The organism is Bartonella kosoyi (assembly GCF_003606325.2).
Lineage (GTDB): Bacteria > Pseudomonadota > Alphaproteobacteria > Rhizobiales > Rhizobiaceae > Bartonella > Bartonella kosoyi.
Genome location: NZ_CP031843.2, coordinates 1,552,441 through 1,783,126, shown reverse-complemented (window position 1 = coordinate 1,783,126; position 230,686 = coordinate 1,552,441). Strand labels below are relative to the sequence as shown.

Annotated in this window: 198 protein-coding genes, 5 tRNA genes, 1 other RNA gene and 6 pseudogenes (1 of these 210 cut by a window edge); 113 read left to right on the top strand and 97 right to left on the bottom strand. The window is 38.0% G+C overall.

All coding sequences use genetic code 11. The features are described 5' to 3' along the window. Positions 1-604: the 3' portion of an NAD-dependent DNA ligase LigA gene (gene ligA, locus D1093_RS07815; protein WP_120101785.1), read on the top strand. It extends 1,556 nt beyond the left edge of the window; only the last 604 of its 2,160 coding nucleotides appear in the window; the start codon falls outside the window, past its left edge; it ends in the stop codon at positions 602-604. Between the two features lie 228 nt (positions 605-832). Here the strand turns inward: ligA and D1093_RS07810 are convergent, their stop codons facing one another. Genes D1093_RS07810 through D1093_RS07800 form a run of 3 tightly spaced genes read right to left on the bottom strand, consistent with a single transcriptional unit; the run spans position 833 to position 4,158 of the window. Next, the gene (locus D1093_RS07810) at positions 833-2,659 is read right to left on the bottom strand and encodes an aminopeptidase P family protein (RefSeq protein ID WP_120102387.1); all 1,827 of its coding nucleotides are present in this window, start codon (positions 2,657-2,659) and stop codon (positions 833-835) included. A gap of 17 nt (positions 2,660-2,676) precedes the next feature. Continuing rightward, positions 2,677-3,546, bottom strand: coding sequence for a 50S ribosomal protein L11 methyltransferase (locus D1093_RS07805; RefSeq protein ID WP_120101783.1), 870 nt, complete (start codon positions 3,544-3,546; stop codon positions 2,677-2,679). 30 nt (positions 3,547-3,576) lie between these two features. Next, positions 3,577-4,158: an SCO family protein gene (locus D1093_RS07800; RefSeq protein WP_120101780.1), complete on the bottom strand. Its 582-nt coding sequence runs from the start codon at positions 4,156-4,158 to the stop codon at positions 3,577-3,579. A 138-nt stretch (positions 4,159-4,296) separates the two neighbouring features. Between D1093_RS07800 and D1093_RS07795 the strand changes: the two genes are divergently transcribed. Next, on the top strand, positions 4,297-4,926 hold the full coding sequence (locus D1093_RS07795; RefSeq protein ID WP_120101778.1) for a DapH/DapD/GlmU-related protein: 630 nt from the start codon (positions 4,297-4,299) through the stop codon (positions 4,924-4,926). Between the two features lie 55 nt (positions 4,927-4,981). Here the strand turns inward: D1093_RS07795 and D1093_RS07790 are convergent, their stop codons facing one another. The 5 genes from D1093_RS07790 to ssrA form a co-directional block, all read right to left on the bottom strand. Continuing rightward, positions 4,982-7,318 (bottom strand): ATP-dependent helicase, encoded by a 2,337-nt coding sequence (locus D1093_RS07790; protein WP_120101777.1) that lies wholly within the window; start codon positions 7,316-7,318, stop codon positions 4,982-4,984. Positions 7,319-7,426: 108 nt separating this feature from the next. Then, the gene (locus D1093_RS07785; RefSeq protein WP_120101775.1) at positions 7,427-7,678 is read right to left on the bottom strand and encodes a ribbon-helix-helix domain-containing protein; all 252 of its coding nucleotides are present in this window, start codon (positions 7,676-7,678) and stop codon (positions 7,427-7,429) included. Positions 7,679-7,689: 11 nt separating this feature from the next. Further along, entirely contained in the window at positions 7,690-7,872 is a 183-nt protein-coding gene (locus D1093_RS07780; RefSeq protein ID WP_120101773.1) for a DUF4169 family protein, read from the bottom strand. 8 nt (positions 7,873-7,880) lie between these two features. Beyond that, on the bottom strand, positions 7,881-8,426 hold the full coding sequence (locus D1093_RS07775; protein ID WP_120101771.1) for an SspB family protein: 546 nt from the start codon (positions 8,424-8,426) through the stop codon (positions 7,881-7,883). Between the two features lie 169 nt (positions 8,427-8,595). Next, positions 8,596-8,952: a transfer-messenger RNA gene (gene ssrA, locus D1093_RS07770) on the bottom strand. Positions 8,953-9,048: 96 nt separating this feature from the next. Here ssrA and D1093_RS07765 point away from each other — a divergent pair. Beyond that, entirely contained in the window at positions 9,049-9,354 is a 306-nt protein-coding gene (locus D1093_RS07765; protein ID WP_120101769.1) for a DUF2853 family protein, read from the top strand. Positions 9,355-9,422: 68 nt separating this feature from the next. Here D1093_RS07765 and D1093_RS07760 read toward each other — a convergent pair whose 3' ends face one another. The 3 genes from D1093_RS07760 to D1093_RS07750 all read right to left on the bottom strand — a co-directional run bounded on the left by D1093_RS07760 (position 9,423) and on the right by D1093_RS07750 (position 14,634). Then, entirely contained in the window at positions 9,423-10,730 is a 1,308-nt protein-coding gene (locus D1093_RS07760; protein ID WP_120101767.1) for an MFS transporter, read from the bottom strand. A gap of 524 nt (positions 10,731-11,254) precedes the next feature. Next, complete coding sequence (locus tag D1093_RS07755) at positions 11,255-12,562, bottom strand: MFS family transporter (protein ID WP_120101765.1); 1,308 nt, start codon at positions 12,560-12,562, stop codon at positions 11,255-11,257. Between the two features lie 764 nt (positions 12,563-13,326). After that, on the bottom strand, positions 13,327-14,634 hold the full coding sequence (locus D1093_RS07750) for an MFS family transporter (protein ID WP_026500893.1): 1,308 nt from the start codon (positions 14,632-14,634) through the stop codon (positions 13,327-13,329). A 219-nt stretch (positions 14,635-14,853) separates the two neighbouring features. Between D1093_RS07750 and D1093_RS07745 the strand changes: the two genes are divergently transcribed. From D1093_RS07745 to D1093_RS07715, 7 genes are all read left to right on the top strand, one after another. Continuing rightward, the gene (locus tag D1093_RS07745) at positions 14,854-15,648 is read left to right on the top strand and encodes a thymidylate synthase (RefSeq protein WP_120101763.1); all 795 of its coding nucleotides are present in this window, start codon (positions 14,854-14,856) and stop codon (positions 15,646-15,648) included. Then, a complete protein-coding gene (locus tag D1093_RS07740; RefSeq protein WP_120101761.1) occupies positions 15,645-16,154 on the top strand; it encodes a dihydrofolate reductase in 510 nt (169 codons plus the stop codon). Before D1093_RS07745 ends, D1093_RS07740 begins: the two co-directional genes overlap by 4 nt. 120 nt (positions 16,155-16,274) lie before the next feature. Next, positions 16,275-17,420: an FtsH protease activity modulator HflK gene (gene hflK / locus D1093_RS07735; protein WP_120101758.1), complete on the top strand. Its 1,146-nt coding sequence runs from the start codon at positions 16,275-16,277 to the stop codon at positions 17,418-17,420. Between the two features lie 2 nt (positions 17,421-17,422). Continuing rightward, positions 17,423-18,358, top strand: coding sequence for a protease modulator HflC (gene hflC / locus D1093_RS07730; protein WP_120101756.1), 936 nt, complete (start codon positions 17,423-17,425; stop codon positions 18,356-18,358). Positions 18,359-18,507: 149 nt separating this feature from the next. Continuing rightward, a complete protein-coding gene (locus tag D1093_RS07725) occupies positions 18,508-20,034 on the top strand; it encodes a Do family serine endopeptidase (protein WP_120101754.1) in 1,527 nt (508 codons plus the stop codon). A 957-nt stretch (positions 20,035-20,991) separates the two neighbouring features. Then, complete coding sequence (gene miaA, locus D1093_RS07720) at positions 20,992-21,864, top strand: tRNA (adenosine(37)-N6)-dimethylallyltransferase MiaA (RefSeq protein WP_120101752.1); 873 nt, start codon at positions 20,992-20,994, stop codon at positions 21,862-21,864. A 248-nt stretch (positions 21,865-22,112) separates the two neighbouring features. After that, positions 22,113-23,915, top strand: a complete 1,803-nt coding sequence (locus D1093_RS07715) for an acetolactate synthase 3 large subunit (RefSeq protein WP_120102385.1) — start codon at positions 22,113-22,115, stop codon at positions 23,913-23,915. Positions 23,916-25,478: 1,563 nt separating this feature from the next. On the opposite strand, the gene D1093_RS10480 is transcribed toward D1093_RS07715, so the two are convergent. The 5 genes from D1093_RS10480 to D1093_RS10300 all read right to left on the bottom strand — a co-directional run bounded on the left by D1093_RS10480 (position 25,479) and on the right by D1093_RS10300 (position 27,933). Further along, a complete protein-coding gene (locus tag D1093_RS10480; protein ID WP_280178757.1) occupies positions 25,479-25,601 on the bottom strand; it encodes a hypothetical protein in 123 nt (40 codons plus the stop codon). Between the two features lie 27 nt (positions 25,602-25,628). After that, positions 25,629-26,942, bottom strand: coding sequence for an MFS transporter (locus D1093_RS07705; protein WP_244613983.1), 1,314 nt, complete (start codon positions 26,940-26,942; stop codon positions 25,629-25,631). Positions 26,943-27,073: 131 nt separating this feature from the next. Then, positions 27,074-27,292, bottom strand: a complete 219-nt coding sequence (locus D1093_RS10475) for a Rossmann-fold NAD(P)-binding domain-containing protein (protein ID WP_280178756.1) — start codon at positions 27,290-27,292, stop codon at positions 27,074-27,076. Positions 27,293-27,450: 158 nt separating this feature from the next. Next, on the bottom strand, positions 27,451-27,582 hold the full coding sequence (locus tag D1093_RS10470; protein ID WP_280178755.1) for an NAD(P)-dependent oxidoreductase: 132 nt from the start codon (positions 27,580-27,582) through the stop codon (positions 27,451-27,453). Positions 27,583-27,681: 99 nt separating this feature from the next. Beyond that, on the bottom strand, positions 27,682-27,933 hold the full coding sequence (locus D1093_RS10300; RefSeq protein WP_244613982.1) for a Rossmann-fold NAD(P)-binding domain-containing protein: 252 nt from the start codon (positions 27,931-27,933) through the stop codon (positions 27,682-27,684). 752 nt (positions 27,934-28,685) lie between these two features. Here D1093_RS10300 and D1093_RS07695 point away from each other — a divergent pair. From D1093_RS07695 to ilvC, 3 genes are all read left to right on the top strand, one after another. Continuing rightward, entirely contained in the window at positions 28,686-29,807 is a 1,122-nt protein-coding gene (locus tag D1093_RS07695; protein WP_120101748.1) for an ATP-dependent DNA helicase, read from the top strand. 83 nt (positions 29,808-29,890) lie between these two features. Continuing rightward, positions 29,891-30,625, top strand: coding sequence for a pyridoxine 5'-phosphate synthase (locus D1093_RS07690; protein WP_120101746.1), 735 nt, complete (start codon positions 29,891-29,893; stop codon positions 30,623-30,625). A 913-nt stretch (positions 30,626-31,538) separates the two neighbouring features. Beyond that, a complete protein-coding gene (ilvC, locus tag D1093_RS07685) occupies positions 31,539-32,558 on the top strand; it encodes a ketol-acid reductoisomerase (RefSeq protein WP_150222296.1) in 1,020 nt (339 codons plus the stop codon). 128 nt (positions 32,559-32,686) lie between these two features. Here the strand turns inward: ilvC and D1093_RS07680 are convergent, their stop codons facing one another. The 4 genes from D1093_RS07680 to D1093_RS07660 form a co-directional block, all read right to left on the bottom strand. Beyond that, positions 32,687-34,078 carry an amino acid permease gene (locus D1093_RS07680; RefSeq protein ID WP_120101744.1) on the bottom strand — a complete coding sequence of 464 codons (1,392 nt, stop codon included), beginning with the start codon at positions 34,076-34,078 and terminating at the stop codon, positions 32,687-32,689. Positions 34,079-34,855: 777 nt separating this feature from the next. Further along, positions 34,856-36,256, bottom strand: coding sequence for an amino acid permease (locus tag D1093_RS07675; protein WP_120101742.1), 1,401 nt, complete (start codon positions 36,254-36,256; stop codon positions 34,856-34,858). Between the two features lie 1,401 nt (positions 36,257-37,657). Continuing rightward, on the bottom strand, positions 37,658-38,266 hold the full coding sequence (locus D1093_RS07665) for a fumarylacetoacetate hydrolase family protein (RefSeq protein ID WP_120101740.1): 609 nt from the start codon (positions 38,264-38,266) through the stop codon (positions 37,658-37,660). Positions 38,267-38,707: 441 nt separating this feature from the next. Continuing rightward, positions 38,708-40,276 (bottom strand): TerC family protein, encoded by a 1,569-nt coding sequence (locus D1093_RS07660; protein WP_120101738.1) that lies wholly within the window; start codon positions 40,274-40,276, stop codon positions 38,708-38,710. 436 nt (positions 40,277-40,712) lie between these two features. Between D1093_RS07660 and D1093_RS07655 the strand changes: the two genes are divergently transcribed. Next, positions 40,713-40,788, top strand: a tRNA-Lys gene (locus D1093_RS07655). A 585-nt stretch (positions 40,789-41,373) separates the two neighbouring features. Here D1093_RS07655 and D1093_RS07650 read toward each other — a convergent pair. From D1093_RS07650 to secD, 3 genes are all read right to left on the bottom strand, one after another. Next, a complete protein-coding gene (locus D1093_RS07650; RefSeq protein WP_120101736.1) occupies positions 41,374-42,327 on the bottom strand; it encodes a lysylphosphatidylglycerol synthase transmembrane domain-containing protein in 954 nt (317 codons plus the stop codon). A gap of 24 nt (positions 42,328-42,351) precedes the next feature. Further along, a complete protein-coding gene (locus D1093_RS07645; RefSeq protein WP_120101734.1) occupies positions 42,352-44,094 on the bottom strand; it encodes a cation:proton antiporter domain-containing protein in 1,743 nt (580 codons plus the stop codon). 100 nt (positions 44,095-44,194) lie between these two features. After that, the gene (gene secD, locus D1093_RS07640; protein ID WP_120101732.1) at positions 44,195-46,708 is read right to left on the bottom strand and encodes a protein translocase subunit SecD; all 2,514 of its coding nucleotides are present in this window, start codon (positions 46,706-46,708) and stop codon (positions 44,195-44,197) included. Between the two features lie 656 nt (positions 46,709-47,364). Here secD and D1093_RS07630 point away from each other — a divergent pair. From D1093_RS07630 to D1093_RS07615, 4 genes are all read left to right on the top strand, one after another. Continuing rightward, the gene (locus tag D1093_RS07630; protein WP_120101729.1) at positions 47,365-49,740 is read left to right on the top strand and encodes a mechanosensitive ion channel domain-containing protein; all 2,376 of its coding nucleotides are present in this window, start codon (positions 47,365-47,367) and stop codon (positions 49,738-49,740) included. After that, entirely contained in the window at positions 49,734-50,006 is a 273-nt protein-coding gene (locus D1093_RS07625; RefSeq protein WP_120101727.1) for a hypothetical protein, read from the top strand. Before D1093_RS07630 ends, D1093_RS07625 begins: the two co-directional genes overlap by 7 nt. Before the next feature lie 581 nt (positions 50,007-50,587). Next, the gene (locus D1093_RS07620) at positions 50,588-51,514 is read left to right on the top strand and encodes an outer membrane protein (protein WP_120101725.1); all 927 of its coding nucleotides are present in this window, start codon (positions 50,588-50,590) and stop codon (positions 51,512-51,514) included. A 548-nt stretch (positions 51,515-52,062) separates the two neighbouring features. Next, on the top strand, positions 52,063-53,238 hold the full coding sequence (locus tag D1093_RS07615) for a tyrosine-type recombinase/integrase (protein WP_120101723.1): 1,176 nt from the start codon (positions 52,063-52,065) through the stop codon (positions 53,236-53,238). Positions 53,239-53,368: 130 nt separating this feature from the next. On the opposite strand, the gene D1093_RS07610 is transcribed toward D1093_RS07615, so the two are convergent. From D1093_RS07610 to D1093_RS07595, 3 genes are all read right to left on the bottom strand, one after another. Continuing rightward, on the bottom strand, positions 53,369-53,581 hold the full coding sequence (locus D1093_RS07610; protein WP_012230750.1) for a hypothetical protein: 213 nt from the start codon (positions 53,579-53,581) through the stop codon (positions 53,369-53,371). 128 nt (positions 53,582-53,709) lie between these two features. Continuing rightward, positions 53,710-53,937, bottom strand: coding sequence for a hypothetical protein (locus D1093_RS07600; RefSeq protein ID WP_120100541.1), 228 nt, complete (start codon positions 53,935-53,937; stop codon positions 53,710-53,712). Further along, complete coding sequence (locus D1093_RS07595; protein ID WP_120102384.1) at positions 53,934-54,596, bottom strand: lysozyme; 663 nt, start codon at positions 54,594-54,596, stop codon at positions 53,934-53,936. Before D1093_RS07595 ends, D1093_RS07600 begins: the two co-directional genes overlap by 4 nt. 105 nt (positions 54,597-54,701) lie before the next feature. On the opposite strand from D1093_RS07595, the gene D1093_RS07590 reads away from it, so the two are divergent. Next, positions 54,702-55,025, top strand: coding sequence for a type II toxin-antitoxin system RelE/ParE family toxin (locus D1093_RS07590; RefSeq protein ID WP_120101721.1), 324 nt, complete (start codon positions 54,702-54,704; stop codon positions 55,023-55,025). An 11-nt stretch (positions 55,026-55,036) separates the two neighbouring features. Beyond that, entirely contained in the window at positions 55,037-55,348 is a 312-nt protein-coding gene (locus tag D1093_RS07585) for a helix-turn-helix domain-containing transcriptional regulator (RefSeq protein WP_120101720.1), read from the top strand. A 54-nt stretch (positions 55,349-55,402) separates the two neighbouring features. On the opposite strand, the gene D1093_RS07580 is transcribed toward D1093_RS07585, so the two are convergent. The 15 genes and pseudogenes from D1093_RS07580 to D1093_RS07505 all read right to left on the bottom strand — a co-directional run bounded on the left by D1093_RS07580 (position 55,403) and on the right by D1093_RS07505 (position 73,676). Further along, complete coding sequence (locus tag D1093_RS07580) at positions 55,403-55,681, bottom strand: hypothetical protein (RefSeq protein ID WP_120101718.1); 279 nt, start codon at positions 55,679-55,681, stop codon at positions 55,403-55,405. Then, positions 55,678-56,418, bottom strand: coding sequence for a phage regulatory protein/antirepressor Ant (locus D1093_RS07575; protein WP_120101716.1), 741 nt, complete (start codon positions 56,416-56,418; stop codon positions 55,678-55,680). Before D1093_RS07575 ends, D1093_RS07580 begins: the two co-directional genes overlap by 4 nt. Positions 56,419-56,731: 313 nt before the next feature. Then, the gene (locus D1093_RS07565) at positions 56,732-58,039 is read right to left on the bottom strand and encodes a contractile injection system protein, VgrG/Pvc8 family (RefSeq protein ID WP_120100547.1); all 1,308 of its coding nucleotides are present in this window, start codon (positions 58,037-58,039) and stop codon (positions 56,732-56,734) included. After that, entirely contained in the window at positions 58,036-58,260 is a 225-nt protein-coding gene (locus tag D1093_RS07560) for a tail protein X (protein ID WP_120100548.1), read from the bottom strand. The genes D1093_RS07565 and D1093_RS07560 overlap by 4 nt, the downstream gene beginning before the upstream one ends. Continuing rightward, a complete protein-coding gene (locus D1093_RS07555) occupies positions 58,257-58,637 on the bottom strand; it encodes a phage tail protein (RefSeq protein ID WP_120100550.1) in 381 nt (126 codons plus the stop codon). Before D1093_RS07555 ends, D1093_RS07560 begins: the two co-directional genes overlap by 4 nt. A 5-nt stretch (positions 58,638-58,642) precedes the next feature. Next, entirely contained in the window at positions 58,643-60,778 is a 2,136-nt protein-coding gene (locus tag D1093_RS07550) for a phage tail tape measure protein (RefSeq protein WP_120100552.1), read from the bottom strand. Beyond that, a complete protein-coding gene (locus D1093_RS10285; protein WP_234924827.1) occupies positions 60,775-60,837 on the bottom strand; it encodes a hypothetical protein in 63 nt (20 codons plus the stop codon). The genes D1093_RS07550 and D1093_RS10285 overlap by 4 nt, the downstream gene beginning before the upstream one ends. A gap of 47 nt (positions 60,838-60,884) precedes the next feature. After that, positions 60,885-61,172, bottom strand: a complete 288-nt coding sequence (locus D1093_RS07540) for a phage tail assembly protein (RefSeq protein ID WP_120100555.1) — start codon at positions 61,170-61,172, stop codon at positions 60,885-60,887. 1 nt (position 61,173) lies between these two features. Further along, positions 61,174-61,680: a phage major tail tube protein gene (locus D1093_RS07535; RefSeq protein WP_120100557.1), complete on the bottom strand. Its 507-nt coding sequence runs from the start codon at positions 61,678-61,680 to the stop codon at positions 61,174-61,176. Beyond that, a pseudogene (locus D1093_RS07530) lies at positions 61,680-62,354 on the bottom strand (phage tail sheath family protein); the annotation flags it as partial. The gene D1093_RS07535 and the pseudogene D1093_RS07530, both read right to left, overlap by 1 nt. 1,732 nt (positions 62,355-64,086) lie before the next feature. After that, positions 64,087-64,866, bottom strand: a complete 780-nt coding sequence (locus D1093_RS07525; protein ID WP_120101713.1) for a hypothetical protein — start codon at positions 64,864-64,866, stop codon at positions 64,087-64,089. Between the two features lie 106 nt (positions 64,867-64,972). After that, complete coding sequence (locus D1093_RS07520) at positions 64,973-65,503, bottom strand: hypothetical protein (RefSeq protein ID WP_120101711.1); 531 nt, start codon at positions 65,501-65,503, stop codon at positions 64,973-64,975. A gap of 79 nt (positions 65,504-65,582) precedes the next feature. Then, on the bottom strand, positions 65,583-66,266 hold the full coding sequence (locus D1093_RS07515; protein WP_120101709.1) for a hypothetical protein: 684 nt from the start codon (positions 66,264-66,266) through the stop codon (positions 65,583-65,585). Positions 66,267-66,348: 82 nt separating this feature from the next. Continuing rightward, positions 66,349-67,146 carry a hypothetical protein gene (locus tag D1093_RS07510; RefSeq protein WP_120102382.1) on the bottom strand — a complete coding sequence of 266 codons (798 nt, stop codon included), beginning with the start codon at positions 67,144-67,146 and terminating at the stop codon, positions 66,349-66,351. Between the two features lie 1,622 nt (positions 67,147-68,768). Next, on the bottom strand, positions 68,769-73,676 hold the full coding sequence (locus D1093_RS07505) for a DEAD/DEAH box helicase (protein ID WP_120101707.1): 4,908 nt from the start codon (positions 73,674-73,676) through the stop codon (positions 68,769-68,771). 57 nt (positions 73,677-73,733) lie between these two features. Between D1093_RS07505 and D1093_RS09925 the strand changes: the two genes are divergently transcribed. Then, positions 73,734-73,901, top strand: a complete 168-nt coding sequence (locus tag D1093_RS09925) for a hypothetical protein (protein ID WP_167309088.1) — start codon at positions 73,734-73,736, stop codon at positions 73,899-73,901. A gap of 382 nt (positions 73,902-74,283) precedes the next feature. Here D1093_RS09925 and D1093_RS07500 read toward each other — a convergent pair whose 3' ends face one another. The 5 genes and pseudogenes from D1093_RS07500 to D1093_RS07480 form a co-directional block, all read right to left on the bottom strand. Beyond that, positions 74,284-75,858: a YfjI family protein gene (locus tag D1093_RS07500; RefSeq protein ID WP_120101705.1), complete on the bottom strand. Its 1,575-nt coding sequence runs from the start codon at positions 75,856-75,858 to the stop codon at positions 74,284-74,286. 5 nt (positions 75,859-75,863) lie between these two features. Continuing rightward, complete coding sequence (locus D1093_RS10280; RefSeq protein ID WP_244613981.1) at positions 75,864-76,067, bottom strand: hypothetical protein; 204 nt, start codon at positions 76,065-76,067, stop codon at positions 75,864-75,866. Between the two features lie 98 nt (positions 76,068-76,165). After that, the gene (locus tag D1093_RS07490; protein ID WP_007347209.1) at positions 76,166-76,366 is read right to left on the bottom strand and encodes a helix-turn-helix transcriptional regulator; all 201 of its coding nucleotides are present in this window, start codon (positions 76,364-76,366) and stop codon (positions 76,166-76,168) included. 208 nt (positions 76,367-76,574) lie between these two features. Continuing rightward, positions 76,575-77,741 carry a tyrosine-type recombinase/integrase gene (locus D1093_RS07485; protein ID WP_120101703.1) on the bottom strand — a complete coding sequence of 389 codons (1,167 nt, stop codon included), beginning with the start codon at positions 77,739-77,741 and terminating at the stop codon, positions 76,575-76,577. Positions 77,742-77,907: 166 nt separating this feature from the next. After that, positions 77,908-78,456 (bottom strand): annotated as a pseudogene (locus tag D1093_RS07480) (phage tail sheath protein); the annotation flags it as partial. 388 nt (positions 78,457-78,844) lie between these two features. On the opposite strand from D1093_RS07480, the gene D1093_RS07475 reads away from it, so the two are divergent. From D1093_RS07475 to D1093_RS07460, 4 genes are all read left to right on the top strand, one after another. Further along, positions 78,845-79,576 carry an antA/AntB antirepressor family protein gene (locus tag D1093_RS07475; RefSeq protein WP_120101702.1) on the top strand — a complete coding sequence of 244 codons (732 nt, stop codon included), beginning with the start codon at positions 78,845-78,847 and terminating at the stop codon, positions 79,574-79,576. Then, the gene (locus D1093_RS07470) at positions 79,573-79,851 is read left to right on the top strand and encodes a hypothetical protein (protein WP_120101700.1); all 279 of its coding nucleotides are present in this window, start codon (positions 79,573-79,575) and stop codon (positions 79,849-79,851) included. The genes D1093_RS07475 and D1093_RS07470 overlap by 4 nt, the downstream gene beginning before the upstream one ends. Before the next feature lie 174 nt (positions 79,852-80,025). Then, positions 80,026-80,277: a type II toxin-antitoxin system prevent-host-death family antitoxin gene (locus D1093_RS07465; RefSeq protein WP_120101699.1), complete on the top strand. Its 252-nt coding sequence runs from the start codon at positions 80,026-80,028 to the stop codon at positions 80,275-80,277. Continuing rightward, the gene (locus tag D1093_RS07460; RefSeq protein WP_012231062.1) at positions 80,270-80,656 is read left to right on the top strand and encodes a hypothetical protein; all 387 of its coding nucleotides are present in this window, start codon (positions 80,270-80,272) and stop codon (positions 80,654-80,656) included. Before D1093_RS07465 ends, D1093_RS07460 begins: the two co-directional genes overlap by 8 nt. A 9-nt stretch (positions 80,657-80,665) precedes the next feature. Here D1093_RS07460 and D1093_RS07455 read toward each other — a convergent pair whose 3' ends face one another. Beyond that, the gene (locus D1093_RS07455) at positions 80,666-80,962 is read right to left on the bottom strand and encodes a HigA family addiction module antitoxin (RefSeq protein ID WP_120101697.1); all 297 of its coding nucleotides are present in this window, start codon (positions 80,960-80,962) and stop codon (positions 80,666-80,668) included. Positions 80,963-81,049: 87 nt separating this feature from the next. Between D1093_RS07455 and D1093_RS07450 the strand changes: the two genes are divergently transcribed. The 3 genes from D1093_RS07450 (at position 81,050) to D1093_RS07440 (ending at position 81,960) form a co-directional block, all read left to right on the top strand. Further along, the gene (locus D1093_RS07450) at positions 81,050-81,310 is read left to right on the top strand and encodes a helix-turn-helix domain-containing protein (RefSeq protein WP_210246184.1); all 261 of its coding nucleotides are present in this window, start codon (positions 81,050-81,052) and stop codon (positions 81,308-81,310) included. A 66-nt stretch (positions 81,311-81,376) separates the two neighbouring features. Next, positions 81,377-81,655: a type II toxin-antitoxin system RelE/ParE family toxin gene (locus tag D1093_RS07445; protein WP_120101695.1), complete on the top strand. Its 279-nt coding sequence runs from the start codon at positions 81,377-81,379 to the stop codon at positions 81,653-81,655. Positions 81,656-81,672: 17 nt separating this feature from the next. Beyond that, positions 81,673-81,960 (top strand): HigA family addiction module antitoxin, encoded by a 288-nt coding sequence (locus D1093_RS07440; RefSeq protein ID WP_120101694.1) that lies wholly within the window; start codon positions 81,673-81,675, stop codon positions 81,958-81,960. A 53-nt stretch (positions 81,961-82,013) separates the two neighbouring features. Here the strand turns inward: D1093_RS07440 and D1093_RS07435 are convergent, their stop codons facing one another. From D1093_RS07435 to D1093_RS07420, 4 genes are all read right to left on the bottom strand, one after another. After that, complete coding sequence (locus D1093_RS07435; RefSeq protein ID WP_244613980.1) at positions 82,014-82,298, bottom strand: hypothetical protein; 285 nt, start codon at positions 82,296-82,298, stop codon at positions 82,014-82,016. Positions 82,299-83,932: 1,634 nt separating this feature from the next. Next, positions 83,933-84,712, bottom strand: coding sequence for a hypothetical protein (locus D1093_RS07430; protein ID WP_120102381.1), 780 nt, complete (start codon positions 84,710-84,712; stop codon positions 83,933-83,935). A gap of 97 nt (positions 84,713-84,809) precedes the next feature. Continuing rightward, a complete protein-coding gene (locus tag D1093_RS10540; RefSeq protein WP_120101692.1) occupies positions 84,810-85,973 on the bottom strand; it encodes a hypothetical protein in 1,164 nt (387 codons plus the stop codon). Positions 85,974-86,057: 84 nt separating this feature from the next. After that, complete coding sequence (locus D1093_RS07420; protein WP_120101690.1) at positions 86,058-86,699, bottom strand: LbetaH domain-containing protein; 642 nt, start codon at positions 86,697-86,699, stop codon at positions 86,058-86,060. 237 nt (positions 86,700-86,936) lie between these two features. On the opposite strand from D1093_RS07420, the gene D1093_RS07415 reads away from it, so the two are divergent. From D1093_RS07415 to D1093_RS07380, 9 genes and pseudogenes are all read left to right on the top strand, one after another. Beyond that, positions 86,937-88,103 carry a tyrosine-type recombinase/integrase gene (locus D1093_RS07415; protein WP_120101688.1) on the top strand — a complete coding sequence of 389 codons (1,167 nt, stop codon included), beginning with the start codon at positions 86,937-86,939 and terminating at the stop codon, positions 88,101-88,103. A 208-nt stretch (positions 88,104-88,311) separates the two neighbouring features. After that, positions 88,312-88,512 (top strand): helix-turn-helix transcriptional regulator, encoded by a 201-nt coding sequence (locus D1093_RS07410; protein WP_007347209.1) that lies wholly within the window; start codon positions 88,312-88,314, stop codon positions 88,510-88,512. Positions 88,513-88,609: 97 nt separating this feature from the next. Then, the gene (locus D1093_RS10270) at positions 88,610-88,822 is read left to right on the top strand and encodes a hypothetical protein (RefSeq protein WP_244613979.1); all 213 of its coding nucleotides are present in this window, start codon (positions 88,610-88,612) and stop codon (positions 88,820-88,822) included. Next, positions 88,819-90,417 (top strand): YfjI family protein, encoded by a 1,599-nt coding sequence (locus D1093_RS07400; RefSeq protein WP_120101686.1) that lies wholly within the window; start codon positions 88,819-88,821, stop codon positions 90,415-90,417. Before D1093_RS10270 ends, D1093_RS07400 begins: the two co-directional genes overlap by 4 nt. Positions 90,418-91,082: 665 nt before the next feature. Continuing rightward, positions 91,083-96,035, top strand: coding sequence for a DEAD/DEAH box helicase (locus D1093_RS07395; RefSeq protein ID WP_120101684.1), 4,953 nt, complete (start codon positions 91,083-91,085; stop codon positions 96,033-96,035). Positions 96,036-97,507: 1,472 nt separating this feature from the next. Then, positions 97,508-97,807: pseudogene (locus D1093_RS07390) on the top strand (LbetaH domain-containing protein); the annotation flags it as partial. A gap of 13 nt (positions 97,808-97,820) precedes the next feature. Further along, positions 97,821-97,967, top strand: a complete 147-nt coding sequence (locus D1093_RS10625) for a hypothetical protein (RefSeq protein WP_483189331.1) — start codon at positions 97,821-97,823, stop codon at positions 97,965-97,967. Between the two features lie 86 nt (positions 97,968-98,053). Continuing rightward, the gene (locus D1093_RS07385) at positions 98,054-98,689 is read left to right on the top strand and encodes an LbetaH domain-containing protein (protein WP_174767401.1); all 636 of its coding nucleotides are present in this window, start codon (positions 98,054-98,056) and stop codon (positions 98,687-98,689) included. Positions 98,690-98,790: 101 nt separating this feature from the next. Next, a complete protein-coding gene (locus D1093_RS07380; protein ID WP_120101683.1) occupies positions 98,791-99,534 on the top strand; it encodes an LbetaH domain-containing protein in 744 nt (247 codons plus the stop codon). Between the two features lie 1,354 nt (positions 99,535-100,888). On the opposite strand, the pseudogene D1093_RS07370 reads toward D1093_RS07380, so the two are convergent. Beyond that, positions 100,889-103,468: pseudogene (locus tag D1093_RS07370) on the bottom strand (restriction endonuclease); the annotation flags it as partial. 721 nt (positions 103,469-104,189) lie between these two features. Between D1093_RS07370 and D1093_RS07365 the strand changes: the two are divergent. The 10 genes and pseudogenes from D1093_RS07365 (at position 104,190) to D1093_RS07325 (ending at position 120,415) form a co-directional block, all read left to right on the top strand. Beyond that, positions 104,190-105,887, top strand: coding sequence for a ShlB/FhaC/HecB family hemolysin secretion/activation protein (locus D1093_RS07365; protein WP_244613978.1), 1,698 nt, complete (start codon positions 104,190-104,192; stop codon positions 105,885-105,887). A 24-nt stretch (positions 105,888-105,911) separates the two neighbouring features. Beyond that, positions 105,912-114,089: a hemagglutinin repeat-containing protein gene (locus tag D1093_RS07360; protein WP_150222294.1), complete on the top strand. Its 8,178-nt coding sequence runs from the start codon at positions 105,912-105,914 to the stop codon at positions 114,087-114,089. After that, positions 114,086-114,499, top strand: coding sequence for a hypothetical protein (locus tag D1093_RS07355; protein ID WP_120101681.1), 414 nt, complete (start codon positions 114,086-114,088; stop codon positions 114,497-114,499). Before D1093_RS07360 ends, D1093_RS07355 begins: the two co-directional genes overlap by 4 nt. Then, complete coding sequence (locus D1093_RS10620) at positions 114,487-114,771, top strand: hemagglutinin repeat-containing protein (RefSeq protein ID WP_483189330.1); 285 nt, start codon at positions 114,487-114,489, stop codon at positions 114,769-114,771. Before D1093_RS07355 ends, D1093_RS10620 begins: the two co-directional genes overlap by 13 nt. Positions 114,772-114,828: 57 nt before the next feature. Next, a complete protein-coding gene (locus tag D1093_RS07350) occupies positions 114,829-116,250 on the top strand; it encodes a filamentous hemagglutinin (RefSeq protein WP_483189329.1) in 1,422 nt (473 codons plus the stop codon). Further along, positions 116,247-116,651 (top strand): hypothetical protein, encoded by a 405-nt coding sequence (locus D1093_RS07345; protein ID WP_120100878.1) that lies wholly within the window; start codon positions 116,247-116,249, stop codon positions 116,649-116,651. Before D1093_RS07350 ends, D1093_RS07345 begins: the two co-directional genes overlap by 4 nt. A 76-nt stretch (positions 116,652-116,727) precedes the next feature. Further along, the gene (locus D1093_RS07340) at positions 116,728-118,116 is read left to right on the top strand and encodes a filamentous hemagglutinin (protein ID WP_150222292.1); all 1,389 of its coding nucleotides are present in this window, start codon (positions 116,728-116,730) and stop codon (positions 118,114-118,116) included. Then, complete coding sequence (locus tag D1093_RS07335; RefSeq protein WP_120100876.1) at positions 118,113-118,526, top strand: hypothetical protein; 414 nt, start codon at positions 118,113-118,115, stop codon at positions 118,524-118,526. The genes D1093_RS07340 and D1093_RS07335 overlap by 4 nt, the downstream gene beginning before the upstream one ends. Next, positions 118,510-120,015 (top strand): filamentous hemagglutinin, encoded by a 1,506-nt coding sequence (locus D1093_RS07330; RefSeq protein ID WP_244613977.1) that lies wholly within the window; start codon positions 118,510-118,512, stop codon positions 120,013-120,015. The genes D1093_RS07335 and D1093_RS07330 overlap by 17 nt, the downstream gene beginning before the upstream one ends. Then, a pseudogene (locus D1093_RS07325) lies at positions 120,012-120,415 on the top strand (hypothetical protein). The gene D1093_RS07330 and the pseudogene D1093_RS07325 overlap by 4 nt, the downstream one beginning before the upstream one ends. A 220-nt stretch (positions 120,416-120,635) precedes the next feature. On the opposite strand, the gene D1093_RS07320 reads toward D1093_RS07325, so the two are convergent. Together D1093_RS07320 and D1093_RS07315 are read right to left on the bottom strand one after the other, a co-directional pair. Next, positions 120,636-120,836, bottom strand: a complete 201-nt coding sequence (locus D1093_RS07320; protein WP_120100668.1) for a helix-turn-helix transcriptional regulator — start codon at positions 120,834-120,836, stop codon at positions 120,636-120,638. Positions 120,837-121,045: 209 nt separating this feature from the next. After that, on the bottom strand, positions 121,046-122,212 hold the full coding sequence (locus tag D1093_RS07315; RefSeq protein WP_120101673.1) for a tyrosine-type recombinase/integrase: 1,167 nt from the start codon (positions 122,210-122,212) through the stop codon (positions 121,046-121,048). Positions 122,213-122,423: 211 nt separating this feature from the next. On the opposite strand from D1093_RS07315, the gene D1093_RS07310 reads away from it, so the two are divergent. The 10 genes from D1093_RS07310 (at position 122,424) to D1093_RS07265 (ending at position 130,213) form a co-directional block, all read left to right on the top strand. Beyond that, complete coding sequence (locus D1093_RS07310) at positions 122,424-122,858, top strand: hypothetical protein (protein ID WP_120101671.1); 435 nt, start codon at positions 122,424-122,426, stop codon at positions 122,856-122,858. 94 nt (positions 122,859-122,952) lie between these two features. After that, positions 122,953-123,180, top strand: coding sequence for a type II toxin-antitoxin system RelB family antitoxin (gene relB / locus D1093_RS07305; protein WP_120100671.1), 228 nt, complete (start codon positions 122,953-122,955; stop codon positions 123,178-123,180). After that, a complete protein-coding gene (locus D1093_RS07300; RefSeq protein ID WP_120100673.1) occupies positions 123,164-123,433 on the top strand; it encodes a type II toxin-antitoxin system RelE family toxin in 270 nt (89 codons plus the stop codon). The genes relB and D1093_RS07300 overlap by 17 nt, the downstream gene beginning before the upstream one ends. A gap of 200 nt (positions 123,434-123,633) precedes the next feature. Then, a complete protein-coding gene (locus D1093_RS07295; protein WP_120100674.1) occupies positions 123,634-123,969 on the top strand; it encodes a hypothetical protein in 336 nt (111 codons plus the stop codon). Then, on the top strand, positions 123,950-125,278 hold the full coding sequence (locus tag D1093_RS07290; RefSeq protein ID WP_120100676.1) for a PBSX family phage terminase large subunit: 1,329 nt from the start codon (positions 123,950-123,952) through the stop codon (positions 125,276-125,278). Before D1093_RS07295 ends, D1093_RS07290 begins: the two co-directional genes overlap by 20 nt. Then, entirely contained in the window at positions 125,263-127,281 is a 2,019-nt protein-coding gene (locus D1093_RS07285; RefSeq protein ID WP_120100677.1) for a portal protein, read from the top strand. Before D1093_RS07290 ends, D1093_RS07285 begins: the two co-directional genes overlap by 16 nt. 25 nt (positions 127,282-127,306) lie before the next feature. Continuing rightward, positions 127,307-128,197 (top strand): hypothetical protein, encoded by an 891-nt coding sequence (locus D1093_RS07280; RefSeq protein ID WP_120102306.1) that lies wholly within the window; start codon positions 127,307-127,309, stop codon positions 128,195-128,197. 93 nt (positions 128,198-128,290) lie between these two features. Then, the gene (locus D1093_RS07275) at positions 128,291-129,418 is read left to right on the top strand and encodes a N4-gp56 family major capsid protein (protein WP_120100679.1); all 1,128 of its coding nucleotides are present in this window, start codon (positions 128,291-128,293) and stop codon (positions 129,416-129,418) included. A gap of 22 nt (positions 129,419-129,440) precedes the next feature. Beyond that, complete coding sequence (locus D1093_RS07270; protein WP_120100681.1) at positions 129,441-129,821, top strand: hypothetical protein; 381 nt, start codon at positions 129,441-129,443, stop codon at positions 129,819-129,821. Positions 129,822-129,832: 11 nt separating this feature from the next. Then, positions 129,833-130,213, top strand: coding sequence for a hypothetical protein (locus D1093_RS07265; RefSeq protein ID WP_120100682.1), 381 nt, complete (start codon positions 129,833-129,835; stop codon positions 130,211-130,213). 35 nt (positions 130,214-130,248) lie between these two features. On the opposite strand, the gene D1093_RS07260 is transcribed toward D1093_RS07265, so the two are convergent. Beyond that, complete coding sequence (locus D1093_RS07260; protein ID WP_012232365.1) at positions 130,249-130,533, bottom strand: addiction module antidote protein; 285 nt, start codon at positions 130,531-130,533, stop codon at positions 130,249-130,251. Then, a complete protein-coding gene (locus tag D1093_RS07255) occupies positions 130,514-130,822 on the bottom strand; it encodes a type II toxin-antitoxin system RelE/ParE family toxin (protein WP_012232364.1) in 309 nt (102 codons plus the stop codon). The genes D1093_RS07260 and D1093_RS07255 overlap by 20 nt, the downstream gene beginning before the upstream one ends. A gap of 65 nt (positions 130,823-130,887) precedes the next feature. Here D1093_RS07255 and D1093_RS07250 point away from each other — a divergent pair, with 65 nt between their 5' ends. The 19 genes from D1093_RS07250 to D1093_RS07155 all read left to right on the top strand — a co-directional run bounded on the left by D1093_RS07250 (position 130,888) and on the right by D1093_RS07155 (position 147,772). After that, positions 130,888-131,595: a phage adaptor protein gene (locus D1093_RS07250; protein WP_012232363.1), complete on the top strand. Its 708-nt coding sequence runs from the start codon at positions 130,888-130,890 to the stop codon at positions 131,593-131,595. A gap of 1 nt (position 131,596) precedes the next feature. After that, positions 131,597-133,054, top strand: coding sequence for a hypothetical protein (locus tag D1093_RS07245; protein WP_120100684.1), 1,458 nt, complete (start codon positions 131,597-131,599; stop codon positions 133,052-133,054). After that, the gene (locus D1093_RS07240; RefSeq protein ID WP_120100686.1) at positions 133,054-133,479 is read left to right on the top strand and encodes a hypothetical protein; all 426 of its coding nucleotides are present in this window, start codon (positions 133,054-133,056) and stop codon (positions 133,477-133,479) included. Before D1093_RS07245 ends, D1093_RS07240 begins: the two co-directional genes overlap by 1 nt. Position 133,480: 1 nt before the next feature. Continuing rightward, positions 133,481-134,365, top strand: a complete 885-nt coding sequence (locus D1093_RS07235; protein ID WP_120101670.1) for a hypothetical protein — start codon at positions 133,481-133,483, stop codon at positions 134,363-134,365. A gap of 11 nt (positions 134,366-134,376) precedes the next feature. Beyond that, the gene (locus D1093_RS07230) at positions 134,377-135,102 is read left to right on the top strand and encodes a hypothetical protein (RefSeq protein WP_120101668.1); all 726 of its coding nucleotides are present in this window, start codon (positions 134,377-134,379) and stop codon (positions 135,100-135,102) included. After that, positions 135,081-135,998 carry a hypothetical protein gene (locus tag D1093_RS07225; protein ID WP_120101666.1) on the top strand — a complete coding sequence of 306 codons (918 nt, stop codon included), beginning with the start codon at positions 135,081-135,083 and terminating at the stop codon, positions 135,996-135,998. The genes D1093_RS07230 and D1093_RS07225 overlap by 22 nt, the downstream gene beginning before the upstream one ends. Positions 135,999-136,003: 5 nt before the next feature. Beyond that, complete coding sequence (locus D1093_RS07220) at positions 136,004-138,160, top strand: glycine zipper family protein (RefSeq protein ID WP_120101664.1); 2,157 nt, start codon at positions 136,004-136,006, stop codon at positions 138,158-138,160. Further along, entirely contained in the window at positions 138,160-138,807 is a 648-nt protein-coding gene (locus tag D1093_RS07215; RefSeq protein ID WP_120101663.1) for a transglycosylase SLT domain-containing protein, read from the top strand. The genes D1093_RS07220 and D1093_RS07215 overlap by 1 nt, the downstream gene beginning before the upstream one ends. 12 nt (positions 138,808-138,819) lie before the next feature. Beyond that, entirely contained in the window at positions 138,820-139,821 is a 1,002-nt protein-coding gene (locus D1093_RS07210; RefSeq protein ID WP_120101661.1) for a phage tail protein, read from the top strand. 7 nt (positions 139,822-139,828) lie between these two features. Then, positions 139,829-140,959 carry a phage tail protein gene (locus tag D1093_RS07205; RefSeq protein WP_120101659.1) on the top strand — a complete coding sequence of 377 codons (1,131 nt, stop codon included), beginning with the start codon at positions 139,829-139,831 and terminating at the stop codon, positions 140,957-140,959. A gap of 9 nt (positions 140,960-140,968) precedes the next feature. After that, positions 140,969-141,202: a hypothetical protein gene (locus tag D1093_RS07200; protein ID WP_120101658.1), complete on the top strand. Its 234-nt coding sequence runs from the start codon at positions 140,969-140,971 to the stop codon at positions 141,200-141,202. A 21-nt stretch (positions 141,203-141,223) separates the two neighbouring features. Beyond that, the gene (locus D1093_RS07195; RefSeq protein WP_120101656.1) at positions 141,224-145,027 is read left to right on the top strand and encodes an alanine-zipper protein; all 3,804 of its coding nucleotides are present in this window, start codon (positions 141,224-141,226) and stop codon (positions 145,025-145,027) included. A 10-nt stretch (positions 145,028-145,037) separates the two neighbouring features. After that, on the top strand, positions 145,038-145,367 hold the full coding sequence (locus D1093_RS07190) for a hypothetical protein (protein WP_120100701.1): 330 nt from the start codon (positions 145,038-145,040) through the stop codon (positions 145,365-145,367). A 64-nt stretch (positions 145,368-145,431) separates the two neighbouring features. Next, positions 145,432-146,094 (top strand): lysozyme, encoded by a 663-nt coding sequence (locus D1093_RS07185; protein WP_120102310.1) that lies wholly within the window; start codon positions 145,432-145,434, stop codon positions 146,092-146,094. Continuing rightward, positions 146,091-146,318, top strand: coding sequence for a hypothetical protein (locus D1093_RS07180; RefSeq protein WP_120100703.1), 228 nt, complete (start codon positions 146,091-146,093; stop codon positions 146,316-146,318). Before D1093_RS07185 ends, D1093_RS07180 begins: the two co-directional genes overlap by 4 nt. 116 nt (positions 146,319-146,434) lie before the next feature. Then, entirely contained in the window at positions 146,435-146,665 is a 231-nt protein-coding gene (locus D1093_RS07170; protein WP_120101655.1) for a hypothetical protein, read from the top strand. Between the two features lie 102 nt (positions 146,666-146,767). Then, positions 146,768-147,013, top strand: a complete 246-nt coding sequence (locus D1093_RS07165; protein WP_120101653.1) for a ribbon-helix-helix domain-containing protein — start codon at positions 146,768-146,770, stop codon at positions 147,011-147,013. Between the two features lie 2 nt (positions 147,014-147,015). Further along, a complete protein-coding gene (locus D1093_RS07160; protein ID WP_005773399.1) occupies positions 147,016-147,285 on the top strand; it encodes a type II toxin-antitoxin system RelE/ParE family toxin in 270 nt (89 codons plus the stop codon). A 118-nt stretch (positions 147,286-147,403) separates the two neighbouring features. Next, entirely contained in the window at positions 147,404-147,772 is a 369-nt protein-coding gene (locus D1093_RS07155) for a helix-turn-helix domain-containing protein (protein ID WP_120101652.1), read from the top strand. A 100-nt stretch (positions 147,773-147,872) separates the two neighbouring features. On the opposite strand, the gene D1093_RS07150 is transcribed toward D1093_RS07155, so the two are convergent. From D1093_RS07150 to D1093_RS07140, 3 genes are all read right to left on the bottom strand, one after another. Next, positions 147,873-147,947, bottom strand: a tRNA-Val gene (locus D1093_RS07150). 98 nt (positions 147,948-148,045) lie between these two features. Further along, on the bottom strand, positions 148,046-148,408 hold the full coding sequence (gene cpdR / locus D1093_RS07145; RefSeq protein ID WP_005773448.1) for a cell cycle two-component system response regulator CpdR: 363 nt from the start codon (positions 148,406-148,408) through the stop codon (positions 148,046-148,048). A 787-nt stretch (positions 148,409-149,195) separates the two neighbouring features. Next, positions 149,196-150,113, bottom strand: coding sequence for a serine aminopeptidase domain-containing protein (locus D1093_RS07140; protein WP_120101650.1), 918 nt, complete (start codon positions 150,111-150,113; stop codon positions 149,196-149,198). 283 nt (positions 150,114-150,396) lie between these two features. On the opposite strand from D1093_RS07140, the gene D1093_RS07135 reads away from it, so the two are divergent. After that, positions 150,397-150,864: an Hsp20 family protein gene (locus tag D1093_RS07135; protein ID WP_120101649.1), complete on the top strand. Its 468-nt coding sequence runs from the start codon at positions 150,397-150,399 to the stop codon at positions 150,862-150,864. 243 nt (positions 150,865-151,107) lie between these two features. Here the strand turns inward: D1093_RS07135 and D1093_RS07130 are convergent. Beyond that, positions 151,108-151,184 (bottom strand) — tRNA-Pro (locus D1093_RS07130). A 563-nt stretch (positions 151,185-151,747) separates the two neighbouring features. Between D1093_RS07130 and D1093_RS07125 the strand changes: the two genes are divergently transcribed. After that, positions 151,748-152,122 (top strand): iron-sulfur cluster assembly accessory protein, encoded by a 375-nt coding sequence (locus tag D1093_RS07125; RefSeq protein ID WP_120101647.1) that lies wholly within the window; start codon positions 151,748-151,750, stop codon positions 152,120-152,122. Between the two features lie 80 nt (positions 152,123-152,202). On the opposite strand, the gene mazG is transcribed toward D1093_RS07125, so the two are convergent. The 8 genes from mazG to D1093_RS07085 form a co-directional block, all read right to left on the bottom strand. Further along, the gene (gene mazG / locus D1093_RS07120; RefSeq protein WP_120101645.1) at positions 152,203-153,009 is read right to left on the bottom strand and encodes a nucleoside triphosphate pyrophosphohydrolase; all 807 of its coding nucleotides are present in this window, start codon (positions 153,007-153,009) and stop codon (positions 152,203-152,205) included. A gap of 32 nt (positions 153,010-153,041) precedes the next feature. Further along, positions 153,042-153,971: a lipid A biosynthesis lauroyl acyltransferase gene (locus D1093_RS07115; RefSeq protein ID WP_120101643.1), complete on the bottom strand. Its 930-nt coding sequence runs from the start codon at positions 153,969-153,971 to the stop codon at positions 153,042-153,044. Positions 153,972-153,977: 6 nt separating this feature from the next. Next, positions 153,978-155,006, bottom strand: a complete 1,029-nt coding sequence (locus D1093_RS07110) for a zinc-binding dehydrogenase (protein WP_120101642.1) — start codon at positions 155,004-155,006, stop codon at positions 153,978-153,980. Positions 155,007-155,073: 67 nt separating this feature from the next. After that, positions 155,074-156,348, bottom strand: a complete 1,275-nt coding sequence (locus D1093_RS07105) for a beta-ketoacyl-ACP synthase (RefSeq protein WP_120101640.1) — start codon at positions 156,346-156,348, stop codon at positions 155,074-155,076. A 15-nt stretch (positions 156,349-156,363) separates the two neighbouring features. Next, on the bottom strand, positions 156,364-157,539 hold the full coding sequence (locus D1093_RS07100; protein ID WP_120101638.1) for a beta-ketoacyl-ACP synthase: 1,176 nt from the start codon (positions 157,537-157,539) through the stop codon (positions 156,364-156,366). 10 nt (positions 157,540-157,549) lie between these two features. Further along, on the bottom strand, positions 157,550-157,834 hold the full coding sequence (locus D1093_RS07095; protein ID WP_120101637.1) for an acyl carrier protein: 285 nt from the start codon (positions 157,832-157,834) through the stop codon (positions 157,550-157,552). A gap of 190 nt (positions 157,835-158,024) precedes the next feature. Next, on the bottom strand, positions 158,025-160,343 hold the full coding sequence (locus D1093_RS07090) for an NADP-dependent malic enzyme (protein ID WP_120102378.1): 2,319 nt from the start codon (positions 160,341-160,343) through the stop codon (positions 158,025-158,027). Between the two features lie 1,124 nt (positions 160,344-161,467). After that, entirely contained in the window at positions 161,468-166,027 is a 4,560-nt protein-coding gene (locus tag D1093_RS07085) for a coiled-coil domain-containing protein (RefSeq protein ID WP_120101633.1), read from the bottom strand. A 683-nt stretch (positions 166,028-166,710) separates the two neighbouring features. Here D1093_RS07085 and hfq point away from each other — a divergent pair. The 4 genes from hfq (at position 166,711) to D1093_RS07065 (ending at position 171,541) form a co-directional block, all read left to right on the top strand. Next, the gene (hfq, locus tag D1093_RS07080; protein ID WP_005773461.1) at positions 166,711-166,950 is read left to right on the top strand and encodes an RNA chaperone Hfq; all 240 of its coding nucleotides are present in this window, start codon (positions 166,711-166,713) and stop codon (positions 166,948-166,950) included. A 54-nt stretch (positions 166,951-167,004) separates the two neighbouring features. Further along, a complete protein-coding gene (gene hflX / locus D1093_RS07075; RefSeq protein ID WP_120101632.1) occupies positions 167,005-168,348 on the top strand; it encodes a GTPase HflX in 1,344 nt (447 codons plus the stop codon). A gap of 145 nt (positions 168,349-168,493) precedes the next feature. Further along, the gene (locus D1093_RS07070; protein WP_120101630.1) at positions 168,494-170,320 is read left to right on the top strand and encodes a hypothetical protein; all 1,827 of its coding nucleotides are present in this window, start codon (positions 168,494-168,496) and stop codon (positions 170,318-170,320) included. Between the two features lie 144 nt (positions 170,321-170,464). Next, positions 170,465-171,541: a COX15/CtaA family protein gene (locus D1093_RS07065; RefSeq protein WP_244613975.1), complete on the top strand. Its 1,077-nt coding sequence runs from the start codon at positions 170,465-170,467 to the stop codon at positions 171,539-171,541. Between the two features lie 21 nt (positions 171,542-171,562). Here D1093_RS07065 and argC read toward each other — a convergent pair whose 3' ends face one another. After that, positions 171,563-172,495 (bottom strand): N-acetyl-gamma-glutamyl-phosphate reductase, encoded by a 933-nt coding sequence (gene argC / locus D1093_RS07060; RefSeq protein WP_120101627.1) that lies wholly within the window; start codon positions 172,493-172,495, stop codon positions 171,563-171,565. Between the two features lie 337 nt (positions 172,496-172,832). Between argC and glyA the strand changes: the two genes are divergently transcribed. From glyA to nusB, 6 genes are all read left to right on the top strand, one after another. Further along, positions 172,833-174,146: a serine hydroxymethyltransferase gene (glyA, locus tag D1093_RS07055; RefSeq protein ID WP_120101625.1), complete on the top strand. Its 1,314-nt coding sequence runs from the start codon at positions 172,833-172,835 to the stop codon at positions 174,144-174,146. Positions 174,147-174,159: 13 nt separating this feature from the next. Continuing rightward, positions 174,160-174,642, top strand: a complete 483-nt coding sequence (gene nrdR / locus D1093_RS07050; RefSeq protein WP_120101623.1) for a transcriptional regulator NrdR — start codon at positions 174,160-174,162, stop codon at positions 174,640-174,642. Next, the gene (ribD, locus tag D1093_RS07045) at positions 174,635-175,762 is read left to right on the top strand and encodes a bifunctional diaminohydroxyphosphoribosylaminopyrimidine deaminase/5-amino-6-(5-phosphoribosylamino)uracil reductase RibD (protein WP_120101622.1); all 1,128 of its coding nucleotides are present in this window, start codon (positions 174,635-174,637) and stop codon (positions 175,760-175,762) included. Before nrdR ends, ribD begins: the two co-directional genes overlap by 8 nt. Then, complete coding sequence (locus D1093_RS07040) at positions 175,744-176,361, top strand: riboflavin synthase (protein WP_120101620.1); 618 nt, start codon at positions 175,744-175,746, stop codon at positions 176,359-176,361. The genes ribD and D1093_RS07040 overlap by 19 nt, the downstream gene beginning before the upstream one ends. Before the next feature lie 80 nt (positions 176,362-176,441). Beyond that, entirely contained in the window at positions 176,442-176,897 is a 456-nt protein-coding gene (locus D1093_RS07035) for a 6,7-dimethyl-8-ribityllumazine synthase (RefSeq protein WP_120101618.1), read from the top strand. Positions 176,898-176,899: 2 nt separating this feature from the next. Next, positions 176,900-177,370 (top strand): transcription antitermination factor NusB, encoded by a 471-nt coding sequence (gene nusB / locus D1093_RS07030; protein WP_005773472.1) that lies wholly within the window; start codon positions 176,900-176,902, stop codon positions 177,368-177,370. Positions 177,371-177,447: 77 nt separating this feature from the next. Here nusB and D1093_RS07025 read toward each other — a convergent pair whose 3' ends face one another. Beyond that, positions 177,448-177,927, bottom strand: coding sequence for an outer membrane protein assembly factor BamE (locus D1093_RS07025; RefSeq protein ID WP_120101617.1), 480 nt, complete (start codon positions 177,925-177,927; stop codon positions 177,448-177,450). A 222-nt stretch (positions 177,928-178,149) separates the two neighbouring features. On the opposite strand from D1093_RS07025, the gene D1093_RS07020 reads away from it, so the two are divergent. The 5 genes from D1093_RS07020 (at position 178,150) to D1093_RS07000 (ending at position 182,044) form a co-directional block, all read left to right on the top strand. Continuing rightward, complete coding sequence (locus D1093_RS07020) at positions 178,150-178,707, top strand: YceD family protein (RefSeq protein ID WP_120101615.1); 558 nt, start codon at positions 178,150-178,152, stop codon at positions 178,705-178,707. Positions 178,708-178,862: 155 nt separating this feature from the next. Then, positions 178,863-179,933 (top strand): phosphate acyltransferase PlsX, encoded by a 1,071-nt coding sequence (gene plsX, locus D1093_RS07015; RefSeq protein WP_120102376.1) that lies wholly within the window; start codon positions 178,863-178,865, stop codon positions 179,931-179,933. A gap of 49 nt (positions 179,934-179,982) precedes the next feature. Next, positions 179,983-180,957 (top strand): beta-ketoacyl-ACP synthase III, encoded by a 975-nt coding sequence (locus D1093_RS07010; RefSeq protein WP_120101613.1) that lies wholly within the window; start codon positions 179,983-179,985, stop codon positions 180,955-180,957. A gap of 77 nt (positions 180,958-181,034) precedes the next feature. Further along, complete coding sequence (locus tag D1093_RS07005; protein ID WP_005773477.1) at positions 181,035-181,358, top strand: integration host factor subunit alpha; 324 nt, start codon at positions 181,035-181,037, stop codon at positions 181,356-181,358. 182 nt (positions 181,359-181,540) lie between these two features. Continuing rightward, a complete protein-coding gene (locus D1093_RS07000) occupies positions 181,541-182,044 on the top strand; it encodes a MerR family transcriptional regulator (protein ID WP_005773478.1) in 504 nt (167 codons plus the stop codon). 1,064 nt (positions 182,045-183,108) lie between these two features. On the opposite strand, the gene thrS is transcribed toward D1093_RS07000, so the two are convergent. The 3 genes from thrS to D1093_RS06985 all read right to left on the bottom strand — a co-directional run bounded on the left by thrS (position 183,109) and on the right by D1093_RS06985 (position 185,976). Next, positions 183,109-185,085 carry a threonine--tRNA ligase gene (gene thrS / locus D1093_RS06995; protein ID WP_005775130.1) on the bottom strand — a complete coding sequence of 659 codons (1,977 nt, stop codon included), beginning with the start codon at positions 185,083-185,085 and terminating at the stop codon, positions 183,109-183,111. Positions 185,086-185,197: 112 nt separating this feature from the next. Beyond that, positions 185,198-185,548 (bottom strand): membrane protein insertion efficiency factor YidD, encoded by a 351-nt coding sequence (gene yidD / locus D1093_RS06990; RefSeq protein WP_039961902.1) that lies wholly within the window; start codon positions 185,546-185,548, stop codon positions 185,198-185,200. Further along, a complete protein-coding gene (locus tag D1093_RS06985) occupies positions 185,515-185,976 on the bottom strand; it encodes an iron-sulfur cluster assembly scaffold protein (RefSeq protein WP_120101611.1) in 462 nt (153 codons plus the stop codon). The genes yidD and D1093_RS06985 overlap by 34 nt, the downstream gene beginning before the upstream one ends. Positions 185,977-186,101: 125 nt before the next feature. Between D1093_RS06985 and folE the strand changes: the two genes are divergently transcribed. The 9 genes and pseudogenes from folE to D1093_RS06940 all read left to right on the top strand — a co-directional run bounded on the left by folE (position 186,102) and on the right by D1093_RS06940 (position 194,240). Further along, complete coding sequence (gene folE, locus D1093_RS06980) at positions 186,102-186,725, top strand: GTP cyclohydrolase I FolE (RefSeq protein WP_120101609.1); 624 nt, start codon at positions 186,102-186,104, stop codon at positions 186,723-186,725. A 136-nt stretch (positions 186,726-186,861) separates the two neighbouring features. After that, positions 186,862-186,946: transfer RNA gene (locus D1093_RS06975), tRNA-Leu, on the top strand. Between the two features lie 204 nt (positions 186,947-187,150). Beyond that, complete coding sequence (locus tag D1093_RS06970; protein WP_120101607.1) at positions 187,151-188,338, top strand: alpha/beta hydrolase; 1,188 nt, start codon at positions 187,151-187,153, stop codon at positions 188,336-188,338. Positions 188,339-188,469: 131 nt separating this feature from the next. Continuing rightward, positions 188,470-188,964: a hypothetical protein gene (locus D1093_RS06965; protein ID WP_120101605.1), complete on the top strand. Its 495-nt coding sequence runs from the start codon at positions 188,470-188,472 to the stop codon at positions 188,962-188,964. A gap of 1,564 nt (positions 188,965-190,528) precedes the next feature. Beyond that, positions 190,529-190,855, top strand: coding sequence for an HNH/ENDO VII family nuclease (locus D1093_RS06960; RefSeq protein WP_120101603.1), 327 nt, complete (start codon positions 190,529-190,531; stop codon positions 190,853-190,855). A 41-nt stretch (positions 190,856-190,896) separates the two neighbouring features. Then, a complete protein-coding gene (locus D1093_RS06955) occupies positions 190,897-191,088 on the top strand; it encodes a hypothetical protein (protein ID WP_120101601.1) in 192 nt (63 codons plus the stop codon). 46 nt (positions 191,089-191,134) lie between these two features. Further along, positions 191,135-191,598 (top strand): annotated as a pseudogene (locus D1093_RS06950) (SMI1/KNR4 family protein). Positions 191,599-193,489: 1,891 nt separating this feature from the next. Next, positions 193,490-193,717, top strand: a complete 228-nt coding sequence (locus D1093_RS10260) for a hypothetical protein (RefSeq protein ID WP_244613974.1) — start codon at positions 193,490-193,492, stop codon at positions 193,715-193,717. Positions 193,718-194,036: 319 nt separating this feature from the next. After that, positions 194,037-194,240, top strand: coding sequence for a helix-turn-helix transcriptional regulator (locus tag D1093_RS06940; RefSeq protein ID WP_120101600.1), 204 nt, complete (start codon positions 194,037-194,039; stop codon positions 194,238-194,240). 86 nt (positions 194,241-194,326) lie between these two features. Here D1093_RS06940 and D1093_RS06935 read toward each other — a convergent pair. From D1093_RS06935 to D1093_RS06920, 4 genes are all read right to left on the bottom strand, one after another. Beyond that, positions 194,327-194,402: transfer RNA gene (locus D1093_RS06935), tRNA-Thr, on the bottom strand. 193 nt (positions 194,403-194,595) lie between these two features. Next, complete coding sequence (gene accC, locus D1093_RS06930) at positions 194,596-195,954, bottom strand: acetyl-CoA carboxylase biotin carboxylase subunit (RefSeq protein WP_120101598.1); 1,359 nt, start codon at positions 195,952-195,954, stop codon at positions 194,596-194,598. A gap of 14 nt (positions 195,955-195,968) precedes the next feature. Then, positions 195,969-196,469, bottom strand: a complete 501-nt coding sequence (gene accB, locus D1093_RS06925) for an acetyl-CoA carboxylase biotin carboxyl carrier protein (RefSeq protein ID WP_120101596.1) — start codon at positions 196,467-196,469, stop codon at positions 195,969-195,971. A 248-nt stretch (positions 196,470-196,717) separates the two neighbouring features. Continuing rightward, on the bottom strand, positions 196,718-197,590 hold the full coding sequence (locus D1093_RS06920; RefSeq protein WP_120101594.1) for a DsbA family protein: 873 nt from the start codon (positions 197,588-197,590) through the stop codon (positions 196,718-196,720). Positions 197,591-197,928: 338 nt separating this feature from the next. Here D1093_RS06920 and glpD point away from each other — a divergent pair, with 338 nt between their 5' ends. From glpD to cobT, 3 genes are all read left to right on the top strand, one after another. Further along, a complete protein-coding gene (gene glpD / locus D1093_RS06915) occupies positions 197,929-199,458 on the top strand; it encodes a glycerol-3-phosphate dehydrogenase (protein WP_244613973.1) in 1,530 nt (509 codons plus the stop codon). A gap of 673 nt (positions 199,459-200,131) precedes the next feature. Continuing rightward, positions 200,132-201,115, top strand: a complete 984-nt coding sequence (gene dusA / locus D1093_RS06905) for a tRNA dihydrouridine(20/20a) synthase DusA (RefSeq protein ID WP_120101591.1) — start codon at positions 200,132-200,134, stop codon at positions 201,113-201,115. Between the two features lie 388 nt (positions 201,116-201,503). Further along, the gene (cobT, locus tag D1093_RS06900) at positions 201,504-202,511 is read left to right on the top strand and encodes a nicotinate-nucleotide--dimethylbenzimidazole phosphoribosyltransferase (RefSeq protein ID WP_120101589.1); all 1,008 of its coding nucleotides are present in this window, start codon (positions 201,504-201,506) and stop codon (positions 202,509-202,511) included. A 33-nt stretch (positions 202,512-202,544) separates the two neighbouring features. On the opposite strand, the gene D1093_RS06895 is transcribed toward cobT, so the two are convergent. The 7 genes from D1093_RS06895 to topA all read right to left on the bottom strand — a co-directional run bounded on the left by D1093_RS06895 (position 202,545) and on the right by topA (position 211,275). Next, positions 202,545-203,033, bottom strand: coding sequence for an Lrp/AsnC family transcriptional regulator (locus D1093_RS06895; protein WP_120101587.1), 489 nt, complete (start codon positions 203,031-203,033; stop codon positions 202,545-202,547). 21 nt (positions 203,034-203,054) lie between these two features. Further along, on the bottom strand, positions 203,055-203,684 hold the full coding sequence (locus D1093_RS06890) for a uracil-DNA glycosylase family protein (protein ID WP_120101585.1): 630 nt from the start codon (positions 203,682-203,684) through the stop codon (positions 203,055-203,057). A 28-nt stretch (positions 203,685-203,712) separates the two neighbouring features. Further along, on the bottom strand, positions 203,713-204,273 hold the full coding sequence (locus D1093_RS06885; protein ID WP_120101584.1) for a thermonuclease family protein: 561 nt from the start codon (positions 204,271-204,273) through the stop codon (positions 203,713-203,715). Between the two features lie 344 nt (positions 204,274-204,617). Beyond that, complete coding sequence (gene rpmG, locus D1093_RS06880; protein ID WP_004864083.1) at positions 204,618-204,785, bottom strand: 50S ribosomal protein L33; 168 nt, start codon at positions 204,783-204,785, stop codon at positions 204,618-204,620. 101 nt (positions 204,786-204,886) lie between these two features. Next, a complete protein-coding gene (locus tag D1093_RS06875; RefSeq protein ID WP_120101582.1) occupies positions 204,887-206,056 on the bottom strand; it encodes an MFS transporter in 1,170 nt (389 codons plus the stop codon). A 371-nt stretch (positions 206,057-206,427) separates the two neighbouring features. Beyond that, positions 206,428-208,698 carry a ribonuclease R gene (rnr, locus tag D1093_RS06870; RefSeq protein WP_120101580.1) on the bottom strand — a complete coding sequence of 757 codons (2,271 nt, stop codon included), beginning with the start codon at positions 208,696-208,698 and terminating at the stop codon, positions 206,428-206,430. Between the two features lie 3 nt (positions 208,699-208,701). Further along, positions 208,702-211,275: a type I DNA topoisomerase gene (gene topA / locus D1093_RS06865; RefSeq protein WP_120101578.1), complete on the bottom strand. Its 2,574-nt coding sequence runs from the start codon at positions 211,273-211,275 to the stop codon at positions 208,702-208,704. A gap of 266 nt (positions 211,276-211,541) precedes the next feature. Here topA and D1093_RS06860 point away from each other — a divergent pair, with 266 nt between their 5' ends. Continuing rightward, the gene (locus D1093_RS06860) at positions 211,542-211,748 is read left to right on the top strand and encodes a hypothetical protein (RefSeq protein WP_005773510.1); all 207 of its coding nucleotides are present in this window, start codon (positions 211,542-211,544) and stop codon (positions 211,746-211,748) included. Here D1093_RS06860 and dprA read toward each other — a convergent pair. From dprA to D1093_RS06840, 4 genes are read right to left on the bottom strand one after another with little or no spacing between them, the layout of a single operon-like run. Beyond that, the gene (gene dprA / locus D1093_RS06855; RefSeq protein ID WP_120101576.1) at positions 211,678-212,910 is read right to left on the bottom strand and encodes a DNA-processing protein DprA; all 1,233 of its coding nucleotides are present in this window, start codon (positions 212,908-212,910) and stop codon (positions 211,678-211,680) included. The genes D1093_RS06860 and dprA overlap by 71 nt on opposite strands. Further along, positions 212,867-213,499 (bottom strand): glycerol-3-phosphate 1-O-acyltransferase PlsY, encoded by a 633-nt coding sequence (plsY, locus tag D1093_RS06850; RefSeq protein WP_120101575.1) that lies wholly within the window; start codon positions 213,497-213,499, stop codon positions 212,867-212,869. Before plsY ends, dprA begins: the two co-directional genes overlap by 44 nt. A gap of 11 nt (positions 213,500-213,510) precedes the next feature. After that, entirely contained in the window at positions 213,511-214,812 is a 1,302-nt protein-coding gene (locus tag D1093_RS06845) for a dihydroorotase (RefSeq protein ID WP_120101573.1), read from the bottom strand. Then, a complete protein-coding gene (locus D1093_RS06840) occupies positions 214,809-215,774 on the bottom strand; it encodes an aspartate carbamoyltransferase catalytic subunit (RefSeq protein WP_120101571.1) in 966 nt (321 codons plus the stop codon). Before D1093_RS06840 ends, D1093_RS06845 begins: the two co-directional genes overlap by 4 nt. A 124-nt stretch (positions 215,775-215,898) precedes the next feature. On the opposite strand from D1093_RS06840, the gene D1093_RS06835 reads away from it, so the two are divergent. Further along, entirely contained in the window at positions 215,899-217,518 is a 1,620-nt protein-coding gene (locus D1093_RS06835) for an acyl-CoA dehydrogenase family protein (RefSeq protein ID WP_120101569.1), read from the top strand. Here D1093_RS06835 and ruvX read toward each other — a convergent pair. Next, a complete protein-coding gene (gene ruvX, locus D1093_RS06830; RefSeq protein ID WP_120101567.1) occupies positions 217,503-217,982 on the bottom strand; it encodes a Holliday junction resolvase RuvX in 480 nt (159 codons plus the stop codon). The two genes, D1093_RS06835 and ruvX, sit on opposite strands and share 16 nt — an antisense overlap. 146 nt (positions 217,983-218,128) lie before the next feature. Between ruvX and gatC the strand changes: the two genes are divergently transcribed. Together gatC and gatA are read left to right on the top strand one after the other, a co-directional pair. Next, positions 218,129-218,416, top strand: a complete 288-nt coding sequence (gene gatC / locus D1093_RS06825; protein WP_120101565.1) for an Asp-tRNA(Asn)/Glu-tRNA(Gln) amidotransferase subunit GatC — start codon at positions 218,129-218,131, stop codon at positions 218,414-218,416. Between the two features lie 31 nt (positions 218,417-218,447). Continuing rightward, positions 218,448-219,932: an Asp-tRNA(Asn)/Glu-tRNA(Gln) amidotransferase subunit GatA gene (gene gatA, locus D1093_RS06820; RefSeq protein WP_120101563.1), complete on the top strand. Its 1,485-nt coding sequence runs from the start codon at positions 218,448-218,450 to the stop codon at positions 219,930-219,932. 96 nt (positions 219,933-220,028) lie between these two features. Here gatA and D1093_RS06815 read toward each other — a convergent pair whose 3' ends face one another. From D1093_RS06815 to D1093_RS06795, 5 genes are all read right to left on the bottom strand, one after another. Continuing rightward, entirely contained in the window at positions 220,029-220,739 is a 711-nt protein-coding gene (locus D1093_RS06815; protein WP_120101561.1) for an ABC transporter ATP-binding protein, read from the bottom strand. Continuing rightward, entirely contained in the window at positions 220,726-221,508 is a 783-nt protein-coding gene (locus D1093_RS06810) for an ABC transporter ATP-binding protein (RefSeq protein ID WP_120101559.1), read from the bottom strand. Before D1093_RS06810 ends, D1093_RS06815 begins: the two co-directional genes overlap by 14 nt. Next, a complete protein-coding gene (locus tag D1093_RS06805; protein ID WP_120101557.1) occupies positions 221,505-222,563 on the bottom strand; it encodes a branched-chain amino acid ABC transporter permease in 1,059 nt (352 codons plus the stop codon). The genes D1093_RS06810 and D1093_RS06805 overlap by 4 nt, the downstream gene beginning before the upstream one ends. Continuing rightward, positions 222,563-223,639 (bottom strand): branched-chain amino acid ABC transporter permease, encoded by a 1,077-nt coding sequence (locus tag D1093_RS06800; RefSeq protein WP_120101555.1) that lies wholly within the window; start codon positions 223,637-223,639, stop codon positions 222,563-222,565. Before D1093_RS06800 ends, D1093_RS06805 begins: the two co-directional genes overlap by 1 nt. Positions 223,640-223,760: 121 nt before the next feature. Then, entirely contained in the window at positions 223,761-224,894 is a 1,134-nt protein-coding gene (locus D1093_RS06795; protein WP_120101553.1) for an ABC transporter substrate-binding protein, read from the bottom strand. A gap of 326 nt (positions 224,895-225,220) precedes the next feature. On the opposite strand from D1093_RS06795, the gene D1093_RS06790 reads away from it, so the two are divergent. From D1093_RS06790 to D1093_RS06775, 4 genes are all read left to right on the top strand, one after another. Next, positions 225,221-225,796 (top strand): cold-shock protein, encoded by a 576-nt coding sequence (locus D1093_RS06790; RefSeq protein ID WP_120101551.1) that lies wholly within the window; start codon positions 225,221-225,223, stop codon positions 225,794-225,796. A 254-nt stretch (positions 225,797-226,050) separates the two neighbouring features. Then, the gene (locus D1093_RS06785) at positions 226,051-226,563 is read left to right on the top strand and encodes a DUF192 domain-containing protein (RefSeq protein WP_120101549.1); all 513 of its coding nucleotides are present in this window, start codon (positions 226,051-226,053) and stop codon (positions 226,561-226,563) included. Continuing rightward, complete coding sequence (locus D1093_RS06780) at positions 226,560-227,333, top strand: alpha/beta fold hydrolase (protein WP_120101547.1); 774 nt, start codon at positions 226,560-226,562, stop codon at positions 227,331-227,333. The genes D1093_RS06785 and D1093_RS06780 overlap by 4 nt, the downstream gene beginning before the upstream one ends. Before the next feature lie 611 nt (positions 227,334-227,944). Beyond that, positions 227,945-228,157, top strand: coding sequence for a DUF3126 family protein (locus D1093_RS06775; RefSeq protein WP_005773530.1), 213 nt, complete (start codon positions 227,945-227,947; stop codon positions 228,155-228,157). A gap of 44 nt (positions 228,158-228,201) precedes the next feature. Here D1093_RS06775 and radC read toward each other — a convergent pair whose 3' ends face one another. The 3 genes from radC to sfsA are packed head-to-tail and all read right to left on the bottom strand — an operon-like array spanning position 228,202 to position 230,553. Next, positions 228,202-228,996: a RadC family protein gene (gene radC / locus D1093_RS06770; protein WP_120101545.1), complete on the bottom strand. Its 795-nt coding sequence runs from the start codon at positions 228,994-228,996 to the stop codon at positions 228,202-228,204. A gap of 17 nt (positions 228,997-229,013) precedes the next feature. Then, positions 229,014-229,844 carry a type I methionyl aminopeptidase gene (gene map / locus D1093_RS06765; RefSeq protein ID WP_120101543.1) on the bottom strand — a complete coding sequence of 277 codons (831 nt, stop codon included), beginning with the start codon at positions 229,842-229,844 and terminating at the stop codon, positions 229,014-229,016. Beyond that, positions 229,837-230,553, bottom strand: a complete 717-nt coding sequence (gene sfsA / locus D1093_RS06760) for a DNA/RNA nuclease SfsA (RefSeq protein WP_120101542.1) — start codon at positions 230,551-230,553, stop codon at positions 229,837-229,839. The genes map and sfsA overlap by 8 nt, the downstream gene beginning before the upstream one ends. Positions 230,554-230,686: the final 133 nt, after the last annotated feature.

The following is a 230,686-nucleotide window of genomic DNA, read 5'->3' as shown; positions in this document are numbered from 1 at the left end:
TGGTGCTGTTTCAGTGCGTAAACTTTATGATGCCATTAATGCGCGCCGCAAAATTCCTTTAAGTCGTTTTTTGTTTGCATTGGGGATTCGTCATGTTGGAGAGGTCAATGCACGCCGCCTTGCGCGGGCTTATCAAACTTATACAGCTTTTGAAACCGCGGCAATCGAAGCACTTATGCCATGTGAGCAGGAAAATAAAGAAGGCAATGAGGCTTGGCTAGAGCTTACCAATATCGAAGGAATTGGGCCACAGGTAGGCAGTGCGATTGTTGATTTTTATAAGGAAGCCCATAATCGTGAGGTTTTGGCTGTTTTGCTTGAAGAAGTGACTCCTCTCGATGAGGAGCCTGTTTTGACAGCATCTTCACCGTTAGCGGGAAAGATCATAGTTTTTACAGGAACTTTGACGCGTATGTCTCGCGATGAAGCAAAAGCATTGGCAGAGCGATTAGGGGCAAAGACTTCCGGTTCACTTTCTAAAAAAACAGATCTTCTTGTTGCAGGGCTTGGAGCGGGATCAAAATTGACTAAAGCTGGGGAGTTAGGTGTTGAGGTTATCGATGAAGAGGCTTGGCTACAGCTGATTGAGAAACATAATGTTTAGGAGGGAAAATGACGCTAAAGCGTGATGGATATTCTTATTTTTTTCTCATTAGATACGATTTACTGATATTGAAAGCCAATTTATAATTATTAATGCTGTAAAAGTCTTATCAAGACGATAAAATAATGAGGCATTTTAATTATTTCCTTATGTTTAGTCCACATTTTTGCTTGAAAAAAGAGCGAGAGTATTCTTGTTGAAAGCGTAAAAGAAATTGTATTTCTTCACTTAAAGAGGCATAGTTGCCTCTTTTACCCATTCTTTCTCTTCTTCATTTAAATAAGGTGCATTCATCTGATAAACACGAGCATGGTAATTATTGAGCCATTGTCGCTCTTCTTGTGTTAAAAGCTCTGGAAGGATGAGCTTTCGATCAATGGGGCAATGGGTGAGTGTTTCAAACGAAAGCATTTCTTTCTCTCCACCAGAAATTTTTTGTGCTGGCTTTACAATAAGCAAATTTTCAAGACGGATACCAAAAGCGCCTTCGCGATAATATCCAGGTTCATTAGAAACAATCATTCCAGGGATCAATTCTTGGCTCCCTCTGCATGAAATATTTTGTGGTCCTTCATGAACAGAAAGATAAGAACCAACGCCATGACCCGTACCATGGGCATAATCAAAACCGGCTTTCCACAAGGCAATGCGTGCTAGAACATCAATGTCTTGTCCGCGTGTTCCTTTTGGAAAGCAAGCGGTTGAAAGAGTAATCATGCCTTTTAGGACCAGAGTAAAACAGCGTTTTTCTTCTTCTCCAATATTCCCAATTGCTACCGTGCGTGTGACATCTGTGGTACCATCACGGTATTGTCCACCTGAATCCACAAGGTAAAGTTCACCAGACTTGAGTTGTTTATTGGTTTCATTCGTTACACGGTAATGGATGATCGCTCCATTTGCACCTGCTGCTGAGATTGTATCAAAAGAGAGATCTTCAAGTTTTTTTCCCATGTCTTTTGCTGTATTTATGCGAAATTCTTCTAATTTTTGAGCAGCAGAAATTTCATTTATTGTGCCTGGTGTTTGTTTGTCTAACCAAGCAAGAAAACGGGTAAGAGCGACACCATCGCACAGATGTGCTTTCCGCGCCCCTTCTAGTTCTGTGTTATTTTTAATGGCACGGGGTAGAGCAGCAGGGTCGGTCAGTGTAATGAAAGATTGTCCATCCTCTTCAATTACAGTGCGTAACTTTTCGCATGTTAACTGTGGATCTAAGGCAAAAATCATGCCTTTTTGATTATAATCTTTGATCTTTACAATAAACTGTTCTGGTTCATATAATTTTGCATAACGTTCCAGATATTGTTTTTGTTCTATACCAAGCTTTTTGCTATCAATGAATAAGGCTGGTATTTCTTCTATGGGTATCAGGGCAAAACAAAGAGAAAAAGGTGTATTGGAAACATCATTGCCACGTATATTGAATATCCATGCAATAGAGGAGGGATCTGTAAAAATAAAAGCATCTGCACGGATTTGTTGTATGGTTTTGCGAATTAAAGAGAGCTTTTCATCACTATCCCATCCTGCATATTGGAGAGGATGAATCGATAAGGCAGATTGTGGTAATGGTGGTTGATCATGCCAAATAAGGTCAGTAGGATTTTGTTGAACTGCTATAAGCTTTCCACCTGTTTTTATCTCTAAGGATTTTTTCAGTGTATCTGTAGCGGCAATGGTGTGGAGCCATGGATCAAAGCCAATAGAAAGTTGTTTTCCATTTTTTTCAAGCCATTGTGAGGGGGGGAACGTTACGAGATCTTCATATTCAAAAATATGAGGATCAGTTTGTTGGCGAACTTGGAGTTTGTAGCGTCCATCAGTAAAGATAATAGCTTTATTTTTTAAAATGAGAGCAATCCCTGCTGAACCCGTAAAGCCAGTGAGCCAGCTTAAGCGTTGAGCATGGGGGGGAACATATTCTCCTTGATGTTCATCGCTACGGGGAACAAGAAAACCATCGAGCCCAAGACGATCGAGTTCTTTACGAAGAGAGGAAATACGCCCGAGAGCATGGCTGGGATTTGTTGTTGCTTCAAAAGATTGATACATAACAACGTCCTTTTCATTTATTTCAGATGTATCGTAACCCATCCTTGACGGTGGTATGTTTCAAGATGTTTTAATCCCTGTTTTACATAAGATTCCAATACAAGATCATGTTGTTCTTCAAGGATTCCAGAAAGTACAAGTGATCCACCTTTTTGAAGGACTTGAACCATTCCTGGTGCAAGTTCAATAAGCGGATTGGCAAGGATATTGGCAATGATAAGATCAAAGGGCGCACGTGATACAATTTCATCATGGGCAAAACCTATTGCTGTAATTGCCCTAATATATTTTTCTACGCCATTGAGTGCGATATTGTGTTGTGCAACTTTAATAGCAATGGGATCAATATCAGATGCAAGTATAGCAATAGCTTTGAGCTTTGCTATGCCAATGGCTAAGACACCACTGCCAGTTCCAAGATCAAGGGCATTTTGTGGATTCTCGTGTTTCATGACTTTGGCAATCATTTCTAAACAACCGGCTGTTGTTCCATGATGTCCAGTGCCAAAAGCTTGATTTGCGTCAATTTCAATGGGAAAAACACCTTGTGGGATATCGTTACGGTTATGGCTTCCATGAAGGAGAAAAGGGCCAGCATGTACAGGTTGTAGTCCTTCTAGGCTTTTTTGCACCCAATCAATATTAGGTAAAACTTCCCTATTAATTTTATCAGAATCTATAGAAAGGGTCTGTGCAAAACGTTTCGAGACATGTTCTTGATTATCTTGGTCTACATAGAGTGAAAGCTCATAGATGGCATTTTTTTCATCTATCTCTGTAAGAGCCAAAGGATACCCTTCTTCATCAAAAGCTGTTTCTATAAGCGTATAAAATCGTTCTGCTTCACTTTTAAAAGCAGTATAATACAGACGAATTTGCTGTGACATCCTGTTCTTTCTTTATAATTGGCTTTTTATTTAGTTTGAGACAAGTTTTTTGAGTCGTTCAATGGCAATTTCGTCTTTTAACTCATTATCGTCTTCTGTGGGTTCATAAGGTATAATACCAGCGAGTTTGCCACCTTTTTTAAGCAAAAAAATTGCTGCTGTATGATCATAAGTATAATTTCCATCTGTTCCCGGTACTTTTTCAGCAAAAATATTAAATGAATTAACCATTTTATGAACTTTCTCAGGCTCTCCGCTAATGCCAATAATTTTATTGGTAAAATTACTAAGATATTCATGAAGAGCTTCCGGTGTATCTCGTTCAGGATCAACGGTCACAAACCATATTCCTAATTTATCAGCCTTTGGTCCAAGAGCTGTTAACCATCGATCAAGATTCATCAATGTTGTAGGACAGATTTCAGGGCACATCGTAAAACCGAAGAAAATAACTGAAGGTTTACTGCGAACATCAGCTTGCGTAACAGTTTGTCCATTTGAATCGGTGAGCGTAAAGTCATCACCTAAAGGCTTATTGATCAATGTATCATAAATAAAAATTCCCGTAAGAAATATAACTGTTAGTCCCAAGATGCGGATTACATTCTTCATAGCTTGTCTCTCTTAAAGGTGCCCAAAAACTCTAGCATTGGCTGGTTTGTTTTGCAATCTTTGTTTCATGGTTGATTTTGCTCATCTGATGGTTATGTCTCTTGTGTTAATTATCGGACAAAAATTGGTGAAAGCTAAATGAATATTGAGAATGATCTTCGATTCCATGAAAGTAAACCACGTATTCACACAACGGCACGGTTGCATGGTTGTAAATTAGGACGCTATGTGGAAATTAATGAGCGAGTCATTTTGAGGGATGTAACCATTGGGGATTTTTCTTATTTAGAACGGAATAGTGAGGCTATTTATAGCGATATTGGTCGTTTTTGTTCTATTGCATCTCATGTACGGATGAATGCGTTGGAGCATCCCATGGAGCGCGTTTCAACGCATAAAATAACCTATCGGCCAAATGAATATTTTCGTTATAGGTCCCTCGATTGTTCTTTTCGCGAAAAGCGTTGTGCAAAACGTGTTATCATTGGGCACGATGTATGGATTGGGCATGGAGCGGTTATTATGCCTGGGGTAACAGTTGGACATGGGGCAATTATTGGAGCTAATGCTGTTATAACGAAAGATGTGATGCCTTATACGATTGTTGCTGGGGTTCCAGCTCAACAATTGCGGATGCGTTTTCCCGATCATGTCATAGAAAATCTTTTAGATATGGCTTGGTGGGATTGGCCCCTTGATAAAATTTACAACGCATTGCCTGATATGCAAAACCTTTCCATTGAAGCTTTTGTTCGCAAATGGAAATGACATTCAAAATAAAATAAAGAGGTCTTTTGAAAAAAGGGATTGTGGTTTTCTTTCGTTAAGCTTTGTCTACAAAATTATCTAGAACACGCTTTTCTCCAGCTTTTTCAAACATGATTGTCAATTTGTGATCGTCTATCGCGGTAATATGACCATAACCAAATTTTATGTGAAAAATTCGATCATTAATAGAAAAATCTGATGGTGCGTGAGAGATTGATTGAGCGATAACGTTCCCTTCAATATTTTTGTTTTTTTGTACACGCTTTTGTCTTGGTGTTGCATAGTCATTATAGAAGCAATTGTGATGTTGAAAGGAGGATTTTCCATAACCACCATAAGATGTTTCCGTGGCTATGGCTTCTATATGTTCTGTTGGTAGTTCATCTAGAAAACGGGAGGGAAGAGCAGATTGCCAAAGTCCGTGGACTCTACGGTTGGATACGAACCATATATGTAGATGTTTTTTTGCTCTTGTAAGCCCCACATAAGCAAGGCGCCGTTCTTCTTCTAGTCCTGAGCGTCCACATTCATCTAATGAGCGTTGGTGGGGAAAAAGCCCTTCCTCCCAGCCTGGAAGAAAAACTGTTTCAAATTCAAGCCCTTTAGCGGAATGAAGTGTCATGATGTTGACGGCATCCATGTTCTCATTATTTTCCGTTTCCATCACCAGTGCAACATGTTCTAAAAAGCTTTGAAGATTTTCAAATTGTTCCATGGAACGGATCATTTCTTTAAGGTTCTCTAGTCGTGTGGGCGCTTCTGGTGAGCGGTCTTCTAACCACATGGCGGTGTAACCAGAATCATCAAGAATGATCTCGGCAAGCTCTCTGTGGGGGGTGTTTTGCAGCATATTTTGCCAGCGGCGGAAGTTTTCAATAAGGTTTCGTAAAGCACTACGTGTCTTAGGCTTTAGCTCGTCTGTTTCAATGATGTCAGTGGCCGCAGAAAAGAGAGAAACAGCACGTGCGCGTGCACTCTCATAAAGAATGCGCAAGGTTGCATCGCCTATGCTGCGTTTAGGGGTATTGATAATACGCTCAAAGGCTAAATCATCAGCGGGTTGGACAACAACGCGCAAATAAGCCATGGCATCACGTATTTCCATTCGTTCATAAAAACGAGGACCACCAATGACGCGATAGTTAAGACCAAGCGTTACAAAGCGATCTTCAAATTCACGCATTTGAAATGAGGCGCGTACCAAAATAGCCATATGATTTAAGGCATGACCGCTTAGTTTAGCGCGTTCGATTTCTTCTCCAATGGCTCGCGCTTCTTCTGCCGAATCCCATGCTGAATGAATTTTTACTTTTTCTTCCTCACTCTTTATTTGAGCAGAAAAAAGAACTTTGCCCAGTCTTTCTTCATTATGAGCAATCAGATGAGAGGCGGCTTTAAGAATATGAGATGTTGAGCGATAATTGCGTTCTAGACGAATAATTTGGGCAGAAGGAAAATCTTTTTCAAATCGTAATATGTTTTCGACTTTTGCACCACGCCATCCATAAATGGATTGGTCATCATCGCCAACACAACAAAGATTAACATTTTGATCTTGAGGATGTTGTGCCAAAAGGCGAAGCCAAAGATATTGTGCTGTATTTGTATCTTGATATTCATCGACAAGAATATAGCGAAATTGAGAATGATATTCGCGAAGAATATCTGGATTATGTTGGAAGATAGAGATAGAATGAAGCAAAAGATCGCCAAAATCACAAGCATTAAGATCTTTTAATCGATTTTGATAACTGTAATAAAGGTCGCGTCCCATGCCATTGCCAAAGGAATGCGAATCACTTTTTGAGATATGTTCTGGTGAAAGCCCTTGATTTTTCCAAGAATCAATCATCATGGCAAGGTTTCGTGCGGGCCAGCGCTTGTCGTCTAATCCTTCAGCTTGAATAAGCTGTTTTAAAAGTCGGAGAACATCATCGCTATCGAGAATTGTAAAATTTCTTTTTAAATCAACAAGCTCTGCGTGGCGGCGTAAAATTTTAGCTCCAGTGGAATGAAAAGTTCCAAGCCAAGGCATTCCTTCTACCACTTCTCCAATGAGTTCACCAATACGTATTTTCATTTCACGGGCTGCTTTGTTGGTAAAAGTGACAGCAAGTATTTGTTGAGGAGAGGCAAGTCTAGAGCGTAGAATATGAGAAATACGGGTTGTTAAAACACGTGTTTTTCCAGTACCAGCACCTGCAAGGACTAAAAGAGGCCCCTCCGTATTTATAACAGCTTGTTGCTGTTCTGGGTTGAGCTGTTCTAAATAGTCTATGTTATATGATTGTTTGTTTTTTAGAACATGGGAAGAAATCCCAGAGTTTTTCTCATCATGGGTTGGAGCGCCATCTTTTTCAAAGAAAGGTATATGATCGGAAAAATTATTCATTATACCTTTTTTGTAATCTTTTTTTCATTAAAGTGCTAGGTTTAAAAAACTTTTTTAAAGCCACAACAGCCTTAATTGAATGAGAGATGTTAAAACAAAAGCAAGTATTTAAAGACGTTTTGTCAGAATACTTTGAAGAGCGTAAACGCGTAACGAGGACGAAAGATTGACTTGTTGTGGTCTTTGGCTATCAATATCAGTGATAATAAAGGCTAAAGATTGTCCTTTTTTGCGGGCTATATCTTTGAGAATTTCTAAAAATGGCGGTTCTAAAGAGACGCTTGTTGCGTGTCCATCAACGCGAACAGATATCTTTTGCGGAATGACTTTTGACCAATCAATACAAACACTTTCTTTCATTTTTTCCCTCTTTATTCGTCGTTTCGTAAACGATTTTGATCAAGAAATTTTTGCGTTTTGAAAGATTTTTGTTGTTCGAAAAGTTTTTCAGTTTTTGTCCGTCCAAAACGATAACGATTTTCCGCAGCATGAAGAGCTTTTTCTGCACGCTTTTTTTGTTTTCGAAATTGGCGAAGATTTATCGGTTCAGTCATAAAAAAATTTATTTTTTCCGAAAAGAATCTAAAGAGACAACATCAGCACTTGGTTTTGTATCGTTATCTGAAGGTTCTTTATTGGCACTGAGATTTTGTTCTTTTATGAGCGTATTTTCTTTTTTTTGTTTGTTTGATGGAACGATAGGCGTAGAAGAGGTATTTTCTGCATCTTCACTTTCTACAGCGGGAAGTTTTGAGGGGAGGTCAAATGCTGCTTCAAAGGCTGCTACAGGATCGTAAAAGACTTGAATAGAAGTAAAAGGAATCAAGAGTTTTTCAGTAATTTCTCTGAAAGAGAGGGTCACTTCGAAGGCTGTTTCTGAAACACTAAGATCTCTAAACTGATGTTGCAAGACGATCGTCATTTGTTCAGGATAGCGATTTTTTAGTCGAGGAGAAATTTTAACGCCTGGAGCATTTGTAAAAAAAGTTATAAAAAAATGATGATTTCCTGGAAGTCCTGCTTTAGAAACTTCTGATAAAACTTTACGGATAACTCCACGAAGCGCATCCTGAACGAGAATATCGTAACGGATTTGATCTTTAACCATCGAAGTTTATTCCTTTTATTTTACGTAGCAGAATGGGCCGTATTGATCTTGTGTAAGAGAATGTATCTAAAAAACAGCAGTATTTTGTCTACGAGGTACCTCATTGAATCAAAAAAACACAAAAATAATGTCTGATAATGTCTGAAAGATCAATCAATAACATTTAAAAAGTGAAGGCTTCTGTTGCCAGGTGCCTTCCAACCCCGCTTAAACCTGCGACGGTTTAAGAGTCATTTTGAAACATTCACACCACCTTAAGCGGCGAGACGTGCTTCCGCATAGTTGTCATTTGCAACTACTCATTTAGCCCGATAACGGTGGTACAATGCCGAGTAAAAGAGCGATCTTTACACCCTTGTCGATCCTATTTCGCCCCCACCAAAATATAATTTTGGTGGTTTATATTTTGGTGGAGGCGCCGGGTACCGCCCCCGGGTCCAATAGGTTTATTTCACCGTCCATTTATTACCATAGCTGGAAAGCCAGCTCTCTAAATATAGATGAAGAACAGTCTTAGGAAAAGGGGGGTTGTTAATATTTTTAATCCTCTAATTATTTATGGAGCTATATGATGCGGCTATAAAAGTATAGTTGCTCATTTTTGAAGAGGAGATGATGCAAAATGACAAATAATCTAGCAGATATTAAAGTATATGATCCAAATCCCGATATAGCAGCAGTCGAACGACTTAGCCATCGTTTAGCTTTGGTGATGAAAAAGCAGGATGCAGCGCTTGTTGCAACATCCGATCCAAAAGAGTTAGAACGTGTTGAAAAATGGATCCAAGATGTTTTAGAAGCTGATGAGAAGAATGCTAAAATGGCTGTTTCAAAAGTTGCTCAGATGATGGCTGGAGAGCGTAGAAAAAGTCGTATAACTTTTTATTATTTAGTCGCTAAGCAACTCAATGCACTTGATAAAATTTAAACAATATTAAATTTGTGATAATGATAAAAAAAGCCCAATTTCTTGGGCTTTTTCGTTTATAGAGGGCGTTAATGTTTTTCATCGTCTTGGAGGTAGCCTCCTTTACGCATACTCGGGACAAAGAGAAGCGCAATGAAAGCCATGATCATCACGATGGTTATGTAAAAATAAAACAGTGATTCATATCCAGCTTTTTTTAATCCAAACGCGACGTATTCAGCAGAACCACCAAATAAAGCATTGCCAATAGCATGCGAGATGCTAACGCCTAATGCACGTATGGAAGAGGGAAACATGGCTGATTTTACGACACCAGAGATAGATGTATACATGCTCATAATGAAGAGCAAGCCAATAATAACAGATAAGGCAACCCATATACTATGGGTGTTACCGATGATCCAGAGCCCAGGAAATGTAAAGAGCACAGAGAGTATACTCCAAATGATGAGTAAAGTTTTGGTTCCAATTTTATCGGCGATGATTCCCGCTATGGGTTGGAACAGGATGAAAATAAACAGTACAGCTGTCATTATTGTTGTTGCGGTATGTTTATCAAAGCCGGTGGTGGTGATCAGATATTTCTGCATATAAGTCGTAAAGGTATAAAATGTGAGTGATCCTCCTGATGCAAAGCAGGCAATTACGACAACGGCTTTTGTATGTTTGGTGAGAAGTTCCTTAAGACTCCCAGAGTGTTTTTGAGAGCGGCTTTCTTTTGTGGTTGTTTCGTGGAGCGAACGGCGCAGATAAATCGCAACGATTGCTCCACATCCACCAATCACAAAAGGAATACGCCATCCCCATGCTTTTAACTGATCTTCAGTGAGATAAATTGCTAAAATAAATATAGTAAAACTAGCGAGAAGTTGACCTGTAATAAGGGTGCCAGATTGGAAAGAAGCAAAAAGCCCACGATGTTTTTTGAGGGAAACTTCGCTCATATAAGTAGCTGCTGTACCATATTCGCCACCTGCTGAAAGTCCTTGCATCATCCGAGCTAAAAGGAGAAGGATTGCTGATGTTATTCCCAAGGTTTTATAGGTGGGAAGTATGGCAATGAAAAAAGAACCTCCACACATCATAAAAATGGAGACAAGCATCGAGAATTTACGTCCATAACGATCGGCGATAAATCCTAAAAACCAAGCTCCAATAGGGCGCATAAGAAAGCCAATAAAAAAGACACCTGCAGTTTTCAACAGGGGCGTAATTGCATCATCATCTGAAGGAAAAAATTGTGAGGCAAAATAAATTGATGCAAATGAATAAACGTAAAAATCATACCATTCTACGAGATTTCCTGATGCGCTTGCTATAATAGCAAAAATACGTTTTCTTGCATCCTGTGATGCTGAAGTTGTTCCATTTTTCATGAAATGTTCCCCTTTTAGATTTATAATTTATTTTTTTATTATTAAGTGTGTTTTATAATTTGTATCACTAAAATTTAATTATATCATAGTAATTTCTTATGAAAGCTATTTAAGAGAGTCTGTTTTTATATAGGCGTGAGCCTTTTGAGGGTGTTATTGCGTTGTAGGATAAAGTGCATCACAGCGTATGTAAGGGGAAGGGGGCATTGAAAAGGAGATTTAAGCGGGATGAAATATTGGTAAAAAGAGTGCTTAAATAACTGGTTTAAGAATTTCCTATAGGATATTTAAACAGTGCAAAAAAGTTGTGTAATTTTTTATGATTTTGTCGCTTTGTGATTAAAGATCTTTGAAAAATCTCAATAATATAGATTTATAGATTCCCCACCTTGTGCAAGAAGCATAAGAGTTTTTCCTGTATGGTAAACGGTCGAAAATGAATTGTTTTATGTTTGTTGTTTTTTAAGACTTTATAACATTCATAAAAAGCCCAACGATTTGGGCTTTTTATTGTGCGTAAAAATTTAATGGATCTCATCATCTTTCAGATATCCCCCCTTGTCTATATCTGGCATTAAAAGAATTGAGATAAGTGCAATAATCATCATACCAATTATGTAAAAAAAGAAAACAGATTCGTATCCCATATTTTTTAATCCAAGCGCTACATATTCCGCAGAGCCACCAAACAGTGCATTTCCAATGGCAAAAGCAAGTCCGACACCGATTGCTCGGATTGAAGCAGGGAATAATTCTGCTTTTATGATACCAGCAATGGAGGTGTAGAGACTCATAATACACAGCATTCCGATAATGATTAATAGCGCAGCCCATGCATTGTGAGCATTGCCAACCATTTTAAGAACAGGAATTGTGCAGATAATGGATAAGGCACTCCAGCTAATGAGCAAAATCCTTGTACCAATTTTATCGGCTAGAGAACCAACGAGGGGTTGGAGTAACACAAAAATGAAGAGTGCGGCAGTCATTATTGTCGTCGCAGTGTGTTTATCAAATCCGGTGGTGGTGATCAGATATTTTTGCATGTAAGTGGTGTATGTATAAAATGTGAGTGATCCTCCCGCTGTAAAGCCAATAACTAAAAAGAAAGCTTTTGTATGATTGCGTAAAAGTTCTCTAATACTTCCAGCATGTTGTTTAGAGCGACTTTCTTTGGTCGTTGTTTCATGGAGCGAACTGCGCAGATACATTGCAACCATTGCTCCAAAGCTACCAATGACAAAAGGAATACGCCAGCCCCATGCTTTTAACTGATCTTCAGTGAAATAAAGTGCTAGAATAAAGATAATGAAACTCGCAAGAAGCTGTCCCGTAATGAGTGTGGCATATTGGAAAGATGCAAAGAATCCGCGATGCTTTTTAAGAGCAACCTCACTCATATAAGTTGCTGTTGTACCATATTCACCACCGACGGAGAGCCCTTGAAACATGCGGATTAAAAGCAGCAGGAATGCTGCTGTTATTCCCAAGGTTTCGTAAGTGGGAAGTATAGCAATGAGAAAAGATCCCCCACACATCATAAAAACAGAAATCAGCATTGAACATTTGCGTCCATAGCGGTCAGCAATGAAGCCAAAGAGCCATGCTCCAATAGGACGCATAAGAAAGCCAATAAAAAATATTCCTGCAGTTTTTAATAGTTGTGTAACGTTATCATTATCTTTAGGAAAAAATTGTGATGCAAAATAAACCGATGCAAAGGAGTAAGCATAAAAGTCGTACCATTCTACCAGATTTCCTGAGGCACTGGATATGATAGCAAAAATACGTTTTCTTGTATCATGTGGATCTAAAGTTATTTGGTGATTCATGATGTTTTCCCCTTTTACATTGATAATTTTTATACTCGTCAAAGTTGTTGATGATCTGTATCATAAAAACTTAATTGTATCATGATAATTTCTTAGGAAAACACTTTAAGATCATTTGTTGTATTTTTATTTTTTTAAGAGCTTTTCTTTGCAGCTTAAAAATAATGAACAATATTTATATTAATGTAAATAAGGCAAATAAAATTAAATTATATTATGAGTTATAATTTAATTTATACTGTTTGTAATTATTACTTTTATTTCATAAGTATATTCTTTTATAGAGGCTAATGGAGAGGTTAAAAATTTACAATGGTAAAAGAATGATATTGCAACTTAAATTTTAGTGGTCTCACTGTAAGATTTTTTCTAGAATGATGAATGCTGTTTTGGGCTTATAGGTTTGATGTTGTGTCATGAAATGGACTTGAGTATATTTGAGAAACGTGTCTTTAAAAAGTGCGAAAGTTCATAACATAATGGGTATTTTCTATTTTTCATGGGGGCTTTTTTGATGAAGAATAGAAGTATTAAAATAAAACAAATGTTTTTTGTCTTCAGTAAACGAAATTCAGCCCCAAAAGCATCTCTTCATAACAGTGTGGAGCTATTTTTGTTTTTATAAGGGTCCCATGCGGGAGGAGAGAAAATTTTTTCTTTAGCGTGTTTAGAAGGATAAAAATAAAAAAGTGTAAGTTTTAAATTCCCGTAGAGCAGATATAAAAAAAGCCCAGTATTCTGGGCTTTTTTGTTAGGATTAAAAGTTAATCGATATCATCTCCTTGTAAATACCCTTTTTTACGAGCATCTGGCATTAAGAGAATTGCAATGAAGGCAATGATCATCATGCCGGCTATGTAAAAGTGGAATATAGATTCATAGCCGATTTTTTTAAATTCAAGCGCCACAGCTTCAGCAGAACCACCAAATAGCGCGTTAGCAATAGCATAAGAGAGACCAACCCCCATTGCTCGGATTGAAGCAGGAAACATTTCTGCTTTTACGATACCAGAGACGGACGTATAAAAGCTCATAATACAAAGCATGCCAATAATAATAGAGAGAGCAACCCACATATCATTAGTGTTTCCAATAATTTTAAGTGCAGGAATTGTAAAGATGATAGATAAGGAACTCCAAATAAGCAGTGAAGCTTTTGTGCCAATTTTATCTGCGAGAGAGCCAAAGAGCGGTTGGAGTAGCATAAAAACAAATAGTGCAGCAGTCATTATTGTTGTCGCAGTATGCTTATCAAATCCGGTTGTTGTTATCAGATATTTTTGCATATAAGTCGTACAGGTATAAAATGTCAGCGATCCTCCTGCTGTAAAACCGATAACTAAAAGGAACGCTTTTGTGTGATTGCGTAGAAGTTCTTTAAGACTGCCAGCTTGTTTTTTAGAGCGACTTTCTTTAGTGGTTGTTTCGTGAAGTGAACGACGCAGATAAATCGCAACAATTGCACCACATCCACCAATCGCAAAAGGAATACGCCAGCCCCATGCCTTTAACTGATCTTCTGTGAGATAGAGGGCGAGAATAAACATAACCAAACTTGCAAGGAGTTGACCCCCAATGAGCGTGGCATATTGAAACGAGCTAAAGAAACCACGACGTTTTTTAAGAGCAACTTCACTCATATAAGTCGCTGTTGTTCCGTATTCACCGCCGACGGAGAGCCCTTGAAGCATGCGGAGTAAAATAAGAAGAATTGGTGCTACTGCTCCAATTGTTTCATATGTAGGAAGAAGAGCGATGAGAAACGAACCACCACACATCATAAAAACAGAAATCAGCAAAGAGCGTTTACGTCCATAACGATCCGCAATAAATCCAAAGAGCCAACCGCCAATTGGACGCATGAGGAAGCCTATAAAAAAGACGAAGGAAGATTTTAAAAGTTCGGTAACAACATCTCCATTGGAAGGAAAAAACTGTGAGGCAAAATAAATAGATGTAAAAGAATAAACATAAAAATCATACCATTCTACCAGATTCCCTGATGCACTCGATATGATCGAAAGAACACGTTTTCTTGTATCATGTGGTGCTAAAGATTCTTGTTTTTCCATAGTCAATCCCTTCATTTTACGTTCATCCATCTTTGTTCATTATCCCTCTATGTTATTTTCTTAGAAGCTGTCTATAGTATTTTATCTTTTGCATCAAAATTTTAGTCAGATCATGATAATTTCTTGTGTAAGATGTTTTTGGAAAAAGATTTGAATTATGTTTATCCGGATTTATAGTTTTTATTTTCTATAATGAAAAGAATCGGACATAATAACTCTATGAAATCATATCTTGCTCTTTTATCGCATGTTTTAAATCAGGGTATTGATCGCACAGATCGGACGGGAGTGGGGACGCGATCTATTTTTGGCTATCAGATGCGCTTTGATTTACAAGCAGGATTTCCATTGTTGACAACAAAGAAATTACACTTACGTTCAATTATTTATGAGCTTTTATGGTTTCTTAAAGGCGATACAAATATTGCATGGTTAAAGGAGCATGGTGTATCTATTTGGGACGAATGGGCTGATAAACAAGGAAATCTTGGTCCTGTTTATGGGTATCAGTGGCGCTCTTGGCCTGCTCCTGATGGACGCCATATTGATCAAATCAGTGATCTGTTGACGATGATTAAGGAGACGCCTCATTCTCGTCGCCTGATTGTATCAGCTTGGAATCCCGCATTGATAGAAGAGATGGCTCTGCCACCTTGTCATTGTTTTTTTCAATTTTATATTGCTGAGGGTAAATTATCCTGTCAGCTTTACCAGCGTTCGGCGGATATTTTCTTAGGGGTTCCATTTAATATTGCGTCCTATGCATTGTTAACGATGATGATTGCACAAGTTAGTGGCCTTAAAGTTGGTGATTTTATTCATACGCTGGGGGACGCGCATCTTTATTCTAATCATTTTGAACAGGCAAAATATCAATTGTCTCGTATACCAAATGCTTTGCCTTGTATGCGTATAAATCCAATGGTAACAGATCTTTTTTCTTTTAAATTTGAGGATTTTGAATTGCTTAATTATGATGCACACCCCCATATTAAAGCGCCGGTAGCAATATGAAGATTTCCATTTGTTTAATTGCTGCTGTTGCAGAAAATGGTGTTATCGGTCATGAAGGTGCAATGCCGTGGCATTTATCGACAGATTTGCAACGCTTTAAGGCGTTGACGTTGGCTAAGCCTATTATAATGGGGCGAAAAACTTGGGATTCTATCGGGAGACCTTTACCAGGGCGCACAAATATCGTCATTACACGCGATTGTACCTTTAGCGCGGAAGGGGCTGTTGTTGCGCATTCTTTATCACAGGCATGTTCTCTTGCAACAAATGCTGCTTCTCAAAATAATGTAGAGGAAATTTTTATTATTGGTGGGGGTGAAATTTTTCAACAAGGATTTGGTCTTGCTGATAAAATATTCCTTACAGAAGTTTTAGCTTCTATAGAAGGTGATCGTTTTTTTCCTATTTTTGATAAAGAAAAGTGGACTATTGTGCAAACACAAGATATTCCAAAAGGAGATAAAGATAGCCATCCGACACGTTTTGTTGTTTATGAGCGGAAATAATTTTTTGTCATATGAAGTGGAAAGGGTTTATCTGTTGCGTAATTGAGATAAGAGGAACCCTATAGGCTGTAAGTGAAGGGTTGGTGTTTGAATGAATGGTAGTCAGTTAAAGAGGTGATAATGCCCTGGACAAATCAAAATGGTGGTGGCCCGTGGAGTGGCGATAAAAATAAAAACAGTGGTGATAAAAAAACATCGGCTAAGAATCTGTTTGGTTCTGGTGGCAGTAATGGTGGTGGAAATGGCCCCAATCTTGATGATATTTTGCGTAAAGGACAGGATCAGTTTAAACAATTTAGTCGAGGGGGCGTTTTTGTCTTGTTCCTTCTGCTTGCTGTGTGTGTTTTTCTCTATCAGTCACTTTATATTGTTCAACAAAATGAGCAAGCAGTAGAATTGCGTTTCGGTGTGCCTAAAGAAGAAATTATCGGCGATGGGTTGCATTTTCATTTTTGGCCCATTGAGACTTATATGAAAGTTCCTTTAACGGAAAAAACAATTGCAATTGGTGGACAACCTGGACAGAGACAACAAAGTGAAGGTCTGATGCTGTCGAGTGATCAAAATATTGTGAATGTCAATTTTTCTGTTTACTATCGTATTTCACATCCAGGACAATTTTTATTTAATGTGAATGATCAAGAAGGCACAGTTCGTCAGGTCGCTGAAAGTGCAATGCGAGAGGTCATTGGCTCAAGACCTGTTGATGATGTTTTACGCGATAAAAAAGAAGAAGTTGCTAACGATGTGAGAAAGATTACCCAGTTGACTGTCGATAAGTATCAACTCGGGGTTGAAATAAGCCGTGTATCGATCAGTGAAGCTGCTCCTCCTACCAAAGTTGCTGCGGCGTTTAATTCTGTGCAGCAGGCAGAGCAAGAACGGGGAAGAATGATTGAAGAAGGAAATCGTGTGCGTTTTACGAAGATTGGTTTAGCAAATGGTGAAGCTTCACGGACACGGGAAATCGCGAAAGGTGAAAAAGCACAAATGGTTGAAGAGGCAACAGGTCGTGCTGAACGTTTTCAGTCCATAGCCCGTGAGGCAGCAATTTCACCAGAGGCTGCGCGTTATCGTCTTTATATGGAGACGATGGGGCGTATCTTTTCTTCCCCCAATAAATTGCTGCTCGATCAAATTAATTCTCCTGCGGTGCCTTATCTTCCTTTGAATGAATTGCTGCATCATAATTTATCAGAAAAAGCGAAAATAAAATCAGCACGTTCTACATCGCTCTTGGATGCTCAGATTTCTGGAGGACGTTAATCATGCAGCAGTCTCGTTTTTTGTTTGTTTTTAGTACCATAATAATTTTTTTGATCATGTTGTGGATGTCATTTTTTGTTGTCTATCCTCGTCAACAAGTCGCTATTAAGCGTTTTGGACAGATCGTCAAGGTAGAATCTAATCCTGGGATTTATGTGAAAATACCTTTTGTGGATAAGATGATTGTGGTGGATAATCGGCTGTTGCGTTACGATGTTCCTACACAATCTGTGCAAGTTCGTGGGGGGGCTTATTATGAAGTGGATGCGTTCTTTATTTATCGTATTACAGATCCTAAATTGTTTTTACAGCGTATTGCTTCAGGGCGCCCACAAATTGCAGCACGTGAAAATCTTGCACCACGCTTTATTGACGCTTTGCGGGCTGTTTATGGTAAGCGAGAATTTAAAGCAGCCTTATCGGATGAACGAGGCGCGATGATGGCTGAGGTTCAAAGGCAATTTTCTATAGATGCAGGTTCGCTGGGTATTAAGATTGTTGATGTACGTATTCGAAAAACCGATTTAACCGATGCTGTTTCCGAAGATGTTTATCGGCAAATGGCTGCGGAGCGGGAAGCGGTTGCGGAAAATATTCGCGCTCGTGGTCAACAAGAGCGAGATCGTATCGTTGCAGAGGCAAATCGTGAATATGAAGAAATTGTGGCGGCTGCAAAGCGTGATGCTGAAATTACCCGTGGTGAAGGACAGGCTGAAAGTATTCGCATTTTACTCAAAGCGCGAGAAGCTAATCCATCTTTTTACGATTTTTGGTTAGCCATGGAGCAGTATAAGAATTTAGAGAGAATACCGATGGTGATTTCACCAAATGAGGATTTCTTTTTTTATTTTCGAAATTCTCCGCAAGCAAAGAAAAAACTTTCATCAACAATGAGTCCTAATTTGAATAAAACTGATTCAAAGCCCAATGGGGAATAGATGAAACAATATATGGAGGGTACGTGTCTGAGTAGTATCCTCTATAGCTCTTTGTTTTTATGATGAATATAAAAGAATGTTAAGCCATACTGATTTTGCATAATAGATATTGAGTAAGGCTCTTTACAGCTTTGGTTTAAAGGCATGTCATGGGTAGAAGTATTGTGAGTAGAAATATATTTTTGAAGTCTTTTATCACAAGAGTTGTTTTTTGTGTGCTTTTGTTTTTATCAGGATCCATGCGTTTGTCTTGGAGCGCAGAGACAAATAAAACATTGCCTTCCGTTCCTGATTTAGCTTCTGAGCTTTTGGAGACGGTTGTGAATATTTCTACGGCACAGACTGTTGAAGGAACAGAACAGGATGAAAATACTTCGATACCCGTTATTCCCAAAGATTCATTATTGGAGGAATATTTTCATGATTTTTTTACACCCAAAGAGGGGGGAAAAAATAGTCAATTTCAAAAGGTGCGTTCTTTGGGGTCTGGTTTTGTAATTGATGCGCAGAAAGGGATTATTGTTACAAATTATCATGTTATCGTTGATGCTGATGATATTGAAGTGAATTTTACGGATGGGACAAAACTAAAGGCAAAGCTCCTTGGAAAAGATAGCAAAACGGATTTAGCGTTGCTGCAAGTGGATGCGGGAAGTAAAAAATTAAAAGCTGTGCGTTTTGGTGACTCAGAAAAAGCACGTATTGGTGACTGGGTTATGGCTATTGGTAACCCTTATGGTTTTGGTGGGAGTGTGACGGTTGGTATCATTTCTGCACGTAACCGTGATCTTAATGCAGGTCCTTATGATAATTTTATTCAAACAGATGCTGCGATTAATCGAGGCAATTCTGGTGGTCCGTTGTTTGATAGGAATGGTGAAGTTATTGGCATTAATACAGCTATTGTTTCTCCTTCTGGAGGATCGATTGGTATTGGGTTTGCTATACCATCGGATATGGCTCTTTCTGTGATTAATCAGTTGCGTGAGTTTGGAGAAATAAGGCGTGGTTGGTTGGCTATTCGTATTCAGCCGGTGACAGAGGATATTGCAAAAAGTTTAAAACTAGAGAATGCTGTAGGAGCGTTGGTGGCTGGTAAAGTAGAACAGACGGAAAAAAATAATGTCGATAATAGCCAGTTGCAAACAGGAGATGTTATTCTTTCCTTTGGGAATTCCAAAATTAAGCATGCGCATGATTTACCCCGTTTAGTCGCGGAGAGTTCAGAAGGAAGAGTTGTGGATGTCACTATTTTTCGGAATGGGCAAGAAAAAACCGTAAAAGTTAAGCTTGGACGTTTGATTGAGACCGATGACAATGAAGATACAGAAGAAGAAGTCGATGATAAAAAAGGTGATGATCTGCCCCAAAGTGTGACAATGCAATTGATGGGCATGACGTTATCTGAATTGACAGAGGATTTGCGTCATCGTTATTCAATTTCAGATAAACTTCGAGGACTCGTGGTGACATCTGTTACACAAAATAGTGCTGCGGAGAAAAAGCGTATTCGCGTTGGTGAAGTGATTGTTGATATCAACCAGAGTGCTATTACAACAATTGATGAGGCTAAAAAACGTCTGCATAAATTACGTGAAGCTGGACGTAAAAATGCTCTATTTATCGTAGCGCGCCCAGATGGAGAGTTACGGTTCGTAACAATCCCAATGGATTGATGCATTATAGGATTGATGTTTAAAGAATTCATTTTTTGTTTTTTATTATTCGCTTTAATATATGCGTATTTAGAGAGCTCAGTCATGTAACGTCTCGTATTTTAAAAACTCATTTTACGATGAAGAGTATGGATTATATAACATAAAATTCAGTGGACGGCTTCATTTTTGTGCTGAATAAAAATACAATTTGGCCAATAGTTTTGCTGGTTTTAATATTGAACAGCCTTTGCTTTGAAATGTTAATGTTATATGAGAGATATCTGTCGTCTTTCTTAAGGCGGTTTTGGTATCTTTGGGTTGCACAGGTGAATGCTCTTGATATGACGCCTTATGCGAGAGGAGATGAAATAGGTAAATCTTATAGTGGGGGATCACAGGTAAATTGCTCAACTATTATAAATAATATTTTATGTGAGTGAGATTTTCAGCGCTTTGTGATTATATTTTGTGTGCTGTAGAGGGCATTTTTTCTCTTCAGTTTGAAAAAAAACTCTTAGAGTAAAATTACATTATAAACAAATGATTATCGGTATATTGAGATCGTTCTTTGTGATAGATAAAAAGAGAGTGTGAAGAAAAAATTCTTAGCTTCTTATTATCGATCAGAGTTACATGCTGTTTTTATAGAAAAAAATTAAGCTATTTTATAGTTTAAGCTCAGTATTATTTTCATAAATGAGACAAAGAGTATATTTTTATTGCGTTAACAGACAGAATTATTACGGCTGTAATTTGTTATTGAATTATGATAGCGAAAAATGCTTTGAAACTCCTTTGATATTATTATGAAGTTTCTTTTTTATAATTTTCATAAGGGTTTTCTTTATCTGGAAGGAAAAGTCGTGTTCGTATTTTTATAAAGTTTTTACTTTATGATAATGGAGAAAAATACAGGGGCTTTGCAGGTGATTATGCATGTTGCAATAAGTTTCTGATTGGTAGGAATTGCTCTTCATGACACAGAGAACAATTACATTGATAGCAGGGCCCACGGCAAGTGGGAAATCAGAACTTGCTTTGCAAATGGCTCAAGAAAGAAATGCTCTTATTATTAACACTGATTCAATGCAGGTTTATGACATTTTAAATGTTTTAACGGCACGGCCGAGGGCGGTTGATACCGCGATTGTTCCCCATTATCTTTATGGTCATGTGAGTCCTCGTTTGAATTATTCTGTAGGACAATGGTTGTGTGATGTTGAGAAGCTGTTGGTTACTTTTACATCGAGATCCATTATTTTTGTTGGAGGAACAGGACTTTATTTTCGTGCTCTTTTGGAGGGGATTTCGCAAATCCCTCATGTTCCAGATGTTGTGCGGCAGAAATGGCGCTTGCTGCTTGATAAAGAGGGGGCGGAAAGTCTTTATCGCCAGTTGTTACAGATTGATGCTGTTGTTGCTGAAAAGATTTCTTCGCAAGATGGACAGCGTATTGTTCGTGCTTTGGAAGTTTATGAGGCAACCAGTGAGAAGCTCAGTTGGTGGCAGAAGCAAAAAACAACACCTCTCATTGCGCCCAGTTGTGCTGAAAAAATTCTTCTTATGCCACCTCGTCCTTTGCTTTATGAACGTATTCATAAACGCTTGGACTCCATGATTGAAAGAGGGGCTTTAGAAGAGGTGGTGGCCATAAAGAAACTTATGCTTTCTCCTTCGTTACCAGCGATGAAAGCAATTGGTATACCTGAATTTATGGCCTATTTGGATGGAGATAGAAGCTTTGAAAATGCTCTGGAAGCGGTGAAAACACAAACGAGGAGATATGCAAAAAGACAAATGACTTGGTTTCGTCATCAATTTGATGAAGAATGGATGCTTACTTCTTGATGAAAAAGCTAGAGCTTTATAGAAGAATTTGCAAAAGATAATTTGTGAAGAATAAATTTTTTATTGACGAATGGGTTCAATGGAATTAAAAATCTTTCTATAAGGAATTTTTTTATATATTTTATGCGTTGGAATAATGGGGGGTGATCATACAATATGTGTTGTGTAATAGACTCCTTAGGGGTCTTTTTTTATGGGCTCCTTTAGGGGCTTTTTTATTGTCCTATCAAAGTAGGTGAGTGGGAAAAATGCGAAATGATCCAAAACAGCAAGAGAGTTTAAATGGAAAAATAATGTCGGGAGCTGAAATAGTGGTACAGGCTCTTATAGATCAAGGCGTTGAACATATTTTTGGTTATCCTGGTGGGGCTGTTTTGCCTATTTTTGATGTTCTTTATCATCAAAATACACTCCGGCATATTTTGGTGCGCCATGAACAAGCCGCAGGGCATGCGGCTGAAGGCTATGCACGCAGTACTGGAAAGGTAGGGGTTATGCTTGTGACGTCTGGTCCAGGGGCAACGAATGCTGTGACACCTTTGCAGGATGCTCTTATGGATTCTATCCCTCTTGTTTGTTTTTCTGGTCAGGTGTCAACAACGGTGATTGGAACAAATGCTTTTCAAGAGGCTGATACAGTTGGAATTACAAAGCCTTGTACGAAGGGTAATTGGCTGGTTAAAGATGTCAATGATCTTGCAGAAATTATTCATGAAGCTTTTTCTCTTGCTCAATCAGGGCGTCCAGGACCGGTTTTGATTGATATTCCTAAGGATGTTCAATTTGCTTCAGGATTTTATAGAGCACCTCAAGTTCAGGAGCTTTTACATTCTTTTCCATCGTTGAAAGGAAATAATCGTGAGGCTATTGAAGCTGGCGTTTCTCTTTTAGTTGAGGCAAAACGCCCTGTTATTTATTCTGGTGGAGGTGTCATTTCATCAGGAGGGGAGGCTGTTCAGCTCTTGCGTAATTTAGTTCAATTGGGAGATTTTCCGATTACTTCAACCTTAATGGGACTTGGTGCTTATCCTGCTTCTGGAAAAAATTGGCTCGGAATGCTGGGAATGCATGGAACCTATGAGGCGAATATGGCCATGCATGATTGTGATGTCATGTTGGCTGTTGGAGCACGATTTGATGATCGTATCACGGGGCGCCTTGATGCATTTGCACCTCATGCGCGTATTATTCATATTGATATTGATCCTTCTGCAATTAATAAAATCGTCAAAGCAGAAGTTTCACTTATTGGCGATGTGGGGCATGTTTTGGCAGATATAATGCAACATTTGCATAAGCATCAGTCAAAGCTTGATCAAGAAAGTCGTAAAACATGGTGGACGCAAATTAATCGCTGGAGAGCTCGTAATTCATTGGCATATATGGAAAAAAAAGATGTTATCATGCCCCAATATGCTCTTGAACGGCTTTATGCACTGACCAAGGATACTCGTGCTTATATTACAACGGATGTCGGACAGCATCAGATGTGGGCAGCACAATATTATCACTTTGATGAACCAAAACATTGGATGACTTCTGGTGGTCTTGGAACGATGGGGTATGGTCTGCCTGCCGCGATTGGTGTTCAAATAGCCCATCCTGATGCACTTGTTGTATGTATTTCTGGTGATGCTTCCATTCAGATGAATATTCAAGAGCTTGCAACAGCTATTCAACATGACACACCTGTGAAAATTTTTATTTTAAATAATCAATATATGGGAATGGTTCGCCAGTGGCAACAATTGCTGCATGGTAATCGTCTTTCTCATTCTTATACGGAGTCTATGCCTGACTTTGTAAAATTGGCACAAGCTTATGGAGCGGTGGGAATTTATTGTTCAAAACCTGATGAACTGGATGATAAAATTCAGCAGATGATTGACTGTGATAAGCCTGTTCTTTTTGATTGCCATGTTTATCATTTAGAAAACTGTTTTCCCATGATCCCCTCGGGATGTGCCCATAATGAGATGTTATTACCTGATGAAGCAAGCGAGGAAACTGTTGCAAATGCTGTTTCTTCTGCGGGGAAAATTCTTGTATAAAATGAATATGTTAGTAAAATGTTGAAGGATGGTGATGATGAAGTCTTTGGAGGCTTCATCTCTGTCTCTTCTTTGTGGAGAGTTCCTATTATTCTTAGAGCTCATTTTATGATTTTCATTCTTTGTTTAAAGACATGGGGCTTTATTTAAAGACACGGGGTGTATTATTATTTATTTATCTAAAAAATGTTATAAGTCGTGTGCCCAATTATGTTTAAATTTATTTGTACGCGATGTTTGTTTTAATTCATATGTTCAGCTTAATAGCTATTTCGTTGCATTTTTTAGATAATACATTGAATTATCTATTATAAATTAATTATGTTGTCTCATATATGAAAGATTCCATCGTGCAAGAAAAAAGCTACCGCGCTTGACGGGTGCAACCATGCAAACTATTATGCCTATGAAAACAATAGAAAAGTTTGTCACTATGTTTTGGTTTTGCATTATGAAATTACTCCAAATCGCTCTTTCAAGAGCTTGATCGGAGAATCCCCCTAGCGGCTTGAAAGGAAGGGCAAAAATAACAAAGATCAAAATGCAGCCATAGAAAATCAAGAGGCCACCATAGCTTATAATCAGGTCGTAACCTCACCGGATTAGGCGGGAGAAATCTATACATATGAGATGTCAATATATATATAAACCAGAATAATACTCAACATCATATCATTATCAGGACATTAACATTGAAAATCAAATACCCTTTCTTTTATTTGTTCTACATATCGCTGATTCCATAAATCTGTAGACACAAACACTCTTTGATCCACCACATTGAATTTTCATAACGATCAAATGATCCAAACAATTTATCTTTAGAGTTTAGAGCTATTCTGTTATCAATGCATAATAATCTTCCTAGTTGTACATCAATTCCAAAAGATACGCCTTAATAGCTTCATAAAAATGATCTAAAGCCTCCTTGGCTTTTTTTGACTGGGGCTCTAACATGTCCGGATAAAAAACAGCGCTGATATCTGGGAATTCACCGTCCCCTTGAACGAGGGGCACTTTACTTGTAGAGGTTATCTCATTTTTTCTCCATTTATAGGGAACATTAATTATATATAAATTATCCCTTAAGCTCCTCAACCCCTCCTCACTTAAAAGTTTTAAAGCAAGACGTGCATCAGATATTCTCGTTAATGGACCATCAACATCATTGCGAACACCAGATAAAAGTATTCCTTTAAGAGATAAATTTAAACCCGTTATAAATTTTAGTGCAGCATTTTCTATATGAAAATCTAACTCAACTTCAGATCCTAATCCTGTATAATCTTTTTTATTTTCCTCTAAAGGATAACAGGTTATTGACTATATATTCGCCTTCAAACTTAATTGAGTAAGGCTCTCCGATCAATAAAGAAAACATCATAATTAAATTTTCGCTAATATAGCCACTTTTACAAGACGCATCTAGATTATAAGGATTAGGTGATGTATTAATTTGTCTGTCAACGGGAAGGTTTTCAAAGATTAAATATGGTCTAGGGGTAATAGCCCCCTTTTGATTCATAAGAATTGTCAATATTCTATGGGGTAGCAGCGAAAATACTATTTTTCTAGCTCAACCGAATATTCAACACCACCGTATGGATCATAAATAGCATGGTCTAAAGCTTTCCAAAGTTTGTTTCTTTCGCCATTGCTCAACTCAAAAGTATTTTCATTTATCATTATAATTTCCTCCCCAATTATATTTGCCTACTTTTTTATTAAGAAAAGTGAAAAAACAATCATTAAAATTAAAATCAGCCATGTTAGTAAATAAGTGTCTGTAAAATCTTGGATTAATCCAAATAATGGTGGAGCAGTAATAATTGCGATTTGGTTGACAGACATTGCTAAACCCAGAGAAAAGCCAATGCTTTCTTTTGGCGAAGAGTCTACAATATAAGCAACCCAAGGGCCATACCATCCCATTCCAAAAAAACCTAACCAAGCAGATAAAAGAGTTAAATAAATTATGGATCCACTAATGCCCAAAATTAATATTAACAATCCAACAACGACTGCAATCATGCAAAACAAGACAGGAAAAAATCGTCCTTTTCTACAATGATCACTCCACGCTGCTAAGATAATTCTTCCTAAGGCACCAGAAGCTTGTGAAACAAAAAACAAATAAGCACTTTTATCTAAGGATAGGTGATAGATTCTATGAAAATAAATCGTTATAAAAATGGTTAAAACATATTGAACTATCGTAAGTGAAACGCCTGAAAAAATAATATTCTTCATATGCGGCGCAGCCAACATTGCAAGACGAGACCTTACATTTGCATAGAACGAAATTCTTCCCCTTTTTTCAGGAACGATAACGATATCTTTTGCTGGTGAGTGATAAAAAATAATAAATATACATCCACCTAAAAAAGAAACGAGGGCACCGACCAAAAACGCACCTTGTATACCATAGACAAGTGCACTCGCAGGAAGAACTATCCCAGCCAAAGCTCCACCTAATGGTAGCCCCGCCTGTCTTATTCCCATTGCAAATCCGCGCTGGGATTGTGGAAACCATGAAGAAACAGATTTAGCACCACCGGGTTGAACAGAACTATAAAATCCCCCGACAATGAGCAAACAAACCAAAAGGGAAATATAGTTATCTGCGATTGCTCCCAACAAAAGAGTGACAGAAACGCCGACCGCGCCAACGCCAACAATATAGCGCTCGTTAAACTTGTCTAGTAATTCGCCAGCTACAAGTAATCCAATAATAGGCAGGAACTGCGCTGCTGAAGACAGCAAACCTATCTGAGAGTCACTGAGCGAAAAATCCTTCTTAAAAAATTCAGCTAAAGGACCAATCCCTTGAACAAAGAAGCAGGATGATGTTTGAACGATCGTGGCAACAAGTAATATAATCCATCTATAATAATTTTTTTCTATAAATTTATTATTGCGCACGATGCCCCCTCCAATTAAAGAGTAATCCAATAAAGTAGTCTTTTTTTTATGATGATTGCAACAATAAATAAGGCATTTTATGCTGATTACATAAAAATCTGTCAATAGGATTGGTATTCATATGAAAGCTAAGAAATACGCTTAATTCAAGGAAATAAGCTATGATGTGTCGTGCAAATTTGATACGCTAGCGATACGATATAAGATAAATTTTACAAACATTGGCTCAACCGGCATTAAGCGCTCTTCATAAAAGAGGTTATATTTTGGCAAGCTTTTACAATATAATTCTCAAAGCTTTTTCCAGTCACATAGCTCAGATGCGGTGTGCAAAGAACTCTATCTGATTGCAATAATTTTTTCTCATATACTGGCTTACTGACATAAACCTCCAGTGCAAAGTAAGTTGAATTTTCCAAACTTAGTATTTTTTCTATCGCCTTGTTTTCAACCAAATCTGAACGCGCTGTGTTGACAAGAATAGCATGGATTTCATGCTCAATAAATCATCTCATTGAATGATTTCTCTGGTTTTATCGCTTAAACGTAAATGTAGGGATATAATGCCAGGACGTGTAAAAAATTCATCTGTTGATTGCGTAAAATGATAACCTCAATTTTTTACTTTTTGCGTTGAATGCTCGCTTCCATAAACCAAAATGGACATGCCAAAAGCTTGAGCATATTGAGCAACCATTTTACCCATACGCTCAAACCCGAATATTCCAAGGGTATCCCCTTTCATTTGGTTGTCAAATGTTGTTTGCCATCGTCTTTTTTCATATCAGATACAGATTTATAGAGTTTTTTTTACGCGCAGACATCATTAAGAACTAGGCCAAATTCAGCAACAGAAGTTGGATCGCTCATCGTCTAAGATTTCAATTCCTAACTCTCTACAAGATTCTATATCAATATGTGAACCTATAGGGTTTGTTTGGCAGATTAATTTTAAATTTGGCAGTTTCAGAAGAAAATTTCTATCAACGATAATCCGTTCTCTGATGAAGATAAGAATACCTATTTCTTTGAGCTTATCTTCTAAATCATATTCTTTAGCTAAATTATTTATAACCAGCACTTCATGCGATTTCATTAGTTTTGTAATATGTAAGTTAGGGTGGCTTTTTGATAGTTATCTGGAATTAATATTTTCAATTAAAATCTCCTCCACATATTTGTGTGAGATAAAGCCTGCTTCATATAAGCGTGATGTCTCTCTTTATTCGTTGAGATATAACTTATTTGTAGCATGCAGAGTAAAATTTATTAAAATCATGATAAGAGAGAGAGGACCTTTATAGGTATATTATCATAGGATTAAGTCGTTTTGTTGAGAGCTATTTCTATTTCTGCCAAAAGGTTTTTGATATATTTAATTATTATTTCGCCATAGTGGATGTACTTTATTTTTATGTGCAAGAAAGCTGATTGATTATGTAAAATAGTATTCGTATAATTACATACTTCTTATCCTGTTAAGGATATTTTTTCTAGCGAGGGTTTTGCAATGGCAATGTTCTTTTTCTTATTCTCAATTTGGATTAGAAAAAGCGTGTATAGGTGCTATTTTAAATTTAAGATAATGCATATTCCATTGTTGGTGTTACTGTTGTAAAAAATGATATTTTATTTGATACGTATAAGGTGTTACATCGAGGATCGATGTATAGATAAAATTTAGATTGTTACAATATTTTGAAAAAGCAATGGATAAATAATTGATAATTGTGCTACGAAAGTTGTTAGATGGGCGTGTGTAAGCAATTCTTAATAAAAAAGTTTTTCTTAGTCGTCGGTTTTTTTCAAAATACTGCTCTTTTTATGCAGATCTTATGTTGGTAAGCTATGCAGTTTTCACGGGAACAGGATAATGCATTGAAGGCTGTTGCCGCGTGGTTGAGAGAAGGGCGTTCTCCTCTTTTTCGCCTTTTTGGCTATGCGGGAACGGGTAAGACGACGCTTGCGCGCTATTTTGCAGAGACAGTTGATGGTTCTGTCCAGTTTGCTGCTTTTACGGGCAAGGCAGCGCAGGTTTTGCGTTCTAAAGGTGCAAGCAATGCTTGTACGATTCATTCGCTGATTTATTGTCCGCGTGGAGAAGAGGAAGTTTCCGATGAAATTACGGGAAAAAAGTCTATTGCTCCAACATTTACATTAAATCGAAGAAGTGCTGCTGCACAAGCTAAACTCATTATTGTTGATGAATGCTCGATGGTCGATGAACAATTGGCGCGTGATTTAATGAGTTTTCGGACGCCAATTCTTGTTCTTGGTGATCCAGGTCAATTGCCTCCTATTTCAGGTGGAGGCTTTTTTTCCAATGGGGAACCAGATTTTCTTCTCTCAGAAATTCATCGGCAAGCGAGAGATAATCCGATTATCCGGCTTGCTATGGATGTGCGTGAAGGACGCGATATTGCTTATGGTGACTATGGAGAAGCGCGCGTTGTGACACGTAAAGAGGTTAATCAACAATTGGTTTTGGATGCGGATCAGGTCTTGGTCGGAATTAATCGTACACGTCACCTTTATAATCAGCGTTTGCGTATGTTAAAGGGATTTACAGCAGATTATCCGCAAGCGGGAGATAAGCTTGTGTGTTTGCGAAATGATCCTGCTAAAGGTTTGTTAAATGGCTCTTTATGGAAGGTGATGACTTCACAGAAAGAGACGGTTAAACCAAGTATTAATCTTCTGGTAAAACCAGAAGAAAGTGAGCGTGGGGTAACAAAGATTAAACTTTTAAAAGCAGCCTTTGAAAATCCAGATCAGGAAATTTCGTGGGCATTAAAAAAGCGATATGATGATTTTGATTATGGGTATGCCTTGACGGTTCATAAAGCACAAGGTTCTCAATGGAACAACGTTGTTTTGTTTGATGAAAGTTTTGCATTTCGTGATATGTATGCACGCTGGCTTTATACGGGAATTACCCGCGCAGCAGAGCGTTTAACGATTGTTCGATAGAAAAAATATGTGTATCATCCAAGTTTCAGATGGAAAATGCCTTTTTTCTATCTTGTTATACACTGTAGAAAATGGAAATGGGCATGGCGGTAAAACTTTCGGTTAATCTTAATGCTGTTGCTGTTTTGCGCAACCGACGTAATCTTCCGTGGCCAAATATTAAGAATATGGGGCATATAGCGCTTGCCGCTGGAGCGGCAGGTTTGACAGTTCATCCACGTCCCGATGAAAGGCATATTCGTTTTGCAGATTTGCCAGATATATACGGTTTAATAAAGAACACTTTTCCTCCTGCTGAGTTTAATATTGAAGGTTATCCAAGTGATCAATTTTTGGATATCGCTGAAAACTATGCCGATCAGATGACGCTTGTTCCTGATGATCCAAATCAGTCAACGTCTGATCATGGTTGGAATTTTGCTCATGATGCAGAATTTTTAGCCCCTATTATTCAGCGTTTAAAAAAAAGAAAGATTCGTGTATCACTTTTTGCTAATCCTACTATTGATGGTCTTGATATTGCTAAAACAATAGGGGCTGATCGTGTGGAATTTTACACTGGACCTTATGGTGCTGCATTTCAGGATAAAACAACACAAGATCAAGAGCTCAATAAACTTGTTTTAGCGGCAAAAAGAGCCAAAGAGTTGCAGTTGGGTATGAATGCAGGACATGATCTGACGATTATGAATCTTCCTGCTCTGGTCAAAAATATTCCTTGGCTTGATGAGGTTTCTATTGGTCATGGGCTTATTGCTGATGCGTTAGAGTATGGAATGCATGAGACTGTTCAGCGTTTTCTCCGGTTATTATCGTAATTTTTCTCTCTATAAAAATTGGAAAAGAGATTTTTATAAAGCTCAGTTTATCTTAAAAAAATAATTTTATATCTGTTTAAATAAATAGCACTGTTAGAACGTATTATAAATATCCTATTATTTCTTTGTTTATTGATCGCTTTTTGTTTTTTTGAGTGCGTGAAATGTTTTTTATAAATGAGATCAATGTAATAAGAGTTGCTGCTGCAACATTTGGAGAAAAAAGAGAGCGGTGATATCAATTTATCTCTTTATAAAGGAAAGAGGGAACACAATAAGTCTTAAACTCTTACAAATTTTAGGCTGCGGATTCTTGAAAAGAGCTCGAGCACAGTGAGAGATTAAAAAAAGTGCGTGGGTGAATAACACAAGAGTGTTCTATTTTGGACATTTTGTTTTGTGTGACAGGCGTGGCTATTAGAGAATTTAAAAGGTAAAAGTTGTAAGGGAATGCATATTCTCTGTTATTTCAGAGATATTGTTAGATATATGTTGTTGAAGGTTGTATTAAAACAATCCTTGTTATTTTGTAATTTTTCTTGCTATCCATATTAATTTGGTTCATGCTAAAAATTATATGTTGTATCTTAATTTTAGGCTATAACGTTTTGTTGCGCGATAGAAGAATAGAATCTTAGCAGATATATTTTCTTTAGAAATCTTGTTTTGTGTAGGTATCGCCTTTGTAGGACAACAGTTGAAGTTTATTTGGGGATTCATATATGTTTTGGGAATGTTTGGGGGTTACAGTTTTTCTATGCAATATGTCAACTTTAAAAGGTTATTCAATTGCTGTGTTTTTGTAAGCAGTGTTTTTTATCTTTATGAGTGTGTAATGCACTGAAGATAATGTTTCTTATTTAATAAAATAATCTGAAATCCAGTTTAAATAGAGAAAGAAGGAAGTGTTTTTATGCGTGTTTATTATGATCGTGATGCGGATGTTAATCTCATTAAAGGAAAAAAAGTGGCCATTATTGGTTATGGTTCTCAAGGGCGTGCACACGCTTTGAATTTGAAAGATTCCGGTGTCCAAAATGTGCAAATAGCTTTGCGTTTAGGGTCGGAAACAGTTAAAAAGGCTAAGGCTGATGGTTTTGAAGTGCTGAGTGTTGCTGAAGCAGCAAAATGGGCAGATCTCATCATGATGGCAACACCAGATGAGTTGCAAGCTGATATTTATAAAGAGCATATTCATGACCATTTACGTGATGGGGCAGTTATTGCTTTTGCCCATGGTTTAAGCATTCATTTTGGCTTGATTGAACCTAAAAAAAACGTTGATATTGTGATGATTGCTCCTAAAGGTCCAGGGCATACAGTTCGTCATGAATACCAACAGGGCTGTGGTGTTCCTTGCTTAATAGCGGTGGCACAAGATGCTTCAGGGCATGCTCATAGTGTGGCATTATCTTATGCATGTGGACTTGGTGGTGGACGTGCAGGGGTGATTGAAACAACATTTAAAGAAGAGTGTGAAACGGATCTTTTTGGTGAACAAGCGGTTCTATGTGGTGGTCTTGTTGAATTGATACGAGCAGGGTATGAAACACTAACACAAGCAGGTTATGCACCAGAAATGGCCTATTTTGAGTGTTTACATGAGGTTAAACTGATTGTTGATCTCATGTATGAAGGGGGTATTGCAAACATGAATTATTCGATTTCTAATACAGCTGAATGGGGTGAATATATGTCTGGTCCACGTGTGATTACGGATGAAACCAGAGCAGAAATGAAGCGTATATTGAAAGATATTCAAACAGGTAAATTTACATCGAATTGGATTCAAGAATATAAGGCAGGTGCGGCTCATTTTAAAAGTATGCGGCGTTTAAATGATAATCATCCTATTGAAGAAGTTGGTAAAAAACTTCGTTCTATGATGCCTTGGATAAAATCTAACGCTTTGGTTGATAAAGAACGTAATTGAAGTCTTTTCAGAGATATTTTGTCACGTGCATAATTTTATCAATAAATATTAAAAAAGGGTAACTTAAGTTACCCTTTTTTATATGTTTTCTTGCAACACAATCTTTATTTTTTAAAGGGCTTTATTTTTTAATTTTTTGCATAATTCTTTCTTCCAAAAAGAAAATATACAATGCCTAAAAATATAAACCATGCTGGAGTATATTTTAAAGCTATGGCAGTATCTGCTTCTAATGATAATAAATAAATAATGAATGCAAAGAAAACGAGAAGGATCCAACACATAACAACACCTCCTGGCATTTTATAGGGAGAGACAGTATGCTGGAGAGGACGATTGCGACGATAGACGATATAGCTGATCAAAATGATAGACCACACAAATATAAACAACGTTGCGGCAATGGTTGTAACAATTGTAAAAGCAGCTATGAGGGTTTGAGATAACGTTACAACCGCATAACCTAGTAGGATGCATAAGCATGAAAAGAATAATGCGTTGGCTGGAACGTGATTACGAGAAAGCTTTCCTAAAAATTTAGGAGCCCCTTTTTGTGTTGCTAGCCCATATACCATACGGCTGGTAGAAAAAATTCCACTATTTGCTGAAGAAGCGGCAGCTGTGAGGACAACAAAGTTCATCAAACCGGCGGCAGTTGGAATACCAATAAGGGCATACATGGTTACAAATGGGCTTTTTTCTGGACTTATTTGATCCCAAGGCGTCACAGACATAATCACAAGAAGAGAGAAAATATAAAAGAATACAATGCGGATTGGTATTGAATTAATAGCCTGTGGTAAAGCTTTTTGAGGTTCTTTTACTTCTGCTGCTGCTGTTCCAGCGAGTTCAATGCCAACAAAAGCAAAAATAACAATTTGAAATCCAGCAAAAAAGCCTGTAATCCCTCGTGGAAAAAGATTTCCACCATTCCATATATTGCTAAGGGAAGCAACTGACCCGTTTGGAGAGACAAAGCCGGTGAAGATCATATAAAATCCCACAACAATTAAAACTAAAATTGCTACGATTTTGATAAAACCAAACCAGAACTCAAGTTCGCCAAAGAGTTTTACGGCGACGAGGTTGAGGATTAAAAAGGACATAAGACCAATGATAACAGGAATCCATGGATTGAGTTCAGTCCACCAAAAGTGTGCATAAGTGACAATAGCAATAATTTCAGCAGTTCCAGTGACAATCCAACATAACCAATATGTCCAGCCGATAAAGAAACCGGCACATGGTCCTAGAAGATCAGTCGAGAAGTCAATAAAAGATCGATATTGTGTATTAGAAAGCAATAATTCTCCCATAGCACGCATGACAAAGTATAGAGCACAACCAATAATCGCATAAACGAGGAGGATTGAGGGACCTGCTACACTGATTGTTTTTCCTGATCCCATAAAGAGACCTGTTCCAATCGCTCCACCAAGGGCTATAAGTTGTATGTGGCGGTTATGTAGTCCACGTTGCAATTTCTTCTTAGTTTTTTTTTCTAAATTTTGTTTGTTCATTTTTGGGAAGTTCCCTTTAGTTATTTTAAGATGAAAATTACCCTAAAAAAGGTAATCCTTTCTATCGGAACATGATATGGTTAAGGAGTAAAGGAATTTTTTTCTATGATTTTATATAAATAAAGAAAAAATTTTATTAATTAATGTTATAATTATTTTATAAAAAATTAATATCATATAAATTTTAGTATAAAATTTTAATTTTTTATTATTTATACATATTTATATTTAAAATATATTATATAAGTAATTAAATTTTACTTATTATTATTTATAATTGTTGTATTTTAATTTAACATTAATAATAACTATAATTATTATATAATAATATATTTAAAATATTTTTGAATAAATAATAATTTATAGTTTATTTAAAAAGTATTTTTATAGAAAAAAATTTTGCGGTTATTTTAGATGAAATCTAAATATTTCTTAGTAAACAATGGAGGTGAATTTTATAGAAAATTCTTTACAGAATAGCTCGTGTTTTATCTTATTATGCCTACAACATCGTTGTTTAGAGTAGTGATAAGATATAAAAAATTTTGCATATTAGATATTTTTAGAATGTGTGGTTAGTATTTAGGGCGGAGGTTGCCTATAAAGAGCCTTATGTAGGGTAAAACCATATAAGTGGTCAGCAGTATTTGCCTTAACGGGCCGGATTGTTTACAAACCGGTGCTGAGAGAAATCCTCTTCTTTTGAGGTGTTGGGAGACAGATTAAGTAGAAAAAGGGTAACTTTAGTTACCCTTTTTTGAAATGTTTTGTATGATCTTATTTATTTTTTGGAGCAATTTTTTTTCTTATAAACATAAAGTACATGATGCCTAAGAAAATAAACCAAAAGATACTGTATTTTAAAGCTGTTAGGGTATCATGTTCTAATGTCAACAAATAGAGCATAAAAGCAAAAAAAACTAACACAACCCCGCACATAATGGGACCTCCCGGCATTTTGTAGATGGATTCAGCATGTAAATGAGGGTGATTGCGACGATACACAATATAGCTAATTAAAATAACGGACCATACGAATAAAAATGCAATCGCTGAAATGCAGGTTACAATTGTAAAAGCACTTATGATGCTTGGAGATGATGATGCAATTGTGTATCCTACTAAAATACATAGGCAGGAAAAGAACAAAGCATTGGCTGGAACACGGTATTTGGAAAGCTTCCCTAAAATTGGAGGAGCCCCTTTTTGTGTTGCAAGTCCATATATCATACGGCTAGTCGAAAAAATACCACTGTTTGCTGAAGAAGCTGCTGAGGTGAGAACAACAAAATTGACCAAACCCGCAGCTATTGGAATGCCAGCGAGCCAAAACATGGAGACAAAGGGGCTTTTTTCTGGAACAATTTGATTCCAAGGTGTAACGGACATAATCACAGCAAGAGAAAGGATGTAAAAAAGGACAATACGCACCGGTATTGCATTAATTGCTTTAGGGAGAACTTTTTTAGGTTCTTTGACTTCAGCTGCCGTTGTTCCAGCAATTTCTATACCAACAAAAGAAAAAATAGCAATTTGAAATCCCGCAAAAAAACCGGTAATCCCTCGGGGGAATATGTCTCCACCATTCCATACGTGACTGAGAGAAGCAACCGTACCATTTGGAGAAGTAAAGCCTGTCGCGATCATATAAAATCCAACAATAACTAATGCTAAAATTGCTACAACTTTGATAAGACCAAACCAGAATTCAAGTTCACCAAAAAACTTTACGGCAAGGAGGTTAAGGATTAAAAAGAAACCAATACAAGCAAAAACAACAATCCATGGATTAAGTGTTGGCCACCAGAAATGCATATAATTAATAATAGCAATAATATCTGCTGCTCCAGTCACAACCCAGCTTAACCAATAGTTCCAGCCAACAAAAAAAGCGATTCCCGGCCCTAGCATATCGGTTGAAAAATCAATAAGAGATCGATATTGTGAATTAGAAAGCAATAATTCTCCCATTGCACGCATGACAAAGTATAGGGCACATCCAATAATAGCATAAACGAGTATGATAGAAGGGCCTGCTACACTAATTGTTTTTCCTGATCCCATGAAGAGTCCTGTTCCAATAGCTCCACCCAGGGCTATAAGTTGTACGTGACGGTTATCTAGACCACGTTGTAGTTTCTTCTGAGGATCATCTTTTAAATTTTGTTTACAGTTCATTTTTTGGGGGTTCCCTTTGAGTTATTTTGAGATTAAATGACACTAAAAAGGTATATTTCGTATCGAAGCATGATATAAATGAGGAGTAAAGGAAAAAAACATTTTTTATGATTTTATGTGGATAAAGAAAAGAATATAGTTCTGAAAAAAAGAATGTTTTTCTCTTAAATTAACATAACAGATATTTGAAGAGGGGGCTTTTTATTGTTTTAAGAACAAATAAATGGCTCATAAAAAGGATTCGATAGAGTCCCCCTTTAAAATTATTTCTGGGAATTGTTAGACTTTTTTATGACTTTATAATAAATTATCATTTATCATCAGTATGTTGTTATTCATAAGAGAGCGTTTTAACTTTTTCTCAAGGAGCATTAGAGAGTTGGCATCTTAAGTATAGGGAAAAGTCTTTAGTGATAGAAAATACATGATTTCTAAAATCACTTTTTTTATTTTTATAATGCTATCATAAGTGAGAAGGAGTTATCCTTTTCACAAAGAAAAAGAGGAATGCCATACTTTTCTCTTTTAAAGTTGTGAATAATAATTTCCCTTACCTATTGATAATATTTTATAAAATTTTGCGTAAGACTTTTACTTGTTTATACAAAAATTCTTTAGACGATGATAAAGAAATGCGGTGTCATTCAGGTATACAGAGAACATGAGAAGCAACTAGTGGTTGATAAGCTCTGTTAGAGGTTGGAATATTCGTAGCGATAGATAGAAGCACGAAAAGATTGTTTTGTTAGTCTTTTATTATTGGAAGATAAAATTATCCAAAGAAAATGAAAAAAGAAAATAAAGACAAAACTGTTCCTGTCGCACGACTAATGCGTCCTTTTATTTTTTTCTTTTTTAAAGTGGTGCGAGCAAATGATATAAAAATGGTCATTAAAGTAAACCATGCAAAGATATTGAAGGAATGTATCGTTAACAAGTTCAAAACCTTTTTGATGATCGCCGCCAGACGCCAAAAATTTAGGAAAGTCCGCTATATAGAACATAGATACTTTAGGATTGAGTATTTGTGTCATAAAACCATTCACGTAGCTGGTTAAAAACTTCACTTTACTTTCAGTATTTTTTTTCATTTTTTTGTATTATTTCTTTTGAGTTTAAGGTGTTAATTCCAGATTTAATCGATTTAATGCCCCTATATAATAATAGCAGCTTCCTATGAGTTTTACTAAAAGAAAGAGCGTTTTGTTGTTGAGAATGCGTGCTGATATACCTAATATGGAAAATGCCCCATGCGCATATGTTGCTGTACACAGTCCTAAAACGTTCGTAAATGCGTTCTTTTTCCCCAATCTTGTTGCATTATCGATGATAAGGGCCATGTTCGGTTCCGGTGAGATGACTAAAAAAATGAAACAATGAAAAAGGTCAGTATTTGATGACTTATTTTACTTTTAGCTCTGAGATTAATTGATCTTCAAGATAGAGTTCTATTTTGTCAAATTTAGAGAGTTTTCCTACGCCTTGTGGAGTGCCTGTGTATATGATATCATCACGCCTTAGCTGAATGTAGTGACTTAAAAATGATATTATTTTTCCAAAGCTGAAAATCATATCTCTCGTATTGCCAAGTTGTCTTGTTGCACCATTCAACTTCATTTCGAAAGTTATTGGGTCCTTGATTTTTTCCTTGTTTATGAAGTCAGAGACATATGCGGCTCCTTTAAAACCTTTAGACAAAAGCCAAGGAAGTTTTTTTTCTTTTAATTTCGTTTGCAAATCTCTCGCTGTTAGATCAAGACCTATTGCTACGGCATCATAACATTCTTTAGCTTCCCTTTCATTGACCATAAAGGTATCCTTTGAGATTTTAAGCACAATTTTAGTTTCAAAATGTATTTCTTTGGAAAAATTAGGAAGATCAATTTGATTTCCTAAGATGAGTGAACTATTCGGTTTGCTAAATATAACAGGTTCATCTTCAACAACATTGCCTAGTTCACGAACATGTTCAACATAATTGAGTCCCACACAGTAAATATTATTAATCATAGGAAACCTCCAAGTTTTTCTTTTCCTTTTATATAGAAAAGGTATCACTAGGGAAACAATGTTTTTTCTCATATCGATATGTGAGCTTTGTAAAAAAAATATGCATTATGTGGATTAATGATCAATTATTGATGATAAACAGTCAGTATTGTCTCTCCAAGCTTTTAATGAGAGGGTAGGCTATAGGGTGGTTTTACAGAAAGAACATTAAGGAATGCGTGGGGAAACTCAGGATTTCTGCTTAGATACTTCTCTAAGCAATCACAGTCGATGAGAATTTTTTGTACAAAAAATTCGTTGATAACTTAATTTTTGTATATTCATTCTTTCACGCTTAAAAAAATAAAATAAGGACGATATAATTAAGTTATCAGTTTCCTATTCTTTTCACTTTTTCATCATGAAGAAAAATCTTTTTACTTATCTTATGGATCAAAAGAATTAGCTTTTTTCTGGTAACGCAAGTGGAGAAATAAGGATTTTAGATATGTTTCGGCGTTCCATTTCAATCACTTTAAAGCGTAAACCGTCCGTTTCAAAACTTTCTCCTTCATTCGGCAAATGACCAAATTGCCAAAGCATAAAGCCTGCCAGAGTCGTATAACGGTCTGCTTCATCAACAAGATTTCGTCCAAGATAACTACTTAAACGGCGGATATCAGCGTATCCCTCTACAAGAAGGCTGCCATTTTCAAGTTGTTCTGCGATCATGAGCTCTTCATCGTCATCAGGAAAATCTCCTGCAATAGCTTCAAGAATATCAGTTGGTGTTGCAATTCCTTCAAAAGAGCCATGCTCATCAACAATAATTGCAAGCTGAATCGAAGAATGACGTAATTGTTCCATCAATCGTAAAACACTTGTGTTTTCATGAACAACAAGCGGTTCTCGCATCGCTTTTTTCCAATTAATCTTTTTACCCTCAGCCAAATTCAAAAGAAGATCTTTTGTCAACGCAACGCCAACAAATTCATCCACTTTTTCACGCGCAAGAATTAAGCGGCTATGCTTAACCTTTTGTAATTCTTCACGCATTTCATTTTCATTAGCATTTAAATCTAACCACTCAATCTCATTGCGCGGCGACATGATAGAGCGAACAGGACGATCTGCTAAATCGAGAACACCACGAATCATCTCTTTTTCTTCTGGTCTAAATAACTCAGAAGCTGCGGCTTGTTCCGCAATGACATCTACAGTTTCAGCAAGATGACTATCTTTACTTCCCCCTCCTAAGAGCCTTAAAACAGCATCAGCTGTTCTACTGCGTAGATCATTCGTTGTAATCATCTTTTCACGGTTACGACGTCCAATTTGATTAAAAGCTTCGATGAGAACAGAAAAACCAATAGCAGCATATAAATACCCTTTGGGAATATGAAAACCAAATCCTTCAACGACGAGCGTGAAACCAATCATCATCAAAAATCCAAGACAAAGAATGACAATAGTGGGATGACGATTAATAAAACGCATAAGAGGGCCAGAGCCGTACATCATGACTCCCATAGCGGCAATGACTGCGATATACATAACTGTTGCTTGCTCTTTTGCGATCATACCTGTTGCGGTAATAATACTATCGAGTGAAAAAACAGCATCTAGCACCACGACTTGAATAATTACTTGCCAAAAAACAGCATAAGCAACGCCTGTTTTCCTTTCATGTGATACTCCTTCTAACCTTTCATGTAATTCTAATGTTCCTTTTGCCAGCAAAAAGGCTCCACCCCCAATTAAAATAAAGCTATGCCAACTAAAGACAAAGGATGAAAGTGAAAGAATGATCGTATCGAGTCTCATAACCCATCCAATAACTGTAAGAAGGAAAAGCCGCATGATTAATGCTAAAGTAAGACCTATCAAGCGTGCTCGGTCACGCAAATGCAATGGCAATTTTTCAGCTAAAATTGCAATAAAGATAAGGTTATCTATTCCTAAAACAATTTCGAGAAAAACCAACGTGACCAAACCAAACCACGCATGGGGATCAGTGATCCATTCCATCATTTCTTACCTTTTAAAAGCTTAAAAGCGCGCAATAGACAAAAAAAATTCATGAGCTTTTATTCGTATATTGGATCATAAACATTGAATGTAAAAAATTTACATTCAAAGAAAAAAACAGCAAAGCATTGCTTAAATGCATATGATTATTGATAAAACAAAACGACGTCCCATCCCGCTTACAATCACAAGAAGGTTCCTCTAAATTTTGCTCGGGCATTATGCTCGATAATCCTCCAACTATGGGTCCTGTATAACAAACAGAAAATTTATTTATAGAGCTTCTTATAATGGGTTTATTTTTATATAAGATCAAGTGGTGAATATCATATTTTTAACCTTACAGACAGTGACTCTCTATAAAAAACAACAAAATATCTAGACATCTACCCTTAGGAGCGTTATAGAAACGTCCATTCTCATTTTTGGCGAAGCTTATGGGTGATTAGCTCAGTCGGTAGAGCAGCTGACTCTTAATCAGCGGGTCGTGGGTTCGATCCCCTCATCACCCACCATTTATTTTATATTATAAATAATTTATTGATTGCGTGAAATTTTTTAAGATATAAGAGGTTTAATGAAATTGGGGGAGGAAAAAGCCGACACTACACACTTTGTTCGTCCCAATATTATACCAGCAACTCTTGTCCTTGAAACGATTTAAAAGAGGTATTTTAATCCTTTCTTGTACAGTTTAACTTCACGCGCTTCTTCCTGCTTATAACGTGCAAAAAACATGGTTTTGATTGATTCAACGTGGGAGAGATTGGAAATGAGAGAATCTTACGGTATTCAAGGTTTTTATTCAAGGTGAATAACGATAAATTATCTTCATAAATCAATATGTTGTATGTTATCGAAACGAGTGTTTTCTACACGGGTAGATATTTTCAAGTTTATGGAATTTATTTGAAGGAAAATAGATAAATATTTCTCTGTTTTTATTCAGAATAAGTTTCTTATAAAGGGAGCCTTTCAAGTTCGAAGGTAAAAAGATAAATAAAAATAATGATTGTATTAATTTACAGATGCAACTTGAACTTCAATATGATCCTATCATTTATAAGCACACACAAAAGAAGCCATTGATAGCCTTTTACTTATTTAGGAGGTGTTTTGGGGGCTCTTTTCCAATATTGTTGTGCTTCAAAAATGGCAACCACAAATAACGAAATGATGAGTGGTATGATCAAATAGAGTATTCTAAAGACAATAAGTGCCGCGATAACATCGGTTGGATTTATACTCGGCATACCTGTTATGAAGAGCGCTTCAAGAACGCCTACACCTCCTGCTGGTGCATTGGAGAGAAGCGTTATCGTAAAAGATGCAAGGAAAACACCAAGAACAGAAATAAAATGAATATCTGCATTGTAGGGGAGAACAGCATATATAATTCCTGCTGCTCCTAAAAGCTCTAGAGGGCTAATGAGGAGCTGTTGAATAACAATTTTTAGTCGTGGATAGGAAAGCTGAATTTTCTTGCCCAAGCGTAAGGGCTTCAATTGCAGCCAACTCCCAAACGTATAAAGTGCTATGCAACTGAGTAAAATTGCTCCAACTGTCGTTCCTAGCCATTCGGGAAGCTCTTCATGAATGAGGGTAATAATTTCGGGTTGCAAAACCAAAACGATCCCTAACAGTAAGATTGTACCAATGACAAAAGTAAAAGAACAAAAACCTACTAATATGGCGATTTCTGTTCCATTTAATCCTTTCATTTTATAAGCGCGATAACGCACGACGGCACCAGAAAAAACTGAAGCACCGATATTATGTGAAAGAGCGTAAGTTGTGAATGAACAGATCGCAATAAAAATCCAAGAAATTTTATGGCCTAGATGTTGTAAGGCGATGCGATCATAACCAGCAAGAGCAGCATAAGCAAGCAGAGAACATAAACAGGCTAATAACCAGTGCTGTGTATTTAAATTGCTCAAACGTTCCAATACATCTCCGAACGAAATGGCAGAGAGCTTTATATAAAGAATCCGAATAGATATCAGCATTGCTAAGATACCAATTAAGGGCCATATAAATTGCTTTATTTTCACGCTTCTTTATCCATGTTATGTTTTCTATAAATTTTCATGATTATGCATATTCTTTACAGACCTTTGTCCTGTTATATGCTCTATAATGCCATTGGCAATTTCTTCATCATCCGTTACTACAACATCAGCCCCTAAATCAATGAGATAAGCTGTTTCTGTGTCAGATAATGCATGTGTGATTATCTGGATATCCTTCTGCATATCACGTATATTCACGATACATTCTCCAACTTCAATGGTACTTCGCATTGTAATAACAACTTTATGTGCATGATTTATATTGGCAGCGTTCATGATTTCTTGTTGAATAATATTGCCACAAATAACCTCAAAGCCATCGGCAATTGCTTTATCAGCGAGGCGTTTTGATTCTTCCACAATTACTATGGGGTGATCTCTATTTATTAAAGATAATGCAATACATTGACCAATTCGACTATAGCCAATAATGACGATATGGTTGTTTTTTAAGGTCATTGGCAAAAAGTCTTGGTCAGGATCTTGTGTATCAATATCAATAATTGTTTGGGTATTTTGTGAAGAGGCAGAAATTTTTTCTAGACGCTTTTTAATTTTATTACAGGCAATGAAAACAAGAGGATTGAGCAAAATAGAAAAAATTGCTCCTCCAAGAATTAAATCATGGGCGTCATTGTTTAAAAGTCCTAAGCTTAGACTTAAACCCGCAAGGATAAAGGAAAATTCTCCGATTTGGGCAAGACTTGCAGCAATCGTCAAAGCCGTTGCATTCGAATAGCGAAAAGCTTTAACGATGAAAAAAGCAACAGCAGATTTTCCAATGACGATAATGAATAAGGTTGCTAAGAGAGGAAAAAAATGAGTCAAGAGTTTTTCTGGGTCAAATAACATGCCTACAGAAACAAAAAAGAGAACAGAAAAAGCATCACGCAGGGGTAAGGATTCTTCAGCGGCACGATGACTTAATTCAGATTCGCTCATGACCATACCGGCAAAAAAAGCACCAAGAGAAAGAGAAACACCAAATAAATGAGCGGCTCCGAAAGCTACGCCTAAGGCGATAGCAAAGACACTAAGACGGAATAATTCACGTGATCCCGAGTGTGCGCTCATTTTTAAGAGCCATGGGATAACGCGTCGCCCAATGACCAGCATTAGTGCGATAAATATAATTACTTTCAAGATGGTGAGACCAAAAACACCCCAAATACTTAAATCCAACCATTGCACGAGAGGGTCCAATGTTTCTTTGTTTGTACTGTTAAGGGTGCTTGCCAAGGATGGGATGAGGACAAGTATAAGGACCATTGCTAAATCTTCAATAATCAGCCATCCAACAGCAATGCGGCCTTTTTCCGTTTCAATAAGATGACGTTCTTGCAAAGCACGTAACAGGATAACAGTACTTGCTATGGATAAAGCAAGTCCGAAGATCAAACTTCCGCTAAGGCTCCATCCCATAATAAGACCAAGGCATAAGCCTAGAAGAGTAGAAAATGCCATTTGCGCAATAGCAGCCGGGACAGCAATCGCTTTGACAGATAAAAGGTCTTTTAAGGAAAAATGGAGCCCAACACCAAACATGAGCAAAATAATACCAATTTCAGCAAGTTGATTGATAATAACGGAATCTATTTTAAATCCGCCTGTATTGGGGCCCACAATAACACCAGCTAACAAATAGCCCACAAGGGGTGAAATCCGCAAACGGCTAGCAATCATTCCCAAAAGAAATGCTAAACATAAACCGGCAACAATGGTTGTGATAAGTGGTGTGTCGTGGAGCATGGATTATTTACTATTCTTGATCAAAAAGTGAATGAATGAAAATGCCTCTTATTTCTTCGAGAAGAGAGGAATGATGTATCATATGTATCAAAGAACATTTTCATTTCGCTTTCGTATTTACACGATTATTTCGTTCACGCCACCAATTTCCTAGCAGCAGTAAAATAGGAGCAGCAATAAAGATAGAAGATGATGTTGCAACAATAATTCCAAAGACCATGGGCAATGCAAAATTATGAACAGCACTTCCACCCCAGATCGCCATAGGAAGCATAGCAAGAATTGTTGTGGCGGATGTAAAAAAACAACGGACAAGAACTTGATTAATCGACAGATCAATCAGTTCGCGCAATGGCATTTTTTTATAAAGACGCATATTCTCGCGCATCCTATCATAGACAACAACTTTATCATTTATAGAGTATCCAACAATTGTTAAGAGTGCAGCGATGGCTGTTAAATTAAAATCAAATTGAAATAAAGCAAAAAAGCCGATCATTTTTGTGGTATCTAGAATGAGTGTGACAATGGCTCCAATAGCAAAGAACCATTCGAAGCGTAACCATATATAGAGAGTCATGGCAATAGCTGCAAGAATGACAGCTGTAAATGCAGCTGTGGCAAGTTCACCTGAAATTTTGGGGCCAACAACTTCTATTTGATCAAATGTGGTATCAGGATAGATATTTTGTACAGCTGTTTTGACTTTATCAATGGCGATGGTTTGTTGCGCTTCGCTCCCACTTTGTTTCTGCATGCGAATGAGTACGGTGTTTTCATTATCGATATTTTGCAGGCTAATTTCCCCAATATTAAGGGTAGAAAGCTTGGAACGCAGGGTTGCTAGGTCTGCTGGTGCTTTCGTGGTAATACTCATTTGGCTGCCGCCAATAAAATCAATTCCAAAATTCAAACCAGGTTTAAAAAAGAGAAAAACTGAAGCTATTGATAAAATAATTGAGACACCAATTCCAATGAATCGCGCTTTCATAAAGTGGAAAGTTGTATTTTGGGGGAGAATGTTGAAGGCAGAGTGAATATGCAATTTTTTAATTTTCCATTTACGAACAATCCAAATCATGATGATGCGTACAATGGTAATATTTGTGAACATGGAGATGATAATTCCAAGCAACATAGTTACAGCAAAACCACGAACGGGACCGGTACCAAACCAAAAGAGTAAAACAGTTGCTATAATTGCCGTAACATTTGCATCAACAATGGTTGCAAAAGCCTGTTTAAAACCACGATCTAGGGCTGCAAAAGCACTCACACCTTTTCGACTTTCTTCACGGATACGTTCATTGATGAGAATATTCGCATCAACGGCAATACCGATGCCTAAGATAATACCGGCAATACCAGGTAGGGTCAGCGTCGCACCGAGGAGGCTAAGGGCTGCAAATGTTAAAATCGTATGGAGCGCTAGGGCTATATTGGCAATAAGCCCCCAAATTCGGTAGAGAAGAAAAATAAAAATTGCAACAAGTATAAAACCGATTATGCCGGTGTAAAGTCCCATTTGGATAGCATCAGCACCAAGATTTGGACCTACCGTTCTCTCTTCAATGACTGTGAGTGGAGCGGGGAGGGAACCAGCGCGGAGCAGAGCAGCCAAAGTTGAGGCTTCTTTGGGATCAAAGTTTCCTGTAATTTGACCTTGCCCATTGGGAATAACACTATTGATGGTAGGAGCGGTTAAAACCTTATGATCCAAAACAATAGCAAAAGGACGGTTAATATTTTGTCGTGTTATATCGGCAAATATTTTTGCACCAGCAGAATCTAGCGTAAATGAAATAATAGAACGTCCTGGTATTTGCGGGTCGAAACCAGCGCGGGCGTCTTTAAGGACATTTCCATCTAAGGCAATTTGATCATAAATTGCATAATGTTGTGTTTCATCAGTATATCCAGGAAGAATGGAAACACCTATAGGGGGATTATTGAGGTCCACATTAGAGGGAACAAGATGAAAACTCATCTTAGCGGTTGTGCCTAAAAGATCTCGCAGTTGTTTTGGATCTTGTAAGCCAGGCAATTGGACCATAATACGATCATTTCCAACCTTTTGGATCGCTGGTTCTGAAACACCAACTTGATCGATACGGCGACGGATGATTTCTAAGCTTTGTTCAATGGCGTTGCTTACACGATCTTTTATCCCCGCTTCCGTTAACGTGACACGGAGTATTTCATTTTGAGCACTAATTGTGATGTTATGTTCTGTCGTCCCAAAACTGCTGTGTATGGGTGTTATTAATGTTTTTAAGGCTGCGAGAGCTTTTTCAGTTTGTGATGCATCAGAAATAAGGGCAACAACACTATCTTCGACGATACGAACACTTGAGGTACGGATTTGTTTTTCACGCAACGTATTGCGCACATTGCTTAAAACGGTGTGTAATTGATCGCGTTTTAATGTTTTGCTATCAACCTCGAGTAGGAGAGAAGAGCCTCCTTGAAGATCAAGACCAAGGGCTACACGGGTGTCGGGTAAGAATTTTGAATTTTTAACTTGTTCGTGTGAAAATAAATTGGGTAAGGCAATATAAATGCTGCTTAAAAGGATAAAGCAATAAAGGGTAGTTAACCAACGAGGTGTACGCATGATATATTCCGCTAATAGGCAATCTAACAGTGATTCAAAGTTAAAAGCACGAGTAAAGTAAGATGATCGTTTTAAATTCAAGGAAAAGGATTAGGTGTGTTCATGGGGAGGAGCTCGTTTATTTGAAAAATATTGCGTTTTGACGTTATGAAGTCGTTTATAAATAGCTGAAATTTTTATTAACAAGAAAGCGAACGTTAGAACTTTTTGAAAGGGCCTCATAAAAATAGATTCTGCATGGAATGTTACAATTTTTAGGGTTTTAGTTGTTAGTACCTTCAATTGAACACACTTGTTGGGTAAATCAAATCTATTCGTTTTAATAATATTCCTAATGATATTACTGGTGTCTGATTGTTTGATTAAAGAAGCACGCGTTCCTAGATTGCTTGTCAAAAATACACCCAAACTGGATAGAAAAATCCAAGTCATCAATGGGAGCAAATTTTCTTTTTTGCAATAGAGGTACAAAAAAATCATGCGAGAGTGTCTTCTCTAATCTTATTAAGTTCAGCTTACAATTATTCTCTCTTATTATCAGTATTATAGGATAAGGGAAAGCTTTTATAAGATTATTCTACAAAAGTTGAAAATATCTGTCTTATACTATATTTAAAAAGAGCTGATAAAATCCTTTTTGTATACCTAAGGTAGATATGTATTCATTTTGTAGAAAAAATACCCATATACTTTTCCTTCTTTTGGGGATTATCGTTGTTTTTAATTCTGGTGCATGGGGAAATGAGGGCGCGCGCGATACAATTGTCGAACAGACAATAGCTTCTTATTCAGTTGATGAAATTATTCAAAAACAACAGTTGATTATTGAGAATCTTGAAGAAAATACTGAAACTTTAAAAAGAGATTTTGACAGAAAATTAGAAGATGAGCATGCTCTGGAAGAATTGCGCTTACGTGCACAAGATATCAGTGAACGTGCGCTCGAGGCAGCATTTGTTTTGCGTTCTCCTCTTAATGAGATTAATGCACTTCTTGATCAATTAACCGAGCTTAATCATGATGTAAAAAAACTTAAAAGTTCAGTGAAGGAATACGCTTACTTGATAGAGCAAAAAGCTAAAATTAATCGTATTATGCTTCGCTTTGAAGCAATTTTTTTGGCGACAAATAGAATAGCTGAACTTTCTATTTCTCAATCTCGTGAGCTTTTTAAACGCACACTGACCGATAGGCTTGAATTTTCGATACCGATGATTAAACATCTTATCCAGAAAACAAAAGAAGCTTCATCAGATTTTCTTTTGCTGTTGAGTTCTTGGTGTGGTTTTATCTTTTATTTCAAGCCGTTACAGCTTTTTCTTTGCTTTTTGATTCCACTTTTCATCACTTTGGGACTTTCATATTTTTCGCGTAAGATTCTTGTCCATGTATATTGCCATTTTACCAAGTCTAATGAGGAAATATCCTATTTACAACGCTTATTGATCGCCTTTATTTCAGTTCTCCTCCCTTCGCTTATCTGTGTTCTTTGCGTTTATCTTGTTTTGTTTTTGTTTCGTAATTTTAATTTAGATCCAGGTAAGCTTACAACTGTTTTTAATACGATCGGTTGTCAAATCATTTTAGTCTTTTTAATCAATCGCTTAGCAGTTGTTCTTTTATCATCAAATATGCCCCATATACGTCTTTTCAATGTTGCACCATCATCGGCTTATCAATTGGTAATTTTACTCACTTCTTTAGGGGGTGTTTTGGCATTTGATGCTGTTTTTGATAGTATTTATCAAATTATTTCAGCGCCTCTATCTCTGACGATTGCTAAAAGTTTTATTGCTGTTTTTCTTGTTGCGATATTGCTGTTTATAATAGCATTTATCCCTTTGCGCTTTAGACGTCAGTCTTTTCTAGGAGAGAAAAGAGAAGCGTATTTTTGGCCATTTTATATACGCATTCCTTTTATTGGCTTGGGATTATTGCTCTTTGTGTTGAATTTTTTAGGCTATGTTGGTCTCGCGCGTTTTATTATGCAGCAAATTATGATTGGTGGAGCATTTTTAGTTCTCATGTATTTAGGAATAAAAAGCGCTCAAGCAATTGGAACTAAAGGACAATTTATGAAGACAACTGTTGGTCATTTTTTGATGCAGAGGTTTCATTTAGAAGAAAAAACAATGAATCAATTGGGAATTGTTTTAAGCGTTTTTCTCAATTTTTTTGTTGTTGTATTTTGTGCAATGCCAATCGCTGCACAGTTTGGATTTTCCTATTCCGATTTTAAAGCAGTTTTGTGGCAATCGGTGAGCGGTTTTCAGATCGGAAATATGACTCTTTCTTTGATTTCTCTTGTCACAGGAATTATTTCTTTTGGTGTTTGTTGGTTCCTTATTCGCCGATTTATTGATTGGTTAGATCATGTAGTGTTGGACCATGGAGAATTCGATTCTGGTGTCCGTAATTCTATTAAAACAGTGATAAGTTATGGAGGCGTTGTTCTGTCTGCTTTGACAGGATTATCAATGGCAGGTTTGGATCTTAGAAATTTTGCTCTTATTGCTGGAGGCCTTTCACTTGGTATAGGTTTTGGTTTACAGAATATTGTTCAAAACTTTGTCTCTGGACTTATTATTTTAGTTGGAAGACCATTTAAAATAGGAGATTATATAGAGTCCGGATCAGTAGGGGGGGTTGTTAAGCGTATTAGTGTACGCGCAACAGAACTTGAGACTCTTCAGCGTAAAACAATTATTATTCCCAATTCAAGCCTTATTAATAATAACGTTAGTAATTGGACACGACGCAATAAAATAGGAAGAATTGATATTCCGGTGACTGTGTCATCTAAGGTTGCTCCAGAGCATATTGTTGAAATTTTATTAGAGATTGCTTCTTCGACAGAAGGTGTTTTAAAAAATCCTCTCCCACAGGTGAGTTTTACGGCATTTGATAATAAGAGCTTTTCTTTTAATTTAGCTATTTATGTACCTAATATTACCGCACCTTCTCATGTAATTAATACTCTTCGATTTATCTTATATAAGCGTTTTGCTGAGGAAGGAATCTTAGAATGCTGAAATATATTTATACTTTAATGACAGGTATTTTGTTGAATATTTTTACCATAACGGCTTTTGCAGCAACAGTGAAGAATATTGATTTAAAGATACAGTCTCTCATCGTTGTCGAAGGAAGTATACCTTCAAAATTTTCTTTAAATACGCATCAAACAATAACAATTTGTATGAAGGGATGCTTTATCACTTTTCCTAATAAAGACCGTTTTGTAATAAAGGCAGATGATACTATAGAAATTAGTAGGGGAAGGGCAATTTTTAAATAAAATGATTGAAAACTTTTGTTTGGAAACAATTTTTAGAAGGAAATAAACTTGCACCTTTTTCATATTACCTTTTGAAAAATGATAGGAAAAAAGGGATGAGTTTCGTGTAAGATAGTTTTTACCCTATATAGAGACAATCTACATTATATATTGTTGATATAAAACATTGAGTTATATTTATAATACTTTTAATAAATATTTATTTTATAAAAATAGTTTCATCATTTTTTAGCAATTTTAATAGTTTATCTCATTAAAAGAGACATAAAATATTCTTTTTTTGTATTTTTTAGTGAGATAATTTTAATCCAAAATGTTTTATATTTTTCATTTTAAAATATATAATAGATACTTTTATTAAATATTTATAATTTTAAGTATTTAAATTCTAATATTTTTAAATTTATTAAAATTTATTTGCTAAACTTCAATTTTGATGTAATGATGTATTTATATAGTGATTATTTTAAATGTAACTATAAAGGAGTAAATGCGATTTTTTGGTATAATATTTTATAAAACTTTGTTTTTCTAAATGTGATTTTTGATTATATTTAAATTTAGCAATGGGGTATAATTTTATGAATACGAAATTTCTAACAGCATCTATTTTTTCTTTTATTTCACCTTCTATCGTACAGGCTGCTGATGTGGTGGCGCCAGAAGAGCCAGTACATCCAGTACATGTTGTTTCAGAAGTTGTTGCTTCTTCACCCTTTTCTTGGGCGGGTTTTTATTTTGGAGGTCAAATTGGTGGCTTTTCAAGTAAAATTTCTGGAACAACGCGTGATGTTGATACTCCTCTCTATCCTGATGAGGAGAGTAAAAATAAGCCATGGGTGCCCCTTGAGAAACAATATAAGCCTGAGCTTTCTGGGTTTGTAGGTGGTTTGTATGCGGGTGTTAATTTTGATCTTGGTAATAATTTGATTGTTGGGCTTGATACGGATATCCTTTTAACGGAAAAAAAGGATACAAAAACTTTCATCCATACTGAAGAATCTACTAGTGGGTCTGGCACTGAAGGAACTGAGGCTGGTGGATCGAGCACTGAAGGAACTGAAGGTACAGAAGAGAAAAGTTTGAAAAGGGCAAAACTACAGGGGCGAGGCTTTTCTCGATCTGATCCAGAGAATAAAGAAGAAAAAAATAGTTTAACTTTTAATCATACATTCAAACAAAAATGGACGGGTGCGACACGGGTGCGTTTAGGGTTATCTGCTCATCGTGTGATGCCTTATATTGCAGGTGGTATCGCCTATGGACAATTTCAAGATGTTTTGTCGACAGTCATTACAGGAGATGAATCCTTTAATAAGACATCGGATGTGACAAAAACGATGGTTGGTTATACTCTTGGTGGTGGTGTTGATTTTGCGATGACAGATAATCTTGTTGTACGTGCGGAATATCGTTATTCAGATTTTGGTAAAAAGAAATTTAAAGACGAAATTGAAATTAAATATAAGACGAATGATTTCCGTGCAGGAATAGCTTATAAATTCTAGTTTTTTGGAAATAAAGAAGCTCAAGTCTAAGAGGTCCTGTCTTTGATAGGGCCTTTATTTTTTGAAATTTTATGCATGGTAAATCTCTTTCATGGAAAAGAAAGAGATCTTTGATTTTGAGTGACGATGAGGAGGTAAGGAAGCATTACTCAGATTCTTAATTATTAAGAATGAAGTTGCTTTGATTCATAAGGTATAGCTAAAATATTTGTGTGCAAAGAAGGGACGCTTCGCTCTTCGCATTATGACAGTTTCATTTGATAATCGTTATAGCGTTGCTTAAAAAGCGTTTTCTACCCAAATGATGAGAAAACAAAAAAGGCATAAAATGGTGCGGACGGCGTGCACCTATTTTTTCTTTATTTAGAATTCTCTACGCTATCACCTGATTGCGCGTTTTACTTTTTTCTATATTTATAACTAACTGTTTTTATTTTATTTTATTTATAAAATTGCCTTTTGTATATAATCTTGCTATCAAATGAAATCGCTCCAAGTGCGATTCAAAAGGTGGTTCAGAAGGTGGTTTTTAAAAGGTGGTTTAGAAGGTGGTTAGCAGAACGAGAACACGTGATAGACTGTCTGTCTTATCTGTAAAAAATCTATCTAAAGGAAAATATGCTGATGGAGCTGGGCTATGGCTTATCAAAACAGCCCAAAATCAAGGGCGTTGGATTTTTCGATTTGATTTCAATAAAAAACGTCGTGAAATGGGATTAGGCTCTTGTAGCGTTGTATCTTTGAAAGAAGCGAGGCTTAAAGCTACAGCTTGCCGTGACCTTTTGCACCAAGGTATTGACCCGATTCGTAAAAGGAAAAATGAAAAATTACGGCAGGCAGTTGATAGTATTTCTTTACAAAAAATAGTTTTAAGTGCTTTTGAAGCTAAAAAAAGCGAATTGAAAAATGAAGGTAAAGCAGCAAGGTGGTTAGCACCTCTTACATTGCATGTTTTTCCTAAACTTGGGGATATAGCAATTACTGAATTAACGCAATTTGATATAAAAGAGTGTTTGTTGCCTATTTGGAAAACAAAAAATGAAACAGCGAGCAAGGCTTTATCACGTTTGAATATTGCTATAAAACATGCCGCAGCACGTGGTATAGATGTGGACATGCAATTGGTACCAAAAGCAAAAGCTTTATTGGGAAAATTTATTCAAAATGTTCAAAATATTCCTGCTATGCCATGGCAGGAAGTTCCGGCTTTTTATCAAAGCTTGGATGATAAGATTCTTTCAAATTTAGCACTGAAGTTGCTTATTTTGACTGGAGTACGGTCGTATCCATTGCGCTATTTGCGTCTCGAACAAATTGATAAAAATACATGGACGATACCCAAAGAAAATATGAAGGGCATTGTAGGAAAGGTTTCAGATTTTCGCGTGCCATTGAGTGATGAAGCTTTAAAAGTGATTGAAAAATCTCTCCCCTTTGAAAAAAATGGTTTTTTGTTTGCTGGGAGTTCTGGAAAGCCTATATCTGATGTAACACTTTCTAAATTCATGAAAGACAAAGGTTTTGATTATAGACCCCATGGTTTCAGATCTAGTCTTCGTGACTGGATAGCAGAAACAACGTCAACACCATTTGAGATTGCAGAAACTGTTCTTGCGCATTCCGTTGGGAGTTCAGTGACAAAAGCTTATATGCGGACAGATTTTTTAGAACAACGACATACCCTTATGGAACAGTGGGCTGCATTTATAACAGGAGCGACCTAAGGGGATCAAATTGTTAATGTTTTGAAAACCACTGTTTGAGATGTGTAAAACGACATTATCTCTCGCATCTTTGAGACGTGCTAAATTGATAATTTATTTGCTAAACAGTTTTGCATGTTTCAGAGTGTATTTAGAGTCGGATATTTGGTTTTTGTGTAAAAATATTTTCTACAGCATCTATAAGACGTGAAAAATCAAGTGCTAATAAGAGTATAATGAGTACAATCCATTTCGTATAACGTGACATCACTTTTATACTTTTGTAGGTCATGATGATTTCTTGAAGGATTTCTTTTTCTCCTTCTGTAAGCTCTATATCGTCTTGTGTTCTTTTCCTAGCCATGTTTCCACCCACATACACGTTCGCCCTGCTTGTTATGCTTTAAGATCTCTCTTGCTAAGCTCGAACTGATGACGTTGACATCTTTTCTCTCTAAATAAATTGGTAACCAACCAACACAAGAGACATACTTATTTGTTACGCAACCAGCGAGAGAGAGCAGCACGCACATCAGCATCACTTTTCTGATTAACTTCATTTTCCACCTCCAGCCGTGTTGTTGCTGCCTTTAAGGTTTTTTCTGTTTGCTTTTGCTGTTCTGCCTTTTTCCCAAGGGTGAAAGCTTTTGCCAAAGCTATAAAAAAAGCGGCTAGAGCCGCGCCTGTTAATAGTAGATTTCTTTTCATCCATAAGATCATAAACGGTGTTCCTGAAAACGTTTAGCAACAAAGAAAAGACCAACACCTGCGGCTAAAACCATGATAGTGGCGAGCGCCCATTGCACTGGACCATTGCCTGCTAATAAGCCTCCAAGCCCAGAAAAAGAACCAATGATTGGAGCAAGAGCTTCGGCTTTGAAAATCCCGGTTTGCGCTTGCGTTTCTACGGTTTGGTAATTCGAGGAAACAAAAGCACCTTTCGCCCATAAGCCTGCTTCAGCTGCACGTCGGTGTACAAGACCTTGCAAGCGTTTACCACCGCCTTTAGTCCATTTCTGTAATTCGGTTGGAATTGCTTCATATTCACCGTTATTGAGTTTTTTTAATAGGGTCGAATTGCAAAAAGCTGTTGTTCCTACATTATAGCAAAAGGAAACCAAAGCTGCGAATTGTTCATCTGTTAATGAAACCGTAACAGCGCGTTCAACAGCATTCTCAAATTGTCTTAAATCTTGGCAAAGAAGTTCTTCAGCTTGTTTTTCAGTGATTGCCATGCCTTTATGAACAAAAGGTTTTCCAGCATTGTTTGTATGTCCATAACCAATGGTCCATACCCCAATGGCATCTTTATAGGCATTCAAACGCAAGCCTTCCCATTGTTTAATCAGTGCTAGCCCTTCTGGTGATATTTTTCGCATATGCTTCTCCATAAAAAAGCCCCACACAAGGCGGGGCAGATTGAAAATCTAAAAATAAATTTCTTTCGCTCTTGACAAATATTCGTTTATAAACGAATATGCATTATGTTTGAAATACGTCACTACCTTACCTCTGATGGCAAAGACTTGATAGCTGATTGGCTGCGAAAGCTCCGTGATGTGCAGGCTAAAACTGCAATTATTCGCCGTCTTAATCGTTTAGAGCAAGGAAATTTTGGCGATTTCAAGCCGCTTCGTGATGGTGTCTATGAACTGCGTATGAATATTGGTCCTGGTTACCGAATTTATTATGCTCAGTCTGGAAAGACTGTATTATTGTTATTATGCGGTGGTACCAAAAAAACACAAAACACCGATATCACTCGTGCATGTGCTTGTTGGTACGATTGGCAAAACCGTGAAGATTAAGGAGTGCAAAGATGAAAGATCGTAGCCATGATGATGCAATGGCAGAAATATTCCATAATGACCCTGAAGTAGCAGCAGCGACCCTTGATGCAATCCTAGCAGATGGTGACCAGGGGGAACTGCTTGTAACACTTCGTCAAATGGCAAAAGCCTATGGTGGTGTTCAAGCTGTAGCCAAAGCAGCCAAATTGAATCCTACGCAACTTTATCGTACACTTTCAGAAAAAGGCAATCCAGAGTTCCGTAGCCTAAATGCGTTACTGCATACCATGGGGTTGCGTTTGGCTGTACAACCTCTTGAACGACCGGTTCCACACGTTTAATCTGTATTAACCACCTCCCCATTTTTGAGAACGAGGAGGGAGTATATATTTTACTTAAGCAACCTTTTTAATAGGGTTCTCTAAATTTGGTTCATAAGCGCGCAATAAAGAATCCATGCTATGCGGTAACTCTGAAGCTCCAAAATCTGTGAGAACTGTTAAGATTCTAAGTATACTTGGCATCTCATCTTGGAGTTTTGAAATCAAAGCTTTTTCTATGACACTCATAGTATCAACCAGAGCTGTACAATCTTTGTCATTCATATTCTCATGTCTAGAAAATTGAGATAACGCCATCCACAAATCACATAAGAAGTTGGTATCTATCTTCATTGTACACCTCCATGGATTTGTTCTCTTAAACATGCCAATCCTCTCGATGTGATTTTCGTTGAAGGGAGTACCTTTTCTGTACCATCCGGTCTTTGAATGGTGATAGCAGGGCAATCCATGAATCCTTTCTTGATTTTATCCTGATAAGGTAATAGAGGCGCCCCTGGAGCACGTCGATAGACCCAATCATGTTTACGCAAATAATCCGTTAAATCCTTTGGTCGCACCTCTAACATTTTTGCTGCTTCGATTAAACCAAACAACCCATCAGAACGTTTTAAACCTTCTAAAGCTTCTGCTTTTGGAGTTAGTTCTGCAATAACATGGTCTTTTTGCTCGATTTGGCTTTGTAGATGATTCAAAACACCAAGCAATGCTTCGGGTTTGGAGTAGTCAACTTGTGGTGTTGCTACCTGCCTTTCCAACTCTTGCCATCGGTCAATTATCTTTGCTCGTAAGGCGGTGCTGTAACCAGAAACAAGAATTAAACATTCACGCTTAGGAAGGTTATAACAAGGGAGAGTGCGACCTGTTGAATCTTTGTATAACCCTGTAAATTCACTCAATCCAAATTTGGATTCAGTACTTTCAGAGTATAATTCTCCTAACATTTTTCGAATATCACGCATAATATGCGTGTGTTGTTTACCGCACAATTCAGCAATCTCACGACTAGACATAGTCTGAGTGCTAACACTATTAGCAGTGCTTTCTCTAATTTCTATAAGTGTGTTCATGATGAACCCCTGTGTAGTTAGAAGTTTCTTATTGACACTCTAAAGAGAGTGCCGGGTGCTAAGAAACACGGTACACAGTCCGTCGCTATGCTTTTCCCAAAAGGGTATTTTATGGCACAGCCACACCCGACAAAACCATTATATGCGTGTAACATATAACGAGTCAAAGTTTTTAATCGGCGGAGAAAAGATTGTATCGGCAATCTATCCGCTGTGTATTTAAAGTGTTTCTTAGGCACCTGATTCGATTATTCATATTTTCGCCATATTGTCAAGCGGCTTTCGAGATTTTTTACATTTTTGCTAATTTGGCTTATCTATCTTCCTCGTCCATATGGATAACGCCTTCGCCTTCATCACATGCGTTAGGTGGGGCGTTTGGATCAAGGGTATCATCTTTATCTGGTGTGGTATTGGCTACGTTTTTTGCAGCGTCTTCTTGGGTTTCATCAAAAAGTTCACAATCTATTTTTGTGGTGTAACCACCTGTTTTATCAAGCTTGTGTTTGACGCTTTTGATGCGCCATTCTGCTGGAATATAGGGGCGGAAAGGGGGCTCATGAACAAGCTTTGCTTCTGCTTGCACAAAGGGATCACCACCAATATCACATGAGAAAGAAGATTTCCCACGTGATGATTTGTTGCGATAAGCAGCAATAGCCGCAACAGCTTCTGATTGATTGTGGTAGGTGTATTTGAGTTCATGAAACGGTGCTTGACCAACCTTGACTTCCTTTTTTTCACCAGTGCGGATATCATGATAGGTGGCAAGTACACCGCCCTTTTTCTCTTCTTCTTGCTCTTGATTTTCAGGTGTTTTGGCTTCCGTCTCTGCTTTAGGCAAATTGGGGGCGTCACTTTTATCCATATGGATCACATCTTCGCTGTCATCAACTTCTTCTGGTTCTCGTGCATCAGCGGCGGCTTTTTGGTCATCTCCTGCATCTGTTGCTAAGCCATTGGCGGCACCTGCTTCATCGCGTGCACTGTATTTAAAATCCCAAGAGGTACATTGTTTTTCATGGATGACAACGACGGGCAGTGTTTCACCAGTGATGGCTTTGCCTTCACCCCGTTTAGCCAAAACAAGCTTGCCATCAACGGGTTTTGCTACCGCATCATAGTCTTCTGCAAGGCGTGTGGCAAAAGCCATATCGCTCTCAGAAGTTTGATCAATGTGACGCACAACAATTTTTGCAAGAGCAGGATCAACTTTGGGGGTATAGCCATTGCGCTGTGCTATCTCTTGAATGATATTGCCAAGGGTTTGCTGGTGATAGGATTGGCTTTTGGGTGTTCTATAAGACGTGTTCATGGAGGCGGCGCGTCCTGTCACGCTTAAGCTTTGTGGGGGGCTGCTTACAGAGATTTCATCAATCAGATAGGCTCCCATATCCCGATTTTTACCGCCTTCATAGCCAAGTGTGACAGAAATGATTGTTCCGATGAGAGGAATATCAAGAAAGCCATTGTCGCTCTCACGCGCGCGGTCATCAAGTTCTATGGTGATGCGGTCGCTTTTATCTTCTGCTTCATCCGTAATTTCAATCGACAAAACATAGTCCATAAGTATGCGTGTAATATCTTCTCCATTTGCCATTACTGTGCAAAAAGGTTTCATGATTGGCTGCCCCAAATTCTAATCACCGGTGTGGCTTTGGGATAGGGGAGGATTGGCAAAACGATTGTGATGCCTGCTTTTAAAATCGGTCCATAGTCTGCAAGACCAAAATTTGCTGCATAAACGTGTTCAACAGCAAGAGCTTGTTGACCCTTGGCATAATATCTCCAGCAAATGGCATCAACCATATCGCCTTCTTTTGTCACGTAAAGATCACTCATAGCTCTTCACCATATTCTCTCAATTTTATTGTAAATTCTTGTTTTTTTGGGGTCCCATTTTGGTGAAAAATGCTTTGCTTTTCTTCTACAGAAAGAATGACAAACTTTCCTAAAATTTTTCCCTGACCCGTCACAAGAATATGAGGACCATTATGTGCCATTTGTCGCAAATATTCCAGTTGTCTATAACCGCCTTTAAAATCTGGATAGATCACACCGGTTAAAGAAAATTCCGCATTTGCAACGGCAGGCAATTGAAGTGCTGCTTTGCGCCCCAAACGCCCTTGCTCGACCCATGGAACACCATAAGACATGTCAAGGGTTTGATAAGCGGCCGTTTCAATGGAAAAGATAAAACTACCCAAAGCTAACATCATGATGTTTAATCCGAAAGGCTAGAGGCTATAGCCAAGCGTTGCTGTTTGGCATAGCGTTCAAGGGCTTGGTTAACGGCGGCGCGGATTTCATCTTTAAGACCATTGGGGACGGAAATATTTAAATTTGAAATCATCACGCGGGCATCGATTTCTATCGGCTTATGAACGGTAATGGGCTTGGGAGCTTTGAGGGAACCCACTTTTGCATTTGGAGCTTCCATATGCCTTGTTTCAACGCCCCCTGTATTAAAACCACTCTTGCGTTTTTCAGGGGGGGTATTTGTAACCACGGCTGTATCAAGCATTCTTTTGACAGGGGCTTTGGTTTGATTGGTAAAGGTTTTAATGGTCTTCGTTGAAGTTTTGTCGATTGTAGCCTTAAATTCTGATTTTTTTCCTCCAAAGCCAGGTATCCAACTGGTTAATTTTTGGGTCTGGTTGCTAAACCAGTCAGACAGAGCATTCCATTTGCTTTTTATGCCATCCCATAATCCCCCAATCAGATTGGAGCCTGCTTCCATTAAATCGACACCGAACAGCCATTCAATGAGTTCATTGATTTTTTTCGAAATCCAAGAGAGTGGTGAAAAGTTTTTAAAGAGCGCCAAGAGGTTATTAAAAACATTACTACATAAGCTCGCAAAAGAATCCCATAACTTGCTTATAAAGCTTATGACTGTGTCCCAATTTTTATAAAGCAGATATCCAATTCCAATAAGGGCTGCAATGCCAGCCATTATCCAGCCAATAGGTGTGGTCATGATAGCAACACCAAGCGATATAAAAGCAGAACCAACGGCGGTTATTGCTGGAATAAGTGAAGTTACAAGAGATACCGCAAGACCCGCAACTGCGGAAGCAGCCGGGACCATTGCTGCAATGAATGATCCGATAAGAATTGTTCCAACTACAGCTAAAGATGCTGCTATCCAGCCATTGAGTTTATCCCAATATTTATAGAGTACAGCAAGTGTTGCAATACCGCCAATGAGCCAACCGATAGGGGTGGTCATCATAGCATAGCCAAGGCTAACAAATGCGGCTCCCACGGCTGCTAATGCGGTAATGAGTGGACCAAAAATGAAGGAACCAAGAGCGACAAGTCCCACCTTGAAAAGAGTTATTTCACCAATCAGAGGTTCTAGCCATTGGAACCAGCCTTTAATCCTCTCTGTAAGATCACTGATGCCCTTTCTTAAATCTGAGGTAGGATTAAGCAAATCTTGGAAGACTTTTCTTAAGGTTTTAGCCCAGCTCGCAACGGTTGTTTGAATGAGGTCACGGTTTTCATCAATCAACTTTGAAAAACCGTCAACCATATCATTGATCACGGGCATAAAGCGTGCGCCAATAAAGCTCGCGATACCACCTATTTTTTTCTTAAAGGCACCAAGCTTATCACTTAAATCTGCGGCATAGCGTGCAACATCGGCACCTATCAGCCATTTTCCTTTTCTCGCCTTTGCAAACAGCTCTTTAATGGGTGCCATGCCTTGTGAGAGCATGGATGCCATCTCTTTACCATCTCCACCAAACAGTAAGGCAGCAATGTGCTGTCTTTGTGCTTGATTTTTCATCTTACTCATCTTGTCGGTAATTTCTTCTAGTAAGAGAGAATTTGATTTGAGTTTGCCAGAAGCATTTTTGACAGAAATACCAAGCGCTTCAAAGCCCATCATGCCTCTTTTTTGTCCGGCATATGCTTGTGCCGAACGCCTATTTAAAACCGCTAAGGATTGTTGAAAAAGCTCGGCAGAAGTGCCTGAATTATCGGCTGCATCCCCCCATAATTGAAGTGATGCAACACTCATACCTAAATGGTGTGAGGCATGGTAAAGACTATCCCCCAGATGCATGGTTTTCATGGTGAGGGCGGTTACACTTGCCACAAGCCCCCCACCAGCAAGCCCTAAGACACCGGTAAAGACCGAAGCACGGCTTGCCGCTGTACCAAGAGCACTTTGAACACCATGAAGACTTTTTGTCATGTTTTTTACAGCAGCAGAAAAGCGCGGAATACCCAAACTATGGGATAATTTTTTTGACAACGTATCGAATTGCTTTTGTACACGTTTAAGAGGCGCGGTGAGTTCGTCTTCAAGAGACAATCTCACCTTTGCGTCGGCAACTTTTTCACTCATTTTGTCTTATACCTTTCTGCTGCTTGTTTTCGCCAGAATATGAGTTCTTGTGGTTCCATTTCCATCATCTCTGAAAGGGACCAATGGAACACAATGGCGATATCGGCTATGAGTTTTGCGGCGGTTTCCCAGTCAAGGTATCCCGCCGTTTGATAAAAGACTCCAAGATCTCTCCAATGCTTGACAAATCATTGATATCAAGTTCACTGATAGCTTCATGCGGCCATCCAGAAAGGCGTGCGATCATAGCGATTGTTTGCTCTACACCTTCTTTTTTATCAATGGCTTGCAAATCTTTTGTTTTGGGGCGCTGTAAGGTAATTGTGGTGTGCTCTTTTCCTTCAAAGGTAATAGGGATAAGCAATTGATGGGTAACACTTTGTTGTATAGTCATTTTATAATCCTATGTTTTCTCTGTGGCCTGCGAGTTGATTGACGCCATTGAATTTTCTGATGAGGTTGAGAACGTCTATCTCAACGATTTCAACGTCTTTCTGGACATATTTGAAATATTGCAATGTGAATGTTGCTGTAGAAGTTGCTTTGCCTCCCGGTTGCCATTCTGCCATTTCAAAGCCTTTGCAAAGTCCTCTCATGGTCATGACAACACCTTCTGCGGGTGTGCCTTGTGCTTGCATTGAACTGCGCAATGAGATGTCGACATCTGTGCGTCCCAACAGTGCCATTAATTCTGGAGAGCAATCAGAAATGGTCATGCTAAGCGTGAGGGTTTCAAGACCAAGATCAACCTCAATGGAGCTATCCATGCCACCGCCGCGATAACTCTCAACGACCAAACTCAAATTCGGTAGGGTGACACTTTCACATTTTGCTTGATAGGGAATGCCGTCGACAAAAATGTTAAAATATTTCAAAACTCTTGGTAATACGGGGACTGTCATTAAAAGATCTCCTCTAGGTAATCATTGATGATTTGTGAACGGAACGTGATGTGTTCTGCGGGTGTTGTCGGGGTAAATTCCACATTGAAATAGACTCTGCCGCTTTCAATGGCGCTTGCTGTATTAAGCTCTAGATCAGGCGTACAGCGCCCACCAAGAATAGCGCCTTGTGCTTTCAAATCACGCAAATAAGCATTGACGCTTTCACTCACATCATGCATGTACGTTTTTTTGATATTGCGGTCGACAGCCCATAGGTGTCCGCGCAAAATAGCATCATTGATCATATCTGCGGTGCGCACCACGGATAAAAAAGCAAATTTTGTATCGCTTGAGAGTGTGCGATTGCCCCAGAGACGATAGCCATTTTCGCGAATAATGGTTGTGATGTTTTGTTCATTGAGAAGGTTGGCACGGCTTGATCTGTCACCAATGGAAAAATCAATGGGGCGCGCAGTTCCCACAATTCCATTGATCACTTTATTAGAAGGGGAATGCCAAAAGCCATGAGTAAAATCATTTTTGGCAATGACACCAGCAACCACTGCACTCGCGGGCTGTTCTATGATTTTGCCATCACGATTTATCTTTACAAACGGGTCAATGAGAATAGCGCGTTTTGAATCAAAATCCTTTGCTGTGCTAAGGGCTGCTTCATCTGTTGTGTTTGGAGCACCCGGCGCCACATATTATATAAAATATAGAAAAATCAATATATTATGTAAAATTATTTTATATGAATCCACTTAGGAATCCACACTTTTATACGTGATTCATTTGACCATTTTTTATAGAAGATTGCCATGTATGAATAGATCATAAAAAGCAAATCATGGTGCAAATATTATAACGCATGTAAACGTTCAAATGAAATGAAAAGCAGATATCATTCATAACAGTTCATAAATTTTATGATACGTTTTTATCACAGCACAAATCGCATTGTTTAAAAATTTAGTCGTTTGGAATTATCGATAACATACGTTTAAAGATCACAGCTTGTTTTAAAGATTGGATTGTTAATCGCATATTAACGTTCGCCAAAATTGGCGAGCGCAAAATCTAAAGAGTGTTATAGCAATATTAGATCATTCTATAAGAGGGTAATCGTTTGAAACTGTTATAAGGTAAATTGTATCAAAAGATACGCATTTATAGAAAATACAGATCATATAATTTTTCCCCAATTGGGAAAAACCTTTAAAATGGCATTAAAGAAATTAACTGTTTGAAACTGTCATAAGCTTATAGGTTTAATTTATAAAGATTGCATAAAAGGATTAAGGATAAGATCGCTTTTAAACGCTTTCTAAAAGTTTAGAAAACGATAAAGAGGTCTTTTATATCTTATGAAATGAAAAGCCTTTTAATGAATAGATTGCAGGCTAGTTTTGAAGAACAGAACTATATTCGCTTCCCTAAAAAAATGGAGGCGCATAATGCCATAGAAGTAGAATACTATATACCTTAGACAGGTATAAAAAACGTTTTAAAAGTTATCGTTTTAAAATATGAAACCAAAAGAGGTCTCCTCAAATTTGAGGGCATCTATTTTAGACAAAGATAAGCAAGTAAAATTCAAAACCGTTGTAACATCATAAGGCATGAGATTTTTCTAAATTTTTAGATAAGAGCTATAATATTAAAGAATACTCTATTCTAAAGATAACGAGTTCGAATTTGAGCTGGTTGATTTTGCCAACTCAAAATTGAGCCAGCTTATTTGTAAAAAGTTACATTTAATGAAAAGTGAAAATACGCTTATGAGAGCCTTTCTAAATGAACGTTTAAACGTTTGAAACTAATGTTTATAATAGTTTTTAAAACCTTCCATTTGATAAAAGCGGTTGTTTATTTATCTTATGAGAGCTTGTTTTAAAAACCAGCGTTTGCAAATGTAAAAAGAACGTTTTTATAAGACATTCATTTAAGATGCATTTTCTTTTGATTGTATTGAGATGAATCTAAAAAGCGTTTTGATTTTTAGAATGTAAGTTGTTTCAATTTTACTCAATTCACTCAACTCAATTTTAAGGTCAGTCTATTGAAACGTTTTAAAAGAAGCATTGTGATCATGGGCTTTGTTTTAAAAACCCCCCTCACAAAGGAGGGTGTTATGATTAATACGTTTGAGAGTAACAAAAAGCGCTTATAGGCTCTCTCATTCAAGTGAGTGATTAAAGATCATATACATCATTTACGTTCCTTTTGATAAGTTTTCATATCTCTAATAGAGCGCTTGTAATAGATATGTTTTGTATATATGTGTCATTACCTTGATTAGGGTTGATTCATAAGGATAGACATTAGAAAGCCGCGTCATATCAGTTGGCACGGCTTTCTTTTATGAATTCTCTCTTTTATGATGGGTTTATAGCCATAAAGAAGGCACCCCCATACCTATTTTTATTCTGTTTTATCAATAATCTTAACGACATTATCGCTTTGATAAACCTCATAATTTTTAGGAACTAACTTTGCTTTGCTTTTTGTGTTGATTGTTGCATTGCCATAAGCACGCCCCCAGATCGTTGCACAATGTGAGATTTTTGCATTACCATAAACAGAGCCATAAATCTCACAAGAGCCCCCCACGCGCGCATTGCCATAGACCTTGCCATAAATCTTTGCACGACCATTAATCACAGCATAATTATAAATTTTCGCATGGCTATAAATGCAAGCAGAGCCACAAACCCTAGCATGACCATAGACGCGGGCATAACTAAAAACCGTAGCATCATAAGAAACATGCGCATGGTCATAAATATGAGCATCAGCAAGAACGCGGGCAGCACCACTCACATGAGCATTGCCATAAACATTGCCATACACATGAGCACTCCCATAAACACAAGCCTGATCATAAATCTTTGCATATTGAGAGATAAAAGCCTTACTATAGACTTCAGCATTGCCATAAACCAGACCACAGACTTGCGAATAATGGCGTATTTTTGCATCATCATAAACACGGGCATGACCATAGACACAAGCATCATCATAGACCCAGCAATTGCCATCATGGGATAGGTTGACTTCCTTTTCAATAAAACCACCTAAAGCACCCGCCTTGACATCATCAAAATCCCTTAAAGCCCGAATGCGATAAAGGTTTATAATTTGCTTAGTAAGTCTCTCTTTAATTTGTTTAATTTGATTGGTTAATTCGTATTTTTTACACATAGGGGTACCCTCACAATCTAATGTGTTAAACGTTTTCTAAAATTTGGAATGGAAAAATTTGGTTTGAAAGCAAGCGCCCCCACAACGCCCGCCGCTGCTTTATTGATTAAACCCAGACAATTTCTAACTCGCCATAAGGAGAGAGACGTTCAGTATAGGTTTTTATTTTAGTAGACCCGCCGACATTTTCACGAATAACAGCAATGCCATGGATATGAGCATTTTCAAAAATATGCACGTCATTTGCTATACGAGCGTATTCATAAACCCTAGCATTGTCATAAATATAGGCATTATCATAAATAATAGCATTGCCATAGACATGAGCATTACCATAGACATGGGAATTATTAGAAACAGCAGCCTTGCCATACACATGGGCATTCCCATAGATATAACCAGCCACGATAGCATTGTTATAAACCCTTGCATTTTCATAAACATGACCATTTTTAAATACAATGGCATCATCATAGACCCAGCAATTTCCATCATGAGAGAGGTTGCTTTCACTTTCAATAAAGCCCCCCAAGGCACCAGCTTTAACATCAGAAAAGTCTTTTAATGCTTGGATACGATAAAGGGTATGATTACCCAATACACGCGTTTCATTTGTGAGTGCGAACTTTTTTTGCATAACACAATTCCTTTATAAGAAGATTAAATTTTAAAATGAGATTTTTAAAGGGGGCGCCCCCGCCGCGCTCGCACGTTATTTAAGCAGCGTTACTTTCACTAATCTTTACAACGGTATCATTTTCATAAATTTCACAATCTTCAGGAATCCCATATGCATAGTAAAAGTTTTGTTTGACATATGAATAACCATCTCTTTTTAACCTTGCATTGCCATGCACCAAACCTCTAATGGTGTGATAACCAGTCACTTTCGCATTGCCATAAACAGAACCGTAGACTTGAGTATACCCACCCACGCTAGCCTTGCCATAAACCTTGCCATAAATTTTAGCAGCACCACTGATAACAGCATGATCATAAACCACGGCATTGCCATAAATACGCGCATTTCCTGATAATTTTGCATTGCCATAAACCCGCCCACAGACCCAAGCATTATTAGAAAGATGCGCATTGTCATAAACATGAGCATTTGCATAAACGCGGGCGCGATCACAGATATGAGCATTGCCATAAACAGTACCCATTATAATAGCGTTATTAAAAACCTTGGCATTTTCATAAATATGGGCTGGATTTAAAACAAGAGCATTATCATATACCCAGCAGTTGCCATCATGAGAGAGATTGTTTTCACTTTCAATAAAGCCGCCCAATTGACCAGCTTTAACATCAGAAAAGTCTTTTAATGCTTTAATGCGATAAAGAGTTTTATGATTAAATACACGTGTCTCATTTGTGAGTGCAAACTTCTTTTGCATAGCACAATTCCTTTATAAAAAGATTTAAATTTTAAAATGAGATGGTTAAAGAGGGGCGCCCCCGCCGCGCCCGCGCCATTATTTACGCAGCGTTATTTATAGCCTGATCAGCACTACAGACATCTTCAGAAAATTTCTTATTTTCATTAAGCACCGCATTGCCATAAATCGTTGTAAATTGGCAAATTTGTGCCTTGCCATAAACATGCGCATTATCATGAATGTTTGCAAAGGGACCAACACGCGCCGAGCCAGAAACCTTGGCATTATCATAAATATTGCTACCGCCATAAACTATAGCCTTATCAAAAACATGAGCATTCCCATAAGCTTTTGACCACGTAGCAAGGCGTGATTTACCGTAGACATGGGCATCATTAAACACAAGCCCACTCACATGAGCATTTTCATAAACACGGGCGTTATCGTAAATAAGAGCCCCCTCTGTAATAACGGCATTATCACTCACAACGGCATTGCCAAAAACATAGCCCCCAATTTTTGCATTGCCATTAATGATTGCATTGTCATAAACACGTGCTTTATCACTCAAAACCCATGCCTTATCACTAATCACGGCATTACCATAAACCCTAGCATAATTCAAAACACAGGCATTATTGCGTATTTTGGCATTTTCGGAAACGCTTGCTTGGATAACCATAGCATCATCATAAACCCAGCAATTGCCATCATGAGACAGATCACTCTCATCTTTAATAAAGCCGCCTAGATCCCCCGCTTTAACATCAGCAAAGTCTTTTAATGCTTTAATGCGATAAAGAGTATGATTACCAAATACACGCGTTTCATCTGTAAATTCGTATTTTTTAGATGTTTTTTTCTTATTAACGGGGGTAATTTTTGAAATATTTGTCATATTTAAATCCTGTTTGAATAATGTTTTTAATTGACAGCCCATAAAGGCATCGGGTGCTAAAAACACGGCAAACAGTCCGTTGCTTATACTTTTCCCTCGAAAGGGTATTGTATGGTATAAGCACACCCGACAAAATCGTTATATGCCAATGATAGCATAAAAGAAAGTCAGTATTTTAAAGAATGGGAGAGGCTGTTTCGTAACCTATCCGCTGTTTGCTTCGTGGTTTTTAATCACTTGAGTATTTATATAACAAAATACGTATTTATTGTCAATTAATATTATATCTTTTTTGATATTTTTTTGTATTTTTTTAGATACGTTGTGTATTGATAATATCCTATGCTTATGAAGTGCTTCTTTTATATTTATATGCATTTAAAGCTATATTATAGGCTTTATCAAACGATTGCGTTGTTTTTTGAATCTATACATTTATAATATTTAGAAACGCTCTCATAATGCGTATTTTTATCTTTATAACCTATAAATTTTTTTACTAAATGAATTTTAATTTTTTTGTGAATTTTGTTTATAACGCATTTATCATTTGCACTATCTTAATAGGCACCGCGCTCTTATAACCAACCCTTTCATTTGCATTATGATTATAAAACCTTGCTGTTTTTACGCATTCTTTATAACTGTTATGTTCTTTATAGCCACCGCATCATTTTTCATTTTCATAAGAGAAACGATAAATAGGATAATTACGATTTATAGACTGTTATGAAAACATTTAAAGAGAAACTGATAATTATAGAGATCAGAAAAATACTTTTTAATAGACCGTGTCAGTGTTGTCAGTTGTGTCAGTTCTTTTTAGACCCTCTATTATTTTTTTTAAATGAGTAAAAATTAAAAACATTATATTTCAATATGTTAATGTCTTTAAAACACAACCCATATCAAAAATACAATCTTTAAAGATAACCCATGATGTGAATTGATTAAAACTTGTCAGTTATCTGTCAGTAAATTGAACCGACAAATTGGATTATTTTAGTAAGTCATTAAAACGTGTCTTATGAAAAGCGTATGACCTTTTAAAACCTTCAAAAGATAGCTTGTAACTCATAAGAAATGCTATCAAGATCATTAGGTTATGAGTTTTGGGGGTGCTTTTGTACGTATTATTTTATTTTTTAATTAGAAATAAAAATCATTATATTTCAATATGTTAATGTTTTAAAGAAACAACCTATATTAAATACAATCTGTGAATACAATCTATGATATATATAAAAAGGGGTTTTGTAGGGGTTTTGGGGGGGGGGTAAGAACCTACAAAACCTATAAGTAATATAAGAAAATGAATATATATAACTCTCTTTAAACAAAGCTTTTGAAAACAATAAAGCACTCATTTTAGATTACGGTATAACCTCTTAAAGGCAATGTAAAAAAATCTAATTCACTTTAAGAGTGGATTTCTTAAAAGTCTTAAAGCAATCCAAAGTAGAGTATCTAAAAGTGCAAATGATTTCTTTTTAGAATAACGCATGATAAATTATCCTTTTAAAGATTGTATGTAAGCAATGTATAAAGGGGGTATAGACTGTTATAAGACCCTATACCCCTTATGCGTTTATAATACCCATTATGTGAGCATGCTTTATAAGTTATTCAGTTTCTCTTATTTCTAATTTTGGTAAGTTTTTTACGATTTTCATTGTTTCTAAACTTACGGTAATAACCCTTTGAAATAACTCTAGAGGGTAGGCGGGGTTGCCAACGGTTTCAACAGCATAGCGATTGGCATCATTCACAATGCCACTCTTTTGATCCGTCTTTACACATTGACGTCCCATAACCCATTCAAGAGCGGGTTTACCATTGACGATATACTTATAAGCTTCAAGAGGGATATCTGTTATTGTGATATTGCTATTATAAATAACAGTGGTTTTATCTTTCTCTTTACCTGCTTTTGCGAATTTCATTTCGGTCACATAATAGAATTTTTCGGGATTAGAGATCTCTGTCTGTTTTGGATTACCCTTTTTAAAGGTTACTGGATAAGGTTCTACATCTTCATAATTCACATGCAAATGACCCAATTCACGTCCTGCTGTTACAAATTTCCAAAAATCACTAGCACTTTTAACACAAGGAATACGAGGCAATTCTTTGCATAAATTATGTGCATAACGGGCGCGATAATCTTCTGAATGAAGTAGACCGTAAACATAATAAAAGATATCTTCTTTTGTTATAGTTTCATTAGGATAAGCAACTTTAAAACGTGCTAATCCCGCATCTGTAATGCCATCACGAATTTTCTTTTTTTCATTTGTCATAAATAAGCTATGGTCATGATGTTTTTTTTCTTCACAATAGAGCATAAACGGATAGCATCTTGATTTTTCTAATGTGTCAAAACTAATAGGCTTATTTGTCATGAGACAAGAAAAAGCTTTTTGACTTCCTTCTCCCGAAATGCAAATTCCAAGGTTATGGGGGATATCCTGATTAAAAAATTGATGAGTTTTCCCTAGCGCTTCATTTAGTAATGGTGATGCATAATGCCATGTTATCATAAACGGGCGATAAAGAACTGGAACCTTTAAATGAACGTCAAAAGTTGCGTTGCTTCCTTGCTTTAATTTAGAGATAAGAGCATTTGCCCAACTAATTTTGGTAGCATCATAATCAATAATCTTCCTTATAGGTACAGATGGATTCTCAGCAATAAGACGTTTTTGTATATTAAAAAATTCAATTGTTTTTTGAATAGATAAATTTAATGCATTACTTGAAAAGTTATAAACCCAAGCATCTCGAGCAGAATTCACACCACGTGACACTTCCCTAAATAGCGCAGCATCTATCGAGTTATTTTTAATACCCATGGGTATAAACCGATTAAAATCGGCTTCTCTTTGTTTTATCCAATCTCCATGTTTATCTGGTGTAATTATTTGCCAACCTTTTTTACTTCGTGTAATGCCATCAATACTCCTAAATTTTTCAATTATCGTAAGCTTTTCTTTTCTATTGAGATAATCTCCAATATCCCGAAAATATATCTTACCACGTGGTTGTGCATTTGGATTTTTAACCAAAATAGAAATCGCTATAGGGGCACGAGAGCCAGAACCAAAAATCTTGCCGCCTTCTTTTCGCGAAAGTTCTCCAGACGTTCGTTGATTGCCCCGTAAATGGAAAATATAAAGGCTGCTAAATTCCTCAACGAGGCACTTGCGTAAACCATCCATAGAACTTCCATCAATAAAACCCGCGTTTGTAACAAAGCCAATTACGCCAGCATTATTAATACGGTCACTAGCCCAACGAATGGCACGAATATAACTATCATAAAGTGCTTGTAATAAACTTGTTGTTGAATAAGTAGCATAAGTTTCACGGATACGGTCATCTAATATGGGATAGGGAGTGTTTTTTGCATTGTCATTAGCGCTTTTTTGACCTACCGAATAAGGAGGGTTACCAAAGATAACTTGGATATCCAGTTTCTTTTGATGCTCTAAATATTCACTGTTTTCTTTGAATAATTCCTGTAGCAGGTTCTTTTCTTCAAGCATCCGGAATGTATCAGCCAAACCAATATGCTTAAAGGGAATATAATCTCCTTTCATCAGACTATGATACGTCGATTCAATGTTAATCGCTGCTATGTAATAGGCAAGTAAGACAATCTCATTGGCATGGATATCATGACGGAATTTATATTCCATATCCTCTGGTTTGATGAGATCTGATTGTAAAAGCCTTGTGATAAAGGTACCCGTTCCCGTGAAAGGGTCGAGAATGGAGACACCCCGTGACCCCAAGCTTTTGCCAAACTCTTTACGCAACACATCATCAACAGAATGAATGATAAAATCAACAACCTCAACGGGGGTATAAACAATCCCAAGCCTATCGGTGGTTTTCTTAAATGCCTTGGTAAAAAAATCTTCATAAAGCTTGATAATAAGGTTTTGTCTTGCTTGGGGGGAGGTAATCCCAGAGGCACGGAATTTCACACTGTCATAAAACTCTTGTAACTCTTTTGATACTTGCTTGATATTGGTTTTATCCAACTCAGCTAAAATCTTTTCCATGGCTTGCGAAATGGCATTGTTTTGCACAAATTCATTGCCCTCAAACAAGGCTTCAAACACGGGACGCGTGACAAGATGTTGTCCTAACATCTCAAGCGCTTCCTCTTGTTTTATTTCACTGTTTAAGTTGTTTTTTAGTTCTTTATGAAATGCATCAAAGGCGTGAAAGGCTTCACTGTTTTCATCAGCAAGCAGGTTTTGAAGATGGGTGATATGGTTTTGTGCAATTTCAGCAACATTGCCAGCCCATATGCCCCAGTAATCGGCAAGGGTAAATTTCTTAGCCAAAAGGGTTTTAAGGGCATTGGGAAACTCTTTATAAAAGGGTAATCTTCCTGTAACACTATGAATGTATTTTTGTGGTTCATAGGCTGCTTTTCCAATCTCAAGCCCCGCGCTTTCTGGTTTCTCATAAACATAGATTTTATCCTCAACCGCTGTCATGCTCTTTAAGGCGCTAATCTCCAAAACATCACTAACGTCTTGCCCTAAAATCATCTGGTTAAGGGTGATTTCGAAATTCTCATCATGAGCAAGCAAAGCATTGATCACTTGCCAGACAACACTGTATCTCTTGTTGTATTTTAAAGCTTCTTCAGCAGAAATCCCAGCCGGCACCCCAACGGGTAAAATGATATAGCCTCTTTTCTTGCCTTTGGCACGGCGCATGATACGCCCCACCGCCTGTATCACATCCACTTGGCTTTTGCGCGGGTGTAAAAACATGATCGCATCAAGAGCAGGAACATCAACACCCTCAGAAAGACATCTTACATTGGTCAGCACACGACAAGTATTTTCCCCCGCATCTTCCTTTAACCAATCAAGGGCTTCATTGCGCTTCTTGGCACTTTGCGTTCCATCAATATGAGCAAAGGTACACTGAAGAGGCGGCGTCTCTTTATAGAGCTTATGAAGATTATATAATTCTTTCTGTATTTCTTGAGAATTGAATGTGTCACGGATACGTTCAGAAGTCTTGATATCTTTACAAAAAGCCAAAGCCCGACGCATAGGGTTAGGGTCATCACTCAAATCAACCTTCAGATCTATTTTAGCAAGGGCTTGATAACAGCCTATGATCTTGGTTTTATCATCAAGGATAAGTTCATAATTCTCATCGGTCATCAGATGTTGAATGGATTCACAGACTTCCTCTTCATTAACGCCTAAGATAATAATTTTATAAGGAACTAAGAGTTCATTCTTAACGGCTTTTGAGAATGTGTAAGTGTAAAGCTCTTTTCCATAAAGCGCTTCATCATCCATAGACGCCAGAATACCATTCATCTCATGGGCTTGTTTTTTGGCACTATCAGCAAAGATCTTAGGCGTTGCAGTCATATACAGACGTTTTTTACCCCGTATGATGCTGTTATCATGAACCTTGATAAATTCAGATTCATGCTTGTCTGTTCCCAATACAACCCCAGTCGTACGGTGTGCTTCATCACAAATGATCAGATCAAATTCGGGTAAATCATATTCCTTTTGTGCATCCGAAATCACTTGAATGGAATGATAAGTTGAAAAGACCACAGTCATCACATCAAGAGAGGTCTTATTGGCTTTACGCGCAAGCTCTTGTGAATCCGTGGTCGCCGGCAAGACAAGATCTGATGCATCAAGACCCGATTCATCATCCTGTTTACTTTTACGACGTTTGCCTACTTGTGTATCCGAACACACCGCAAAGGAACGCAAGGGGATTTCTGTATCAAGGGTCCATTCACGGATTGTTTGTGACATCAAAGCAAGGGAGGGCACTAAAAACAACACACGCTTGCCTTTTCCTGCTATGGTTTCTGCTATCTTAAGACTGGTGAATGTTTTACCCGTACCACATGCCATAATAAGCTTGCCACGGTCTGCTTCTTTTAAACCTTCACAAACTCTTTCAAGCGCTTCTATCTGATGATCTAAAAGCTTTTTTTTCGGTTGCTCTTTAAGGACGGCTTGTCCTCGTTCTTTATAAGCGCCCCAATCGATTTGACTGTTTTCTAAATCAAACAGATTAATCTGTTGAATACGAACTTCTTGACCATCACAAGTGTTGTTAGCATTATCACTCCAATTGCTTTCGGTGCTATCAACGAGAATACGACGCGTAAAAATCTTTTTGCCTGAGGCAGCGATAAAGCTATCAATATCTTCTTTTTTAATGATGTGAGAAGCATCATAGCATTTACATTGAATAGCCGCATATCCTCCTTGATCACGGATTGTAGCGACCAAATCAATACCAATATCACGCCCATCTTCATCATGTTCCTTAGCCCATTCCAAATAAGTTTGAACCTTTTCGTATTCTTGCTTTTGCAACGGGTCTTCAGCTAAATAAACCTTTACAAGGTTTTCAAACAGCGTTCCCAATTCACGGGGTGATTTTGCTTGTTGACGATAATATTCCAACAGAGAGCGTAGCGTGACATGTTCATGATCAGACTTAAGAGATTGCAGCATATTATAACAGAGCTCCGTTTTGGTATGAGAGGGTTAATTCTTTTCAAAAGAATCAAAATGAAGCTTATTAAATCTATTTTGAACGAATTGAGAAAAAATGCAGAAAAATGCGAAAAAACGGATAATTTTTTTCAAAAGGGATTTTTAAAGGCTATTTATCCACAGCCTATGACACAGCGTAAGATCAGCAAAGTAGTAAAATTTGCTATTCGTTTCACGGATTAATCAAGACAAATGCACTATGTGCTTTAAGATATCGGAATGAGTATTTTGATAGGTTTTATAAGGCATAAAATAATCACTTTTGTCAGTTCAATTTACTGACAGATAACTGACAAATATATATTATTGATTGTATTTAAGGTTGTATCATTGATATAAGTTGTATCTTAAAAATACTAACATATTGAAAAATAATGTTTTTAATTTTCACTCATTTGAAAAAATAATTATAGGGTCTAAAAAGGACTGACAGAACTGACAAAAATGACAAAACTCTTCCTATAAAGTTACTTAGATCATTATCTTTGGAGAAAAATTCCTTGATAAGAATGCCATTAAAAAGAGTTTTGTCTCTTTGAGTAGAAAGTTTTTAAAGAAGATTTCTTTATTGTTTGATGCTGTTGTTTTTGACGAAAGGGTGCCATTCATAACGTCTATCTGGACGCCGACCTAATTCATTGCCCTCTATAGGAAATTCACGAATATAGTTACAACGGCATAAAAGCTCTATAGCTTGTTTAACGACTTCTTTGTCTTTTAAAGAATGCCAACAGCGTCTATAGATATCTCTTGCTGTAAAAACATCGGGTAAATGATCACAACGCTCGACAATCAATTTTGCCCCCTCTGTTGCTAAATTATCCCCCGCCGCATAAAGACGTTTGGCATGACTTAATAGATAACTTGTCCAACGCAAGGCTGTTGTGATGGCATAGGGTCCAATTTCAAAACGACCACCATCAAGAAGTTCAAAAATCAACGCAAGGCTTGCTATGGTCTTAGGCATTTTTAAAAGATGCGATTGTAAACTTTCTGAGTGACTACCTCCTTTTGCCTCTTTATGAAGATGTTCCAACCATTCATAAAATTGCACTTGTGCTTTAGGAGAAAAACGCATGATCAGCGGCTTTTCTGGAGACCCTAAGCGTTTATCACGAAAAGAACGAAATACCCCTTCATACTTTTGCCAGCCCTCTTGATTGGGCGGTCTATCAATCACTTGCCATTCTTTATTGTCATCGGGCCAGACAATCATTTGAAAGCGTTGCATAAGACCATCATCGTTTATTCCACGCTGTATGGCTTGAATGAGGGGAATAAGGCGTGAAGGTTGAATGCCTCCAATTATGGATAAAGTGACATAAGGGATAAAAATGGTTCCACGCTCTATACGGTCATAGGTAAATTGATCATCTCCATTAAAAGCTGTTAAATAAAAGGAACGGTCTGTTTGATATTCCTTTCTTTCTAGATTAGCTAAAAAACCAGCCAGTTCATCACGCACCATCAAGAGACCACGGGGGTTTTCTTTTAAGAGTTCCCCAAGCTTTTCAACGGTCACATCATTGACAATAAAACGAGAGACATCATCATCATGCACATTGTCTTTAGAGAGGGTTTCAGACAAAAGAGCACGGGCTGTTTCAAGATCTCCTTTTTTTATTGCTTTATTGGCTTGTCTTTCCTTTTCTCGTTTGTCTAAAGTTTCAAACCTCTCTTCAATTTGTTGTTTTTCTTTCTGTTTTAACCAGTCTTTATACCATTTCTTTTGAAGGCAAGTGATAGGAGTTAAAGCGGCTTTCATGGCTGGTGTTTTGAATGTTGATGATTGACCAATAAGAGCCCCCCAGAGATTAGGCACCACAATCCAATCATCATATTGTTTTGGGGCAACCCGCACGCCATTGCCAATGACAGCAGCCAAGGCACAGAGAGCAGAGACAGCAATAAAATCCATAGGGGCTTGTTGACGCTCTGAAACGTCATAAACATAATCCATAAATGGCATTGGGAGTTGTAATGGGTCAAAAGGCTCGACGGGTAAGAGAGCCGCCGTGATAGGCTTTATTTCCCCCCAACCGTTTTGTTGCAATGCTTGTTTATAAGGAATGGCTTCTAAACAAGTATTATCATTTAAAGGCGTATTATTCTCTAAAATATTTTTGTTATCTTGTCTCATGTTATTTACCTTAGAAAATAGAGGAGATCGTTAAAATATGCGTTATGCGGGGCTTGCCTCATAAGGACCTCAAAGGCTTGGCTATAAGCACGCGTAGCAAAGGTAAAATTAGCTAAAGTCTTTTTGATTGGTTGGCTTCCATAACGCCCATGCCAAACCCTCGGCACAGCGCGTGTAATACCCCGCGCATTCTTAAAAGAACACATCATTTTAAATCCTATAACGTTGCGTCACAGGACGGATTGTGCTATCTCTGAGGTGATGAGTTTGAGAAAGCCTTGTCCGTCCTTACGTGACAAGGTTTTTTTTATGCCGCGTCACTTTGACGTTGCTGTTTCGCTTGCTCGATTACATTCAAGAGATCCGATTGTAACCAACGGGATAAAAAACCAAATTTTAAAGGTTTTGGGAGAGAGCCATTGGTGACATGACGGCGGAATGTTGAGACACTCATATGAAGCAATTTTGCACTTTCACGGTCTGTTAAAAGAATATCATTTTCGGTCATTTTAAAATCCTTTCATAATAAAAAATAGAACCAAATCATGCCTATTTATTAAGCACATTTTGGTTTATTTTTGAAGGTATTTTATTTATAGAAAACAATATTTTATCATATAATTTCTCATGTGATAATTTATGAGTCTTATTGAGAGCGAATGAGAGAGGAGAGAGCTAAAGTTATCCACAGATCATGGGGTTATGCACCCCATATCTTAAGATTGACCAGTGACATAAGCCGCCCATTTATCCATATAGACACGACGCTGTTCTAAATAGTCAGTCCGACGATAGGCACGCTCTACTTGTCCGCCTACCGTATGAGCTAAAATGGTTTCAGCGACCTCATAGGGGGCATCGGTTGTTTCAGCAAGCCAATCGCGTAAACTAGAGCGAAAACCATGGGGGCAGGCTTCAATTTTATTTTTTCTCATATACGCTGCCATCATCGTATGTGAAAGAGGACCACGACCGGTAAGTGAAAAGATGAAATCACTTTTAGAGATACAGCGGGCTTGTTCAATTATTTTTATTGCTTCAGATGATAGGGGCACGCGAAACTCTGTTGTAGCATCACGCTTTCCTTTCATATTTTCAGCAGGAATAGTCCATATATCGCCATCAACTTGATCTTTATGAATATGACGTAAAGGATTAGTACGGACACCTGTCAGAATAAGCAGACGCAAAGCTAAATGTTTTATAGTTGTTGTTTTACAGAGAAATTGGTAAAAAGCCGGCACATCTCTCCAATCCATGGCTGGTAAGCTTTGTTTTTTATGACGTTGTTTGCCTAAAAGAGCGCGTGCTTTTGTTGTTGCTTGTAAATCAACATCTAACCCTAATGCAGCCGCATGTTTGAGACAAAGATTAAGACGCATCAGTGCTGTTCGAGCAGTTCCAGCTTTTGTATGCCAAATAGGGGCAAGGGTATCGCGTATCTCTGTTTGTGTAATCTCTGAAACGGGTAGACAGCCTAATTTAGGGAGAATATGGAGGCGTAAATGTAAAAACCAATTACAAGCCTCACCATCATTCTTTAATTCAGCTTTACGGCTTTCAAAAGCATCTAGAGCAATATCTTTTAAGTAATGGAGATTGCGCATTGCCTCACGCTTTTGTTTGTTGCGTTCTTTAATAGGGTCACGCCCCTCACGTAAAACAGCCCGCCATTGGTTTGCCAATTCACGTGCTTTTTTTAAAGAGACATCTCGCAACGCTCCCAATCCCATTTCACGACGGCGTCCGTGAAGGGTATACCGTAAAATCCATTGAACACCTCCATCTTTACGCTTATGAAGTAACAAGCCGGCGCCATCATTATATTTGCCAGCCCCCAATGTTGCGACAGATCTTGCATTAAGACGGTTCATAAGAGCCATTTTAGTCCTTTCTTGTATAAATTTTACCCACACACCAGCCCCGCTTTTGACGTGCAAGCAAGTGATATGAATTGATTCAATCTGAGAGGGTTTAGAATAAGAAAATCTTACTATATTCGGGGCTTTAATTCAATATGCAAAACAGTAAATTATATATAAAAATCAATGTGTTGCTAGCATCAAGCACCACAATAGCGCGCAGGCGCTCTGCAATGCCAATCAGTTCTGCTGCTACAGGGTTGGCAGTTGCACTAGTTTCATTCCCTTCAATACCAACGCTGGAAGGGCGCTGATGTGTAAAGCCTGGAGCAATCAGAATACGTGGTGTTTGTCCTACAATGGATTGTGCTCCAATGAAAGCATGAACGCCTTCATAAGCGCCATTTGCGTTTACACCACCTAGAATATTGGTGAGTGTTGCATTTTCGTTGTCACCTTCTTGCACACGGATGACAACGACAATTGCGCCTACTTGCTTGAAAATGAGATCAAGGGCATTGGGTAATGTACCTTGACGCTTACCCGTTTTATCGAGTTTTGCGGCTTGTGAAAGAGAGCCCGCTACCAAAACCGGTGTGTTAAGAGGAAAGGCTTGTTCATCAGCATCAGGTGCTGTGCCGATAATTCCGATAACGCCAGACTGAACTGCACGAAGGGGGCGGGTGCCGTCGTCAACCTCGACGACTTCAACACCGTGTAAAAAACCTGTTACCATTTTATACTCCTTTAAAATATTGGTTAATGAAATGAATGGGAAAACGAAGGGGATGATTGCTGTGTTTTAAGCGTCCAGCATTTATAGATGAAATTAACAAAAATATAGAAAGGTGCTTGACATTATTTATGCAATGTGTATTTTCGAATCAGGTGCCTGAAAAACACCTTAAATACCAAACGGACAAACTACCGACATAGTTTATCTTCCGCACATTAAATACTTTGACTCGTTATATGCTACGTGCGTATAATAATTCTGTCGGGTGTGGTTATGCTATACAATACCCTTTCGGGGAAAGCGTAACGACGGACTTGGTACCGTGTTTTTCAGCGCCCGACACTCTTTAGAGTGTCAATGAAAAACCTCTATTACCAAGGAGTTCGTTATGAACACACTTATAGAAATATCAGAACAGGTTATTGATCAAGAGACTGTTCAAACCGTCAATGCCCGTGAATTACACACATTTTTAGAGATAAAAGCCCGCTTTAATGATTGGATTAAAAACCGCATTAAAGAATGTAAATTTCAGGAAAATATAAACTTTATAACGCTTACTAAAAATTTAGTAAGCGGTGGAAAGGTAAAAGAATACCACATTACCTTAGACATGGCTAAACACCTTTCGATGATAGAGCGTAATGATAAAGGACATGAAGCGCGTCAATATTTTATCAAATGTGAACGGCTTTTGAAACAAGTAACCACACCACAAGTTGATTATTCCAAACCCGAGGCATTACTTGGTGTTTTGAATCACTTACAAAATCAAATTGAGCAGAAAGATCATGTTATTGCTGAATTGACTCCAAAAGCAGAGGCTTTGGAAGGTTTAAAACGTTCTGATGGTTTGTTTGGTCTTATCGAAGCAGCGAAGATGTTGGAGGTGCGACCAAAGGACTTAACCGATTACTTGCGTAAACATGATTGGGTCTATCGTCGTGCTCCGGGGGCGCCTCTATTACCTTATCAGGATAAAATCAAGAAAGGCTTTATGGATTGCCCTGCTATCACCATTCAAAGACCGGATGGTACAGAAAAGGTACTCCCTTCAACAAAAATCACATCCAGAGGATTGGCATGTTTGAGAGAGCAAATCCATGGAGGTGTACAATGAAGATAGATACCAATTTCTTGTGCGATTTATGGATAGCATTGTTTCAGTTTTCTAATGATGAAAATATCAACGATAAAGATTGTACAGCTTTGGTTGATATCATGAGTCTTGTAGAAAAGGTTTTGATTTTAAAGCTCCAAGATGATGTGCCAAATATTGTTAAGATTTTAGCAGTTCTCACAGATTTTGGTTCTTCAGAGCTACCGCATAGCATGGATTCTTTATTGCGCGCTTATGAACCAAATCTCGAGAGCCCCATTAAAAAGGTTGCTTAAGGTAAAACATAACCTCTCTTCCCTGCTTCTAAGTGGGGAAGAGTTTAGTAGATTCCCTTAAAGAAGCTTATTCCAATCACATAAAGGGTGCTTTTTCTCCAGTGTGTTGTAAAATATCTTTACATAATACATATTATACGTACAATACGTATTATCTATTAAAAGGCTGTACTGATGAAAAAATATAGTTTTACAGATGTAAATCGCGGGGCAGGTGATATTTTAGACGAAGCGATGTCAACGCCTGTTGCTTTAACGAAGCGAGGGCGTGAAAAAATCATTATGCTTCCTGTTGATTTATATCATGAATTAATAAAAGCGCGTTCTAGCGTACAATCTTTTTCCTATGCAGATGCACCGCAAAATATATTAGACGATTTAAATCGTGGTTTAGATGACATTTTAAACAGTGATGAACATGTTTAAAGCAGGGGATGTTGTTCGGTATTATTATTTATGGCACGAACAAGCGCAAAAAGGTGAACATTCAGGGCGTAAAGCGCGTCCTTCTTGTGTCATGGTTAAAACTGAAAAGCATCTTTTTTTGTTTCCTATCACTTCTCAAGAGCCAGTTAATTTGCAATTTAGCTTAAAAGTACCTGAGATAGAATGCAAACGTGTGGGGTTGCAAAAGCAATCTTGGGTACGTGTTGATGAATTTAATGTTGTTTCTTGCGAATCTTTGTTTGACTTTGAAGATTTAAAACCACAAGGGCGTTTTAGTCTTGCTTTTATGCGTAAAATTGCACTTAAAATTAAAGAAGTTAAAGCAATAAAGCCACTTGGAAAAGTTTCTAGAGACTGAGTTATACAATTAAACAGTATGGAGTGTCGGAACTTTGCTAACATCTGTTTCACGTTCAGCATGCCAAGCATCATAATTGGCTTGAAGCTGTAGCCAAAGGGCTGGTCCATTTCCTAACAATTTACCAATGCGAGCCGCTGTTACGGCTGTGACTGGACGTTCTCCTTTAAGAATGCCGTGCAAGTGCTGGCGTGATATTTGAAGAATCCTAGCAATTTCCGTTTTGCTTGCATTTAAATGTTCTAAGGATTCAGCTAAAACTTCTCCTGGATGAGTAGGGCAGCGATTAGGATTGCGTGTAGTCATGGATAGTCTTCTTTGCAATTAATTTTAAAACCGTTACAATTTAAACAGTATGCCATCGATATTATATCATTTAAAGAAATTTAAAAAATGAACATCAAGCCTATTCGCACTGAACAAGATTATCAAGAATCCTTAGAAATTGTGTCTGCAATGTTCGATAATCAACCTCAAGAGGGGACTCCTGAATTTGATCAAATGGAGGTTCTTGTATTGTTGATTGAAGCGTATGAAGCAGAGCACTATCCTGTTTCTCCACCTCATCCAATTGAGGCTATTAAATTTAGAATGAAACAAATGAACTTGACCGCTAAAGATCTTGTTCCTGCGATTGGTCATGTAAATCAATGACAAGGCATTTTTTAGGATTTATAGATTTTTTCTTGTATTTAGTAACGATACACGATATAGTGTATTATGATTTTGGGATTTAAACATAAAGGGCTTGAAGCCTTTTACAATACTGGTGTGACAAAAGGAATTCAATCAGCCCATACTCAAAAGTTAAGGCGTATTTTAGGTACTCTTGATGTAGCTATATCACCAAATGATTTGAATTATCCGTCCTTTCGATTACAACCTCTAAAAGGTGATCTTAAGGGCTACTGGTCAATTACTGTAAATGGAAATTGGCGCGTAATATTCCGTTTTGTTGGTATAGATGTCGAATTGGTTGATTATCTAGATTATCATTAAATAAGGAGAACTAAAAAATGATGAAAAATCCTCCACATCCCGGTGAATTATTGCGTGAAGATGTAATCGCAGAGCTTGGTTTATCTGTTAGCGAAACAGCCGAACGGCTTGGTATGTCTCGTGTTGCTTTTTCTAGGGTTTTAAATGGGAAAGCCGCACTTAGTCCAAATCTCGCTATTCGGCTTGAAATGGCTGGTGTGAGTACTGCACGCGCTTGGCTCGCTATGCAGGCAAATTATGATTTAGCGCAAGCTCTAAAACATAAGCAACCTAAAATACATCCTCTTTTCACGAGTTCTTGTTAGTACCATTCTATCGTATTGGGATGCTTTTTTAAAGGTGCTATTATAACTTAAACTTACTCGTCTTTATTTTGCAATTGTTCATAATCATTTAATCTTTCCATAACCTTATAAGAACAGCGCCCAGCTCCAGCACCGCTTGGAGAATCATCCCCATGAGAACCAGCACCCCCACCTCCAAAGCCACGCCCTGCTTTTCCTGAACTATAGGAACCTTGTCCAGTTCCTCCAGAGCCACCCCTTGATGTATCACCCCCAGCATCCCCGCCATTACCACTTATCTTGCCAGTAATTCCATCCGTTCCAGCATAACCATTTCGCCTTTGGAAAGATATTATCATAAAAAACACAATAAAGTCAATATGTTGATTGCAATTATTTTATATGAATCCACTTAAGAATCCACACTTTTATACGTGATTCATTTGATCATTTTTTATATAAGATTGGCATGTATGAATAGACCATAAAAAGCAAATCATGATGCTAATATTATAACGCATGGGTGCATTCAATGAAATGAAAAGCAGATATCATTCATAACAGTTTATAAATTTTATGATACGTTTTTATCACAGCACAAATCACATTGTTTAAAAATTTAGTCGTTTGTAATTATCGATAACATACGTTTAAAGATTATATCTTGTTTTAAAGATTGGTTTGTTAATCACATGATAAAAACATAAAATTATAGTTTTCAAAATTGAGAAGCGCAAAAACTAAAGAGTGTTATAGCAATATTAGATCATTCTATAAGAGGGTAATCGTTTGAAACTGTTATAAGGTAAATTGTATCAAAAGATACGCATTTATAGAAAATAGAGATCATATAATTTTTCCCCAAATTGGGAAAAACCATTTAAAATGGCATTAAAGAAATTAACTGTTTGAAACTGTCATAAGCTTATAGGTTTAATTTATAAAGATTGCATAAAAGGATTAAGGACAAGATCGCTTTTAAACGCTTTCTAAAAGTTTAGAAAACGATAAAGAGGTATTTTATATCTTATGAAATGAAAAGCCTTTTAATGAATAGATTGCAGACTAGTTTTTAGAACAGAACTATATTCGCTTCCACAAAAAAATGGAGGCAAATCATGCCATGGCAGTAGAATTACTATCTACTTTAGACTTGGTACTAAAAAACGTTTTAAAAGTTATAGTTTAAAAATACGAAACCCAAAGAGGTCTCCTCAAATTTGAGGGCACCTATTTAGACAAAGATAAGCAAGTAAAATTCAAAACTATTGTAACATCATAAGGCATGAGATTTTACTTAGTTTTGCTAGCCAAATATAGAGCGATTAATTTGCAAAGAAGCTTTGTTAAAAATACGCTTATGAGAACCTCTCTAAGTGAACGTTTGAAACGGATGTTTATAACAGTTTTTAAAGCCTTACCTTTGATAAAAGCGGTTGTTTATTTGTCTTATGAGAGATTGTTTTGAAAACCAACGTTTACAGATGTAAAAAGAATGTTTTAAAAAAGACATTTGTTTAAGAGGCATTTGCTTTTGATTGTATTGAGATGAATCTAAAAAGCGTTTTGATTTTTAGAATGTAAGTTATTTCAATTTACTCAACTCAATTTTAAAGTCAGTATATTGAAACGTTTTAAAAGAAGCATTTTGATCATGGGCTTTATTTCAAAAGACCACCTCACAAATGAGGGCGTTATGATTGATACGTTTGAGATTAACAAAAAGCGTTTATAGGCTCTCTCATTCAAATGAGTGATTAAAGATCATACGCATCATACATTCCTTTTGATAAGTTTTCATATTTTTAATAGAGCACTTGAAATATGATACATTTTGTATATATGCATTCATTACTCCATTGTAGGTGGTTATTTTTATCATAAGAATCATTCTTTGAAAGCCGCGTCATATCACTTGGCACGGCTTTTTTTTATGAATTCTCTCTTTTATGATACGTTTATAGCTATCAAGAAGGCGCTCCCATGCTTGTTTTTATTCTGTTTTATCAATAATCTTAACGACATTATCGCTTTGATAAACCTCACAATTTTTGGGAACTAACTTTGCTTTGCTTTTTGTATTGATTGTTGCATTGCCATAAGCACGCCCCCAGATCGTTGCACAATGTAAGATTTTTGCATTGCCATAGACAGAGCCATAAACCTCACAAGAGCCCCCCACGCGCGCATTGCCATAGACCTTGCCATAAATCTTTGCACGACCATTAATCACAGCATAATTATAAATTTTCGCATGGCTATAAATACAAGCAGAGCCACAAACCCTAGCATGACCATAGACGCGTGCATAACTAAAAACCGTAGCATCATAAGAAACATGGGCATGGTCATAAATATGAGCATCAGCAAGAACGCGAGCAGCACCACTCACATGAGCATTGCCATAAACATTGCCATACACATGAGCATTGCCATAGACAAAAGCCTGATCGTAAATCTTTGCATATTGAGAGATAAAAGCCTTACTATAGACTTCAGCATTGCCATAAACCAGACCACAGACTTGCGAATAATGGCGTATTTTTGCATCATCATAAACACGGGCATGACCATAGACACAAGCATCATCATAGACCCAGCAATTGCCATCATGGGATAGGTTGACTTCCTTTTCAATAAAACCACCTAAAGCACCCGCCTTGACATCATCAAAATCCCTTAAAGCCCGAATGCGATAAAGGTTTATAATATTTCGAGTAAGAGCATGTTTGATTTTTTTGATTTCGCTGGTTAATTCGTATTTTTTGTACATAAGAGTACCCTCACAATCTAATGTGATAAACGTTTGATAAAATTTGAAATGGAAAATTGGATTGAAAGCAGGCGCCCCCACAACGCCCATGCTTTATTTAAGCAGCTTCATTTATGGTTTTGTTATTATTCCCAATATCATCATAAATTTTTTGATTGCCATCAACTATAGCATTGCCAAAGATTTTTACTAAGTAACAAACATATACATTGTCAGAAACGACGGCATTATCGTAAACATGAGCAGCCCAATCAATACGAGCAGAGCCTAATATTTTTGCATTGCCATAAACAAAGCCCTTTACATAAGCATTATCAGCAATTTTCGCATTATCAGAGATTTTTGCATCAAAAACGATATTAGCTTTATTACAAACAAAGGCATTGTCATAAACTTGACCACGAACGATAGCATTGTCATTAATTTTTGCATTGCCATAAACATGAGCATTTGCACTGAAAACCCATGCATCATCATTAACAACGGCATTGCCATAAACTTTAGCATTTCTATTAATACAAGCATTATCATGTATTTTTGCATTGTCAGAAACGACAGCTTCCCAAAAAACGGTAGCGTTATCATAGACCCAGCAATTGCCATCATGAGAGAGATTGCTTTCCTTTTCGATAAAACCACCTAAATCACCAGTCTTTACATCAGCAAAATCTCTAATGGCTTTAATGCGGTGTAAAGTATGACCAGCCACACAACGCGTTTGATTCGTAAATTCGTATTTTTTTGTTATAGGTAAAGAGACACAAGCGTCATCAGAAATTTGAGATGCAAGATTAATCGTTTCATTGTCTTCAATACGTGTATACCAATTAATAAAAGCATTCCCATAGACTTTTGCATTGTCTCTTATAACAGCCTTATCACATACAGCGGCGTTATTAAAAACACGAGCATGTTTGTAAACAAAAGCATATCCAAAAACCAAGGCATTATCATGTATTTTTGCATTGTCATAAACACTAGCAAAATCAAATACCTTTGCATTATCACAAACCGTTGCGTTATCGAAAACACGAGCATAATTAAAAACAGTAGCATTATCAGAAACAAGAGCATTATTATAAACACAAGCCTCATTAGCTACCCAGCAATTACCATTATGTGATAAGTTACTTTCCTTTTCGATAAAGCCCCCTAGATCCCCTGCTTTAACATCAGAAAAGTCTTTTAAAGCTTTAATGCGATAAAGAGTATGATTACTAATTACACGTGTCTCATTTGTGAGTGCAAATTTTTTTTGCATAACACTATTCCTTTATATATAGAGATTTAAATTTTAGAATGAAATGTTTTAAAGAGGGGCGCCCCCGCCGCGCTCGTGTCTTATTTACGCAGCGTCTTTTATAGACTGGTCATTATAGACAATTTCTTTATTACAGACTTCAATATTATTACGAACCCAAGTGTCACCTTTAATGACCGCATTGCGAAAAATCTTTACATTTGGAAAAATACAAGCATATCCGGAAATTTTCGCATTATCATAAATCTTTGTATCATTAAAAACACAAGCGTAATAATGAACATGAGCATTACCAAAAATATGAGCATCCGGATAAATACGTGCAAAGCCATAAACATGAGCATTGCCATAAATATTGCCAGCCACAACCGCCTTGCCATAAACCCTTGCATTTTCATAAATACAAGCAATATTATTCACATGGGCATAACCACTTACAACGGCATTATCGTAAACCCTTGCATTGCTATAAACCTTAGCTTTACCGCCAACCCAACAATTGCCATCATGGGATAAATTACTTTCACCTTGTATAAACCCGCCTAACTCACCTTTTTTGACGTCTCCAAAATCTCTTAAAGCGCGAATTCTATGAAGTGTTTTAAAGCCAACCTCTATTGTTTCACCTGTAAATTCGTATTTTTTTGCAGGCTCTTGTTGATTAACAAGCGTGGTTTCATTTGAAATGTTAGAGAGAACGGGGGTGTTTTTTGAGATAGAATTCATTTTATTAATCCTAGTTATTTAAAGTTTTGAAATTGATGCCCTTATAAGGGCGTCGGGCGCTAGCAACACATTGATTTTTATATATAATTTACTGTTTTGCATATTGAATTAAAGCCCCGAATATAGTAAGATTTTCTTATTCTAAACCCTCTCAGATTGAATCAATTCATATCACTTGCTTGCACGTCAAAAGCGGGGCTGGTGTGTGGGTAAAAACTGTATAAGAAAGGAGTAAAAATGACACTTATGAACCGTCTTAATGCAAGATCTGTCGCAACATTGGGAGTTGGCAAATATAATGATGGCGCCGGCTTGTTACTTCATAAGCGTAAAGATGGAGGTGTTCAATGGATTTTACGGTATACCCTTCACGGACGCCGTCGTGAAATGGGATTGGGAGCGTTGCGAGATGTCTCTTTAAAACAAGCCCGTGAATTGGCAACTGGGTGGCGTTCGGTTTTACGTGAGGGTCGTGACCCCATTAAAGAACGTGAAAAACAAAAGCGTGAGGCAATAAGCAATCTTCATTATTTAAAAGACATTGCTTTAGAGACTTTTGAAAGTCGGAAAGCTGAATTAAAAGGAGATGGTAAAAATGGGAACTGGTTTTCTCCCTTGCGGCTTTACATTCTCCCTAAATTAGGCTGTCTGCCCGTTTCTGAGATTACGCAAACAGAAATACGCAATACCCTTGCTCCTATCTGGCATACAAAAGCTGATACCGCGCGTAAAGCACTGAATCGTCTTAATCTTTGTCTCAAACATGCGGCTGCCTTAGGATTGGATGTTGATTTACAAGCTGTAGAAAAAGCACGCGCGCTCTTAGGCAAACAACGTCATAATGTTATTAATAGACCAGCCATGGATTGGAGAGATGTGCCGGCTTTTTATCAAACGCTTTGCCAAAAAATAACTATGACACATTTGGCTTTGCGGTTGCTTATTCTGACAGGGGTTCGTACTAATCCCTTACGTCATATTCGTGAAAATCAGATTGATGGGGATATATGGACTATCCCTGCTGAAAATATGAAAGGAAAGCGTGATACAACAAAAGAATTTCGCGTGCCCTTATCAACAGAGGCATTAGATATTCTAAAACAAGCGCGTTTGCTCTCTCGCAATGATTTCTTTTTTTCTGCTAAAGGTCGCGGTCCCCTTGGTGTAAATTGTATGGCTCAATACATGCAACAAACTGGTCTTAAAGCCTGCCCCCATGGTTTTCGCTCTAGTTTACGTGATTGGCTCGCTGAAACAACCGATGCCCCCTATGAGGTCGCTGAAACCATTTTAAGTCATACGGTCGGCGGTAAAGTAGAGCGTGCCTATCGTCGGACTGACTATCTAGAACAGCGCCGTGTCTATATGAATAAATGGGCGGCTTATGTCACCGGTCAATCTTAAGATATGGGGTGCATAACCCCATGATCTGTGGATAACTTTAGCTCTCTTCTCTCTCATTCGCTCTCAATAAGACTCATAATTTATCACATCAGAAATTGTATGATAAAATATTGTTTTCTATAAATAAAATACCTTCAAAAATGAACCAAAATGTGCTTAATAAATAGGCATGATTTGGTTCTATTTTTTATTATGAAAGGATTTAAAAATGACAGAAAATGATATTCTTTTAACTGACCGTGAAAGTGCAAAATTGCTTCATATGAGTGTCTCAACTTTCCGCCGTCATGTTACCAATGGATCTCTCCCAAAACCTTTAAAATTTGGTTTTTTATCCCGTTGGTTACAATCGGATCTCTTGAATGTAATCGAGCAAGCGAAACAGCAACGTCAAAGTGACGCGGCATAAAAAAACCTTGTCACGTAAGGACGGACAAGGCTTTCTCAAACTCATCACCTTAGAGATAGCACAATCCGTCCTGTGACGCAACGTTATAGGATTTAAAATGATGTGTTCTTTTAAGAATGCGCGGGGCATCACACGTGCTGTGCCGAGGGTTTGGCATGGGCGTTATGGAAGCCAACCAATCAAAAAGACTTTAGCTAATTTTACCTTTGCTACGCGTGCTTATAGCCAAGCCTTTGAGGTCCTTATGAGGCAAGCCCCGCATAATGCATATTTTAACGATCTTCTTTATCTTCTAGGGCAAATAACATGATACAAGATAATAAAAATATTTTAGAGAATAATACTCTTTTAAATGATAACGATAATGGCTCTTTAAATGATAAGACTTGTTTAGAAGCCATTCCTTATAAGCAAGCATTGCAACAAAATGGTTGGGGGGAATTGCAACCGATCAAGACGGCTCTCTTACCCGTCGAGCCTTTTGACCCATTACAACTCCCAATGCCATTTATGGATTATGTTTATGACGTTTCAGAGCGTCAACAAGCCCCTATGGATTTTATTGCTGTCTCTGCTCTCTGTGCCTTGGCTGCTGTCATTGGCAATGGCGTGCGGGTTGCCCCAAAACAATATGATGATTGGATTGTGGTGCCTAATCTCTGGGGGGCTCTTATTGGTCAATCATCAACATTCAAAACACCAGCCATGAAAGCCGCTTTAACTCCTATCACTTGCCTTCAAAAGAAATGGTATAAAGACTGGTTAAAACAGAAAGAAAAACAACAAATTGAAGAGAGGTTTGAAACTTTAGACAAACGAGAAAAGGAAAGACAAGCCAATAAAGCAATAAAAAAAGGAGATCTTGAAACAGCCCGTGCTCTTTTGTCTGAAACCCTCTCTAAAGACAATGTGCATGATGATGATGTCTCTCGTTTTATTGTCAATGATGTGACCGTTGAAAAGCTTGGGGAACTCTTAAAAGAAAACCCCCGTGGTCTCTTAATGGTGCGTGATGAGTTATCCGGTTTCTTAACAGATATGGAACGCAAGGAATATCAAACAGACCGTGCCTTTTATTTGGAAGCTTTTAATGGAGATGGTCAATTTACTTATGACCGGATTGGGCGTGGAACCATTTTTATTCCTAATGCAACCGTTTCTATTATAGGGGGCATTCAACCCTCTCGCATTCTCCCCTTTATACGCAATGTTTTATATGGCAAAGGCAATGATGGTTTCTTACAACGCTTTCAAATGCTGGTCTTTCCCGATGAGACAAAAGATTGGAAATGGGTTGATAGACCTCCCAATCAAGAGGCATGGGAAACGTATGAAGGGGCATTTCGCTCTCTTTATGATAAACCCCTTGGTTCACCAGAATATCCGCTTGTGATGCGTTTTTCTGCTGAAGCTCAAGAGATCTTTCGTGAATGGATGCAAAAGATTTTTAAAGAAGCCAAAGAGAACAACCTTTCTGAAAGCTTACAAGCGCATCTTTTGAAAATGCCTAAGACCATAGTAAGTCTTGCATTGATTTTTGAATTAACTGAAGGGGGGCGTTTTGAAATCAATAAAGATGCCCTTCAAACAGCCTTGCGATGGGAAAAATATTTGTTAAGTCATGTCAAAAGACTTTATGCGGCGGCGGATAGCTTAGCAACAGAGGGGGCAAAATTGATTGTCGAGCGTTGTAATCATTTACCCGATGTCTTTACTTTACGTGATATTCATCAAAGAAATTGGACCGGTTTAACAGATAATAGAACCGTTAAGCAAGCTTTAGAGCTCTTATGTCGTTCCAATCATATTCGTCAAATAGCAAGTGAAAATAGCTCTCAAAGCGGTCGCCCTACCATACGTTATGAATGGCATCCTTTCGTTAAAAACAACTGCATAAAACAATGAAGTCATTGTAATCTTTTGTTATCCTTAAAACCTTCAAAGATCTTATCGTACCAACAAAGGGTTTACGAAGTATCTTTGAGGGTTTTTGTTTTATAATTTTTTAAAGAAGAGACATACAGAGGTTCTTTTAAATCTTGTGTCTAAAGATATCCAACACACAACCTCTATAGGTTTTGAAGGGGTTTTGAGTTTTGAGGGTTGCTGCTATTATGTAAAAAAACGATAAAAAGTAAAAACATTATATTTCAATGTGTTAAGATTTTATAGACCTTAAAAAAACAACCCATATTGATAACACAACCTCTAAATTCAACCAATAATATACGTTTTGAGGGGGTTTTGACGGTTTTTACACCTTCAAAACCTATAAGCAAAATTCGTAATAAAACTCATCAAAATACTTACTTTGATATCTTAAAAGCCCATAGTGAATTTGTCTTTTTTATCATAAAACGAATAGCAAATTTCACTATTTTGCTGATCTTATCCCATGTCATAGGCTGTTGATAAGCAGCCTTTTAAACCCCTTTTGAAAAATATCCGCTTTTTTTATCAGTTTTTTTCCATTTTTATCGTTATTTGCTTTAAGTCAATTTAATTGAATTCGTTTTGATTCTTTTGATGATTATTGATCATCTCATAAGGCAAGGGATTTTTATTACAATATGCTGCAATCTGTTAACTCTGATAATGAACACGTCACTTTACGCTCTCTTTTACAATCCTATCGTGATCAAGCAACATCAAATGCTCTACGAGGGAAAGTGTTTGAAGATTTTGTGACAAAATATCTTATGCATGACCCTCTCCACTATGGGCGATATGAAAAAGTTGAGAGCTATTATGAATGGGCGAAAGAACGTGAAGATTGGAATAAAAATGATATCGGCATTGATCTGGTTGCCAAGCTTCGTCATCAAGAGGGCTATGTCGCTATTCAATGTAAGTTTTATCAAGCAGATCATCAGATCAGTAAAAAGGATATTGATAGCTTTATCGCGGCATCTGGAAAAGACATCTTTAAATATCGTCTTCTTGTTGACAGTACGGAAGTGGAATTAAGTGACAATGTGAATGCCATGATTAAAGGACAAGCGATACCCGTTTATCGCATTGACCTTCGTCATATGGAAAACAGTCGGATAGATTGGCAACTATTGGCAACCAAAAAAGAAGTTCTTCTTAAGTCAACAAAAGAACCTCGCCCCCATCAAGAAGAAGCCATCAAGAAAGTCTGTGAAGGTTTACAAGAAGCAGACCGTGGCAAGCTGATTATGGCATGTGGTACGGGGAAAACTTTCACCAGTTTGAAGATAGCAGAAACCATAGCAGGAAAAGGCAAGCGTGTGTTGTTTCTGGTACCTTCTCTTTCTTTAGTCTCACAAACAATCCGTGAATGGACAGCCGATGCACAAATCTCGTTGCGTTCCTTTGCTGTGTGTTCGGATACAAAAGTAGGCAAGCGTCGTAAAAATCAAGATGATATTGTTGGTATGGAAACATCAGATCTTGTGCTCCCTGCTACCACGGATGCAAAAGCCCTTGCCAAAGAAGCTTGTGAAAACCTCACAGATGCAATGACGGTCATCTTTTCAACCTATCATTCCATTCAAGTGATTTCGGATGCGCAAAAGGATCATGCTTTACCCGAATTTGATCTGATCATTTGCGATGAAGCGCATAGAACCACTGGGGCTTCATTGGGAACAGAGGACAATGAATCCGAATTTATCAAGGTTCACGATAACAGCATCATTCGGGGCAAAAAACGTCTGTATATGACAGCAACGCCTCGTATCTTTAGTGACACTGCCAAAAGGCGTGCTGATGAGATTAATGCTGTTCTAGCATCTATGGATGATGAAACCCTTTATGGCAAACAACTCCATCATTATACCTTCGCGGAAGCTGTCGATAATGAACTTTTAACTCCTTACAAGATTGTGGTCTTGGGTATTAATGAAACCTATATCACACCAGCCATACAAGAGATTATTGCCAATGAAAACCATGAAATTGATTTAGATGATGCGGCAAAAATTATTGGCTGTTATAGAGCACTGACCAAAATAGATAAGCAAGCCGCTGTTGATGATAATGATACAGAGCCCATGCAATGTGCTTTAGCTTTTTGCAAAGATATCAATACATCTCAATATATCACAAAGCTCTTCAATAAAATTATCAAATCTCATATTGATGATTTCCTTCAAACCGTTCCTTTTTTGAACTGTGAAGTAAGACATATTGACGGAACGCAAAGCGTCAAAAAACGCAATGAGGAATTGGATTGGCTTAAAGAAGATGCGGGTCAAAATGTTTGTCGGATCTTAAGCAATGTTCGGTGTCTGTCTGAAGGGATTGATGTTCCTGCTCTTGATGCCATCATGTTTTTACACCCGCGTAATAGCCAAGTCGATGTGATACAGGCGGTAGGACGTGTGATGCGTCGTGCTCCAAATAAGAAAACGGGCTATATCATTTTACCCATTATCATTCCTTCACACTTAGAAGCCAAAAAGGCTTTAAAAAACAATAAGAGGTATCGTGTTGTTTGGCAAGTTTTGCATGCTTTACATTCTCATGATGAGAGACTTGCTCGGACAATTAATCAAATGTCTTTAGGACAAGATAGCAGTCATACGATTGAGATTATAGAGATTAAGCGTGACGATGAATTAAAAGAGCTCACCACAACAGTTGATGAGATCTCGATAGCATCAAAAACAGAAAGTTCTGGACATACCATTGGAACAGCAGAAAGCACATCTCAATCGGTATCTGGAGGACAAGGAGACTTATTCCGCCGTTCTGAATTTTTTGATTTTGTCAAAGCCATTTTTCTGGATAGTTTTAAAATCACGGATTATTGGGGCATATGGGCGAACAATGTTGCTGAGATTGCTCAAAACCATATCAATCATCTTAAAGATATAATTTCCGATGAAAAGAGTGAAGCCTTTCATGCCTTTGATGCATTCCATAAGGAATTAAAGAACAACGTCAACAGTGAAATAAAAAAAGAAGAAGCGATTGAGATGTTAGCCCAACATCTTGTCACGCGTCCCGTGTTTGAAGCTTTGTTTGAGGGCAATGAATTTGTCCACAACAATGCCATTTCGCAAGCAATGGACAAGATCTTAACGGAACTGGATAAAACCAATATCGAAGAGAAAACGAAAGATCTTGATAAATTCTACAAAAGTGTCACGTTCTGTACAGCAGGTATTACCGAAACTCATGCAAAACAGAATCTTATTATCAAACTTTATGAAAGTTTTTTTGCCAAGGCATTTAAGAAAACCACGGATAGACTTGGGATTGTTTATACGCCCATTGAGGTAGTGGATTTTATCATTCATTCTGTTGATGATATTTTACGCAATGAATTTGGAAAAAGCTTGGGGTCACGTGGTGTCTCTATTCTTGACCCTTTCACGGGAACTGGAACCTTTATCACAAGGATTTTACAATCCAATCTCATCAAACCAGAGGATATGGAATATAAATTCCGTCATGATATCCATGCCAATGAGATTGTCTTACTTGCCTATTACATAGCAGCGATTAACATTGAATCAACTTATCATAGTCTTATGAAAGGGAATTATATTCCCTTTAAGCATATTGGTTTAACCGATACGTTTCGGATGCTTGAAGAAAAGAACCTGCTACAGGAATTATTCAAAGAAAACAGTGAATATTTGGAACTTCAGAAAAATCTAAATATTAAAGTTATCTTTGGTAACCCCCCTTATTCAGTAGGACAAAAGAATGAAAACGATAATGCAAAGAATACACCTTATCCGATATTAGATGACCGCATTCGTGAAACTTATGCTGCTCAATCCAAAACAACTGGTGTGCAAGCTCTTTATGATAGTTATATCCGTGCTATTCGCTGGGCTAGTGACCGTATAAAAGACTGTGGTGTTATTGGGTTTGTCACAAATGCAAGTTTTGTAGATGCAAATTCTATGACAGGTTTACGCAAATGCCTTGTTGAGGAGTTTTCGAGCCTTTATATTTTCCATTTACGGGGCAATCAACGAACGTCTGGAGAACTTTCGCGAAAAGAAGGCGGCAAGATTTTTGGTTCTGGCTCTCGAGCCCCTATAGCGATTTCTATTTTGGTTAAAAATCCAAATGCACAACAGCATGGTAAGATATATTTTCACGATATTGGAGACTATCTCAATAGAGAAAAAAAACTTAAGATAATCAAGTCCTTTGGTAGTATTGATGGCATTACGCGTAAACAAAAATGGCAAATAATTACACCAGATAAACATGGTGATTGGCTTGGTCAACGTGATGAAAGTTTCAAAGCATTCTTAGCTTTAGGTGAAAAGAAAGGACATAATAAAAAGCTGTTTGAAATATTTTCTTTTGGGGTTGTAACCAATCGTGATGCTTGGGCGTATAACTCAAGCCGTGAAGCTTTAGCTAAAAATATGCGCAATATGATTAACTTTTATAATAGTGAAGTGAAGCGTTTTAATGATACTTATGCACATGCTGACCGTAGGATACATAAAAATGCTGTAAATAATTTCGTCAATTCCGATGAAAATAAAATCAGTTGGAGCTATAGTATTAAACAGGATTTAGTAAAAGGAAAGTTTTTTAAGTTTGAAGATTTATGCCTTATTCAAAGCCTTTATCGTCCTTTTTCCAAGCAGTGGCTTTATTATAATCGTACCTTTAATGAAGTAATTTATCAAATGCCGCGTATATTCCCGACAAATCAAGCGGTTGAAAATAAGGTAATACAAATTACAGGTATAGGAGCAAAGAAAGAATTTTCTGTATTGATGACTAAAGCTTTGCCTAATTTAGATACAATTGAAAAAGGAAAATGCTTTCCACGCTATATTTACGAAGATACTGAATCTTTAAAAGATAAAAACAAGAAACAATCCCATTTATTTACAGAAGAAAGTAAAACAGCTGGTTTACAACGCCGTGATGCCATTACTGATGAGGGATTAGCACATTTTAAAGCGGCTTATCCTAATGAAAAAATCACTAAAGATGATCTATTTTATTATGTTTACGGGATTTTGCATTCAGAAGATTACCGCACCCGTTATGCTGATAACCTCTCTAAAGAATTGCCTCGTATCCCTTGTGTAAAGAGCACTGAAGATTTTTGGAAATTTGTAACAGCAGGGCGTGAATTGGGTCATTTGCACGTGAATTATGAAACTGTAGAGCCGTATCCAGTAACTTTTAAAAAGGGTAATCCAAAATTTACAGAGATCTCTAATCCCGAAAAATTCTATTATGTGACTGAAATGAAATTCGCTGGGAATAGTAAGGAAAAGGATAAATCAACTGTTTTTTATAACAGCAATATCACAATAACAGATATCCCTCTTGAAGCTTATGAGTATATCGTCAATGGCAAGCCTGCTCTTGAATGGGTTATGGGGCGTCAATGTGTTAAGACTGATAAAAAGAGCGGCATTGTCAATGATGCCAATCGCTATGCTGTTGAAACCGTTGGCAACCCTGCCTACCCTCTAGAGTTGTTTCAAAGGGTTATTACTGTAAGTTTAGAAACAATGAAAATCGTAAAAAACTTACCAAATTTGGTATTAAGAGAAACTGAATAACTTATAAAGCATGCTCACGTAATGGGTATTATAAACGCATAAGGGGTATAGGGTCTTATAACAGTCTATACCCCCTTTATACATTGCTTACATACAATCTTTAAAAGGATAATTTATCATGCGTTATTCTAAAAAGAAATCATTTGCACTTTTAGATACTCTACTTTGGATTGCTTTAAGACTTTTAAGAAGCCCACTCTTAAAGTGAATTAGATTTTTTACATTGCCTTTAAAAGATTATACCGTAATCTAAAATGAGTGCTTTATTGTTTTCAAAAGCTTTGTTTAAAGAGAGTTATGTATATTCATTTTTCTTATATTACTTATAGGTTTTGTAGGTTCTTAAAACCCCCAAAACCCCTACAAAACCCCTTTTTATATATATTATAGATTGTATTTATAGATTGTATTTAATATAGGTTGTTTCTTTAAAACGTTAACATATTGAAATATAATAACTTTTATTTCTAATTAAAAAAATAAAATAATACCTATAAAAAGCACCCCCAAAACTCATAACTATAATGATCTTGATACATTTCATATGAGTTACAAGCTATCTTTTGAAAGGCTTTAAGGATCATACGCTTTTCATAAGACACGTGTTAATCACTCAATAAAAATATAATTTTATCTTTTAAAAAGAACTAATCAAAATAACAAAAGCCTATTAAAAGGGATTTTTCTAATCTCTATAATTATCAATCTCTCTTTAGATGTTTTCATAACAGTCTATAAATCGCAATTATCCTATATCCTATTTATCGTTTCTCTTATGAAAATGAAAAATAACACCATGGCTATAAAGAACATAACAGCTATAGAGAATGCGTAAAAATAGTAGCTTTGTTTGAATAAAGCAAAAATGCAAATGAATGCATTGGTTATAAGAGCGCGGTGCCTATTAAGATAGTTCAAATGATAAATGCGTTATAAACAAAATTCACAAAAAAATTTAAATTCATTTAGTGAAAAAAACTGATAGGTTATAAAGATAAAAATACGCATTATGAGAGCGTTTCTAAATATTATAAATGTATAATTCAAAAAACAACGCAATCGTTTTATAAAGCCCATAATATAGCTTTAAAATCACATAAATATAAAAGAAGCAATTCATAAGCACATGATATTATCAATACATAATGCAATTTAATAAATACAAAAAAATATCAAAAAAGATAAAATATTAATTGACAATAAATATGTATTTTGTTATATAAATAATCAAGTGATTAGAAAACACTTTGAAACGACAAGCGGATAGATTACGAAACAATCTTTCAAACGCTTTTAAAAATTGGCTATCTTTTATACTTTTGTTAGTATATGAGGATTTTGTCGGGTGTGTTTACACCATACAATACTCTTTATGAGAAAAGTGTAAGCAGCGGACTTGTCGCCGTGTTTTCTAGCACCCGATGCCTCTATAGGCTGTTAATAGAAAATTTAATTACGACAAGGTTTTAATTATGACAAATATCTCAAAAAACACCCCCGTTCTCTCTAACATTTCAAATGAAACCGCGCTTGTTAATCAACAAGAGCCTGCAAAAAAATACGAATTTACAGGTGAAACGATAGAGGTGGGCTTTAAAACTCTTCATAGAATTCGCGCTTTAAGAGATTTTGGAGACGTCAAAAAAGGGGACTTAGGTGGCTATATTGAAAGTGAAGAGAATCTCTCTCATGATGGCAATTGCTGGGTTTATAATAAAGCGCGCGTCTTTCAAAATGCACGGGTTTTCGGAAATGCGAAAATCAAAAGCTTTTTTGTTGACGTCTATGGCAATTTTAACTGCTAATGAAGATATTTGTGATGATGCATATCCCGAATTTGGTAGTGAAGATGATTATTACCGTCATGAATATTATGCTGATTTTGAAGGGTATTATGACGATGACAGCGAATATGAAAGCGATGCTGCGTAAATAAACGCGCGGGCGCGGCGGGGGCGCCCCCCCTCCTTTAAACATTTCATTAAAATTTACTCAAATATGAACTTAGGGAGTTACCTATGGCTACTATGCTTGTAACTAAAAAATATGAATTAACTAATGAAACTCATATTATTGAAGGTCGTACTTTATATAGAATTAGAGCATTAAAAGATTTTGATAATGTCAAGGCTGGTGCCTTGGGCGGTTTTATTGAAAATGAAAACAACCTCTCTCATGATGGCAATTGCTGGGTTTATGATGATGCGTGTGTTTATAATAATGCTTATGTTTTCGATAATGCAAAAATTGAAGGAAATGCTAAGGTTTTTGATTGTGCAAAAATTTATAATAATGCTAGGGTTGCTGATCATGCCTTGGTTTTTGGAAAAATTTATGTTTACGATTATGCCTGCGTTTTGAACCATGCTGAGGTATCGGACAGAGCTGTTATAAAAGGTCATGCTAAAATCTATGATAATGCTTTATTAACTGGCTATGCTCAAGCTTATGGCAATGCAAAAATTTTTGGCAATGCTCAAGTTTGGTTTTTTGCTATAGTTGGTGATGATGCTTGTATTTATGAGAATGCAAAAATTACAGGCTATACATACATTTGTGATCAAGTGAGTGTTTTTGGCAATTCATATATAGATACAAAAAAATTAAATGGTCATATTAAAATTTGTGATCAAACCATAAAAGACGCTGCGTAAATAATGGCGCGGGGCGCGGCGGGGGCGCCTGCTTTCCAAGCAAATTTTTCCATTTCAAATGTTATCAACTGTTTATCACATGAGATTGTGAGGCTATCCCTATGTGCAAAAAATATGAATTAACCAATCAAACAAAACAAATTAAAGATAGACTAACTAAGCAAATGGCAAACCTTTATCGCATTCGGGCTTTAAGAGATTTTGATGATGTTAAGGCTGGCGATCTTGGGGGCTATATTGAAGATGAAAGCAACTTATCTCACTATGGTAATTGCTGGGTGTATGATGAGGCTTGTGTCTATAACTATGCTCATGTTTCTGACAATGCAAAAATACGCCATTTTTCCCGCGTGCGCGGGCGGGTCTATGGCAATGCTGAAGTCTACGAAAAGGCTTTTATCTCTCGCTATGCAAGAATTTATGACCATGCTTGTGTCTATGGCAGCGCCCATGTGGCGGGTCATGTCTATGGCAAGGCGCATGTTTGTGATTACGCCCGCGTTTATAGCAATGCCCATATTTATAATCATGCCCGCGTCTCTCATGATGTTTTTGTTTATGATCATGCGAGGATCTATGGTCATTCAAAAGTTGCTGGCTCTGCTTGTATTTACAATAATGCAAAAATTTATGGCTCTGTTTATGGAAATGCCACTGTAAGTGGGCGTGCTGAGGTTTATGGCTCTGTTTATGGTAATGCGAAAATCTCTGGTTCTGTCAAGGTGTGGGGGCGTGCCTATGGAAAAGCAAAAATAGATAAACAAAGCAATGTAAAATCAGTTGCTCAAAATTATGAGGTTTATGAAAACGATAACGTTGTTAAGATTATTGATAAAACAGAATAAAAATAGGCATGGGGGGGGGTGCCTTCTTATGGCTATAAACGCATTATAAGATAATTACTTAATATACATATCATAAAAGAGAGAATGCAAAAAAGCCGTGTCAAGTGATATGACGCGGCTTTTCAAATGTCTATCCTTATGAATCAACCCTAAGCAAGGTAATGACACATATATACAAAACGTATTATATTACAAGCGCTCTATTAAACATATCAATCATAATGTCTTTATCTTAAAGAGATGCATTTAAAACAAAGCCCATGATCAAGATGCTTCTTTAAAACGTTTCAAAACACTAGGCTCAAAATCGAGCTGAGTGAATTCAAATAACGCATTTTCTAAAATCAAAACATATCAAAACGTTTGGTAGCTTTATCAATCCAATCAAAAGAAAATGCATCTTAAAATGAATGTCTTGTAAAAACGTTCTTTTTATATTTACGAGCGTTGGTTTTCAAAACAATCTCTCATAAGACAATAAACAGCTGCTTTTATCAAATGGAAGGTTTTAAAAATTATTATAAACATCAGTTTCAAACGTTTAAACATTCATTTAGAAAGGCTTTCATAATAAGCGTATTTTAAACAAAGCTTCTTTGCAAATTAATCGTTCTATATTTGTGCTCTGTGCTTTTAAATGGTAACTTTTAAAACCTTTTTTATACCATGTCTAAGGTATATAGTATTCTACTTCTATGGCATTATACGCCTCCATTTTTTTATGGAAGCGAATATAGTTCTGTTCTAAAAACTAGTCTGCAATCTATTCATTAAAAGGCTTTTCATTTCATAAGATATAAAATACCTCTTTATCGTTTTCTAAACTTTTAGAAAGCGTTTAAAAGCGATCTTGTCCTTAATCCTTTTATGCAATCTTTATAAATTAAACCTATAAGCTTACGATAGTTTCAAACGCCCCCCCTCTAATAGGTAATAAAATATTGCTATAAGAGATATAGATTTTTGCTCCCCAATTTTGGGAAGCAATAATTTTGGTTTTATACGATTAAACAATCCAATCTTTAAAACAAGATGTGATCTTTAAACGTATGCGATTTATGTTATCGATAATTCCAAACGACTAAATTTTAAACAATGTGATTTGTGCTGTGATAAAAACGTATCATAAAATTTATAAACTGTTATGAATGATATCGGCTTTTCATTTTATTTGAATGTTTACATGCGTTATAATATTTGCACCATGATTTGCTTTTTATGGTCTATTCATACATGCCAATCTTATATAAAAAATGATCAAATGAATCACGTATAAAAATGTGGATTCCTAAGTGGATTCATATAAAATAATTGCACTCAACATATTGACTTTATTGTGTTTTTTATGATAATATCTTTCCAAAGGCGAGGTAATCCCAGAAGCACGAAGCCTTACACTGTTATAAAACTCTTGTAATTCCTTGGATTCTTCCTCGATATTGGTTTTATCAAGTTCTGTTAAGATCCTTTCCATGGCTTGCGAAATGGCATTGTTTTGCACAAATTCATTGCCCTCAAACAAGGCTTCAAACACGGGACGCGTGACAAGATGTTGGGCTAACATCTCAATCGCTTCCTCTTTCTTTATTTCACTGTTTAAGTTGTTCTTTAATTCTTTATGAAACGCATCAAAAGCATGAAAGGCTTCACTGTTTTCATCAGCAAGCAGGTTTTGAAGATGGGTGATATGGTTTTGAGCAATCTCAGCAACATTACCCGCCCAATTTTCCCAATAATCCGCAATGGCAAATTTCTTCGCAAGAAGGGTTTTAAGGGCATTGGGAAACTCTTTATAAAAGGGTAATCTCATTTGCCCTTTATAACTATGCTGCGGTTCAGGAGCGGCTTTTCCAATCTCAAGACCCATATGTTCTGATTTCTCATGGATATGGAGTTTATCCTCAACCGCGGTCATGCTCTTTAAGGCAGCAATCTCCAAAACATCACTAACGTCTTGCCCTAAAATCATCTGGTTAAGGGTGATTTCAAAATTCTCATCATGAGCAAGCAAAGCATTGATCACTTGCCAGACAACACTGTATCTTTTGTTGTATTTTAAAGCCTGTTCAGCAGAAACCCCAGCAGGAATCCCAACGGGTAAAATGATATAGCCTCTTTTTTTGCCCCGAGCACGACGCATGATACGCCCCACCGCCTGTATCACATCCACATGACTTTTACGCGGGTGTAAAAACATAATGGCATCAAGAGCAGGGACATCCACCCCTTCAGACAGACATCTTACATTGGTAAGTACACGACACGTATTTTCCCCCGCATCTTCCTTAAGCCAATCAAGGGCTTTATGACGCGTTTTGGCACTTTGTGTTCCGTCAATATGATCAAAGGTACAGTCAAGAGGCGGGGTCTCTTTATAGACCTTATGAAGATCATACAGTTCTTTCTGTATTTCTTGAGAATTGAAGGTATCACGGATACGTTCAGAGGTTTTGATATCTTTACAAAAAGCCAAAGCCCGCCGCATGGGATTGGGGTCATCACTCAAATCAATCTTTAGATCTATTTTAGCAAGGGCTTGATAACAGCCTATGATTTTGGTTTTATCATCAAGGATAAGTTCATAATTCTCATCGGTCATCAGATGTTGAATGGATTGACTCACTTCCTCTTCATTAACACCCAAAACAATAATCTTATAAGGTGCTAAAAGTTCATTCTGAACGGCTTTTGAGAAGGTATAGGTATAAAGCTCTTTTCCATAGAGCTCTTCATCATCCATAGAGGCGAGAACAGCATTGATCTCATCGGCACGTCTTTTGGCATCATCGGTAAAGATCTTAGGCGTTGCTGTCATGTACAGACGTTTTTTGCCTTGAATAATGCTGTTATCATGAACCTTGATAAAATCAGATTCATTGTCCTCTGTTCCCAATGAAGCCCCAGTGGTACGGTGTGCTTCATCACAGATGATCAGATCAAATTCGGGTAAATCATACTTTTTTTGTGCATCGGAAATCACTTGGATTGAATGATAAGTGGAAAACACCACGGTCATTAGATCATGGGAAACCTTACCTGCTTTGCTAGCCAGTTCTTTTGCATCAGTTGTTGCAGGCAAGGCAAGATCAGAGCTATCAAATTCAAGAGTATCATTTTTATTATTCTTACGACGTTTACCCACTTGTGTATCGGAACACACAGCAAAGGAACGCAAAGGCACTTCTGTATCTTCTGTCCATTCACGGATTGTTTGCGAGACTAAAGCCAGAGAAGGGACCAGAAACAACACACGCTTGCCTTTTCCTGCTATGGTTTCTGCTATCTTCAAACTCGTGAAAGTCTTGCCTGTACCACATGCCATAATCAGCTTGCCACGGTCTGCTTCTTTTAACCCTTCACAGACTTTCTCAAGGGCTTCTTTCTGATGATCTAAAAGCTTTTTTTTCAGCTTTTCTTTAAGGACGGCTTGTCCTTGTTCTTTATAAGCGCTCCAATCGATTTGACTGCTTTCCAAATCAAAAAGGTTTATGCGTTGAATACGAACTTCTTGCCCCTCACAAGTCAGTTCAACATTATTACTCCAATCTGTTTCGGTGCTATCAACCAGTATACGACGGGTGAAGATCTTTTTGCCCGAGGCAGCAATAAAACTATCAATATCTTCTTTTTTAATTATGTGAGAGGCGTTGTAGCATTTACATTGAATGGCAGCATACCCCCCTTCATCACGGATTGTAGCCACCAGATCAATCCCAATATCCGTTCCATCTTCATCATGCTCTTTTGCCCATTCCAAATAAGTTTGAACCTTTTCGTATTCTTGCTTTTGAAGAGGGGCTTCACTCAAATAAACCATGACAAGGTTTTCAAACATGGTTCCTAATTCACGGGGTGATTTAGCTTTTTGACGATAATATTTCAACAGAGAGCGTAAAGTGACGTGTTCATTATCAGAGTTAACAGATTGCAGCATATTGTAATAAAAATCCCTTGCCTTAAGAGATGATCAATAATCATCAAAAGAATCAAAACGAACTCAATCAAGTTGACTTAAAGCAAATAACGATAAAAATGGGAAAAAACTGATAAAAAAAGCAGACATTTTTTCAAAAGGAGTTTTTACAGGTTGTTTATCAACAGCCTATGACATGGAGTATATCAGCAAAATAGTGAAATTTGCTGTTCGTTTGACGGGTTAATCAAGATAAATGCACTATGTACTTTAAAATATCAGAATAAGTATTTTGATGCATTTTATAGATAGATTTTGAAGGTTTCTAACACCCCAAAAAAAACTTCAAAACTAATGATGGGGAGTGCTTTGAAGGTTCCATTCTATGAATAAGGGGACATGGTTTAGCAAATTTATCCTTTATATTGATGGGGATATTGAGGCTTACACATTGACTTTCTGGACAATTTTGGTTATAGGTCTGAGAGTATAAGTATGGGGGGAATATCTTCACACGATTACAATCAAGGTGTTTTGTCACTTGGTCTTTGGTGACAGAGGTATATGCTTTTATTAAAAGCGTCATAGGGTAGTGGCTGTTTTAATTTCTATTATCAACCAGGGTTGATGAAGCGATAGAACGCTTCATGAATGCTGCAAAGCGGGGCAATCTGTATTGTTATTTATCTTTTTACGTTGGAAGAGTTTTTTTAGGTTTTTTCTTGCCTCAGTATTGTTTGGCATGTTGAGTGGCGTAACCGTTTATGCGCGCTCCTCAGCTGTTTTTCATTCTCCAACAGATAATTTTTCTCGCGGATATTCAGAAAAGCGGCAATTAGAAAGAATTGAGAATTTACGGGCTTTAACGCCTCACGGTATGACAAGACCTTCTGAAGGAAAGCAAGGAGCACTTTTGGGGAGTGGGTACTGCTTTCCAATTCATGATATAGTTGTTGATGGGGTTTATCATATCAAGAAGAGCTCTGTAGCCGCTGTAACAAATCCCTATGTTGGAAGATGTATCGGTCTTGTCGATATCCAGCTCTTAATCAAGCAGTTAACCAAGGTTTATTTGGATCAAGGCTATGTAACGGCGCGTTTTTATATCCCAGACCAAGATATAAAAAGCAGTAAGACGTTAAAGTTTGTTGTTGTTGAGGGGAAGCTTTCAGATATTTATTACAACGGTTTACCAGCTTCTTCTCATAATTATGTTGTGTGGAGTGCTTTTCCGGGTTTGGAAGATCATATTCTCAACATGCGCGATATTGAACAGGGTTTAGATCAAATCAACAGACTTTTTTCAGCACATGCTCAAAGCGAACTTCTCCCAGGTCGTGAAGAGGGGAGCACCATTGTGAATATTAATAATCAGCCTAGTAAAGTTTTCAAGGTTCGTGTTTCTCATGACAATATGGGACAACCCTCCACGGGTTATGCGCGTTATAGTGCGGGCTTAAAGCTCGAAAATATTTTAGGTCTCAATGATGCATGGGATTTTAACTATCAACGCAGTGAGACAGATTATTGGGGTGGGAGTGAACAAGAAGGACATAGCAATAATATTTCTGCAAGTGTGAGCATTCCCTATGGTTATTGGACTTTTGGTTTAAATGGCACTGTTTATAATTATCAAAGCATTATCCATGGCAATTTTACCGATATTGAGACGACGGGGGATTCCAGTGAATTACATGCCAGTGCAAGCAGGGTTCTTCACCGTGATAGTGTTTCACTCACAACACTCAATTTAGGTCTTTCTTATAAAAGAACCAACAATTATCTTCTTGGCAATAAGATAGAGGTCGGCAGTCGTCAATATAGTGTCGCCAATTTTGGCATTTCGCATTCGCGTCAGATGTTAGGGGGAACCTGGACCTTTGATGTGAGTTATTTGCAAGGAGTTCCACTTTTTCATTCTGTAAAGAAACATGCTCCAGGAGCGGGGGATGGGGAGCCTCAATTTGCAAAATTTACCGGCACACTCAGCGTTATGACACCCTTTAAGGTTGGAGAGTGGAATTTTCTGTTGAGCAATCTTTTGAGTGGTCAATATTCACCACATAATTTATTGGCTGCAGAGCAGATTTCGTTGGGGAGCGCTTCCAATGTTCGTGGCACGCGCGAGAGTTTGATTTTTGGCAATAACGGTTTTTTTATCCGTAATGACCTGTTTCTGCGAACCATTCCATGGAGCAATAATGCGACGTTCAAAAAGACTTTGGGTGAACTTCGCCCTTATGTTGGTTTGGACTATGGTCGTGTTTTTTCGCAAGCTTTGTATGGATTTACGAATGAACAACTTGCCGGTTGGACAGCAGGCATCAAGCTTGCAGGGGGGATGGTTTCTCTTGATGCCAGTTATTCCAGTATTTTCTGGAGCACAGTTAAGCACAAGAAGTCAGGCACATTTTTAATGACATTAGCAATGGAACTTTAAGCATATTTATTGGGGAGTTAAAGCATGGGACATGAGAAGAGAGAAGAAAGAGCAAAGTTATTAAGCGTTTTAATTTCTAGTACGATGCTCAAGAAGGTTTTATTTGGGGGGCTTGGTTTTTCTTGTTTGTTAGTCCCTTCAGGGTTACAGGCGCAAATTGCCGTTGATGCGAACGCGAATGCCGCCCATCGTCCAGATATTGTGGCAGCGCCCAATGGGGTTCCTTCCATTGATATTGTTACCCCCAACAGCAGCGGTTTATCGCACAATAAATATAATGATTTTAATATTGGCAATGGAGGTGTGATTTGGAACAATCATGCGCAAGAAGTAGGGCAATCGCAATTGGGGGGCATTATGCCGGGCAATCCGCATTTGCGTGTTACGGGTTCAGCGAAGGTTATTTTAAATGAAGTGACCAGCAGTAAACGCAGTGCGCTTCATGGTCCAGGAGAGGTTTTTGGGCGCCCAGCCGATGTGATTATAGCCAATCCCAATGGGATCAGTTGTGATGGTTGTGGGTTTATCAATACGCCCCATGCGACCTTAACCACCGGTGTTGCGGAAATTGATGCATCTGGTTTTCTAAAAGGTTTTGTGGTGAGAGGTGGTGATATCACTTTTGGAACAAAGGGCGCGAATTTTTTCTCAGGAAAAGGGGCGGTTGATATCGTTGATATTGTATCGCGCACAGTGCATTTTGAAGGTCCTGTTGCGGGGAAGGATATTGGGGTTGTTGCTGGAACGGGCCGTTATGACTATGCTTCTCGTGAGATGAAGGAGCTCACCGATATTACTGGTAAGCCAGAATATGCGATAGATGGTTCTGCTTTGGGGGCTCTCCAGGCGGATCAGATTAAACTTGTGGCAACCGAAAAAGGTGTTGGGGTTCGCATGCGCCATGATATGGCGGCCAATGCGGGGCAGTTACATCTTTCTGCGGATGGAAAAATCTCCCTACAGAATGCCTTTGGTCATGGGGGTGTTTCCCTTAAGTCGAAAAGCCAGAGCATCTTGGCAAAACACATCACCTCTAAAAAGCATATTGATATTGCAGCAAAAAAAGATGTGACATTAGAAACTGTTGGGGCGGATGGTCATTTTACAGCAGAGGCACAAGAAGGTTTTTTAACCATTGCAGGGCAAGCAACCTCTGGGGGCAATATGAAGCTGTCCTCACGCGAAGCCATCAAAGTCTCAGGGCTAGGGGCAGGGGCTGATATGGCGTTTGAAACGGGCGGTGATCTGACCATTGCTGGCACTGTTTTGTCTGGGGGCAATTTAAAAGCACATGCCGGTGGTGATATCAGGGCGTATCTTTTAGCCGGTGGGGTTGATATGGCAGCAACGGGGGCTGCTGGAAATCTTGTTTTGGGAAGCCATGGGGGTGTTGATCTCCAGAGTAGTCAAGGTGCGATTGTTGCTGAAAGCATTTATGGAGCGGGAGATATCACACTGGTTTCTCATAACGGGCTATCTGTTTCTCAAACAATCCTCTCTCATGATAATGTTGTCATTCATACACAACCTGATGCTGGAGTTCATTTTGGACAACTGATTGCTTATGGAAAGGCAGACATTGATGGTGGAGCGGTTGATTTTTCTTCGCTGATGGCGGGTGGAGATGCTGTTTTGAAGAGTGGCAGCCTTGATGCTGGCACATTGATGACAGGGTTAGATTTTGTTGCCTCTCAGGCAAGTCCTTCGAATCCTTCCGGTGATCTTGTTTTTTATGATAAAGGTTCTCTTTCGATCACAGCAGAAAAAGGGATAAAGGTTGGACATATTATCAGTGGTGAAAATATTGACCTTTTTGCTGGCAACGATATTTATTATGATCAGATCATAGGCTACGGCACAGCAACACTGACATCGGTATCAGGAGGGATTAGTGTTGAGAATGTGCTGTCTGTTCTGGGGGATGTGAGGTTGACAGCACCGAGACTGGATTTAAGCAATAATCGTTCTCATATTTACACGCCTCAAACGCTGTATTTAATTGCAGATCATATTGATGTTTCGGGAAGCGAATTAACGTATGGTGGTTTAGATTTTAACAGCACCAATGCCCTTGATATTCACCATGCACGGTTGCAAGCCGTGACAGATGAGGGTGGGACGGGAGATATTCTTTTTGTAGCACCAGGTGTTCTGGTTGATGAGGCAACATCAGTTTTAGCGGCACGAGATTTTGCCATCAAAACAGGGGAGCTTCACAATAGTGGTCAATTGGCAGCGGGTCAGAATTTAGCCTTTAGCGTGACGGGGGATTTGACCAACAGCAAAACGGGATTAATCTATGTGAAGGGCCATGGTGCTCTCAAAGTTGATGGGGCTTTGTTGAATGATGCTGGTGTCGTTATGGCAGAGGGTGATTTATCTTTTACCAATGTGGCGGGTACTGGAAAAAGCCTTTCCCTTGTCAATAAAGCAGGCTTGATTCAAGCCGGTGGAAACTTATTGATCCAAACCAAAACCTTGCAAAATGAAGCCGATAGTACGCCGGTCATCACGGAAAAAAAGGAATATAGGGATATTTCTTTCCAAAAACCAGAAGGTTCTGATCAGCTCAGTGATGGGATGTTATATCAGGAGGACCCCAATCTTTGGGGAAAGGGGCACGAACATCAAGACGATAAACTAATAGGGAAAGGGCACGTAGAACTTTACTTAGATATTCCACTTTGGAATAGCAAAGAAGAAACCTATGGCACGGCAACATTGAAAAATGGAACAGTCTATAAGGCTTTTACTTGGGAACATAAGTCTATAAAGAAGGAATTTTCTGTACACCACTATAAATGGAATGGTGATAGCTGGGGAGGATGGTTTTTACCAAACAAAAACTGGTCCCATATGACAGAGGAGACTGTCACGCAGACGTTTTCGCATAAACCGGCAGCTCAGGGGATGATACAATCTCACGGCAATCTTATTATTAACGCTGATGATATTGAGAATCACTACAGCATCATAGAAGCGGGTGGAAATGCGGATATCCAAGCCAAGACGCTGACTAATTTGGGGGCGACAACTTATAAAAATGTCTATCTTGGCTGTCAGGCCAATACGGATGCTTATTGTTATGCCTATAACGCTGATGGCAGTCGTAATGGTAGTCTCGATATAGACAATGGGAGTATTCGTCATATAAGTTCAGAAGTGACAGATACCGTTTCTGGTCTTGTTCAAGCGGGTGGCACGTTGAATTTGGTGGTCGATCAACTCAACAACAAGGCAGCCGAAGGGTCCATTACAGGGGATGCGCATTTTGAAGCCAAAGCGGTTGGAGGTAATCCACTGGAGGCGCTGAACGGTTTAACCGGGGCTGGTGCTTTGTTTACACCCAAAGTGGATCTCAATAATTCAGGGGATCTTTCTGAGGGGCTTCCTTTGCCAAAGCCCCAATCGGGGGGTGTTGGGGGCACGCTGCCCAACCAGAATTTCATTTATGAAACGAGAGCAGATTTCCTTGATGTCGGTAAGTTTTATGGTTCAGCCTATTTTTTGAACAGAATTGGTTATAAGCCAGATCGGGAGATTTTCTTCTTAGGGGATGCTTATTTTGAAAAGCAACTGATTGAAAAACAAATGCGTGATCTTGTGGGTCAAGGTTTGGGTAAAGGCGCCTTTATTCCAGGCAGTGATGCCATTGAACAAGTCAAAAGCCTGCTGGATGTCGGGGCAGAATATGCCAAAGCCCACAATCTTGTCTTTGGTGAACCTTTAAGTGAAGAACAATTGGCAAGTTTAGAAGCACCGATGGTGATTTATGTTCGTCAACAGGTCAAGGGCATGGATGTTTATGCACCGGTGCTTTACATTCCAGAAAAAGACAGAGCCTCCTTTGTTTCTGCTGGAGCTTTGATCATGGGGGATGATGTCAATATCACCAGCCAAAATACAAGCACTTCAACGATTATCAATTCAGGGCGGATTGCGGCAAACCACCAATTGCATGTGCATGGCGGGGATATCCTCAGTCAAGGGGGGCATTTTGCTGCTGGTGGTGATGCTGTTTTGCTTGCAGAAAACAATATTCGTTTGGATGCAGGGCGCACAATGGTTGATGGTGTGGAAACTGTTTTAAACACCAATGCGCTTTCTACTGGGGGCAATGCGACAGTTTTCGCTAAGCAAGATATCACAGCCTCAGGGGTGAAGGTCACCACAGGGGGTGATCTTGCTATGGTTACAGAAGAAGGTAACTTAACGATAGGCGCAGCAGAAACCCATCACCACAGCGAGCATAGTGATGCCTCTATGCATCAACAATCAGAAGTTAATTCTGGCGGCTCAACGACGCTTGTCTCTGGAAAAGATTTGCATGTTTTAGGCTCTGAGGTTCAAGCAACGGATAACCTTTTCTTACAAGCAAAAGAAAACGTTTCGATTGATGCCACGCGCAACAGTGCCAATAGCCATCGGGGGGAACAAACCTCCCATGTTGCTGTGCACAATGGCTCTCATTTAAGTTCTGGAAAAGATACCACTGTTCTCTCTGGAAAAGATATCCATGTTTCTGCGTCCGATATCGATGCGAAGGGCAATGTTGCTCTTGGTGCTCAAGGGGATATCACAATAGATACCAAATCCGATGAGATGGAGTATCATCTTCAGAATAAAAACCTTAAAGTGGATATGCAAGCCTCGCGAGCCGTTGGCTCTTCGATCAATGCTGGGGGTGATATCACCGCTATTGCAGGGCAAGATGGCAAACCACATGATCTCACCATCACGGGCAGTTCTGTTACGGCTGATGGCAAGGTGGGGTTGAAAGCCAGCCACGATATTCTCATCAACAATGCGGAAAATAGTTTACAGTATGAGATGTCCTACCATAAAGAGGGGGGAGCATTTAGTAGCAGCAAATCCCAGCATAACAAGATTGATGCGACCCAAGTTTCCGGTTCACTCATATCGGGGGGCAAAGGCGTTGCCATTGATTCAGGAAACAACACGAAAGTTGTTGCCTCGATACTCACAGCCGGCAAGATAGGGGAGACTTCAGGAGAAAAAACGCCAGAAGACCAAGCAAAAGCCGATATTACCATTCACTCTGGTGGTAATATTCTCATCAAAGGGGCGCAAGAAAAGTATGATCAGCAAGCACAATCGTCAGAAAGTGGATTTTTGAGTAGCAAATCTTCCGATACATCTCAATCCCATACAACAACGGTTTCCTCCATTCTTGGGGCGACGGGCAACATTATTACGCAATCAGACAAAGAGACCACAATCACGGCTTCTCATATGATTGCCAATGAAGATATCAATGTGGCAGGACAAAGCGTGACGATTGATGGCATGACAGACCATCATGAGAGCCATTCAGAAACTCATGAAACGGGTTTTGGTGTGGGATCAGGCAAGGGCTTTGTTTCGATCTACGGGAGTGAGGGAAAGGTGCAAAATGAAGAAAGTTTTGAACATCAAGGCTCTTCGCTCAATGGTAAAAATATCACTATCACCGCCGAAAAAGAAGATGTGAACGTGGTAGGTTCTGATTTTAATGCACGAGAAAATATTAATGTTTCGGCAGCCCATGATATCAATGTTTTGCCTGGTCACAATAGCCATAGCACAAGCTCAAAGGAAGAACGTACAGGTTTTGGTTTTCAGTTTGAAAAGAGCAAAAGTGGTGCTTCTGTGGGTGTGGGGGTTGCGGGCGCCAAGGATAAAGGCGATCAATGGGAAAATACGAATACGCCGTCCAATTTCCATGCGGGCAATGATGCGAATTTTAATGCTGGCAATGATGTGAATTTTAAAGCGGCAAATGTTTCGGCAGACCGTGATGTCAACGTTAATGCTGGCAATAATATCACCCTATCGGAAAGCTATGATACCTCTAATGTACAAGAAACACATGAAAAAACCTTTGCCGGTGTGACAGCCTCTGCGGATATTGGTGTTCTTGGCACGGTACAAGGGCTAAAAGATTCAGCAGACCGCATGAATAATAAGGATGGAAATAACACAGTTATGAATGGCATCCTGACCGGCATGAAAATCAATCACCTCTTTACCAAAGGCAGGGAGTTTGTTGATTGGTTGAGTGGTAATACAGGGGAAAGGGGAAATATAACCAAAGGATTGAGCAGTTCATTAGGTGGATTTGGAGGTTCTACCAAAGATGTTCTTGCCAATATGGCTGGTGCATCTGGCAGTGTGAGCGTGGGCTTTAAGAGCGAGAAAGCAGAAGCCTCTTCTCAAGTCTCCACAGCGACGACGACGACAATAGAAGGGAGGCGTTCTGTTAACATAAATGCTCACAACGGCAATATCCATGGTGTTGGAGCCGACATTATCGCCGGCACAAACCCGATTTATGTTCTGGACAATGATGCACAGAGCGGGAATATTAATATGACAGCGGGGCAAAATATCACCTTTGAAAGTGCAAAAAACACACAAAGCACACAAAACAACAATGAAAGTACTTCCATGAGTGTGGGCTATGGTTATGGCACGGGGGGGGCAGGGGCAACAGGCAGTGCTGCTTTTAGTCAAGGGGAAGGTTCCAGTGATGAAGTGCACCACAAGAACAGCCATATTATAGGCACCGGCACGGTTCATACCAACAGTGGGCAAAACACCACACTGAATGGCGCCGTGGTTTCTGCAAACCGTGTAGAGATGAGTGTTGGAGGTGATTTCAGCATTACTAGCCAGAGCGATACCGGAAAAACTTCCAGCAAGCAAAATTCTGTTTCTGTTGGTTTTGGTGCTGGAGCAACGGGTGGCGGAGGTTCAATGAGCGCCTCTTTGAACAAGGATAAATCCTCTAGTGATTATCACAGTGTTGTAGAGCAATCAGGCATCAAAGCAGAGGCGGGCGGTTTTGATATTACAGTTACGGGGACAACAAACTTGACCGGAGGCATTATTGCGAGCAGTGCCTCAGCGGATAAAAATAGTCTGACCACCGGAAGCATTACGACGAGTGATATCACCAACAGTGCCCATGCGACAGCCAGCAGCCATGGTTTTAGCCTTTCTGGAAATGACACGATAAAAAATATTACCAAGAATGTTTTAAACCATGGCAAAGCCAAGGATGGCGCAGAAGGAGAAACCAAATCCGCTATCAGTGATGGAACCATCATCCTAACCAATACAACTGGCCAAAGGTCCATGGGGCAAGATGCTGGAGAAATCATTGGTTCTCTCAACCGCAACACCGCAGCAGCCCACCAAGCTGTCGCACCGATAGACGCCACATCACTTGAGGGAGCAGTGCATAATCGCCTAGATATGATCAATGATTTATCAGATGAAGGATTTGGTTATTGGGATAAAGTGCGTAAAATTGTATTGCGTGTTGACCACCCAGTGGGTGAGGTTGCGCATGATGAAAATGGCAATGTCCTCTATTTAACCGATGAAAATGGAGAGTATATAAAAGGCAGCGATGGAAAATATATTACTCTGTATAACTTTTTAAAACCAGAGGAAGAAAATCATTTACAAAAAGGCTCTGATGGCAATGTTTATATGTTCTACAATGGCATTTTTAATTCCCCTGATGATGCAGCGGGTAATGCCGTCCAAATGGCTGTTTATAACAATGGTCATCTGTATTTTACATATTTCCCCCAAGCTGAAGATCCGCTGGTAGAGTTAGGGATAGCGTTTTATCAGAAGTTTCTGGAAGGGAATATTGGGGGGTTGAGTAATTCGACGAAGAAATTCCAAGATTTTATCACTCGTTATGGCAATGAGGGGGCTATTGTTAGTATGCATAGCCGCGGTACCTTGACAGGGGGTAATGGATTACGTGACCTTGAAGAGCGTGGTATCCATGGTATAGGAGAAAAAACAGATATTTATCTTTATGGACCAGCTGGTAACTCTCTATCGATAGCGAATGCACACTATTATGTAAGCGATGGTAAAAAAGATCATGTTTACTTACAAAATCATCTATTTGATCCCATTGGCACGGTGGTTGGTCTCAATCCACCTACGGCTTATAAGGTACCCTTGAAGTTCCCCTATGTATTATTTCCACCAGCAACTCCAATGATAGAGCAAGTGGGAGCGATACGCGGCCATAATCCTAGTACCACCCATAAGTGTTATGGTGATGCAAGTGATGCATGTAAACATGATTATGGAACACATCATAATGCAATAATTTATGCACCTCATGCGATTTTAGATAATTTAGGTTTAGGTTATTTATGGAGAAAAAAATGAATACACTGTTTAAATTATTAAGTGGGATAGTCCTGTTAGGTGTCACTGGGTGTGACATATCAAATATTGACAAACCTTCTCCAGCATACGTGAGTATGTGGGAAAAACCTGGTGCAGATTCTACTGAGGTAGGAAAAGCTCTTTTAGAATGTGGAATGCCAAGCCTTATCGATCTTGATACAGAAAATCGAGAGAGAAGCAACAATGCAAGAGCAACAACTTATGCTTGTATGATTCAAGCGGGATTCCGCTATAAAAATGAACATATGGGAGGGTGGTGTTACACTTACAGAGAAGAAAATCTTCCGATTTGTCGTCCTGGTGCTGTTATTCCGAAGCGAAGTGTTGAGAAGCGCTTAAACAGCCCTTTTTGTAAAAGAAGTCCAGTACAACCTGAATGCAAACCTTAACAACACAACACTATTCGCAAAATACTGCGCTCAATGTTGGTTACAGCTATGGGAGTGGCGGTCCAGGATGGATGGGCAATGCTTCTTTTGGAAAAGGAAAGGGCTCCAGTGAACAAGTACAACACAAGAATAGCCATATTATAGGCACCAGCATTGTTCATACCAATAGTGGGGGAAATACTACATTTGCAGGCGCTGTGGTTTCTGCAAACCGTGTAGAGATGGGTGTTGGTGGTGATTTCACCATTACCAGCCTCAGTGATACGGGATAAAGTTCCAGCAAGCAAAACTCTGTTTCTGCTGGGTTTAATGGTGGAAAAAAGGATGATGTGGCGTCAACCAATATTGCCTTTAACAAGGACAAATCCTCTAGTAATTATCACAGCGTTGTGGAACAATCCGGCATTCAAACCGGTGATGGCGGCTTTGATATTACAGTGGCGGGTGCAACAACCATGACCGGAGGGATTATCGGCAGCACCGCACCAGCGGATAAAAATAGTCTGACCACCGGAAGCATCAGCACCAGTGATATCACCAACAGTGCGCATGCTCAAGCTAACAGCGATGGGATCAGCATTTCTGCGGGAGGTCCCATGTATCAAGGCAAATATGGTGTCGGGAAAAACATTGCCAAGAATGTTTTAGATCATGCAAAAGCCAAAGATTCAGAGGAAGGCTATACCAAATCCGCCATTAGTGATAGCACCATTGTGCTGACAAATGAAGCAGGGCAAAAGGCGTTGACGGGGCAAGATGTGGAACAAGCCATCGCCTCCCTTAACCGTGATACTGCCAACGCCCATAAGGGTGTACAACAGCTTGATGTTGCCAAGCTGGAACGAATCGTCCATGAAAACCGTGAAATGGCAACACAACTGCTGGAAGAAGGGTTTAAATACAGCGATGACTCCTATAAAACCATGTTTATCAAAGAGCACCCCATCGCTGTGGTCGACCGTGATGAACAGGGCAATACAATCTATAAAACAGATGAAAATGGAGAACCTATAGAAGACGCTCGTGGACAAAAAATCCCTAAGTTTCATTATTTAACGGATGAGGAAAAGCAGCATTTGCAAGCCGGCTCTGATGGCAAGGTTCATGTGTCCCTCAATGGTATCTTTACTCCACCAGAGGAAGCTGCTGTTTATGCGGAGCAACATGCGAAGGATCAAAATGCACCGCTTTATTTTGTTGTGTTTCCAGAAGCCGATTCTGCTATTTCAGAACTTCTGGTCGCGGGATACCAGAAGTTTATGGAAAATAACTTTTGGGGTTTGACCAATTCAACCCAAGAAGCAAAAGATCTGATGTCTCGCTATGGGAACACAGGATTGCATTTTGATGCCCATAGTCGTGGTAGTTTGACAAACTTGAATATGATGAATTCTTTCAAGCAAGAAGGTATCAATGATGTAGCTGGCAATACAACGATCAGTTTCTATGGACCAGCGGCTAATGTTTTGGCGGCATCAGATCTGTTAAAGTATGTGAGTGGTGGCAAACAAACCACAATTGGTTTTGATGGTCATAGATATGACTTTGTCAGCAGAATTATCGGCGGCAATGGCTATACCTACGAGACAATACCTACTGGTAGTAGCATGTGGAAAGAATGGCGGAGAATGTTCACAAATCCCAATAGCGTTCATACTTGTCTTGGACATGCGAGTCCAAAATGTAGATATGATTATGGTCTATCTCATCTAAAACAATTTCCTTTAAGTAAATCATGGAGCAAAAAATGAAACAAACTCTAAAGCTATTAGGTGCGGTAGTTTTGTTGATCATAACAGGATGTCAATTTAACAAACCTCCTCTAGGAGAGGTGGCAGCGTGGAAGAAACCAGGAGCAGATTCTACAGAAGTAGGAAAAGCCTTGTTAGAATGTGGAATGCCAACTCCTTATTATACCGATCCAGAAAGCAGAAAACTTAGTATCAATGCATGGGCAAAAATTCATGCGTGTATGGTTCAATCAGGTTTTCATTATGAAAATGAACATGAGGGTGGGTGGTGTTATACTTTTAGAGAAGAAAACCTTCCGATTTGTCGACCAGGGGCTGTTGTTCCACAGAGAAGTGTCAAAAAGCGCTTAAACAGTCCTTTTTGTAAAAAGTATAAAAATAGCCGTAAATGCCAACCTTAACAGCGCAAAACCATTCGCAAAGCGTTTTAATGAGAATGTTGGTTTTGGTGCTGGAGCAACGGGTGGCGGAGGTTCAATGAGCGCCTCTTTGAACAAGGATAAATCCTCTAGTGATTATCACAGTGTTGTAGAGCAATCAGGCATCAAAGCAGAGGCGGGCGGTTTTGATATTACAGTTACGGGGACAACAAACTTGACCGGAGGCATTATTGCGAGCAGTGCCTCAGCGGATAAAAATAGTCTGACCACCGGAAGCATTACGACGAGTGATATCACCAACAGTGCCCATGCGACAGCCAGCAGCCATGGTTTTAGCCTTTCTGGAAATGACACGATAAAAAATATTACCAAGAATGTTTTAAACCATGGCAAAGCCAAGGATGGCGCAGAAGGAGAAACCAAATCCGCTATCAGTGATGGAACCATCATCCTAACCAATACAACTGGCCAAAGGTCCATGGGGCAAGATGCTGGAGAAATCATTGGTTCTCTCAACCGCAATACTGCAACAGCCCATCAGGCTGTTGCACCAATAGACGCCACATCCCTTGAGGGAGCAGTGCATAATCGCTTAGACATGATCAATGATTTATCCGATGAGGGATTGGGATATTTTTATAAAATTTACAAAATCGCTTATGCCACAAAACATCCTGAAGGAGAAGTTGCGCATGATGAAAATGGCAATGTCCTCTATTTAACCGATGAAAATGGAAAACCTATAAAAGGCAATGATGGAAAATATATTACTCTGTATCATTTTTTAAAACCAGAGGAAGAAAATCATTTACAAAAAGGCTCTGATGGCGAGGTTCATATGTTTTATAATGGTATTTTTACCTCCCCCGATGATGCCGCGCGTTATGCCGTCCAATTTGCTGACAACGATCATGGTCATCTGTATTTTACATATTTCCCGCAAGATAAAGACATGCTAGTAGAGGTTGGTATAGCGGTTTTTCAGAAGTTTTTTGAAGGTACATTTTTCTTTGGATTGACCAATTCGACCAAGAAGTTCCAGAATACAATGTATCTTTATGGCAATGACGGATTACGTATTGATGGGCACAGCCGTGGTAGTATGACGGTAGGTAACGGAATGCATGATTTTGAAAAGCGTGGTATTCACGGTATAGCAGGCAACACGAGTATCAATCTTTTTGGTCCAGCTTACAACGCTCAATCGATGGCTAATACACTCGATTATTTAAGTGATGGCAAGCAAACCTCTGTCGGTTTAGAAAACCACGCATATGACTTTGTTGGTATAAAGTTTGGTGGAAATCCTGCTACTTTTGATAAGATCCCTTCAGGGAGTAGTCCTGGGAACGAGGCATGGAGAATATTTACGACTTATCCTACTGTCCATGCTTGTTATGGTCATGCAAGCGATGTGTGTACATCGTTCTATGGCTCATCTCATCGTATACAAATTAATTCAATTCAATCAGGGGGCAAGAAATGAAATACATCTTAAAATTATTGAGTGTGCTTGTTTTATTTATGATAGCTGGATGTAATTTTTTTAAGCCTTCTCCAGGGTATCTCAGTATGTGGGAAAAGCCAGGGGCAGATTTTACAGAGGTAGGAAAAGCCTTGTTAGAATGTGGCATGCCAACCCCTTATGATGAGGATTCAGAAAACAGAAAGGTAAGCATTAATGCAAAAGCGACAATTTATGCTTGCATGATTCAATCAGGATTTCGCTATAAAAATGAGGAACTTTCGAGGATAGGAGGATGGTGTTATACATTTAGAGAAGAAAACCTTCCCATTTGCCAACCTGGTGCTGTCATCCCAAAACGGAGTGTCAAAAAGCGCTTAAACAGCCCTTTTTGTAAAAGGTACAAAAATGCAGATGAATGCCAACCCTAACAACACAACACCATTCGCAAAGCGTTTTAATGAGAATGTTGGCTTTGGTGCTGGAGCAACGGGTGGTGGAGGTTCAATGAGCGCCTCTTTCCAAAAGGACAAATCCTCTAGTGATTATCACAGTGTTGTGGAGCAATCCGGCATTAAAACCGGTAATGGCGGTTTTGATATTACAGTGGCGGGTGCAACAACCATGACCGGAGGAATTATTGATAGCACCGCACCGGCGAACAAAAATAAACTGACTACAGGAACCATTAAAACGAGTGATATTACCAACAGTGCGCATGCTCAAGCTAACAGCGATGGGATCAGTATTTCTGCGGGAGGTCCCATGTATCAAGGCAAATACGGTGTCGGGAAAAACATTGCCAAGAATGTTTTAGATCATGCAAAAGCCAAAGATTCAGAGGAAGGCTATACCAAATCCGCCATTAGTGATAGCACCATTGTGCTGACAAATGAAGCAGGGCAAAAGGCGTTGACGGGGCAAGATGTGGAACAAGCCATCGCCTCCCTTAACCGTGATACTGCCAACGCCCATAAGGGTGTACAACAGCTTGATGTTGCCAAGCTGGAACAAATCGTCCATGAAAACCGTGAAATGGCAATACAATTGCTGGAAGAAGGGTTTAAATACAGCGATGACTCCTATAGAACCATGTTTATCAAAGAACACCCCATCGCTGTGGTCGACCGTGATGAAAAGGGCAATATAATCTATGAAATAGATGCAAATGGACAGTATATCAAAGACGCTCGAGGACAAAAAATTCCTAAGTTTCATTATTTAACGGATGAAGAAAAGCAGCATTTGCAAGAAGGCTCTGATGGCAAGGTTCATGTGTCCCTCAATGGCATCTTTACTCCACCCTATGAGGCTGCTGTTTATGCAGAGCAACATGCGGAGAATAAAAATGAACCACTTTATTTTGTTGTGTTCCCCCAAGCCGATTCTGCTATTTCAGAACTTCTGGTCGCAGGATACCAGAAGTTTCTGGAAAATAACTTTTGGGGTTTGACGAATTCTACACAAGAAGCAAAAGATCTGATGTTTCGCTATGGTAATACAGGATTGCATTTTGATGCCCATAGTCGTGGCAGTATGACAAGCTTTAATGCGCTGAATTCTTTCAAACAAGAAGGTATCAATGATGTAGCTGGCAATACAACGATCAATTTCTATGGACCAGCGGCTAATGTTTTGGCTGCATCCGGTCTGTTAAGGTATGTAAGTGGTGGCAAGCAGACCACGATTGGCTTTGATGGTCATAGATACGATTTTGTCAGCAGAATTATTGGCGGCAATGACTATACCTATGAGACAATACCTGCTGGTAGTAACATGTGGAAAGAATGGCGGAGAATGTTCACAAATCCCAATAGCGTTCATACTTGTCTTGGACATGCGAATGCTATGTGCAACATACTTTATGGCACATCTCATCTAGAACAATTTCCTTTAAGTAAATCAAGGAGTAAAAAATGAAACAAATTCTAAAGCTATTAGGTGTGGTAGTTTTGTTTATCATAACAGGATGCCAATTTAATAAACCTCCCGTATCTTCTATAGGTGCATGGGAGAAGCCAGGAGCAGATTTTACTGAGATAGGAAAAGCCTTATTAGAATGTGGCATGCCAACACCTTATGATGCCGATCCAGAAAATCAAAATCGTAGTTTCAATCAAATGGCAACCATTGATGCTTGCATGCTTCAAGCAGGTTTCCGCTATAAATATGATGTGGGGGGGGGTGGTGTGGAAACCATAAAGCCGAAAATCTTCCGATTTGTCGACCAGGTGCTGTTGTTCCACAGAGAAGTGTCAAAAAGCGCTTAAACAGCCCTTTTTGTAAAAAGCATCCAGAGCAATATGAATGCTATCCTTAAATATTGTTATTTGTGGAAACTACAATCCCCACATTCATGTGTTCCCATGCTTGTGCGGGATTGTCTCCTCAACCAACAATCTCAACACTGTATGTGAAGCAGTATAACGTAGGGAATACACTTAGTAATCCTATAACGTTGCGTCATAGGATGGGTTGTGCACTCTCTAGGATTGTGAATTTGAGAAAGCCTTGTCCGTCCTTACGTGACAAGGTTTTTTTTATGCTGCGTCACTTTGACGTTGCTGTTTTGCTTGTTCGATTACATTGAGAAGATCCGATTGTAACCAACGCGATAAAAAACCAAATTTTAAAGGTTTTGGGAGAGAGCCATTGGTAACATGACGGCGGAAAGTTGAGACACTCATATGAAGCAATTGTGCACTTTCACGGTCAGTTAAAAGAATATCATTTTCAGTCATTCTAAAATCCTTTTATTTTCAAAAAATAGAAACAAATCATGCCTATTTATTAAGCACATTTTGGTTTATTTTTGAAGGTATTTTATTTATAGAAAACAGTATATTATCATATAATTTCTGATGTGATAATTTATGAGTCTTATTGAGAGAGAATGAGAAAACAGAGAGAGAAAGTTATCCACAGATGATGGGGTAAATTACCCCATATCCTAAGATTGCTCAGTGACATAAGCCGCCCATTTATCCATATAGACACGGCGCTGTTCTAGATAGTCAGTACGACGATAGGCACGCTCTACTTTACCGCCTACCGTATGACTTAGAATGGTTTCAGCAACCTCATAGGGGGCATCGGTTGTTTCAGCAAGCCAATCGCGTAAACTAGAACGAAAGCCATGCGGGCAGGCATCAAGTTTATTTTTTTTCATATATTTTGACATAACATTCTCAGCAAGGGGACCTCGACCGGAAAAAGACAGAATGAAATCACTTTTAGAGATACAACTGGCTTGTTCAATCACTTTTAGAGCTTCTAAAGATAGGGGTACGCGAAATTCTTTTGTTGTATCACGCCTTCCTTTCATATTCTCAGCAGGAATAGTCCATATATCCCCATCAATCTGATCCTTATGAATATAACGTAAGGAATGTGTACGAACGCCTGTCAAGATGAGCAAACGCAAAGCCAGTTGTGTTATAGCTGTTATTTGGCAAAGTGTTTTATAAAAAGCGGGTATATCTCTCCAATCCATTGCTGGTCTATTAGTGATCTTATGACGTTGTTTTCCTAAAAGAGCGCGTGCTTTTTCTGTTGCTTGTAAATCAACATCCAAACCCAAAGCAGCTGCATGTTTGAGACAAAGTTTGAGACGCATCAATGCTGTCCGAGCAGCTCCAGCTTTTGTATGCCAAATAGGGGCAAGGGTATCGCGTATCTCTGTTTGCGTAATTTCTGAAACGGGTAAACAGCCTAATTTAGGGAGAATATGAAGGCGTAAAGGTAAAAACCAAATTCCATCTTTCCCATCCCCTTTTAATTCAGCTTTATGGCTTTCAAAAGCATCCACGGCAATATCTTTTAAATAATGGAGATTGCTTATTGTCTCACGCTTTTGTTTATCGCGTTCTTTAATGGGGTCACGCCCCTCACGTAAAACAGAACGCCATTGATTTGCACATTCACGGGCTTTTTTTAAAGAAACATCTCGCAACGCTCCCAATCCCATTTCGCGACGACGCCCGTGAAGGGTATAACGATAAATCCATTGAGCACCTCCATCTTTACGCTTATGAAGAAGCAAGCCGGCACCATCATTATATTTGCCAGCCCCCAATGTTGCTACAGATCTTGCATTAAGACGGTTCATAAGGACCATTTTTACTCCTTTCTTATACAAATTTGATCCACACACTCATCCCACTTGTTATGTGCAAATGAGTGGTTTTGATTGATACAACATACACAGATTTGAAATGAGAGAATCCTACGTTATTCGAGACTCTCATTCAACATACAAAACAGTGAATTATCATTATAAATCAGTGTGTTGATCACGTGCAAAAGCACCCCGTGAAGCCGTTGATCAATTGGCAATAGAAATGCGTGCAAAACGCTTCGGTTTAACCCTATACGAGGCAAAAAATCCACTTTCTGGGTCTTACATAGGGCGGCTTTGTTTGCAAGGTGTGCTTACACAAGAGCAATATGACGCCGCGCAACAGTACTTACAGATAAGAAACGATTATCTATGTGCAAAAGGCTTGCCTAATGCGATTTATGACGAAATGCCGTCATCATCTGATGATAAGGCAAGAGATAAGTGGGTAGCATTCGCAACAGAGCAGTTTATCAACATGCAAGAGGCACTAAAAGAAGCGCAACAGCGCTATAGACAGTATAATCTTTATGCCGCGATAAATCATCTCGTTATAGAAGATCAAATGCTACCATATCTTGTGAATTCATTGCGCATTGCTCTTAATGCGCTTCAGAACTATTTTGATCAAAAAAGTAAATGGTAATTGTTTTATGTGCTTTTGCAGAATGACGTGAAACCTTTTTCTGGACAAGACGTTATCTTTGTATTACAGTGAATACAAAGATGAGGATTGCGTTATGACGATATCTATTCGATTGCCTAGCGAACTTGAAACACGTTTGAATAATTTAGCAACTAAGACAGGTCGTACAAAGTCTTTTTATTTACGTGAGATTATTGAACGTGGAATCGAGGAAGCTGAGGATTATTATTTAGCTTCACAAGTAAGAGAGCGTGTTCGAAGAGGAGAAGCTACTTTTTATAGCTCTGAAGAGGTGAGGAAAGAGCTTGGCTTGGACGATTAGATATGAAAGAAAAGCTCTTAGTTTTTTAAAAAAATGCGATAAAAAAGAAGCACGGAGGATTGTTGATTTTTTAGATCAACACGTTGCCCCTCTTGAAGATGTACGTGCAATAGGTAAGCCCTTAAAAGGGCAATTATCGGGTTTATGGAGATATCGTGTAGGAGATTACAGAATACTTTGCGATCTTTATGATAAGGAACTTGTTGTGTTAGTTTTAGCTGTTGGACATAGAAAAAATATATATAAAGGCTAAAGCAAAAGTTATTTTTTGCGAGCTTTTTATAACTGATCTCCTTTGAAATTATCAATATGTGTTATTTTTATGTTGACAAAGTGTAGCAAATCGTATTTAATGACGTTGCTGTACTTAGGCGTATTGTGTCTAGAGAGGGAAATGTACAGTCAAAAATCCCCGCATTTGCGGGGTTTTTTATTATCTGGAGGGTGTATTTTATGACATCACAAAATACAGAACAGGTTTCTCAAACAAAGAAAAAATATAAACCCCCTAAGGCAGGAATGGGGCGTGTCAAAGGTGTACCCAATAAGAATACACGTCTTTTGAAAGAAGCAATTCTTAAAGCCGCTGAATTGGCAGGCAATAAGTATGGGAAAGAGGGGTTAATCTCTTATCTCGAAAAGCAGGCAATAAGATGCCCCGCGGCTTATTTAGCGTTGCTTGGTAAGATCTTGCCTTTGCAAGTGACGGGTGAAGATGGGGGGGCGATTAAGATCATAGGGCGTGTAGAAATTGCTCCTTTAACAATGAATGACGACAAGACAGATTAAGATTGTACCAAAACTTATCCCTATTTTTGCAGGGGATGCTTTGGTACGTGCGGCTTGGGGTGGACGAGGGTCTGGTAAAACAAGATCATTTGCCTTGATGGCTGCTTTAAAAGGCTATCAATTTGGTATGCAGGGAATATCAGGGACTATTCTTTGTGCACGTCAGTTTCAAAATTCGCTAGCAGAAAGTTCATTGGAGGAGATTAAGCGCGCCATTGAAGCCCATGACTTTTTAAGCGAATATTACAAGGTTGGAGAGGCTTCGATTAAGTCAAATGATGGTCGTATAGCTTTTCAGTTTTCTGGACTGGACCGTAATATAGCCAGTATCAAATCCATGGGGCGTATTTTGCTTTGTTGGGTTGATGAGGCAGAGCCGGTAACAGAAACAGCTTGGCAGACACTCATTCCAACGTTGCGTGAAGAGGGAGAGGGATGGCGTGCAGAGTTATGGGTCACATGGAACCCGTTGCGAGACAATGCACCGGTTGAAAGGCGGTTTCGCTTTTCAGACAATGAATCCATTAAGCGTGTGGAGATTAATTGGTCAGACAATCCGAAGTTTCCCAAGATCTTGAATGAAGCGCGGCTTGATGACCTTAGAAATCGTCCAGAAACCTATAAGCATATATGGGAAGGGGCTTATCTTACAGCGGTTCAGGGCGCTTACTATCAAAAAGAAATGTTGGCAGCGGAGCAAGAGGGGCGGATAGGGCGTGTTGCGCGTGATCCTTTAATGCAGATACGGGCTTTTTGGGATATTGGGGGCACGGGAGCTAAGGCAGATGCCACAGCAATATGGATAGCGCAATTTGTAGGGAGAGAGATCAGAGTGCTTGATTATTACGAAGCGCAAGGACAGCCGTTATCGGAGCATATCGGTTGGTTGCGTCACAATGGCTATGAGAAGGCACTGATGGTTCTCCCCCATGATGGTGCGACCAGAGACCGTGTGCACAATGTGAGTTTTGAGAGTGCTTTAAATGATGCGGGTTTTGAAACGCAAGTGATACCAAATCAAGGGGCTGGTGCTGTCAAAATGCGTATCGAGGCAGTACGACGTATTCTACCCTCTGTTTGGTTCAATGAGGAGACGACAGTAGCGGGGCGTAAGGCACTGAATTGGTATCATGAGAAATGGGATGAGAAGCGTAATATTGGCTTGGGAGCAGAACATGATTGGTCCAGTCATGGTGCAGATGCTTTTGGATTAATGTGTGTGGGGTATGAACAGCCAATGCAGAGACAGAAGAGACCAGCTTATAGCGGTAGAGAAGCCTATGAAAGCACGTCATGGATGGCAGAATGATGGATGATGAAGAGCATTTAGAGCAAGAGAGCAACATCTCAGATCTGTCAACAGAAGGTTTGTTTCGCAAGTTAGTCAGTTGGTACAAAGAAGATGTGGAGCATGTGAACAAATGGCGTGAACACGCAAGGGAGGATTTTCAATTTTACAATGGTGATCAGTGGAATGATCAAGATTTAGCGGCTTTAAAAGAGCAACGCCGCCCCGTTATGACGTTTAATCGCATTGCCCCACTTGTGAATGCTGTTGTGGGTTCAGAACGCAATAATAAGCGCGAAGTGCAATTTATTCCCCGTCAAATAGGCAAGGCATTGCCAAGTGAATTGCTTACAGGAGCGGCAGAATGGTTTCGCGATATGGCACATGCTGAATATGCAGATAGTGATGCTTTCCAAGATGCTGTCATCTGCGGTATGGGGTGGACAGATACGCGGCTTGATTACGAAAATAGTCTTGATGGTGAACCGGTCATTACGCGTTTAGACCCTTTGAAAATGGTTTGGGATAGTGCGGCAGTGCAACCGAATTTAACGGATGCACAACGCATGTGGTATGTCGACCGCAAGCCATTAGACGTAGCCAAGCAAATGTTTCCAAAAGTCCATTGGAGTGAACTGAGTGCTGATTGGGCGCGTGATGGGGCTGCTTATGAAGGCGTTCATCATAATGATCTTGAAGCTTACGATGATGAGAAGGGCATTGATGTTGAAAACGGTCGACGGATGGTTACGCTTGTGGAATGTCGTTGGTTTGAAAGCGAACGATATTACAAGGCACCCGATTTGGAAACGGGAGAATTGCGTGATTACAGCGAAGAGGAGTTTAAGCAGCTCCAATGCATGATGCCCGATATCCAAGGGGCGGCTTTCAATAAAAAGGTTGTAAAACGCGCCTTTTTAGGGAGAAAACTGCTTGAATGCCCTGATCAACCTTTGGTTCCAGCGGGTCAGTTGGGTTGGGAGTGTATCACGGGGTATTTTGATAAGATAGAACGGCAATTTTATGGGGTTGTAAGACCGACAAAAGACCCTCAACGCTGGGCGAATAAATATTTTAGTCAAGTTATGCATATTCTCAATAGCCAATCCAAAGGTGGGATTATGGCTGAGAGGGGAGCGTTTGAAGATGAGAGAGAAGCGGTAAAAAGTTGGAGCAGGGTAGATAGTATTACGGTTTTGAAAAATGGTGCTTTGGCAGGGGGTAAGATACAACCCAAACCCGTAGCGCAATTTCCAACCGGCTTTTTCCAACTGTTTAATGAAGCGAAAGAAGCAATTAATCAAGTTACAGGTCTCTCACCAGAGTTTATTGGAACGAGAGAAGTTTCACAAGCAGGGATTTTAGAGGCACAACGGCGTCAATCCAGTCTTAACCTGCTTGCTTGTTTGTTTGATGGTTTGCGTTTGTATCGCAAAAGGCAGGGCAAGATCATTTTGCACCTTATACAGAATTATTTGTCTGATGGTCGTTTAGTCCGGATATCGGGAGAGGAGAATGCGCAATATATTCCGTTGACCCGTGAAGCGGTGATGAGTGTTGATTATGATATTGTGGTGGATGATGCACCCACCAGCCCGAACGAAAAAGAGCGTACCTTTGGTATTATCACGCAGCTGTTACCGTTGCTTCAAAATGCCGTTACACCGGATATCATGCTTGATTTACTTCGTTATTCGCCATTGCCTGCGTCATTACTCAATCGTGTAAGCGAGAAGATGCAACAGCAGCAAATGGCACAACAAGCCCAACAACAGCAAATGAATCCAGAACAAGAAATGAAGTTGCAAGAAAAGCAGCAGGATATTGCGACCAAAAGCCAGATGCAACAGATGGATTTGCAAGGCAAGCAGATTGAATTGGTCATGCGTCAAAAGAGAGCGGAATTGGAAGCGGAATTGATGCAACAACGCCATGAGCTTGAACGGGAGCGTATTCTTAATGAACGAGCGCAAAATCAGATTATGCGGGAGAGAGCCGCAACGTACAGGGGAAGAAGCATTTAAGAGAGGTTAGAGAATGAATGCAGAAATGAACGAAGTGATGAATGAAGGTATGAATGAAGATTATAGGGTTGGAGCACCGGTTTTTGATGATGATGAGAGCTCTTTTGATGTTGATCATGAGGTGGAGGCGGTTGAGAGTCATGATGCAACACCTCCAGAGCCGATTGCAGAGCCCGTTGAAAAGCCTTCAGAAATCGTTCCTAGTATAGAGCAGCAGCGTGCAGAACAGCAAGCCAACCAAGCCCGTGAAGCACTTACTAAGTTTTATGAACCTCAATCTCAAGCGCCAATGGCTGAAGGGGAAAGCAGACCTCCAGATCCTACACAAGACATTATTGGTTATATGAGTTGGATGGGAAAAAAGCTTCAAGAGCAAGATGCGTATATTCGTGCACAGCAAGATGTGCAAAGACAAGCCATTGAAACCCAAGAATTTAATGGACATTTGAATCAATTTTTAGAAAGTTCTGTGACCTCTATCAAAGATAAATACAGTGACTTTGATGCGGCAGCAAATTTTCTTTATGAGACGCGTGCAAAGCAGTTGAATGCATGGTCTTCTGTTTATCCGAATTATGCACAAAAAAGTACGATAGATGCGATTATAGGGGATGAACTACGTACAATTGTAGCGACTTGTGCACAAAAAGGGGTTAATCCAGCAGAAGAGCTTTATAGGATAGCGCAAAATCTTGGTTATCAAAACCAAGCGGTCCAAGCCAATGATCAAGTTGCTGCGCTTCAAAGCCGTCAGAATTCTGCGCGAACCTTAACGGCATCTGGTGGAGGAGGGAGTACTGGACCAATGACTAAACAAACTCTATCCGATATGTCAGAGAAGGAATTTGATGTGTGGATATCCAATCCGAAGAATGAAGCGCGTTTTTATGAAATTATGGGTGCAGACCCCGATTAGGCAATAGATTTTACAGCATAATCCGCCTCTGATGCGGGTTTTCCACCGGCTTTAAAGCCGGTTTTTTTATAGCAAAGAAAGGTGAAACAAAAAATGGCAACAACACATATAGGGACTCATGATCCGCAATCGGTGAAATTGTGGTCACAGAAGTTAAGCAATGAAGTTTTGAAAGCGACGAAAATAGCCCCTCTGATTGGCAAAAGTTCGAACAGTATTATCCAGCTTTATAACGAAACCCATAAGAGTGCAGGGGATAGTGTTACATTTAGTTTGTTGGTCAATCTGTTTGGAGATGGTGTCACGCAAGGTGAAACCTTAGAGGGCAATGAAGAAGCGCTTCAATTTATGAATGATCGGTTGGTGATTAATGAGCTTTTACATGCGGCGCGTGTTGCCAATGATGACTCGATTGATCAACAGAGAATCCTCCCGAATTTACGCAAAAAAGCCAAAGAGGGTTTGGTTCGCTGGTATGCTAATCGTTTAAGCATCATGTTCTTTTTGCAGGTTTGTGGTTATACAGCGCGTACAATCAGTGTTGATGGTCGAGAAGTGTACATTAAACCGGTTCATTATGGCTTTAATGAAATCATGGCACCAAGCAGTGAACGGATTATTCGTCCCGATGCAAAAACCAAGGATGAAGATCTTACCGATAAAGCCAAACATAGCTTTAGTTTGAAGCTGATTGATGAAGCGGTTAAACAAGCAAAGCTTGCTAATCCACAAATTTCTCCCGTCCATGTCAATGGTGATGATGTTTATGTTCTCTATTTGCACCCAACCCAAGTAATGCAATTGCGAACCAATACCGCTGCTGGAGAATGGTTAGATATTCAAAAATCGGTTTATGCAACCTCTCGTGCGAAGAACCCAATCTTTGATGGCTCTCTTGGTATGTATAATGGTGTTGTTTTACGCGAAGCTATTCATGTTACCCATGGTGTAAAATCGACAGATCATACAGCGGTCAAAAGCGTGCGTCGTGCGGTGTTCTTAGGAGCGCAGAGTGCAATTATAGGTTTTGGGAAAAATCATAGTGCAACAAATTACACCCTTAAAGAAGAGTATTTTGATTATGAACGTGAATTTGGTGTTGCAGCAAAAACTTTGATAGGAATGAAGAAAACTCGTTTCCAAATGCCAAATAGTGGACAGACAGCCCAAGATTTTGGAACGATTGTTATTCCTACCTACAGCGGTGAAGCCGCAGCGTAAACATTAAGGAGGAAAACAAGACATGGCAGATCAATTACCCCCTCCATTACAGGGCAGAAATCTTCATACCCAACAGGTAAGCTTTTTGCGTTTGAATATCTCACATAAAGAGAAGCATCTTACAGAGAAAATCGGAATTTTGCCTCGTGGCGCTTTGATTACTTCAATTAAAACGTTTGTGAAGACGGCATTTTCCGAAGCAAAATTGAAGATTGGCAGCAGCTATGGGGGCAATGAGTTTGGCGAAAAAGATATCAAAGCCCAAACCACACAAGATTTTACACCAACAGACCAAAAGGTTTTTGCTCCAGAGGATAAAGAAATGACCCTTTATGCAACAAGAGATAAAACCACAGATGCTGGTGAGTGTGTTGTGGTCGTGCAATTTGTGGCAAATCATTAAGGGGACAAGATATGGCAGATTATTTACCAGAACCCTTACAGGGGAGAAACCTTCATACGCAGCAGGTAAGCTTCTTGCGTCTTAATTTTAGTTACCAAGATAAAGAAAACGTAATGAAGATAGGCACTCTCCCTCGTGGTGCTTTAATAACATCAATCAAGGCGTTTATTAAGACAGCGTTTTCGGACACAAAGGTCAAAATAGGCAGCACTGCTGGCGGGACTGAATTTGGTGAGTTAGAGATCAAACAAGCGGGTATTAAAGCAGCGACGATTTCTAATCAGAAGGAGTTTGTTCCCTTTGATAAAGAGGTCACGCTTTATGCCAAAGCCGATAAAACAGTCCAAGCTGGTCAAGCAAGTATAGTCGTTGAATTCGTAACCAATCACTGAAATTGAGAGGAGAGATCTATTAACTCTCCTTCAGTTTATGAAGTAGAAGACTGTACAAAGAGTTGCAGGTTAAGGGCAGATAAGACAGCGACTAAAGTAGAAAGCTTGGGGTCACCCGTTTTACTTAAGGAGCGATATAATCCACTGCGTTCGCGATTGGTTTCTTTTGCTAAAGCACGCATATTTTGAGAGCGAGCAACGATACCAATGGCATCCGCTATATGAGCGGCATCACCAGTTTTGAAGGCTTCATTGAGAAATGCTTGTTGTACTTCAATGTCTTCAAGATATTCTTCTGGTTTAAATGGGGTTGTTTTCATCACTGTACTCCTCTTTTAACTTTAACGCTTGTTCGATATCCCTTTGCTGCGTTGATTTATCTCCACCACATAACAAAAGGATAAAATCAGAGCCTTTTTGGGTAAAATAAATTCTGTAACCAGCACCATAGTGGATGCGTACTTCACCTATGCTATTGAAGAACTTAACATCACCCAAAAGTCCTTGTTTTAAGCGTACAACACGTTGAAGAATAATCGCTTTAGCCTTTTTATCTTTGAGTTTCTTAAGCCAATTATCAAATTCTATCGTTTTATGAATGAATATCATTAGTGCACTGTAATGCACATGATGTGTAATGTCAATAATAATATTCCTTACAGAAAGGTATTTTGATGACGCGTCATTATATTCGGGTTAGGACAGGCGGACCAATACCGGCTAGTCAAAATGTTTATCACCATAGAAAAACGCTTTCACACATGGTGTCTGTTATCCAAGATGAGATTGATGACATTACGGACGAGTATGTAGCACAAATCCAAGAAAGTATTTTTGCTGCTATTCGTTTTTGTGAGAGGGAAACTTTTTACTTTAACGAAAGCCGTGATGTGGTGTTTGAAACACGGGCGGGTCAAGGCGCTTATGATGCAACGGACACCCGCCATATTGAAACAGCTGTCAAAATAAGGAGCGTTTATCTTTGTTCTGATCCACATCATAAGATTGAATTAGAGCACAGGAGTCCTTTTTCTCTAGAGTCTTCGTTATCATCAGAGCAGCGAGGAACACCGGTTTGTTACAGTTATTTTGATAGGAAACTGCATCTTTATCCCACACCGGACAGAGCCTATCAGATTCAACTCATACTCTCTCCACAGCGTTTATCAGAGATAGAGCGTGTTGATGAAGAGCATCTATGGTTTGTGCACGCGTTTGATCTGATTAAGGCGCGTGCAAAATATGAGTTGTACAAGAATATCCTTAAAGAACCCGATTGTGCAACGGCAGCTTATAATGACTTTACCGAGCAGTTGCATGAATTGCGTGCAGAGACGTCCAAACGTCATAACGTCACACGCATAATTCCAACGGATTTCTAAAATGGTTTATTTTCCAATCGCTGATTATCGCCCCGATGTTTCGGTCGTCAATGGCAGCTTTACGGATACACTTGTGAATGTTTTACCGGCAGATGGAGGCTATATTCCTATGCCTAGCGCAATGGTAGTATCGGCTCCTTTGGGAGAAAAGCCTTTGGGGTGTATAGCGTTTCGAAGTGGTAATGGGGTTAAGATTATCGTAGGAGGAGCCAAAAAGCTTTATAGTTATGATAGTCAAACGCAGGGTTGGAAAGACATAAGCCAAAGCGGTGTGACCTATCAGGCAAATGAGGATAATCAATGGTCATTTGCCTTGTTTGGTCAGAGAGTTATTGCGGTCAATAAAAATGATAAACCGCAAGTCTTTCATACCCATAGTTCCGAACGATTTGAAGAATTAGGAGGCAATCCACCGAAAGCCGGATTGGTGAAGGTTTGGGGACCTTTTGTTTGTTTGATGCAATTGACAGATCATCCCAATCGCATTCATTGGTCTGGTTTGGAAGATGCAACCCATTGGACAGTTAAGCAGAAAGATTGTGATTTTCAAGATTTTCCAGATGGAGAATACGTTCAAGGGGCAACGGAATCGAGCAATCCACTCATTTTTATGCGTTCTGCGATTTATGCAGGAACTTTTGTTCCGGGTTCTAAAATTGTATTTGCTTTTCAAAAGATCCAAGATAAGCGCGGAGCGCGCAGTGCAGCTTCTATAGCTTGTCGAGGCAGTGATGCTTTTTTTGCTGGTGATGGTGGCTTTTATCAGATGAGTGCTGATGGTCAACTTTTGCCAATAGGCTTTGAGAAAGTTGATAGAACGGTTTTTAAAACCTTTGATAAATTTGCTCTTGATAATATGCAAGGAGTGATAGACCCCGTTGATAATCGGATTTACTGGTCTTTAAAGAGAGGTAATAACGAGCAAACGACCTTTGTTTATGATTGGGGCTTGCAGAAATGGTCGACGATACAGGGAAAGCCTTTCACATTGTTTCCCGTATTTACGACAGGTTATACTTTAGAACAGTTAGATGAGATCTCGATCAATCTTGAGTCCTTGCCTGCTTCTTTAGACAGCCCCCGTTGGCAAAGTGGCGCACCCATGCTTGGTGCTTTTGATGAAAACAATTGTCTTGTTATGTTTACGGGCGCACCGATGGAGGCAACGGTTGTTTCGCAAGAGATGGGGGCACCGGATGGAAGTTTTAACTTTATCACAAAAATGTTTGCCGAAGTTGATACGACGCAAGGTCTTTTAAGTATCGGAGAACGTCGTCTTCGCAATCATCAGACGCCGATCACATGGCACAAGGAGAGAGAATGTTCCTATGCTACGGGTGCTTATCACGGACGTTCGCGCAATCGTTATCACCGCTTTAAATTACGCATTCCTAAAAATGAACCTTGGACGGCAATTACGGGGTTTGATGTTGATTTACGTCCTTTAGGCAGAGGGTAATGGCAAAAGTCTATTTGACCACGTCTTGGGATATGGAGCGTATAGCGCCTTATCTGGAAGACATCATTGCATCCTTTAGAGCATATGTGGAACGTTTTAAACATGAAATCACGTTGCAAGATCTTATTGAAGCGATTTGCAGTGGCAAGAAACAGTTATGGCTTGTTTTGGACGATGACGCGCGCTTTTTAGCGGCGGTTACAACACAGATACAGCAGACAGTTTTAGGAAAGAAGCGCGCACTGATTTGTGAATGTAGTGGGAAGGGTGTTCTTGATCAAGTTGACAATTTGACATTTGTAGAGGATTGGGCGCGTGAGAATGGCGCTTTCGAGATAGAGATTTTAGGACGCTTAGGTTGGAAGCGCGCATTAAACAAACAAGGTTATGGCATAACGATGCTTTATTATAGGAAGGAATTATAACATGGGGAGCAAAACACCAGCAACGACAGAACAGAAGCAGGTGCAGACAAGTGCACCTCCTTCTTGGATGGCAGATGTATTTAAGCGTGGTGGCAGGGATGCGTATAATCTATATAATATAGGGGCGGGTGGTAATGTTTATGGGGGACCTCGTGTAGCCCCATTAAGTGATCAAACGCGCTATGGAATTGGTGGTCTTGGCAGCATACCTCAGCATTATCAAAACCGTTCTTTGATGAATACGGTCTACAATCCAACGTCGGCAGCCAATAATCTTGGAAGCATGGCTTCGGGTGCTATGGTTGGACAGAATCCCGCTTTTAATGCCGCCTTACAAAATAGCTTAGACCGTGTAAGAGATACGATTAACAGCTCTTTTGCCGGTGCAGGTCGTTATGGCTCCGGTGCACATACAGGGGTATTGGCAAATGAACTTGGTGCTTTGTCGACAAGTGCGACAGCGAACCAATATAATCAAGATGTTCAGAATATGATGCAAGCCAATGCCATGATAGACCAAGCCAATCAAAATCAATTGGGAGCCTCCAATAACTTCTTACAAGGTTATGGGAATGCCTATTCCAATGCCATACAGGGGGGAGGAGTGCTTGATACTCACAATCAACGCCTTGTTGATGCCAATCGCGAACGTTGGCTAGAGCAAGACAATAGCGGGTGGAATAGGTTGAATATGCTTATGAACGCCGGTCATGGCTTTGCAAGGAATTACGGTACGACAACGAATAATAATACAGCTTCGATGACAGAAGGCAATAACCCTTGGAAGAATTTTGCGGCAGTAGCAAATCTAGCGACAAGTTTTATGGGGATTCCTGATATTTCTAAACCTTTTGGCGCATTGTTAGGCAAAAAATTTGGTGTATAGGAAAGAAAGAAATGGAAAAAAGTTCTTGGTTCAATAACCTTTCGCGTTTTTTTATTCCTCCTGATCAAGGTGAGCATCCTTTAGTTAGGATGTCTAGAATAGGAGCAGATGGTTTAATACAAAATAGTGCACATCTCCCACCTACAGTACAACGTGCTAGAAGAACATGGTCTACAGTTCAAGAAGAAAGAGAACGCCAAAAGCGTGAAATGATAGAAGCAAGAGAGCGTGAAAAGCATAAAGAGATCTATGGTCGAAAGTTGTTAGGAATGGTTATTCCAAAGATTGGTGAGAGACCATTTGAACAAATGAATATGTTGCACAGAGTAATACAGCAACATCAAGTTCCCGTTGTTCCTAGTGCGATTTCAATTAATCAACCGTTTAGCACAGGTTCACTTTCTTCTCTTAACGTAGGCTCTATTATTCCAGATGGAATTTATCATGAGAAGAAAGAGCCCTATATGGTTCCTGAAGCTGAAGCGCAAATACCACTTGGTGTAGGTAATCACCCACCACTCCCTAATGCACAGGAGATTAAACAACTTACGCCTATAGGAGAGGCAACTCCAATACCGCAGTCACAAACTTCTCCAGTAGATACTCGAACTGGTTTTGAAAAGTTTGTCGAGTCGGATTTTTATAAAAAACTTCAAGATCTTTTTGCAGGTATGTCGGCAGCACCATCTGGTGGTCTGGCATCATCAGACCTTCGATGGCTGATCCCCCAACAGTAAATTCAGGATGGGATGCGCTTGCAAGTGGTGTGAAGCGTCTTAATGAAGGTGATAAGCAAAGAGGACAGGTTAACCAGACCGTCGAGTATCTGAAGTCTAAAGGATATAGTGAAGAAGAAGCGCGGGTTATGGCAAGTAACCCCCAAATGCTTAGTGAATTGCTAACAGGTGGTGATAACTCTAAGTTACCTCTGGGGTATCAATGGCATACCAATCCGGAGACAGGTGAACGTGAAGCGAGACCGTTGAAAGGGTCTCTACAGGAACTGGAGTATAATCAGAAGAAAAAAGAAATAGAAGAGTGGGAAATAAATAAGAGACAGCATGCGGGGGAAGTTGCATTAGAAATTGATAATGCTATGGGCGCAGTTAATCATGCCATTAAACTTATAGAGAATAATCCAGATTGGGTTGCTGGTAAGGGTGGTACTATTGCTCAGATTTTCCCAGGGTCTGATGCCAAAACATTAAAAAATCTATTTACTCAGATTCAAGGCGATGTCTTTAAGCGAGTGATTGCATCAATCAAAAAGCAAAGTAAGAATGGAAGTGTAGGTGTTGGTCCATTATCTGAGGCAGAAAGCAAGTGGCTGGTATCATCTTATGGTACTTTAGATATTAGTGATAAGCCTGAAGTATTATATAAAACACTTTCAAATATTAAGAAGATGCTTGGACATTTCCAAGAATTGAATGAGGAAGAAATTTATAGGTTATCACATGGATTGGAAGTAAAAAAACGTGAAAAAGGTCTTTCTCAATCTTTTACTAATGGGTTGGTGTCACAAGGAGGCAGTGCAAATATACCTAAGATGAGTTTAGAAGAGGCGTCTATTAAGGATAACGTACCTTATTTTAGGGATAGTTCCAGTGGTGAATTTCTGGTTAAGGAGTAATATGAATGGCCCCTTATAAGACTTCTGGAAAGATTCATTCTCAATATGTATACGCTAAGAATGGGACACGTTTTCGCATAGTTGAAGATTCTACTGAGATTGAAAAGATTATAAGATCACATGCTAACAGTTCTTCTTCATCTTCTCCTCGATATGTATACGCTAAGAATGGAACACGTTTCCGCGTAGTTGAAGACCCTGATGAGATTGCGAAATTATCTAATAATTTTGTTGAAGGATTGCAAAATACATCAGATCAATCAACTACAGCAAATGATTTTTCATTTGATGATAAAGATCTTACGTGGTGGGATGCACTAAGGAGTCATGGTGCATCTGGTTTGACAGCAGGTTATAGTGATGAGATACAAGCGGCGAATGAAGCGGGTTTTAAGGATTATTGGAGTGGCGATAAACGAGCAGAGGAGATTTATAATAGACGGGTAGCTAAGGAACGTGCTTATCTAAAAGCCTTGGAAGAAAAACATCCAATATGGTCTTCTATTGGTTATATTGCTGGTTCTCTTGTACCAACAGGACTCTCATTTGTCCCTGGGCTTGGACTTTTAAGAATAGGTTCTGCGGCATCAACATTTGGAAATCTTGGTAAGGCGGCAGTTTTAGGAGCAGGTTCTGGGGCTTTACATGGCTCTGGAGCAGGAGAGGGGCTTTATGGTCGTCTTATATCGGCAGGAACTGGTGGTGGTATTGGGGCGGTAGCTGGTCCTGTTGGTTCTCTTGCTGGTACAGCTGCTTCTTGGGGAACAAAAAAAATAGGCAGGGGATTGCAGCATGTTCCCTTTATAAAAGGAGGACGTTTTAATCCTGCTCATAAGGAAGTTCAGACCAAAGCGGTTAGGGAAGTTGCAAAAACATTATATGATGATGGTGTTGAGAACGTTACGGAGCATCTTGCTTCTGCGCCACGCCATGCATTTTTGACAGATATTAGTCCGAATTTAGAAGTATCCCTTGCAAATATGGGGGGAACAAATGCGCGCGTTTCTAAACTTTTGAAAGGAGCACATGAGGGACGAATGCAGGGTGCAGTTCAACGTCTTGGTCAGTCTGCAGATGAAAACATTACGCCTCTCCAAGACACGAAAGTTTTAAAAAGGGTCCTTCAAGAGCAAGGGGAAAAAGAATATCAACCTATTTATGCACAAGTGTATCGTACTCCAGTAGGAAAAGAGCATTATGCAGCTCTTAATGACCTTTTTGCAGATGAAGCATTCCAAGAAGCAGTTGCGCGAGCGGTTAAAGTTTTAAAAAAAGACCGTCGTAATGCAAAACCAGAGATGTTTTATTCGAGAGAATTCAGGCACATTAATTATAAGCCTACGATGGCGTTATTAGATCAGACTAAGAAGTCTCTCGATTACCTTAGCAAGAAGTATTATAATTTGGGCGATAACCAAATGGCTTTTGTATATAAATCGCTTAAGAAAGACTTAGTAGAGATAGCGGACCAGATTTCTCCTACTTATAAAGCGGCACGTGGGAGTGTAGCAAAATATGAAGGTTTTGAAGAAGCGATAAACCAAGGCAAAAACATTGCACAGAGAGATGTTTCTGGAGAGGGAATTGCAGAAGGTCTTCGTAAAGGCGCAACGCCTAGTGGTCTGAACACTTATCGCGTGGGGATGAGAGACTATATTGATGATCTATTAAAAGGTTCGCGCCCTATTAATAACCTTTCAAATATTTTACAAACGGGTAGCATGTCTGATAATCTTAGCAGATCTTTAAATCCTAAAAATATTCACGCGTTTAGAAAAGCTGTAGAGGGTGAAAGGTTCTATGAAGATGCGGCGCAAAGAGCAGTAAAACCGTTTCAAGGAACGCCTGAACCTAATTATTTAACAGGTGTCAATTTACCGTACGGGGGAGTTAGTGCAGCACGTGCAGGTGCAAAAATTACTCAAAATATTTTATCTGATACGATTAGAAAATTACCTCAGAAAGAGAGAGAAATACTTGAACGTGATATAGCGAAATTAGCAACTTTTGGCGTTAAAGGTATGAAACAGCAGGAAGTTGCTCAAATGATACAGAGGTTCATAGATTGGCATAAAAGGGGAATTTTTACTGAAAAGGCAGCACATATCATTTTTTCGGCACTGATGGGAGAAGCGGGAAGGTTTATAAGGAGTAAGGTTTAATGACCCGTTATAGTCCTTCAGTTGATCAAGCGATACGTCAAGCAGCAGCACGTTATGGCTTACCAGAAAGCTATTTGTACCGTGTTGCGCAAGTGGAAAGTGGCGGCAATCCGAATGCAAGGAATCCCCGTTCTTCTGCGGGTGGTTTGTATCAATTTATAGACAGCACAGCCAAGCAGTATGGTTTGCAAGACCGTTTTGACCCCATGCAAGCAGCTGATGCCATGGGAAGATTTACGCGTGACAATCGCAATCATTTAAGCCGTGTTTTGGGAAGAACGCCTACGGATGCGGAATTGTATTTAGCCCATCAACAAGGGGCAGGAGGCGCCGCGCGCCTTTTACAAAATCCCCATGCCAATGCGGCGCAAATTGTTGGTAGCAATGCGGTTGGTTTGAATGGTGGCAACAGCGGTATGCGTGCAGGTGATTTTGTTAACCGTGTGTTACAAATGTATGGAGGTCAGCCTTATAGAGCAAGCCCTACAGCACAGGGGAGCTTTGGCAATAGGGACAACATGTTAGAGGTTTTGAGGGCATTATTAGCATCACAAGAAGAAACTTTAGAAGAAGAGAATGATGCCGATGATAACCCTTTAATGACGCAATTCATGCGGGCATTTTACGGACCGTTTTATCGGAATTAGGATTTATGAGAGATGTCAACGATTTATGATTGGTCGCTTAGAGCGGCGGATAATACGCGTTGTGATGCTTTAATTGATTGGTCAGAGGGGCAGCATCCTAGCAGTGTAAACAAGAGCGCCCGTGTGATGATGCAACGTGTAAAGGAATATTTATCCGATACGGGTGGAGCGCTTGAAGGCATTGTTACCAATGATCATGTTCAACAAACGAGCACGATACGTCTTCAAAGCCAATCGCAATTTTTAGAGTATAAGAATGGGACTGTTTTGCGTTTTATGGCAACGGGTAGGAATGTTGGAGCAACCACGATGTTTCTTAATGCTTTAGATGGCAAGCGGGTTTATAAAGCAACGGAATTTGGGGTTAGTCCTTTGTTGGGAGGGGAAATCCAACAAGGGTGTATTTATACATTGGTGTCTCGTGGCGAGGGTTGGCATCTTGTTAATCCTACCTCTCATCCCATAGAAGAAGAAAGCAGTCTTTATCCTACCGGTTTCATAGGCACGTTTGGCATGCGTGATCTCCCAAAAGATTGGTTAATCTGCGATGGGAAGGCTTATTTGCGTGATGATTATCGTGATTTATTTGAAACGATAGGAACGGTTTGGGGAGAAGGGGATGGTGTTACAACGTTTAATGTTCCGGATTTGAGAGGGATGTTTTTACGGGGAGTTGATGGAGGGCGTAATATTGATGCTGGTCGTGATTTTGCCAGTGTGCAAACAGATTTAATCGAGTCTCATCAACATCAAGGGCAGTCGCTTTCGATGCCCCATTTTACTAGCAACGAAAACTTTTGGGATGGGAATACGACGGATGTTTTGGGTTATCGTTTAGGCTTGTTTGGAGGGGGCTCTCTTGCGAATTTTATGGGTATAGAACGTGAGAATTTAGGGGGCTATATTGCAAGTCCTTATAATCTTGATGATAGCGGAGAAGTTGTCTTGGAGAGCACTGGGGAAGGCGAGACACGTCCAGTCAATGTGAGTGTTCTGTTTGCGATCAAGGCGTGAGGTTACGATGTCAACGATTTATCATTGGTCTTTAACGGCATCCGAAAATGGTGGAGCCGATAATCTTATGAATTGGTCAGAGGGGCAGCACCCGAATACGGTCAATAACAGCGCCCGTGTGATGATGCAAAGGGTGCGTGAGTATTTATATGATACGGGGGGTATGATTGAAGGGCTTGTTACCGTTGATGATACGCAAAAGACGAGTGCGATACGTCTTCAAAGCCCTTCTGATTTTTTAGAGTATAAGAATGGCATCTCGATTTGTTTTAGAGCGAAGGGGAAGAATGTAGGGGCGACCACGATTGCTTTGAATAATTTAGCCGCCAAGCCCGTTTATAAGGCAACAGACACTGGTTTATTAGCTTTAACGGGAGGAGAAATCCAAGATGGCAGTCTTTATACCGTTATTTACGATGAAGATATAACCGGTTGGCAAATTCTCAATCCCACAAGGGGAAAAGTTTCTTCTTTAAAACGTTTACCGTCTGGTTTAATTGGTCCTTTTGCCATGGAACGCTTGCCGGATGGTTGGTTACCTTGTGATGGGCGTGCTTATTCGCGAAGAACGTATAGAGCCTTGTTTGATGCGATAGGCACGACGTGGGGTCAAGGGGATGGTGCTACGACGTTTAATGTTCCTGATTTTCGAGGGATGTTTTTAAGGGGTATGGACTATGAACGCCATTTAGACCCTTGGCGTTCTTTTGCAAGTCAACAAGGCTGCTCTTTGAAAGCGCATGAACATTTTATTGGTCCAGAATCTTCAGGTGATCATTCTTCTCGAAAAAGACGGGATGTTTCTTCTTCTCAAGCGCCCTTGAGAAGGCGCAAGAGAGCTATAGACGAAGAGTGTTTAGGCTTGGACGGGGATGCCTTGGCAAGCTGTAATCAAGAATTTGACCAAATAGCCGGAAGTCCACAGGTAGAGGCTCCCTTTTGGTTCACAGAAAAAGATAAGCCGCCCCGCTTGCCTTGGTTTATCCGGAGCCCCTTTGCAAACTTTTTATATTATTCGACGCCGATCAAAGAGGGCGTCATGACAGCGCATCATGAACATCACCTTATGGCAGAGAGTGTTGGCGGCGTTGAGACGCGCCCCGTTAATGTGAGTATCGTTTATGGGATCAAGACATGAGGAGTTGAAATGACCTTAAAACCGTTTGCCATATCAGAGCTTAGCGACCCGTCTCAAGTACGGGTTGTTTTGTATTCGGGAGGAGGCTTGGTGCACGCCCCTCTTCATGGTGTTTTTGATTTACTGAAAACAGCTTTGAAAAGCGAGCTTGATGGTTCGCTGAAAGATTTAGAGCAGCGCTTAGAGTCTTTAAAAGAAGAGTTTGAAGACTTGAAAGAGTGTTCATTGGATGAAGCCCTCTGAAAGATGTAAGGAGGAAAGCAGATGAAGATACCCGATCATAGTCATGAATATTTGATACCGGTAGCAACACAAGAGGAAATCAGAGAAGGGATATCGCAAGATAGTGTTGTTGTTCCGAAGCTTTTAGGAACGGCATCTTTGTATTCGTATGAAACCTTTGCGCCGTTAGAACAGGTTGTAAATGCACGTCAAGAGTCTGAAAAAGCCATGGCACGTGCAAATGGAGCGCAACAGGTTGCCGAAGAAGCGAAGAGGGTGTCGGAGCAAGCGCTTAGCGAAGTTACAAAAACGGGTGAAGCGGTTACAGCAGCAACGACAACGGCTAATCTTGCGAAAGATACAGTGGATACAGTTAAAGGATTAGCCGAAGGAGCCAAGAGTGCCTCTGAAGCTGCCAAGCACATGGCAGAAGAAGCAAAGGCAAGCTTTGAGAGAGCTTCAGGAGAAATCAATGGTACGAAAGGTTCATTGGCTACAGCATTGCAAAGTTTTGAAGAGGTCAAGCAGGCAAGTGAGAATGCTGTTCATTTATCGACTGAAGCCAAGAGGTTAGCTGATGAATCGAAGACCATTGCAACCCGTGCAGAACAAACAGCAAGAGAAGCTTCACAAACGGCAACAGAGACGACGCAAGTATCCGCGACGGCGGTAGCAACGTGTCATGAAGTTAAGACTGTAGCCATGCAAGCCAGTCTTAAGGCGGCTGGCGCCAAACAGACAGCTGATGATGCCAAGGATATGGCGGAAAAGGCAAAAGGGTTATCGGAACGGGCGACGGATTCAGTTACAGAACTTACAAAAACAGTATCTCAAGTAGAAAAGTCAGTAGAGACAGCTTTAACAGAGATAAGAGAAGCCAAGGAGAAATCAGAGGAGGCAAAAGGCGCAGGCGAACAAGCATTGCAAACAGCTTCAGAAGCAAAGGGTATTTCTGAAACCGCTAAAGGGTTATCGGAACAAGCGACGACGGTATCTAGAGAGGCACAAAAGACATCAGAGCAAGCTCTCAGTGAAGCTAGAGCAGTGAAATCAACGGCGGATAGTGCGTCTAACACAGCTATGGATGCGAAGGGGAGTGCTGAGAAAGCTAAAACATTATCAGAAGAGGCAAAGAAACTTGTTCAGGACAATAAGAATGCTTTTGATGAATCGAATAAAACCCTTGAAGCAGTTAAAGGATTAGCGGAAACGGCATTATCAACCGCCAATGAAGCCAAGCAGAAGGGGGAGGAGATAAGCCAACAAAGCTCAGAAGCATTAATGAAGTCTGGTGAAGCCAAGAACTTAGCAGAGGAAGCGAAAAATTCTGCGGATAGTGCGCAGACAAAATCAGAGCAAGCGCACCAGAGTGCAACCGAAGCAACGCGAATAGCTTCTGAAGCCAAAGCAGCGGCAGAGGCAGCAGCGCGTTTAGGAGAGAGGTCTGGGCAGGTTGATGCAGAGGCGTTGAAGGGTATAGCTATAGTAGCAAAGAGTAAAGCGGAAGCAGCAGAGAAGGTAGCAGAAGAAACGAAAGGTGCTTTGGATGGTGTCAAACAAGTAGCAGGTAGTGCGAAGTCGACAGCCGAAGAGGCAAAGAAGGTAGCCGATGGTGCACAAAAGAAGGCATCACAGGTAGAGACAGTAGCGGGTGAAGCTGAAAAGATAGCAAAAGAAGCCAAACAGACAGCTGGTTATGCTAACCATGAGGCGGCACAAGCGCGCAGTGAGGTAGAAAAGGCAAAAAGTACAGCTCATGAGGGATGGAGTAATGCCAATAAAGCGCAGGAAGTAGCAAGTGACGCTAAGACTATAGCAAGTTTAGCACGGACATATGCAGACGAAGCCAAGAAGATAGCGGAAAATTCAGGCAACACAGCTCATCAAGGGTGGAGTACAGCTAACAACGCGAAGGAAGTAGCCGATAACGCTAAGGCTATAGCAAGTTTAGCGCGGACATATGCAGACGAAGCCAAGAAAAAAGCGGAAGTAGCAGATTCACAATCCTATCAAGCCAAGGGTGAAGTAGACAAAGCCAAGGAAATAGCTGGTAATGCAAAATATATAGCCGAACAAGCACAGAAAGCCGCAGAAACAGCGGGTAAAAAAGCAGATTCTTTAGAAACAGAAGCGCGAGAAGCACAAAAAATAGCTAATGAAGCCAAGGAAAAAGCAGGCTACGCTGAACATGATGCGCGACAAGCCCGTAGTGAGGCAGAATCAGCAAAAAATATAGCTTATAATGCTAGTAGTACAGCTTACAACGCGAAGGAAGTGGCAGATAATGCTAGGACTACAGCAAGCTTAGCGGAAATGGCAGGTGAAGAAGCCAAGAAGATAGCGGAGAAAGCCGATAACCGCGCGTATGAAGCTAAAGGTGAAGTAGGGAAAGCCCAGGAATTAGCGGAGAGTGCGAAGTCCATAGCCCAATCTGCGGAGAGAGCGGCTGAAGAAGCTAAGAAAACAGCCAATACAGCATGGTCAAAGGCAGATGAGGCGAATGATGCGGTAAAGGCTATAAAAGATACAGCAGGTTATGCAAAACATGAAGCAGGACAGGCGCGGTCAATAGCAGAAAATGCAGAGAAAATAGCCTCGTCTGCGGTGAGTAGGGTTATCGATATCAATCAAGTGGTTGAGAATTTTAAAGCCCCCGTAAGTTTAGCGCGGACATATGCAGACGAAGCCAAGAAAAAAGCCGAAGCAGCAGATTCAAAAGCTTATCAAGCCAAGAGCGAAGCTGATAAAGCCAAGGAAACCGCCGATAGAGCGAAAAGAACAGCCGAAGAAGCCAAAACAACCGCCGATACAATGAAGAAAGAGCTTAGTGGTATCAAGAGTTCTCTGGAAACAGCGACAACAGCTCATACAGTAGCCACACAAGCAAAAAATCTCGCAGAAAAGATAAACACTTTTCTAAAACAGTCTCATTTAACGGTTTTATCAATTTCCACCCCTTTTCTTGTTGCGACAGGCAAAACGCAATTAACCGTGAAAAAAGGAACCTATTTAACTTTGCCACGAACTCATGATATTTTGGTTGTAAGTTATACGGTAGATGCCAGAATAAGCATGCCGTCTCTTTCTGCGGGCAAGGATTATTATCTTTATTTGGTACCGGAGGGAGATTCTCATAAAATTGTTGTATCAGAAAACTCTACGTATCCAAACGGTTACAGCGTTAATAATTCGCGCAAGATAGGAGGGTTTCATACGCTTTGTGCGGATGTTGGTACGATTTCTGGTCACCCCTTGTCTGGTTATAGGGCAGGGGATATTTTACCCAATTCAGTTTGGTGTTTAAATCACCGCCCTTATAGTTCACCAGAGGGAATGGTCTACGACCCCTCTACAGATCTTTGGGTTGATATTTATCTCCAGTCAGGGACGGGTGAAAATACCCGCTCTGCGTATAATGTTCCGATCACAACGGGTCGTATCTATACAGACCATGTAGCAGATATGTTGCGTGTCAAGAAAACGTTACTAAGTGATGTGGAATTTGCATCTGCGATGTCTGGAAGTAATGACAAAACAAGTATTACGGGCAAGAAGGCACCCTCTCCTAAGACTTCAGGAGGTCACGTTGATACAGCCAATCGTCGTATGATCTCGCATATCGGTTGTGAGGAAGGTTGTGGTTATGTTTGGCAGTTTTTATCGGGCACGTTTCCTATGCAAATAACGAATAGGGGGCAGGCTAGGCTAGAAATGAGATGGTTATCAGGAGGAGGAGGGTGGAGCCATGGTGTAGATAGCGGATGTTTTGCACGCTCCACCATATCTTCTGCTAGAGGTAATGAACAATTATGTGCGCGTGGTTGTAGCCGTCCGCGTCATTTTTGAGGAGGAGAAGATGATAGATTATCCAGAGCACTTAAATACGAAGCAAGATTATTTAAACATGCTTTCCTTTGACAAAGTTGAAACAGTAAGAAGACTAGAGACGCTTTTATCAACGCGTTTTTATTGGGTCTTTGTTAAAGAACTCAGTGAAGGAGAAGAGGGGATAGAAGATGACACGCATAAGGTTTGTCTAACAACAGAAACGCCGGTTGATTTAGACGGTACTTCTATAGCAAAGCGTTGTCAGTATGAATTACAGGAAAGTGAATATGCACCGCTCTTTCAACTTGGCTTTCGCGTTGACGAAGTGGAACAATTGATCAAAGAGCACAGCCAATAGAAGATCATCAAAGAAGATTTTAATCCAGCCCCAAATCAGTGGGGCTTTTTTTATGGAGGATGGGATGAGAAAGATATCCAAAGAAGGTTTGGAGCTAATCAAACAATGGGAAGGATTACGTTTAGAAGCGTATAGAGATACGGCATGTATCTGGACCATTGGTTATGGTCACACCAGCAATGCTGGTAACCCGCTTGTCAAAAAAGGTATGCGTATTACGAAAGAGCGAGCAGAAGCAATTCTTTGTGAAGACTTAAAGCAATTTGAGAAAGCCGTCGAGGAGGCGGTTACGGTTTCGTTAACAGATTGCCAGTTCGCAGCATTGGTGTCGTTTTGTTATAACGTAGGAACAACAGCCTTTTGCAAGTCGAGTCTTTTGAAAAAACTTAATCAAGGGGATTATGAAGCTGTTCCCGTTGAATTACAGAAATGGAATAAGGTCGGTGGAAAGCTTCTTGCGGGATTAGCCAACCGTCGAGCAGCGGAAGCCGGTTTGTGGGCGAAAGGGTCTTATGTTTCTTCAAACTATCAAAGAGTGGAAACGAAAGAGGCAAGAGGACTTTTCAAGGTAGAAGCGCTAGCCCCGATTATAGGGTCTTGTTCAGGATTTGGGGGATTTTTAGTAGGCAATGGACCGATTCAGTGGGCGTTAGCAGGGATTATGGTTTTAGCCGCTTGTACAGGACTGGTGATTGTCGCCAAGCGTTTTCGGGAACAGCGCTTATGATTTTTGGGTTCAAAAGAAATCTGTCTCTTCTGTTAGCGGCTTTAGCCGTTTTTTTAATGGCATTAGCCAAAGCCTTTCATCTTGGCAAGAAAAGCGAGCAGCAAAAGCAAACAGAGCGCGCTTTAAAGACAGCAACAACCCGTTTTGAGGTGGAAAATGAAGTTAATCAAAAAACTGATGCTGGTGTGCGCTCTGCTTTGTCTCGTTGGATGCGGGGCAAATAGGACAGTTTCTTGTGTTGGTTGGTTGCCCATTTATTTAGACAAGCAAGATGTCAATACCATCAGTTCCAACCTAGCAAGAGATATATTGAAACATAATCAACAGGGAGCACGCTTATGTGGTTGGCAAAATGAGTAGCAAGGGAAATAAGAAGAAACAAGAACTCTCAGAGACAGAACAACGGCTTCTTCATGAGATGATAGAAACCTACCAAGGCTTAAAGATGATGTCACGCATCATGAAGTGGATTGCCTTCTTTGTCTTTATGTTTGTTATCGATTTCTTTCGTTTTATAGACGCGCTAGAGAATCACTTCTCACACTTTAAAAAATGGATAACGAAAAGTTAGATATTTCTTCTGTAAAAAACAGATTGATATTAATTGTAAGTTAAACTATGTTTAACTATGTTATACAATGTATAATCATTAAAATTTTAAAGAGGAAATATTATGAGTATAAAAAGTGAACTTATAGCAGCTAAAGTAGATATAAATCTAAAAAACGCATTTATGGCTATAGCTGAAAGAAAACACCGTCCAGCATCTCAAATTTTACGTGATCTTATTCGTATTTACGTTGAAAATAATAAAATACCTAATAAGGAAACGCTTGAAACTTTTCATAAAACCGACAGAAATGAAGATGTTTTTTATGCTAAAAATATTGCTGATTTGATGAAGCAACTGGACATCTAATTATGCGTTCAGTGAGTTATTCAGGAAAGTTTAAAAGAGATGTAAAACGGGCAAAAAAACGTGGGAAAGATATGCGAAAGCTTACAGAAGTTATGCAACTTCTAATTCATAAGCAGCAATTGCCTGCTATTTTAAATGATCACGCATTACAAGGCAATTGGAAGCCTCGTCGAGATCTTCATATAGAGGCAGATTGGTTATTAATTTATATAGTTGATGAAGAGCGAGTCCATTTTGATAGGACAGGTACGCATTCAGATTTATTTAAGTAAGAAATTGATAGTGAATTCTCAAAAAAATTCTGATTCGCATTAGCAATAATTGAGGAAAGTTTGAAAAAGATTTGTTAGAATCAGAGGAAATATTTCTTCTTCTAACAGGACTTTCTAGATGCTTACATCTTTTGGTAAAATTTTACGCAAAATTCGCGTCGATCATTTTGAACGACTCTTAGATATGGCTGATAAATTAGGTATATCTGTAGCATTTTTATCTTCAGTTGAGATTGGCAAAAAATCCGTACCCATTGGTATGGAAGACAAGATTATAGAGCTGTACGGTTTAGATCAAGAGACAGCTTCTTTGTTAAGAAAGGAAGCTGATGTTTGTCGCAAGAATTTCACAATGAAATCTTCTAATTCATTGCAACATGAAACTATTGGTACGTTCGTTAAAAACTTAGAGAATCTTTCACAACAGGACTTAACAAGATTTAAAAAATTTTTAGAGAAATTTGATAAAAAAGCAGGCGTCCTATAGAGGCACGTCACAAAATCCTATTCCCTTAACTTTACTCGGGTATCCCTTACCTCTTAAAATATACGTGAAATCAGTAAGTTATAAGATCAATAAAAGCATATGGTGGGCGTGACAGGGATTGAACCTGTGACCCCTACGATGTCAACGTAGTGCTCTCCCGCTGAGCTACACGCCCATTCACCGATGTTGCATACACCATATAGAACGACAAACGTCAATGCTTAATTTCATTTTCTTTTATAACAGATGCAAATAACTGAGAAAAATATCCCTTTAAGCAGCAATAAGGATCTTTTCAACCTCATTGACGAGTTCTCGTAAGTGAAATGGCTTAGAGAGAACCTTTGCATCAGGAGGAGCATCACTATTTGAATTGAGTGCAACCGCTGCAAAACCTGTAATGAACATGACTCGTAAATCAGGGTCAATTTCAGTAGCACGTCGTGCCAGTTCAATTCCGTCCATTTCCGGCATCACAATGTCAGTCAGGAGAAGAGAAAATGGTTCTTCTTGTAAACGTTCATATGCGCTAATACCATTATCGAAATCGGCGACTTCATAGCCTGCACGTTCTAGGGCCTTTACGAGAAAGCGACGCATATCGTTATCATCTTCTGCGAGCAGGATTCGTTTCATGATTGTGTTCCAATGGCTCCATTTGTAAGAGTTTTTGCCATATCAATTATACAATATAGAGTATTTATAAAAAAGATCGAAAAATACTCATAATCGAAATGAATGGCAAAATGGTTAATTCTTATATTCTTATTCAAAATACAGCATATTCGTTGTGAGTTGGTTAAATTCGAAATATATGTGATTTGGAAAAAGCTGGGACGATCCAAAACTTTTAAAACGATTCATTACTATTTTTTCTTTTAAATTATCTGTTTCTTATCAGAATTCCATTAAAAAAATTATGAAAATCATTACTGAAGAAGTGATGATATCGGGTAATTAGAAGCATATTATGTTAATTTGTTGTTTTTAAAAAATTATCCTATAGAATTTTTATAGTTATTTGCTTTTTATAGAGATTTAAAAATGAATATTATAAACAATGTTTATTTTCAAATTTTTCTTTAATTAAATAAAAGATATTATTTTTTATAATATAAAATCATCCCTTAATAATATATCAAAAATAGTATTTTGATGTTTTATTTATAAGAATTTATTATGATTTATTAAGATAAATTTTTTATAGTTATTTTATTAAAATATCATCGTTGTGATTATATATTCGTTATTTTTATTATGCCTTGTGATGAATATTGGTTTCATGGTTTGTCTGTAGAGTCTATAAAACGAATCATATGAATGGTTAGAAGATGGAATCCATTATATAGAAGATATTTATAGAACGATGTCGCTGATAGAAATCTTCGTTTTGACAGAGCAAAATGGAAGTTGAGATTTTGTATTATTTTGTAGAGGCATTATCGAGAATAAATGCATCAAATGCCGCCCAAAATTGTTTTTTATAACCTTCATTATAAATAATTGTATCAAGTTCAGCGCCTGTAATGGTAATACTTTCTGTCAGACGTGTGTGTTGGCATAATTCCCGTACTTCAATGTTGTTGGCGAAATTGTCTTGATTGGCGAGAATAAAGAGTGTTGGTATTTGTAAATGACCATGGCGTATATTTTTCTTCACAGAATCAATCGCATTAAATACCGATGCCATCCATCGGGATGTTGGGGGCTTAATGGAAGGGAATGGTCCTTGATGCATATGCCCTAATTGTATGTTTTTTTGTTTTGTTTTTTTTAATTTTTTTCTATCTTTTGTTGGTATAAAACCAAGGCCTATATCAGAAAGAAATTGTGTTAGCTTATGTTGAAAACCATTCGTTTTATTGCCGAATGGAGCAAAAAGGGGAGAAACGCAGATCAATCTATTAAATTGATGATTAATGACATCTAATCCGCTCAGTGCTACTAATCCACCCGTACCATAGGCGAGCATAGAGTAAGGTGGTGGACAAATAGGATAAACAACATTTTTAAGAAATTCATATAAATCATTAATATCATTATTTATATTAAAGTAATATTGTCGGCTTTTTTTTCTTGTCTTGAAGGATATTTTGGGGGGATCAAACCAGTCAAATATTGCTGTATGAAAACCGCGTTGAGAAATTTCATTTATGGTTAAAAAATATGTTTCTAAAGCATTTGCGTCACTTTCAAGAATAACAATTGTTCCCTTAGATTTTTTCGCTTCAGGATATGTTATCGCAAAATGAATTTCGCGATCTATCGCTATTTTCAGGCTGTTATAATGAATATTAGGAGCTATAGATTCACGGTTTATGGGATAAAGAGGTGTTTCCAATGGACATCCTTTACAATTGTATTTTTGCAACTGAGCGCACCATGAGATAATGAGTGGCGTTGATATTTATGTAATGAAGAAGAAGGATTAAGAAAGGGGTAGGTTGTTTTTTAGATCGTTTTTGTCAATTATCAGGGATAAAAGAGTTGAAATAAGGGAAAATGATTACCAGATAATACAGTGTGGTTGCCATGATGGGGCCGCGGATTCACAAGTAAGTTTGCCATTTGGGAGCTTTGTGAGTCAATTTTAAATTATAGTCGCTCTAAAGGAGGGCAGTATTATGCGCCAAGTAGATTTTTCACCATTTTATCGTTCCACAGTAGGTTTTGATCATCTTTTCAACTGGTTTGATTCAAGAACACAACCAGAGGAAGTTTCTTCTTATCCCCCTTATAATATTGAACGTTTAAGTGAAGATTCTTATAGAATTTCTATGGCTGTTGCTGGTTTTTCTCAAGATGAAATTGATATTGAAACCCATTGTAATCAGCTGATCGTTAAAGGAGAGAGAAAACCTGAAAAGGATGATGAAGAACGAGAATTTCTTTATCGAGGTATTGCTTCGCGCGCTTTTGAACGGCGTTTTCATTTGGCTGATCATGTGAAAGTTATCGGAGCAGAGCTTGGAGATGGGCTTCTTCATATTCAGCTTAAAAGGGAAATGCCAGCTGAATTAAAACCAAAAAAGATAAGCGTGCAGATGTCTCCATCCATTACAAAAAATGATAACAACAGCATTGTCGCATAAAGAAAATTTAGAAAATATGAGAAGCAAATAATCATAAATTTTTTACAGAATAAAATAACGCGAGGCAAAGGTCTCGCGTTTTATATTTCCTTTCTTGAGAACGAAGATGATTCTCATAAAAACGCTCTCTCTCTCAAATTGATGATAAAAGTTTATTGCACTATTCTATGCTGAAAAAAAATCATGGATGTGCGAGTGAAATAAAAAATTCTAAGATAAGCTTATTTTAAAGCATTTAGAAAATGGTCGGAGCGGCGGGATTTGAACCCACGACCCCTTGACCCCCAGTCAAGTGCGCTACCAAGCTGCGCTACGCTCCGATTCCCGTGTGAAACGATTAAATGACTGTTTCTTTAAAGGCAAGAGAAAAAATAAACAGAACAAAATCTAAAATGCTCTTACACTGACAACTTTTGAAAGTGAAAAATTTTGTCCATTAATATCTTATTATTCATTCGATATAAACAACGAATCTGTAAAGTTTTTTTGTTATCGTTACATTTTGAGATCTATAGTTAATAGAGCTTTATACATTTAACTCCTTTTTCAGATTGTGAAGGGGGAAGATTTGTAACTTTAAGGGTATTGGGGAAGGAGAGGAGAGCCCATAAGTACGGGAGGTTTATTTTCTTTATATGATTGAAACGTTTTCTTTCGTTTAGAGTGTTTATAGCAGAGGTATTTTACTTCTTATGAGGAAAAAATTGTAAATTCTAGATTATACAATCAAAAATCTTATTCTATCAGGATACATTTTTATCCCAATAAAAAGGTTAGGATGTTTTAATTTATGTCTTGTTGTTTTTCTTCTAAAATACCAGATAGGAAATATGGTAGAGAAAAAACGTTTAAAGTGTCTATTGAGCTAAGAAAAGAGTAAACGATGAGTCGTTTTTCGGTAATAAGTTTAACACAAGCCGCTGTAAATCGCGTTAAAGCGATTATGGATGCTAAAGATGCACGAGGTATTCTTGTTGGAATCAAAAAAGGCGGTTGTGCAGGGATGGAATATACAATTACTCTTGTCAAAGAAGAGGGGATAGATGCGGATGTTGTTGAAGTGAATGGTGCTCGTGTTTTTATTGCGCATGATGCGGTATTATTTTTATTAGGAACACAGATGGATTATGAAGTGACGACACTTCGTTCTGGTTTTGTTTTTAAAAATCCTAATCAAGTCTCAGCATGTGGGTGTGGTGAGTCGGTAGAACTTCGTCCTGCTCCTCAAGATCAATATAAAACAAATCAAGCTTCGTAAAATTATCCAAGTTTAGAGAAATTATCATTAAGTAGATTCTGGGAGATTTATTCTTTTAGGTACGAAAAATCTGATATTTTTTATTGTTCTTTTTTAGCTTTCTTCCAAAGTTCTTCCATTTCACTTAAGGATGCGTCAGTGAGTGTTTTAGATTGAGTGGAGAGCTTTTCTTCAATATAGGCAAAACGACTTCGGAATTTTATATTTGTTTTTTTGAGTGCTTTTTGTGAATTAATGGCTAAGTGGCGCGCGAGATTAAGAAGAATAAAGTAGAGATCTCCAAACTCTGCTTCTATCTCTGAATTTTTTTTGTTTTTGATGGCTTCTTTGAGCTCTTCGAGTTCTTCTTCTATTTTTGCAAAAACTTTATCACTTTCTTGCCAATCAAAGCCCACTTTAGCCGCAGCTTCTTGTAAAGCAATAGCCTCTTGATTTGCTGGCTGGATTGGTTTTATTTTTGCAAGAATACTTGAATTGTTGTTTTCTTTGTGCATTTTTTTTTGTTTAGTCTGTTCTTCTTTTTTTATATATTCCCACTCTTCTTTTATAAAACCTCGTTTTTTTTGCTCGGTATTTCCAAAAACATGAGGATGGCGGCGAACCATTTTTGCTGTGATTGCATAAACAACATCTTCAAAAGTAAAGCTGCCTTCTTCTTGTGCAATGGTCGCATGATAAATAACCTGTAAAAGGAGATCACCAAGTTCTTCACAGAGATCTTTTTGGTTTTTTCGTTCAATGGCGTCGATGACTTCGTAAACTTCTTCGAGCAGATAGGGTATGAGGGATTCAGAGGTTTGTTTTTTATGCCAGAGACAACCATTATCAGGATTTCGTAAGGCAGTGATAATTGCGGTGAGATCTTTGATATTTTTTGAGGCTAACATTTGTACTTCCTCTTTAAGCAATGGAGCTTATGTTAGATGTCCCAACGTCTATGTAACCACATCCATTGTCCGGGATATTCACGAACCCAAGTTTCAACAATATCATTTAATTTTTGCGTGGAAGCAGCAATATCGATATCATTTTTTTCATCTCGTGGAAGTTCGACATGTTCATATAATTCTAAACGATGACGTCCTTCAGGCAGACGAATACAACGCGCTGGGTAAATATCACAGTCATATTGTCGCGCAAGCTTTATAATTAAGGGATTTGTTTTAAGGGGTCTGTTAAAAAATGTTCCCATGATACCGCGGCGAAATTTTTGATCAACCAACATACCAATATTTTCACCTTCTGCTAATTTTCCTGCTAATGCCCATGCTGCACCGGCTTTGGAGGGAACAAGATGTCCCATAGAAGTTTGTCGTGCTTTAAGAACTCGTTTGGCAACATAAGGGTTATTGGGTGGTCTAAATAAGACCGTAACATTTAGATCAAAACTTTGTGCGCAAATAGGCAGAAGTTCAAAATTTCCAGTATGCGCTGTGAAAAAAATATGTGGCTTTTTTTCATTTTTTAATCGTTCAAAGATTTCAATTCCCTTAACCTCAATAAAACCTGGCTCGTCCGCATAAGGATCAAAATCAAAAATTTTATCAAGATAAATATATTCGGCGAGCAAGCGTCCTATATTTTCCCACATTTCTATGGCAATCGCATAGCGTTCTTGCTCTGTTTTTTCTGGATATGCGCTCCTAAGGTTTGCAAGTGTTATTTGATGACGATGGATAAGGGGACCAATTTTTTTTGCCAACCAAGAAAAAAAAGAAATTCCCATTTTGGCTGGAAAGCATTTTAAAATAAATAAAGAACTAAAGAGAAGATATGCCCACAACAAGTAGGATATTTTTTTAGCTATAATTTTAATACGATAGATGAGATTTTTAAGAGAACGCTTCATCATGATTTAATTGATTTTAAGAATAATTTTACCAAAAACATCACGGCTCTCCATTCGTTTTAAAGCTGTATCCATTTCATCGAGTCCAACAATCGTATCAATGACAGGATGTACGGCTTTTTGTGCCATTTTTTGCATGGCATTTTTCATATTTTCCATACGGCAGCCAAAAGAACCAAATATCTTAAGTTGTTGCTGGAATAATTGCATAAGATTTATGGGTGCTGAAACGCCAGAGGTAGAACCGCAAGTCACTAAGCGTGCTCCTTTTTTCATACACAACAGAGAACCGTTCCATGTATCGACACCAACGTGCTCAAAAACAACGTCAACACCTTTTTTTTGAGTTAATTTACGCACCACACCTTCAAAACGATCTTTACGATAATTAATCACATGATCTGCTCCAAGAGAGTGTGCTTTTGCAATTTTTTCATCTGAACCTACCGTGGTAATAACGGTGCAGCCCCTGTGTTTTGCAAGTTGAATGGCTGCAGAGCCAATACCAGAACCACCTGCTTGTATCAGAACTGTTTCTCCTGCTTGTAGTTTTGCGTTATCGAAAAGCATATGTTCTACGGTACCAAAAGTAATGGGGGCAACAGCGGCTTGTAATTCATCACATTGGGAAGGGGCTGGAATCAATAAACGTGCTGGTAAATTAACAAGCTCACAAGCAAATCCATCAAGATGAAAACCGTAAACTCCCTTTACATCAGAGCAAAGATTATCCCGTCCTTCATGACAAGCTTGGCATACTCCGCAGGTTTGTGCACCATAAATTGAGACGATTTGTCCAAGGTGTAAATTTTTAACATGGCTTCCCAGTTGCGTAATTTCACCGGAAGCTTCGGCACCAATGATGAGGGGCATTTTTCTTTTCGCAAAAGCCATCCCACGCCAGCCCCATACATCAATATGATTGAGTGCAACAGCTTTTATACGCACTGTTACCTCATCTGGTCGGGGTGAAGGAGGTGGTGCAATATTAGTAATTTCAAGCTGGCGTTCATTTAGCAATTGTAGCGCACGCATTATTATTCCCCTTCAATTGATAATTGCTATTGCTTCAGTACGATTAATTTTGGTCAGTATGGAAAAATTATCCTTTATAGGCAGTGATAACAAGACTTGTATTTTGACCACCAAACCCAAATGAGTTTGATAAAACCGCATTGACATTCGCTTTACGGCTATGATGAGGAACAACGTCTAAAGGGATAGCAGGGTCAGGATTATCGTAATTTATGGTAGGTGGAAGTATTCCCGATTGAATGGTCAAAAGCGAAAAAACAGCTTCTATAGCACCAGCAGCCGTTAAGGTATGCCCAATCATTGATTTATTAGAAGAAACTGGAATATGTTCTAGAACATCACCGAAGACTGTCGATAATGCAAGATATTCCATTTTCTCATTTTCAGGTGTTGAGGTTCCATGGGCATTAATATAGTCAATTTCATGAATGGTTATTTGTGCATCATTTAAGGCTTTGCGAACGGATCCAATGGCTGGTGATGCATCAGGTTTTGAACGTGTACGGTGAAAATCATCAGCTGTTTCGCCACAGCCCGCTAAAATTCCTAAAATTGTAGCATTACGGTCTAATGCGCTTTGAAGAGATTCAAGAACAAGAGCGCCTGAACCTTCTGCCATAACAAATCCATCTCGATCACGGCTGAAGGGTTTTGCTGCTTTTTCTGCAGGTTCATTTTGAGTGGAAAGAGCAGATAATAATGAAAAGCGAATGAGAGATTCTGCTGAAACTGATCCATCTGTCGCAATGGTAAGAGCGCGATTTGTTTCTCTTCGTCGAATAGATTCAACGCCTAATTGAATTGCTGTTGCACCAGATGCACAAGCTGTGGAAAGTGTGACGGGAAGTCCTTTTGTGCCAAACGTTTTTTGCAGTTTTTCTGCAATTGCACCAAATTGTGTGGTTTCAAAAAGTGCCTCGTGGGATTTATGCTTACAGACTTTAAGAAGATGGGCATAAGAAGGCTCATGATTGAATCCTTCTTCTTGATCAAGACTAAAACGTGCTTGCCATTCAAGTTCAACAGGGGGAGCAGCGAGAAAGAGTGGTCCATTAAAATTTGTTTTATCAAGAGCAGCTTGTTCTAAAGCTTCTTCAGCAGAAAGATGTGCAAGCTTTTCAGAAAGAGCTGAAGCACCAAGCGTACTTTCTTCGAGAAAATCAATTGTTCCGGCAATATATGTATTTAAGCCCTCAACGGGAAAACGCGTTATTTTGTGGATGCCGCTTACACCGCTTGTTAATTTTTGCCAATTTTCATATTTCCCTTGTCCCAGTGATGTGACAACGCCTGCCCCAGTTATTGCTACAAGTGGACGCCCAAAATGATCATGATATTTCACGATAGAAATTCCCCTTCAAACAGCCGTAAGACGTACAATACCTTCAGATCTTTTGATACCAATCGTTGTAACAAATATTTCATGTACTTCTTTAGAAAAAGATTCTTCATGAGGACTTAACGCCGGAAAACAGTGTTTTTTTTCAATTGAAAGTGCTGCAAGGGCAAGTGCTAAAGGAAATTGTGCTTCCCGCATATAACCGAATAATGTTGTAATACCCCGGTAAGATAGATTAGCATCATCAAGAGCATTTTTTTCTGCTTTTGTTGCTTCGTGAGCCCCTGAGGCTGCTGAAATGGCTAAGGAATCTTTAGCGCCTACCATTTTTAACATTGTTGCAATTGATTCCTTAAGCGGCATTTTGGTTCTATCTGTTTGGTCTGTAATAATTTGGCTAATTTCAGCGTAAGCACGTGCGTTACGTTTTTTTGCATGTTCTCTACTTTCAAGAACAAGAAAGACACCACCAGAACCGGTGATAATACCACCACCAAAGTGAATTTTACGATCCCACACTGGGCTCCATCCATTATGGGTTAAAAGACCACCAAGCTCATGGGCCAACAACATATCATAACTTTGTGCATTATAGGAACTTCCTACAAGAGCATGGGTACTTTGTCCTGATTTAATACGGGCTACAGCAATTTGAAGAGCAGAAAGCCCACTGCCTTCTTCTCCCATAAATGTGCGAGATGATCCAGTGACTTTATGAACGATTGAAATATTTCCCGCCAAAAGATTTGAAAGTTGTGCCAAAAATAATGTTGGACGAAGTTCAGTTGAAAGCGCAACATTTAATATAGAAGCGTGATCGGTGACTGCGCGCGCTTTAGAAAGAATCTGTGTATCAACAGTAATATCACGCTCTCCTCCACTTGCTGCTACGATCATGTCCATTGTTGACGTGAATTGTTCATTATTTTTCATGCCGGCATCATCAAGAGCAAGACCAGCCGCATAGGTACCAAGGCGTTGCCATGTTCCCATTTGCCGTTGATCGCTTTTTTTAGGGATTTGTAAACTCCAATCAATTTCAGGCAATTTATGAACTGTGTAGGGCGAAAAAGTTGTACAATCTAGGTTTGGTGTACAAATTGGATCATTTAAGAGATTCCAATGTTGATCAGTTCCTTCTCCAAGAGAGCTTATGAGACCTATACCAGTGATAAATACGGATTGATCATGCATAGTAAAAAAATCACTCCGCCTGTTTTAAGGCAACGAGATCATCAATTTTTGCACAGAGGTTTTTAAGAACAAAATATTCTTCCGTAGCCACTGTACCTTCATTGACTTCTTGCGTCCATTGTTCTAGGGGCACTTTTATTCCGAAGGCTTTATCAATAGCGAAAACAATATCAAGAAAATCAAGACTATCGATTCCCAAATCATCAATTGTATGACTTTCAGGTGTGATTGTACTACGATCAATTTCACTAATTTCTGCAATAATATCAGCAACTTTATCAAACGTGGAAGGCAATGTATGGATTCCTTATTATAGAGTTAGTAAATTCAAAATACATTTAATATCATTCTTCTAGCCTTTTTTCTCTTTAAAAAAAAGTTTTAATCCAGAATATAACTGTCTTTATTTATAGATAAAAATAACTTTACAGTACGTGAAATACTATATCTCAATATTTAAAAAACTTTGAAGTTTTATTGTACATTTATTTTATGAGACTATTTTTCCTATTTGCAGCAAGGACGGCAAGAGCTGTTATATTAACAACGCCGCGTGAGGTTACTGAAGGCGTTAGTATATGGGCGGGACGTGCTGCCCCGATTAAAATAGGACCAACATGGAGTGCATTTGTGAGGCTTTTAACAGTGTTGAGCGTGATGTTGGCTGAATCAAGTGTTGGAAAGACAAGCAAATTCGCTTCACTTTTGAGACGAGAATCAGGAAAAACACGATCACGAAAAACTTTGGAAAGGGCAGCATCACCATGCATTTCACCATCTGCTTCTAAATGAGGGTGTAATTTGGCAAGAATTTCTGTTGCACGGCGCATTTTACGTGCACTTTCTGTGTTTTTAGAACCAAAGTTTGAGTGTGATAATAAGGCTGCTTTGGGTGTTATTCCAAATGCTTCAACTTCTTGAGCGGCCAATACAGTCATTTCAGCGATTTCTTCTGCAGAAGGATTTTCATTGACGTAAGTATCCGTGAGAAAAAGAGTCCGTTGTTGAGAGATAAGCAAACTCATAGCAGAAAAGCGGTGAACATGAGGGTCAAGTCCGATAATTTGTTCAATCAATTCGAGTTGACGTTCAAAACGTCCTTCTAAGCCACAAATCATCGCATCTGCTTCTTCACGCATGACGGCGAGGGCCGCAATAGCCGTTGTTGATGTTCTCACGATTGTTTTTGCCATTTCAGGCGTAACGCCACGTCTTCCTGTATAATGAAAAAATAAATTAACATAATCACGAAAACGTGGATCATCTTCAGGATTTGTTAATTCAAAATCTATATTAGGGCGAATTTTCAAACCAAAGCGTTTTAATCTTGCTTCTACAACATGTGGACGGCCAATAAGGAGAGGTGTTGCTGTTTGTTCTTCAATGACAACTTGCGCTGCACGAAGGACGCGTTCATCTTCACCATTGGCGTAGATGACGCGTTTACGTTTTGCTGTTTTTGCGGCAGCAAATACAGGTTTCATTGTTAAACCAGAAAGAAAAACAAATCGATTGAGGATATCATGGTAGGCTTCCATATCTTCAATGGGACGAAGGGCGACACCCGTTGCCATTGCTGCTTTAGCAACAGCAGGAGCAATACGTAGGATTAAACGCGGATCAAAAGGAGAGGGGATTAGATAGTCTGGTCCAAAATTAGGTGGTTCTTTTGAGTATGCACGGGCTACAACATCTGAAGTTTCTTCACGAGCAAGGGCAGCAATCGCATGAACAGCAGCCATTTTCATTTCTTCGTTAATTGCAGTCGCACCTACGTCTAATGCACCACGAAAGATATAGGGAAAACAAAGGACATTATTAACTTGATTGGGATAATCAGAGCGCCCTGTGCAGATCATTGCATCGGGTCGTATAGAATGTGCTTCTTCCGGCATAATTTCTGGTACTGGATTAGCCAGTGCTAAAATGAGTGGATTTTGAGCCATTTTTTTAAGATATTCAGGCTTTAAAACACCACCCGCCGATAGTCCTAAAAAAATATCTGCATCATTAATAATATCAGATAAAGTTCGTGCGTTAGTTTTTTGTGCATAATTGACTTTCCAACGATCCATAAGGGGTTTGCGACCTTCATAAACAACGCCCTCTAAGTCACTAAGCCAAATATTTTCAACTTTTGCTCCAAGACGGACCAAAAGATTAAGGCAAGCAAGAGCGGCAGCACCTGCACCTGAGGTAACTATTTTGGCATTTTCAATTTTTTTTCCTGAAAGATTTAAGGCATTTAATACAGCCGCTGAAACAATAATGGCCGTTCCATGTTGGTCATCATGAAAAACTGGAATATTCATTTTAGCGCGCAGCTTTTCTTCGATTTCAAAACATTCAGGAGCCTTAATATCTTCAAGATTAATACCACCAAATGTAGGTTCTAGGCTCGATACCGTTTGTACCATTTGCTCTATATCGGATGCATCAATTTCAATATCAAAAACATCAATATTGGCAAATTTTTTGAATAAAACGGCTTTGCCTTCCATAACGGGCTTTGAAGCGAGTGGGCCAATGTTTCCTAAACCAAGAACAGCCGTTCCATTTGATATAACAGCGACTAAATTAGAACGAGATGTATATTGAGCAGCAAGATTGGGATCTTTATGAATTGCAAGACATGGTGCTGCAACACCTGGGGAATAAGCAAGAGCTAAATCACGTTGATTATCAAGAGGTTTTGTTGCTTGTATTTCCAATTTTCCAGGTTTGGGATGTTGGTGATAAAAAAGTGCAGCACTGTCAAGTTCAGCTATTGGTGAACTGAAATTACTCTTTCGTTCTCTAGACATTTTTATGATATCCAAGTTAGTGTATGTTTATATGGTGTTCCATCTACGATAAGGTTTTGTCCACTAATAGATCCTCATTTCTCTGAATATCAAAATGCATGAGCATGAGAAAATTCTTCTGGATCATAAAACCAGTTTGATGTTTCTTTTCATTTGTGCGCAGGAATAATTTTATTGACAGCGGCACATTTGTTTTTCTTTCCTTAATAAAACGCGTAAAAGTGATTAGTCTACAAGCAAATAAAAACATTTAATAATGATTACATTACCAAGCCATTCTTCTTTTTGCAATGCTTACAAAATAAGGAAAGAAAAGAAGAGCTTACTTATTCATTTCATTCGCTTTTTATAAAATATATATTTTATTTAAATTTCTATACGGAAGTAGAAGAAATTTTAAAACAGAAATTTGAAAGTTATAAACCGTTTGTTCAGCTCTTTTTATAAGAAGATAGGAACGTTGAAAATGGAAGGTGTGTTTTTTATTGTTCAATTAATTGTTAATCGTTTAAAGTTGTATTTTTTATATACTGGTAAGTCATGTGTTGTAATAAACAAAAATTTCACTGCAAAAGCTGACATTGCGCATTTTATACAGGAATTCATATATTCCGTATAATGCGTTACTTTATAATTTAGAATGAAATATCTCGTATATTGGATGGGAAATTTGAATACATTAAGATTCATCCATTTTAAATTCGTCTATATAATAAAGAATATTTACTCACATATTTTAAGCGAGAGCGGTATGTGGGTAAAAAAACCTTTAAGAAAGGAATAGAGATGCTTTTTTATGAGCTGTTTTTAATAAAAAGCACGAAAAATTTTGAGAATTAGCAAATAAAATAATATTACTGGTTTTGTTCTTATAAAAAATAAAAGGATTAAGGAAAGAATAGAGAAGTAGAAAATATGTTTTATCATTTTTGAGAATGATAGGCTGTTTGATAAGTGAGTAAGCTTTCTTTAGGGTTATCACTTAGGTTATCAAAGAAAAATGCGTCCAATTATCAGTCTTTGAAGTACAAAGCTCCAGCTGACCGTAAAGCACTCTATGATGAGCAATTAAGACAACTGGAAAAAGAAAAGTGGAAAAATATTTTTTCCACTTTTTTTATTGTCTATTGGATTCGTCCACTTGCATGAGCAAGCATGGTATAAACTTTTCCTGTATCTGATATCAGGTATTTGCGAACTGAGTTGGAAGAACCAGAACTGCGCGATATATCACGTAAGAGCTTTTCGAAGTCCGAAACATATTGATTCACTGAACGCTTAAACTCAAAATCACTCATATATTTTTTCTTAATCATTTCAAATATTGTTTTCCCATTCAAGGTATAAAGGCGTTCTGTTACGATGTTTTTTTGGCCACGTTGATAATGATCCCATAGCTCAACAATGGCATTATGATTAATCGCTTGCACTATACCTGATGCTAACGCGTTAAGAGAACTGTTTGTAGGACGTGATTTTGTTTGCACTGATGTTAAAACAGCATCATTTGGGGTTTCATCATAAAATGTTTCTTCACGTGAAGCTCTCTCTAAGAGATTCGACACCCATTTATTTGGTCTTTTTATGCTTTGATCTTGTTGTAAAACAGGTTTAGGAGGAATGATCTTTTTAATGAACTCAGGAGAATTCTCACTTCTCTTATTAAGCACTGATGATGTAGGAAATGCCGATATTAACTGTTCTTTTGCACTCTTTTGATCATTTTGTATAACACTGATGAGATCTTTTAATGCTGCAATTTGCTCATTCAAAGCCGTACGAATTGTTTGCGTTGTTTCTTTTGTTTTTTCTGGAAGCTTTTTAGCATTTTCATGAATATCATTATTAATCTTTGAAAGCTCTAAACGAACTTCATCCGCGGAGCGACGTATATCTTCTGCTGCTCCCGAAAAACGTGTTGACGCTTCACTAATAAGCCTATTAAGCGATTGTTGGAATGAATCTGTGGCGTTACGCGCATTCTTATCAGAGCGTTCAAGGGCTAAGTTGAAGATTTTTTCATAATGCTCAATCATTTGATTAATTTCATGAGACTTTGAAACAAGTGCATCGCTTAATGCAGAAAGTGTATTACGTTTTTCTTCAAGCGTTGAACTTAGTGAATTTTCAGACTGTTCAAGAACATGAATAGTTTGGGAAAGTGTTTTCGCATGTTCACCAAAACTATTCGTTATATGATTAATTTGTTCAAAGGTGTTGTTTGAGAGTCCTTGCAGAATTTCAACATTATTATTAAGTGCTTGATTTGAGACTGATAAACGCTCTGCTACTTGGTTCGTGTTGCGGAAAAAATTGTTCGTTGTTTCATTAAACTGACCATCGATATTTTGAACAGCTGATAATAAAACATTACTATTTTCTTGGAAGTTGTAAATTGATTGATTCAACTGCTGTAAGATGGACGAGACATTATTCATAAGCTCTTCCTTCATCGCTGTTACTGTTTGAAGTGTTTCAGAGTTTGCTTTGTTTAAGCTATTCACTAAAGATTCATTATGTGCATAAATTCTTTGCTCAGCATCTTGTGTGGAGAGAGAGAGTTGCTCACCAATATGCTGCGTTAAAGAATCAATTGATTCTGTTGTACTTTGTGCTGCTTGATTTAAGTGGTTTGTCAGCTCTGTTATTTTTCCAACATGTTCTGAAATTTGTATTGCTGTCTGATTCTTCGCATCTTCCAGACGGCTTGTTACATCAGAAAGCTGATAGCCTAAATTACTTTTGAGACTTTGCATAGAATGATGAAGAACATCACAACGTTCATTAAGGACTTGCTCTATTGCTGTTGTTGATGTGTGAATTGTTTCATTCAATAATGCTTGTGCATTATGACTGGCTGTTGCGAAGGCTTCGACGGTATGCGCTGTTTGTTCAGACAGAACGGACAGAACTTTTTCACTGGTATCATACACTGTTTTCTTAACGTTTGATACGATGCGATTGCCTGACTCTGAGAGAATATTTTCAGCTTGTGCAGTAGCATTTGTAACAGATGAGAGAATTTGTTCACCCGTAGAAGAAAGCATATCAGAAGCTTTTATAATCTTATTATGCAGATTATCTGTGACTGTATTAACAGAATCTTCTAAGCTAACACGCATATTGTCAACACTATTTTCCAGCGCTTGTTGAATTATCTGACTTTGCTCATTACTCAGCATGAGAGACGTTTTTAACGTGTCAGAACGTTCCTCAATAACAGATGTTTGCATATCAATGGCTTCACAGACCTGGCTAAATTTTTCAGATAATGTTTCCTCTAGCGTTGTTGCCCGTTCAAAAATTTTGTGTGCACGATCTTCTAAATTTGTATCGAATGATTCCATACGCGTTTCAAGGGTTTCGAAGAAAACACCACTCGATTGAGAGAGAGTATTCTTTAAAACTTCAGCGTGGCTTTCAAGGTTTTTTATATGATCTTGAACTGTTTCAGTAATGTTTTTATTATTGGTGGCGATTGCACTCTCAACTAAGTCTATTTGCTGTTTCAATGCTACATCGACACGTATATCACTTTTTGCGATGAGATTATGGATTGTTTCCATGCGCTGTTCGAGAGTGCGCGCTTGATCAGCAAGAACTTCATTAAGAGAAAAGCTATTAATTGCCAAAGAGTCACGCAGAGCATCGGCACGGATATCAATATTTCTCGCTTGTGCTTCTAAAGCATCTTGCGTTGTATTGCAACTTTGTACAATGACTTCTTGTAGTTTGTCAGTGCATTGAATGATATTTTCAATGTGATTTCCAGCTTGTTTATCAACGAGTTGAGCATTGTCAGTCAAAACTTTTTCGATATGAGACGTATTTTGGACCAAGACATCAATCTGATTTCTTAATGCATCAGCGATTTTATTCTTCTCGCTATCAAGCATGTCTGCCATGAGAGCTCGTTGATCAGAAAGTTGCAATTTAAAATCTTGTGAACGTTCTTGTATAATATCAACAATGGCATTGTCGATATGTTGAATTTCTTCTCTCAAGTTTTCTTTACTTTTATCAATTGCAGACAGAATAGCTTCACGTCCATTTGTAAATGCATGGGTAATGTCTGCTGTTTTTTCTTGGAGATTTTCATTTATTTTCAAAACATGTGCTTCCAAAAAGTTACCAAGTTTTTCGGCATTATCCTCTAAAGCTTGGCTGCGTTCTATAAAGGAATCAATAATGGAGTTACTGTGTTCTTTAAGAGAAAAATCAACAGTTGCTAAACGTTGTTCAAAGGCTCCAATGGCTTGTGAGGTTATATTATCAAATTTAGAAGAGAGTTTATGTGCTTGATCATCAAGCTTTAAGATTTTCTCATCAAAGTTCTGTAGAGATTGATTATTGCGATCAAGAAGAGCTTTATCTAAGGCTTTAAACTTTTCATCGACAACGTGCAAAGTTTGATCGGTTACTGTTTGTATATGCGTTGCAATTTTAGCAGCATGCACTTCTGCTTTTGCTGCTGTTTCGTTAAAGGTTTTCTCTATTTGTTTCTCATTATAATCAAATCGTTTTGCAAAACCATCAAAGTTTTTTCCTAATTCATCAAAAAACTTTGTGTTTTTCTGCTGAATTTGTGTTGTTGTTTCGTTAAATTTTTCAACAAGCTGATTTGTTACACCATCACCGGCATAGGAAAGTTTTTCAACAAGGTCTTCACCTTGTTTTTGTAAAGTTTGAGAAAGAGTTTGTGCAAGCTTTTCAACATTGGTGACAATTTTAGAAGTAACCAAGCCAAATTCATCACTCAGTTGTTCTTGTGTTCCTTTAATTGTTGATTGTACGCGATCGGCATGATTCAAAATGGCTATGCGTTCATTACTCAATTCTTTGATGAGTGTATGAATGCGTGATTCATTTTCAGCATAAGCTTGTTCTAGGTTGTGAACTTCACCTTGTATGATTGCTTCAAGTTCAACAGCACGTCCAAGAGTCCTTTCAATCCCTTCGTTCATTGCCGCGACTTCTTCACGAATGGTTTGCCCTATCGCAATAGCTTGTTTTTCAGATAACTGTTGTGGTTCACTAAGGCGTTGCGCAGCATTTGTCATTAGAAGAGCAATATTATGCAATTCGTTCGAACGTTTTGTTAATTGAGCAACACCCCAAGATATAAGGATAGGAATTGCTGTTCCGGCCGCTACAGCGAGTCCTGTTGGGGATGTCACAAAAGTACTGATATTAGACAAAGAGCTTAGTCCAGCTGGGGCGAGTTTATGGGCAATAAAAGCTCCCCCAGTTGCCCATAAAGCACTAAGCGCTGTTGTATACCAGTAGATTCGAGAGGAAGAACGGTGCTTTAAGAGTCCAAAATTTACAGGGGTTGTTATATCATCATTTGCAGGAAGAAGTTTTGTCGATAACAATGTATTGTAAACCGTTCCCCCTGAAATATCAGGTGAAGTTTTTGGAGCAAAAAGCTGTCCAACAACGGATTTGTCAATAACAGCATCATCATGAATATTAGAGACAAAAGTTGAAGGACCATTTTCAGCAAAAAATTCTTCTTCTGCCATTGCAATTTTTTGAATCAAATCATCGACATTAACGATATTTTCAGAATTATTCGATGATATTGTCTCAAATTCTGTGTCATCAAAATCAAAGTTCATCGCTTTTGTGAGGGCTTCTTCAACTTCAACTTCAAATGTTTGCAATTTGGTTCTGCGTGCCATACTCGCCTCGTACTCTATACAGACGGGAAAAAGGGATACGTCCTCTTCCACATAATTTCCGCATACTAGCTGTTAATCATTTAGAAAGGAATATGCTGAGGAAAAAAATTTAAAAACTTATCAAAATAAAGTTAACGCGGTATCTTATACTTTGTTTAAAAAGGTTATAAAATATAATAAAAACAAATCATTATTCGATTCTAACAAAAATAAAAATACTGTTTACAACTTGTGCTTATAAAAAGCTGGGCCAACCTATTCTTTTTGAGATAAGGACAATTTAATGGCAATGATATATTAGTGATATATTAATGTAAAAAAAACAATGCAGTGTAAATGCATTTTTTTAAATATTGATGATCAATAATAAATGTTGTTGTCCGCTTACTTTTATTGATTCTAAACGAAGAAATTTACCATCTCACAGAGTATCTATAATAGTTTAAAATGTATAAAAATCTGTCTTTAAACTGTAAGTTCATAAAAAAGTAAACGTGAAAAAATTTGAATTTAATGATAGATTTTCATAAGCTGTACTTTATTATTGCTTTAAAGAGCAGTTTTTTCTAATATTTCAGTTGTTTGTTGCTAAAATTTGAAGCTTCTACATTGACAATTGAATATTTTTCAGTCGATATGCATGCACGAATATTTTATGCAATCGAGATGAAGGTGTAAGAATAATGGCAGAGCGATCACAACACCTGCAAGATGTATTTTTAAATACGGTGCGTAAGCAAAAAATTTCCCTTACAATTTTTCTTGTTAATGGCGTTAAACTCACGGGTATTGTAACTTCATTTGATAATTTTTGTGTCCTTTTGCGTCGAGATGGACACGCGCAATTGGTTTATAAGCATGCTATTTCTACGATTATGCCCGGACAGCCTGTACAGATGTTTGAAGGAGAAAGTCCTGAGTAAACACATCATTTTAAGATAAACCTCTTATCCCATTTTTAAAGTCCTTAGATTGCTATGATAAATGAAAATGAGAGATTAGGAGAGGTATTTTCGCAAATTATAAAACAAGTGCGCGCACTTGTTTTGATACCGATTTTTCAAGAGAATAGAACTGAAAATTCTTTGAGAGAATGCTCTAGATCTTCTCGCCTTCAAGAGGCATTGGGGTTAGCGCATGCTATAAGGTTAGAAGTTGTTCATTATGAAATAATTAACATTTTAACCCCTCGTCCTGCGACTCTCTTTGGAAAAGGTAAAGCTGATGCGCTTGCCAATTATATCCATGAATATTCCATTGAGCTTGCGATTATAGATCACTTTTTAACGCCAATACAGCAGCGTAATTTAGAAAAATTATGGAATTGTAAAGTTATCGATAGGACGGCTTTGATTCTTGAAATTTTTGGTGATCGTGCACGAACAAAAGAAGGGGTTTTGCAAGTAGAATTGGCGCATTTGTCCTATCAAAAAGGGCGGCTTGTGCGGAGTTGGACGCACTTGGAAAGGCAACGAGGGGGGCGTGGCTTCTTAGGTGGACCTGGTGAAACGCAAATTGAAGCAGACAGGCGTCTTTTACAAGAGAAAATTATTCGTATTCGCCGCGAATTGGAAACGGTTATTAAAACGCGTGCACTTCATAGAGCAAAAAGAAAAAAAACATCTTATCCTGTTGTGGCACTAGTAGGATATACGAATGCAGGAAAGTCAACACTTTTTAACCGTTTAAGCGGTGCTGATGTTTTAGCAAAGAATATGTTATTTGCAACGCTTGATCCGACTTTACGCAAAGTTGTTCTTCCCCATGGAAAAACTATTCTTTTGTCTGATACTGTAGGCTTTATCTCTAATTTGCCAACAAATTTGATTGCAGCTTTTAGAGCCACCCTTGAAGAAGTGATTGAAGCGGATCTCATTATTCATGTAAGAGATATGTCGGATCTTGATCATCGAGCCCATGCCCAAGATGTCTTAGAAGTTCTTTCAAGTCTTGATATCGATATTGATGATCTAGAGCATATCATAGAAGTTTGGAATAAGATTGATATGTTAGATGAGCAAGCTTTGAATGTTTTACAAACGAGCGCAATGACACGGTCAAATCCTGCGCTCATAGTATCAGCCCTTAAAGGGGATGGGCTCGATCAATTATTAAGAACTATTGAAAAGCGACTTTTTGGAGAGGTCCAGAGCGTTGAATATCTTTTAAAACCTCATGAAATGTCACTTATTGATTGGTTTTATGAAAACTCTGCGGAAATAAAGCAGGAAGGGCATGATGATGGGGCTATTACCATTAGAGCTGTTCTTACTTCTGAAGCAAAAAAACAATTAGAGAACATTAAAAAAAATATGAATTAAGTTTTTTAAAGCTATTGTTGAACGTTTTTGCTTAAATTTTATGTTTTTCTTATCTCAAAATAATATGAAAGCAAGTTAAGAGGATAGTTACTACTTTCTCTTAAATAAAACGATATGAAGAAGTATTTTTCTGGTTAAAATAAAGATGAGTCTTAACTGTAATAAAAGACTGTTCGTACGTACAGTATGGCGAAACATTTTGATTGTTTTGCTGTTACAAATGCTGTGTATCTCTTTGATTTGGTTTTATTATTTTATTCAGCCCCGTGGTTACCAAGCAACTTTAGTATTTTCATTATCTGATTCTGTAGGAAAGCCATTACCCATTGAAAAACAAGACAATGTTATCGCATTTTTGCTTTCACAGCCTATATTTTCAGATGATTCGAATTTTTCTTTAAGTGATTCTTATAAGAAAAAAAAACAAGAAAATATTCGTTTATCGCGTCATGGTGATCTTATCAATCTGACTGTTGAAGCTGAAACATTTGAAGCAGCTCAACGAGGAGTAGAAACTTGGTTTTCTGCATTTTCACAAGTAATCATAAGACAGAAACAGTCTTTGTTAAATGAGAAATTAGAAGACAAACAATATGATAATACCGCAATCGTTAATATCATGCAGGGATTTCGTGCCTCTGTTGATTCTTTTATTCAGCATGGTGTAAAACAAACAGAGCTGAATGATCTTTCGATGCAATTAACGCAAGCAACTTTAAAGCGTATTCACTTAACAAGTTTAAATTCAACAATTAACATGATGCGTGAAAATGGGCAATCTTTACTGTCCTTATCGTTTATTGCAGATAATTCAGCAATTGTTGCTCTGGAATCTAAACGTGATCTCTTGGAAACACAAAGAGCACATATGGCTGCACAATTGGGGTGGAATCATCCTCAAATTAAGGCCATGACTGCGGAATTAGAGACGGTTTCTCAGCAATTAAAAAATAAAATTTTACAGATCGTTTATCAAGTCCATTCAGATGAGATTATTGCAACGGAGTTGGAAAAACAGCTCAAAAAAAGGGTAAGCTTTTTTGTAAAAGATCAATCACAATCTTGGAATCAAATATTTAACGAGTTTGAAAATAAAATAAAAGTAGAGATCGATGCACAAAATAAAGCGATGAGTAAATTTGCTCAAGGGAGAGAAAAAGTTATTGGTTCATATCGGGGATTGAATGATGATTCTCTTCTCTTGCAAAATACAAAGATCCACGTGGTTATGCCAACAACGTTAACGCCAATTTCTTTTATGGCTCTTTATGGAAAAAATATTCTTGTGAGCGCATTGATGAGCTTCCTTACTCTTTTGCTTGGAATAGTGTTATTTTATCCGTGCTTTAAAGACAAAAAAGATCAATCCTCAGAAGAGGACTTGAGCTCAAAAGAAAATGTTTTCAAGAAGAATGAGAGTATTCTAGTTTCTCAAGAAATGAAAAGTCTTGAAGCTTTTATTACAATAGAGGGATTATCTGATGTGTTGAAATGGCGTGCCTCAACCGTTATTTCAATCATTGGACAAGAGGCTGCACGGACAGCAGCAAAACTTTCTCTTCATCTTACAAAAGAAAACAAAACAATTTTGTTGGTTGATATCTCTGGTCAACAAATAGAGAAAGTCATTGGTCCACATCGAGGGTTGAGTGATATTTTAACGGGCCATGCTCAGTTGCATGATGTTATTTACCGTGATTATGATACGGGGGTTGATATTCTCCCTCAGGGATTAACAAGTGCTGTTTCTGCACAAGATTTTTCAAATAATATTTCTCATATATTACAAGAATTTAAAAAAGAGTACGATTTTATCATTTTAGAGATGGCAAGCGAACCCAAATATGGATTTGAGCAATTTGCAGAGCTAACGGATTATTATATTTGTCATACTGTTCTTAGTGAACAGGATTGGATGATGCGGATGGTCAGCCGCTTTCCAAAGACTGTTTATCGCGTTGTTGCATTATAAACTTCGTGAAAAAGAAATATGTATCACGTGTTATAGTGCTGCACTTGTTTTTTGCTAAAGTTTGAGTACATACTAAAGTAGGAAAGTTTTATGTTTAAATTTTAAAATGCATTGTAGTTGGAGAGAAGCGTGGGGCAATCAGAGATGGCAGTAAAGAGATTAAACGATACCTTTTTAACAACTGTACAAAAGAGAAATCGAAAGCAAATTCAGGTGTGGCTTTACTCTATTTTATTACTTTGCTTGGCCATTGTCTTAGTGGGGGGTGCAACTCGTTTGACGGGATCAGGATTATCGATAACAGAATGGAAGCCAATACACGGTATTATCCCACCGATTGGTGTTGATCAATGGCAAGAGGAGTTTTTAAAATATCAACAAATAACACAGTATAAGCTGCTTAATCGTGATATGACTTTAAGTGCTTTTAAAGTTATTTTTTGGTGGGAATGGGCACACCGTGTTCTTGGGCGCCTTGTTGGTCTTGTCGCTTTATTGGGGTTAATTGGGTTTTGGGCAACGAAGCGTATTGAAAAAAATATTTTATTCCCGCTTATCATTGTACCGATCCTTATCGCCTTTCAAGGCTTTATTGGCTGGTGGATGGTGGCTTCAGGGATTGGACAAAGTAATTTAACAAGTGTGAGCCAATATCGTTTAGCATTTCATCTTATAACGGCATGTTTGGTTATTATTTTTGTTACTTATTTATCTCGAGGACTTGCAGAATATTCAGAAAAACCAGCCAATCAAAAGGTGCAACATTTTGCAGCTTGGCTTGTTATTCTCGTTTTGATAGAAATTTATTTGGGTGCTTTGGTTGCGGGACTTCATGCGGGAAAGGTCTATAATACATGGCCTCTTATGGATGGTCAGATTATTCCTGACGGATTGTTGCAGCATCGCCCTTATTGGCTTAATTTATTCGAAAATCCTTTAACGGTTCAATTTATTCATCGGTTTTTTGCTTATTTTTTATTTATTGTCTCGGCTCTTCATGCTTTCTATGTGCGAAAAAATGTTCCACATTCAACGCACTCTCGTCGTGCATTTCTTATCTGTGTTATGATCATTATCCAGGCACTTTTAGGGATTTTGACACTGTTACATGAGGTTCCAATAAGTTTGGGACTCATTCATCAAAGTATGGCACTAGTCGTGTTGTGTTTTACAGTTGCACACTGGCGAGCAACAAAAGGGGCATATCGCATTGTTGAATAAAAGTTTATATCAAGACGGCGTTTAATTAACTGAAAGCATTAAATCGAGATTTTGGATAGCAGCAGCTGATGCGCCTTTTCCTAAATTATCGAAGAGGGCACAGAGATTAAAAATTCCTTCGCGATCGTTTCCAAATACGAACAGTTTCATACCATCTTTATTGGCAAAACATTCTGGATTCAGTCTTTGAAGAGAAGCCGTTTCATCTTGTGATGCCACTGAAATGACGTTTTGTCCTTCGTAATGGTTTGCAAGAATTTCACGCAGATCAGAACAGTTTGCTGATTTTGTGAATAAATGGCGGTGTAGTGGAAGATTCACAATCATTCCTTGAGGGAAACGGCCTACACTGGGTATAAAGAGTGGCGTTTGATTAATTTGTCCATGGAGTTTAATTTCTGGCACATGTTTGTGTTCAAGATTAAGGCCATAGATAAAATAATTTTCCTGAATATTTTCTTGAGATTGATTTTCCATTTGGGTAATCAATTGTTTTCCACCACCGGTATAACCGGAGATTGCATAAATCGAGATGGGATAGTCTGCGTCTAGCAATCCTGCTTCGCGAAGGGGGCGAATCAAGCTAATGGCACCGGTAGGATAACATCCAGGATTAGAGACGTAATGGGCTGCTTGAATGCGATTTCTTTGACCTGCTGTCATTTCAGGAAAACCGTAGACCCAGTTTGGTGCAACACGGTGAGCTGTTGAGCTATCAATAACCCTAATGTTTTTATTCTTTTTTAGCCAATGAATAGTTTTACGTGCTGCGTCATCTGGAAGACATAAAATGGCAATATCCGTTTGAGTAAGATAGTCTTGCCGCAGATGAACATTATGGCGATCTTTATGAGCAAGAGAGAGCAGTTTTAAATCTGTACGTTTCTCTAAACGCTTTTGTATTTGTAGCCCGGTTGTGCCGTGTTCACCATCAATAAAAACTTTGGTTACCATTCTTAACTTGCCTTGTATTAATTTGCCCTACGTATCCAGTTTTTCTCATTATAATTTATTTTAAATCATTACCAACTTAAATCATAATCATTAACTTATTGAATTTCTTTAGGTTATAGATATTTTTTGTAAAGGCTATCGACAAGCGCGTAAAAGAAGAAACGTAACTTCATTTTCACTCTTCTTATGAGCGAAGTTTTTTACTGTTTCTATGCGAGGAATAAGATAGATATTTGTATCAGTATTTTTGAGTGTAAGTGGTTTAAAATGTTTGGTTTGCATGGTTTGCTGTGTTATCGTTTAGTGACTTTATTTTTTAATGTTAGGAATGTGTTTTATGACTCAGCAAGAAAATGACGCACAAAAGCGCTTTTTTAATGATAATTTACAGACAGTTGATGGTGCAATTTTTAATGCCATTAGGGGGGAATTTGAGCGTCAACAACATGAGATTGAGCTGATTGCTTCAGAGAATATTGTTTCAAGAGCGGTTCTTGAAGCACAGGGGTCTGTTTTAACCAATAAATATGCAGAAGGTTATCCAAGAAAGCGCTACTATGGTGGGTGTCAATTTGTCGATGTTGTTGAAGATTTAGCCATTGAAAGAGCAAAACAGCTTTTTGGTGCTGCTTTTGCAAATGTACAGCCTAATTCTGGTAGCCAAATGAATCAAGCTGTCTTTCTGGCGTTACTCCAGCCTGGTGACACATTTATGGGATTGGATTTAAATGCTGGTGGTCACCTTACACATGGTTCGTCTGTCAATATGTCAGGAAAATGGTTCGATGTTGTTTCCTATGGTGTTCGTCAAGAGGATCAGATTATTGATATGGATGAGGTTGAACGGCTTGCAAAGGAACGTAAGCCAAAACTTATTATTGCAGGGGGCTCATCTTATCCTCGATTCTGGGATTGGAAACGATTCCGTGAAATTGCAGATGAAATCGGTGCTTATCTTCTCGTTGATATGTCTCATATTGCTGGTCTTGTTGCTGGTGGTGTACATCCTTCCCCTGTTCCACATGCGCATATTGTAACGACAACAACACATAAATCGCTTCGAGGTCCTCGTGGTGGTTTGATATTGACAAATGATGAGGCTTTATCCAGAAAAATTAATTCCGCTATTTTTCCTGGTCTTCAAGGGGGACCTTTAATGCATGTGATTGCGGCAAAAGCTGTTGCATTTGGGGAGGCTTTGCATCCTTCTTTCAAGAGTTACAGTGTCAATGTTGTCGCGAATGCAAAAACTTTAGCAAAAGCATTACAGAGTAATGGTTTTAATATTGTTTCTGGCGGTACAGACAATCATTTATTATTGGTTGATTTACGTTCGAAAAATCTAACAGGGAAACGTGCTGAATCGGCTTTAGGACGCGCTCATATTACCTGCAATAAAAATGGCATTCCTTTTGACCCTGAAACGCCATCTATAACATCGGGAATTCGTTTGGGATCACCTGCTGCTACAACGCGTGGTTTTTTAGAAAAAGAGTTCGTTCAAGTTGCGCATCTGATTGCAGAAGTTCTTGATGGTCTTCGGAACGCAAAAAGCGATGAAGATAATCATGACCTTGAAGTGGCTGTTAAGAAAAAGGTGGAAGATATAACGAATCAATTTCCTCTTTACTCTTATCTGAGCACGCGTTAAGGATAAAAAAGAGATGCGCTGTCCTTACTGTCAATATGAGGATACACAGGTTAAAGATTCACGTCCAGCAGAAGAGGGGGCGGTGATTCGCCGCCGCCGTGTGTGTTCCGTTTGCGGTGGTCGTTTTACAACTTTTGAACGTGTTCAATTGCGTGAGCTTTTGGTTACTAAAAAAAGTGGACGATGTGAGCCATTTGATCGTGATAAATTAATGCGATCCGTTGATGTGGCTGTACGAAAGCGCAATATTGATCCTGATCGTATTGAACGAGCAATCTCTGGCATTGTACGCCAGCTTGAGGGGTTGGGGGAACCAGAGGTTGCTTCAGAAAAAATTGGACATCTTGTGATGGAAGCATTAAAAAGAATTGATGATATTGCTTATATCCGTTTTGCTTCTGTGTATCGAGATTTTCGTAATGCAAGCGATTTTCACGATATTATCGATGAGTTGTCAAAGGGTATAGCGGATACAGAATCTCGTTTTGATGAATAAAAAAGTGCAAGATGAACGGTTTATGGCTGCCGCTATCCGTTTAGCAGAGCGCCATGTGGGGCGTACTGGTGAGAATCCTTCAGTTGGTGCATTAATTGTACAAAATGATGACTGTGCGGGGCCATTTATTGTTGGCTATGGCGTTACAGCTTTTCACGGGAGGCCTCATGCGGAAGTGCAAGCTTTACGCATGGCTGGTTCTCTAGCTCAAGGAGCAACTGCCTATGTTACTTTAGAACCTTGCGCACATTATGGAAAAACTTCTCCGTGTGTTAAGGCACTTATTGATTCAGGTATTTCCCGAGTTGTTGTTGCTCTGACCGATTGTGACAAGCGTGTGGATGGTCGTGGTCTTGCTCTTTTGCGTGCGGTGGGTGTTGAAGTCGTTGAGGGTATTTTAGCTGAAGAGGCTTTTGAAGCTTTATGGACGCATTGGTGTATAAGAAAGTTACAACGTTGTGCTGTCACTTTAAAAATGGCAATTTCTGCCGATAATAGTGTGGGAAAAAGAAAGGAGGGGGGAATAAAAATTAGTGGAACGCTTTCCCATACCCATACGCATATTCTACGGGCTCAAAACAACGCTATTCTCGTTGGTATTGGGACTATATTAGCCGATGATCCACAGCTTAATTGCCGCTTGCCAGGAATGGAAATGCGCTCGCCAATTCGTATTATTTTGGATGCAGATTTATCTATCCCTCTTGATGCGAAAGTTGTCCAAACAGCCATAAAAACTCCTACGTGGGTTATTTGTAATGGGGATCTTTCAAAGAAAAACAAAAAAAACGCATTGGAGCACTATGGTGTGTCTGTTTATTCAGTAGAGATGAATAATGGTTTTGTAGACCCCTTTGTTCTTTTACAGATGCTTTATAAACAGGGAATTAATAGTGTTTTACTGGAAGGGGGTGTAAAGACAGGAGAAAAGTTTTTGAATGCTGGTTGTGTTGATCATTTGATATGTTTTTATAGTCCCGTTGTCTTAGGAAAAAAAGGGATTACTGCCCCTCATTTTGGAAATTATCTTTCGCAATTTCATGAGATTGAGACAAAAATGTTTGGAAATGACCGTTTTTATAAATGGAGACGTAAGACATTATGTTCACAGGAATTATAACGGATATCGGTTGTGTTGAAGATATTCAATCTTTAAAGCAGGGGATGCGTGTAAAGATTTCTACACACTATGCTGTAGAAAGCTTAGTAATTGGTGCGTCAATTGCGTGTTCAGGAATTTGTCTGACAGTTGTGGAACGAGGTTTTAAACAAGAAGATTCCAATTGGTTTGTTGTTGAGGCGTGGGAAGAAACATTACGTTTAACAAATCTTGCCCAATGGAAAAAAGGAACTTTTGTTAATTTAGAGCGTTCGCTTCGATTGGGTGATGAAATGGGAGGGCATTTGGTTTCTGGTCATATTGATGGCTTGGCTGAAATCATTGAACAAAAAAATGAAGGGGATGCAATTCGTTTTTATTTAAAAGTTTCAAGACAATTTATGCCTTTCATTGTACCTAAGGGATCAGTCGCTCTTAATGGGACATCTTTGACTGTTAATAGTGTGGAGGATTGCGTTTTTGATGTTCTTATTATTCTCCATACACTTGAAGTGACAACATGGGGAGAAGCTAAAATTGGAGATTGGGTCAATTTGGAAACTGACCAACTTGCTCGTTATGCTGCTAAGCTTTTTGCTTTTAAAAGAGACGATGAATAAGCGACAATTCTATTGATCGTTTTTAGAATTTTATGCTCTATACCTTTGAGTTTTTTGATTCGTTTTTATGGAATTTCATTATGATGAAAGAGATACGTAAAAAGCCTCACATATTGATTGTTGAAGCACGTTTTTATGAAGAGATTTCTGATGCGCTTTTGAAAGGGGCTGTGAATGCCTTGCAAAAAGCTGAAGCAAGCTATGATATTATAACAGTTCCAGGAGCCTTAGAAATACCAGCTGCAATAGCTTTTGCTGAACAAAATAAGATATCTTATGATGGTTATGTTGCACTGGGTTGTGTTATTCGGGGGGAGACATATCACTTTGAAATTGTTGCCAACGATTCTTGTCGGTCCTTGATGGATTTAACTATTCATAAGCACTTAGCTATTGGAAATGGTATTTTAACTGTTGAAAATGAAGAGCAAGCATGGGTACGCGCAAAACAAGATGGCAAAAATAAAGGTGGTTTTGCAGCTGAAGCTGCTTTATGTATGATCGCTCTAAAAAAGAGATTTGGAGATAATCGTTAAGTATGGCTGATATAAAAAGCAGACATTTTCCGCGTTCAGCCAATAAACGTGGAGCAGCAAGACTCGCTGCGGTTCAGGCTCTCTATCAAATGGATATCGTGGGTTCGGGAGTGATGGAAACAGCTGCTGAATATGAGGCTTATCGTTTGGGAAAAGATATTGATGGAAACCAGTATCTTGAAGCTGATTTTCAATGGTTTTTGGCGATTATAACGGGTGTTGTCAAAGACCAAAAGCAGCTTGATCCTCTGCTTCATCAACAGCTTTCTGCAGAATGGTCTCTTTCACGTCTTGATTCTATATTGCGAGCAATTTTACGAGCCGCTTTGTGGGAGCTGATCAACCGTAAAGATGTTCCTGTTGCGGTCGTCATGAATGAATATGTTGATATAGCTAAAGCGTTTTTTGAAGGGGATGAGCCAAAACTTGTTAATGCCGTTCTTGACAGTATGGCAAAGAAAATCCGCTCTTAATGATGATATTATCTCATATGATGAGGCCTGATAACATCAGACGTCATCATATTGGAAGGATAAGTGGACGATATCTTCTACCTAGGGGGTGGTAGATTCGCAGGGCCTTTTATAATTTGAATTAAGAAGGGATGTTCTTTTGTTAATGTTGGTGTTGTTTGCGTAATAAAATCAAATACTTGACCGTCTTGTAGACCATAGTGAGCAACTTTTGCAACCTGATTGTTTTTATTGAAGTAAATAGCTAAAACTTTGCGGTCAATAATCTTTGTTTTCATAAACTGCATCCCACGATAACGTGTTTGTGAGATGTAATAAAAGACTTCATTATCATATTTTGTTTTTAATGAAGGTGTTCCTAAAGTTAAAAGAACTTGCTCTTGACTTGAGCCAATAGAAATAGAACTGAGAGCATTTTTATCAAGAATATAGCCCTCTCTATACATTTGGCTTGACCCTGAAGAATCAAGAAGACTGCAACCTCCAACTGTTACGATGCTTGCTATTGATAAACCAACCAACAATTTGCGTTTGATTAAGGCTATTATGTGAGGCATTTGAAACAATGATATCTCCTTTATACTGAGATGTATGACAAGAAGGCAACCTCAAGTTTTTTCTAATTTTAGTTTAATCTACCGTAGCTTACATTGAGTTTCCCTGTTATAAGACAAATTATGCCATATAGAATTTCTTTAGAAAAGAAAAAAATGAATGAAATATACTTGAGCTAAATAAAAATACTGTGCTTTATAGATTTTCATGTTTGGGAGTTGTCAATGAATGTTCAAAATGTTTCTCAAATGGCATTTGCTTTGGCCTATCCAATATCCGTCCGTTCTCTTCCTGCTAAAGGGATAAGAGTTCATCTTTGTGCAAATAAAAAAGAATGTACACATTTAGCTCAAAACCATGATTTAGTTGAAGTAAAATCTTGTCAGGGAAAATTCCATATTCTTCCGTGGAAAAAACGCGGTGTGCGTATAAAAGGTTTGTTGCAAGCGCATATAATACAGTTATGTGTTGTTACATTAGAACCATTAGAAAATATTCTTCGTGAAAATATTGAGGTTTTTTTTGTTCCAGAAGATTCAAATTTGATGAAGCCAAAAATATCAGAAGATACACGAGAATTATTTTTGGATGCGGAGGGACTTGATACGCCGGAAATATTTTATAATGATAAAATTGATATTGGTGCAATCATGGAAGAGTTTTTTGAGTTGTCTATTAATCGTTATCCACGTAAAGAGGGGATAACGATGCATGTGGTTAAAGATTTAGGAGGAGCAGAGCAAAAGCTCTCGCCATTTTCTGTTTTGAAAAATTGGAAGTGATTGTAAAAACATAAAAAAATTATCTATTGTATACTACGATAAAAACGGTATTTTCTGCGGATCTATTTTCGCAAGATATGTTTTATGAGTTTGAGTTACCAAAAATCATAATGTGCGTTTAAAAATGTAAATGAAAAGATGTGGGATATGCAAGCGTGATTAGAATTTCTGTGGATGTCATGGGTGGTGATTACGATCCAGAAGTAGCTATTGCAGGAGCAGCAATTGTCCAAAAATATTTGTCAAATGTTTATTTTCTGTTTTATGGGATAGAAGAGGTCGTTAAACCAGTTTTAAAAAAATATCCCTGTTTGGATTCTATATCGCGCTTTTTTCCTACAGAAAGCTATACACGCATGGATGAAAAGCCAAGCCAAGCCCTTCGCAATGGACGTGGTAAATCATCAATGTGGTATGCCATTGAAGCGGTAAAAAATGGTGAAGCTGATGCTTGCGTTTCTGCTGGTAATACGGGGGCACTTATGGCTATGTCTTATTTTTGTTTAAAAATGTTGGCAGAGGCTGAACGACCTGGTATTGCAGGTATTTGGCCAACACTTCGCAGTGAGAGTATCGTTTTAGATATTGGAGCAACAATTGGTGCATCTGCTAGTCAGTTGGTTGATTTGGCGGTTATGGGAGCGGGTATGTTTCGTGCTTTATATCACACTGAAAAACCAAGTGTTGGGCTTTTAAATGTGGGGGTGGAAGAAGCTAAAGGACTTTATGGAATAAAAAAAGCAGGAATGATATTGCGTGAAGTGCAATTAGAAGGATTGGAATATAAAGGATTTGTTGAGGGTAATGACATTGGAAAAGGAACGGTCGATGTTGTTGTAACAGAAGGGTTTTCTGGTAATATTGCTTTAAAAACTGCAGAAGGGACCGCGCGGCAGATCGCAGAGATTTTAAATTCTGCAATGCGCAGTTCTTTTTTAACATCTCTTGGTTATTTTTTATCGCGGCGTGCTTTTCGTACGCTGAAAAACAAAATGGATCCCGATAGGGTGAATGGGGGCGTACTTTTAGGTTTGAACGGTGTCGTCATAAAAAGTCACGGCAGTGCTAATGCGAATGGTTTTGCTTCTGCTATCCGTGTTGGTTATGAAATGGTTAATAACGGACTTTTAAAAAAAATAACGGCTGATTTACGGCGGTTTCATGAAAATAAAGAAACACTTTTTGATCAGGAAGATGAAGCGGCGATGAGTGGAGAATCCTTATGATGAGCTCTTATAATGGAAGTGAAAAATCTGAAGAAAAGGTAAGAGCTGAATGATTCGATCAATTATACGGGGTGTAGGAAGTGCTTTGCCGAAAAGAAGTTTATCAAATGATGAGATTGCAAAGTTTGTTGAAACATCAGATTCATGGATTGTTCAACGTACAGGAATACATCAACGTTATATTGCCAATGAAAATGAAACAACGGTTTCTTTAGGCGTTGAAGCTGCGCAAGCAGCTCTTATAAATGCTGGTCTTACAATAAAGGATATTGATTGTATTATTTTAGCAACCTCAACGCCAAATCGTACGTTTCCTGCTTCTGCTGTTGAAATTCAGTATGCTTTGGGAATGAGCCATGGATTTGCTTTTGATATTCAAGCTGTTTGCTCTGGTTTTATTTTTGCTTTAACAACAGGAGATTCTTATTTACGCTGTGGAGCCGCTAAAAGAATTTTAGTGATTGGGTCCGATACATTTTCTCGAATTTTAGATTGGGAAGACCGTACAACATGTGTTTTGTTTGGTGATGGTGCGGGGGCTGCTGTTTTGGAAGCGCAAGAAGTTGAAAGGCAAGGTGCTTTTGAGCGTGGTATATTGTCTGCAAAATTGCGTTCTGATGGTGCTTATATCGATAAGTTGTATGTTGATGGTGGACCTTCAACAACACAAACGACAGGTTATTTGCGTATGGAAGGACGAGAAGTTTTTAAATATGCTGTTGGTATGATAACGGATGTGGTTGATGATTGTTTTGCAGCTGCAGGTATAGATTCTTCACAACTCGATTGGTTTGTCCCTCACCAGGCTAATAAGCGCATTATTGAAGCATCTGCTAAAAAGCTGAAAATTTCACCAGATAAAGTTGTGATTACCATTAATCAACACGGTAACACGTCTGCAGCATCCGTTCCGTTGGCTTTAACAACAGCTCTTTGCGATGGAAGGATAAAGAAAGGAGATCTTATCATGTTAGAAGCCATGGGAGGTGGGTTTACATGGGGAGCAATTCTTATTCGTTGGTAAATGATGGTTACTTGACCATATTTGAATAAAACGTATAAGTCATTTTGTAATTTTTAATATTTTAATAGGTGGTTATAATGACAAGTAAGACAGTAACGCGTGCAGATTTAGCGAGCGTAGTTTGTAAAAAAGTGGGCTTGTCACATACTGAATCAGCAGCTTTGGTCGAATTGGTTTTGGATGAGATTTGCAACTCACTTGTAAGAGGTGAAGCGGTTAAATTATCTTCTTTTGCAACTTTTCAGGTTCGCAGTAAGAATGAACGTATTGGACGCAATCCCAAAACAGGTGTTGAAGCACCTATTCCGCCGCGACGTGTTGTGACGTTTAAGGCTGCAAATATCCTTAAACAGAGAATTTTAGATTCGCATCGTGCAAGACAGAAAAATAATCTCTCATAAATAAATGCCGTGATAATGTTTGGTATTTGTTAAAAAATGTATAAAATAAAGACTTATGTTTTTTGAAAAAAGGCTGTTTAGTAAGTAGTCGAGGTCCTATTTTTGACTAATCTTGTTGAGAAATTGAGACGTAATGAATCATTATCAAATTATTTGTCGTGTTTTAGATAAGGTGTTGCAAAATGGATAAAAGCTCTGATGCTTTTCGCACAATTAGCGAAGTAGCCGAATTATTGGAGCTTCCGCAGCATGTTTTGAGATTCTGGGAAACACGTTTTAGGCAGATTAAACCAATGAAACGTGGGGGAGGAAGGCGTTACTATCGTCCAGTCGACGTTGATTTGCTCAATGGTATTAAGCAGTTATTGTACGATCAGGGTTATACGATAAAAGGTGTGCAGCGCCTTTTGAAAGAAAATGGTGTTGCTTTTGTGACTGCATTTGGTAATGGCGATCTTGATGCTATGAATGTCGTCATAGAGAAAAAACATGCCGGGCAAACTTTTGAAAATACGAGCAATAAACCTAAAAAGTCTTCTTTTGGACTTTTGAGTTTCATGAGAAATGAGGGAGAGACCTCTGTTGGTTCTGTGAATCTGTACAAAGATAAAACCGATAAAGCATTGTTGCAAGAAATCCTGTTTGAACTCATTGAATGTAAGCGTGTTCTTGATAGAGCACGATAACAATAATGTTTTGCATTTTATATTGTGCTTCTTTTTTAGAAAAACATACGTTTTAAAAGTTTTTTATAAATCAATATCTAGCGTTTAGCGTCGCAAGGTATTGTGTGTAGATATTTAGACGCTTTATAAATGTGGCTCGAGATTTATTATGTTAACGAGCAACTCATATACCCGTGTGCATAGCTTACTATTTTTTTAGGAAGAGTTTTTAATTTGCTCAAATGTGAAGAGAGGAAAGAATGAACAGCAAATTTTGTCATTCTCCTTTGATTTAGCTTTATAATTCTCAAGAAAAGTAAAGTATATCTTCGTTGTGTAGATTGTGAGGTGCTTTTGTAGAGCGCTATTGAGTTATCAATTCACGTGCCTTATTTAAAGAGATTTTTCTTAAGGCTCTCAAGCCTATTTCACGACAGACTCCCTATAATGTTAAATTCCACTATTTTTACATTTGTGAAGGAGCAAGCTAGGCTTCATTACACACTTTGTCAGCCACCGAATGTTGTAAGACAAGCCCTTGGCACTTGAAACGGTTTAGACATTTTTTACTTTTTTATCCACACGAGCTTATCCTGTTTGTTATGTGCAAACGAATAATTTTAATTTCTGCAACATAAAACAGATTTAAAGTGAGAAAATTCTATGATGTTTGAGATTCTTTTTTTAATATAAATGAATATAGATCATCATTATAAATCAAATTATTATATTTATTTTATAAAGTCATCTCTTAATAAGATAATACATCATTATTCGACTAATTTACGTATTTATGATAATCTCATTTTTAGTTTTTTTCTTGATATTGATGTAATTATCGTAATGATCTATCCATGATCGTGGCGTTATCGTCCTATATCTATAATTTTTGTATTTAAATAACTTATAGCTTTTACATTCAATTTTTTCATCAACCTGCCTCGTAAAGTGTGATTACGTGATTTTTACTGATGATTGGTCATCATGTATAAACGTGAAAAACACGACACTATCAAGCCGTTTGATTTTGTACAAAAATTCACGATTTACAGTGAAAAATTAATGTCTTGCCATCTTGTATGATGTTATGCATTGATTACACGCTGTAAATCTGGAGGCGTGGCTTCATTTGAAAGTTGCTTAATTGCATCTTCTACAGATAAAAGGGTTTGATTTGGGCTTCCTAAGCGACGCATATTGACGCTGTTTGTTTCAGCTTCACGTTTGCCACAGACCAAAATGACGGGAACTTTTTGTAAAGAATGTTCTCGTATTTTATAGTTAATTTTTTCATTGCGGAGATCTATTGTTGCGGAAAGACCAGAAGCTTTAAGTCTTGCCGTTATTTTTTGGGCATATTCATTTGCTTCGGATGTAATTGTTGCGACAACAATTTGCTCAGGAGAAAGCCAAAGTGGCATATGTCCAGCAAAATTTTCGATTAATATACCAAGAAAACGCTCCATTGATCCAAAAATGGCGCGATGGATCATAACAGGCTGGCGTTTTTCTGAATCTTTATCAATATAGAATGCACCAAAACGTTCAGGAAGATTAAAGTCTAGTTGTGTTGTTCCACATTGCCATTCACGACCGATAGCATCCTTTAATGTATATTCAAATTTTGGACCATAAAAGGCTCCCTCACCTGGAAGGATGCTGGTTTTGATTTGTCCCGCAAATTTTGTTTCAATCGTTTTAAGGACAGATTCCATGATACTTTCTGCATGATCCCATAATGCATCAGATCCAACTCGTTTTTCTGGACGTGTTGAAAGCTTAAGGCTGATTTCTTTAAAACCAAAATCCGCATACGTTGATAAAATAAGGTCATTAATACTGAGACATTCATCGGCTAATTGTTCATCGGTACAAAAAATATGTGCATCGTCTTGTGTAAAACCACGCACACGCATCAGACCATGCAAAGAGCCTGAAGGCTCATAACGATGAACAAGACCAAACTCAGCAAGTCTAATAGGTAAATCACGATAAGATTTTAAACCATGTTTAAAAATTTGCACATGACCAGGACAATTCATTGGTTTAAGGGCATACACATTCCCATGGTCTGAATCTTCTGCGGCTGGAATTGCTTTGAACATGTTTTCCTTATACCAGCCCCAATGCCCCGATATTTCCCAAAGTGATCTATCGAGAACTTGTGGTGCATTTACTTCTGCATATTGGTGATCATCAAGGCGTCTACGCATATAGTTGATCAAATTTTGGAACATTTTCCAGCCTTTTTGGTGCCAAAAAATCATTCCTGGACCTTCTTCTTGAAAATGAAATAAGTCCATCTCGCGTCCTAAGCGGCGATGATCACGTTTTTCAGCTTCTTCTAGCATATGGAGGTAGGCTTTTAAGTCATTTTCATTTGCAAATGCTGTTCCATAAATTCTCGTGAGCATTGGATTATTGGCATCGCCACGCCAGTAAGCTCCTGCAACTTTCATTAATTTGAAAGCATTTCCAATTTGCCCTGTAGATTGCATGTGCGGTCCGCGACAAAGATCAAACCACTCTCCTTGATAATAGATTTTTAAATCTTGATTGTCCGGGATGCTATCAATAAGTTCAACTTTATAAAATTCCTTTTTCTCAGAAAAAACTCTTCTGGCTTTTTCACGAGACCAAATTTCTTTTCTAAAAGGTTTATTGCGTTGGATAATTTCACGCATTTTCTTTTCAATGATGGTGAGATCATCTAATGTAAAAGGTTGTTGGCGTGCAAAATCATAATAGAATCCATTCTCAATTACAGGACCTATTGTTACTTGCGTTTCAGGAAAAAGTTCTTGCACTGCTTCAGCAAGGACATGGGCGCAATCATGCCTTATGAGTTCAAGAGCCTGTGCATCTTCTCGGGTAATAATCTCTATTTGACCAGACTCTGCCAATGGATCTGATAGATCTCGCATGATGCCATCAAGACGATAGGCGACGGCTTTTTTTGCGAGTGATTTAGAAATGGATTCTGCTAATTCCAAGCCTGTCATTTCGGCGGGGTAATTACGTTTTGAACCATCGGGAAAAGAAAGAGAAATAGAGCAAGACATAAAAACACCCTTTTAATCCAATTCCGCCAACGATTGCGGATGGTTTCGTGAAAACTGAGTAAAAAGCTTATAGATTAACTCTTCTATCAATACATATGAAAAAAGAAAAGGATTATTTGGTGTGTTTTTCAGAAATTTTCCAGTAACGCCAAGGTTTATAAAAACAGCAAGAATTTCCCAGTGAAGGAGGTACTGGATCAAAGCCATCCGTTCCAAAGGGACCACAACGTATGATACGAAAGAGGCCCATCCATGCACCAGCCCAAAGCCCATGGCGTGCGATCGCCTCATATATATATTCTGAACACGTTGGGGCGTGGCGACACTGGTTGCCTATAAGACTCGAAAGTGTTGTTTGATAGAAACGTATTAAGAAAATGCCCAGTAATCGTCCAGGTGTTTTTTGCCAAGCACCTGTGTAATTTCGAGTCATTTTTTTTTGTCGAAACTGTGATTTGAGCATTTATTTTCTTCAATTTGTTGAATGCAGTCTATCGTTGCATCAAAGGGTAGTAGTGTTGCAGCATGGCGCACTTTATAATCTTTAATGGGCTGTAAGCAAGAAAAATTCTCAAAGGGAGCTTGAGGAGAAGGACCATCTTGGGTTAGCATTTGATAGATAACTTTACGTAATATTTTAAGATCTTGTGTTGTTTGTCCGATGATATGATATGCTAAAAGTGATGCTGAGGCTTGCCCTAACACACATGCGTGTATTTCATGAGCAAAATCTATCACGATATGATCTTCCACTTTTAAATCCACAGTGATTGTTGAGCCGCAAGGATGTGCCTGTTTTTTTGATGTTGCATCAGGATTATTAAGACGCCCAATTCTGCTTATATGCGCAGCATATTCAAGTATTTTATCACTATAGATATTGTCACTCATGCGCTATTGCCTGAAATTTTGAGAGACGTGATTGTTTAAACTTTTAATTCGCTTATATAGAGATTATACAAAATGAAATAGGTTTATAGCAAATGTTTTGTATAGAGTAAGGTTGGAGTTTTTGAATGCGTAATGGTATTAAAAGAGGCGCAAAGGATTCTTTGTTATCTGAAAAAAAGCGTCCGAGTCTTGAAGAGGTGGAAGAAGCGATTCGCACATTACTCTTATGGGTAGGGGAAAATCCAAGGAGGGAAGGGCTTTTAGAGACTCCAAAACGTATAGCCAAGGCATATCGCGAGCTTTTTAATGGTTATCATCAATCAGTTGAAGAAACATTAGGAACGGTTTTTGAAGAGGTTTCAGGATATAATGAATCGGTAATCGTAAAAAATATTCCTTTTTATTCGCACTGTGAACATCATATGATCCCGATTATTGGAAAAGCACACATAGGCTATCTTCCTGATGCAAAAATTGTTGGCCTTTCAAAAATTGCGCGTATTGTAGATATTTTTTCTCGTCGTTTACAAACACAAGAAGCGATGACAGCGCAAATGGCTCATGCTTTAGAAATGCATCTGAAGCCTCGTGGTGTAGCTGTATTGATCGAAGCTGAGCACATGTGTATGGTTATGAGAGGAATCCAAAAGCAGGGATCTACAACAATTACAAAAAAATTTCATGGTTATTATGAAAAAGATCAAGCTGCACAAGCCCATTTTATGATGATGGTTCAAAGATCATCGTAACATCGGTATTTCTCATAATTTTTATTAAGTTATAAATCATCTGGATAAAATAAATTATGGGAAAGAAAAAATTGGCTTGTACCTTTCTTTCTGATTTGTTAAAGGCTGAAAATCAAAATTTTTTGCTTAATCACGTGCGGTCGTGGCGGAATTGGTAGACGCGCAGCGTTGAGGTCGCTGTGGGGCAACCCGTGGAAGTTCGAGTCTTCTCGACCGCACCATTGGCAATTAATTTCTCTGTAACGAGAAGAAGCTTTGCAGAGAGAGGGGAGCTGCTGTGCGAGCTATAAAAGATCTTTCCCATTATAGAAAAATCTTTCTTTGTATGTTATTTTTGGGCGTGTTCCTTATAATGTTTCATTTTTTATTCCTTTATCTGTGTATTTAAAATGTTATATTTTTTTATCGGATGGGGTGAAGTTGCAGTGAGAAGTAGAGTGGTTCTAAAGTATTTAACGCTTCTTATTTGTATTTCTTTATTATCAGCATGTAGTGATTCGCGCGCTGTCCTTTGGCATGGGGTGCATGCAACGCCTTCTATGACTGCAGTAGAAAAAGAAGTTGAGGGAAAACCAATTTCTCCAAAAGCGATTGTTCCAGTGTATGTTGCAACAAGTCGTATGATGCAAAATAATTACGCTCAACCTTATGGATCAGAGCGATCAAATAAAGTACATTATAATCGCATTGACGTAGGAATTCCTCAGCAGCATGTAAAGGGACTGGTTGAAATAAATGCCTATAAACCTACGCATGATAAGTATTTTGCAGCAGTCTCATTGCAAAAATATGATAATAAAGAACAGTTTAAACAGCAATTAAATGCTGCTTTAGCAAAAAAGCCAAAAGGAAAAAGAGAAATTTTTCTTTTTATCCATGGATATAATAATAATTTTGCAGATGGCACATTTCGTACAGCACAGTTTACATACGATTATTCTTTAAATGTTGTCGCTGTGCATTATTCTTGGCCTTCTGCTGGATCAATTCCTCTTTACATTTATGACCGTGACAGCGCTAATTTTGCCCGTGATGGATTAATAGAACTCTTGACACTTATTAGTGAAACCAATGCTGATCAGATTTCGGTTATTGCACATTCTATGGGCAATTTTGTTATAATGGAGGCATTTAGAACCTTAGCTCTACAGGGAAAATATAAGCCTATTCGTCGTATTACAAGTTTATTAATGGCTGCACCAGATATTGATATTGATGTATTTGAGCGCCAACTTAATGATATAAAAAAACTTCCACAGCCAACAGCAATTTTAGTATCCAGAGCAGATAAAGCTCTCGCTGTTTCAGGACGTCTTACGGGGGGACATCATCGTGTGGGTGATGGTTCAGATATTGAGATGTTGCGTAAAAATGGAATAGCTGTTCTTGATTTTTCTCATGTGGATGGGGGAGCACACAATGTCTTTGCCTCTTCACCAACATTAATGGCTCTTTCTCGAGAAGGTTCTTTGGCTTCAACAATTATGCAAGGTACGGAATTGTCACCTAGCCAAGCTCTTCTTGCAGATGGTAGTAGTGTGTTAGAAAAAACAACACATCTTATCCTTTATACGCCTTTACGTTTTCTCTCTCCACGGATTCCAGGTCGATAGTAAAAAAAGAGGAGCAGGGACTATCGAATAATGTATTGGAAAAATATTTTTTAGCACTTTCTTTAGAATGACTTTGTAAAATAAAAAAATAGCGGGATGAATGTAAAAAGCAGTTATTAGGTCAGTTTGTGATGATTGCAAGGAAAAGCTATGTCAATACGCCTACAGTTGTTGATTATTTATCTCATTCCGCAATGAAGTTGTTAGAAATTCATGCTATGCTTGTGAAGGTGAGAAAAGGTGATATGGGGGAAAAACCGAATTTATTGCGTCAAATTGATTCTACAAAAAAACAATTAGATGAAATAAGCCATGCTCTTATTTTAGAATATCGTAAACGCCAAGAAAATGAGCGTTTTTTTAAACAAATTTTACTCTCTATTTCCGATCAACTGTTTTCACTTAATAATGGTTTTAAGGAAACTGGGCGTCTTTTCTTTCAAGAAATTAGAATACTTCAATCTCAAATGCAATGTTTATACGAAGGGAAGGAAAAGCTGCATTTGTTGAATAGTGAAGAAGCTCTTTGTTCTCCATCAAAAATTGATGAAGTCATTAAACAATTACAAAAAGCACGAGAAAAGCTTATTGTTGAAAGCCCACATCTTTTTGAAAAAGAATGTTAAAGTGAAAAAAATATTTTCTAAAACAAGCAAATTGATAAAAACATTTTTCCTTTAATCATAAACAGTGCATTTAAATTACAGTTATTTTTTTCTTCTTTTCGTTTTGTACAATATCAGCTCATAGAGCATTTCAAGTGCTATACCAAAGAGAAAAAATATATTAACTATGCTGTATGCGAAAGAATATGTGATGATCTTAAAGAAGTGAGAGTCCGCAGAGGTACGCGTTAGTTTACAACATTTGGCTCTTCTTAACCCAGTTTCTAAAAAATTCAAAATGATTGACTAGGCGGCTTATCATGAAAAAAATACAATCGCGATGCTTATTTCATAGGTAAACACCGTTTCATCACTATAGTGTAAGTCATTGACAAAAAATAAAAATTGCCAATAATTACTTTCAAATCTTCGCTCTCGACATTTGTTTTTTTCACTGCTCGTTGTGATATTTTTCCTCGATTATTTCAACTATATAGCGTTCAAAGGGGCAGAAGAGATTTATACAGTTTCTCTTGTTGAAGTAGGTGAAGGCAAACAAATTTGTGCAGATATTCTGGAGTGGATTCATAGCGAAAATATAAATAAAAACATCTATAATTATGCTTCTTTGTTTATACAGATAGTGAAAATTTAACTTTATAATGCACTGTCTTGTTGCTCTCATTCTAATTTGGATATTGAAAAGCTTTAAATTTTACAAGCAGTGCTTTAAGAAAAACTTCCTAAGTTTTATGGAAGATATCGTGAAATACACAATTGAAAATGCTTTTACTTTCGCTTGGTATTATCAAACAGGTTTTTCCAAAACGCTCCAATTTTTTCCATTCTTCCTCCAACGATATTTCTCATTCCTAAAACAGAACCTATTGATGTGACAGGAGAGAACGGATAAAATAGATCATAATGTTGACTATGGAGAGTATAACAGCACCTTTGAAAAGTCTAAGCCAGTCCGATTAACAAAATCAATGGGGGTGATCATATGGCGTGCTATCAATGGGTTGAATAACGGTGAAATTGCCAAAAATTTCCTGCAATGTGATCACTACTTTTTATTAATATCAATATTTTTCTACTTCTTATAAAATGATCTATCTTACGCATTTTGGATATTTATCCGATGAAGAGCTTAATTTTGAGGAAAGGGTTTAGAAATATTTGAATCAGAAGTGGGGGGAGAATCGTTTAAAATAGGTATTTGATGATGTTTTAGAATAAGCAGTCAAAAGATTGATTTTGCATAAGAGTTATGCTCTACTTCGTGTTCGTAGATTGGCTTTATTAGGTGATATTAAGATCTTAGAATCTTGTCACAAAATCTTTGAAGCGGAGAGTTATCTAGACTTTAACAACAGTATCCCGCAGATTTATTTTAAAAGTGCACTGACTTTAGCCAAAGAAGTGGCAAACTCTAAATAAATCCACTCTTCTTTTATTGAGAAGAGGAAGGGGAGGGATTAATTAGACTATTTTAGTGGAAAGTTGTGGTGTTCTCTCAAAAAATTTAAGTCTATTCAAAAAAGAATCCATAATTATTGGGGTTGAACTGAGGGGATTATAGATTATGAAATGGATGAAGAAAAGAAAGCATGGGGCAACTGAGCTTTTTCAATTTAAAGGTAAAAAGGTTTATCAGGAAGATACGCTTTTTGAGCCTGAAACGATTTCTTCTTGGAAAGAAAAAGGGCAAATAGTATCTGATACAAATGTTGAGAGAATGGTGTCAGGAAGAGCCCCTATTGGTGTCGATTGCAGACCTATAATATTGTATCCTATAACACAAGAGCAAAATGGACCTATAGTGGAGGTTCTCTACTCTTTCTATCAAGAAAAGAACTCTGTTACTTATATTCATCAAAACACAAATTTTATCCGAAAAGTGTTCTTTTAGATTTCTCAAAAAATTCTTTCTAGGAAGAAAGAAGAGAAAAAGTGATTAATGCTAATATTAAAGATATGGCATCAGGAAAAGATTCTATTGGAGCTGATAGCACAGCTTATTGTTTTGTATTATATGCTGCAAGTGCGAGGGTTATAATAAAGAGTGTCCAGTTATTTCAAGAAAAGAGCTCTTTTATTTTTATTAATCAAAATCTAAACCCATTGGATATCAATAGACAATAGAAACATTCATAAGCAAAGACTTTCTACAATTTATGGAGCATAATTTATGGACAATTTCACATTATCTGACGTTACACAATTCTTTGAGTTGCATAGTCATGTTATCAATTTTGGACTGCGGATAATACAGCTGGTGATATAAGGATTAAAAAAGCTGAGGAAATTCTTGGTCTGCAATTCACATCGTCCTATAAGAGTTTTTTGAAAAATTATGGAGCAGGAGAAATTGGTGGTGAAGAAATAGTTAGCATTTATGAGATCTGTGCGGGTATTCCTTCTGGTGATATTGTTTACCGAAACTTACTCGATAGAAGAGATGGGTTTATAAAGCCAAATCAGCTTATTGTTTGCACAACTGATTTTGGTGAAATGTTTTATTTTGATTATGCTCAATTTCAAGATGACGAATGCCCACTCTATCTCAGATTTTCCTCTGAAGATTTCCAGTATTACGCAAGTAATTTTTATGAATTCCTCTATAAAAGAATTAAGGAACATACAGGAGGGTAGTCTTTTATAGCGATTTTACTTTTAAAATATAATGCTAAACTGTCTATCCTTCATGAATAGTGTGTAAAAAATTAGCTCTTTTAACTGAAACACAGACCAAGTCTATTGAAAATAGCTAAACTTATAAAAATGAAAACGTCAAGTCTGTGAAAATGTGAAATAGCAACAAAATTGCTGAAATCATGTTTATCAAAAAAACTCTGTTTTCGGTTGACTGAGATAAAATAATAAAAGCTGTTTTTTAAAAAGATAAATATGCTATGAAAGAATGAATAAAGAAAATCGCAGTAATTAAATTAACATTTATAAATAGAAAACTAGTATGCCTTCGTATTAGCAAAAGATTTAATCATATAATAGTCAAAGGATTAAAAAGCTATCAAAATATCTAACTTATTTTACAATTAATTTTTAAAGATATAATGGCACTCAAAAGAAAAATTTAGGCTTTAGCAACAAGATTCAAAGTATATAAAGATGTCTTATTTTTGTTTATAGTTTGTATGCTTCAATAAAAAAATTAAGAATTAGAGAAAAAATCTCCAATCAAGAATTTAAGATAAACTAAAGTTTTAGGTAAATTAGGGACATCATTTTTATCCATATAAATAACATCTTTACCTTCCTCAATTTCTCTGGTTTCCTTGCATCAGCGGCGTTTTTTTGATTGTCTCCTACATCTGTTTATAACCGTTGGCTATACCTGATTCATCTCACGCACTGTATTTAAAATCCCTGTAAAGTATTATTTCATGAATAACAACAATAGGGAGTATTTCCACCAGTAATGGCTTTGCTTTCACCTTGTTGGCAAGCCGCAATTTGCCACCAATAGACTTTGTTATAGCATCATATTATTCTATAAGGTGTGTGGCAAAAGCATTATCGCTTTCTGTTGTTTGATCAATAGAATTTTCACAATAATTTTTGCAAGAGTTGAGACAATTTTTGCTGTATAGTTGTCGCTCTGTGCTATCTCTTGAAGAATCTTATCAAGAGATTGCTGGTGATCGGATTGGGTTTTGGGTGTTCTATAAGATGCATTCAGAGAGGTAGCGCACCCTGTAATACTTAAGGTTTTGTCGTGGGACCTTTAAGAAAAAAAACTATATCTTGTGTATTTTTTTATTTTTAAATAGAATATATAGAATATTTTAGATGTTATAAATTAATTAAGAACTTATTATAGGAGGGAAGAGAAATGACAGGGTCAGAAATATTAGATGCCGTATATGTGATATCAATGATAGTTATATCTCTCTTAAACTGTAGCGTTTTGTTTACCTGCTGCTTTTTGGTTTTTATTAATAGTTTATGGATCATATGCAATTATACATTTTTGAAAAAAATCTAATGTGAGCAGTGTCCCAACTAAGTATTAAGCTCATGACAGATTGCTGTTGCCAAAAAAAGATCTTTTCAAGATTCTTTCTTATACACAATTATCAATTATACGTAAGAGTTTTTGCACAATTGATATATTTATACGTATACCTTCTGCATTATTCTAAATAAAAGGAACTTGTATTAAAAAAACTCTTAATGACAAATCTTTTTTGACAACTTTCTATTTTATTATTTCCTCAAATTTTTAAAGGAATAGGTACTGTATCGATATCTTCACACTAAGATTGTAGGCTTTGGTTGCATTTATGATAAGATTTTCTTCTTTATCAGCAGTAGAGAATAGATCTTCAAAATTAGGAGATTGCACACTAAAATATAATCTTCATCTTTATGGACAAGAGCAAATAGACGCACCTATACAAGATTCCAAATATGTTCATATCCAATATTAACCAAATAACAAGCGGCGGTGTGAGATGGAACAAAGAATACAGAATGCTTTCAAGCCTATTTAGACAAATTCACTGCATCAAGCATTTACAACGTGATTAGTAAAACAGAAAAGGGAATGCTTACAAATATGAGGAATACCCGATTAAGGCCTATAATAGAGCGTTTAGCAAAAAAACAAGCCCATCTTAGTTTTCATCCTGCTAAAGATGAAAAACTTTGCTTTTTTACCAGTGAATATGAAGGAAAATCCTTCAAGAATTATCTTGATTGTCTCATGGAAAATAATATCAAAATTTTATGTGACGTTTGTAAAAATTAGATAAGTAGAAAACATTGATTTTCAAAAAGAAATTAAAAAGAGTTGTAAACAGCATTCATATTAACTGTTATTCTTGAACTTGGAATTGTCTCTAAAAAACAACAAAATTTAAAAATACAAAAAGATTTTGAACATCTTTTTGAAGATTAGCAAGATGACAACCACCCTTAAGAATAGTCTTCATGCAATAGAAAAATTATACAAGCTTTTTGGACATTAAAGACGTGTTTCAATTACATGCTTTGAAACTGATATGTGTATGAGTCATTGGGAAAAAATAACTTTAGCTCTATAACATAAAAAATAGAAAGGTAATGAGATGATATTTGATGATGGCGATAGATATGTAACAACCCGTGAATGTGCACAGCTTTTTAGTGTATCAACCACAACGATTCGCAATTGGATGCTTCAAGGGGAATTTCCTCAACCTTATAAACTGGGGAGAGCTGTAAGATGGAGAAAGAAAGAGATCTTAGCCTTTACTCCAAAGAAAAATACGGAACAAATAACAACAAATTAAGTAAAATTGTATAAATCACGAGAGGTGGTCTGAAAATTACTGTTTAAAGGAAAAATATATGTATTTTAATAACTTAAATAAAAAAATGGTGCCCCCAGAGAGACTCGAACTCCCGACCCCCTGATTACAAATCAGGTGCTCTACCAACTGAGCTATAAGGGCGTGACCAGGTAGGAATTAGCACAAACTCGCAAAAAGGAAAACAGAAAATTATCAATTTTTGTACATATTAAAAGAAAATTATATAACAAATAAAAAATAATCAGCTTATTTCTTTTTTAATAATGTTTATGGCAGCATTGAAATTATCCTTACTTATAGAATCTGATGATAAGCTAATATTTTCGTTCTTGAATTAAAGGTCTAAAGAAGTTGGTTTCTGAGAAAGATACTTCTCTAGCCAGTGAATATTATAATTACCGTTTGCAACATCTTGATTATTAATGAGATCACGAAAGAGAGGCAATGTGGTTTTGATCCCATCAACGACAAATTCATCTAAAGCACGCCGTAAACGCATCATGCATTCCAAACGGGTACGCCCATGAACAATCAGCTTTCCAATCATGCTATCATAATAAGGAGGAATCCGGTAACCTGAATAAGCACCTGAATCAACACGAATTCCTAGACCTCCAGGAGTATGAAAATGTGTAATGGTTCCTGGTGATGGTGTAAAGGTAAGAGGATCTTCTGCATTAATACGGCATTCAATGGCGTGACCGAAGAAACAAACATCATCTTGTGTCACTGAAAGTTTGTAGCCTGATGCAATATGAATTTGTTCATGGACTAAATCTATACCTGTAATTGCTTCAGTTACAGGATGTTCGACTTGTAAACGCGTATTCATTTCAATGAAATAAAATTCACCATTTTCATAAAGAAATTCGATAGTACCAGCTCCACGGTATCCAAGTTGAGCACAGGCATTTGCAACAATACTACCAATTTTTTTTCGTTCAGTTTCATTAAGCGCAGGTGATGTCGCTTCTTCCCATACTTTTTGATGCCGTCGTTGAAGTGAACAATCACGTTCTCCTAAATGAATAGCATTTCCCGCACCATCACCCATGATTTGAATTTCAATATGACGGGGTTTTTCTAAATATTTTTCTATATAAACAGAATCATCACCAAAAGCTGCTTTCGCTTCTGAACGCGTTGTTTTAAGCGCTATCGAAAACTCTTGCTCAGAATGAACGACTTTCATACCACGCCCACCGCCACCGGCAGAAGCTTTGATAATAACGGGATAACCAATTTCACGAGCCGTGTGTAAAGCATCTGATTCTTCTGTGACAGCTCCATCTGAACCAGGAACGACAGGAATACCAAGTTTCTTAGCAGTTTTTTTAGCCTCAATTTTATCGCCCATGATTCGAATATGAGCAGCTGTTGGTCCGATGAATGTAATATCATGGGCTTCTAGAACATCTGCAAATTTTGCATTTTCAGAAAGAAAGCCATAACCTGGATGAACTGCATCAGCTCCTGTAATTTCACAAGCAGCTATAATTTGCTGAATACTCAAATAAGAATCGCGAGCGGGAGGAGGGCCAATACAGACACTTTCGTCAGCAAGACGAACATGCATCGCATCTGCATCAGCAGTAGAGTGAACAGCTACGGTTTTTATGCCAAGTTCTTTACATGCACGTAAAACGCGAAGAGCAATTTCTCCTCGATTAGCAATGAGGATTTTTCGAATCATGGTTGCCCCTCGCTTTATTCAACAATAATAAGTGGTTCACCAAACTCAACAGGTTGACCATCTTTGACAAGAACAGTGGTTACTTTGCCTGAGCGTGGTGATGAAATTTGATTCATTGTTTTCATGGCTTCAATGATCAGTAATGTCTCTCCTTCCGAAACATTTTGCCCTACTTCTACAAATGGCTGAGCACCCGGTGAAGGAGCAAGATAAGCTGTTCCAACCATTGGAGAGGTTATGGTATTTTTTGATTTATCTTCTTGGGGGGATTGTATAGGAGGTTCGATTGTTGGGACTGGAGAAGATGCTATAGAAAAGCTAGGAGTAGCAACAGGTGAATAAATTGTTTGTTCGGAAGAAGTAGAGGTATTTTGGCGTGAAACACAAATACGAAGTTCCCCTTGCTCAACTTCAATATTCGTTAAATTTGTGTCATTCAAAATTTCAGCAAGATCGCGAATAATTTTCGTATCAATTGCGGTATATTTTGCCGAATCTATTTTTTTTGTTGACATTTTATTTCTAACTCCTTGATCAATGAAGATCGTCATTATCTCATTTTATGACCGAACATCTCTAGATTAGGGATGATATCTTTAGGGGCTTTAAAGATATTTATTTAAGTCATTATACTTTGCAATTTTAAACTCGTATTTGCTTTACACAAAATTGCACTTATAAGCCTGTTGTCAAAAAAGAGAAAGCATAAAATCACTTCATTTACAGTATTCTTCCTAAAGCGGATCAGGTATAGAACAGCTATTCACTGTGTATTGTCTATCGCTTGTTTTAGAACATCTTGGCTGGCTGCTCCGATGAGTATTTTATTACCGATAATGTAAGAAGGTGTTCCCGTAATATGAAGTCTAGAGGCAATTCGAATATTTTCTTTAAAGGTGTTTTGCAGGTTAGGATCTTTTATTGTATTATGGAGTTTTTTTTCATCTGCTCCTAATGAAACAGCTATTTTTATAGCTTTAGCTTCATTTACACGACCTTGATGCATTAAAAGCGCTTTGTGAAACTCTGGATATTTTTCTGGGAATTGTTTGCGAAATGCATAAGCAACGGTATGGACCGCTACAGAATCCGGTCCTAAAATTGGTAAATCCTTGATAATAACCCGCAGATCTGGATCCTCTTTTATCAAGTCTTCTATCTCTGAATAGGAACTTTTACAATGTTGACAGTTGTAATCAAAAAAATCAACAAGTACTTTTTTACCATTTGGATTGCCTAAAACAGCGTCATGAGGAGAGTGAAAAATCTCCTTTTCTAATAAATGGATGATAGAGGCTTGTCTTTGGCTTTCGTATTCATTCTGTTTTTCTAGCTTATCTTGAAGAATAAGCTGCATTTCAATCATAATTTCTGGATGAGTAAGAAGATACTCTCTCACAATTTGTTGAATATGATGAGAATCAATATGGGGTGTAACTTTCTCTTTAAGCTTAGATAAAAAGTTAGAATCTTCCAGAAGTTGTATTTTAAGCTTTTCTAAGTTTAAATGATTTGCTGTTTTTGGGTCTGATGTTGCGTTTGATAAAGAAGGGGAAAAAATTAAAATACTCAACATAACAGGGGCTAAAATTTTTGAAACAAGCGTTATTTTTGAGTTTTGAGGTTGATGAATCATCTGTATCCCTTCGTATTTTCTATTGTGTCATCGAGTAAACTATATGAAAAGCGTTCTCTACGTGCAATAAAGCATTCGCTATAGTGTGTATCCACAAATGGGAAAAAACATCAATTTTTCTCTAAAAAATTTTATATGATGCACATTCGCAAAGATTATGTTCTCTGAAGGATAAAAAAAATCTCTTTAATTTGTCAAATGTTGTTTTGATAAAAGGGTATCAAAAAAAATTTTATGGGTATTTATTGTGGAAAAAAGCGGGTTGAGCATACAATGAAGCGCACTTGTGTTGATTTTTTACTGTTGCTTTATTGAGTCATGTGAAACAAAATTAAATAATGAAAAATGAAATTATGAAAACCACAACGCATTATGAGCTGTTTATCATTGGGGGAGGCATAAACGGGTGTGGATTGGCAAGAGATGCAGCTGGACGCGGTTTTAAAGTAGGATTAGCTGAAATGAATGATCTTGCATCGGGAACATCAAGTGCATCAACAAAGCTTATTCATGGTGGTCTTCGTTATCTTGAACACTATGAGTTCAAACTTGTTCGTGAAGCACTGAAAGAACGTGAGATCATTTTACGTATAGCTCCACATATTGTGCGTCCTTTGCGTTTTCTTCTTCCTTATCATAAAGAATTGCGCCCTGCTTGGATGTTGCGTGTTGGACTTTTTATTTATGATTATTTAGGGAAATGGAATCAAAAATTGTGGCGTAGTAAAACAATTAATTTTTCAAAAAAGTTTTGCTCTATACTAAAGAAAGAATATCAGAGAGGTTTTGAATATTCTGATGCCAGAGTCGATGATGCCCGTTTAGTCATTGCCAATGCACGTGATGCAGAAAAGTGCGGAGCGGATATAAAAGTATGGACAGAAGTTCTCTCTTTAAAAAAAGAAGACAAAAAATGGTGTATTGTTTTACAAGATAAGTTAAGTGGCAAAAAATACAATGTCACAGCCTCTTATGTCGCGAATATGACAGGTCCGTGGATTGATCATGTTTTGACAAGCATATTAAACTGTAAAGAACATCCACCAGTACGGCTTGTAAAAGGTTCTCATATTTTGGTTCCCAAGCTTTATACGCATGATCGTGCTTATATTTTTCAAAATGGTGATGGGCGTATTATATTTGCTATTCCCTATCAAGAAGATTTTACCTTGCTTGGGACCACAGATTATAATTATCAGGGAAATCCAGCCAATGTTCATATTACTGACACAGAGATTGATTACATTTGCGCAGCAGCTAGTGAATATTTCATGCAACCGGTATCGCCTAAAACGATTGTTTGGTCTTACTCTGGAGTTCGTCCACTCTATGATGATGGATCTTCAAAGGCACAAGAAATTACGCGCGATTATGTTTTAAAAGAAATGGGAACAGGAAGTACGCCAAAGATTCTTAATCTTTATGGTGGAAAGATTACGACTTATCGTAAATTAGCTGAAGATGCGATGAAATTCGTTGAAAAAGAGCTTGGTAAAAAGGGATCATCATGGACGGCTAATGCGGTTCTTCCTGGTGGTGATTTTCCTTATAACCAATTAGATACAATCGAAAATAGGATTGCTCTTTTGACGCCAGATTTAGATGCTTTTACACATCGCAGACTTGCACGTTCCTATGGTACAGAAGCATTGGTGATATTTGCAGATGGTAAGGCGAATAGAGGAAAAAATTTTGGACATGGACTTTATGAAGTAGAAGTAAAATGGTTGATGGAAAAGGAATGGGCTAAAACATGTGACGATGTGTTATGGCGTCGTTCAAAACTTGGCCTTTTCTTTAATGAGCAAGAGGTTGATACTCTTTCTTCCTATATGCAAAGCCAAAAAGAGACCGAACAACGTTTATAGTCGTTTAGCCTTACAGATTCTATCTGCAATGTTGTAAAATATTTTTCTTCAGGAGATATCGATACAAGGCATACAGGTTGAGAAAACAATGATTGTCTATATTCTCAATTTAGTTTTTTGTAACAACCATAAAATGGCAGAATTGGGTGGAGTATTTAGAATGGAATTTGTCTATCCTATGCAGAAAAATCCAATAGATATCACCAAGGAAAACTCATTGAGAAAAAATAATTTATAATCGGATTCGTATGGAATAAGAAATCTTTGTTTTTTATTGGAAAAGAAATAAAAGCACTTTTGTTTCACAATAAAGTGAAAAGGCTCAAGAAAATTAAGTCTACCACGAAAGGCTGTTAATGTTTTAGTTTATTATTTTAGACTCTGTGCTAAAACATGTAACGATAGAAGGTTAATGGGCTGTAATAAGAGCTTGTAAATGGTTTTTTTATATTACAAATGATGATCTTCTTTTTTCATGTTTATATATCTGAGCATAATTCTATGAAAAGTGTGGTTTAGTGTGATTGATTATTATACCCCTTTATATCAATTGAATAAAGGAGCTGTTGTTATGCTCATAATGGTCTTAGAGAATAAAACTTTCTGTAAATTAAAGTTAAGTATTTTTCTCTGTATAAAGAGAGAGCTATAGGGATATAAAAACAGTGCTCTTATGATATTTTACAATCTTCCATCGCCTGTAAAATTTGCAGTAGCTCCAATGTTGGACTGGACAGACCGACATTGCAGGTTTTTTTATCGTCTTTTAACAAAAAAAGCACTCCTTTATACGGAAATGATGGTAGCAGATGCCGTCATTCATGGTGTGCGCGAACAATTGTTGGCTTTTAGCCATAAAGAATGTCCCGTGGCATTACAATTAGGGGGAGAAGATCCGAAAAAGTTAGCAGAGGCTGCACGGATTGCTGAAGATTTTGGTTATAATGAGATAAACCTCAATGTTGGTTGTCCATCAAATCGTGTTCAAGCAGGTGTATTTGGAGCTTGTTTGATGTTAGATCCTGATACTGTGGCAAATGCTGTGGAAGCCATGAAAAAAGCGGTTACGATACCTGTAACGGTCAAATGTCGTCTTGGGGTCGACGAGCAGGATGAAGAATTCGCTTTAGATCTTTTAGCGGAGAAAGTTTGGAATGCAGGATGTGATGCCCTTTGGGTTCATGCGCGTAAAGCCTGGCTAAAAGGATTGAGTCCAAAAGAAAATCGCAATATACCGCCCCTTAATTATGAAAGAGTTTATAAATTAAAACGTAAATATCCTCATAAATTCATTGGGATAAATGGTGGGATTAAATCAATTAATGAGATAAAAGAGCACTTGATTTTCTGTGATGCTACCATGGTTGGTCGCCAAGTTTATCATGATCCAACTTTGTTAAAGCATATTGATTTTGAACTCTATGGTGAGTCGAAGAATAATTTGAGTGAGAGTGATCTTATTGAACTCATGTGTGATTATGCGGCTCGACATATTGCATCGGGAGGGCGTCTTTCTCATGTGACGCGTCACATGATTGGTTTATTTCATGGGCGGGGAGGGGCACGTCGATGGCGGCAAATATTATCGAATGAGGCGACAAAACCAAATGCAGATATCTATATTTTGAAAGAAGCTTTTTCTGCTCTCATGGGATAAAAGCAAGACACTAACATGTGTAAAGCTTAGATCCTTTGTATTTTGATTTTTTCGCGATAATTTTGATCCTTTGAATTTTATAGTTTTGGGAAACTTATAATTTTTTATTATGGAAAGAATATTAGAATTTATATATTAAACGGCATGTTGATGACATCTATTAGACAGAAAAATAGGTTAAAGATACCCTGTAGAGATCGTCATAAAATCTGGATGCTATTTTGAATCTTGTATGTTTGTTATTGGGATGAAAAATAGAATATAAAAATCATCGCGTTTACAATATTTAATATTTTAAAAACACTGTTTAAAAAAGCAATAAATTATTCATACCCTATCTATATGACGTAGTTTTCATAAAACATTGTAGATTTTTAAAGGTATTCTCATGATCGCTCGTCCATTTGATGATTTTCGTGCTTTGCTTACAAATTTACCTGTTGCTGATGAGTTTTCTATCATTTTGGCTAAAAAAAGGCAAGAAAACTTAACAAAAGCGCGAGGATCATTAGGAAAACTGGCAGATATTGCTATTTGGTATGCGGGATGGAGGGGTACAGAAAAACCTCTCGTAACGCGACCTTTGGTTGCTATTTTTTCTGGAAATCATGGTATCGTAGAAGAGGATGTTACACCATTTCCACAATCTATGACACAAAAGATGGTTCAAAATTTTGCATCTGGAGGAGCTGCTATCAACCAAATTTGTATCGCTTATGATCTTGGATTAAAAATATTTGATTTAGCACTGGAATATCCAACAATGAATATTACGAAAGATGCTGCAATGGACGAGCGGAGTGCAGCTGCTACAATGGCATTTGGCATGGAATCCATTGCTGGTGGGACAGATCTTTTATGTATCGGTGAAATGGGGATTGGAAACACAACAATAGCTTCAGCTTTATGCTTTGCATTATTTGGAGGAGAAGTTGAAGAATGGACAGGAAATAGTATGGGATCGGAAGGGGATTTTTATCAGCGTAAAATAACAGCAGTTAAGACAGCTGTCGCTTTACATAAGAAGCATTTTAACGATCCTTTTGAGATAATGCGTCGCTTGGGAGGACGTGAAATTGCGGCTATGGTTGGCGCTATTTTAGCAGCAAGAATGGAAAAAATACCTGTTATTTTAGATGGTTTTGTGGCAACAGCAGCTGCTGCTATCCTTTATAAAATGCATCCAAGAGCTCTTGAACATACCCTTGTTGGACACGTTTCTTCTGAGAAAGCTCATCGTAAACTTTTAAAAAAAATTGGCAAAGAGCCACTTCTGGATTTGGGAATGCACCTTGGTGAAGGGGCAGGAGCCGCTATGGCTGCTGGTATCGTCAAAGCTGCTGTTTTAACACATGCACAAATGGCGGTTTTGGAACAAGAAAGTTTGAATCCTTAAAAAGAATGATGAGAAGGATATAAAAAAAAACTTTTAAGTTTGTTCATTCGCCTTTTCGTGTAATTTAATATAATTAAGTGGAAGTTCTGTTGTGTATTTAATCTGTTCCATTGCAAAAGAAGATGAAACATCACGGATATCAATTTTAGAAATTAATTTTTTATAAAAAAGATCATACGCTTCAATATTGGGAACAACAACACGTAATAAATAGTCAATATCTCCACTCATTCGATAAAATTCAATGACTTCACGGAATTCTTGCACAATTTTTGAAAAACGCTTAAACCATTCATGACTATGTGTATTTGTGCGAATAGAAACAAAAACTGTGACACTTGCATTTACTTTTTCTGGAGAAAGAACAGCAACGCGACGCTGAATAACGCCATCTTCTTCAAGTTTTTGAATTCTACGCCAACAAGGAGTAGTTGAAAGTCCTACTTTTTTAGCAATATCAGCGACAGACAATGTCGCATTTTCTTGCAGAAGATGTAAAATTTTTCGGTCAAGACGATCCATATTTTTTCTCAATATTTTAATTTATAAAAATTTACGCACTAAACGACGCAGATATACAATAAGCTCATCGTTAAACCATGGATTTTTCTGTAACCAAGAAGTATTCCGCCATGATGGATGAGGCAAAGGCATAACATTATAGCCGCGAGGCTGGGGGATGGAAAGGATATTCCTCCAATCACGAACGGTTGCTGAAACAGTTTTATGTTTTAATTCTGTAATATGCCACTTTTGCGCATAACTGCCAATAGCAAGAACAAGTTTTATTTGTGGCATCGCTTGAAATATCTTTTCATGCCAAACTTCTCGACATTCACGTCTTGGTGGCAAATCTGCTTTATTTTTGTCATAGCCTGGAAAACAAAATCCCATAGGTACAAATGCAAAGAGAGATCTATTATAAAATTCTTCTTTCGTGACATTAAGCCAATCACGTAGCCTTTCGCCTGAACGATCATTAAAAGGGATCAATGTTTCATGGACACGCAATCCTGGTGCTTGTCCTGCGATTGCAATCGAAGCCGTATCAGATAAATAAACGACAGGATTTGGATCATGAGGAAGAGGAGGAAAATAATGTGGTTGTTGGATACAAACGCGACAGGAATAGATTGTTTTTTCAAGGTTGATAATACGATTACATTGTTTCATTGATCAATAAAATTTAAAAATATTTTTCTTATTCTGTGCGAGGATTTGCCTTGCGCCATTCTTTCGGTCGTTGAAAACTTGATGCCCATATTCCCTTTTTTTTCCTTCTGGCTTCTTTCTCTTCTTTAGGGTATTCATAATAGCTTACAGCCCAACCATTCTGTACAAGCGTTGCGTTGATATTTCTAACTTGTTTCGTTTGACATGTTGCAAGGATACGGCGATATTTATCTGTTTTATGCCAGTGACATGTGACCGTTTGATTTTCGAGTAGTTGTTCTAAATATTTTTTTGCCTCAAGCCCACAAGGGTATTGTGCATCTTTTTTTCCACAAAATTGGTGGAGTTCAGGAGCATCAATTCCGACCAATCGAATCTTAATGGAAGAAATCGTGATGGAATCGCCATCAACGATTAATGCCTTGCCTTCAACAGAATTATGAGAAGAAAATTTTTCTTTTTGAGGAAAGGGTTGAATCTGCTTAAAATAACTTGCCATAATGATAAGAATGCTAGCAGCGATAAAAATACTAAAACTGATAATTTTTTTTAAGCTTCTTAGATGAAAATGAGAAAGAATTTTTTTCATGAAATAAAAGAAACTTCTGCTATCATTATAACGCGCAATCTATTGAGTATTGCTTATAATTCTTTCAAAAATTTTATTCACATAACGAAACAAAACGCTGTTTTAATGACAAAATTTTGTTAAATATCATAACAATCCAATACCCATATAGTGTTGATATGTAAGCAACTTACAAAATAAATCAACTCAGCCAAATCTGTATAAAGCATCTAAATTTAAAGTTAGACAGATTTTAAAGCAAATTTTTTAAGATACAAAAAAACACTCCCCAGAAAATAACTTTGAAGAGGAATAACGCCACATTTCCTTTGGAGCATAAAACCTATCAAGAATGATTGGCTTATTTATTTAATTTTTGTTTCTTTAAATTCAACGTGTTTTTTTACAACTGGATCATATTTACGTTTGCTCATTTTATCTGTCATTGTACGGCTGTTTTTCTTTGTTACATAGAAAAAACCAGTATCTGCAGTTGATAAAAGCTTGATCTTAATGGTTGCTGCTTTAGCCATAATGTAAAAACCCTATTTATACTGAAAAAAATATTATCGCTGCCAAAACTTATCCGACATCATCAGATTTTCCAGCAACAGTACGGATGTTCTCAAAAAAGTCAAGAGCTGATTAATTTTCTCATAAGTTGGACAAACACCAACATGACATATAAACCAAAAAAAACAGCTATGGCTATTGAAAAACCAAAGGGATTAAAGATATCCATGGATTTTCCAATAAAGGTTGGCCCGATGAGCATACCGATTCCATAGCAAAAAATAAAAGCAGAATTAGCAGCAGCAAGTTCTTGCCCCTTGAGACGTGCTCCTAGATGTGCAAGACCAATTGTATAAAGGCTCGCAGATACACCACCCAGAAGAAACAGATCAAGCATCAGAATCCATGGATATTGGATAATCCATGGGACTATAAAGGTTCCCACAAAACCTACAATAGCGCAACCTATCAGCGGATAGCGTCGATCTTTAGCATAGTCACTTATTATGCTAATAGGAATTAAGAGGAAAACATTCCCGAGCGCAAGGGTTGCCATAAAGTGTGCTGCTTCATTCTCATGATAACCAATGGATAAACTAAAGGGTGTTATAAGAGTTAATGCGCCCATTTGAATAGCACCGTAAACAAGGACCGCCATCATCGCACTTGGAACATGAAGGAGATAACGAAAAAATGGCGTATATTGGCTTTTTTGAAATTCTGGGCTTAATTTCCAAGCAAAAAGAATTGGGATAGCAGCAAATATAATAAGGCTATAGCAAACGCCAAAAGGAATAAATCCTTGTATTCCCACTTTTGTCAGCAGGGTTGGACCTAACGCAAACCCTAATCCTAAAACAATAGCGTAAATAGAAAGAACCAAACCACGCTTTTTGGGGGGAGCATAACTGTTGATCCAAAATTCTGACAGGATAAACATAACTGTCATGGTAAAATGTAATATAAATCTTAAAATAAACCAAACCCATATGGATTCAAAAAAATAAAATCCTAAAAAACTTAAAGACCCTATAGCCATCATAAGCAATATTGTTTGAGTAATCCCTAAGCATAAGGCAATTCGAGACGTAAAAACAGCTGCAATAATTGTGGCAATTCCACCAACTGTTCCACTATAGCCGATCGTACTGTTGGAAAGTCCTTTCTCTGCCATAAGAAGAGAAACAAGTTGTGTTCCCATTGCCAATGCTGTTCCAACGATGCCAATGGTTGTAATAGCGGCAATAATTGCACGCAAAGAATTATTTTGAGAGTCAAAAATTTTTTTCATGAGAATGGCTTAAAGTACTTTTGTTTATTCAAACAACGAAAAGGTGAGCTGAAGTGAAAGAAAGATCAAACTATGCTTTTTCAGATTTTCTCATTTCATTGAGTATAAAAAACACTACACGATTTTTATAAGATGATTATAGATATAAAATAAAACATATTCTCTTATATGCTAAAGAAATCATATTGTATACATAAATAATATAAATACTAAACATTATAGACAATTTCTTATTTTAAATCTTTATTATATTATTTATTATTAAATATTAAAGAGGGAGTAAAAATTTTAAGTTATTTTTAATAAAAATTTTTAGAATTTAAAATAAAAAATATGATCATGAAAACTTAAGAAATTTTTTTTATTTTTAATTAATATTTCCTTCTTCCATAAAAAGTACGCTTTTGTTTTTTTAATTTGTTTTTATGGTAGGATGTCGATGAAAATTTGATTGAACGAGGCTCTGTTAAGAGCTCAAAGCTTAAAGCACCAGCAAAAGGTTGTACAGTTATAAGTTTTACTTCTACAATATCACTGAGCTGATAGCCTTTATGGCTATGTTGTCCTACAAGAACATGTTGCGCTTCATCAAAATGATAATAATCATTTTTAAGTGTAGAAATATGGACAAAACCATCTGTATTGAGTTTATCAAGTGAGATAAAAAGGCCTGCTTTTGTGACTCCAGAAATGCGCCCTGTAAAAACACGACCAATTTTATTGGTTAAATAGTGAGCAACAAGCCGATCAATCGTTTCTCTTTCAGCAACCATTGCACGACGCTCGTATAAAGAAATTTGCGTAGCAATTTCTGCAAGGTTTTGTTCTTGTGTGTCAGTTAATTGATCATTTCCTAGTTTAAGAGCTTTAATGAGTGCTCGATGAATAATGAGATCAGCATAACGGCGAATTGGTGATGTAAAATGTGTATAGTTTTGCAAATTCAAACCAAAATGGCCACTATTTTTAGGATTGTATTCTGCTTGTGATTGTGAACGCAATATAACTTGATTGACCAGTTCTTGTTGTTCCGTATGAGCGACCTTTTCTAAAATTCTATTAAGGCGTGCTGATGTTAATTCAGCACTTTTTGAGAGGGATATTCCTAAACTTTGAAGGAAAGTCCGTAATATTTCTTGTTTGGCAAGAGAGGGTTTGTCATGAATACGATAGATGAAGGGCTGATGATGTTTTTTTAATGTTTCAGAAGCTGCAATATTGGCTTGTATCATAAACTCTTCAATCAAACGATGGGCTTCTAAATGTTCTTCACTCACAACATCTTGGATACATCCATTTTGATCAAGAATAATCTTTTTTTCTGCTATTTCTAATTCTAGGGGCTGTCGACGATGCCGCGCGATTTTAAGGCATGCATAGGCTTCCCATAAGGGTTGCAAGATATTCTCAAGCAGGGGTGCTCTTTTTTTATGGATATGTCCTTTTCTTGCCAATTGTACTTCTTGATAGGAGAGTTTAGCTCTTACACGCATCATAATACGATGAAAACTATGTTTTTGTTTATTACCGTTTGCATCAAAAATCATACGAACGGCTAAAGCGGGTCTTTCTTTTCCTTCATGCAGAGAACATAAATCATGAGAGAGGCGTTCAGGCAGCATTGGGACAACGGTATCAGGAAAATAAACAGAATTTCCGCGTTTTAATGCTTCTTTATCTAAAGCACTTCCTGTTTTAATATAGTAAGAAACATCTGCAATGGCCACAATAATAATCCAACCACCATTATTTGTAGGGTCCTTATCCTTGCTTGCGTAGACTGCATCATCATGATCTTTGGCATCTGGTGGATCAATCGTAATAAATGGTAATTGTCGCCAATCTTCGCGATTATCCATATTGGCAGCTTTGATATGTTTAACTTGCTCAAGAACGCTTTCAGGAAAAATATAAGGAATTCCTTTTGAGAGAATGGAAATCATTGAAAGTGTTTTCTCACTCTTAATATGCCCTAAAACATTTTTTATTTGCGCACTTTTCAGTCCATAACCAGTATTTTTTTTGATTTCAACTTCAACAAGATCACCTGTTTCAATCTTCATTTCTGGAGATATTTCAACCATGAGTTCATTGGTTTTGCGATCTATAGGATCAAGGCGCCATTGATTGTTTTCTAATTTTCGTATAACGCCCAATGTGCTCTTTGGGGATAGTTCAATTTTACGAATAATGCGCCCCGTATAAGGGGGATTTTGAGAATTTTTATTTCGAAAAATTTTTACAAGAACATGATCTCCAACACCAATGCTTTCTCCTTTTATGTGACGAAAAGAGTATATTTCAATATTGGGTTTTGGTGTTTCTTCCCATTCAAGAGGTTGTGCAATAAAACTGCCATCTTTATCACGATCATTAATTTTCACTAAAGCAACAGGAGGTAATTTTCCTTTGTTTATTGCCCTTTTGCGCTGTTTAGATATAAGATTTTGATCCTTTAATGCACGTAATATATCTCTAAGCCAAATACGAGAATCGCCTTTTAAGTTAAAAACCTTGGCGATTTCTCGTTTACTTGATCGATCAGGGTTCTCGTTAATAAAGGAAAGAATTTCTTCCTTATTAGGTAATTTTCCTTCCTTGAATGAGGAGAGATATTTTACGTTTTTTTCACCTTTAGCCAAAATTTATGTCTCTTTTGTTTTTGCTTTTGTTTTGGAAGAAGCTCTTTTTGAAGTTGTCTTTTTACTCGATGCTTTAGCCGATATAAGTTCTAATGCCTCTGAAAGTGTTACACTAATGGGATCTTTCTCTTTTGGCAATGTTGCATTAATTTTACCCCAATTGACATAAGGACCGAAACGGCCATTACGCACAGTGACAGTTCCTCCTTCTGGATGCTCCCCTAATGTTGCCAATGCTGCAGATGTTGTTCTACTTTGCTTGGTTTTATTTTCTTGTTGTTCTGCCAATACTGTAACAGCGCGATTGATACCAATATCAAACACTTCATCTGCATGAAGAAGGCGTGCAGATTTTCCATTATGACTAAGGTAGGGACCATATCGTCCAATTGTCGCCGTGATCATTTTTCCTGTTTCAGGATGAATGCCAATTTCACGGGGAAGGGATAGTAAAGCCAAGGCCTTTTCAAGGGTTATATTTTCTGCCTGCCATTCTTTTGGTAGTCCTGCACGCTTAACTTCTTTGCTTTCACCTCGTTGAATATAGGGACCAAAACGGCCATTGCGAAGAGAAATATCTTTTCCTGTTTCAGGATCAATTCCAAGCATAACAGGTTCATCATTGCGCACTGCTTCATTATCTTCTTCTATATTTGTACCAAGTTGGCGTGTGTATTTGCATTCAGGATAATTGGAACAGCCAACAAAAGCACCATAACGACCGAGTTTTAATGATAATTGACCATTTTTACAGAGAGGACAGGAACGCACATCACTTCCGTCTTCACGTTCAGGAAAGGCAAGAGGTGCTAATGTTACATTTAAAACATCAAGGACATTGGCGATACGGAGTTCTTGGATATTGCTAATAGAGGCATTAAATCCATCCCAAAAATCTCGTAATACATCTTTCCAAGAAAGTTTGCCATCCGATATAAGATCCAGCTTTTCTTCAAGATCTGCTGTAAAACCATATTCTACATAGCGATTAAAGAAGTTTTCAAGAAAGGCTGTAACAATACGGCCTTTAGCATCAGGAATAAGTTTGCGTTTATCAATGATAATATATCCACGATCACACAATGTCGCTAATGTGGAGGCATAAGTTGAAGGACGACCAATTCCTAATTCTTCAAGCTTTTTAATTAATGAAGCTTCAGAATAACGGGAAGGGGGCTCTGTGGTATGTTGTACAGATTCAACTTTTTCTTTTGTAAGTGATTCACCCGTGTTTATTTGCGGTAAACGTGTTGTTTCATTTTCTTCATTATTTTCTTCGTCTCGTTGATCCGTATAGACGGAAATAAATCCGTCAAAACGAATAACAGATCCTGTTGCACGAAGATTTGCACGGTTGTCTCCTTGCTTGGCTTCAATTTCAACGGTTGTACGTTCAATTTCAGCAGAACACATTTGGCTGGCAATAGCGCGCTTCCATATCAGTTCATAGAGCTTTGCCTGATCATTGTCGAGAAAATTACGGACTTGATTGGGAGTGCGTTGAAAATCTGTTGGGCGGATTGCTTCATGCGCTTCCTGTGCATTTTTTGCTTTCGTTGAGTAAAAACGTGGTTTTTCAGGAACATAGTCTTTACCAAAAGATTCATGAATGACTTTTCTTGCAGCATCAATGGCTTCTGGCGCTATTTGTACACCATCGGTACGCATATAAGTAATAAGCCCTGCCATTTCACCATTAATTTCAATCCCTTCATAAAGCTTTTGGGCAATTTGCATCGTGCGAGAAGCTGAAAAGCCTAATTTTGAAGAAGCTGCTTGTTGTAGTGTAGAAGTTGTAAACGGAGGAAAAGGATTTCTCTTTGTAGGTTTTGCTTCAACACTGAGTGTATGATATTGAGCCTTCTCCAGCATAAGGCGAATTTGATCTGCTCGTTCTTGAGATTGAATATCAAGTTTTCCAATCTTCCTTTGATTAAACATTGTCAGTCTGGCTTGGAAATGATCATTTCGAATGGTTTTTAACTGTGTTGTAATGGACCAATAATCTTCTTTAATAAAATGTTCTATTTCTGATTCACGGTCGCAAATAATACGTAAAGCAACCGATTGAACGCGCCCAGCTGAGCGTGCACCAGGGAGTTTACGCCATAAAACAGGTGAAAGTGTAAAACCTACAAGGTAATCGAGAGCACGACGTGCAAGATAAGCATCGACAAGTGATGTATCAATATCACGTGGATTGTTCATGGCATCGAGTACAGATTTTTTAGTGATGGCATTGAAGACAACTCTTTTAATAGGTTTATCTTTTAAAACTTTTTTTTGACGAAGAACATCGAGAATATGCCATGAAATAGCTTCTCCTTCGCGATCAGGGTCTGTTGCCAAGATAAGGCTATCAGCTTCTTTAACAGCTTTTGCTATTTCATTTAAACGTTTAGCAGCCGCAGAATCTATATCCCATTTCATCGAAAAATCTTGATCGGGTAAAACGGAACCATCTTTTGCAGGTAAATCACGAACATGTCCAAATGATGCGACAACTTTGTATTGAGATCCAAGATATTTATTAATTGTTTTTGCTTTTGCTGGAGATTCAACGATAACGATATTCATAATTTTACCCGAATATTGAAATAAAAAACTTTTTTATAAACGCCTTTCACGCGAATAGCTAATGGCAATTGTTTAAGAACATATAAAAAAAATATTAGCCATATAAAAAACATGAATATTGTACAACTTGTGATTGTTATTATTAAAACGCACCCTATATAGAATTATACGATTTATTTTCCACTGTTATTACTAAAACGTACGGCGCAATACTAAGATAACGTCTATTGAGAAGGAGGAGGGGAAATGCTCAAGGATAGAGGATTATGTTTATAAATCATTTGAAAGTTATCCAATATATTACAGACATGTCAAAGCAAATGAATCAGATGGCGCGTCAAGCACATAGTCCGCTTTTGGCATTGCTTTTGGATATGGTTGCCAAAGAAGGACAAAGCATTATTAATAGTGCAGAGGCTCTTGGGGAAGATCAAGATTCGACAATGACACACAACCACCAGAGTGTCGAATAAGCTTTCCAGCAAGCTCTAGTTCTACCAATAAGAGGTAGAGAGTTGGGAGTGAAATACCTGAGTGGGTACTCAGTGTGTCTAAGTCGATTGGTGTTGTTGAAAGAGCAGAGAGAACTGCTGCACGTGCTGCATCATCATCTGCGAGAGAGGAAGGAGTGTTCTTTTCGTGTTCTGAATTAAAATTTTCCTTTTCAAGTTGTAAAGAGGATGGTTCTTCAAAAAAATTGAGTTGGGAGTTTGGAAGCGGTGAAATTAATGGCGCAAGTGTTTCTATAATGTCAGAAGGATGTGTGGTGAGGAGAGCACCATCCTTGATAAGGTTGTTTGTGCCAACAGATCTTGGATCAAGTGGAGAACCGGGAATAGCAAAAATCAACCGTCCCATTTCTGCTGCTTGACGTGCGGTAATTAAGGATCCTGAGCGTAGAGCTGCCTCCACAACCAAGAGACCAAGTGATAGAGCTGCAATAATACGGTTTCTTCTTGGAAAATCGATAGCGCGCGGCTTCCAAGAAATGGGCATTTCGCTGATGATGGCTCCACCATTGGCGATAATATTCTCATGCAATTTTTTATTTTCAGGAGGATAGATATGATCTATTCCCCCTGCCATGACCGCAACTGTTCCTGTTTTTAAACTTGCTTGATGCGCAACGCTATCAATACCACGAGCAAGCCCAGAGATTATTACAAAGTCTGCTTCTCCCAGAAAATGCGCAAATTGAGCCGTAAGCTTTTTTCCAGCAGCTGAAGCATTTCGAGAGCCTATAATTCCAATAGAAGTTTTTTGAAAAATCGAAACATTACCTTTGACAGCAATAAGCGGCGGAGGTGCTTCTGTAACTTTAAGAAAAGTTGGATAATCTGGTTCTCCCATGCCGATAAACCGGACACCTAATCTTTCAGCTTCTTGTATTTCTTTTTCTGCATCTTCTAAGCTTGCTATTTTAAGTGATGCAGAACCACCTCCTTTTCTACTAAGCTCTGGCAGCGCTGCTAGAGCATTTTCTGCTGTTTTATAATGATCAATGAGATTGCGAAAACTAACAGCCCCAATATTTTCACTGCGCAATAACCGTAACCAGCTTAGACGTTGACGATCTGTAAGCAAGATTCCCTTATTTATCTCTGTTTTGCGTACCAATCTTACTTTCTTCCCCAATGAGTAATCTACGGATATTTGCAGAATGTTTTATGAACACAAATAGGCTCATCGCGATGAGCATACAATAGAAATAGGAATCGGAAAAATAAAAAACAAATATCGGCGTGATCGAAACTGCAACAAGTGCAGATAATGAAGAATAACGCATGAGAAGAAAAATCGCGCTCCATACAATAATAAAAATAATTGCTGTGGGCCAATAAACTCCTAAGCAAACCCCTAGATAGGTAGCGACACCTTTGCCACCTTTAAATTTAAGCCATACGGGAAAAAGATGTCCTAAGAAAGTAAAAAAACCTGCTAGAGAAACAAGGATATTATTGTCTAACGGATCACTAAAGAACTTTATAATGAAGACAACAATAGTTCCTTTCAACATATCACAAAGAAGTGTTAGAGCAGCAACTTTTTTATTTCCTGTTCGTAAAACATTGGTTGCTCCAATATTGCCGGAACCGATTGTTCTTATATCGCCAAGTTTGGCCAATCTCGTAAATAGAAGACCAAATGGGATTGAGCCAATGAGATAAGATATGAGGAAAATAAACCATGGAGTGGACTGAAAAAATATTTCTGCTTCATTCATTAAGAATCTCATTAAGTTTGTTGATCAAGTTTAAAAACGGATTTCCCTTTCACAAAGGTCTGGAGTACGCGTCCTTGAAAACGTGCCTTCTCAAAAGGTGTGTTTTTTGAACGTGAATAGAGATTCTCTTTCGAAACAACCCATGGTTCTTCAAGATCAACGACAATAAGGTCTGCATAAGCACCTTTCTTCAGTGTTCCTGCATTGAGTCCAAAGAGCTTTGCAGGCATCGTTGACAAAAGTTCAGTTATCCGTAGAAGAGATAGGCTCTCATCATGATAAAGACGTAAAGCTGCACTTAATAAGGTTTCCATACCGATAGCGCCCGCTGCTGCATCATTGAATGGTAAATGTTTTGTGTCGATACCCTGGGGATCATGGGAAGAGACAATGACGTCTATCGTTCCATCTTTTACTGCTTCAATCATTGCTATACGGTCTTCTTCTGTACGCAAAGGAGGCATGAGGCGGAAAGAAGTTTGATATTGGCCAATGTCATTTTCGTTGAGAGATAAATGATTAATCGATACACCAGCTGAAATTTTCTCATTGTGTTTCTTGCCTAAGCGGAGGGCATCAGCAGAGAGTGCTGTCGATATCTGGGTGGCGTGATAGCGTGTTTGCGTTAATGCTGCTAGGCGCAAATCCCTTTCAAGTGGGATAACTTCTGCTTCACGGGGAATGCCAGAAAGACCAAGCCAACTGGCGAGTAGTCCTTCATTCATTACGCCTTGTTCTGTAAGATCTTTATCTTGCGTTTCGTGTATCAATGGAACATCAAAATCACGTGCATAAGTCATTGCACGTCGCATAACAGATGAATTTTGGAGTGTTTTTTTCCCTTCACTAAAAGCAACAGCTCCTGCATCCTTGAGCAAACCAAATTCGGTTATTTTGTCTCCGTTGAAACCTTGTGTGATTGCCGCAACGGGATAAATATTGACCGATGACATTTCTCCTGCTGTACGTTTAATAAATTGAACGAGAGCAACGTTATCAATAACTGGATGCGTGTCTGGCATCATAAGAAAGGAAGTAATTCCACCTGCTGCAGCTGCTTGACTTGCCGATGCAATTGTTTCACGATTTTCATTTCCTGGTTCTCCAACAAAAACACTTGCATCAACAAGTCCAGGGAGAATTGCTTTGTTTTGTGCATTAATAACTTCTGCGCCTTCAGGAACTCCCTGATTCAGAGCTTCTTTTCCAGCGGCTATAATCTGTCCATTTTCAACAATAACTGTACCAATTTCATCGATTGCGCGTGAAGGATCAATAATACGAGCCTTTTGAAAAACAATTGGTTTTATCATTTTTTTTCTCCATGGATCTTCAAGCGCGAATCTAATAAAGCCTCCATGACTGCCATACGCACTGCAATTCCCATTTCTACTTGGGTATGAATCATACTTTGTGGTCCATCGGCTATATCAGATGCAATCTCCACACCACGGTTTATAGGACCAGGATGCAAAATAATGCAATTGTTTTTGGCATAGGCTAAATTTTCTTTATGCAAGCCAAAATAATGAAAATATTCACGCGTGGAGGGAATAAAAGAACCTGTCATTCGTTCATGCTGTAAGCGTAACATCATAATAACATCAGCATCTTTAAGACCATCTTTCATGGTGTTAAAAACCTCAACACTCATATGATTAATTTCGGTGGGTAGGAGTGTTGAAGGGGCGACAGCACGAACACGAGCCCCCAAAGCATTAAGACTAAGGATATTCGAACGTGCAACACGTGAGTGCAAGATATCTCCGCAAATGGCAACCGTTAATCCTTCAATACGACCTTTTGCTCTTTTAATGGTGAGAGCATCTAATAAAGCTTGGGTTGGATGTTCATGAGCACCATCACCTGCATTAATGACACAACAATCAACTGTTTGCGCTAATAAAGCGGCTGCTCCCGCACTGCTATGGCGGAAAACCAGTATATCTGGCTTCATCGCATTAAGTGTTGCGGCTGTATCAAATAATGTTTCCCCTTTTTTTACAGATGAGTTACCGATCGCGACACTTATCACGTCTGCTCCCAACCTTTTACCGGCTAATTCAAAAGAAGATTGTGTTCGTGTAGAGGCTTCAAAAAAGAGATTAATTTGAGTCCGTCCACGCAAAATAGATTTTGTTTTATCAATTTTGTTAGAAAGGATAACGTTTGCTTCTGCACGATCAAGCAATGTATTAAGGTCTTGTACACTTAGATCTTTAATAGCTAAAAGATGTTTATGAGGGAAAAGTGGAAAAAAATTATCTTGAATCATAGCATTCTTCTTTATCTCTCTCTAAACAGGTTAAACAAGCATTTGTTTGAATATGATAAATGTTTCTTAACTCTAAAAAGACAAATAGTCTATGATATGATGATTTGAATAGTGGAATACACCTATGAGTACTGTCTCTGCGCAAAATTCTCGTCGAAAAAATACATTTCTTAGCGATACACTTATGTTTCGCATAGCCTCTACTTTGCCTAAGTCTTTATTAGCAAGCTTTGAAGAAATAGGGGATTTTGCTGCGAGTCAAGAAGCATGGAATCTTTCTTGCTCAGCGAATCATTATAAGCCTTTACTGCGTTATAACGATAAATGGGGAAAACAGGCAGAAAAATTAGAAATACATTCTTCCTATCAAGACCTTCAAAAGTATTCTAGACGTGCAGGGTTGGTTACCTCGCTTTGGGAGAATACTTCTTCAGAAAATGGGGTACGTTATCAAGCGCGTGCGATTCGTTTGGCTTTATCTGCTGGTTTAGAAACAGGGCATTTGAATGAGGTTACTATAACGAGTGCAGCAATTGCTGTCTTAATTAGTGATAGTGAGCTCTTTAAAAAATGGCAAAATGTCCTTTTGTCACGCCAATATGATTCTTCATCACGGCCTATTCATCATAAAAAATCCGCTTCTCTGACCTGTGCCTTTGATGATATTGAACAATACGCTTTCAATTTTCCAAGTGTTAAGAAAATTTCTTTCGATGAAAATATGGAACGAGATCTGTATCGTTTAAATGTCGTAAAAACCAATGTTATTAATCCTACAGCTGATGGATATCTTGTTAGTGCAGATTTAAATGGTCATTTAAGTTGCTTTTTTGTTCCACGTATACAGGAAAATGGTGCGTTAAATGGATTTATATCGATTCGTCATTTAATTCAGCGTTCTGGAGAACTTTTAACACCAGAGGGAGTTGTTGATTTTCAAGGGTGTTATGGCTGGCTTTTGGGAAATGCTGGAGAAGGTCTTAAAGTTATTAAAGATATAGAGACGATGATGCGTTTTGATCAATCTGTCATATCGGCAGGTGTTTTGCGCGCTGCCCTTCAATTTGGTATAGATTTTTTCCGCAAAAAAATGCCAAATCAGCCTTTACCGCCGCTGACAGAACGTATTTTTGCAGATATTGCATTAGATATTGCTGCTTCACAAGCATTGGTTTTGCGTTTAGCGCGAGCCTTTGACAATGCAGCAAATGACCGTTCTGAAGCAGCTTTCGCGCGCATTATGACACCTATTATTGCTTACCACGTCAGTCAATTGGTTGTGCCTATTATTGGCGAAATTATTGCACAACTTGGTATTGAAAGCTTTATAGAGAACAATCCATTATCACAAATGTTGCATAATGGACCTGCGCGAATTGTGAGAAATAGTTCGGCTAATCAATTGGTAAAAGATGCCATTCTTATTGCTGAAAAAGCACCGGGGTTGTTTCAGAAATTGCTAGAAAAAGTTGCTCTTGATATTGGACCAGCAGGACCACGTGCCATTGAAATTATTAAGTCTGCCGGTGATATGGCCGCTGCAAATGAAGGTGCAGGAAGGTTTTTTGTTGAACAAGTAGCCTATGCAGCTGCTGCCGCGTCATTACGTTCTACGGATATAGAACATGTTGCAAATGCCTATATGGAAAGCCGCCTTGGGGGACAATGGAGATCTTCTTACGGGATGCTCATTGCACGCTATAATGCAGGCCATTTGCTCAATGTTCTCTATCCTTCCATATGATGAAAGTTTTGAATTCTATTGAGTGCACCTTGCAATATAAAAGCAGCAGCTGCCGAATCAATTCTGTTTGCTCTTTTGGTGCGTGATACATTCATTTCTAAAAGAGAACGTTCTGCGGCAATGGTCGATAAGCGTTCATCCCAAAAAACAAATGGAATTTCTGTATACACTTTCATATTACTTACAAAAGCTTTAGTTGCTTGAACACGAGAGCCACTGCTTCCATTCATATTAAGAGGTAAGCCAATGATAACAACGCCTACATTTTCATGATCAAAAATTTTAATCAGTGTATGAGCATCTTCTGTAAATTTTTTTCGCTGCAGCACAGGACGCGGATTTGAAACAATTAGCCCCATATCAGAAATCGCAATTCCAATCGTTTTTGTCCCTAAATCTAAGCCTGCTATTGTTTGTCCAGGCAAAAGATGTGTCATAACTTCATTGATATTAATAACAGTCATAAGAATTATAATACGTTTTTTAATGTTTCAGATCTATAATTATATTCTTTATTCATGTTATCTAATATTCTTGCGCTTGCAAGCGCAGCCTTGTATAGCCAGAATAAAGATTAATAAATAAAACAAAACAGAAAGGCGTAAAGAGTATGTCTGTTGATCAAGAAACCGTTAAGCGGGTTGCACGTTTAGCGCGGATTGCCATCCACGATAATGAGGTAGAAGCTATGACAAAAAAATTCAATGCTGTTTTAGGTTTTGTAGAGCAATTGAATGAAGTTGATGTCAGTGAAGTTGAACCATTAACATCTCTGATACCAATGACTCTACGAATGCGTGAAGATCGTGTTACAGATGGCAATAAAGCAGCAGATATTGTCGCCAATGCCCCTGTTACAGAAGAAAATTTTTTTCTTGTCTCAAAAATTATTGAGTAACTTTTTATATTTTTGAAATTTGAGAACCAATATGACTGATTTAACAACCCTCACAATTGCACAAGCTCGTGATGCTCTCATAAAGAAAAAGTTCAAAGCAACGGAACTAACGGAAGCCTATTTAAAAGCCATAGAATTGGCTAATCCTACTTTGAATGCTTATGTAACAATAACAGCAGAACAAGCAAGAAAAATGGCTGCTGAATCAGAGGCTCGCTTGGCGAGAGGAGAAGGGGGGCTTTTGGAAGGAATCCCCTTAGGAGTTAAAGATCTTTTTGCAACCCATGGTGTTCATACTCAAGCTTGTTCAAACATCCTTGATGGTTTTAAACCGCATTATGAATCAACCGTTACGGCTAATTTATGGCAAGATGGTGCCGTAATGCTAGGGAAACTTAATATGGATGAGTTTGCTATGGGTTCCTCTAATGAGACATCATATTATGGTCCCGTTATTAATCCATGGAGAAAAAAAGGCTCGAATGAAAAACTCGTTCCTGGTGGTTCTTCGGGGGGATCGTCTGCCGCTGTTGCCGCACAAATTTGTGCGGGGGCAACAGCAACAGATACAGGTGGCTCAATACGTCAACCAGCCGCTTTTACCGGCACTGTAGGAATAAAGCCAACTTATGGACGTTGTTCACGATGGGGACTTGTCGCGTTTGCTTCATCCCTTGATCAAGCTGGACCTATTGCTAGAGATGTTCGTGACTGTGCTATCTTACTCAGATCAATGGCCTCTTTTGATGAAAAAGATTCGACTTCCATGAATTTACCAGTTCCTGATTATGAAAGTTATCTTGGTCAATCAATTAAAGGAATGAAAATTGGTATTCCAAAAGAATATTATCTGGATGGAATGTCTTCTGAGATTATTGAACTTTGGCAAAAGGGAATAAATTGGTTAAAAGATGCAGGCGCTGAAATACACGATATTTCTTTACCTCATACAAAATATGCTCTACCTTCTTACTATATTATAGCTCCTGCAGAAGCTTCTTCTAATTTAGCGCGTTATGATGGTGTCCGTTTCGGTTTGCGTGTCCCTGGAAAAGATATTATTGAGATGTATGAAAATACGCGTTCTGTTGGTTTTGGTGATGAAGTCAAGCGGCGTATTTTGGTTGGGACTTATGTTCTTTCATCAGGTTATTATGATGCCTGTTATCTGAGAGCTCAAAAAGTAAGAACACTCGTAAAACGTGACTTCGATCAATGTTTTGATTCAGGTATTGAGGCTATTCTTACACCAGCAACACCAACATCTGCTTTTGGCATTGCTGATGAAAAAATAAAAAATGATGCTGTCGCAATGTATCTGAATGATATTTTTACCGTACCAATTAATATGGCTGGGTTACCAGGAATTTCTGTTCCTGCTGGTTTGTCATCAAATGGTTTACCTCTAGGATTGCAACTGGTTGGTAAACCTTTTGCTGAAGAAGTTATTTTTCAAATAGCACACATTATTGAACAAGCCGCAGGAGTATTCTGTGCAGAAAAATGGTGGATATAATCATCAAATTTCACAAGAAAGCATTTCTCAGCATTGATGAGAAATGCTTTCTTAAAAGGAGGAGAAATAGATCTATATCTTCTTAATTTCTCGCCTTTATCCACCAAGATAGGCTTCTTTAACACGCGGATCAGAAAGCATAGCTTTACCTTCACCGTGAAATAAGACATGCCCTACCTCTAAAATATAAGCATAATCAGCGATAGAAAGTGCAGCAAAAGCATTTTGTTCAATAAGAAGAACAGTTTTTCCCATATCATTAATTTTTCGGATAATCGAAAAAATCTCCCGAACAAGAAGGGGAGCTAACCCCAATGAGGGTTCATCTAATATAACCATATCAGGATTGCTCATGAGTGCGCGCCCTACAGCAACCATTTGTTGTTCCCCACCTGACATTGTCCCTCCCAATTGTTTTGATCTTTCACGTAGGCGTGGAAAAAGATTAAATATCCATTCAATATCACGAGAAATTCCCTGTTTATCATGACGGATATAAGCACCAAGATGGAGATTTTCTAAAACAGTGAGATGAGGCATAATACGTCGCCCCTCAGGGCTTAGAGCAATTCCTAATCTTAAAATTTCTTCTGGTGATTTTTTAATAATTGATTCGCCATTATAGGTAATTTCTCCATAAACAGAGCGATTAAGTCCTGTAATAGAGCGTACAATACTGCTTTTCCCTGCACCATTGGCCCCAATTAAAGTAACAATACTTCCTTTTTTTATGGACATAGAAAGATTTTGAACAGCTTTAATGGCACCATAATGAACGTGAAGATTTTTTATTTTAAGAATATCCATAAACATCTCCGCCAAGATAAGCTTCAATAACTTTAGGGTCATTACGAATTTCATCTGGTGTGCCACTGGCAATGCAACAGCCATATTCCATAACCAAAATATGTTGGCAAAGCCCCATAACCACTTTCATATCGTGCTCAATAAGAAGAATTGTAAGATCAAAGTCTTTTTGCACTTTTGCGATGAATTTTCTAAGATCTTCACTTTCTTGAGGATTCATGCCAGCGACAGGTTCATCAAGAAGAAGCAATTTAGGCTTCGTGGCTAATGCGCGAGCAATTTCTAATCGCCGTTGTACACCATAAGGTAAAGCTGTTGCTAATTGATTGGCAAGGTGATCAAGTTGTAGCCGCTCAAGAAGCTCCATGGAATTTTTATAAACTTCTCTTTTTTCTTTCATTGCTTTTGAAAGAAAGAGGGCTGAAGAAAACCAAGGATATTTTTGACGAACATGAGCACCCACCATAACGTTCTGTAAAACCGTTAACCCTGAGAAAAGACGAATATTTTGAAATGTTCGGGCAATATGACGTCTACAAACAATATAAGGAGGTTCTCCAGAAATTTTTTGTTCATCAAAAAGAATGGTGCCGCTTGTAGGTGCATAAAATCCAGAAATCATATTGAAAACTGTTGTTTTTCCAGCACCATTGGGACCAATTAATCCAGTAATGCTTCCTCGTTTAATGGCCATATTAACGTTATTGACAGCAATTAATCCGCCAAAACGCATTACAATATCATTGAGTGAAAGAAGAGTGCCGTTCATAGCTTTCCCTCAGTATTAGAAAATTTTTTGCGTGTCAGAAAGCTATAAATTCCATTCCATGAGAATTCACGTTGTCCCATTAATCCTTTTCTCCAAAATAAAATAATTATCAGTAATAAAAGAGAGAAAATAACCATGCGAAGTCCTGGTGTTTCTGGAATATGTATAAAACCTATGTCAAATGGACTTTCAATAATACGAAGCCATTCAAGCATGACTGTAATGATAATGCTGCCAATAATGCTTCCTGTAATTGAACCAAGACCACCAGCGACAACAATCATCAAAATATTAAAAGTGAGCAAAAAATTAAACATTTTCGGATCAATGGTTGAAATAAGAGCAGCCATTAATGCGCCACCGATACCTGCAAAAAATGCTCCAACCGTAAAAGAAAAACTACGGTAGAAAAAAGCGTTAATTCCCATGGTTTTCGCAGCGATTTCATCATCACGAATAGCACGCAGTACGTTACCAGTATTGCTTCGAAGTAAGAGGACAATAAAGAGAACTGTAAATGCTAACCAACCATAGTTCCACCATAACGTTGCGTTCTGAGGTATTCCTTTGATTCCCAAAGAACCATTTGTAAAAGATGTCGCATTCGTAATGACAATACGGATAATTTCCGCAAAACCTAATGTTGCAATTCCAAGATAATCACCACCAAGACGCAATATTGGCAAAGCAATCAATAAACCGATAATTGCTGCACACAAACCGCTTACAACAACAGCAACAAAAAAAGGAAGCTGTAGATGGGACAAAGGTTCAGCGATAGGCTCAAGAATCCACATCATCTCTTTTTGTTCAGGAGAAAGAAGTAAAATTGCACAAATGTAAGCACCAATAGCCATAAAGCCGGCATGTCCAAGGGAAAACATACCTGTAAAGCCGTAAATCAAATTAAGCGAAATTGCCAAGATTGCGTTAATAGCAATTAGATTGATGATACGGAGTGTATAATCATTAAAATGGTTATCCGCATAGAATAAAAAACCTATAAGAACGAAAATACTGATACACGATAAAAAAGTTGTCGCTGACTTCGCCATTAGATTTTCTCCTGACTTTTTTTACCCATTAATCCCGTGGGCAATACCAATAAAATCAGAATCAATAAAATGAAAGCGAAGGCATCACGATATCCAGATAGCGCGGGAAAAAATGCGATAATCATAATTTCAATAAACCCTAATAACAATCCTCCCAACATTGCTCCTGGTATCGAACCAATACCTCCGATAACAGCAGCGATAAAGGCTTTAAGACCAGGAAGAACGCCCATATAAGGCTGAATTTGAGGATAACGTAAAGACCACATAATGCCCGCTATAGCGGCAAGCGCCGAGCCTATCCCAAATGTAAATGCAATGACTTTATTAACAGAAACTCCCATCAAACGCGTCGTTTCAATATCATGAGAGATTGCACGCATAGCAAGACCCGGTTTTGTTTTATGGATAATCCATAACAGTAAAACAATAAGAATCAATGACACAATGGGAACAATCAGTGACATGGGAGCAATTCTAATGATACCCTCTGCTTCTGATCCTAGGTGCCATAAAAATGGTGTTACCAGAAAATCTGGTTGTTTTACACCTTTTGGAACACCACTAAAGAGTACAGTAGCAAGATTTTCAATAAAAAAAGAAACACCGATTGCACCGATAAGTGCCGAAATACGGGGAGCATGGCGTAAAGGTCTATAGGCAAATTGATCAACAATAATCCCCACTGCACTTGTAATAAAAATGGAAAAACAAAGAGCTAAAACCCAGATCGGTGTAAAATTTTGTGGGGAAATTTTAAAATAATAAACAAATCCTAACGTAAGAATTAAAAAGACAGCAATCCAATAAGTTGGAGGGCGCCTTTTAAATCCTATAAAGACTGAATAGTAAATAAGAGTAGCGAGGAATAAAAGAAGAAGTGCTGCCCACGCAGGCATAAAGCTAATCGTGGAAAAGAAAACAAAATAAGCCCCCAGCATAAAGATATCACCGTGAGCAAAATTAATCAGTCTCAATATACCGTAAACCATGGTATAACCAATCGCGATAAGCCCATAAAGAGACCCCAATGCCAGTGCATTAAAAAAATACTGGATGAACATTTCCGTGCTCATCTCTCATCCTTCCACTTTTGTTAATTTACATAGGATAATAAGAAAATTTTAAGTTTTTGGTTGAGAAAAAAGATCCTCAACCAATTCTCGCATTCCAATTTTAATAAGTACAACCTTTACATTAAAAAGCAGGTTTAACTTCTTCTAAATAAACACGTTTTCCATCCTGTATTTTAATGATACCAATTGGAATCGTAGGGTTATGATTTTCATCCATTGACATATCACCAAAGGGCGTTTGAAAGTCTTTTAATTTGCTCAGTTCAATGGTAATTTTTTCACGATCAGCGCTACCAGCATTTTCAATAGCCTTCATGAACATCATATAACTTGTGTATCCCAAAACTGAATTGATATTTGGCTCTTTATCAGGGTAGGCTTTTTTCCATTCTTTCGTGAATTTTTGGGCAGAAACTGACATATTTGGCATATCCTCACTATAGGGAAGTGTCGTATGTAAGAAACCTTCTGCAGCACTTCCTGCAATCGTAATGGTTTCTGGATTATCCATGGCATCTCCACCCATAATCTGAAACTTCGCCCCTAATTCACGCGCTTGTTTCATGATAATCGCACCTTCAGAAAAGTAAGATGGAATGAATAAGATATCAGGTTTTTGCGCGATAATCTGTGTGAGAACAGCTGAAAAATCCTGATCTCCGGAATTATAATTTAAATTTGAGATAACTTCACCACCTAATTTTTTGAAAGCACGTGCAAAATAACTTGCAAGACCGATGGCATAATCGCTTGAAATATCTTTGAGAATAGCGGCCTTTTTTGCATGTAAAATCTGGCTTACATAAGTTGCAATTCCTATCCCTTGATAGGAATCAATAAAACAAGCGCGAAAGTAATATTTTTTACCTTGTGTAACAAGGGGACTCGTTGAAGAAGTTGCAATGGTGGGAGTCTTTGCCTTTTCAGATATTTCACCACCTGCTAGTGAGAGTGAAGAACCATAACTCCCAATGATTCCACTGACCTTTTCACTTGCTGTTAAACGCATAACAGCATTAGCCGCTTCCACTTTATCAGACTTGTTATCAATAATAACAAGTTCTACTTTACGTCCCAAAATTTCTGGAACTTGTTTATGGGCTAACTCGATACCTCGAATTTCAAGCTGACCTCCAAAGGCATTTTGTCCGCTTAATGGAAGATAAACACCAATTTTGATAGATTCATTCGCATAAACATTTGCTGTAAGCGCCATAAAAGCTGTGATTGTCGTAAGGATTTTCTTCAATTGCATTGCGCATTTTCCTTAATTGAATTGTCGTTTTTGCACCTTATATTGAACTTCTTCATCATGCAAGTTACACATTAATGAAAATATCATTATGTAAAAAACTTTTATATGATCTTTTTTCTAGCGCGCTCTTTGTAAGATATGTAAAGCGTACAATCAAATAGTTTTATAAATATTTTTTGTAAATTTCATGTTGATATTAACATGTAAGAGATACGACAATATGGGGAAATCTTATCTTGGGACTTGCGTGTTGATACAAGAGCAATGTTTACTTAAACCTATAGAATCAATATCGTGCAATTTATAAGCTACAGGATCACGTTATTATGACGAGTAAGGATGCATTAAAGGATTGTTCCCTATCTGAGGATAGTATAGGTGCTTATGGGGAGATTATCGAAATCAGTGGTGTCATTAAGTGGTTTGATGGAAGTAAGGGCTATGGGTTTATTGTACCTGATTTACCTCATTTCCCCGATATATTATTGCATGTTACAGTCATGCGAAGGGATGGCTTCCAAACGGCTTTGGAGGGCGCTAAAGTTATTTGTGCTGTGGAAAAGACGGAACGAGGATTAAAGTGCGTTCAGGTGAAATCTATCGATTGTTCTTCAGCGGTTCATCCATCAGAAGTTCCAGCCCGTACTCATGTTGTTGTTACTCCAGAAAGTGGACTAGAACGTGCAATTGTTAAATGGTTCAATCGTGACAAAGGTTTTGGTTTTCTTAGCCGTGGGCAGGGAACAGAAGATATTTTTATTCATATGGAAACGTTGCGCCGTTTTGGTTTAGCAGAGCTTCGTGCAGGACAAGTTGTTCTTGTACGGTTTGGTAAAGGGGAAAAAGGGTTGATGACAGCAGAAATTTATCCAGATATAGGATTTCCTTTTGCGACACATTAAATCGCTACTCATTGAGCTTTTCAGTAAAATCAATATTTTTCTGTATTTTTAAAGGATGGTTATTGCGTAAACAGCTATAGAAGTATCTCTGTTATAGCTCTCGTGAATTTATAAACTAAATGAGAGAAATGTGCCTACTCTATTGAATAAAATAAAGAAAATAAGGGAAGAGCTTTCTTGTTTTTTGGCTTTTGAACACTGATATTTTTTATGTCAGAAACAAAATTTAAGATTTTTTTGTGGTGGAGACAAGAATGTTAAAACCTTTTAAAAAAGGGTATATTATTTTATCAGCGATACTTTTTACGTTAGAAATGCCCGTTGTTGTCGCGAAGGAACCCATGGAAATGCCTATTCATCCGATTCCTTTACAAATACACACAAACCAAGATACAATTTCTTATAAGGTAGAGATTGCTTTTACCCCTTCTCAAGCAGCAGCTGGTTTAATGTATCGGACTGATTTTCCACGCGATCGTGCAATGCTTTTTAAGCAGCAAAAGAGTTATCAATCGGAAGAGGAACAAAAGTTTTTTATGTGGATGGCCAATACACCTTTGCCCTTAGATATGATTTTTTTAAACTCTGAAGGGGTTATTGTATCGATTATTGAAAACACTTCTCCATTTTCAAAAAAGACTATTTCATCAGGCGTTCCTGCGGCTTTTGCACTTGAGATTAACGCTGGTGAAGTTTCTGAAAAGCAGATAAAAAAAGGGCAACGTGTTATTCATCCTGTCGTTTGTGGAAAGTGTGATAAAAAATGACAGCTGAGGACGTTCGTTTTTTTGAATATGATGGTTTGCGATTTGCTTATCGAGAAGAAGGGCAGGGTGCACCTATTTTGTTGATTCATGGTTTTGGATCTTCTGCACGAGTGAATTGGTATGCAACGGGTTGGTTTCGTACTCTCACTGAAGCAGGGTATCGTGTTATTGCTCTTGATAATCGGGGCCATGGAGATTCAGTTAAAAGTTATGATCCTAGCTTTTATACACCTCAAGCTATGGCTGGCGATGCGGTCAAACTTTTACAGTATCTAGAGTTATCTAAAGCCCATGTTATGGGATATTCTATGGGGGCTCGTATTAGTGCTTTTATGGCTCTTTTACATCCAACATATGTGAACAGTGTTATTTTTGGTGGTTTAGGGATTGGTATGGTAACGGGAGCAGGAAATTGGGAACCTGTTGCTGAGGCTCTTCTGGTCGAAGATCCCTCTACCATTACTAATACACGTGGTTTAATGTTCCGTAAATTTGCTGATCAAACAAAAAGTGATAGACGTGCTCTGGCTGCTTGTATTATCGCATCAAAACAGGAGTTAACGGCGTCCGAAATTTATAAAATTGAACAACCTGCACTTGTTGCTGTTGGTTCATTAGATGAGATTGGCGGTGCTGCAGAGCCATTAGCAGCTTTGTTGCCTTGTGGCGAAGCTTTATCAATTCCTGATCGAGATCATATGCTTGCTGTAGGTGATAAAGTTTATAAAAAAGGTGTTATCAATTTTCTTTCTCGTTATCCTATAAAATAAAAATTTTTAATAGATCTTAGCATTTGCAAAAATGCCCAATATTTTCGCGTATAAACTGAAAAGCTTATTTAAAATTTTCTATTTTGACATAAGTTTTTATAAAAAATAGGCAGAAAAATAAACTCTTATTCACTTATTTTATGTATTTTTTAAACTATGTAATTCCTTTGAGGTTAGATAACTATATTTAAAATTCTTTGAAAAGAATTATTTTTAAGTGATGTAATAATATTTTTTTGCTAAAAAATGTGGTTTTAAATAAAAAATTATTATTATTTTAATTTTCTATAGAAAGGATAAAATTATAAATCGTTGATTAATTTTTCTTCTAAACATGCTTCATAAATGCAGATGCTAAAATTGGAGATAAAATAAAATTATTTAAAATATACAGTTTTCTGCCATTTTTTTATCTATACGGGTATATTTAATAATGATAGACTCCTTTTATAAAAGTTCTTTATGAATATATAAAGAAAAAGTTGTGAATATTATGTAATATTAAGTCAATATTCAGATTAAGCTTTTTTACTGGCTTTACAGAATCAAAGGAATATCTTATTCGCGCGACACGCAATTATTTTAATCGTCTCAAAAAACAGGAGAGCGTAGTGAATGCTGATGAAATAAAAAAACTTGATAATTATTTAAAAAATACATTCCAAAACTCAGCATTGCAAGTCAGAGCACGGCCTAAAAAGGATGATTCTTGTGAGGTTTATATGGGGGATGAGTTTTTAGGTGTTATCTATCGAGATGAAGATGAAGATGAGCTATCCTATAATTTCTCAATGGCTATATTGGATATTGATTTAGAGAATTGATTGGCCTATTGATCCTTTAATGAAGTCTTTTTTCCCCATAAGGTTTATATGAGTTTTAGTGCTCTAAAACTTGTATAATTATGGCGTGCAATAATGAGGTGATCATGGATTGTAATCCCTAATGCATTTGCTGCGTCTTTTAATCTGTATGTCATTGTTATATCTGCATCGGAGGGAGTGGAATCACCAGAAGGATGATTGTGGACTAAAATAAGTCCTGACGCGGATAATTCTAAAGCTCGAGAAATAACTTCACGAGGATAAACAGGGGTGTGATCAATGGTTCCAGTTTGTTGTACTTCATCGGCAAGTAAGCCGTTTTTCTTATCGAGAAATAAAATACGAAATTGTTCACGTGTTTCATGAGCCATAACCGCTTTACAATACGCTAATACTTTATCCCATGATGAAAAAATATCACGTTTAAATAATTGCGCACGAGCAAGACGTCCAGCAACATCTGAAATAATTTTTAAATCAATTGCTGTTGCGGGACCACATCCTTGAACCTCTTGAAGTCGGTGAATATCAGCTCCTAACACATCCGCGAGTGAACCAAAATGTGCTATCAAATTTTTAGCTATAGGTTTTGTGTTTGCGCGAGGTATTGTGCGAAAAAGCAATAATTCAAGATATTCATAATCTTCAATTGCATTTCCTTTTGACTTTAAATAGCGTTTTCGAAGACGCTCACGATGTCCTTGATAATGTTTATCAAGCTGTGTATTTTTCTTAGGTTCTTCACTTTTTCTTTCTGATATTGGGGTAGGTAGCGAACTTGATGTTAACGCAAAGTGATTACTTTGAATATCTTCCTTTTGATTTAATTTTTTAGCCATAACATCTCTACAATGCATTAAATCTGCGAATTTGGAATATAAAAAATATTTTTAGGCGATTGTGTAAATATTTCATACCCTTTATTTGTAACACCAATTGTATGTTCATATTGTGCTGTCAAAGAGCGGTCACGGGTAACAGCAGTCCAGCCGTCAGATAAAATCTTAACTTGTGGTTTACCAAGATTAATCATCGGCTCAATTGTAAACATCATGCCTTGTTTTAATTCGATTCCTTCTCCAGGATTTCCGTAATGGAGAATATTGGGCGCATCATGAAACAGCTGACCGATACCATGTCCGCAAAAATCTCTCACAATTGAGCATCGTTCAGATTCTGCGTACTGTTGAATGGCAGCACCAATATCACCTGTTGTTGCTCCAGGTTTAACGACAGAGATTCCTCTCATAAGGCTTTCGTAGGTTATTTGTAAAAGGCGTTCTGCAGCACGTCTGATTTTTCCAACAGGATACATGCGGCTTGAATCACCATGCCAACCATCAAGAATAAAGGTCACATCAACATTCACAATATCGCCTTCTTGCAAGGGTCTTTTATTGGGAATACCATGACAGACAACGTGATTAATAGATGTACAGCATGAATGGCTGTATCCATGATAATTTAGATCAGCAGGAAGAGCGCCTTTTTGTGCACCAAAAGTAAATACAAAATCATCAATTTCTTGCGTCGTGACGCCAGGTTTAATCATATCCGTAAGCGCATCAAGGCATTCTGCCGCAATACGACCAACTTCACGCATCTTAGCGAAAGCATAGTCATCAAAAATGCGGATTTTTCCATTAAACTTTAAAGGGCTTTTATTATATTCAATATACTCAGTCATTGTTTCTTCTGTTTTCTATTTTTACTCTCTGAATCGGAAAAATGCCTTCTACACTTATGTGACACTTTATAGCATAACATTCTACTCCTGATTTTAATGCTAAATCAAACTTACGTCCATAGAGTGGATCAAGATCATGACAAATCGTAAAAGCTGTACAATCTTCTCGTTGAATAATATAAAGCATAGCAGCTCGTTTTCCTTGTTGTACGACGTGCATGAGTTCTTCAAGGTGACGGGCACCACGTTTTGTCTCGGTATCCGGAAATTCTGCTAATCCTTTTTGACGGATAAAATGAACATTTTTGACTTCTAGGTAACAATCAGGAAGGTTGTCATCACGTAAAAGAAAATCAATTCGTGATTGTGTCCCATAGCGTTGTTCTTTTAAAATTGTTTTATATCCACTTAATTCTGGTAATAATCCGTTTTGAATTGCTTCTAATGCAAGTTTATTGGGTAAAGTGGTATTAATACCAACCAAAGTATTATCGGCTTCAACAATTTCTAATTGATAAGCATATTTTCTCTTGGTTTTTTCATGATATGAAAGCCAAATGTTGGCGTTGGAAGCTGTCAATCCAAGCATTGATCCCGTATTTGGTACCGACACGGTGAAAATATGTTGATCATCTTGTTTAACATCTGCAAGGAAACGTTTATAACGACGGATAAGCTTTGCAGGGGAAAGTTTGGGAATAAAGTGCATATTCCTTTTTTTAGGATTTATGATTTCATAATTCAACTAAGATTATGATTGGTAGGCATTGTTACCTACTAAAAAAGATAAAATTAATGTAAAAAACGCTACGATATCTTATATAAATTGTTATAAACTCCAT

Coding starts and splice junctions, on each gene's coding strand:
- D1093_RS07810 (WP_120102387.1), bottom strand. CDS start 2,659: ATGTATCAATCTTTTGAAGCAACAACAAATCCCAGCCATGCTCTCGGG.
- D1093_RS07805 (WP_120101783.1), bottom strand. CDS start 3,546: ATGTCACAGCAAATTCGTCTGTATTATACTGCTTTTAAAAGTGAAGCA.
- D1093_RS07800 (WP_120101780.1), bottom strand. CDS start 4,158: ATGAAGAATGTAATCCGCATCTTGGGACTAACAGTTATATTTCTTACG.
- D1093_RS07795 (WP_120101778.1), top strand. CDS start 4,297: ATGAATATTGAGAATGATCTTCGATTCCATGAAAGTAAACCACGTATT.
- D1093_RS07790 (WP_120101777.1), bottom strand. CDS start 7,318: ATGAATAATTTTTCCGATCATATACCTTTCTTTGAAAAAGATGGCGCT.
- D1093_RS07785 (WP_120101775.1), bottom strand. CDS start 7,678: ATGAAAGAAAGTGTTTGTATTGATTGGTCAAAAGTCATTCCGCAAAAG.
- D1093_RS07780 (WP_120101773.1), bottom strand. CDS start 7,872: ATGACTGAACCGATAAATCTTCGCCAATTTCGAAAACAAAAAAAGCGT.
- D1093_RS07775 (WP_120101771.1), bottom strand. CDS start 8,426: ATGGTTAAAGATCAAATCCGTTACGATATTCTCGTTCAGGATGCGCTT.
- D1093_RS07765 (WP_120101769.1), top strand. CDS start 9,049: ATGACAAATAATCTAGCAGATATTAAAGTATATGATCCAAATCCCGAT.
- D1093_RS07760 (WP_120101767.1), bottom strand. CDS start 10,730: ATGAAAAATGGAACAACTTCAGCATCACAGGATGCAAGAAAACGTATT.
- D1093_RS07755 (WP_120101765.1), bottom strand. CDS start 12,562: ATGAATCACCAAATAACTTTAGATCCACATGATACAAGAAAACGTATT.
- D1093_RS07750 (WP_026500893.1), bottom strand. CDS start 14,634: ATGGAAAAACAAGAATCTTTAGCACCACATGATACAAGAAAACGTGTT.
- D1093_RS07745 (WP_120101763.1), top strand. CDS start 14,854: ATGAAATCATATCTTGCTCTTTTATCGCATGTTTTAAATCAGGGTATT.
- D1093_RS07740 (WP_120101761.1), top strand. CDS start 15,645: ATGAAGATTTCCATTTGTTTAATTGCTGCTGTTGCAGAAAATGGTGTT.
- hflK (WP_120101758.1), top strand. CDS start 16,275: ATGCCCTGGACAAATCAAAATGGTGGTGGCCCGTGGAGTGGCGATAAA.
- hflC (WP_120101756.1), top strand. CDS start 17,423: ATGCAGCAGTCTCGTTTTTTGTTTGTTTTTAGTACCATAATAATTTTT.
- D1093_RS07725 (WP_120101754.1), top strand. CDS start 18,508: ATGGGTAGAAGTATTGTGAGTAGAAATATATTTTTGAAGTCTTTTATC.
- miaA (WP_120101752.1), top strand. CDS start 20,992: ATGACACAGAGAACAATTACATTGATAGCAGGGCCCACGGCAAGTGGG.
- D1093_RS07715 (WP_120102385.1), top strand. CDS start 22,113: ATGCGAAATGATCCAAAACAGCAAGAGAGTTTAAATGGAAAAATAATG.
- D1093_RS10480 (WP_280178757.1), bottom strand. CDS start 25,601: ATGATAAATGAAAATACTTTTGAGTTGAGCAATGGCGAAAGAAACAAA.
- D1093_RS10470 (WP_280178755.1), bottom strand. CDS start 27,582: ATGAAAGGGGATACCCTTGGAATATTCGGGTTTGAGCGTATGGGTAAA.
- D1093_RS10300 (WP_244613982.1), bottom strand. CDS start 27,933: ATGAAATCGCATGAAGTGCTGGTTATAAATAATTTAGCTAAAGAATAT.
- D1093_RS07695 (WP_120101748.1), top strand. CDS start 28,686: ATGCAGTTTTCACGGGAACAGGATAATGCATTGAAGGCTGTTGCCGCG.
- D1093_RS07690 (WP_120101746.1), top strand. CDS start 29,891: ATGGCGGTAAAACTTTCGGTTAATCTTAATGCTGTTGCTGTTTTGCGC.
- ilvC (WP_150222296.1), top strand. CDS start 31,539: ATGCGTGTTTATTATGATCGTGATGCGGATGTTAATCTCATTAAAGGA.
- D1093_RS07680 (WP_120101744.1), bottom strand. CDS start 34,078: ATGAACAAACAAAATTTAGAAAAAAAAACTAAGAAGAAATTGCAACGT.
- D1093_RS07675 (WP_120101742.1), bottom strand. CDS start 36,256: ATGAACTGTAAACAAAATTTAAAAGATGATCCTCAGAAGAAACTACAA.
- D1093_RS07665 (WP_120101740.1), bottom strand. CDS start 38,266: ATGATTAATAATATTTACTGTGTGGGACTCAATTATGTTGAACATGTT.
- D1093_RS07660 (WP_120101738.1), bottom strand. CDS start 40,276: ATGATGGAATGGATCACTGATCCCCATGCGTGGTTTGGTTTGGTCACG.
- D1093_RS07645 (WP_120101734.1), bottom strand. CDS start 44,094: ATGCTCCACGACACACCACTTATCACAACCATTGTTGCCGGTTTATGT.
- secD (WP_120101732.1), bottom strand. CDS start 46,708: ATGCGTACACCTCGTTGGTTAACTACCCTTTATTGCTTTATCCTTTTA.
- D1093_RS07630 (WP_120101729.1), top strand. CDS start 47,365: ATGTATTCATTTTGTAGAAAAAATACCCATATACTTTTCCTTCTTTTG.
- D1093_RS07625 (WP_120101727.1), top strand. CDS start 49,734: ATGCTGAAATATATTTATACTTTAATGACAGGTATTTTGTTGAATATT.
- D1093_RS07620 (WP_120101725.1), top strand. CDS start 50,588: ATGAATACGAAATTTCTAACAGCATCTATTTTTTCTTTTATTTCACCT.
- D1093_RS07610 (WP_012230750.1), bottom strand. CDS start 53,581: ATGGCTAGGAAAAGAACACAAGACGATATAGAGCTTACAGAAGGAGAA.
- D1093_RS07600 (WP_120100541.1), bottom strand. CDS start 53,937: ATGATCTTATGGATGAAAAGAAATCTACTATTAACAGGCGCGGCTCTA.
- D1093_RS07595 (WP_120102384.1), bottom strand. CDS start 54,596: ATGCGAAAAATATCACCAGAAGGGCTAGCACTGATTAAACAATGGGAA.
- D1093_RS07590 (WP_120101721.1), top strand. CDS start 54,702: ATGTTTGAAATACGTCACTACCTTACCTCTGATGGCAAAGACTTGATA.
- D1093_RS07585 (WP_120101720.1), top strand. CDS start 55,037: ATGAAAGATCGTAGCCATGATGATGCAATGGCAGAAATATTCCATAAT.
- D1093_RS07580 (WP_120101718.1), bottom strand. CDS start 55,681: ATGAAGATAGATACCAACTTCTTATGTGATTTGTGGATGGCGTTATCT.
- D1093_RS07575 (WP_120101716.1), bottom strand. CDS start 56,418: ATGAACACACTTATAGAAATTAGAGAAAGCACTGCTAATAGTGTTAGC.
- D1093_RS07565 (WP_120100547.1), bottom strand. CDS start 58,039: ATGAAACCTTTTTGCACAGTAATGGCAAATGGAGAAGATATTACACGC.
- D1093_RS07560 (WP_120100548.1), bottom strand. CDS start 58,260: ATGAGTGATCTTTACGTGACAAAAGAAGGCGATATGGTTGATGCCATT.
- D1093_RS07555 (WP_120100550.1), bottom strand. CDS start 58,637: ATGATGTTAGCTTTGGGTAGTTTTATCTTTTCCATTGAAACGGCCGCT.
- D1093_RS07550 (WP_120100552.1), bottom strand. CDS start 60,778: ATGAGTGAAAAAGTTGCCGACGCAAAGGTGAGATTGTCTCTTGAAGAC.
- D1093_RS07540 (WP_120100555.1), bottom strand. CDS start 61,172: ATGACTATACAACAAAGTGTTACCCATCAATTGCTTATCCCTATTACC.
- D1093_RS07535 (WP_120100557.1), bottom strand. CDS start 61,680: ATGACAGTCCCCGTATTACCAAGAGTTTTGAAATATTTTAACATTTTT.
- D1093_RS07525 (WP_120101713.1), bottom strand. CDS start 64,866: ATGTGTAAAAAATACGAATTAACCAATCAAATTAAACAAATTAAAGAG.
- D1093_RS07520 (WP_120101711.1), bottom strand. CDS start 65,503: ATGCAAAAAAAGTTCGCACTCACAAATGAAACGCGTGTATTGGGTAAT.
- D1093_RS07515 (WP_120101709.1), bottom strand. CDS start 66,266: ATGCAAAAGAAGTTTGCACTCACAAATGAGACACGTGTATTTAATCAT.
- D1093_RS07510 (WP_120102382.1), bottom strand. CDS start 67,146: ATGACAAATATTTCAAAAATTACCCCCGTTAATAAGAAAAAAACATCT.
- D1093_RS07505 (WP_120101707.1), bottom strand. CDS start 73,676: ATGCTGCAATCTCTTAAGTCTGATCATGAACATGTCACGCTACGCTCT.
- D1093_RS09925 (WP_167309088.1), top strand. CDS start 73,734: ATGAAGCTTATTAAATCTATTTTGAACGAATTGAGAAAAAATGCAGAA.
- D1093_RS07500 (WP_120101705.1), bottom strand. CDS start 75,858: ATGAGACAAGATAACAAAAATATTTTAGAGAATAATACGCCTTTAAAT.
- D1093_RS10280 (WP_244613981.1), bottom strand. CDS start 76,067: ATGATGTGTTCTTTTAAGAATGCGCGGGGTATTACACGCGCTGTGCCG.
- D1093_RS07490 (WP_007347209.1), bottom strand. CDS start 76,366: ATGACCGAAAATGATATTCTTTTAACAGACCGTGAAAGTGCAAAATTG.
- D1093_RS07485 (WP_120101703.1), bottom strand. CDS start 77,741: ATGGCTCTTATGAACCGTCTTAATGCAAGATCTGTCGCAACATTGGGG.
- D1093_RS07475 (WP_120101702.1), top strand. CDS start 78,845: ATGAACACACTTATAGAAATATCAGAACAGGTTATTGATCAAGAGACT.
- D1093_RS07470 (WP_120101700.1), top strand. CDS start 79,573: ATGAAGATAGATACCAATTTCTTGTGCGATTTATGGATAGCATTGTTT.
- D1093_RS07465 (WP_120101699.1), top strand. CDS start 80,026: ATGAAAAAATATAGTTTTACAGATGTAAATCGCGGGGCAGGTGATATT.
- D1093_RS07460 (WP_012231062.1), top strand. CDS start 80,270: ATGTTTAAAGCAGGGGATGTTGTTCGGTATTATTATTTATGGCACGAA.
- D1093_RS07455 (WP_120101697.1), bottom strand. CDS start 80,962: ATGACTACACGCAATCCTAATCGCTGCCCTACTCATCCAGGAGAAGTT.
- D1093_RS07450 (WP_210246184.1), top strand. CDS start 81,050: ATGAACATCAAGCCTATTCGCACTGAACAAGATTATCAAGAATCCTTA.
- D1093_RS07445 (WP_120101695.1), top strand. CDS start 81,377: ATGATTTTGGGATTTAAACATAAAGGGCTTGAAGCCTTTTACAATACT.
- D1093_RS07440 (WP_120101694.1), top strand. CDS start 81,673: ATGATGAAAAATCCTCCACATCCCGGTGAATTATTGCGTGAAGATGTA.
- D1093_RS07435 (WP_244613980.1), bottom strand. CDS start 82,298: ATGATAATATCTTTCCAAAGGCGAAATGGTTATGCTGGAACGGATGGA.
- D1093_RS07430 (WP_120102381.1), bottom strand. CDS start 84,712: ATGTACAAAAAATACGAATTAACCAGCGAAATCAAAAAAATCAAACAT.
- D1093_RS10540 (WP_120101692.1), bottom strand. CDS start 85,973: ATGCAAAAAAAATTTGCACTCACAAATGAGACACGTGTAATTAGTAAT.
- D1093_RS07420 (WP_120101690.1), bottom strand. CDS start 86,699: ATGAATTCTATCTCAAAAAACACCCCCGTTCTCTCTAACATTTCAAAT.
- D1093_RS07415 (WP_120101688.1), top strand. CDS start 86,937: ATGACACTTATGAACCGTCTTAATGCAAGATCTGTCGCAACATTGGGA.
- D1093_RS07410 (WP_007347209.1), top strand. CDS start 88,312: ATGACAGAAAATGATATTCTTTTAACTGACCGTGAAAGTGCAAAATTG.
- D1093_RS10270 (WP_244613979.1), top strand. CDS start 88,610: ATGATGTGTTCTTTTAAGAATGCGCGGGGCATCACACGTGCTGTGCCG.
- D1093_RS07400 (WP_120101686.1), top strand. CDS start 88,819: ATGATACAAGATAATAAAAATATTTTAGAGAATAATACTCTTTTAAAT.
- D1093_RS07395 (WP_120101684.1), top strand. CDS start 91,083: ATGCTGCAATCTGTTAACTCTGATAATGAACACGTCACTTTACGCTCT.
- D1093_RS10625 (WP_483189331.1), top strand. CDS start 97,821: ATGGCAATTTTAACTGCTAATGAAGATATTTGTGATGATGCATATCCC.
- D1093_RS07385 (WP_174767401.1), top strand. CDS start 98,054: ATGGCTACTATGCTTGTAACTAAAAAATATGAATTAACTAATGAAACT.
- D1093_RS07380 (WP_120101683.1), top strand. CDS start 98,791: ATGTGCAAAAAATATGAATTAACCAATCAAACAAAACAAATTAAAGAT.
- D1093_RS07365 (WP_244613978.1), top strand. CDS start 104,190: ATGTTGAGTGGCGTAACCGTTTATGCGCGCTCCTCAGCTGTTTTTCAT.
- D1093_RS07360 (WP_150222294.1), top strand. CDS start 105,912: ATGGGACATGAGAAGAGAGAAGAAAGAGCAAAGTTATTAAGCGTTTTA.
- D1093_RS07355 (WP_120101681.1), top strand. CDS start 114,086: ATGAATACACTGTTTAAATTATTAAGTGGGATAGTCCTGTTAGGTGTC.
- D1093_RS10620 (WP_483189330.1), top strand. CDS start 114,487: ATGCAAACCTTAACAACACAACACTATTCGCAAAATACTGCGCTCAAT.
- D1093_RS07345 (WP_120100878.1), top strand. CDS start 116,247: ATGAAACAAACTCTAAAGCTATTAGGTGCGGTAGTTTTGTTGATCATA.
- D1093_RS07340 (WP_150222292.1), top strand. CDS start 116,728: ATGAGCGCCTCTTTGAACAAGGATAAATCCTCTAGTGATTATCACAGT.
- D1093_RS07335 (WP_120100876.1), top strand. CDS start 118,113: ATGAAATACATCTTAAAATTATTGAGTGTGCTTGTTTTATTTATGATA.
- D1093_RS07330 (WP_244613977.1), top strand. CDS start 118,510: ATGAATGCCAACCCTAACAACACAACACCATTCGCAAAGCGTTTTAAT.
- D1093_RS07320 (WP_120100668.1), bottom strand. CDS start 120,836: ATGACTGAAAATGATATTCTTTTAACTGACCGTGAAAGTGCACAATTG.
- D1093_RS07315 (WP_120101673.1), bottom strand. CDS start 122,212: ATGGTCCTTATGAACCGTCTTAATGCAAGATCTGTAGCAACATTGGGG.
- relB (WP_120100671.1), top strand. CDS start 122,953: ATGACGATATCTATTCGATTGCCTAGCGAACTTGAAACACGTTTGAAT.
- D1093_RS07295 (WP_120100674.1), top strand. CDS start 123,634: ATGACATCACAAAATACAGAACAGGTTTCTCAAACAAAGAAAAAATAT.
- D1093_RS07290 (WP_120100676.1), top strand. CDS start 123,950: ATGACGACAAGACAGATTAAGATTGTACCAAAACTTATCCCTATTTTT.
- D1093_RS07285 (WP_120100677.1), top strand. CDS start 125,263: ATGGATGGCAGAATGATGGATGATGAAGAGCATTTAGAGCAAGAGAGC.
- D1093_RS07280 (WP_120102306.1), top strand. CDS start 127,307: ATGAACGAAGTGATGAATGAAGGTATGAATGAAGATTATAGGGTTGGA.
- D1093_RS07275 (WP_120100679.1), top strand. CDS start 128,291: ATGGCAACAACACATATAGGGACTCATGATCCGCAATCGGTGAAATTG.
- D1093_RS07270 (WP_120100681.1), top strand. CDS start 129,441: ATGGCAGATCAATTACCCCCTCCATTACAGGGCAGAAATCTTCATACC.
- D1093_RS07265 (WP_120100682.1), top strand. CDS start 129,833: ATGGCAGATTATTTACCAGAACCCTTACAGGGGAGAAACCTTCATACG.
- D1093_RS07260 (WP_012232365.1), bottom strand. CDS start 130,533: ATGAAAACAACCCCATTTAAACCAGAAGAATATCTTGAAGACATTGAA.
- D1093_RS07255 (WP_012232364.1), bottom strand. CDS start 130,822: ATGATATTCATTCATAAAACGATAGAATTTGATAATTGGCTTAAGAAA.
- D1093_RS07250 (WP_012232363.1), top strand. CDS start 130,888: ATGACGCGTCATTATATTCGGGTTAGGACAGGCGGACCAATACCGGCT.
- D1093_RS07245 (WP_120100684.1), top strand. CDS start 131,597: ATGGTTTATTTTCCAATCGCTGATTATCGCCCCGATGTTTCGGTCGTC.
- D1093_RS07240 (WP_120100686.1), top strand. CDS start 133,054: ATGGCAAAAGTCTATTTGACCACGTCTTGGGATATGGAGCGTATAGCG.
- D1093_RS07235 (WP_120101670.1), top strand. CDS start 133,481: ATGGGGAGCAAAACACCAGCAACGACAGAACAGAAGCAGGTGCAGACA.
- D1093_RS07230 (WP_120101668.1), top strand. CDS start 134,377: ATGGAAAAAAGTTCTTGGTTCAATAACCTTTCGCGTTTTTTTATTCCT.
- D1093_RS07225 (WP_120101666.1), top strand. CDS start 135,081: ATGGCTGATCCCCCAACAGTAAATTCAGGATGGGATGCGCTTGCAAGT.
- D1093_RS07220 (WP_120101664.1), top strand. CDS start 136,004: ATGGCCCCTTATAAGACTTCTGGAAAGATTCATTCTCAATATGTATAC.
- D1093_RS07215 (WP_120101663.1), top strand. CDS start 138,160: ATGACCCGTTATAGTCCTTCAGTTGATCAAGCGATACGTCAAGCAGCA.
- D1093_RS07210 (WP_120101661.1), top strand. CDS start 138,820: ATGTCAACGATTTATGATTGGTCGCTTAGAGCGGCGGATAATACGCGT.
- D1093_RS07205 (WP_120101659.1), top strand. CDS start 139,829: ATGTCAACGATTTATCATTGGTCTTTAACGGCATCCGAAAATGGTGGA.
- D1093_RS07200 (WP_120101658.1), top strand. CDS start 140,969: ATGACCTTAAAACCGTTTGCCATATCAGAGCTTAGCGACCCGTCTCAA.
- D1093_RS07195 (WP_120101656.1), top strand. CDS start 141,224: ATGAAGATACCCGATCATAGTCATGAATATTTGATACCGGTAGCAACA.
- D1093_RS07190 (WP_120100701.1), top strand. CDS start 145,038: ATGATAGATTATCCAGAGCACTTAAATACGAAGCAAGATTATTTAAAC.
- D1093_RS07185 (WP_120102310.1), top strand. CDS start 145,432: ATGAGAAAGATATCCAAAGAAGGTTTGGAGCTAATCAAACAATGGGAA.
- D1093_RS07180 (WP_120100703.1), top strand. CDS start 146,091: ATGATTTTTGGGTTCAAAAGAAATCTGTCTCTTCTGTTAGCGGCTTTA.
- D1093_RS07165 (WP_120101653.1), top strand. CDS start 146,768: ATGAGTATAAAAAGTGAACTTATAGCAGCTAAAGTAGATATAAATCTA.
- D1093_RS07160 (WP_005773399.1), top strand. CDS start 147,016: ATGCGTTCAGTGAGTTATTCAGGAAAGTTTAAAAGAGATGTAAAACGG.
- D1093_RS07155 (WP_120101652.1), top strand. CDS start 147,404: ATGCTTACATCTTTTGGTAAAATTTTACGCAAAATTCGCGTCGATCAT.
- cpdR (WP_005773448.1), bottom strand. CDS start 148,408: ATGAAACGAATCCTGCTCGCAGAAGATGATAACGATATGCGTCGCTTT.
- D1093_RS07135 (WP_120101649.1), top strand. CDS start 150,397: ATGCGCCAAGTAGATTTTTCACCATTTTATCGTTCCACAGTAGGTTTT.
- D1093_RS07125 (WP_120101647.1), top strand. CDS start 151,748: ATGAGTCGTTTTTCGGTAATAAGTTTAACACAAGCCGCTGTAAATCGC.
- mazG (WP_120101645.1), bottom strand. CDS start 153,009: ATGTTAGCCTCAAAAAATATCAAAGATCTCACCGCAATTATCACTGCC.
- D1093_RS07115 (WP_120101643.1), bottom strand. CDS start 153,971: ATGAAGCGTTCTCTTAAAAATCTCATCTATCGTATTAAAATTATAGCT.
- D1093_RS07110 (WP_120101642.1), bottom strand. CDS start 155,006: ATGCGTGCGCTACAATTGCTAAATGAACGCCAGCTTGAAATTACTAAT.
- D1093_RS07100 (WP_120101638.1), bottom strand. CDS start 157,539: ATGCATGATCAATCCGTATTTATCACTGGTATAGGTCTCATAAGCTCT.
- D1093_RS07090 (WP_120102378.1), bottom strand. CDS start 160,343: ATGTCTAGAGAACGAAAGAGTAATTTCAGTTCACCAATAGCTGAACTT.
- D1093_RS07085 (WP_120101633.1), bottom strand. CDS start 166,027: ATGGCACGCAGAACCAAATTGCAAACATTTGAAGTTGAAGTTGAAGAA.
- hfq (WP_005773461.1), top strand. CDS start 166,711: ATGGCAGAGCGATCACAACACCTGCAAGATGTATTTTTAAATACGGTG.
- hflX (WP_120101632.1), top strand. CDS start 167,005: ATGATAAATGAAAATGAGAGATTAGGAGAGGTATTTTCGCAAATTATA.
- D1093_RS07070 (WP_120101630.1), top strand. CDS start 168,494: ATGAGTCTTAACTGTAATAAAAGACTGTTCGTACGTACAGTATGGCGA.
- D1093_RS07065 (WP_244613975.1), top strand. CDS start 170,465: ATGGCAGTAAAGAGATTAAACGATACCTTTTTAACAACTGTACAAAAG.
- argC (WP_120101627.1), bottom strand. CDS start 172,495: ATGGTAACCAAAGTTTTTATTGATGGTGAACACGGCACAACCGGGCTA.
- glyA (WP_120101625.1), top strand. CDS start 172,833: ATGACTCAGCAAGAAAATGACGCACAAAAGCGCTTTTTTAATGATAAT.
- nrdR (WP_120101623.1), top strand. CDS start 174,160: ATGCGCTGTCCTTACTGTCAATATGAGGATACACAGGTTAAAGATTCA.
- ribD (WP_120101622.1), top strand. CDS start 174,635: ATGAATAAAAAAGTGCAAGATGAACGGTTTATGGCTGCCGCTATCCGT.
- D1093_RS07040 (WP_120101620.1), top strand. CDS start 175,744: ATGTTCACAGGAATTATAACGGATATCGGTTGTGTTGAAGATATTCAA.
- D1093_RS07035 (WP_120101618.1), top strand. CDS start 176,442: ATGATGAAAGAGATACGTAAAAAGCCTCACATATTGATTGTTGAAGCA.
- nusB (WP_005773472.1), top strand. CDS start 176,900: ATGGCTGATATAAAAAGCAGACATTTTCCGCGTTCAGCCAATAAACGT.
- D1093_RS07025 (WP_120101617.1), bottom strand. CDS start 177,927: ATGCCTCACATAATAGCCTTAATCAAACGCAAATTGTTGGTTGGTTTA.
- D1093_RS07020 (WP_120101615.1), top strand. CDS start 178,150: ATGAATGTTCAAAATGTTTCTCAAATGGCATTTGCTTTGGCCTATCCA.
- D1093_RS07010 (WP_120101613.1), top strand. CDS start 179,983: ATGATTCGATCAATTATACGGGGTGTAGGAAGTGCTTTGCCGAAAAGA.
- D1093_RS07005 (WP_005773477.1), top strand. CDS start 181,035: ATGACAAGTAAGACAGTAACGCGTGCAGATTTAGCGAGCGTAGTTTGT.
- D1093_RS07000 (WP_005773478.1), top strand. CDS start 181,541: ATGGATAAAAGCTCTGATGCTTTTCGCACAATTAGCGAAGTAGCCGAA.
- thrS (WP_005775130.1), bottom strand. CDS start 185,085: ATGTCTTGCTCTATTTCTCTTTCTTTTCCCGATGGTTCAAAACGTAAT.
- yidD (WP_039961902.1), bottom strand. CDS start 185,548: ATGCTCAAATCACAGTTTCGACAAAAAAAAATGACTCGAAATTACACA.
- D1093_RS06985 (WP_120101611.1), bottom strand. CDS start 185,976: ATGAGTGACAATATCTATAGTGATAAAATACTTGAATATGCTGCGCAT.
- folE (WP_120101609.1), top strand. CDS start 186,102: ATGCGTAATGGTATTAAAAGAGGCGCAAAGGATTCTTTGTTATCTGAA.
- D1093_RS06965 (WP_120101605.1), top strand. CDS start 188,470: ATGATTGCAAGGAAAAGCTATGTCAATACGCCTACAGTTGTTGATTAT.
- D1093_RS06960 (WP_120101603.1), top strand. CDS start 190,529: ATGAAATGGATGAAGAAAAGAAAGCATGGGGCAACTGAGCTTTTTCAA.
- D1093_RS06940 (WP_120101600.1), top strand. CDS start 194,037: ATGATATTTGATGATGGCGATAGATATGTAACAACCCGTGAATGTGCA.
- accC (WP_120101598.1), bottom strand. CDS start 195,954: ATGATTCGAAAAATCCTCATTGCTAATCGAGGAGAAATTGCTCTTCGC.
- accB (WP_120101596.1), bottom strand. CDS start 196,469: ATGTCAACAAAAAAAATAGATTCGGCAAAATATACCGCAATTGATACG.
- D1093_RS06920 (WP_120101594.1), bottom strand. CDS start 197,590: ATGATTCATCAACCTCAAAACTCAAAAATAACGCTTGTTTCAAAAATT.
- glpD (WP_244613973.1), top strand. CDS start 197,929: ATGAAAAATGAAATTATGAAAACCACAACGCATTATGAGCTGTTTATC.
- dusA (WP_120101591.1), top strand. CDS start 200,132: ATGATATTTTACAATCTTCCATCGCCTGTAAAATTTGCAGTAGCTCCA.
- cobT (WP_120101589.1), top strand. CDS start 201,504: ATGATCGCTCGTCCATTTGATGATTTTCGTGCTTTGCTTACAAATTTA.
- D1093_RS06895 (WP_120101587.1), bottom strand. CDS start 203,033: ATGGATCGTCTTGACCGAAAAATTTTACATCTTCTGCAAGAAAATGCG.
- D1093_RS06890 (WP_120101585.1), bottom strand. CDS start 203,684: ATGAAACAATGTAATCGTATTATCAACCTTGAAAAAACAATCTATTCC.
- D1093_RS06885 (WP_120101584.1), bottom strand. CDS start 204,273: ATGAAAAAAATTCTTTCTCATTTTCATCTAAGAAGCTTAAAAAAAATT.
- rpmG (WP_004864083.1), bottom strand. CDS start 204,785: ATGGCTAAAGCAGCAACCATTAAGATCAAGCTTTTATCAACTGCAGAT.
- D1093_RS06875 (WP_120101582.1), bottom strand. CDS start 206,056: ATGAAAAAAATTTTTGACTCTCAAAATAATTCTTTGCGTGCAATTATT.
- topA (WP_120101578.1), bottom strand. CDS start 211,275: ATGAATATCGTTATCGTTGAATCTCCAGCAAAAGCAAAAACAATTAAT.
- D1093_RS06860 (WP_005773510.1), top strand. CDS start 211,542: ATGTTTATAAATCATTTGAAAGTTATCCAATATATTACAGACATGTCA.
- plsY (WP_120101575.1), bottom strand. CDS start 213,499: ATGAATGAAGCAGAAATATTTTTTCAGTCCACTCCATGGTTTATTTTC.
- D1093_RS06845 (WP_120101573.1), bottom strand. CDS start 214,812: ATGATAAAACCAATTGTTTTTCAAAAGGCTCGTATTATTGATCCTTCA.
- D1093_RS06840 (WP_120101571.1), bottom strand. CDS start 215,774: ATGATTCAAGATAATTTTTTTCCACTTTTCCCTCATAAACATCTTTTA.
- D1093_RS06835 (WP_120101569.1), top strand. CDS start 215,899: ATGAGTACTGTCTCTGCGCAAAATTCTCGTCGAAAAAATACATTTCTT.
- ruvX (WP_120101567.1), bottom strand. CDS start 217,982: ATGACTGTTATTAATATCAATGAAGTTATGACACATCTTTTGCCTGGA.
- gatC (WP_120101565.1), top strand. CDS start 218,129: ATGTCTGTTGATCAAGAAACCGTTAAGCGGGTTGCACGTTTAGCGCGG.
- gatA (WP_120101563.1), top strand. CDS start 218,448: ATGACTGATTTAACAACCCTCACAATTGCACAAGCTCGTGATGCTCTC.
- D1093_RS06815 (WP_120101561.1), bottom strand. CDS start 220,739: ATGGATATTCTTAAAATAAAAAATCTTCACGTTCATTATGGTGCCATT.
- D1093_RS06810 (WP_120101559.1), bottom strand. CDS start 221,508: ATGAACGGCACTCTTCTTTCACTCAATGATATTGTAATGCGTTTTGGC.
- D1093_RS06805 (WP_120101557.1), bottom strand. CDS start 222,563: ATGGCGAAGTCAGCGACAACTTTTTTATCGTGTATCAGTATTTTCGTT.
- D1093_RS06800 (WP_120101555.1), bottom strand. CDS start 223,639: ATGAGCACGGAAATGTTCATCCAGTATTTTTTTAATGCACTGGCATTG.
- D1093_RS06795 (WP_120101553.1), bottom strand. CDS start 224,894: ATGCAATTGAAGAAAATCCTTACGACAATCACAGCTTTTATGGCGCTT.
- D1093_RS06790 (WP_120101551.1), top strand. CDS start 225,221: ATGACGAGTAAGGATGCATTAAAGGATTGTTCCCTATCTGAGGATAGT.
- D1093_RS06785 (WP_120101549.1), top strand. CDS start 226,051: ATGTTAAAACCTTTTAAAAAAGGGTATATTATTTTATCAGCGATACTT.
- D1093_RS06780 (WP_120101547.1), top strand. CDS start 226,560: ATGACAGCTGAGGACGTTCGTTTTTTTGAATATGATGGTTTGCGATTT.
- radC (WP_120101545.1), bottom strand. CDS start 228,996: ATGGCTAAAAAATTAAATCAAAAGGAAGATATTCAAAGTAATCACTTT.
- map (WP_120101543.1), bottom strand. CDS start 229,844: ATGACTGAGTATATTGAATATAATAAAAGCCCTTTAAAGTTTAATGGA.
- sfsA (WP_120101542.1), bottom strand. CDS start 230,553: ATGCACTTTATTCCCAAACTTTCCCCTGCAAAGCTTATCCGTCGTTAT.